The sequence below is a fragment of the Arthrobacter sunyaminii genome, assembly GCF_018866305.1.
In the GTDB taxonomy this organism is placed as follows: domain Bacteria; phylum Actinomycetota; class Actinomycetes; order Actinomycetales; family Micrococcaceae; genus Arthrobacter_B; species Arthrobacter_B sunyaminii.
Map to the genome: position 1 here is coordinate 1 of NZ_CP076456.1, position 226201 is coordinate 226201.

The 226201-nt window shown below is 64.8% G+C and carries 218 protein-coding genes, 7 tRNA genes, 1 rRNA gene, 1 other RNA gene, 1 pseudogene and 1 riboswitch (1 of these 229 cut by a window edge); of the genes and pseudogenes, 130 read left to right on the top strand and 98 right to left on the bottom strand.

The annotated features are described in order from the left end of the window. The first annotated feature begins 339 nt into the window (after positions 1 to 339). The 12 genes from dnaA (at position 340) to KG104_RS00060 (ending at position 13278) form a co-directional block, all read left to right on the top strand. A complete protein-coding gene (dnaA, locus tag KG104_RS00005; RefSeq protein WP_104053476.1) occupies positions 340 to 1758 on the top strand; it encodes a chromosomal replication initiator protein DnaA in 1419 nt (472 codons plus the stop codon). A gap of 565 nt (positions 1759 to 2323) precedes the next feature. Further along, positions 2324 to 3448 carry a DNA polymerase III subunit beta gene (gene dnaN, locus KG104_RS00010; RefSeq protein ID WP_104053477.1) on the top strand — a complete coding sequence of 375 codons (1125 nt, stop codon included), beginning with the start codon at positions 2324 to 2326 and terminating at the stop codon, positions 3446 to 3448. Between the two features lie 48 nt (positions 3449 to 3496). After that, positions 3497 to 4477: a phosphogluconate dehydrogenase (NAD(+)-dependent, decarboxylating) gene (gene gnd / locus KG104_RS00015; protein WP_104053478.1), complete on the top strand. Its 981-nt coding sequence runs from the start codon at positions 3497 to 3499 to the stop codon at positions 4475 to 4477. A 66-nt stretch (positions 4478 to 4543) separates the two neighbouring features. Continuing rightward, positions 4544 to 5728 carry a DNA replication/repair protein RecF gene (gene recF / locus KG104_RS00020; protein ID WP_207348153.1) on the top strand — a complete coding sequence of 395 codons (1185 nt, stop codon included), beginning with the start codon at positions 4544 to 4546 and terminating at the stop codon, positions 5726 to 5728. Beyond that, complete coding sequence (locus tag KG104_RS00025; protein WP_237688633.1) at positions 5712 to 6260, top strand: DciA family protein; 549 nt, start codon at positions 5712 to 5714, stop codon at positions 6258 to 6260. The genes recF and KG104_RS00025 overlap by 17 nt, the downstream gene beginning before the upstream one ends. Positions 6261 to 6523: 263 nt before the next feature. Then, the gene (gene gyrB, locus KG104_RS00030) at positions 6524 to 8572 is read left to right on the top strand and encodes a DNA topoisomerase (ATP-hydrolyzing) subunit B (RefSeq protein ID WP_104053480.1); all 2049 of its coding nucleotides are present in this window, start codon (positions 6524 to 6526) and stop codon (positions 8570 to 8572) included. Between the two features lie 57 nt (positions 8573 to 8629). Further along, positions 8630 to 11254 carry a DNA gyrase subunit A gene (gyrA, locus tag KG104_RS00035; protein WP_104053481.1) on the top strand — a complete coding sequence of 875 codons (2625 nt, stop codon included), beginning with the start codon at positions 8630 to 8632 and terminating at the stop codon, positions 11252 to 11254. Next, a complete protein-coding gene (locus KG104_RS00040) occupies positions 11251 to 11760 on the top strand; it encodes a DUF3566 domain-containing protein (RefSeq protein WP_104053482.1) in 510 nt (169 codons plus the stop codon). The genes gyrA and KG104_RS00040 overlap by 4 nt, the downstream gene beginning before the upstream one ends. A gap of 131 nt (positions 11761 to 11891) precedes the next feature. Beyond that, positions 11892 to 11965, top strand: a tRNA-Ile gene (locus KG104_RS00045). Between the two features lie 45 nt (positions 11966 to 12010). Continuing rightward, positions 12011 to 12130 (top strand): DLW-39 family protein, encoded by a 120-nt coding sequence (locus tag KG104_RS00050; protein WP_216202331.1) that lies wholly within the window; start codon positions 12011 to 12013, stop codon positions 12128 to 12130. Positions 12131 to 12199: 69 nt separating this feature from the next. After that, a tRNA-Ala gene (locus KG104_RS00055) sits at positions 12200 to 12272 on the top strand. A gap of 91 nt (positions 12273 to 12363) precedes the next feature. Beyond that, on the top strand, positions 12364 to 13278 hold the full coding sequence (locus KG104_RS00060) for a DMT family transporter (protein ID WP_207348152.1): 915 nt from the start codon (positions 12364 to 12366) through the stop codon (positions 13276 to 13278). 98 nt (positions 13279 to 13376) lie between these two features. Here KG104_RS00060 and KG104_RS00065 read toward each other — a convergent pair whose 3' ends face one another. Beyond that, positions 13377 to 14357: a hypothetical protein gene (locus KG104_RS00065; RefSeq protein WP_216202333.1), complete on the bottom strand. Its 981-nt coding sequence runs from the start codon at positions 14355 to 14357 to the stop codon at positions 13377 to 13379. A gap of 154 nt (positions 14358 to 14511) precedes the next feature. On the opposite strand from KG104_RS00065, the gene KG104_RS00070 reads away from it, so the two are divergent. Together KG104_RS00070 and KG104_RS00075 are read left to right on the top strand one after the other, a co-directional pair. Beyond that, complete coding sequence (locus tag KG104_RS00070; protein ID WP_104053485.1) at positions 14512 to 15054, top strand: peptidylprolyl isomerase; 543 nt, start codon at positions 14512 to 14514, stop codon at positions 15052 to 15054. A gap of 218 nt (positions 15055 to 15272) precedes the next feature. Next, on the top strand, positions 15273 to 15989 hold the full coding sequence (locus KG104_RS00075) for a rhomboid family intramembrane serine protease (RefSeq protein WP_307859007.1): 717 nt from the start codon (positions 15273 to 15275) through the stop codon (positions 15987 to 15989). 488 nt (positions 15990 to 16477) lie between these two features. On the opposite strand, the gene KG104_RS00080 is transcribed toward KG104_RS00075, so the two are convergent. Next, entirely contained in the window at positions 16478 to 16729 is a 252-nt protein-coding gene (locus tag KG104_RS00080) for a cell division protein CrgA (protein ID WP_104053487.1), read from the bottom strand. 219 nt (positions 16730 to 16948) lie between these two features. On the opposite strand from KG104_RS00080, the gene KG104_RS00085 reads away from it, so the two are divergent. The 3 genes from KG104_RS00085 to KG104_RS00095 are packed head-to-tail and all read left to right on the top strand — an operon-like array spanning position 16949 to position 18587. Next, on the top strand, positions 16949 to 17749 hold the full coding sequence (locus KG104_RS00085; RefSeq protein WP_207348149.1) for a class E sortase: 801 nt from the start codon (positions 16949 to 16951) through the stop codon (positions 17747 to 17749). Beyond that, on the top strand, positions 17750 to 17920 hold the full coding sequence (locus tag KG104_RS00090; protein WP_181032189.1) for a hypothetical protein: 171 nt from the start codon (positions 17750 to 17752) through the stop codon (positions 17918 to 17920). It abuts the gene before it with no gap. A 4-nt stretch (positions 17921 to 17924) separates the two neighbouring features. Next, entirely contained in the window at positions 17925 to 18587 is a 663-nt protein-coding gene (locus KG104_RS00095) for an aminodeoxychorismate/anthranilate synthase component II (RefSeq protein WP_207348148.1), read from the top strand. An 8-nt stretch (positions 18588 to 18595) separates the two neighbouring features. Here the strand turns inward: KG104_RS00095 and pknB are convergent, their stop codons facing one another. From pknB to KG104_RS00130, 7 genes are read right to left on the bottom strand one after another with little or no spacing between them, the layout of a single operon-like run. Further along, entirely contained in the window at positions 18596 to 20527 is a 1932-nt protein-coding gene (gene pknB / locus KG104_RS00100) for a Stk1 family PASTA domain-containing Ser/Thr kinase (RefSeq protein WP_207348147.1), read from the bottom strand. A 6-nt stretch (positions 20528 to 20533) separates the two neighbouring features. Next, positions 20534 to 22366 (bottom strand): protein kinase domain-containing protein, encoded by a 1833-nt coding sequence (locus KG104_RS00105; RefSeq protein WP_104053490.1) that lies wholly within the window; start codon positions 22364 to 22366, stop codon positions 20534 to 20536. Continuing rightward, on the bottom strand, positions 22363 to 23817 hold the full coding sequence (locus KG104_RS00110; RefSeq protein WP_104053491.1) for a peptidoglycan D,D-transpeptidase FtsI family protein: 1455 nt from the start codon (positions 23815 to 23817) through the stop codon (positions 22363 to 22365). The genes KG104_RS00105 and KG104_RS00110 overlap by 4 nt, the downstream gene beginning before the upstream one ends. Further along, positions 23814 to 25232: an FtsW/RodA/SpoVE family cell cycle protein gene (locus KG104_RS00115; protein WP_207348146.1), complete on the bottom strand. Its 1419-nt coding sequence runs from the start codon at positions 25230 to 25232 to the stop codon at positions 23814 to 23816. Before KG104_RS00115 ends, KG104_RS00110 begins: the two co-directional genes overlap by 4 nt. Then, positions 25232 to 26680, bottom strand: coding sequence for a PP2C family protein-serine/threonine phosphatase (locus KG104_RS00120; protein ID WP_207348313.1), 1449 nt, complete (start codon positions 26678 to 26680; stop codon positions 25232 to 25234). Before KG104_RS00120 ends, KG104_RS00115 begins: the two co-directional genes overlap by 1 nt. Positions 26681 to 26724: 44 nt before the next feature. Beyond that, positions 26725 to 27198 (bottom strand): FHA domain-containing protein FhaB/FipA, encoded by a 474-nt coding sequence (locus KG104_RS00125; RefSeq protein WP_420481769.1) that lies wholly within the window; start codon positions 27196 to 27198, stop codon positions 26725 to 26727. Between the two features lie 11 nt (positions 27199 to 27209). Further along, complete coding sequence (locus tag KG104_RS00130) at positions 27210 to 27938, bottom strand: FhaA domain-containing protein (RefSeq protein WP_104053493.1); 729 nt, start codon at positions 27936 to 27938, stop codon at positions 27210 to 27212. A gap of 365 nt (positions 27939 to 28303) precedes the next feature. Between KG104_RS00130 and KG104_RS00135 the strand changes: the two genes are divergently transcribed. Next, positions 28304 to 28386: transfer RNA gene (locus KG104_RS00135), tRNA-Leu, on the top strand. A gap of 107 nt (positions 28387 to 28493) precedes the next feature. Here KG104_RS00135 and KG104_RS00140 read toward each other — a convergent pair. After that, a complete protein-coding gene (locus KG104_RS00140) occupies positions 28494 to 28913 on the bottom strand; it encodes a DUF5997 family protein (protein WP_104053494.1) in 420 nt (139 codons plus the stop codon). A gap of 108 nt (positions 28914 to 29021) precedes the next feature. Between KG104_RS00140 and KG104_RS00145 the strand changes: the two genes are divergently transcribed. Then, positions 29022 to 29813, top strand: a complete 792-nt coding sequence (locus KG104_RS00145) for a LysR substrate-binding domain-containing protein (RefSeq protein WP_104053495.1) — start codon at positions 29022 to 29024, stop codon at positions 29811 to 29813. 66 nt (positions 29814 to 29879) lie between these two features. Next, on the top strand, positions 29880 to 30257 hold the full coding sequence (locus KG104_RS00150; protein WP_104053496.1) for a VOC family protein: 378 nt from the start codon (positions 29880 to 29882) through the stop codon (positions 30255 to 30257). 28 nt (positions 30258 to 30285) lie between these two features. On the opposite strand, the gene KG104_RS00155 is transcribed toward KG104_RS00150, so the two are convergent. The 4 genes from KG104_RS00155 to KG104_RS00170 form a co-directional block, all read right to left on the bottom strand. After that, on the bottom strand, positions 30286 to 32025 hold the full coding sequence (locus KG104_RS00155; protein ID WP_237685537.1) for a cation:proton antiporter: 1740 nt from the start codon (positions 32023 to 32025) through the stop codon (positions 30286 to 30288). A 56-nt stretch (positions 32026 to 32081) separates the two neighbouring features. After that, entirely contained in the window at positions 32082 to 32855 is a 774-nt protein-coding gene (locus KG104_RS00160) for a metal-dependent hydrolase (protein WP_207348145.1), read from the bottom strand. A 166-nt stretch (positions 32856 to 33021) separates the two neighbouring features. Then, positions 33022 to 34422, bottom strand: coding sequence for a GntP family permease (locus KG104_RS00165; RefSeq protein ID WP_207348144.1), 1401 nt, complete (start codon positions 34420 to 34422; stop codon positions 33022 to 33024). 81 nt (positions 34423 to 34503) lie between these two features. Beyond that, a complete protein-coding gene (locus tag KG104_RS00170; RefSeq protein WP_104053498.1) occupies positions 34504 to 35022 on the bottom strand; it encodes a gluconokinase in 519 nt (172 codons plus the stop codon). A gap of 227 nt (positions 35023 to 35249) precedes the next feature. Here KG104_RS00170 and KG104_RS00175 point away from each other — a divergent pair, with 227 nt between their 5' ends. Continuing rightward, positions 35250 to 35957, top strand: coding sequence for a FadR/GntR family transcriptional regulator (locus tag KG104_RS00175; RefSeq protein ID WP_237688634.1), 708 nt, complete (start codon positions 35250 to 35252; stop codon positions 35955 to 35957). Positions 35958 to 36053: 96 nt separating this feature from the next. Here the strand turns inward: KG104_RS00175 and KG104_RS00180 are convergent, their stop codons facing one another. After that, complete coding sequence (locus tag KG104_RS00180; protein WP_207348142.1) at positions 36054 to 36551, bottom strand: Dps family protein; 498 nt, start codon at positions 36549 to 36551, stop codon at positions 36054 to 36056. Between the two features lie 201 nt (positions 36552 to 36752). Between KG104_RS00180 and KG104_RS00185 the strand changes: the two are divergent. Beyond that, positions 36753 to 37202 (top strand): annotated as a pseudogene (locus KG104_RS00185) (SRPBCC family protein); the annotation flags it as partial. A gap of 138 nt (positions 37203 to 37340) precedes the next feature. Here KG104_RS00185 and KG104_RS00190 read toward each other — a convergent pair. Together KG104_RS00190 and KG104_RS00195 are read right to left on the bottom strand one after the other, a co-directional pair. Next, entirely contained in the window at positions 37341 to 38825 is a 1485-nt protein-coding gene (locus KG104_RS00190) for an FAD-dependent oxidoreductase (protein ID WP_207348140.1), read from the bottom strand. Between the two features lie 2 nt (positions 38826 to 38827). Further along, on the bottom strand, positions 38828 to 39625 hold the full coding sequence (locus KG104_RS00195) for an SDR family oxidoreductase (protein WP_207348139.1): 798 nt from the start codon (positions 39623 to 39625) through the stop codon (positions 38828 to 38830). Between the two features lie 167 nt (positions 39626 to 39792). On the opposite strand from KG104_RS00195, the gene KG104_RS00200 reads away from it, so the two are divergent. The 5 genes from KG104_RS00200 (at position 39793) to KG104_RS00220 (ending at position 43779) form a co-directional block, all read left to right on the top strand. Continuing rightward, positions 39793 to 40254 (top strand): DUF4383 domain-containing protein, encoded by a 462-nt coding sequence (locus KG104_RS00200; protein ID WP_207348138.1) that lies wholly within the window; start codon positions 39793 to 39795, stop codon positions 40252 to 40254. A 124-nt stretch (positions 40255 to 40378) separates the two neighbouring features. Further along, a complete protein-coding gene (locus KG104_RS00205; protein WP_104159992.1) occupies positions 40379 to 41419 on the top strand; it encodes an acyl-CoA dehydrogenase family protein in 1041 nt (346 codons plus the stop codon). Further along, positions 41416 to 42741 carry a PIG-L family deacetylase gene (locus KG104_RS00210; protein ID WP_237688635.1) on the top strand — a complete coding sequence of 442 codons (1326 nt, stop codon included), beginning with the start codon at positions 41416 to 41418 and terminating at the stop codon, positions 42739 to 42741. The genes KG104_RS00205 and KG104_RS00210 overlap by 4 nt, the downstream gene beginning before the upstream one ends. 3 nt (positions 42742 to 42744) lie before the next feature. Next, positions 42745 to 43446: a glycosyltransferase family 2 protein gene (locus KG104_RS00215; RefSeq protein WP_207348136.1), complete on the top strand. Its 702-nt coding sequence runs from the start codon at positions 42745 to 42747 to the stop codon at positions 43444 to 43446. A gap of 93 nt (positions 43447 to 43539) precedes the next feature. Continuing rightward, entirely contained in the window at positions 43540 to 43779 is a 240-nt protein-coding gene (locus KG104_RS00220; RefSeq protein WP_104053507.1) for a DUF2630 family protein, read from the top strand. A gap of 31 nt (positions 43780 to 43810) precedes the next feature. Here the strand turns inward: KG104_RS00220 and KG104_RS00225 are convergent, their stop codons facing one another. The 3 genes from KG104_RS00225 to KG104_RS00235 are packed head-to-tail and all read right to left on the bottom strand — an operon-like array spanning position 43811 to position 46004. After that, the gene (locus tag KG104_RS00225; protein WP_207348135.1) at positions 43811 to 44071 is read right to left on the bottom strand and encodes a hypothetical protein; all 261 of its coding nucleotides are present in this window, start codon (positions 44069 to 44071) and stop codon (positions 43811 to 43813) included. 3 nt (positions 44072 to 44074) lie between these two features. After that, entirely contained in the window at positions 44075 to 44995 is a 921-nt protein-coding gene (ku, locus tag KG104_RS00230; RefSeq protein WP_207348134.1) for a non-homologous end joining protein Ku, read from the bottom strand. Between the two features lie 52 nt (positions 44996 to 45047). Beyond that, positions 45048 to 46004 carry a hypothetical protein gene (locus tag KG104_RS00235; RefSeq protein ID WP_207348133.1) on the bottom strand — a complete coding sequence of 319 codons (957 nt, stop codon included), beginning with the start codon at positions 46002 to 46004 and terminating at the stop codon, positions 45048 to 45050. A 129-nt stretch (positions 46005 to 46133) separates the two neighbouring features. On the opposite strand from KG104_RS00235, the gene soxR reads away from it, so the two are divergent. The 4 genes from soxR (at position 46134) to KG104_RS00255 (ending at position 48211) form a co-directional block, all read left to right on the top strand. Further along, positions 46134 to 46631, top strand: coding sequence for a redox-sensitive transcriptional activator SoxR (gene soxR / locus KG104_RS00240; RefSeq protein ID WP_207348132.1), 498 nt, complete (start codon positions 46134 to 46136; stop codon positions 46629 to 46631). A gap of 70 nt (positions 46632 to 46701) precedes the next feature. Beyond that, positions 46702 to 47190 (top strand): flavin reductase family protein, encoded by a 489-nt coding sequence (locus KG104_RS00245; RefSeq protein WP_104053512.1) that lies wholly within the window; start codon positions 46702 to 46704, stop codon positions 47188 to 47190. Positions 47191 to 47300: 110 nt separating this feature from the next. Then, a complete protein-coding gene (locus KG104_RS00250; RefSeq protein WP_104159986.1) occupies positions 47301 to 47519 on the top strand; it encodes a PLD nuclease N-terminal domain-containing protein in 219 nt (72 codons plus the stop codon). Between the two features lie 68 nt (positions 47520 to 47587). After that, positions 47588 to 48211, top strand: a complete 624-nt coding sequence (locus KG104_RS00255) for a pentapeptide repeat-containing protein (RefSeq protein WP_237688636.1) — start codon at positions 47588 to 47590, stop codon at positions 48209 to 48211. Position 48212: 1 nt separating this feature from the next. Here KG104_RS00255 and KG104_RS00260 read toward each other — a convergent pair whose 3' ends face one another. Continuing rightward, positions 48213 to 49691: an SDR family oxidoreductase gene (locus KG104_RS00260; RefSeq protein ID WP_207348130.1), complete on the bottom strand. Its 1479-nt coding sequence runs from the start codon at positions 49689 to 49691 to the stop codon at positions 48213 to 48215. 122 nt (positions 49692 to 49813) lie between these two features. Between KG104_RS00260 and KG104_RS00265 the strand changes: the two genes are divergently transcribed. The 4 genes from KG104_RS00265 (at position 49814) to KG104_RS00280 (ending at position 56033) form a co-directional block, all read left to right on the top strand. Beyond that, positions 49814 to 52489: an ATP-dependent DNA ligase gene (locus tag KG104_RS00265; protein ID WP_207348129.1), complete on the top strand. Its 2676-nt coding sequence runs from the start codon at positions 49814 to 49816 to the stop codon at positions 52487 to 52489. Between the two features lie 46 nt (positions 52490 to 52535). Further along, on the top strand, positions 52536 to 55007 hold the full coding sequence (locus KG104_RS00270) for a phosphoketolase family protein (protein ID WP_207348128.1): 2472 nt from the start codon (positions 52536 to 52538) through the stop codon (positions 55005 to 55007). A gap of 41 nt (positions 55008 to 55048) precedes the next feature. Further along, on the top strand, positions 55049 to 55516 hold the full coding sequence (locus KG104_RS00275; RefSeq protein WP_104053518.1) for an SRPBCC family protein: 468 nt from the start codon (positions 55049 to 55051) through the stop codon (positions 55514 to 55516). A gap of 76 nt (positions 55517 to 55592) precedes the next feature. Continuing rightward, complete coding sequence (locus KG104_RS00280) at positions 55593 to 56033, top strand: GNAT family N-acetyltransferase (protein ID WP_104159981.1); 441 nt, start codon at positions 55593 to 55595, stop codon at positions 56031 to 56033. Positions 56034 to 56045: 12 nt separating this feature from the next. Here KG104_RS00280 and KG104_RS00285 read toward each other — a convergent pair whose 3' ends face one another. Further along, entirely contained in the window at positions 56046 to 57062 is a 1017-nt protein-coding gene (locus tag KG104_RS00285) for a zinc-dependent alcohol dehydrogenase (protein ID WP_104159980.1), read from the bottom strand. 47 nt (positions 57063 to 57109) lie between these two features. Further along, positions 57110 to 58108, bottom strand: a complete 999-nt coding sequence (locus KG104_RS00290) for an SDR family NAD(P)-dependent oxidoreductase (protein ID WP_104053521.1) — start codon at positions 58106 to 58108, stop codon at positions 57110 to 57112. 168 nt (positions 58109 to 58276) lie between these two features. Between KG104_RS00290 and KG104_RS00295 the strand changes: the two genes are divergently transcribed. Next, positions 58277 to 59236 (top strand): LacI family DNA-binding transcriptional regulator, encoded by a 960-nt coding sequence (locus tag KG104_RS00295; RefSeq protein WP_104053522.1) that lies wholly within the window; start codon positions 58277 to 58279, stop codon positions 59234 to 59236. A 40-nt stretch (positions 59237 to 59276) separates the two neighbouring features. Here KG104_RS00295 and KG104_RS00300 read toward each other — a convergent pair whose 3' ends face one another. Together KG104_RS00300 and KG104_RS00305 are read right to left on the bottom strand one after the other, a co-directional pair. Then, positions 59277 to 60329 carry a DNA glycosylase AlkZ-like family protein gene (locus KG104_RS00300; protein ID WP_207348127.1) on the bottom strand — a complete coding sequence of 351 codons (1053 nt, stop codon included), beginning with the start codon at positions 60327 to 60329 and terminating at the stop codon, positions 59277 to 59279. A 177-nt stretch (positions 60330 to 60506) separates the two neighbouring features. Beyond that, on the bottom strand, positions 60507 to 61616 hold the full coding sequence (locus tag KG104_RS00305) for a GTP pyrophosphokinase (protein ID WP_104159978.1): 1110 nt from the start codon (positions 61614 to 61616) through the stop codon (positions 60507 to 60509). 99 nt (positions 61617 to 61715) lie between these two features. Between KG104_RS00305 and KG104_RS00310 the strand changes: the two genes are divergently transcribed. From KG104_RS00310 to KG104_RS00325, 4 genes are all read left to right on the top strand, one after another. After that, the gene (locus KG104_RS00310; RefSeq protein ID WP_237687195.1) at positions 61716 to 62492 is read left to right on the top strand and encodes an alpha/beta hydrolase family protein; all 777 of its coding nucleotides are present in this window, start codon (positions 61716 to 61718) and stop codon (positions 62490 to 62492) included. 35 nt (positions 62493 to 62527) lie between these two features. After that, positions 62528 to 63448 (top strand): carbohydrate kinase family protein, encoded by a 921-nt coding sequence (locus tag KG104_RS00315; protein ID WP_207348126.1) that lies wholly within the window; start codon positions 62528 to 62530, stop codon positions 63446 to 63448. 23 nt (positions 63449 to 63471) lie between these two features. Next, positions 63472 to 64008, top strand: coding sequence for a YbhB/YbcL family Raf kinase inhibitor-like protein (locus KG104_RS00320; RefSeq protein WP_104102541.1), 537 nt, complete (start codon positions 63472 to 63474; stop codon positions 64006 to 64008). 94 nt (positions 64009 to 64102) lie between these two features. Next, complete coding sequence (locus KG104_RS00325) at positions 64103 to 64906, top strand: HAD family hydrolase (RefSeq protein ID WP_207348125.1); 804 nt, start codon at positions 64103 to 64105, stop codon at positions 64904 to 64906. Between the two features lie 39 nt (positions 64907 to 64945). On the opposite strand, the gene KG104_RS00330 is transcribed toward KG104_RS00325, so the two are convergent. From KG104_RS00330 to KG104_RS00340, 3 genes are read right to left on the bottom strand one after another with little or no spacing between them, the layout of a single operon-like run. Next, positions 64946 to 65749, bottom strand: coding sequence for a phosphatase PAP2 family protein (locus tag KG104_RS00330; RefSeq protein ID WP_207348124.1), 804 nt, complete (start codon positions 65747 to 65749; stop codon positions 64946 to 64948). Further along, positions 65746 to 67047, bottom strand: coding sequence for an alpha/beta hydrolase (locus KG104_RS00335; RefSeq protein WP_207348123.1), 1302 nt, complete (start codon positions 67045 to 67047; stop codon positions 65746 to 65748). The genes KG104_RS00330 and KG104_RS00335 overlap by 4 nt, the downstream gene beginning before the upstream one ends. Continuing rightward, positions 67044 to 69599 carry a bifunctional lysylphosphatidylglycerol flippase/synthetase MprF gene (locus KG104_RS00340; protein ID WP_207348122.1) on the bottom strand — a complete coding sequence of 852 codons (2556 nt, stop codon included), beginning with the start codon at positions 69597 to 69599 and terminating at the stop codon, positions 67044 to 67046. Before KG104_RS00340 ends, KG104_RS00335 begins: the two co-directional genes overlap by 4 nt. Before the next feature lie 139 nt (positions 69600 to 69738). Here KG104_RS00340 and KG104_RS00345 point away from each other — a divergent pair, with 139 nt between their 5' ends. Beyond that, positions 69739 to 70539, top strand: coding sequence for a glycerophosphodiester phosphodiesterase family protein (locus KG104_RS00345; protein WP_207348121.1), 801 nt, complete (start codon positions 69739 to 69741; stop codon positions 70537 to 70539). 4 nt (positions 70540 to 70543) lie between these two features. Continuing rightward, positions 70544 to 71653 (top strand): glycerate kinase, encoded by a 1110-nt coding sequence (locus tag KG104_RS00350; protein WP_207348120.1) that lies wholly within the window; start codon positions 70544 to 70546, stop codon positions 71651 to 71653. 12 nt (positions 71654 to 71665) lie between these two features. Here the strand turns inward: KG104_RS00350 and KG104_RS00355 are convergent, their stop codons facing one another. Beyond that, positions 71666 to 72979, bottom strand: a complete 1314-nt coding sequence (locus tag KG104_RS00355; protein WP_104159971.1) for a uracil-xanthine permease family protein — start codon at positions 72977 to 72979, stop codon at positions 71666 to 71668. 147 nt (positions 72980 to 73126) lie between these two features. On the opposite strand from KG104_RS00355, the gene KG104_RS00360 reads away from it, so the two are divergent. Both KG104_RS00360 and KG104_RS00365 read left to right on the top strand, forming a co-directional pair. After that, complete coding sequence (locus tag KG104_RS00360) at positions 73127 to 73984, top strand: SDR family NAD(P)-dependent oxidoreductase (RefSeq protein ID WP_207348119.1); 858 nt, start codon at positions 73127 to 73129, stop codon at positions 73982 to 73984. Continuing rightward, positions 73981 to 75393 carry an aldehyde dehydrogenase family protein gene (locus tag KG104_RS00365; protein WP_207348118.1) on the top strand — a complete coding sequence of 471 codons (1413 nt, stop codon included), beginning with the start codon at positions 73981 to 73983 and terminating at the stop codon, positions 75391 to 75393. The genes KG104_RS00360 and KG104_RS00365 overlap by 4 nt, the downstream gene beginning before the upstream one ends. 78 nt (positions 75394 to 75471) lie before the next feature. Here KG104_RS00365 and pgm read toward each other — a convergent pair whose 3' ends face one another. From pgm to KG104_RS00380, 3 genes are all read right to left on the bottom strand, one after another. Then, a complete protein-coding gene (gene pgm, locus KG104_RS00370) occupies positions 75472 to 77103 on the bottom strand; it encodes a phosphoglucomutase (alpha-D-glucose-1,6-bisphosphate-dependent) (RefSeq protein ID WP_181032186.1) in 1632 nt (543 codons plus the stop codon). A gap of 166 nt (positions 77104 to 77269) precedes the next feature. Beyond that, positions 77270 to 78742: a peptide MFS transporter gene (locus KG104_RS00375; RefSeq protein ID WP_104053537.1), complete on the bottom strand. Its 1473-nt coding sequence runs from the start codon at positions 78740 to 78742 to the stop codon at positions 77270 to 77272. A 174-nt stretch (positions 78743 to 78916) separates the two neighbouring features. Continuing rightward, the gene (locus KG104_RS00380; protein ID WP_207348117.1) at positions 78917 to 80344 is read right to left on the bottom strand and encodes an amidase; all 1428 of its coding nucleotides are present in this window, start codon (positions 80342 to 80344) and stop codon (positions 78917 to 78919) included. Between the two features lie 129 nt (positions 80345 to 80473). Here KG104_RS00380 and KG104_RS00385 point away from each other — a divergent pair, with 129 nt between their 5' ends. From KG104_RS00385 to KG104_RS00400, 4 genes are all read left to right on the top strand, one after another. Next, a complete protein-coding gene (locus KG104_RS00385) occupies positions 80474 to 80791 on the top strand; it encodes a rhodanese-like domain-containing protein (protein ID WP_104053539.1) in 318 nt (105 codons plus the stop codon). Next, complete coding sequence (gene pheA, locus KG104_RS00390) at positions 80788 to 81747, top strand: prephenate dehydratase (RefSeq protein ID WP_207348116.1); 960 nt, start codon at positions 80788 to 80790, stop codon at positions 81745 to 81747. Before KG104_RS00385 ends, pheA begins: the two co-directional genes overlap by 4 nt. Before the next feature lie 63 nt (positions 81748 to 81810). Further along, positions 81811 to 82782, top strand: coding sequence for a DNA topoisomerase IB (locus tag KG104_RS00395; protein ID WP_207348115.1), 972 nt, complete (start codon positions 81811 to 81813; stop codon positions 82780 to 82782). A gap of 136 nt (positions 82783 to 82918) precedes the next feature. Further along, complete coding sequence (locus KG104_RS00400; protein WP_104053542.1) at positions 82919 to 83188, top strand: hypothetical protein; 270 nt, start codon at positions 82919 to 82921, stop codon at positions 83186 to 83188. Here KG104_RS00400 and KG104_RS00405 read toward each other — a convergent pair. Further along, positions 83185 to 84303, bottom strand: coding sequence for a diacylglycerol/lipid kinase family protein (locus KG104_RS00405; RefSeq protein ID WP_207348114.1), 1119 nt, complete (start codon positions 84301 to 84303; stop codon positions 83185 to 83187). The two genes, KG104_RS00400 and KG104_RS00405, sit on opposite strands and share 4 nt — an antisense overlap. Before the next feature lie 86 nt (positions 84304 to 84389). Between KG104_RS00405 and serS the strand changes: the two genes are divergently transcribed. Both serS and KG104_RS00415 read left to right on the top strand, forming a co-directional pair. After that, positions 84390 to 85667: a serine--tRNA ligase gene (gene serS, locus KG104_RS00410; protein WP_207348113.1), complete on the top strand. Its 1278-nt coding sequence runs from the start codon at positions 84390 to 84392 to the stop codon at positions 85665 to 85667. Positions 85668 to 85808: 141 nt separating this feature from the next. Continuing rightward, positions 85809 to 86654, top strand: coding sequence for an HAD family hydrolase (locus KG104_RS00415; RefSeq protein WP_104053545.1), 846 nt, complete (start codon positions 85809 to 85811; stop codon positions 86652 to 86654). A 40-nt stretch (positions 86655 to 86694) separates the two neighbouring features. Here KG104_RS00415 and KG104_RS00420 read toward each other — a convergent pair whose 3' ends face one another. Continuing rightward, positions 86695 to 87345, bottom strand: coding sequence for a hypothetical protein (locus tag KG104_RS00420; RefSeq protein WP_104053546.1), 651 nt, complete (start codon positions 87343 to 87345; stop codon positions 86695 to 86697). An 80-nt stretch (positions 87346 to 87425) separates the two neighbouring features. On the opposite strand from KG104_RS00420, the gene KG104_RS00425 reads away from it, so the two are divergent. Further along, positions 87426 to 87662: a hypothetical protein gene (locus KG104_RS00425; protein ID WP_104053547.1), complete on the top strand. Its 237-nt coding sequence runs from the start codon at positions 87426 to 87428 to the stop codon at positions 87660 to 87662. Between the two features lie 93 nt (positions 87663 to 87755). Here the strand turns inward: KG104_RS00425 and KG104_RS00430 are convergent, their stop codons facing one another. Then, on the bottom strand, positions 87756 to 88301 hold the full coding sequence (locus KG104_RS00430; protein WP_104053548.1) for an inorganic diphosphatase: 546 nt from the start codon (positions 88299 to 88301) through the stop codon (positions 87756 to 87758). Between the two features lie 228 nt (positions 88302 to 88529). Between KG104_RS00430 and dacB the strand changes: the two genes are divergently transcribed. From dacB to dhaM, 23 genes are all read left to right on the top strand, one after another. Further along, on the top strand, positions 88530 to 89999 hold the full coding sequence (dacB, locus tag KG104_RS00435; RefSeq protein ID WP_207348112.1) for a D-alanyl-D-alanine carboxypeptidase/D-alanyl-D-alanine endopeptidase: 1470 nt from the start codon (positions 88530 to 88532) through the stop codon (positions 89997 to 89999). A 62-nt stretch (positions 90000 to 90061) separates the two neighbouring features. Continuing rightward, positions 90062 to 91201 (top strand): zinc-dependent metalloprotease, encoded by a 1140-nt coding sequence (locus tag KG104_RS00440; RefSeq protein WP_207348111.1) that lies wholly within the window; start codon positions 90062 to 90064, stop codon positions 91199 to 91201. A 12-nt stretch (positions 91202 to 91213) separates the two neighbouring features. After that, complete coding sequence (tilS, locus tag KG104_RS00445) at positions 91214 to 92356, top strand: tRNA lysidine(34) synthetase TilS (RefSeq protein ID WP_237687194.1); 1143 nt, start codon at positions 91214 to 91216, stop codon at positions 92354 to 92356. Between the two features lie 36 nt (positions 92357 to 92392). Beyond that, positions 92393 to 92944, top strand: a complete 552-nt coding sequence (hpt, locus tag KG104_RS00450) for a hypoxanthine phosphoribosyltransferase (protein ID WP_104053551.1) — start codon at positions 92393 to 92395, stop codon at positions 92942 to 92944. A gap of 222 nt (positions 92945 to 93166) precedes the next feature. Further along, on the top strand, positions 93167 to 95281 hold the full coding sequence (gene ftsH / locus KG104_RS00455) for an ATP-dependent zinc metalloprotease FtsH (protein WP_207348110.1): 2115 nt from the start codon (positions 93167 to 93169) through the stop codon (positions 95279 to 95281). 70 nt (positions 95282 to 95351) lie between these two features. After that, the gene (gene folE / locus KG104_RS00460) at positions 95352 to 95969 is read left to right on the top strand and encodes a GTP cyclohydrolase I FolE (protein WP_372434185.1); all 618 of its coding nucleotides are present in this window, start codon (positions 95352 to 95354) and stop codon (positions 95967 to 95969) included. A gap of 12 nt (positions 95970 to 95981) precedes the next feature. Continuing rightward, the gene (folP, locus tag KG104_RS00465; RefSeq protein ID WP_104053553.1) at positions 95982 to 96887 is read left to right on the top strand and encodes a dihydropteroate synthase; all 906 of its coding nucleotides are present in this window, start codon (positions 95982 to 95984) and stop codon (positions 96885 to 96887) included. Between the two features lie 4 nt (positions 96888 to 96891). Beyond that, positions 96892 to 97302 carry a dihydroneopterin aldolase gene (gene folB / locus KG104_RS00470; protein WP_104053554.1) on the top strand — a complete coding sequence of 137 codons (411 nt, stop codon included), beginning with the start codon at positions 96892 to 96894 and terminating at the stop codon, positions 97300 to 97302. Continuing rightward, on the top strand, positions 97299 to 97796 hold the full coding sequence (gene folK / locus KG104_RS00475) for a 2-amino-4-hydroxy-6-hydroxymethyldihydropteridine diphosphokinase (RefSeq protein ID WP_104102579.1): 498 nt from the start codon (positions 97299 to 97301) through the stop codon (positions 97794 to 97796). Before folB ends, folK begins: the two co-directional genes overlap by 4 nt. 8 nt (positions 97797 to 97804) lie before the next feature. Next, a complete protein-coding gene (locus KG104_RS00480) occupies positions 97805 to 98314 on the top strand; it encodes a DUF3180 domain-containing protein (RefSeq protein WP_104159956.1) in 510 nt (169 codons plus the stop codon). Continuing rightward, entirely contained in the window at positions 98307 to 98819 is a 513-nt protein-coding gene (locus tag KG104_RS00485; protein WP_207348109.1) for a PH domain-containing protein, read from the top strand. Before KG104_RS00480 ends, KG104_RS00485 begins: the two co-directional genes overlap by 8 nt. Then, positions 98816 to 100411 (top strand): PH domain-containing protein, encoded by a 1596-nt coding sequence (locus KG104_RS00490; protein ID WP_237688637.1) that lies wholly within the window; start codon positions 98816 to 98818, stop codon positions 100409 to 100411. Before KG104_RS00485 ends, KG104_RS00490 begins: the two co-directional genes overlap by 4 nt. Next, positions 100398 to 101315, top strand: a complete 918-nt coding sequence (locus KG104_RS00495; RefSeq protein ID WP_237687193.1) for a Rossmann-like and DUF2520 domain-containing protein — start codon at positions 100398 to 100400, stop codon at positions 101313 to 101315. The genes KG104_RS00490 and KG104_RS00495 overlap by 14 nt, the downstream gene beginning before the upstream one ends. Further along, on the top strand, positions 101312 to 102244 hold the full coding sequence (panC, locus tag KG104_RS00500; RefSeq protein WP_207348108.1) for a pantoate--beta-alanine ligase: 933 nt from the start codon (positions 101312 to 101314) through the stop codon (positions 102242 to 102244). The genes KG104_RS00495 and panC overlap by 4 nt, the downstream gene beginning before the upstream one ends. Positions 102245 to 102411: 167 nt before the next feature. After that, positions 102412 to 103866 carry a lysine--tRNA ligase gene (lysS, locus tag KG104_RS00505; RefSeq protein WP_104053769.1) on the top strand — a complete coding sequence of 485 codons (1455 nt, stop codon included), beginning with the start codon at positions 102412 to 102414 and terminating at the stop codon, positions 103864 to 103866. A gap of 4 nt (positions 103867 to 103870) precedes the next feature. Beyond that, positions 103871 to 104053: a hypothetical protein gene (locus KG104_RS00510; protein WP_104053560.1), complete on the top strand. Its 183-nt coding sequence runs from the start codon at positions 103871 to 103873 to the stop codon at positions 104051 to 104053. Positions 104054 to 104151: 98 nt separating this feature from the next. Further along, entirely contained in the window at positions 104152 to 104478 is a 327-nt protein-coding gene (locus KG104_RS00515) for a histone-like nucleoid-structuring protein Lsr2 (protein WP_104053561.1), read from the top strand. A 123-nt stretch (positions 104479 to 104601) separates the two neighbouring features. Then, the gene (locus KG104_RS00520) at positions 104602 to 107109 is read left to right on the top strand and encodes an ATP-dependent Clp protease ATP-binding subunit (protein WP_104053562.1); all 2508 of its coding nucleotides are present in this window, start codon (positions 104602 to 104604) and stop codon (positions 107107 to 107109) included. Positions 107110 to 107266: 157 nt separating this feature from the next. After that, positions 107267 to 107779, top strand: coding sequence for an amino-acid N-acetyltransferase (locus KG104_RS00525; RefSeq protein WP_104053563.1), 513 nt, complete (start codon positions 107267 to 107269; stop codon positions 107777 to 107779). A 158-nt stretch (positions 107780 to 107937) separates the two neighbouring features. Continuing rightward, positions 107938 to 108114 carry a CsbD family protein gene (locus KG104_RS00530; protein WP_104053564.1) on the top strand — a complete coding sequence of 59 codons (177 nt, stop codon included), beginning with the start codon at positions 107938 to 107940 and terminating at the stop codon, positions 108112 to 108114. Positions 108115 to 108322: 208 nt separating this feature from the next. Next, a complete protein-coding gene (gene dhaK, locus KG104_RS00535; protein ID WP_104053565.1) occupies positions 108323 to 109321 on the top strand; it encodes a dihydroxyacetone kinase subunit DhaK in 999 nt (332 codons plus the stop codon). A 2-nt stretch (positions 109322 to 109323) separates the two neighbouring features. Then, positions 109324 to 109965: a dihydroxyacetone kinase subunit DhaL gene (gene dhaL / locus KG104_RS00540; protein ID WP_104053566.1), complete on the top strand. Its 642-nt coding sequence runs from the start codon at positions 109324 to 109326 to the stop codon at positions 109963 to 109965. Next, positions 109962 to 110774 (top strand): dihydroxyacetone kinase phosphoryl donor subunit DhaM, encoded by an 813-nt coding sequence (gene dhaM / locus KG104_RS00545; protein ID WP_207348107.1) that lies wholly within the window; start codon positions 109962 to 109964, stop codon positions 110772 to 110774. Before dhaL ends, dhaM begins: the two co-directional genes overlap by 4 nt. A 28-nt stretch (positions 110775 to 110802) precedes the next feature. Here dhaM and KG104_RS00550 read toward each other — a convergent pair whose 3' ends face one another. Beyond that, a complete protein-coding gene (locus KG104_RS00550; RefSeq protein ID WP_207348106.1) occupies positions 110803 to 111795 on the bottom strand; it encodes an HhH-GPD family protein in 993 nt (330 codons plus the stop codon). Between the two features lie 87 nt (positions 111796 to 111882). Here KG104_RS00550 and KG104_RS00555 point away from each other — a divergent pair, with 87 nt between their 5' ends. After that, positions 111883 to 112569 (top strand): hypothetical protein, encoded by a 687-nt coding sequence (locus KG104_RS00555; RefSeq protein WP_104053569.1) that lies wholly within the window; start codon positions 111883 to 111885, stop codon positions 112567 to 112569. A 33-nt stretch (positions 112570 to 112602) separates the two neighbouring features. Here KG104_RS00555 and disA read toward each other — a convergent pair whose 3' ends face one another. The 3 genes from disA to KG104_RS00570 all read right to left on the bottom strand — a co-directional run bounded on the left by disA (position 112603) and on the right by KG104_RS00570 (position 116375). Further along, on the bottom strand, positions 112603 to 113679 hold the full coding sequence (disA, locus tag KG104_RS00560; protein ID WP_104053770.1) for a DNA integrity scanning diadenylate cyclase DisA: 1077 nt from the start codon (positions 113677 to 113679) through the stop codon (positions 112603 to 112605). 130 nt (positions 113680 to 113809) lie between these two features. Beyond that, positions 113810 to 115177 carry a DNA repair protein RadA gene (gene radA, locus KG104_RS00565; protein WP_207348105.1) on the bottom strand — a complete coding sequence of 456 codons (1368 nt, stop codon included), beginning with the start codon at positions 115175 to 115177 and terminating at the stop codon, positions 113810 to 113812. A 67-nt stretch (positions 115178 to 115244) separates the two neighbouring features. Continuing rightward, a complete protein-coding gene (locus KG104_RS00570) occupies positions 115245 to 116375 on the bottom strand; it encodes an FUSC family protein (RefSeq protein WP_237685532.1) in 1131 nt (376 codons plus the stop codon). Positions 116376 to 116641: 266 nt separating this feature from the next. On the opposite strand from KG104_RS00570, the gene pstS reads away from it, so the two are divergent. From pstS to pstB, 4 genes are all read left to right on the top strand, one after another. Next, positions 116642 to 117766 carry a phosphate ABC transporter substrate-binding protein PstS gene (pstS, locus tag KG104_RS00575; protein ID WP_104053571.1) on the top strand — a complete coding sequence of 375 codons (1125 nt, stop codon included), beginning with the start codon at positions 116642 to 116644 and terminating at the stop codon, positions 117764 to 117766. Positions 117767 to 117957: 191 nt separating this feature from the next. After that, positions 117958 to 118890: a phosphate ABC transporter permease subunit PstC gene (pstC, locus tag KG104_RS00580; protein WP_104053572.1), complete on the top strand. Its 933-nt coding sequence runs from the start codon at positions 117958 to 117960 to the stop codon at positions 118888 to 118890. Further along, complete coding sequence (gene pstA / locus KG104_RS00585) at positions 118890 to 119993, top strand: phosphate ABC transporter permease PstA (protein ID WP_104053573.1); 1104 nt, start codon at positions 118890 to 118892, stop codon at positions 119991 to 119993. Before pstC ends, pstA begins: the two co-directional genes overlap by 1 nt. 68 nt (positions 119994 to 120061) lie before the next feature. Next, positions 120062 to 120841 (top strand): phosphate ABC transporter ATP-binding protein PstB, encoded by a 780-nt coding sequence (gene pstB / locus KG104_RS00590; RefSeq protein WP_104053574.1) that lies wholly within the window; start codon positions 120062 to 120064, stop codon positions 120839 to 120841. Positions 120842 to 120881: 40 nt separating this feature from the next. Here the strand turns inward: pstB and KG104_RS00595 are convergent, their stop codons facing one another. The 3 genes from KG104_RS00595 to KG104_RS00605 all read right to left on the bottom strand — a co-directional run bounded on the left by KG104_RS00595 (position 120882) and on the right by KG104_RS00605 (position 123385). Next, complete coding sequence (locus tag KG104_RS00595; protein WP_104053575.1) at positions 120882 to 121892, bottom strand: inorganic phosphate transporter; 1011 nt, start codon at positions 121890 to 121892, stop codon at positions 120882 to 120884. Continuing rightward, on the bottom strand, positions 121893 to 122510 hold the full coding sequence (locus KG104_RS00600; RefSeq protein WP_104159948.1) for a DUF47 domain-containing protein: 618 nt from the start codon (positions 122508 to 122510) through the stop codon (positions 121893 to 121895). It lies immediately after the preceding gene. Positions 122511 to 122740: 230 nt separating this feature from the next. Continuing rightward, complete coding sequence (locus tag KG104_RS00605; protein ID WP_104053577.1) at positions 122741 to 123385, bottom strand: hypothetical protein; 645 nt, start codon at positions 123383 to 123385, stop codon at positions 122741 to 122743. Positions 123386 to 123600: 215 nt separating this feature from the next. Between KG104_RS00605 and KG104_RS00610 the strand changes: the two genes are divergently transcribed. After that, a tRNA-Lys gene (locus tag KG104_RS00610) sits at positions 123601 to 123676 on the top strand. A 119-nt stretch (positions 123677 to 123795) separates the two neighbouring features. Here the strand turns inward: KG104_RS00610 and KG104_RS18235 are convergent. Both KG104_RS18235 and KG104_RS00620 read right to left on the bottom strand, forming a co-directional pair. After that, positions 123796 to 124179, bottom strand: a complete 384-nt coding sequence (locus KG104_RS18235) for a CDGSH iron-sulfur domain-containing protein (RefSeq protein ID WP_207348104.1) — start codon at positions 124177 to 124179, stop codon at positions 123796 to 123798. Continuing rightward, positions 124176 to 125258, bottom strand: a complete 1083-nt coding sequence (locus tag KG104_RS00620) for an iron-containing redox enzyme family protein (protein ID WP_207348103.1) — start codon at positions 125256 to 125258, stop codon at positions 124176 to 124178. Before KG104_RS00620 ends, KG104_RS18235 begins: the two co-directional genes overlap by 4 nt. Before the next feature lie 242 nt (positions 125259 to 125500). Here KG104_RS00620 and KG104_RS00625 point away from each other — a divergent pair, with 242 nt between their 5' ends. The 4 genes from KG104_RS00625 to KG104_RS00640 all read left to right on the top strand — a co-directional run bounded on the left by KG104_RS00625 (position 125501) and on the right by KG104_RS00640 (position 128091). After that, positions 125501 to 126097 (top strand): hypothetical protein, encoded by a 597-nt coding sequence (locus tag KG104_RS00625; protein WP_104053581.1) that lies wholly within the window; start codon positions 125501 to 125503, stop codon positions 126095 to 126097. Between the two features lie 48 nt (positions 126098 to 126145). Further along, entirely contained in the window at positions 126146 to 126460 is a 315-nt protein-coding gene (locus KG104_RS00630; protein ID WP_104053582.1) for a GNAT family N-acetyltransferase, read from the top strand. 246 nt (positions 126461 to 126706) lie between these two features. Next, complete coding sequence (locus KG104_RS00635; protein ID WP_307859006.1) at positions 126707 to 127360, top strand: hypothetical protein; 654 nt, start codon at positions 126707 to 126709, stop codon at positions 127358 to 127360. After that, positions 127357 to 128091 (top strand): hypothetical protein, encoded by a 735-nt coding sequence (locus KG104_RS00640; protein WP_207348102.1) that lies wholly within the window; start codon positions 127357 to 127359, stop codon positions 128089 to 128091. The genes KG104_RS00635 and KG104_RS00640 overlap by 4 nt, the downstream gene beginning before the upstream one ends. Positions 128092 to 128237: 146 nt before the next feature. Here KG104_RS00640 and KG104_RS00645 read toward each other — a convergent pair whose 3' ends face one another. The 4 genes from KG104_RS00645 to KG104_RS00660 are packed head-to-tail and all read right to left on the bottom strand — an operon-like array spanning position 128238 to position 133509. Continuing rightward, positions 128238 to 128513: an HPr family phosphocarrier protein gene (locus KG104_RS00645; protein ID WP_104053585.1), complete on the bottom strand. Its 276-nt coding sequence runs from the start codon at positions 128511 to 128513 to the stop codon at positions 128238 to 128240. Positions 128514 to 128572: 59 nt separating this feature from the next. Continuing rightward, on the bottom strand, positions 128573 to 130285 hold the full coding sequence (gene ptsP, locus KG104_RS00650; RefSeq protein ID WP_207348101.1) for a phosphoenolpyruvate--protein phosphotransferase: 1713 nt from the start codon (positions 130283 to 130285) through the stop codon (positions 128573 to 128575). 33 nt (positions 130286 to 130318) lie between these two features. Further along, positions 130319 to 132481 carry a PTS fructose transporter subunit IIABC gene (locus tag KG104_RS00655; RefSeq protein ID WP_207348100.1) on the bottom strand — a complete coding sequence of 721 codons (2163 nt, stop codon included), beginning with the start codon at positions 132479 to 132481 and terminating at the stop codon, positions 130319 to 130321. Then, positions 132481 to 133509, bottom strand: coding sequence for a 1-phosphofructokinase family hexose kinase (locus KG104_RS00660; protein ID WP_207348308.1), 1029 nt, complete (start codon positions 133507 to 133509; stop codon positions 132481 to 132483). Before KG104_RS00660 ends, KG104_RS00655 begins: the two co-directional genes overlap by 1 nt. A 168-nt stretch (positions 133510 to 133677) precedes the next feature. On the opposite strand from KG104_RS00660, the gene KG104_RS00665 reads away from it, so the two are divergent. The 3 genes from KG104_RS00665 to KG104_RS00675 all read left to right on the top strand — a co-directional run bounded on the left by KG104_RS00665 (position 133678) and on the right by KG104_RS00675 (position 135651). Further along, the gene (locus tag KG104_RS00665; protein ID WP_207348099.1) at positions 133678 to 134334 is read left to right on the top strand and encodes an alpha/beta hydrolase; all 657 of its coding nucleotides are present in this window, start codon (positions 133678 to 133680) and stop codon (positions 134332 to 134334) included. Positions 134335 to 134475: 141 nt separating this feature from the next. Next, on the top strand, positions 134476 to 134742 hold the full coding sequence (locus KG104_RS00670) for a GlsB/YeaQ/YmgE family stress response membrane protein (RefSeq protein ID WP_104102621.1): 267 nt from the start codon (positions 134476 to 134478) through the stop codon (positions 134740 to 134742). Between the two features lie 186 nt (positions 134743 to 134928). Beyond that, positions 134929 to 135651 (top strand): hypothetical protein, encoded by a 723-nt coding sequence (locus KG104_RS00675; RefSeq protein ID WP_207348307.1) that lies wholly within the window; start codon positions 134929 to 134931, stop codon positions 135649 to 135651. A gap of 39 nt (positions 135652 to 135690) precedes the next feature. Here the strand turns inward: KG104_RS00675 and KG104_RS00680 are convergent, their stop codons facing one another. Then, the gene (locus KG104_RS00680; RefSeq protein ID WP_207348098.1) at positions 135691 to 136947 is read right to left on the bottom strand and encodes a DUF445 domain-containing protein; all 1257 of its coding nucleotides are present in this window, start codon (positions 136945 to 136947) and stop codon (positions 135691 to 135693) included. 243 nt (positions 136948 to 137190) lie between these two features. On the opposite strand from KG104_RS00680, the gene KG104_RS00685 reads away from it, so the two are divergent. Genes KG104_RS00685 through KG104_RS00695 form a run of 3 tightly spaced genes read left to right on the top strand, consistent with a single transcriptional unit; the run spans position 137191 to position 139941 of the window. Further along, on the top strand, positions 137191 to 139029 hold the full coding sequence (locus KG104_RS00685) for a glycoside hydrolase family 15 protein (RefSeq protein WP_207348097.1): 1839 nt from the start codon (positions 137191 to 137193) through the stop codon (positions 139027 to 139029). After that, the gene (locus KG104_RS00690; RefSeq protein WP_104053594.1) at positions 139026 to 139421 is read left to right on the top strand and encodes a DoxX family protein; all 396 of its coding nucleotides are present in this window, start codon (positions 139026 to 139028) and stop codon (positions 139419 to 139421) included. Before KG104_RS00685 ends, KG104_RS00690 begins: the two co-directional genes overlap by 4 nt. A gap of 10 nt (positions 139422 to 139431) precedes the next feature. Next, positions 139432 to 139941 carry a metallophosphoesterase family protein gene (locus KG104_RS00695; RefSeq protein ID WP_207348096.1) on the top strand — a complete coding sequence of 170 codons (510 nt, stop codon included), beginning with the start codon at positions 139432 to 139434 and terminating at the stop codon, positions 139939 to 139941. An 11-nt stretch (positions 139942 to 139952) separates the two neighbouring features. On the opposite strand, the gene KG104_RS00700 is transcribed toward KG104_RS00695, so the two are convergent. From KG104_RS00700 to pta, 3 genes are all read right to left on the bottom strand, one after another. Further along, complete coding sequence (locus KG104_RS00700) at positions 139953 to 141137, bottom strand: zinc-dependent alcohol dehydrogenase (RefSeq protein WP_104053596.1); 1185 nt, start codon at positions 141135 to 141137, stop codon at positions 139953 to 139955. A gap of 813 nt (positions 141138 to 141950) precedes the next feature. Next, positions 141951 to 143108: an acetate/propionate family kinase gene (locus KG104_RS00705; protein ID WP_207348094.1), complete on the bottom strand. Its 1158-nt coding sequence runs from the start codon at positions 143106 to 143108 to the stop codon at positions 141951 to 141953. Next, positions 143108 to 145180 carry a phosphate acetyltransferase gene (gene pta / locus KG104_RS00710; RefSeq protein WP_207348093.1) on the bottom strand — a complete coding sequence of 691 codons (2073 nt, stop codon included), beginning with the start codon at positions 145178 to 145180 and terminating at the stop codon, positions 143108 to 143110. Before pta ends, KG104_RS00705 begins: the two co-directional genes overlap by 1 nt. Before the next feature lie 266 nt (positions 145181 to 145446). Here pta and KG104_RS00715 point away from each other — a divergent pair, with 266 nt between their 5' ends. The 3 genes from KG104_RS00715 (at position 145447) to KG104_RS00725 (ending at position 148448) form a co-directional block, all read left to right on the top strand. After that, positions 145447 to 146997, top strand: a complete 1551-nt coding sequence (locus KG104_RS00715) for an APC family permease (RefSeq protein WP_207348092.1) — start codon at positions 145447 to 145449, stop codon at positions 146995 to 146997. A 90-nt stretch (positions 146998 to 147087) separates the two neighbouring features. Then, positions 147088 to 147453, top strand: coding sequence for a thiamine-binding protein (locus tag KG104_RS00720; RefSeq protein ID WP_207348091.1), 366 nt, complete (start codon positions 147088 to 147090; stop codon positions 147451 to 147453). Positions 147454 to 147578: 125 nt separating this feature from the next. Beyond that, the gene (locus KG104_RS00725; RefSeq protein ID WP_104159933.1) at positions 147579 to 148448 is read left to right on the top strand and encodes a spermidine synthase; all 870 of its coding nucleotides are present in this window, start codon (positions 147579 to 147581) and stop codon (positions 148446 to 148448) included. 101 nt (positions 148449 to 148549) lie between these two features. Here the strand turns inward: KG104_RS00725 and KG104_RS00730 are convergent, their stop codons facing one another. Both KG104_RS00730 and KG104_RS00735 read right to left on the bottom strand, forming a co-directional pair. After that, positions 148550 to 149980, bottom strand: coding sequence for an NCS2 family permease (locus KG104_RS00730; protein ID WP_207348090.1), 1431 nt, complete (start codon positions 149978 to 149980; stop codon positions 148550 to 148552). Between the two features lie 143 nt (positions 149981 to 150123). Next, complete coding sequence (locus tag KG104_RS00735) at positions 150124 to 150765, bottom strand: NAD(P)/FAD-dependent oxidoreductase (protein ID WP_207348089.1); 642 nt, start codon at positions 150763 to 150765, stop codon at positions 150124 to 150126. A 297-nt stretch (positions 150766 to 151062) separates the two neighbouring features. Between KG104_RS00735 and KG104_RS00740 the strand changes: the two genes are divergently transcribed. Continuing rightward, entirely contained in the window at positions 151063 to 152055 is a 993-nt protein-coding gene (locus tag KG104_RS00740; protein ID WP_104053604.1) for a universal stress protein, read from the top strand. A gap of 21 nt (positions 152056 to 152076) precedes the next feature. Here KG104_RS00740 and KG104_RS00745 read toward each other — a convergent pair whose 3' ends face one another. Together KG104_RS00745 and KG104_RS00750 are read right to left on the bottom strand one after the other, a co-directional pair. After that, on the bottom strand, positions 152077 to 153006 hold the full coding sequence (locus KG104_RS00745) for a cation diffusion facilitator family transporter (RefSeq protein WP_104053605.1): 930 nt from the start codon (positions 153004 to 153006) through the stop codon (positions 152077 to 152079). A 13-nt stretch (positions 153007 to 153019) separates the two neighbouring features. Further along, on the bottom strand, positions 153020 to 153379 hold the full coding sequence (locus KG104_RS00750; RefSeq protein WP_207348306.1) for a metallopeptidase family protein: 360 nt from the start codon (positions 153377 to 153379) through the stop codon (positions 153020 to 153022). A 158-nt stretch (positions 153380 to 153537) separates the two neighbouring features. Here KG104_RS00750 and KG104_RS00755 point away from each other — a divergent pair. The 9 genes from KG104_RS00755 to KG104_RS00795 all read left to right on the top strand — a co-directional run bounded on the left by KG104_RS00755 (position 153538) and on the right by KG104_RS00795 (position 156977). Then, positions 153538 to 153610 (top strand) — tRNA-Glu (locus KG104_RS00755). Between the two features lie 59 nt (positions 153611 to 153669). Beyond that, positions 153670 to 153743: transfer RNA gene (locus KG104_RS00760), tRNA-Asp, on the top strand. A gap of 58 nt (positions 153744 to 153801) precedes the next feature. After that, positions 153802 to 153877, top strand: a tRNA-Phe gene (locus KG104_RS00765). Between the two features lie 197 nt (positions 153878 to 154074). Next, on the top strand, positions 154075 to 154521 hold the full coding sequence (locus KG104_RS00770) for a pyridoxamine 5'-phosphate oxidase family protein (protein WP_181032487.1): 447 nt from the start codon (positions 154075 to 154077) through the stop codon (positions 154519 to 154521). A gap of 57 nt (positions 154522 to 154578) precedes the next feature. After that, entirely contained in the window at positions 154579 to 155133 is a 555-nt protein-coding gene (locus KG104_RS00775; protein ID WP_237685530.1) for an Asp23/Gls24 family envelope stress response protein, read from the top strand. Between the two features lie 71 nt (positions 155134 to 155204). Beyond that, positions 155205 to 155396, top strand: coding sequence for a DUF2273 domain-containing protein (locus KG104_RS00780; protein ID WP_104053608.1), 192 nt, complete (start codon positions 155205 to 155207; stop codon positions 155394 to 155396). Beyond that, positions 155393 to 155788, top strand: a complete 396-nt coding sequence (locus KG104_RS00785) for a hypothetical protein (protein WP_237688638.1) — start codon at positions 155393 to 155395, stop codon at positions 155786 to 155788. Before KG104_RS00780 ends, KG104_RS00785 begins: the two co-directional genes overlap by 4 nt. After that, positions 155785 to 156369, top strand: coding sequence for a DUF6286 domain-containing protein (locus tag KG104_RS00790; RefSeq protein WP_207348088.1), 585 nt, complete (start codon positions 155785 to 155787; stop codon positions 156367 to 156369). The genes KG104_RS00785 and KG104_RS00790 overlap by 4 nt, the downstream gene beginning before the upstream one ends. Continuing rightward, on the top strand, positions 156366 to 156977 hold the full coding sequence (locus KG104_RS00795; protein ID WP_207348087.1) for a hypothetical protein: 612 nt from the start codon (positions 156366 to 156368) through the stop codon (positions 156975 to 156977). The genes KG104_RS00790 and KG104_RS00795 overlap by 4 nt, the downstream gene beginning before the upstream one ends. Positions 156978 to 157054: 77 nt before the next feature. Here KG104_RS00795 and KG104_RS00800 read toward each other — a convergent pair whose 3' ends face one another. Further along, positions 157055 to 158191, bottom strand: coding sequence for a Gfo/Idh/MocA family protein (locus KG104_RS00800; RefSeq protein ID WP_207348304.1), 1137 nt, complete (start codon positions 158189 to 158191; stop codon positions 157055 to 157057). Positions 158192 to 158306: 115 nt separating this feature from the next. Further along, a complete protein-coding gene (locus tag KG104_RS00805) occupies positions 158307 to 159350 on the bottom strand; it encodes a substrate-binding domain-containing protein (protein WP_207348577.1) in 1044 nt (347 codons plus the stop codon). A gap of 152 nt (positions 159351 to 159502) precedes the next feature. Between KG104_RS00805 and KG104_RS00810 the strand changes: the two genes are divergently transcribed. From KG104_RS00810 to KG104_RS00825, 4 genes are all read left to right on the top strand, one after another. Next, positions 159503 to 161020, top strand: a complete 1518-nt coding sequence (locus KG104_RS00810; RefSeq protein ID WP_207348578.1) for a sugar ABC transporter ATP-binding protein — start codon at positions 159503 to 159505, stop codon at positions 161018 to 161020. Then, positions 161017 to 162066 (top strand): ABC transporter permease, encoded by a 1050-nt coding sequence (locus KG104_RS00815; protein WP_207348579.1) that lies wholly within the window; start codon positions 161017 to 161019, stop codon positions 162064 to 162066. The genes KG104_RS00810 and KG104_RS00815 overlap by 4 nt, the downstream gene beginning before the upstream one ends. Positions 162067 to 162123: 57 nt before the next feature. Next, positions 162124 to 163203 (top strand): polyprenyl synthetase family protein, encoded by a 1080-nt coding sequence (locus KG104_RS00820; protein WP_207348580.1) that lies wholly within the window; start codon positions 162124 to 162126, stop codon positions 163201 to 163203. Positions 163204 to 163301: 98 nt separating this feature from the next. Next, the gene (locus KG104_RS00825) at positions 163302 to 164519 is read left to right on the top strand and encodes an ROK family protein (protein WP_207348581.1); all 1218 of its coding nucleotides are present in this window, start codon (positions 163302 to 163304) and stop codon (positions 164517 to 164519) included. A 100-nt stretch (positions 164520 to 164619) separates the two neighbouring features. On the opposite strand, the gene KG104_RS00830 is transcribed toward KG104_RS00825, so the two are convergent. From KG104_RS00830 to KG104_RS00860, 7 genes are all read right to left on the bottom strand, one after another. Next, entirely contained in the window at positions 164620 to 166710 is a 2091-nt protein-coding gene (locus KG104_RS00830; RefSeq protein ID WP_216202337.1) for a PQQ-dependent sugar dehydrogenase, read from the bottom strand. A gap of 338 nt (positions 166711 to 167048) precedes the next feature. After that, entirely contained in the window at positions 167049 to 168449 is a 1401-nt protein-coding gene (locus tag KG104_RS00835; RefSeq protein ID WP_207348583.1) for an alkaline phosphatase family protein, read from the bottom strand. Positions 168450 to 168489: 40 nt separating this feature from the next. Continuing rightward, positions 168490 to 169614, bottom strand: a complete 1125-nt coding sequence (gene eboE, locus KG104_RS00840) for a metabolite traffic protein EboE (RefSeq protein WP_207348584.1) — start codon at positions 169612 to 169614, stop codon at positions 168490 to 168492. Then, entirely contained in the window at positions 169614 to 170492 is an 879-nt protein-coding gene (locus tag KG104_RS00845; RefSeq protein WP_207348585.1) for a TatD family hydrolase, read from the bottom strand. Before KG104_RS00845 ends, eboE begins: the two co-directional genes overlap by 1 nt. Positions 170493 to 170494: 2 nt before the next feature. Then, positions 170495 to 172000 (bottom strand): EboA domain-containing protein, encoded by a 1506-nt coding sequence (locus KG104_RS00850; protein ID WP_207348586.1) that lies wholly within the window; start codon positions 171998 to 172000, stop codon positions 170495 to 170497. Continuing rightward, positions 171997 to 172878 (bottom strand): SCO3242 family prenyltransferase, encoded by an 882-nt coding sequence (locus tag KG104_RS00855; protein ID WP_207348587.1) that lies wholly within the window; start codon positions 172876 to 172878, stop codon positions 171997 to 171999. The genes KG104_RS00850 and KG104_RS00855 overlap by 4 nt, the downstream gene beginning before the upstream one ends. Beyond that, on the bottom strand, positions 172875 to 174140 hold the full coding sequence (locus tag KG104_RS00860) for an inositol-3-phosphate synthase (RefSeq protein WP_237687297.1): 1266 nt from the start codon (positions 174138 to 174140) through the stop codon (positions 172875 to 172877). The genes KG104_RS00855 and KG104_RS00860 overlap by 4 nt, the downstream gene beginning before the upstream one ends. A 311-nt stretch (positions 174141 to 174451) precedes the next feature. Between KG104_RS00860 and KG104_RS00865 the strand changes: the two genes are divergently transcribed. Together KG104_RS00865 and KG104_RS00870 are read left to right on the top strand one after the other, a co-directional pair. Next, a complete protein-coding gene (locus tag KG104_RS00865; protein WP_237688639.1) occupies positions 174452 to 175654 on the top strand; it encodes an ROK family transcriptional regulator in 1203 nt (400 codons plus the stop codon). A 363-nt stretch (positions 175655 to 176017) separates the two neighbouring features. Continuing rightward, entirely contained in the window at positions 176018 to 176992 is a 975-nt protein-coding gene (locus KG104_RS00870; RefSeq protein ID WP_207348588.1) for a sugar phosphate isomerase/epimerase family protein, read from the top strand. Positions 176993 to 177138: 146 nt separating this feature from the next. On the opposite strand, the gene KG104_RS00875 is transcribed toward KG104_RS00870, so the two are convergent. Genes KG104_RS00875 through nadE form a run of 3 tightly spaced genes read right to left on the bottom strand, consistent with a single transcriptional unit; the run spans position 177139 to position 179666 of the window. After that, positions 177139 to 177993 (bottom strand): DUF8083 family protein, encoded by an 855-nt coding sequence (locus KG104_RS00875; RefSeq protein ID WP_237685528.1) that lies wholly within the window; start codon positions 177991 to 177993, stop codon positions 177139 to 177141. Positions 177994 to 177995: 2 nt separating this feature from the next. Next, the gene (locus KG104_RS00880) at positions 177996 to 178799 is read right to left on the bottom strand and encodes an exodeoxyribonuclease III (RefSeq protein ID WP_104053611.1); all 804 of its coding nucleotides are present in this window, start codon (positions 178797 to 178799) and stop codon (positions 177996 to 177998) included. Positions 178800 to 178841: 42 nt separating this feature from the next. Further along, positions 178842 to 179666, bottom strand: coding sequence for an ammonia-dependent NAD(+) synthetase (gene nadE, locus KG104_RS00885; protein ID WP_104053612.1), 825 nt, complete (start codon positions 179664 to 179666; stop codon positions 178842 to 178844). 67 nt (positions 179667 to 179733) lie between these two features. On the opposite strand from nadE, the gene pyrE reads away from it, so the two are divergent. Together pyrE and KG104_RS00895 are read left to right on the top strand one after the other, a co-directional pair. Continuing rightward, entirely contained in the window at positions 179734 to 180303 is a 570-nt protein-coding gene (gene pyrE, locus KG104_RS00890; RefSeq protein WP_104053778.1) for an orotate phosphoribosyltransferase, read from the top strand. A 54-nt stretch (positions 180304 to 180357) separates the two neighbouring features. Next, entirely contained in the window at positions 180358 to 181359 is a 1002-nt protein-coding gene (locus KG104_RS00895; RefSeq protein ID WP_237688640.1) for an alpha/beta fold hydrolase, read from the top strand. A gap of 29 nt (positions 181360 to 181388) precedes the next feature. On the opposite strand, the gene KG104_RS00900 is transcribed toward KG104_RS00895, so the two are convergent. Continuing rightward, positions 181389 to 182141 (bottom strand): HAD-IIA family hydrolase, encoded by a 753-nt coding sequence (locus tag KG104_RS00900; protein ID WP_104053779.1) that lies wholly within the window; start codon positions 182139 to 182141, stop codon positions 181389 to 181391. Between the two features lie 156 nt (positions 182142 to 182297). Between KG104_RS00900 and KG104_RS00905 the strand changes: the two genes are divergently transcribed. The 3 genes from KG104_RS00905 to KG104_RS00915 all read left to right on the top strand — a co-directional run bounded on the left by KG104_RS00905 (position 182298) and on the right by KG104_RS00915 (position 184561). Then, the gene (locus tag KG104_RS00905) at positions 182298 to 182951 is read left to right on the top strand and encodes a TrmH family RNA methyltransferase (RefSeq protein ID WP_237685558.1); all 654 of its coding nucleotides are present in this window, start codon (positions 182298 to 182300) and stop codon (positions 182949 to 182951) included. A gap of 162 nt (positions 182952 to 183113) precedes the next feature. Beyond that, positions 183114 to 184133, top strand: coding sequence for a class II fructose-bisphosphate aldolase (gene fbaA / locus KG104_RS00910; protein WP_104053615.1), 1020 nt, complete (start codon positions 183114 to 183116; stop codon positions 184131 to 184133). Further along, a complete protein-coding gene (locus tag KG104_RS00915; protein WP_104053616.1) occupies positions 184133 to 184561 on the top strand; it encodes a DUF3151 domain-containing protein in 429 nt (142 codons plus the stop codon). The genes fbaA and KG104_RS00915 overlap by 1 nt, the downstream gene beginning before the upstream one ends. 89 nt (positions 184562 to 184650) lie before the next feature. On the opposite strand, the gene KG104_RS00920 is transcribed toward KG104_RS00915, so the two are convergent. From KG104_RS00920 to KG104_RS00935, 4 genes are all read right to left on the bottom strand, one after another. Next, complete coding sequence (locus KG104_RS00920) at positions 184651 to 185151, bottom strand: DUF427 domain-containing protein (protein WP_207348590.1); 501 nt, start codon at positions 185149 to 185151, stop codon at positions 184651 to 184653. Between the two features lie 117 nt (positions 185152 to 185268). Continuing rightward, positions 185269 to 185961 (bottom strand): sortase domain-containing protein, encoded by a 693-nt coding sequence (locus KG104_RS00925; protein ID WP_207348591.1) that lies wholly within the window; start codon positions 185959 to 185961, stop codon positions 185269 to 185271. Positions 185962 to 186003: 42 nt separating this feature from the next. Continuing rightward, complete coding sequence (locus tag KG104_RS00930) at positions 186004 to 186423, bottom strand: excalibur calcium-binding domain-containing protein (RefSeq protein ID WP_237687298.1); 420 nt, start codon at positions 186421 to 186423, stop codon at positions 186004 to 186006. 137 nt (positions 186424 to 186560) lie between these two features. Further along, entirely contained in the window at positions 186561 to 187154 is a 594-nt protein-coding gene (locus tag KG104_RS00935; protein ID WP_207348593.1) for a hypothetical protein, read from the bottom strand. A gap of 231 nt (positions 187155 to 187385) precedes the next feature. Between KG104_RS00935 and KG104_RS00940 the strand changes: the two genes are divergently transcribed. The 3 genes from KG104_RS00940 (at position 187386) to KG104_RS00950 (ending at position 191662) form a co-directional block, all read left to right on the top strand. Next, positions 187386 to 188675 carry an adenylosuccinate synthase gene (locus tag KG104_RS00940; RefSeq protein WP_104053619.1) on the top strand — a complete coding sequence of 430 codons (1290 nt, stop codon included), beginning with the start codon at positions 187386 to 187388 and terminating at the stop codon, positions 188673 to 188675. 216 nt (positions 188676 to 188891) lie between these two features. Then, positions 188892 to 190184: an ATP-binding protein gene (locus KG104_RS00945; RefSeq protein ID WP_207348594.1), complete on the top strand. Its 1293-nt coding sequence runs from the start codon at positions 188892 to 188894 to the stop codon at positions 190182 to 190184. Further along, the gene (locus tag KG104_RS00950) at positions 190181 to 191662 is read left to right on the top strand and encodes a tetratricopeptide repeat protein (protein ID WP_207348595.1); all 1482 of its coding nucleotides are present in this window, start codon (positions 190181 to 190183) and stop codon (positions 191660 to 191662) included. The genes KG104_RS00945 and KG104_RS00950 overlap by 4 nt, the downstream gene beginning before the upstream one ends. Positions 191663 to 191667: 5 nt before the next feature. Here KG104_RS00950 and KG104_RS00955 read toward each other — a convergent pair whose 3' ends face one another. Beyond that, positions 191668 to 192660 (bottom strand): DUF2804 domain-containing protein, encoded by a 993-nt coding sequence (locus tag KG104_RS00955; protein WP_207348596.1) that lies wholly within the window; start codon positions 192658 to 192660, stop codon positions 191668 to 191670. Between the two features lie 150 nt (positions 192661 to 192810). Between KG104_RS00955 and KG104_RS00960 the strand changes: the two genes are divergently transcribed. From KG104_RS00960 to KG104_RS00970, 3 genes are all read left to right on the top strand, one after another. Further along, positions 192811 to 193617 carry a carbon-nitrogen hydrolase family protein gene (locus KG104_RS00960; RefSeq protein WP_104053622.1) on the top strand — a complete coding sequence of 269 codons (807 nt, stop codon included), beginning with the start codon at positions 192811 to 192813 and terminating at the stop codon, positions 193615 to 193617. Between the two features lie 219 nt (positions 193618 to 193836). Then, on the top strand, positions 193837 to 194397 hold the full coding sequence (locus KG104_RS00965; protein WP_237687299.1) for an RNA polymerase sigma factor: 561 nt from the start codon (positions 193837 to 193839) through the stop codon (positions 194395 to 194397). After that, a complete protein-coding gene (locus KG104_RS00970) occupies positions 194381 to 195334 on the top strand; it encodes a hypothetical protein (protein WP_207348597.1) in 954 nt (317 codons plus the stop codon). Before KG104_RS00965 ends, KG104_RS00970 begins: the two co-directional genes overlap by 17 nt. Here KG104_RS00970 and KG104_RS00975 read toward each other — a convergent pair. Further along, on the bottom strand, positions 195331 to 195834 hold the full coding sequence (locus KG104_RS00975; RefSeq protein WP_104053625.1) for a CoA-binding protein: 504 nt from the start codon (positions 195832 to 195834) through the stop codon (positions 195331 to 195333). The two genes, KG104_RS00970 and KG104_RS00975, sit on opposite strands and share 4 nt — an antisense overlap. Next, complete coding sequence (locus KG104_RS00980) at positions 195824 to 197215, bottom strand: O-acetylhomoserine aminocarboxypropyltransferase/cysteine synthase family protein (RefSeq protein WP_207348598.1); 1392 nt, start codon at positions 197213 to 197215, stop codon at positions 195824 to 195826. The genes KG104_RS00975 and KG104_RS00980 overlap by 11 nt, the downstream gene beginning before the upstream one ends. A gap of 170 nt (positions 197216 to 197385) precedes the next feature. Here KG104_RS00980 and KG104_RS00985 point away from each other — a divergent pair, with 170 nt between their 5' ends. Next, on the top strand, positions 197386 to 197646 hold the full coding sequence (locus KG104_RS00985) for a hypothetical protein (RefSeq protein ID WP_104053627.1): 261 nt from the start codon (positions 197386 to 197388) through the stop codon (positions 197644 to 197646). Here the strand turns inward: KG104_RS00985 and acs are convergent. From acs to KG104_RS01005, 4 genes are all read right to left on the bottom strand, one after another. Next, entirely contained in the window at positions 197640 to 199709 is a 2070-nt protein-coding gene (acs, locus tag KG104_RS00990) for an acetate--CoA ligase (protein WP_207348599.1), read from the bottom strand. The genes KG104_RS00985 and acs overlap by 7 nt on opposite strands. Next, on the bottom strand, positions 199700 to 200527 hold the full coding sequence (locus tag KG104_RS00995) for an ABC transporter permease (protein WP_207348600.1): 828 nt from the start codon (positions 200525 to 200527) through the stop codon (positions 199700 to 199702). The genes acs and KG104_RS00995 overlap by 10 nt, the downstream gene beginning before the upstream one ends. Beyond that, a complete protein-coding gene (locus tag KG104_RS01000) occupies positions 200524 to 201585 on the bottom strand; it encodes an aliphatic sulfonate ABC transporter substrate-binding protein (protein ID WP_207348601.1) in 1062 nt (353 codons plus the stop codon). Before KG104_RS01000 ends, KG104_RS00995 begins: the two co-directional genes overlap by 4 nt. Positions 201586 to 201692: 107 nt before the next feature. Next, positions 201693 to 202517 carry an ABC transporter ATP-binding protein gene (locus KG104_RS01005; protein ID WP_207348602.1) on the bottom strand — a complete coding sequence of 275 codons (825 nt, stop codon included), beginning with the start codon at positions 202515 to 202517 and terminating at the stop codon, positions 201693 to 201695. A 399-nt stretch (positions 202518 to 202916) separates the two neighbouring features. Further along, positions 202917 to 203031: riboswitch (SAM riboswitch) on the top strand. A 35-nt stretch (positions 203032 to 203066) separates the two neighbouring features. On the opposite strand from KG104_RS01005, the gene KG104_RS01010 reads away from it, so the two are divergent. The 3 genes from KG104_RS01010 (at position 203067) to KG104_RS01020 (ending at position 205709) form a co-directional block, all read left to right on the top strand. Further along, positions 203067 to 204488, top strand: coding sequence for an LLM class flavin-dependent oxidoreductase (locus KG104_RS01010; RefSeq protein ID WP_258060285.1), 1422 nt, complete (start codon positions 203067 to 203069; stop codon positions 204486 to 204488). Between the two features lie 127 nt (positions 204489 to 204615). Continuing rightward, positions 204616 to 205233 (top strand): alpha/beta fold hydrolase, encoded by a 618-nt coding sequence (locus tag KG104_RS01015; protein WP_104159915.1) that lies wholly within the window; start codon positions 204616 to 204618, stop codon positions 205231 to 205233. Between the two features lie 56 nt (positions 205234 to 205289). Continuing rightward, the gene (locus KG104_RS01020) at positions 205290 to 205709 is read left to right on the top strand and encodes a CoA-binding protein (protein WP_104053633.1); all 420 of its coding nucleotides are present in this window, start codon (positions 205290 to 205292) and stop codon (positions 205707 to 205709) included. A gap of 4 nt (positions 205710 to 205713) precedes the next feature. On the opposite strand, the gene KG104_RS01025 is transcribed toward KG104_RS01020, so the two are convergent. After that, complete coding sequence (locus KG104_RS01025) at positions 205714 to 206541, bottom strand: DUF1206 domain-containing protein (RefSeq protein WP_237685526.1); 828 nt, start codon at positions 206539 to 206541, stop codon at positions 205714 to 205716. 111 nt (positions 206542 to 206652) lie between these two features. Here KG104_RS01025 and KG104_RS01030 point away from each other — a divergent pair, with 111 nt between their 5' ends. Beyond that, entirely contained in the window at positions 206653 to 207039 is a 387-nt protein-coding gene (locus KG104_RS01030; RefSeq protein WP_104160627.1) for an MmcQ/YjbR family DNA-binding protein, read from the top strand. Further along, positions 207036 to 207605: a DUF1990 family protein gene (locus tag KG104_RS01035; protein ID WP_207348603.1), complete on the top strand. Its 570-nt coding sequence runs from the start codon at positions 207036 to 207038 to the stop codon at positions 207603 to 207605. The genes KG104_RS01030 and KG104_RS01035 overlap by 4 nt, the downstream gene beginning before the upstream one ends. Here KG104_RS01035 and KG104_RS01040 read toward each other — a convergent pair. The 8 genes from KG104_RS01040 to KG104_RS01075 form a co-directional block, all read right to left on the bottom strand. Continuing rightward, positions 207581 to 208114 (bottom strand): GNAT family N-acetyltransferase, encoded by a 534-nt coding sequence (locus KG104_RS01040; RefSeq protein WP_207348604.1) that lies wholly within the window; start codon positions 208112 to 208114, stop codon positions 207581 to 207583. The two genes, KG104_RS01035 and KG104_RS01040, sit on opposite strands and share 25 nt — an antisense overlap. Positions 208115 to 208247: 133 nt before the next feature. Continuing rightward, positions 208248 to 210557 carry a phosphoribosylformylglycinamidine synthase subunit PurL gene (purL, locus tag KG104_RS01045; protein ID WP_207348605.1) on the bottom strand — a complete coding sequence of 770 codons (2310 nt, stop codon included), beginning with the start codon at positions 210555 to 210557 and terminating at the stop codon, positions 208248 to 208250. Further along, on the bottom strand, positions 210558 to 211334 hold the full coding sequence (gene purQ / locus KG104_RS01050; protein ID WP_372434211.1) for a phosphoribosylformylglycinamidine synthase subunit PurQ: 777 nt from the start codon (positions 211332 to 211334) through the stop codon (positions 210558 to 210560). Continuing rightward, positions 211334 to 211588, bottom strand: a complete 255-nt coding sequence (gene purS / locus KG104_RS01055) for a phosphoribosylformylglycinamidine synthase subunit PurS (RefSeq protein WP_104053637.1) — start codon at positions 211586 to 211588, stop codon at positions 211334 to 211336. The genes purQ and purS overlap by 1 nt, the downstream gene beginning before the upstream one ends. Before the next feature lie 158 nt (positions 211589 to 211746). Next, positions 211747 to 212523: an amino acid ABC transporter ATP-binding protein gene (locus tag KG104_RS01060; protein ID WP_207348606.1), complete on the bottom strand. Its 777-nt coding sequence runs from the start codon at positions 212521 to 212523 to the stop codon at positions 211747 to 211749. Next, the gene (locus tag KG104_RS01065) at positions 212510 to 213178 is read right to left on the bottom strand and encodes an amino acid ABC transporter permease (RefSeq protein ID WP_104159909.1); all 669 of its coding nucleotides are present in this window, start codon (positions 213176 to 213178) and stop codon (positions 212510 to 212512) included. The genes KG104_RS01060 and KG104_RS01065 overlap by 14 nt, the downstream gene beginning before the upstream one ends. An 8-nt stretch (positions 213179 to 213186) precedes the next feature. Beyond that, a complete protein-coding gene (locus tag KG104_RS01070) occupies positions 213187 to 213993 on the bottom strand; it encodes an amino acid ABC transporter substrate-binding protein (RefSeq protein WP_207348607.1) in 807 nt (268 codons plus the stop codon). A 92-nt stretch (positions 213994 to 214085) separates the two neighbouring features. Further along, positions 214086 to 214496: a hypothetical protein gene (locus tag KG104_RS01075; RefSeq protein ID WP_237687300.1), complete on the bottom strand. Its 411-nt coding sequence runs from the start codon at positions 214494 to 214496 to the stop codon at positions 214086 to 214088. A 152-nt stretch (positions 214497 to 214648) separates the two neighbouring features. Here KG104_RS01075 and KG104_RS01080 point away from each other — a divergent pair, with 152 nt between their 5' ends. Continuing rightward, positions 214649 to 215131, top strand: a complete 483-nt coding sequence (locus tag KG104_RS01080) for a DUF4442 domain-containing protein (RefSeq protein WP_237688641.1) — start codon at positions 214649 to 214651, stop codon at positions 215129 to 215131. Positions 215132 to 215151: 20 nt separating this feature from the next. Here the strand turns inward: KG104_RS01080 and KG104_RS01085 are convergent, their stop codons facing one another. The 4 genes from KG104_RS01085 to KG104_RS01100 form a co-directional block, all read right to left on the bottom strand. Further along, positions 215152 to 215679 (bottom strand): hypothetical protein, encoded by a 528-nt coding sequence (locus KG104_RS01085; protein WP_207348608.1) that lies wholly within the window; start codon positions 215677 to 215679, stop codon positions 215152 to 215154. A 31-nt stretch (positions 215680 to 215710) separates the two neighbouring features. Continuing rightward, positions 215711 to 216244: an SRPBCC domain-containing protein gene (locus tag KG104_RS01090; protein WP_207348609.1), complete on the bottom strand. Its 534-nt coding sequence runs from the start codon at positions 216242 to 216244 to the stop codon at positions 215711 to 215713. Next, positions 216187 to 217167, bottom strand: coding sequence for a 3-methyladenine DNA glycosylase (locus KG104_RS01095; protein ID WP_207348610.1), 981 nt, complete (start codon positions 217165 to 217167; stop codon positions 216187 to 216189). The genes KG104_RS01090 and KG104_RS01095 overlap by 58 nt, the downstream gene beginning before the upstream one ends. A gap of 70 nt (positions 217168 to 217237) precedes the next feature. Next, entirely contained in the window at positions 217238 to 217696 is a 459-nt protein-coding gene (locus KG104_RS01100) for a MarR family winged helix-turn-helix transcriptional regulator (RefSeq protein WP_237685524.1), read from the bottom strand. Positions 217697 to 217782: 86 nt separating this feature from the next. Between KG104_RS01100 and KG104_RS01105 the strand changes: the two genes are divergently transcribed. Both KG104_RS01105 and KG104_RS01110 read left to right on the top strand, forming a co-directional pair. Continuing rightward, positions 217783 to 217998 (top strand): hypothetical protein, encoded by a 216-nt coding sequence (locus KG104_RS01105; protein ID WP_104102893.1) that lies wholly within the window; start codon positions 217783 to 217785, stop codon positions 217996 to 217998. Positions 217999 to 218137: 139 nt separating this feature from the next. Beyond that, positions 218138 to 218449, top strand: a complete 312-nt coding sequence (locus KG104_RS01110; RefSeq protein ID WP_207348612.1) for a hypothetical protein — start codon at positions 218138 to 218140, stop codon at positions 218447 to 218449. A 9-nt stretch (positions 218450 to 218458) separates the two neighbouring features. Here KG104_RS01110 and KG104_RS01115 read toward each other — a convergent pair whose 3' ends face one another. From KG104_RS01115 to KG104_RS01135, 5 genes are all read right to left on the bottom strand, one after another. Next, on the bottom strand, positions 218459 to 219745 hold the full coding sequence (locus KG104_RS01115) for an aspartate kinase (RefSeq protein ID WP_104159903.1): 1287 nt from the start codon (positions 219743 to 219745) through the stop codon (positions 218459 to 218461). 245 nt (positions 219746 to 219990) lie between these two features. Beyond that, positions 219991 to 220587 (bottom strand): recombination mediator RecR, encoded by a 597-nt coding sequence (recR, locus tag KG104_RS01120; protein ID WP_104053647.1) that lies wholly within the window; start codon positions 220585 to 220587, stop codon positions 219991 to 219993. A gap of 121 nt (positions 220588 to 220708) precedes the next feature. Beyond that, a complete protein-coding gene (locus tag KG104_RS01125) occupies positions 220709 to 223699 on the bottom strand; it encodes a DNA polymerase III subunit gamma and tau (protein WP_207348613.1) in 2991 nt (996 codons plus the stop codon). A gap of 78 nt (positions 223700 to 223777) precedes the next feature. Beyond that, an RNA gene (ffs, locus tag KG104_RS01130) (signal recognition particle sRNA small type) lies at positions 223778 to 223873 on the bottom strand. A gap of 152 nt (positions 223874 to 224025) precedes the next feature. Beyond that, positions 224026 to 224619 carry a GNAT family N-acetyltransferase gene (locus KG104_RS01135; protein WP_207348614.1) on the bottom strand — a complete coding sequence of 198 codons (594 nt, stop codon included), beginning with the start codon at positions 224617 to 224619 and terminating at the stop codon, positions 224026 to 224028. Positions 224620 to 225340: 721 nt separating this feature from the next. On the opposite strand from KG104_RS01135, the gene KG104_RS01140 reads away from it, so the two are divergent. After that, a 16S ribosomal RNA gene (locus KG104_RS01140) occupies positions 225341 to 226201 on the top strand (it continues 667 nt past the right edge of the window).

Sequence of the window (226201 nt, forward strand, 5' to 3'; positions counted from 1 at the left end):
GAGTGCAGATAGCAGACACAAAGGACTACTCCACGTTAGGGGCAGGACCGCCCCCAGTCAAACCGGGATTGGGCGGCCCGGACCACTTGCCTGTTCATACAGTTTCATCCACACCTGTGGACAACTCCTTCCAGCATACCTGCCCACAGGGTGGTGTGAGCCCTGTCCCAGAGCCTGTCCACAGGCGGATTCCAGCTACCACAGGGGGAAATCATCCCTTAGGCTAGGCGTCGGGCGGTTTATCCACCAACTGTGTATAAGTCTGTGGATGAAACGCCGGAAACCCGCCCGGGCTTCCATGTTTTCTGAGACCGCTGAGGGCGATCACGAGAGGTTTTTGTGGGCACGGACGAAATCAACGACGTCGGCAGTTCCTGGCGCAAGGTTATTCGAACGCTGGAAACGGACGACCGAGTCTCTCCCCGGCAGCGCGGATTCGTGGTTCTGGCCCAGGCACAGGGTCTGATCGGAACCACTCTGCTGGTGGCGGTGCCCAACGAACTGACCCGCGAGGTTCTGCAGACCCAGCTCAAGCACATTCTGGATGAGGTCCTGCGGGGAGTCTTCCAGGCCGATATCCAATGTGCTTTCGTCATTGACGCGGACATGCTGCCGGCGGTGAAGGCCGATCCCGAACCGGAACCCGAACAGCCCGCACCGAATCCGGTCCCGAGCGGTGAAAGCGCTCCCTCTCCCACACCGCCGAGCACTTCCCAGGAATTCGGCCGGCTCAATCCCAAGTACGTCTTCGAGACGTTCGTGATCGGTTCCTCCAACCGGTTTGCGCACGCCGCTGCGGTGGCTGTGGCCGAAGCCCCCGCCAAGGCCTACAACCCCTTGTTCATCTACGGGGATTCGGGGCTGGGAAAGACCCACCTGCTGCACGCCATCGGACACTATGCGCGGCACCTTTACACGGGTATCCGCGTGCGGTACGTAAATTCCGAGGAGTTCACCAACGACTTCATCAACTCCATCCGGTATGACGAGGGAGCCAGCTTCAAGCAGCTCTACCGCAATGTGGACATCCTGCTCATTGACGACATCCAGTTCCTGGCCAACAAGGATGCTACGCAGGAAGAGTTCTTCCATACGTTCAATGCCTTGCACAACCACAACAAACAGGTCGTCATCACTTCCGATCTGCCGCCCAAGCAGCTTTCGGGCTTTGAGGAACGGATGCGGTCCCGCTTCGAGTGGGGTCTGCTCACCGATGTGCAGCCGCCGGAGCTGGAAACCCGTATTGCGATCCTGCGCAAGAAGGCCATCGGCGACAGCCTGAGTGCTCCTGACGATGTCCTTGAGTACATCGCCTCCAAAATTTCCACCAACATCCGCGAGCTGGAGGGCGCCCTGATCCGGGTGACCGCCTTCGCCAGCCTCAATCGGCAGCAGGTGGACGTGGGACTGGCTGAGATTGTGCTCAAAGACCTGATTACCGACGACGGCGCCCAGGAAATCACCGCGGCATCAATCCTCGGGCAGACGGCAGCCTATTTCCAGATCTCGCTGGAAGAACTGTGTTCCAAGTCCCGCACCAGGACCCTGGTCACGGCCCGTCAGATCGCCATGTACCTCTGCCGTGAACTTACGGACATGTCGCTGCCCAAGATCGGACAGGAACTCGGCGGGCGGGACCACACCACGGTGATTCACGCGGACCGCAAAATCAGGGAGCTCATGGCTGAGCGCCGCGCCATCTACAACCAGGTCACTGAACTGACAAACCGCATCAAGCAGCAGCAGCGGGAGGCATAATCCGCGGAATTCCGCGGATGCAGAGCCCCGCAGGGGCTCGAAATTAACATTTGTGGACAAGGGTGTGGATAACCCGGTGGATAACTCCCAACGAGCTGCACTTCCCTGTGGATACGCGGAATTACAAAAAAGTTCCCCACAGCCCGGCCTGGACGCGGCATGCGGTGCCCACAGGTTATCCACAGGCAACAAAAGCCATGACGCCGCGATCGACTAGGTTATCCACAGTATCCACAGGAGTTATTAACACTACGAACCTTAAGAAATTCGGTTCCATCAAATAACATCTGACCTTTCCGGACCACTTGCGCTTCCTTGCCGGAACGAACATCGGATGTCTCTTCAGATCACAGAGGGCTGCATCCGAAGATGCCTCCGGCGCCGTGCATATGCGGCGGGTCTGGCGCTAAGCTGGCACAGAGTATTGTTGTCATTCGCAGCCCATCCTGAGATGGTGTCTCGAACGCGGTGCAGCTGCGGCGCCGCAGCGCGCGGCGATGCTCCCTCACTTGTCATGAAGATTCAGTTGTACTGAGAAGTACGTTGTGAAAGGCGGCACCCTGCAGTGAAGTTCAGAGTTGAGCGGGATGTCCTGGCCGAAGCGGTTACATGGACAGCGCGTTCCCTCTCGCCGCGTCCCCCGGTTCCGGTTCTGTCGGGCCTGCTGATCAAAGCGGAGAGCGGATCACTGAGCATCGCAAGCTTCGACTACGAGATTTCGGCCAGGCTGCAGATCGCGGCCGATATCGCCGAAGAAGGGACCATCCTGGTCTCGGGCCGGCTGCTCGCCGAAATCTGCCGCAGCCTCCCGTCGGCACCCGTCGAGGTGGAAACTGACGGGTCGAAGGTGACCCTGACCTGCCGCAACAGCCGCTTCAACCTCGCCACTATGCCCGTGGCCGAATATCCCGAACTTCCCGCCCTTCCTGAGGTCAGCGGTGTTGTGGACGGCGATGCGTTTGCGCAGGCTGTCTCCCAGGTCATCATTGCCGCCAGCCGGGATGACACGCTCCCCATCCTCACCGGCGTGCGGATGGAAATTGAAGACGATCTCATCACCTTCCTGGCCACGGACCGTTACCGTCTGGCCCTGCGGGAACTGTCATGGAAGCCGTCCACTCCCGGCATCTCCACCAGTGCACTGGTCAAAGCCAAGACCCTGAACGAGGTGGCAAAAACCCTCGGCGGCGCCGGTGACCTGAATATTGCCTTCTCCGATGACAGCGAACTGATCGGCTTCGAAAGCGGCGGCCGCCGCACCACGTCGCTCCTCGTCGACGGCGACTACCCCAAGATCCGGTCCCTGTTCCCGGACAACACACCCATTCACGCCACAGTGGAAACCAGCGCCCTGGTCGAGGCCGTGCGCCGTGTGTCCCTGGTAGCGGAGCGAAATACTCCGGTCCGGCTTGCCTTCACCGACGGCCAGGTCACCCTGGATGCAGGCACCGGCGAGGATGCCCAGGCCTCGGAGGCACTGGAGGCGTCCCTGATCGGCGACGACATCACAGTGGCTTTCAATCCGCACTATCTCAGCGAGGGCCTGGGCGCCTTCCCGAGCAAGTACGTGCGTTTCTCCTTTACGACGCCGCCGAAGCCGGCCGTTATTTCGGCCCAGGAAGAGCTCACGGGGGACGACCGGGAGGACTACCGGTACCTGTTGATGCCGGTGCGGCTGCCCAACCAATAGGCCAGCGCCGCGGAAGCCGTCCGCGACCGCAAAGAAGAGGAACCTGCCATGCACATAGGCCTCATCGGACTCGGCAAAATGGGTTTCAACATGCGCGAACGGCTGCGCCGCAACGGCATTGACGTTACCGGCTTTGACCGAAATCCCGTGGTCAGCGACGTGATGTCAGTAACCGAGCTGGCCTCGGAACTTCCTTCACCGCGGGTGGTGTGGCTGATGGTGCCGGCAGGGGAGGTCACTGAAGCCGTTATTCGTGAGCTGGCGGAAGTGCTCTCACCCGGTGATCTGGTGATAGACGGGGGAAATTCCCGGTACGACGCCGATATCCGCAACGCGGAGAAACTCGCCGCAACGGGAATCCGCTTTATGGACTGCGGCGTCTCGGGAGGAGTCTGGGGCAGGGAGAACGGCTACGGCCTGATGGCCGGCGGCGAAGCGGCGGACATTGCCCTGGCGATGCCGGTCCTGGACGCTCTGCGGCCGGAGGGCGAGCGTGAGCGCAGCTTTGTGCATGCCGGCGCCGTTGGCGCGGGCCATTACGCCAAGATGATCCACAACGGCATCGAGTACGGCCTGATGCAGGCCTATGCCGAGGGATACGAACTGCTGGCAGGCAAAGACATCATTACGGATGTTCCCGGAGTGATGCGGGCCTGGCAGGACGGCACCGTCATCCGGTCGTGGCTGCTGGATCTGATGGTCAACGCCCTGGATGAGGATCCGGGACTAAGCCGCGTTGCCGGCTATGCGGAGGATTCCGGCGAAGGCAGGTGGACGGTCCAGGAGGCTGTGGCCAACGGCATCCCCGCACCGGTCATCACGGCCGCCCTGTATGCCAGGTTTGTGTCCCGGCAGGAAGATTCACCGGCCATGAAAATGGTGGCTGCGCTGCGAAACCAGTTTGGCGGTCACAGCGTCAGGTCAACGGATGACGTCGTGCCGCCCGAAACGCCTCCGGACGTGGCCTCCCGGCGCCAGGATCCCGACGTGCCGCGGGCAGCAGTCGATGAGACTGGAAGCCCGGAGTAATCTGCGGCAGTAGGGTGGGAAGTACAGGACTAGTTGCAGGTGGAAGGCAGGAAAAGGTGGACGGGTTTGTACATTGATTACCTCTCCCTGACTGGTTTTCGCAGTTATGCGCAGCTTGATCTGGAACTTAAACCCGGAGTCACAGTTTTTGTCGGACCCAACGGCACCGGGAAAACAAACATCGTCGAAGCGATCGGTTATCTGGCGTCGCTCTCCTCCCACCGGGTGAGCAGTGATGCCCCGCTGGTGTCTTTTGACGCCGGCCAGGCCCTCGTCCGCGCCCGGCTCGTGCGGGGCAGCCAGCGCACCAGCGTTGAACTGGAACTCAATCCGGGACGGTCCAACCGGGCCCGGATCAACCGGGCCAACCCCGTGCGTGCCCGCGACATCCTGGGCATGTGCCGCACGGTACTGTTCGCCCCTGAGGATCTGGCACTGGTCAAGGGAGATCCGTCCAGCCGGCGCCGGTTCATCGATGAGTTGATCGTGTCCCTGGTCCCCCGCCATGCAGCCACCCGAAGCGACTATGAGCGCGTCCTGAAACAGCGCAACGCACTGCTTAAATCCGTCCGCGCCGCCGGACGTTTCACCTCGTCCCACGAGGCAACCCTGGAAGTATGGGACCAGCACATGGCGGTGGCCGGTGCCGGCCTGCTGGCGGCCCGGCTCTCCGCTCTGCAGCGCCTGCAGCCTCATCTGCAGAGCGCCTACCGTGATCTGACCGACGGCAGCAAGGCGGCTCGGGCCGTGTACCGCTCCACGCTGCAGGGAGCAGTGAACGACGACGGCGCCGTCGTCGGTGATTCAGACCCGGAGGAACTCTACGGGCTCAGTGAACAGGAGCTGGCCGAGCGGTTCCTGGCGGCGTTTGCCGCCAACCGGCGCCGGGAACTGGAACGCGGCATCTCCCTGGTGGGACCCCACCGCGACGATCTGGAGCTGATCCTCGGGCAGGCACCGGCCAAGGGCTATGCCTCCCACGGCGAGACCTGGTCGTTTGCCCTGGCCCTGCGCCTGGGAACTTACTATTTGCTCCTCAGCGATGATGAGACTCCGGGAGCAGGCCCCATCCTGATCCTCGACGATGTGTTTGCGGAACTGGATGTCCAGCGCCGCGGCCGCCTGGCCGGGATCGTCGCCGGCGCGGAACAGGTGCTTGTTACCGCTGCGGTGGCCGGAGACATCCCCGAAGCTCTTGCCGGGGAACAGATCACCGTAGTTCCCGGAGGCATTAGTGTTCCCGCCCTCTGATGCCGATGAAAACCGGGAAACCGGGGAGCCGGAGGTCCGCCAGGATGCTGCGCAGGCCCAACTGAACCGGATGCGCCAGGCCGCCCAGTCCCGCGGCAACCAGCGAATTTCTCCGAGCCGGCGCAAGGCCGGGCAGAAGCGGTCCGCCCTGCCGTTTGTGCCCGGCGAATACACCGGCAGGGACCCCCAGGGGGTGGGCAAGGTCTTCAACCGCTTTGTCAGCGAACGCGGCTGGAATTCGCCCGTAGCGGTGGGATCGGTGATTTCCCGCTGGGAGGAACTCGTGGGCCCCGAGGTCAGTGCGCACTGCACACCCGAGTCCTTTTCGGACACAACAGTGCAGGTCCGCTGTGATTCCACGGCCTGGGCCACCCAGCTGCGGCTGCTGCGCAGCTCGCTGATCAGCCGGTTCGACGCCGAGCTGGGTCCCGGCGTAGTGACCAAAATTGAAGTCATCGGCCCGGCCGCGCCGAACTGGCGCAAGGGCCTGCGCAGCGTCAAGGGCCGCGGCCCGCGCGACACTTACGGGTAACCGGCGCGTCCTCTCAACCGGATCCCCGGGAGTTGCCTGACGCCGTTCAGCGGCTCGGGAACCCCTGCAGTCATATCCGGACTTGGAGAAGGGGTTGGAATCGTCTCAAAACATGCTTTGGTGGCCGCTTAGGGGGTGTTTTGGCCGGTATTGACCCCCACGACACGGTAGAATTGGTAGTTGAGACGCCTGCCCTGGGGGAGGCGTTCTAATTTGACCAACACACTGAGGAGTCGACAGCACCTGTGGCTAACGACAATGAGATGGACAACGCTGACGTAACGCCAGAGCACCACAGCGAGGCTGACGCACCTGCTCCGCACGAGTATGGCGCCAACGAAATCACCGTGCTGGAAGGACTGGAAGCCGTCCGGAAACGTCCGGGCATGTATATCGGTTCCACCGGGCCCCGCGGGCTGCACCACCTGGTGTACGAAGTGGTGGACAACTCCGTTGACGAAGCCCTGGCCGGGTACTGCGACCGCATTGACGTGACGCTCCAGGCCGACGGCGGTGTACGGGTCAGCGACAACGGCCGCGGTATCCCCGTGGACATGCACCCCACCGAAAACATGCCCACCGTCCAGGTGGTCATGACCATCCTGCACGCCGGCGGAAAGTTTGGCGGCGGCGGGTACGCGGTCTCCGGCGGTCTGCACGGTGTGGGCATTTCCGTGGTCAACGCCCTCTCGGCCCGAGTGGAAACCGAGATTCGGCGCCAGGGATTTGTCTGGCACCAGAGCTTCGCCGACGGCGGTCATCCGGTGGGAGGCCTTCGCAAGGGCGAGGCCACCGACGAGACCGGCACCATCCAGACGTTCTATCCCGACCCCTCCATCTTTGAAACCACGGAGTTCGACTTCGAGACCCTGCGGGCGCGGTTCCAGCAGATGGCGTTCCTGAACAAGGGACTGCGGATTGTCCTCACCGATGAGCGGACCGTCGAAGAAGACGCCGAGGAAATCGCCGAAGCACCGTCTGAGGACGGAACCGAGACCGGTCCCAAGCACCGCGTGGTCGATTACATGTACAAGGACGGGCTCCTTGATTACGTCAAGTACCTGAACACGTCCAAGAAGTACGAAGCCGTCCACGACGACGTCATTGCCTTTGAAACCGAAGACAGTGACAAGAAAATGGCCGTGGAAATGGCCCTGCAGTGGACCACCGCCTACTCGGAGAGCGTCCACACCTACGCCAACACGATCAACACGCATGAAGGCGGCACCCACGAAGAGGGTTTCCGTGCTGCCATGACGTCCCTGATCAACCGGTATGCCCGTGAGAAGAACATCATCAAGGAAAAGGATGACAACCTCACCGGTGATGACATCCGCGAAGGCCTGACCGCTGTCATTTCCGTGAAGCTGGCCGAGCCGCAGTTCGAAGGCCAGACCAAGACGAAGCTGGGAAACTCCGAGGTCAAGGGTTTCGTGCAGCGCGTGGTCACTGACCAGCTCGGGGACTGGCTGGAGCGCAACCCCGGCCCCGCCCGTGACGTGATCCGCAAGTCCATCCAGGCCTCCCAGGCGCGCCTGGCAGCCCGCAAGGCCCGCGAGTCCACCCGCCGCAAGGGCCTGCTGGAATCGGGCGGAATGCCCGGCAAACTCAAGGACTGCTCCTCCAAGGACCCGTCCAAGTCGGAAATCTACATTGTGGAGGGTGACTCCGCAGGCGGTTCCGCCGTCCGCGGCCGCAACCCCGAAACCCAAGCCATCCTCCCGCTGCGCGGCAAGATCCTCAACGTGGAACGCGCCCGTCTGGACCGCGCGCTGGGAAACGCCGAAGTCCAGTCCATGATTACCGCCTTCGGCGCGGGCATCGGCGAGGATTTCGACGTCGAGAAGGCCCGCTACCACAAGATCGTGCTGATGGCCGATGCCGACGTTGACGGCCAGCACATCACCACGCTGCTGCTGACGCTGCTCTTCCGCTACATGCGCCCGCTCATCGAGAGCGGTTTCGTGTACCTGGCGCAGCCGCCGCTGTACCGCATCAAGTGGTCCAACCATGCCCACGACTACGTTTACAGCGACCGTGAACGCGACGAAGTGGTGGCCCGCGGCCTGGCCAACAACCAGCGCCTGCCCAAGGACAACGGCATCCAGCGCTACAAGGGCCTGGGCGAGATGGACTACACCGAGCTCTGGGACACCACCATGGATCCCGACCACCGCACGCTGCTGCAGGTCACCATGGACGATGCCGCTGCCGTGGACCAGATCTTCTCCGTCCTGATGGGCGAGGACGTTGAATCCCGCCGCAACTTCATCCAGCAGAACGCCAAGGATGTGCGCTTCCTGGACATCTAGGAACGAGATTCCCCTGCGCCCGCGGATTTACAGAGTTTTTGAAGAACGGAACAACCAATGAGTGAAGAGACCCTCTCAGACCGGGTTGAACAGATCGATCTGCAGACTGAAATGCAGCGGTCCTACCTGGACTACGCCATGGCGGTCATCGTCGGGCGTGCCCTGCCGGATGTGCGCGACGGCCTGAAGCCCGTGCACCGCCGCGTGCTGTACGCGATGTTCGACGGCGGCTACCGCCCCGAACGCTCGTTCAACAAGTGCGCCCGCGTGGTGGGTGAAGTCATGGGCCAGTACCACCCGCACGGCGACTCGGCCATCTACGATGCCCTGGTCCGCCTGATCCAGGACTGGACCATGCGCTACCCGCTGGCTCTGGGACAGGGCAACTTCGGCTCCCCCGGCAACGACGGCGCAGCCGCCCCGCGGTACACCGAAACCAAGATGGCACCTCTGGCCATGGAAATGGTCCGTGACATCGACGAGGAAACCGTCGATTTCATGGACAACTACGATGGCCGCAACCAGGAACCCACCATCCTGCCGGCACGGTTCCCGAACCTGCTGGTCAACGGTTCCTCCGGCATCGCGGTGGGTATGGCCACCAACATTCCCCCGCACAACCTGCGCGAAGTAGCCGACGGCGTCCAGTGGTACCTGGAAAACCCGGACGCCCCCAATGACGTCCTGCTCGAGGAACTGATCCGGCGGATCAAGGGCCCGGACTTCCCCACCGGCGCTCAGATCCTGGGCCACAAGGGAATCGAAGACGCCTACCGGACCGGCCGCGGCTCCATCACCATGCGCGCCGTCGTCAACGTCGAGGAACTCCAGGGCCGCACCTGCCTGGTGGTGACCGAACTCCCCTACCAGGCCAACCCGGACAACCTCGCGATCAAGATCGCCGAACTGGTCAAGGACGGCAAGGTCTCCGGCATCGCCGACATGCGCGATGAAACCTCCGGCCGCACCGGCCAGCGCCTGGTGATCGTGCTCAAGCGCGACGCCGTGGCCAAGGTGGTCCTGAACAACCTGTACAAGCACACACAGCTGCAGGAAAACTTCGGCGCGAACATGCTGGCGATCGTGGACGGAGTGCCCCGCACCCTGAGCCTTGACGCGTTCATCCGCCACTGGGTCACCCACCAGTTGGAAGTTATCGTCCGCCGCACCCGCTACCGGCTGCGCAAGGCCGAAGAAGTGGCGCACATCCTCATCGGCCTGCTCAAGGCCCTGGATGCCCTGGACGATGTCATTGCCCTGATCCGCCGCTCCACCACGGTCGAAGAGGCCCGCAACGGCCTCATGGGCCTGCTGGACATCGATGAACTGCAGGCCCAGGCCATCCTGGACATGCAGCTACGCCGCCTGGCCGCCCTGGAACGCCAGAAGATCCAGGACCAGCACGCCAAGCTGCAGACCGAAATCGCCGAATACAACGCCATCTTGGCATCGGACGCGCGCCAGCGGCAGATCGTCAGCGAAGAACTGCACGAAATCGCGGAGAAGTACGGCGATGACCGCCGCACCCACATCGTGATGGGCTATGACGGCGACATGAGCATGGAAGACCTCATTCCCGAAGAGGAAATGGTGGTCACCATCACCCGCGGCGGATACGTCAAGCGGACCCGCAGCGACAACTACCGCCAGCAGGCCCGCGGCGGCAAGGGCATCAAGGGTGCTCAGCTGCGCGGCGACGACGTCGTCGAGCACTTCTTCGTCACCACCACGCACCACTGGCTGCTGTTCTTCACCAACCTGGGCCGCGTGTACCGTGCCAAGGCCTACGAACTGGCGGAAGCCGGCCGGGACGCCAAGGGCCAGCACGTGGCCAACCTGCTGGCCTTCCAGCCGGATGAGCACATTGCCCAGGTCCTTGACCTGCCCGGCTACGACGCGGCCCCGTACCTGGTCCTCGCGACCAAGCGCGGACTGGTGAAGAAAACCCGGCTGGAGGACTACGACACCAACCGTTCCGCCGGCGTCATTGCCATCAACCTGCGCGACGGCGACGAACTCGTTTCCGCCCAGCTGGTCTCCGAAACCGATGACCTGATGCTGGTGTCCCGCAAGGGCCAGTCACTGCGCTTCACCGCCACTGACGATGCCCTTCGCCCCATGGGCCGGGCCACCTCGGGCGTCACCGGCATGAAGTTCCGCGAGGATGACGAACTGCTGGCAGCTGACGTTGTCACCGAGGACTCCTATGTGTTCATTGTGACCGAAGGCGGATACGCCAAGCGGACCGCTGTGGATGAATACCGGGTACAGGGCCGCGGCGGTCTGGGCATCAAGGTTGCCAAGTACGCCGAGGACCGCGGGCATCTGGTGGGCGCCATGATCGTGCAGGAAGAAGACGAAGTCCTGGTGGTCATGCAGGGCGGCAAGGTTGTCCGCTCCTCCGTTGCCGGGGTTCCGGCGAAGGGCCGCGACACCATGGGCGTCATTTTCGCCAAGCCGGACAAGAATGACCGCATCATCGCGGTGGCCCGGAACTCCGAGCGAGATCTGGGAATTGAAGAGACGGACGACGACGCCGGTGAGAGCGCTCCCGATGCCGCTGACGGAGCCACGGGGACGGTTGCAGAGTCTGTAGGCACCGGTGTGGATGAAGTACCGTTGGCTACAGACAAAACGGCTGAGCAGGATGCACAGTCAGCAGAAGATGGAGGTAACGAGTGAGCTCGACCAACTCAAATCCCAGGTCGGCTTCGGGCACAGGACCCCGGGTAAAGACACCCGCGCGCCCCGCCCAGCGTCCCGGAGGTGGTCAGAGCGCTCCGGCGAACCGGCAGCCGCTGGTAAAGCCGGCCCCCAAGGCCAAGGCCCGCAAAGCCCGTCTGCTCGTGAGTAAGATCGACCCGTGGTCGGTCCTGAAGATGGCTTTCCTGCTGTCGGTGGCCCTCGGCGTCGTAACCGTGGTGGCCGCGATTGTGATCTGGACTGTACTGGACCTGACCGGCATCTTTGACCGGGTCAACTCGCTGCTCGGCGAGATCGCCGGGAGCGAATCCGGCGGATTCGACCTGCGTGAGTTTGCCTCGCTGGGACAGGTGGTCTCCTTCGCCACCATCATCGCCGTCGTCAACGTCCTGCTGCTGACCGCGCTGTCCATGCTTGCTTCAGTGCTGTACAACATTGCCTCCACCCTTGTGGGCGGCATCGGCGTCACCCTGACAGACGACTAAAAAGCCCGTTGTATTTTCTGTTTTCCTGCGGTGCCGGAGAGAAAAAACTCCGGGACCGCAGGAAAACCGAACCGGATTTGGGTTCCGGGCAGAGGTGGGGTAAAGTTTTATCTCGGCCCGAGAAGGTATCGGGGCGCATAGCTCAGGCGGTTAGAGCGCTTCGCTGATAACGAAGAGGTCCCAGGTTCAAGTCCTGGTGCGCCCACGGAACATCACCTCTTGGTGGTGAACCACAAGGCAAGGAGGCACTGTGAAGAAGTTGCTGGCACTAGCTGCAGCGGCGGTCGCAGGAATCTTTGCCGCAAAAAAATGGCAGGAATCTGCTGCGGAGAAATCCGTATGGAAGGCATCAACCGACAAGGTTGACTAAATTTCCACAAAAGAATGATTCCGGTTCCACCGCACGTCAGGGTGGGATACACTGGATGAGTTCACATTCGGGGGCATGGCGCAATTGGTAGCGCACCTGCTTTGCAAGCAGGGGGTTCGGGGTTCGAGTCCCCGTGCCTCCACCGAAAGAAAGTCCCGGCCGGCTGGCCGGGACTTTCTGCTTTAACACCCGGCTTCATCACGCAGTGCCTGCGGTCATCTATTGTTGCTCTGGTGATCGTTTTACTCGCCGTGATCGGCGTCCTGGGTGTATCAGCCTCCGGCCCCATCATGGCGGCAACGGCTGCGCCGGCTCTGGCCATTGCCTTCTGGCGCAACGCCCTGGGCGCGGTGATCATGGGAGTTCCCACGGCACTGCGCAATCCCGGCGGATTTACCCGGCTCTCCCGGACCGAGGCCAAGTGGACCTTCATCGCCTCGCTCGCACTCGCTCTGCACTTCGCCTGCTTCATCACCTCCCTCAAACTGACCTCCGTTGCAGCAGCAACAGCGCTGGTCTGCCTTCAAGCGGGCTGGATAGCCCTCTTCAACCTGTGCCGGGGCATCCACGTTGCACCACGCGTGCTCGCCGGGCTGGGAGCGGCGCTGGCCGGCGTCGTTGTCATTACCGGCTTTGACCTCACGCTTTCCCGTGAAGCAGCCCTGGGGGATCTGCTGGCCGTCGCCGGCGGAGCATTGGCGGGCCTGTACACCATCGCCGGAGGCAAGGCCCGGGCCACCATGAGCACCGGAACCTACACCTCCCTCTGCTACGGCCTGTGCTCGCTGATCCTGCTCCTCCTGTGCGCCGTCTTCGGGCAGCCCGTGGTGTCTTTCACGCCCCAGGCGTGGCTCGGGATCCTGGCCGTGACCCTGGTGGCCCAGATCCTGGGGCACAGCGTCTTCAACCACCTGCTGGCCGTCATATCGCCGCTGGTCGTTTCCATGATCATTCTGCTGGAAATCCCCGGGGCAGCCATTCTTGCCGCTGTGTTCCTCGGAGAACAACTGCCGGCGGGGACGTACGGGGGCCTGGCGCTTATCCTCGCGGGCCTCGCCGTGGTGGTCACGGGCCAGGGGCGCAAAGCTGCCCGCACGGGCGCTCTGCCGCCGGCACCCCCCGCACTGGGCGGAGATGTCGAGAACTAGCAGGGAGGATCTCCCGCTAACGGGGCCGCACGCAAAAGAGGGCCCCCGCTGAGCGGGAGCCCTCTTGAAGGTTAAGCGTACTGCGGTACCAGGCCTGCTTACTCGGCAGTCTTTTCGGCCGGCTTGTCAGCGTGTGCACCGGAGGTCTTCACAGCGTCGGATGCCTTGGCTGCTGCTTCCTTGCTGTGCTTGCCTGCTTCAGCGGCCTTCTCGCCGCTGCGGGCAGCTGCGCGTTCGGCTGCTTCCTTGATGCTGGCCACGGTTTCCTTGGTTTCCTGCACGGATTCCTTGCCGTTGGCAGCAGCCTTGGAAGCGGAGTCCTCGGACTTGGCAGCAACCGGAGCAGGCGCGGTGGCAGCTGCGGCGGCCTTGGGGGCTGCGGGTTCGGTGGAAGCAGGCTTGGGCTCGGGAACCTTAATGGTCTCCGGCTTGGCGGGGGCCGGGGTCTTCCAGGGGTCCTCCACCGGACGCGACGCACGCCATGCTGCAACTCCGGCTGCAACTGCCGCTGCAATGATGCCGAAGATCAGCCAGCCCTTGCCGCCGCCCTTCTGGTTCTTGCGGGCTTCCTTCGCAGCGCGGGCGGCAGCCTTCTGGGCCTTCTTCAAGGCCTTCTTGTTGCCCGTAACCTTCGCCACGGCCGTCTGCACGGGCACGGACGCGGTACCGAGGGAACGCGTGACCGTTGCCGATGCATCGCCGATGCGGTTGGACAGGGTGGGGATGTAATCATCCACAACCTTGTCACGGGCTCCGGTGATGACCGGAGTTGCACGGTCGAGGGTGTGCTGGATACGGGGAGTTGCCTCGTCCACTGCGTGGCTGATCTTCGGACCCACCTTCTGCAGACCATCCTGGATACGCGGCGTGACCGTTGCTACCCCGGCAGCAACGCCGTCGCCGGCGCGCTTGATGCCTTCCTGGATTTTGGGCGAAGCGGTCTCGATACCCTTTTCGATGCGGGGCATTGCCCAGTCACGAGCGGCCTCAACCTTGGGCGTTGCCCAGTCACGTGCTGTTTCTACGCCTGCAGTGACATTGGATTCAAAGTCACGGGCCATGCGGTCCTTCTTCTTCAAAACTACCTCCCGGGATAGTGTCGGTTCATTCCTTACCCTACGTTGACTTGGCAACTGTGTGCTATTGACGGGCTGGGCGGGGCGGACTTTTCACTGTGCGCTGAACCGGCGAAATTCTGCCCGTCTGCTGCCCTGCCGTGGAAGAATGTTGCATATGACTGCTATTCCTACCGCAATTGCGACCATCCACACGTCCATGGGCGACATCAAGGTGAACCTCTTCGGCAACCATGCGCCCAAGACCGTCAAGAACTTTGTTGGCCTGGCCACCGGTGAAATCGAGTGGACCGACCCGGCGACGGGTGAGAAGACCAGCCGCCCGCTGTATGACGGCACCATCTTCCACCGCATCATCAAGGACTTCATGATCCAGGGCGGCGATCCTCTGGGCCGCGGCACCGGCGGACCGGGCTACCAGTTCGATGACGAGATCAACCCGGACCTGGACTTCTCCACCCCGTACAAGCTGGCCATGGCGAACGCCGGAATCCAGATGGGCCGCGGAACCAACGGTTCACAGTTCTTCATCACTTCGGTCCCGACCACCTGGCTCCAGGGCAAGCACACCATCTTCGGCGAGGTAGCCGACGACGAATCACGCGCCCTGGTCGACCAGCTCAACGCAGTCGCCACCGATATGCGCGACAAGCCGGCCGAAGACGTTGTCATCAACAGCATCACCGTCGAACAGCTCTAACCAGTTCACGGATGCCCCGGTCGGAAACTTCGGCCGGGGCCTTTCGTTCATCTGGCCTCATTTCTCTCTGGGAGTAAACGCAAATGTCGTATGGAGTGCCTGCTGAAACACCTGCCTCACAGGTGCCGGTCTGTCCGCGTCATCCGGATCGGATCAGCTACATCCGCTGCCAGCGCTGCGGCCGTCCGGCCTGTCCTGAGTGCCAGCACACGGCGCCGGTGGGCATCCAGTGTGCGGACTGCTTTTCGGAAAGCCGGCGCCAGTCACCTGCCTACCGCACCCCCTACGGCGGAAAGGTCTCCACTGGAAAGCCGGTAGTCACCATCACCCTGATGGTCATCTGCGGCATCTTCTTCGCCATCCAGTTCTTCTACCCGCCGTTCACCTACGAGCTCTGGTACGCACCGCTGTACACCGGAATCGAGCCCTGGCGGATGCTGTCCTCAGCGTTCCTGCACTCCCCTTCCGGAATACTGCACATAGCCTTCAATCTCTACGCCCTCTGGTTCCTGGGCCAGGGACTGGAGCCGGCGCTGGGCAGGTTACGTTTCGCTCTGCTGTATCTCGTGTCCGCACTGGGCGGATCGGTGGGCGTGCTGCTGCTCAGCCCCATCAACCAGCCGGTTGTTGGTGCATCGGGGGCCATCTTTGGCCTCTTTGGCGCCCTGCTGGTGGTGCTGCTGCAGCGCCGGGCCAGCGTGCGAAGCGTGCTGATCCTGCTGGCGGTCAACTTTGCGCTGGGATTCTTTGTGCCCAATATTGCGTGGCAGGCGCACCTGGGCGGATTGCTGACAGGTATCGCCTGCGCGGCGGTCCTGGTCTACGCGCCCAAGGGGAAGAACCGGAACCTCGTGCAGTTTGGCGGCCTGGCCTCAATCGTGGTGTTCCTATGTATTATTTCCGCGGTGCTGGCGGCAGCCAAGGGTCTTATCTGACGCTTCCAGCGGCGGTTCGGTGATCCACAGCCGGCCTGGTGTTATCCACAGGGATACCCACAGTGTTAATAACTCGGCGGAGTCCATCGGCTGCGGCCGCTCATTCCCGGGGCTGCGGTACGGCAAACCTGCGGCGATTAAGCCCCCGCGGCATTGATTTCAGGTGAGCTGCGGCGCCTCCGCACCGGATCAGGCGGGCCGGGTCCGTGGTGCTCTCCACGGATGACTCAGAGTTATCCACAGGGTCGATGGATGGCTATGAACAGGTTATCCAGAGGCAAAAAGAAGTTACACACATGTAATTCCACAGTTGTGGATAACTCTCAGCCCCGAGACTGCGCGGATTTCCCCACTTGTACGGGAAAAGTTACACACACCTGTGGATAACTCTGTGCACAGAGTGTGTACAAGGTTTCTGCACAGGCAGAGAAAGAAAACGCCTCCGCTGCGGAAGGCAGCGGAGGCGGACAGGGTACTGGTGCAGCTGGTCAGCGCCAGCGCGTGGTCATCAGGAAGCCAACAATGGCAATGCCGAATCCCACCAGGATATTGCCGCCGCCGAGCGCCGGAACCGGATAGGCACCCTGGGAAATGTAGAAGACGATAATCCACAGCAGGCCAATAATCATCAGGCCAAACATGACGGGCTTGTACCAGACCGGATTCGGCTTCGGAGCTGACGAGGCCTTGGCGGCGGGCGGTGCAGCTGCGGGTTTCTTGCGGGACTTGGACTCGGGCACGGATCCTCCTAGCGGAACCGGCTCTTGGACGCCGGTCGGTACGGTCATGGCGGGGCCGTGGGTGCAGTGCTGCCGCACCGGGCTGCTGCCCGGCTGTATCCTGACTGGGGGCGCCACCGCACCTGGCTGTTTCCCTTGTAATCATCGTAGCGAATGGCGCGGCGTATGCGCGCCGTCTGCGCCGGCCCGCATCTACTTCTGGAAAGGGGAACCGTGGCCATGTCTCGCAGGGAAGCTCACGCTCCCGTGGGGTCGCACGGCGCCCGCAACCGCCGGCAGGGGCGCAGCCCCGGCCAATGGATTATCCAAATTCTTGGCGAGCTGCTTATTACCCTGGGGCTGCTCCTGGTCCTGTACGTGGTGTGGGAGCTCTGGTGGACCAACATCGACGCCAACCGCAAGCAGGACCAGGCTGTGGGCAACCTGTTCGCGGAGTTCGACGGCCCGGTGGAGCCGGTGCCGGAGCCGGCAGCGGACAATCCTGATTACGGAGACCCTGCGGTCCTTCCTGCCATCGAAGAGGAGGGCCGCACCTTTGCCGTGGTTTACATTCCGCGGTTCGGAGAGACTTACTCACGCCCGGTGACAAGCGGAGTGGGAACCGCGGTGCTGGATTCGCTGGGGCTGGGTCATTACCCCTCAACTGCGATGCCCGGTGAAGTGGGCAACTTTGCAGTGGCAGGACACCGCCAAACCCACGGGCAGGTACTTGACGCCATCCACACCCTGGTCCCGGGCGATAAAATTTATGTTCAGACCAAGGACGGCTATTACAGCTACGTCTACCGCAACAACCAAATTGTCCTGCCGGACCGGGTGGACGTGATCGCGCCGGTGCCGACGCAGCCGGCTGCGGTGCCCACCGAACGGTTCCTCACCATGACCAGCTGCAATCCCCGGTTCGGCGCCGAGGAACGCATCATTGCGTACGCGGTCATGGACTCGTGGCAGCCGCTCTCTGCCGGTCCCCCGGCAGAGATAGCACCCCAGGTTGCCCATAATGCCCAAGGAGCAGGCTAAATGTACGGTTGGATCTTTCGGAGCCTCCCGGGTCCCCTCTGGACCCGTATCCTCATCGCCCTCGTGCTGATCGCCGGTGCGGTGCTCCTGCTGATGACGTGGGTTTTCCCGTGGTTCTCCGAATTCAGCTTCCTCAGTCCCCTCACTGATTCCACGATTGAAGGTTCCTAGCCCCATGAGCACCATCCGCATTCTGGTCGTCGACAACTACGACAGCTTTGTCTACACGCTGGTGGGATATCTGCAGCAGCTTGGAGCCGAAACCACAGTGGTGCGCAACGACGACGTGAGTCTGCCGGAAGCGATCGAACTGGCCTCCGCCCGCGACGGTGTTCTGGTATCACCGGGCCCCGGAGCACCTGCCGAAGCAGGGGTGTGCGTCGATTTGATCCGCTGGTGCGGAGAAAACAGCAAACCCATGCTGGGCATCTGTTTGGGACACCAGGCTCTGGCCGAGGCATACGGGGGCACCGTTACCCATGCCCCGGAACTGATGCACGGCAAGACGTCTTCGGTCCGGCACGAGGGCACAGATGTGTTCCGCGGTCTGCCCAGTCCTGTGACAGCAACGCGCTACCACTCACTGGCCGCTGTCGCCGACACCATTCCCGGGGACCTCGAGGTCACGGCACGGACGGACAGCGGCATCATTATGGGCCTGAAACATATCTCGGCTCCCCTGTCAGGCGTTCAATTCCACCCCGAATCCGTCCTGACCGAGGGCGGATACCAGATGCTGGGCAACTGGCTGGAAAGCCTGGGTTTGGCCGGAGCTGCAGAGCATGCCGCTACCCTCAGCCCTTTGATGTCCACGACACGGGAAAACTCCCCGCACTGAGCCTCCGGTTAGTCGTCCTTCTTCTTTTTCGCCGGTTCGGACGGCGAAGGATCCGGGGAAGCGGTGGTGCTCGGCGAAGGCTCCTTAGTGGGTTCCGCGGGCGCCTTTGCCACTGTCAGGGAGATCGTGGCGCCCTGCTCGACGTCCATGCCGGCGGGAATACTCTGCTCCATCACGATGCCCGGCTCCACCAAAGCGCTCTCGACCTCGTTGACGGTGAAGGTCAGCTGCAGGGTCGGATCCGCCAAGATGATCTGCGCGTTCTCCAGCGGGGACCCCACCAGATCCGGGACCGTCACATTGCCGGTGGACAGCACGAGATCCACCGTGGTTCCCGGCGGGACGGATGCCCCGGTGGCGGGAGTGGTGGACAGGACCCTGCCGGCGGCCACCGTGGCGCTGTTGGCTTCGTTTGTGGTTCCGCCCTGCAGACCAAGGGATCGGAGGGTATCCCGGGCTTCCGGCTCGGTCTTCCCGGCCAGGTCCGGAATCACGACCGTTGACGGCCCCTGCGAGATGAACAGGGTGACCTTGCGGTCCACCGGAACATCGGTACCGCCCTCGGGCTCGGTTCCGATGGCCAGGCCGGCCTTCACTGTGTCGCTGTACTGCGGCTCGATGGTGGGCGGCCCAAAGCCGGCGTCCATGATGATGTTCAGGGCATCTGTCTGCGTCTTGGACTGGACGTTGGGCATCACCTTGGTTACCGGTGCGGTTTCCTTGGGATTGAGCATGTTGTAGGCCATCACCGAACCGGCTCCGAGCAGAAGAATCAGAACAATGATCAGCGTGGTGATCCATGCCCGGCGCCGGGCCTTCTGGTCCGGATCCCGGTCTCCGGTGTTGCCGATGGCCAGTGCCGCCGGCATATCGCCGTCGTGGTTGCCTGCCTCGTCCGGAGCAGTGGTGAGCGGTCCGCCGGACTGGACCCGGGCCATGGCCCGGGTCCTGGGTTCGTCCTCAATCGGGCTGACATCCACGGCGCGACGTTTGGCGGGGGACACTGTCAGTGCCTCGGTCGGATGGGTGGCAGGGGACGGATCATCGGCGGCAGGAGCCCCGCTCCGGGCGCGTAGGAGCGCCTCGCGGAACTCGTGGGCGTCCTGGTAACGGTCAGCACGGTCCTTGGCCAGGCCGCGTTTGAGTACGGCATCAAGTGCCGCCGGTATCTCCGGGTTGAAGCTGCTGGCTGCCGGCGGGACTTCCCGGACATGCTGGTACGCCACGGAGACCGGACTGTCGCCGATGAAAGGCGGACGTCCCGCGAGCATTTCAAAGAGCAGGCAGGCAGCCGAGTACAGGTCGCTGCGGGCATCCACGGTTTCTCCGCGGGCCTGTTCCGGCGACAGATACTGCGCGGTGCCGATAACCGCCTGGGTCTGCGTCATGGTGGCAGCGGAGTCAGCCATGGCCCGGGCGATCCCGAAATCCATGACCTTGACGCCGCCGTCGGAGGTCACCATGACGTTGGCGGGTTTGATGTCCCGGTGCACGATTCCTGACCGGTGGCTGTATTCCAGTGCGGAAAGGACTCCGAGGGCGTAATCGACCGCCTTTTCGGTGGTGATTTCGCCGCTCTTGACCAGCTCCCGGATAGTGCGGCCCGGGACATACTCCATCACGATGAAGGGCAGGCGCACATCCTCGGGAGAGGCTCCGGGGGATTCCTGATCACCGGTGTCGTAGACGCTGACGACGGCGGGGTGGTTCAGTCCTGCGACGGCCTGGGCCTCACGCCTGAACCTGGACTGGAAAAGCGGATCGCGGGCGAGATCAGGGCGCAGAACCTTAATGGCAACGGAACGGCCCAGCCTGATGTCACGGCCCAGGTACACGTCAGCCATGCCGCCGCGCCCAATGAGCTCGCCGATCTCGTAACGGTCGTTGAGTACCCGTTCTGTGTTCAGTGTGGGGTGTCCTTTAAGGAATTCAGCGCTCATGTCCGCTTACCCGGCCGAAGTTGCTGTGTTGGGCTGCGCCGGGGCAGTGTCTGCGGTGGTGGCCGTGGGTTCAGGCACGCTTGTCGGAGCAGTCGTCTCCACTGCGGGACCCTCGGAGGTGAAGTACGTGACCGTGGAACCCTGCGGCAGGGGTGCACCCTCGGACGGGTTTACGGCCAGCACGGTTCCCTGCGGCTGGCTGGACGGCTGGGTGCCGCCGTTGACCGGTACGAGGCCGGCAGCGGTGATCAGCTGTTCGACAGCGTTGGCCGTCTGGCCGGTCAGACCGCCGGGCACGGTTGTCATCGACTGCGTGGGGGTGGACTCCTCCTCTTCCTCCGGTCCGGTTGACACCGTAACCGTTACCAGGGTGCCGGCGGGCAGCGGACCGACGGGATTGACGCCGGTAACAATGCCTTCGGGGTAGTCCGAAGACGGCTCGTCAAGCCGGCTGACGGCCAGTCCCAGGTTGGTCAGTTCTGCCTGGACTTCGTCATAGCTGCGGCCGATGTAGCTGGCGGCGTTCACGGGGATACCCTCGTCGTCCTCCTCCGTGGGAGTGGCCGAAGCGGACCGGGAGGTGGTGCTGGGGCTGGGAGCCGCTGAACTGGTGGCCGGAGCCGGGGCGGGATCGTCATCATTGTTTCCCGTCAGTACAACGGCGGCAACCGCCGCCCCCACCAGCAGCACCAGCAGGGCGATGAGCGGAATGGTCCACGGGCTGCGGCGCTTTGCCGGCGCTTCGTCACCGGTTCCACCGTCATCGCCTGCGTCGTCGACGTCGTCGACTTCTTCATCGGTCCAGTCGCGTGACGCCGCTACTTCGCCGGTGGCGTCGTCTGCCCCCACTGCTGCCCCTGCAACGGTGGGAAGGGCTGACGTGGAAGGCGTGGTGTTCACTACGCGGGTAGCGGAAGTGCCGGCTGTCGGGACCGGGGCGGTGACGGCGTCGTCAACGGCAGTTGCTCCGCCGCCGCCGAAGAGCAGCATGCCGGGCACGGCAGCTTCGGCAGCAGTGATGTCTCCGCGGCGGATGGCGGCGACGGCGCGGGCCAGGGCTTCGGCGTCGGACGGCCGGTCCGCCGGATCCTTGGCCAGCATGGACATGATCAGCGCACGCACCGGAAGCGGAATGCTCTCGGGCAGCGGAGGCGGCGTGTCATTGACCTGGGCCAGGGCAATGGCGATCTGGGATTCGCCGGAGAAGGGGCGGGTTCCGGCCAGCAGCTCGTAGCCGATGACACCAAGCGCGTAGATGTCACTGGAACCGGTGGCCTGCTGCCCGGTGGCCTGTTCGGGTGCCAGGTACTGGGCCGTGCCCATCACCTGGCCGGTAGCGGTCAGCGGCACCTGGTCGGCGAGGCGGGCAATGCCGAAGTCGGTGATCTTGACCCGGCCGTCGGGCAGGATCAGCAGGTTGCCGGGCTTGACGTCGCGGTGGACCAGTCCCTGCTTGTGGGCTGCAGCCAGCGCGGTGGCGGTCTGCCCAATAATGGAGAGGGCGCGGTCCGGCGGGAGGCTCTTGTCGCGTTCGATGATGGAGGAAAGCGGCAGGCCGGGCACCAGCTCCATGACCAGGTACGCCGAACCTTCCTCTTCGCCGTAGTCAAAGACATTGGCGATGCCCTCGTGGTTCAGGAGGGCAGTGTGGCGCGCCTCGGCCCGGAACCGGTTGAGGAACCCGGGGTCGCCGGTGTACTCCTCCTTGAGGATCTTAATGGCAACAATGCGGCCCAGGACCAGGTCCCGTGCCTTCCAGACTTCACCCATACCGCCAATGGCAATACGGTCGGTGAGCTGGAATCTGCCGCCTAAGGTGATTCCCGATGTAGGCCTCACTTATTCAACACCGCCTCTAGGAGTTTCTGCGCGCTTGGAGTGGTCAATTGGGCTCCGGTGGTCAGTTCCACGTCTTCCATGACGACGGAAATGACCACTTCGGGGTTGTCAGCGGGTGCGAAGCCGGTGAACCAGGCATTATCGCCACGGCCCTCCACTTCCGCCGTGCCGGTTTTGCCGGCCACCTTCACGCCGGGAATCTGCGCTGCGGACGCGGTGCCGTTGTCCACGACGCCAACCATCCAATCGGTGAGCTGACGGGCGGTTTCCGGGCTCACTGAAGTGTTCAGGACCTCGGGTTCCGGCTCGTCGATGATGGACAGATCGGCGGCCCGGACGTTGCGGATGAGATTGGGGGTCATCTGCACGCCGTTGTTGGCTATGGCCGCGGACATCATGGCGATTTGAAGCGGCGTGGCCGTGACGCTGTACTGCCCGATCGATGCCTGGGCCAGCTGCGCCTGGTCCAGTTCCGTGGGGAAGCCGCTGGCTACCACCCGGTCGATACCGCGCTCGGGGAGGTGCAGGGCGGTGTTCCAGCCGAACTTCTCCGCCTGGGTCACGATCGCCTCTTCACCGAGGTCCCAGGCAATCTGGGCAAAAACGGTGTTGCAGGACTGTTCCAGGGCAAACCCGATGGTGGCCTCGGAGCGGGTGCCGCAGTTTCCGTTCGTGTAGTTCGGCAGGGAAATGTTCGTGCCTGGAAGGGGAAGGGCCGAGGGATTGTCGATCTGTGAATCAGCGTTGAAGTCACCCGACTCCAGCGCTGCGGCGGCATCTACGAGCTTGAAAACCGAGCCGGGTGCCAGCAGCGATTCGGTGGCGGCATTGGTGTAGGGGGACAAGCCTTCCACCGTGAGCAGCTCCTGCATGTTCTGCTCCACGACCTTGGTGTCGTGGCCGGCCAGGAGGTTGGTGTCATAGCTGGGCTTGGAAACCATGGCCAGGATATTCCCGGTCTTCGGCTCCATCATGACGATGGAGCCCTTCTGCCCTTCAGGAATGAGGTCATAGGCCAGGCGCTGCAGTTCGGGATCGATTGTCAGCTCAACAGAGGCACCCTGGGGCTGGTTTCCGGAAACGAGCTGCACCAGGCGGTCGTAGAACTGCTGGTCACTGGTTCCGGTCAGTTCCTTGTCCATAACCCGCTCCAGCTGCGTGACGCCGCTGACCAGGGAGAAGTACCCGGTGAGCTGCGAATACAGTTCCGGCTCGTAGTACACGCGCTGGAAGTTGAACTGGTCGCCCGAAGGCACCGATTCCGCGATCGGCGCCCCGTCCACCAGAATTGAGCCGCGGTTCTGGCCGAAGTTCTTATAGATCGTACGGTTGTTGTTCGGGTTCGCGTTGAGTTCTTCGGCTGCAAAGAACTGGACGTAGGTTAGTGAACCGAGAATGAGGACAAACATGGACAGGGCCACGATCCAGCTGTTCCGGATGGCTTGATTCATGAGCCGCTTGCCTCCTTTTTCCTCAGTGAGCGTTTGCGCGGGGCCGGCTCTGCACCGGCATCCTGCATGGCTGGAACCATGGGACCGCGCATCGGGCCCATCGCGGCCGGGCGCCGGGCGGCCTCGGAGATCAGCAGCAGCAGGGCAACAATGATCCAGTTGGCCAGCAGCGAGGAGCCGCCGGCGGACATGAACGGCGTGGTCAGCCCGGTCAGCGGGATCAGGCGGGTCACGCCGCCGATCACCACGAAGCACTGCAGCGCGATGGTGAAGGACAATCCGCAGGCCAGCAGTTTGCCGAACCCGTCACGGGTCCCCAGGGCTGCACGGAATCCGCGGGAGACCAGGAGCACGTACAGCAGCACGATGGCGAAGATGCCGATGAGGCCGAGTTCTTCGCCCAGGGCGGCAATGATCATGTCTGAATTGGCGTAGATGACCAGATCAGGCCGGCCCTGTCCCAGTCCGGTTCCGGCGAGTCCGCCGCTGGCCAGGCCAAACAGGCCCTGGACCACCTGCCAGCTGCCGCCCGGACGGTCGATAACCTCCGGGTCGAAGGCGTTGATCCAGCCGTCGATCCGCAGTGCGACGTGGCTGAAGAGCTGCATGGCAACAAGGCCGCCTGCGGTGAGCAGGGCAACACCGATGAGGACCCAGCTGACGCGGCTCGTGGCCACGTAGATCATCGCCATGAAAAGGCCGAAGAACAGGATGGAGGACCCCAGATCGCGCTGCAGGACCAGCACTCCGATGCTGACGAGCCAGGCCGCGATCATGGGGCCAAGGTCCTTGAACCGGGGCAGCTGCAGCGGGCCTACCTTTCGGCCGGCCAGCAGGATGAGGTCGCGGTTGGTGGATAGATACCCGGCAAAGAATATAGCGAGGGTGATTTTAGCGATTTCTCCGGGCTGGAATGTTCCGGAGCCAACCTGGATCCAAATGCGCGCGCCGTTGAGTTCCAGTCCGATGGGTGTCAGAGGCAGGAGCAGGAGGATGGCGCTGACGATCAGTGAAATATAGGTGTACCGGCGAAGGATCCGGTGGTCCTTGATGACAAAGAACACGGCGATTGCCGCGGCGACGGCGACGGCGCTCCAGAGCAGCTGCCGGTCAGCGGCGGTCTCGTTGTTCGCGATGTCCAGGCGGTGGATCATGGCGAGGCCGATTCCGTTGAGCGCCGTGACGATCGGAAGTATTACCGGGTCGGCATATTTAGCACGGATCCGGAGGACTATGTGGAAGGCAAGAACCAGTCCCACGAGGGTGGCTCCCTGGGTCCAGAAATCCGAGTCGAAGGCACGGTCCTGGTCCAGGCCAACCACCATGTTGGCGCCAACGCCCACAAGGAGGGCAAGGAGCAGCAGTAGGGCCTCGATGTTGCGCCGGGGTTTGGGCACTGTCAGCACATCAGACATTACTTCCGCCCTCCGCAGTTGTCGGGATCGGCAGCGGACTGGGCGGCCGCGGTGGATCCGGCGGACGCCGTGGGGCTGGGAACGGGACTGGCGGTGGCCTTCACCGGTGTAGCAGGAGCGGAGGGGCCGCAGCTGTTGATGCGCGCGGTGCCCCGGAGGTCTTCAACAATTTGCTCGGCATGCAGCAGGTCCTTGGCGGGAATGGTGCCCTCAACCCGGTTGCGCTGGTATTCCGGCAGGCTGTCCAGGGGGATGTCGGTCTGCTCTGTGACGGAGGAAAGCTTGATGGGGCCAAGGGACTGGGAGACGCCGTTGTAAATAGCGACGTTGCTGTCACTGGAACCCACGTAGTAGCGGGTTTGGGTCCAGGTGTAGCCAACCCAGAGAACAGCCGCGAGCAGAACCGCCAGCAGGGCAAGGAACGCCGGGACAATCCAGCGGCGCTTCGGCGCCGCTTCGGGTTGCTCAGGGGCGGCCGGCTCTGACCCGGGGGGCGCCTTGTGGGTCAGCAGACGGGCTGCACGGCGCTCGGCAGAGCGCTTGGTGACAATCGGGATCTGGCCGGTCTCGGTGGCAAGGGATGCTGCACCCACCAGAATGTGGGGACGTGAGGAAAGGTCCTGGCGGATCAGCTCCGCCCGGGCGGGTTCGTCGTCGTCTGCCTCCGAGTCTCCCGGATCCCGTTCCGTCAAGGCAACAGCGGGCGATTCAGTGCCTGCGGCGCCTGGTGCGGAGACGGGCACATCCGCCGCCGGGGAATCATCCGGAACTTCTTCGATTTCCAGGACGGCAACCGTCACGTTGTCAGGTGAGCCTCCGGAGAGGGTGAGCTCAACCAGGGTGTCGACGCAGCGCTGGAGGTCGCTGGTGCCCCGCAGGACGTTCTCTATGTCGGAGTCCCTCAGGACCGCGGTCAGCCCGTCGGAGCACAGGAGCCATTTTTCGCCCGGCTCCACTTCAAAGGTGGCCAGATCAAGTTCGGGACTGGCATCCACGTCGCCCAGAACGCGCATCAGGACATTCTTGTGGGGGTGGACTTCGGCTTCTTCGGGTCGAAGGCGGCCCTCGTCGATCAGCCGCTGGACAAAAGTATGGTCAATGCTGATCTGCTCAAAAACACCGTCTTTGAGGCGGTAGGCGCGTGAATCGCCGATGTGGGCGAAGGCAAACCTGTTCCCGTGGAGCAGGAGTGCGGTCACCGTTGTTCCCATGCCGGACAGCTGCGGGCTGGTGGTCACCAGTTCCGAGAGCAGCGAATTCGCCGCCTGAATCTCGTCTGCGAGCACGGTGAGGGGTTCGTCGTCGTGCGCTCCGCGGTCCAGGTGCACCAGATCCAGGACGGTGGAAGCGGAAGCGACGTTGCCGCCGGCATGGCCGCCCATGCCGTCGGCAACAACGGCAAGATAGCGGCCGACATAGGCGGAATCGTCATTCTTCAGACGAACCATGCCCACATCGGACCGTGCTGCGTATTTGAGGACCAGAGCCACGGTTAGGGCCTCAACTCAAGGACCGTCTTACCGATGCGGATAGGAACCCCGGGTTCCACCGGCAGGGCGCGCGTGAGCTGGCTGCCGCCCAGGAAGGTGCCGTTGGTGGATCCAAGATCTTCAATAAACCAGCGGCTTCCCTGGGGGAACAGGCGGGCGTGCCGGCCTGAGGCATAGTCGTCTTCGAGCACGAGCGTTGCTTCCTGCGCGCGGCCCAGAAGAATGGGGCTTGAGGCCAGCTCCAGGGTGGTGCCGCGCAGGGGACCTTCCGTCACGAAAACCTGACGTGCGGGGAGTTTTGCCGGGGCGGGGACCTGCTTCTCCAATTCGGGATTCTTGCGGATCTGCCGGGCAGTGGGTGTGCCGGTGCGGTTGCGGCTTCCCACCACCAAATCACGCCGGATGGCACCGACAACACTGATCACCATGAGCCACAGCAGGAGCAGGAACCCGTACCGGAGCAGGGTCAAAACCAAACTACCGTCCACTAACGTCCTCCGGTCCGAACAGGAAGGAGGCGGAAGGTGATGCGGGTGCGGCCCATCGCGATCGTTGAACCATCCGTGAGATCTGCTTCCCCTTGTACTTTTTGGCCGTTGACGAAGCTTCCGTTTGTGGAGCCAAGGTCGATGGCGCGGCTAACACCGTTTTCGGTGCGGATTTCAAGATGCCGGCGGGATACGCCGGTGTCATCAACGAGGATATCGGCTTCGGAGGAGCGTCCGAGCACCACGGACGGAGCATTGAGTGAATACCGCTGCCCGTCGATGTCCAGGACCGGCTGCATGCGGGCGGGTGTCTGGCGCGGGGCGGGCGGGGCCGGCTGACGCGGTGCAGGACTGCCCGCCTTTTCTGTGGCGGAGTCAACCTCCAGCACTCCGGCTTTCAGCGATGAATCGCGGGTGAAGGACACCCGCACCGGACCCTGAAGGGTGTACGACTGGCTCCTGGCGTGCTTAATGACCACATCGCACAGCTCCTCGGCCAGCGGGGCCCCCCACTCCTGGGCACGCTGGAAGTCTGCATCGGACAGGCGGGCAGTGAAGACATTAGGTGCCAGTGTTCGTCCCTGCCCCACGGTGAAGGAACGCTCATCAAGTTCGCGCCGCAGGGCGATGGCCAGCTCAAGGGGTTCCACCCGGCCTGAAGACCCTGTGGAGAAGGCACCTCGTACAACTTTTTCGATGCCGCGTTCAACGTTATCGAGTAAGCCCATGTTCGCCTCCTTCCCTATCCTCTGTCCGGACTGTCCGGTTGAATCCGGAGCGTCTCCAAGGCAGGCCAAGGATACAAAGCTCCTCTTCGATACTACTCATCTCTCCCAACAAACAACGTAACGGCTTCACGACGGTTCCCCTGCGGCGAAACGGCCGGGATCTCTGGGGCGGAGGGCTCCTGCCCGTCCGGATCCACGGCTGCTGGGGCCGCAAAATCCGCGTCACGGCGGGGAACTTGGCGTCCCCGGACGGCCGTTTAGGTGTTTGGGGAAATTGTGGGTATGCTTGATTCTGCTGTTCCCGAGGAATTGAGACGCAGAAGGTCGTGAGACTGAATGCACACTCACCGAGGGAAACCATTTTTGCGCGAGTGGCGGAACGGCAGACGCGCTGGCTTCAGGTGCCAGTGTCCGAAAGGGCGTGGGGGTTCAAATCCCCCCTCGCGCACAAACAGAATCACCCCGGTTGAAGAAACCGGGGTGATTTTTTTATGTCCTGGTCCGTGTGCTGTTCCCCGGGCCGGGGGGAGCAGCACACGGACAGGACGCTGGCAGTTAGCCCTGTTTGTTGGCCTGCTGTGCGGCCTGCTCTGCCTTCCTGGCCTTCTTGGCTTCTGCTTCCTTAACGCGCTTGGCTTCGTCGCGGACAGCCGCGAAGCTCGCCCTTTCCTGGACCAGCCATGCCGGCGGTGCGGCCAGCAGTGCGGTGATCTCAGCAGTGGTCAGCGCATCGGTGATGCCCGACCGGGTGAGGCCGCTGATAGAGATGTTGAGTTTCTGGGCCACCACGGGACGGGGATGGGGACCGTTGCGGCGAAGATCAACGAGCCACTGCGGCGGATTGGCCTGGAGCTCGTCGAACTGGGCGCGGGAGATGGGCCCGTCCTGGAACTCCTGCGGCGCTGCGGGCAGATAGATGCCCAGTTTCTTGGCTGCCGTGGCAGGTTTCATGGATTGGGATTTCTCGGAAGTCATCTTTCAAGGATATCCGCCGCAGGCCCGGTCCCGGGTGCACGGGAAGTTCACGGGGGAGTGCAGCCTGCGGCGGAAAGAAGGAGGACCAGGCTGGGCTAACCTGAAAAGGTGCCTGAAGATGCTTACCCCCGCCAAACCCGCCCGGCTCGTCCGCTGACTGTGGCCTACGTGCCCGGTGTGACGCCCGGAAAATGGATTGGGCGGTGGACCGAGCGCCACGACCGTGAACTGGTCTCCTATCAATGCGGTGAGGACACGGTCTTTGACGAACTGCGCGCCGGTGAAGCGGATGTGGTGTTTGTGCGGGTACCGGAGCAGGGGTTTGTCCGGCCCGCGGACCTGAGCGTGATTGCCCTTTACGAGGAGCGGCCGGTGGTGGCTGCGGCGAAGGATTCGGCCGTTGCTGCCTTTGATGAGCTGGATCTGGCAGATCTGGCCGGTGAGAACCTGCTGGACCTGCGGGATATGGGGAGCACCGACGTCGGAATGGAAGTAGTGGCCTCGGGTGCCGGCCTTTTGATCCTGCCGATGTCCGTTGCGAAGCTGTATTCGCGCCGCGACGTTGTTGCGCGGCCGCTCAGCGGCGTCCCGGCCACGAAGATTGCCGTTGCGTGGCTTGAAGATGCCCAAGATCCCGGTATTGAGGAGTTTGTAGGGATTGTTCGCGGGCGCACGGCGAACAGCTCACGCCAGCCCTCAGTCCAGGAAGAGCAAAAAACCACCGCCCGGCAGCGCACCAAGGAACGGCAGAGCCGGAGCGGGGAGAAGCCGGGGTCCGGCGGGAAACCGGCGTCGAAGTCTGCCGGACGCACCGGCGCCAAGGGCGGAGCCGCGGCCAGGGGCGGCACGGCGAAGAAGGGCAGCGGCACCAAGGGCGGCCGGACGCGCCGGAGCCGCTAGGGGAAACCGGTACCTGTTTTTGGTTTCTGCCGCTCCGGCGGCAACGCCGGGAGTATTCTTTCGCCCATGCGCGTAAAGATGAGCAGTATCCACGTGATTGATCCGGCCGCCGCTTTTGACTTCTACACCGGCACCCTGGGCTTTGAGCCGCTGATGGTGCTGCCGGAGTACAACCTCTTCATCGTCCAGGCGCCTAATATTCCTGACGGGCCCGGTCTGCTTCTGGAGCCCAGTGACCATCCCGTCGCTGAGGCCTACCGCACCGGCGTCTACGGCATGGGACTGCCCGCGGTGGTGCTGGGCGTTGATGATGTCCAAGCCGAAATGGAGCGCCTCAGTGCATTGGGAGTCCGGTTCACCGGGCCTCCGTCCACGGATGCCATGGGAACCCAGGCCGTGTTCGACGACGGCTGCGGAAACTATATTCAACTCCACCAGGATTAGCCCGGACCGCACCCCGGCGCTCAGGCCGTTAGTGCTCACCCAGCCGCGGCCTGAGCCGGGATTCCTCCAGATCCAGCAGCCGCTGGGCATCAGCGAGGGTACGCGAGGGGAAATGTCCCTCCCGGCGGGCCTGCAGCAGCGCGTTCCGCTCCGCGTCTACAACGGCACGGCGAAGTTCACGGTACTGCAGCTGGGGGGTGGGTGAAGTGCCGATGCCCAGCGCCTTGACGCGTTCCCACGCGAGTTCGCTGCGCAGGAAGGTGCTCTGGCGCACCCGTTCCACCACGTCCGGGTCCACGTCTGTATCCTGGTCCAGGCACTTGGCCGGGTCTTCCAGAACCTTAAGGCCCGCGTCGCTGATCTGGTCCAGCAATGTGGCCAGATCCCGCTGGTCCTCCGCGGCGTTGCGTCCGCGGACACCCAGCATTTGGATAACCCAGGGCAGGGTCCCGCCCTGCAGCAGCAGGGTCACCACGGCCACCGTGAAGGCGATGAGGACTAGCTGTTCCCGATAGGGAGTGGCTTCCGGCAGGGACTGCGCGGCGGCCAGAGTTACTACTCCGCGCATTCCGGACCAGCCGATGACGACGCCGCCGCGCCAGTCCAGTCCTTCGCTGCGGAGTTGGGCGATGTCCGCCTGGCGCCTTCGGTACAGTTCTTCGCCGCGGGTATGGCGGCGCTGGGTGCGGGCGTCGGCCAGTCCTCTTGCCGACATTCTGTCCAGTGCCGTCCGGAAGCGGCTGGTGCGGCGCTCCTGATATCCGACCTTGGCGCGCAGGAACAGGATGAGGGGGCCCATCCACGCGAAGCGAATCACGATCAGCAGCGCGGTGACAGCCAAGCCGATCATTACCGCTTCCCGGACGGTCAGCAGCGCGGGATCGACGTTTTCAACCAGAAAGCGGATCTCGAGTCCCATCAGCAGGAAAACGCCGTTTTCCAGCAGGAACTGGACCGTGTGCCAATTGACGCTGTCATTGATCCGGGCCTGTGCGCTGAAAGCCGCTCCCGCGCGGTGGCCCGTGTACAGCCCGGCCACCACCACGGCCAGAACGCCGGAAGCGCCGAGCTCCTCCGCGGGAATGAAGGCAAGGAAAGGAACCACAAAGGAAATAGCGGTGTCCAGCACGGGATCATGGAGCTTGGAACGGATGAACACCGTAACGAATCCCACCAGCAGGCCCACGACGACGGCGGCCACCACGGCAAAGCCAAAGTCCGCGACACCGTCCCAGACGCTGGCCAAGCCACCGGCGCTGGCCGCGATAGCGGAGCGCAGCAGAACCAGCGCGGTGGCGTCATTGACCAGTCCCTCGCCTTCCAAAACCGTTACCAGCCGCGGCGGCAGGCCGAGTTTCTTGCCGATTGAAGTGGCGGCTACGGCGTCCGGCGGACTTACCACGGCACCCAGCGCGACGGCGGCGGCGAAGTTCAGATTCGGCAGCAGAATGTACAGCAGCAACCCTGTTGCGAAGGCGGAGAACAGGACCAAAAACACCGACAGGCTGGAAATGGCACCGAAGTTGCGCCGGAAATCCACCACCGGAACGTTGACCGCTGCCGCATAGAGCAGCGGGGGCAGCACACCCATCAGGATGACGTCATGCGGCACCGTAAACGTGGGCAGCCCCGGCAGATAGGACAGTCCCAGCCCGACCACCACCAGGATCAAGGGCGCGGCAATGCCCAGGCGCTTGGAGAAGGCGGCGACAGTGACTATGAGAGCCACGCCGATGACAGCTAACAGGGCTAGTTCCACAACCTCCATTATCGTTCACAGGAGCGAACTATTCTAACGGCAGGCTGTTGGCCCGGTCCGGTGTTTTACCCAGATGCCCACTGGGCCAGGGCAAAGAAAGCGGCGTGGACCACTCCGTACATGGCGTACACGGTCACCGGAACCATCAGGGCCCATTCCCGCCAGGACCCGGCGGCGCCGATCAGGGGCAGTGACATGCAGCCGCTGCTCCGCCAGAGCTTGTTGAGCACGGGGATGCCGGCCAGAGAGCGTGGGCGCTTGATCCGCAGCGGCCACAGAATCATGACACCCTGATGGGTCAGCAGGTCCCCGAGGATGTGCACGGCGACACCCAGTCCGACGGCGACGGGCAGCCAGTCATTGTTTTCCGGCGCGTAGACGGCAATGAAGGCGGACAAGGACAGTGCCAGCAGCCAGCTGCGGGCAGGACCGCCAGCAATTTTTAGCGCTTTCAGGGCAAAGCCCATGAGCAGCACCGACAGCAGGCCCGCACCCACCGCCACCGAACCGAACAACGGCACGTCGGCCGTGACCTTGCCCAGCGCGGTGGACAGGGCCACGAACACGGCAAGGCCCAGCAGGGAGTGCGTGCCGCGCCGGTGCCCGCCGCTGACCTGTTCAGTGATCCGGGCCAGGATCTTCGTGACCGGCGGCAGGGAATGGGCAATGGTTCCGCTGTGGTGATCCAAATCCGGAAGCAGGGCGGCACCGGCGGTAAGCAGTGCGCCGGTGACCACGCCCAGCGGCGTAACCGGATACCAGCCGAGGGCGTGCGGTGCGGTTGAAGCGACGGCAATCCAGGCTGCGGCGCCTGATGCTGCGTGATGACCACCCATCATGGTGCGTGGGGTCCTTCCCTAGGGCGGTGTGAAGCACCGAAAACTTTCGTAACTTCTCATGTTTTCATGCACCACTGACACTCCAGGCACAGGGGCATCAAGAGCCCCCGGGGAACGACGACGGCGGGGCACCCGCGAAGGTGCCCCGCCGTCGTCGTTTCGCCGGTTAGGCCAGCGAAGCCAGTCCGAAGGCCAGCGCTGCCAGGGCGAAGCCCATGACGCCGATCAGCGTTTCCAGCACGGTCCACGTCTTCAGTGTGGTTTTCACATCCATGCCCATGAAGCGCCCCACCAGCCAGAAACCGGAGTCGTTGACGTGGCTGACCACCACGGAGCCGGCGGCAACGGCCACGACCATGGCCGCGGTCTGGACGGTGTTGTAGCCGGATTCCAGCACGCCGGGAGCAATCAGGGCGGCTGCAGTGGTCAGGGCGACCGTGGCCGAGCCCTGGGCGATGCGGAGGATTGCGGCGATAAGGAAGCCGGCCAGGATCAGCGGGACACCGAGGTCGCTGAGGACATCGCCCAGTGCGGCACCGATGCCGGAGGTGCGCAGGACGCCGCCGAACATGCCGCCGGCGCCGGTGATCAGGATGACCGAGCAGACCGGGCCCAGAGCGGACTCGAGTACCTTTTCGATGGCGGTCTTGGATTCGCCGCGCCGGGTGCCCAGGACCACGCAGGCCACGAGGAGGGAGATGAGCAGTGCCACCGGCGTTTCGCCCAGGGTGCGCAGGAACGCGAACCAGGACTGCTCGGCGGCTTCGGCGGAGACTACTCCGGCCGAGGCCAGGGTGTTCAGTCCGGTGTTCAGGAAGATAAGGATCAGGGGCAGCAGCAGCACGGCCACCACGGTGCCGAACTTCGGCGGGTTCTTGATCTCGTCGTCGTCGATCTCACCGAGCACGGCAGGCACCGGCAGGACGAACTTTTTGCCGGCCCAGAGGCCGAACAGGTAGGAGGTGAGGTACCAGGTGGGCAGGGCAATAATGAGGCCGAGGATCAGGACGGCGCCGATGTTGGCTTCAAAGAACCCGGAGGCGGTGACGGGGCCGGGGTGCGGGGGTACAAAGACGTGCATGACAGAGAAGGCGCCGGCTGCGGGCAGGCCGTAGCGGAGTACGCCGCCGCCGAGCCGCCGTGCCACCGAGAAGATCACGGGGAGCATGACCACAAGGCCGGCGTCAAAGAAGATCGGGAAGCCGAAAATCAGTGAGGCGACGCCCAGGGCAAAGGGAGCGCGTTTCTCGCCGAAGATCCGGATCATGGTGTCGGCCAGGACCTTGGCGCCGCCGCTGGTTTCCACCAGCCGGCCCAGCATGGCACCCAGACCCACGAGCAGGGCGACTGTGGCCAGTGTTGATCCGAAGCTGCCGGTCAGGACGGTGACAACGCTGCCGGTGGGGATTCCGGTGGCGAAAGCAGTCAGCAGGCTGACCAGGATCAGGGACACGAAGGCGTGCAGGCGCAGCTTCAGAATCAGGAACAGCAGCAGTGCAATGGCTCCGCCGGCGATCAGGAGGAGGGGGCCCGCACCGAGGGTTTGGGACCAGCCTTCAATTGTCATGGGTTTAGCTCCGTTACTAAATGAGTGACTGTTGGAAGTGGCTGCGGCGCAAATGTGCCGGAGCGGGGAGGGGGGGCGGGGTTAGTTCGCCGGCAGGTCAAGCCTGTCGAGGATGTCTGCGGCGATCTCTGCAGGTGAGTGGAGGATGTCGATGACAATCCCGGGTTCGTCCTCGGACAGCGGTTCCAGGGTGTTGATCTGGGAAGGCAGCAGCGATGCGGGCATGAAATGGCCGCTGCGGGTCTTCATCCGCTCACGCAGTACCTCGGCGTCGCCGTTGAGGTGGACAAAGTGCAGCTGTCCGGAAGCGGAGGCCAGGACGTCCCGGTACGCACGCTTCAGCGCGGAACAGGTGACGATGGTGGACCGTCCGTTTTCTGCCTGGGTGTCCATCCAGTTCCGGATGGAATCCAGCCAGGGCCAGCGGTCCTCATCGGTCAGGGGGGTGCCGGACGCCATCTTGGCAATGTTGGCTTCGGAATGGAATTCGTCCGCTTCAGCCGCAATCCAGCCCAAATGCTCCGAAAGGAGAGTGGAGATGGTGGTCTTGCCTGAACCGGACACACCCATAATGACCAGGTGCTGCGGGGCGGGGCTCATATTTCTCCTTGGACGCCGTTGTCGCCGGAAGCGGGCTGGCCCCCTCCGAAGTGATCTGCAGGACAAAGGTATCACCATATAAGTGATTGATAACACCAATGCTCACGTTAGGCTGGTTCAGCGCAGATTTCGGGTCACTGCCGTTGAAGGACACGCCTTATTGGCATTGCGGAACCCGGTTCGGAAAACCGAATCAACATTGCACGTTTGAAAGTCAGGGGAACAGCGTGGACACCAGGGAGCCTCCGCGGGCGGCGGCAGCGGTCCTGAACGGGGCCATAATCGATGCCATCGGAGCGGATGTCGTGGCCGGAACGCTTCAACCCGGAGACCGGCTGACCCTGGAGGGGCTGCAGGAGGAATTTGGTGTCTCGCGGACCGTGGTGCGGGACTGTATGCGGATCCTCGAGTCCATGAATCTGGTGTATTCCAAACGCCGCATTGGCATTGTGGTCCAAGACCCGTCCCACTGGAATGTTTTTGATTCGCGCATTATCCGCTGGCGTTTGAGCGGTCCGGGCAGGGACGGCCAGTTCCGGACACTGACGGAACTGCGGGTGGCGGTGGAGCCTATGGCGGCCGCCGGCGCTGCCCGGCATGCCGGGGAAACGGAGCGGTCCGCGCTGGTGGAACTGGCGGCACGCATGCGGGTGCTGGGGGAAGCGGGCGAGCTGGAAGAGTTTCTCGCCGCCGACATTGCCTTCCACACCCTGTTGCTGCGCTCCAGCGGAAACGAAATGTTCGCTTCCCTTGACGAGGTGGTCGCGGAAGTCCTGACCGGGCGCACTCACCAGGGCCGCATGCCCAATCATCCGCGCGAGGTGGCTCTGCGGGGCCACGAGCTTGTGGCCGGGGCAGTGGCCGTCGGCGACGCGGATGAGGCGATGAAGCAGATGGCGGAGCTGCTGGAGGAGGTCCGGACGGCAGTGGCCTAAGCCTGCCCGGGCTCGGCATTCGTGCGGGGAAAGGCGCGGCAAACAGCAGCGGCCGGCTCCTCCCGGAGGGAAGAGCCGGCCGCCGGAGTGCCGGTGTTAGACGGTCGGCTGGGTATTTGCGTCTTCGGGGGTAACCACTTTGGCAGTGGCCTTGATGTTCTCGGCGTCCACCATCCAGGCGTACTGCTCGAGCTTGCCGATGAAGCCGTGCAGGATGTCAGCGGTGGTGGGGTCTTCCTCGTCCACCTGGTCGTGCACCTCACGCATGGTGCCCACGGCCGCGTTCAGCATGGCGACCGTCAGGGTGACGGTGTCCTTGGTGTCCACGAGACCCGCGGGGAACGGGGCAAGCGAGGTGCCTTCGGCCACTGCAACACTCCGGCCGTCGGGGATGGCTCCCAGCGCGCGCATGCGCTCGGCCAGTTCATCTGCGAAGAGCCGGGCGTCTTCGATGATTTCATCGAGCTGCAGGTGAAGGTCGCGGAAGTTCTTGCCCACAACGTTCCAGTGTGCCTGCTTGCCCTGCAGGTGCAGCTCAATGAGGTCTACGAGGACGGCCTGCAGATTGGTGGTCAGTTCTTTGGATGCCTTCACGTTTCCTCCAATGTTGACGAAATCTGTTGACGAAGGACGGCTGTGTTCTCCCGGGTTTCCGGTGTGGAGCCCCGGCCGCAGCCGCCAACCTAAGTAAGCTTACCTTCTCCTTGAAGTCGGTGTGTCCGTTCGGTAGCGTGAAGGGCCCGAAGCGGAATTTTCGCTTCCAACCGGCACGATCCGCCTACCGTAGGGACCTCCATGACCACCGTAGAAGAGTCCATTGACGTTGCAGTTCCCGTGTCCACGGCATACAACCAGTGGACCCAGTTTGAATCATTTCCCCAGTTTATGAGCGGAGTGGAATCCATTACCCAGACTTCGGAAACCAACAACCATTGGGTAACGAAGATCGGCGGAGTGGAGCGGGTTTTCGATACGGAAATCACCGAACAGCATCCGGACGAGCGGGTCGCCTGGAAGAGCACGGACGGAACCACACACGCCGGGGTGGTGACCTTTCACCGGCTTGGAGACGAGGAAACCCGGGTGACCGTTCAGCTGGACTGGGATCCGGAAACCTTCATTGAGAAAGTGGGCTCCGTGGTCGGAGCAGATGACCGGCAGGTCAAGTCAGATCTGAAGGCTTTCAAGGAATTTATTGAGTCTCAGGGTGCTGCCACAGGTTCCTGGCGGGGCAACGTCGACGCCCCTCCCACGGTGCCCGATGCACCCGTCACCTCGACCTCTCCCCTGGCCGCGGCGCCTGAGGCGGATCCCGCCATGGACGATCCGGAATCAGGCGGTCCGCGGGCAGGGCTCTAGTTTCACCGTCCGGGGGTTGGCGGATCAGCCGCGGTCCAGCCCCCGGACCGCTGGGCCTTCCAGCAGCCTGCCGTCCGCTGCAAACCGTGAACCGTGCAGCGGGCAGTCCCAGGATGCCTCGGCGTCGTTCCAGGCAAGCACGCCGCCCAGATGCGGGCAAACCGCAGAGACCCTGGATATTTCGCCGTCCACGGTACAGATACCCACAGGCCGCAGATTCTTGCGCACAACCTTTCCCTGGCCCTCGGGCGGGGCGGATTCGTCCGCCCCGGCCAGCGATGACGCCCAGCCGGCCAGCATTTCAAGCCCCACTTCGGCGTTGTCCCGCACGGCGGTAAGAACATCGCGGGAGGAAAGTTTCGGCTGGTACCAGTTAAGAGCCCCGTCGCCCTCCGCCGCAGGGGCGATGGCCTGGCTCAGTGCAAGGGCGGCGGCCACTGCGTTGGTCATGCCCCATTTGTTGAAACCGGTCGCCGCGAAAATGCTGCCGTCACCAAAAGGAACCTGCCCCACATAGGGCACTCCGGAGGCGGGCTCATAGTCTTGGGCGGACCACGCATAAATGGGATCCGCCACCGCAAAATGATGTGTGGTCCACCGTGACAGGTCCTCCACCAGCGACTGTGGATGCGGATGGCGTCCGACGGCGTGGCCGTTCCCGCCGGAAATGAGGTAATCCGTTCCGCCGACACGGGCCGTACGCAGGGACCGTGAGGGGGAGTCAACGGACAAGTACATTCCCTGCGGCACCGCTCCGCGGATCGGATGGGCCATTGCGTAGGAACGCAGCGGCAGGAGCCTCGCGAAATAACCGCCGCGGTCCAGGATTGGTATTCCGGTGGCCAGCACCAGATGGCGTGCTGACACGGAACCGGAGGGAGTCAGGACGCGGACCCGATTGTCCGCCGCCTTGCCTGCTCCGGTGACCCGGATCCCCTGGACCAGGGTCCCTCCCGCCGCCTGCAGTTCCGCAGCCAGTGCTGCCAGCGCCTGCAAGGGATGGATCTGTGCCTGTCCGGGCAGTTCCAGGGCTCCGGAGACTTCAAACGGCAGTTCGGTTTCCAGTGTCATCTGCGGTGACAAGCCGGCCGCTGTGGCGGCTGAAAACTCAGCCTCCAAACTCTGCCGGCCCTTCTCGCTGAGGGCATAGGTGTAGGCGGTGCGGATGTCGTGGTCCACCCCATGATCGCGGCAGAAACGGAGCAGCCAGTCCTGGCCTGCCCGGTTGGCGTTCACATAGTCGCGGACGGCGTCGGCTCCTTGGTGGGAGGCGATGGTGGACAGCTGAACACCTTGGAGCAGGGAGACCTTTGCCGTGGTGTTCCCCGAGGTCACCGCTCCAACCTGCCGGGCCTCCAGCACCGCAACCTTCTGGCCGCTGCGGGCCAGCAGCAACGCAGCCGCAAGTCCGGTCAGGCCGGCTCCGGCCACCACGACGTCATATTCCGCAGAGGGAATAAACGGGTCGGAGGGGACGGGCGGGGCAGTGGACAGCCAGAGACTCTCCATGGTCAGGCCTCCATCCAGTCGGTGGAGGCAATGTGCGAGCCGCCCTGCGGCCCCATCTGCAGCATCCCGCCGTCAACGGGCCAGGAGGCACCGGTGACGTAGCTGGCGGCCGGGGAGGCAAGAAAGGCGACAACGGCGGCGATCTCGCGGGCGTCGCCGGGCCTGCCCAGTGGTATGCCGGGACGCTCCGCCCGGTGCGGGTCATCGTCATGCTGGTCCGTCATGGGGGTGGCGATTTCGCCGGGAGCCACCGAGTTTACGGTGATCCCGTACCGGCCAAGTTCAAGGGCCATGACCTTCATGAGGCCGCCCAGCCCGTGCTTGGATGCCGTGTAGGCTGCCGAGCCCACCCGCGGCTGGGTTTCATGAACGCTGGTCACGGCGATCAGGCGCCCTTCCCGGCCTGATGCCACCATTTTTTTGGCGGCGTGCTGCAGGCAGACAAAGGCTCCGTTGAGGTTGGTGTTCAGGGTGTCCATCCAGGTGGGAAAGTCCAGCTCGAGGAAAGGTTTGCCGTCCCCGGTGCCGGCGTTGTTGACGAACACGTCCAGTGATCCCAACTCCGCCGCAAGGTGGTCAATGACCTGCCCGCAACCCGGAAGGTCCGTGGTGTCCAGCCGTGCTGTGACCGACTTTCGGCCGAGGGCGCGCACTTCCTGCGATGTCTCCCTGGCCCCCTGCTCATCGGTGTGCCAGGTGATGCCCACATCCATTCCTGCTGCTGCGAGGGCCACCGCGGTGGCCCTGCCGATTCCGGAGTCGGAGCCGGTGACGATTGCGGTGCGAGGAGCGAAAACCATGATGGGTGAGCCCTTTCGGTGCCGGTCAGTTCAGGATGCTAAGCATGCTTCCCATGATCTGGTGATTGTGCAACAGTTGAGGAATTATTCGCTCCGGGGGATACGCGTTGAGCACTAGCCGGCCGCGGCCGGCAACACATGTCGCCAAGGCATAAAAGGAGTTTCCAATGTCCTATCCCATCCGCGGCAGGTCACTCCGCCGCACCAATGCACAGCGAGCCTCCTGGTATTTCGGCATTATCTTCATCCTGATCGGTGTTCTGGGCTTCGTTCCCGGAATCACCTCCAACTACGACGTCCTTTATCTTTCAGGGTTTGAATCCGAAGCACTGCTTCTGGGTGTTTTCCAAGTGTCCATACTGCACAACATCGTCCACCTGCTGTTCGGGTTTCTCGGACTGATCATGGCCCGAACCAACAAACTGGCCCGGACCTACCTCATTGGCGGCGGCATCGTCTATCTTCTGCTGTTCCTTTACGGACTCATCGTGCCGCACCACTCCGAAGGGAATTTTGTTCCCGTGAACTCTGCGGACAACTGGCTCCACCTGATCCTGGGGGTCGCCATGGTGGGACTGGGCCTGCTGTTCGGCTCACGTTCCGTTCCTGGGCGTACCTCTCCGGCCTAGCCGTTCGGGAACGTTCACCCGGGGCGAAGAAGAGGAATCCCGTTCCTGAAACTGGCAGACTGGGGACAAACCTCTACAACGCACCATGGACAGGCTGGAAACCGTTCCTGGGAGTAAGGAAACGGTGGACATCACAGCCAACCCCGCAGCCGAGCAGGCTTTCGGATCACAGGAGGTGCCGGACCTTCCGGACCTCGCCCGAAAGGCGTCGGCAGTCCACGGCAGCGCCGACGCCGGGCTGCGTCTGGCCCGCGACATTGCAGTAGCTGCCCCGTTCCCCGGTCAGGGGCGGACCAAAACACTGTGGTCCATCCTGGCCACCGTTGCTGCAGCCGACCTCACGGCTGCCCGGTCAATAGAGCCGCACCTGGATGCCCTGGCCATCCTGGACCAGGCCGGAATCAGCGCTGAGCCCGGAACCTGGGGAGTATTTGCCGCCGAAGGGCCCGGCATGGCCGTCACGGCTACCCCTGGCCCGGATGGATGGGAGCTGTCCGGGCGCAAGCCCTGGTGTTCCCTCGCAGCCCGCCTCGACCACGCTGTGGTTACCGCCCACACCGGCAACGGCCGCCGTCGCGCTTTCGCCGTGGACCTGCGTCAACCGGCAGTTACACCCGTGCCGGAAACATGGGTGAGCCGGGGACTGGCCGATGTCGACAGCGGACCGGTGGATTTCCAGCGTGCATCCGCCCGCCCCGTGGGTGCAGACAACTGGTACCTCGAGCGGCCCGGCTTTGCCTGGGGCGGAATGGGAGTGGCGGCCTGCTGGTACGGGGGAGCAGCAGCAGTGGCCCGGCGCATGTTCCGGGCTGCCGCGGAACGCGAACCGGACCAGATTGCCCATTCGCTGCTCGGCAAGGCTGACGCCCGGCTGCAGGCAGCCCGAGCCGTACTGGACGACGCCGCCGCCCGGGTCGACGCCGGTGACGCTGCCGGTCGCGACGGCGCCATGCTGGCGCAGCGGGTCCGGGGCATCGTGGCCGATGCCGCGGAAGAGGTCCTCATGCTGGCGGACCACGGACTGGGTCCTGGGCCGCTGGCGCTGGAAGAAGATCACGCCCGGCGCACCGCAGACCTTCGGATTTACCTTCGCCAGCACCACGCGGAGCGCGACTACGCCGCCCTGGGCCGGTCGCTGCTGCAGGGCGGGGAGATCCCGTGGTGAGCTTCAGCCACCTGGACGACTCCGTCCCCGAAGCCCGGTGGCTTTCAGCGGTTGAAGGCCGCAGCCACCTTGACCCGGCCCGGCTCTGGCCGCACGGAACCGGCCGGCTCGTGGTCCTGGCCGCCCATCCGGATGATGAAACCCTCGGAGCCGGTGGACTCATCGCGCTGACGGCTGCCCGCGGTATCGCCGTCGACGTGGTGGTGGCAACGGCCGGCGAGGCTTCCCATCCGGACTCTCCCACTTTCTCTGCCGAGCAGCTGGCACGCGTCCGGCGGGTTGAACTGCGCGACGCCGTCGCACTTCTGGCACCCGGGGCCACCGTGCACTTCCTGGACCTGCCCGACGGCGGACTGGCCCGGCACCGGAGCGAACTCGACGCCGCGCTGGCTGCCATCGTGGGCTCCGCCGCTAAGGAAAGCACGGTTCTGGCCGCGCCCTGGCGCAGCGACGGACACACCGACCATGACACCGCCGGGCAGGCGGCGGCCGCCCTTGCCCGAACCATGGGCCTTCCGCTGCTGGAATATCCGATATGGCTGTGGCATTGGGGCCAGCCGGGAGATGTCCCGGAAAACCTGGTGCTGCTGCCTCTCGGTGACGCTGCCGCCGCCAAGAAACGGGCGATGGACGCGCATGTCACCCAGGTGCGGCCCCTCTCGCCGGAGCCGGGAGACGAAGCACTGCTCAGCCCTGCCGTGCTGGCCCACTTTGAACGCAGCTTTGAGTCGTTTGCGCTGTCCACCCCGCGTCCGCCCCGCGAAGTCTTTGAGGATCTGTATCAGAGCAGCTCTGATCCCTGGCACTTTGAGGACAGTTTCTACGAGCACCGCAAACGCGCGCTGTGTCTGGCCATGCTTCCGCGCCCGCATTTCTCAGCGGTTTTTGAACCCGGCTGTTCCATCGGGGTTTTCACCCGGGAACTGGCGGGCCGCGCTGATGCCGTGCTGGCGACGGACATCAGCGACCGTGCACTCGAACTGGCCCGGCAGCGGCTGGCATCGGCCGGCCACGTGCGCCTGGAACAGGGGACCGTGCCGCAGGACTGGCCCCCGGGCCGCTATGACCTGGTGGTTGTTTCGGAGATCGGGTATTTCCTCCAGCACAGTGCGCTCGAGGAACTCATCGAGCGCACCAGTGAATCCCTGACGGACGACGGCGTGGTCCTGCTGTGTCACTGGCGCCATCCAAACGAGGGCTGGGAGCTGACCGGCGACCAGGTCCACGAAGCTTTCCGGGCACGGAGCGGCCTGCAGATCATCGCGGAACACCGAGAGCAGGACTTCCGAATTGACGTGCTGGCCCGCACTGAGGCGCCTTAGCGGATGCCCGCACCCGAACATTTGGCCGTTGTGATTCCGGCCCGCAACGAAGAGCAGCTCCTGCCCGAGTCTCTGGCATCGGTGGGTGCTGCCATGCGCGCGGCGGGGGAACAGTGCGGCATCGGGGCTTCAGTCACGGTGGTGCTCGATTCCTGCACGGACGGATCTGCGGATGTGGTGGCCGGGCTGCAGTCCCGGTGGGCTTCGGAGCTGGACCTGAGGATGGTGGCCGGTTCCTTCGGCCTGGTCGGCGCTGCCCGGGCAGCCGGCATTGCCGCCCTTCCGCAGCGGTCCGGACTCTGGATTTCCTCCACCGACGCCGACACGGTGGTTCGGCCGGACTGGCTCATCCGACAGTATCGGCTTGCCGCCGTTGGCTACGGCCTGGTCCTGGGCACCGTGGTTCCCGCTGCGGCGGATCTCAGTGCTGCGGAGCTGGCGGAGTGGCAGGGACAGCATGTTCTGGCCGAGGGGCACCCCTACATCCACGGCGCGAACCTGGGGTTCTCCCTGACGGCGTATCTCCGTGCGGGCGGGTTTTCCGCGCTGGCCGCCCATGAGGATGTGGATCTGGTGGCCCGGATCAAGGACACGGGCACACCGTGGATTGCCACCGACCAAACCCGGGTTGTTACCTCCGGTCGCAGGGACGGCCGTGCCCCCGACGGGTTTTCCCGGTTCCTGAGACAGCTGCTCCCGCGCTGACGCTCCCCTCGCCGGGCATCTGCCAATGCGCCCGTCATGTCTATCCTCCCCAACGTTATGGTCACCGGTCGGCCGGATGGTTAGCGTAGGGACATGGACGTTACCGAAATTCAGCACCGCATTTCAGAACTCGTGGAGAAGGAACAGGGGCTGCGGGATTCCCAGGCCGACGATCACCCCGAAGATCGGCTGGAGCAGCTGCGCCTGCTTGAAGAGCAGCTGGACCAGTGCTGGGACCTGCTGCGGCAGCGCCGCGCCCGTCTGGACGCCGGGGAAAACCCGGACGACGCGACGGTGCGGCCGGTGGGGGAAGTGGAAGGTTACCGGCAATAGCCCCGGTAAGAACCCACAGCCGAGCCACCCGTTAGCGGCGGGGCAGGACCTCGCGGGCCAGGGCGGCCATGCCTAGTGTGCGGCGGAACGGGCTGTTCCCCCGTGCTGCCTCCAGCGATGCCCAGAGGATCAGGGAACCTTTGCTGAGGGACCCCAGAATTTCCTGATACTTCGGTGTCAGGGCCATCATGGATGCCGCGCCGAGACCTGCCCACGCGAGGACGGGCAGGTTGGGGACTTCGACAATTCGGATGCGTCCGTTGCGGTCCCGGAAAAAGTTTGTCAGCGCCATGGTTTAGGCACCCTTCCTGGTTTTGGCCGGAGCCTTGCGTGCGGGTTTCTTTTCCGCAGGCTTGGCGTCATCTTTTTGGGTGCGGGTAGAGGAACGCGTTCCGGAACCTGAGGGCTTGGACCCTGACCCGGATGATTTCTTGTCGCGGTTTTTTTCCACGCTGCGCCGCAGGGCTTCCATAAGGTCCAGGACTTTTCCGCCGTCCTCTTCGGTTTCGGTCCCGAAAGTCTCTTCGGTATCCAGGGCTTCGCCCTTTTCCAGCTTTGCTTCGATCAGCGTTTTCAGCTGCTCCTGATAGTCGTCAGTGAACTCGGCCGGGTTGAAGTCCGAGCTGAAGGACTCCACCAGGGTTGAAGACATCTCCAGTTCCTTGGCGCTGATCCGGACCTTCTCATCCAGTGACGGAAAGGTAGCTTCCCGGACTTCGTCCTCCCACAGCAGGGTTTGCAGGGTCAGCACGTCGCCGCGGACCCTCAGCGCACCCAGCCTGCTCTTTTGCCGGAGCGAAAACTGCACGATGGCCGTGCGGTCAGTGTCCTCCAGGGTCCGGCGCAGCAGCACGTACGACTTGGTTGATTTCGAATCGGGCTCCAAATAGTACGTCTTGTCGAAGAGGATGGGGTCCACCTGCTCGCTGGGCACAAATTCGACGACGTCGATCTCCCGGCTCTTCTCCACCGGCAGGGAAGCCAGTTCCTCATCGCTGAGAACCACCGTTTGCTCGCCGTCGTCGTACGCCTTGGCAATGTCCTTGTATTCCACTACCTCGCCGCAGATTTCGCAGCGGCGCTGGTAGCGGATGCGTCCGCCGTCCTTCTCGTGGACCTGGTGCAGGCTGACGTCGTGGTTCTCGGTGGCGGCATAAACCTTCACTGGCACATTGACCAGCCCAAAGGCTATGGCACCCTTCCAAATGGCTCTCATGTCTCCCAGTGAACACCAACCCGGGGGCCTCGACCAGAGTGCCGCGGAGCGCTCAGCCCAGCTTTAATTCGGTTCCGATGGCCCGGTAGGTTCCGATGGCCCGGTATACGTCGGGATTGGCAAAATAGGCACTGTGCGAACCGGGAAACGGCTCTCCGGACTGAACTTCCTGATCGATGATCCGGTCACCGCGTCCGGCAAAGACCCGTTCGCTGCAGAAGGACAGCAGATCACGTTCATCCCAAAAGTTGAGCCAGGGTGCCGGCAGCGTACCCGGTCCGCCCGGTGCCAAATGTGCGAGTCCGCCCAGCAGATAGAGCCAGGGACTTTGGGAACCGGCGGTGACGAGCAGGTCCAGCCGAATGCCTTCAGCTTTCCACCCGGGATCGGAGACCAGGTCCACGGCGGCCACTCCGCCGAGGCTGTGCCCGAAGAGGATCACGGGGGCGTCCTGGTTCGCCATCCGCAGGGCGTGCGTGACGGCGGTGCGGGCCTCGGCGCCCCGGCGCAGGTAGTAGATGATGCTGCGGGAAAAATCCGATGCTGCATCTGTCAGCGGCACGCGGCGGCGGATTGCGACGTCGGTGATCAGGTTCAGGGTTAGCCGCTCCAGGCTGCTGCCCAGCAGGTTTTCTTCCGCGGCGTTGACTGCGGCAACGTTGTTCTCCTCTGTTCCGGTTTGGACTCCAGCTGCGGCGGTGTCCGGGAGGCGGTGGAGCGGCGGAGCATTGAGAAGGTCCAACCCGGCCAAGGCCAACCCGCGTTCCGCTGAGGTGAGTTCCGTCGGGGTCGCGGCCGTTGCCGGCTGGTAACGCGGCGGGAGCGCGGAAACCACGCTGATGTCCGGGGCGGCACCGGCTGCCCACGCAACATCCAGGACCGCATAGCCTTCCAGCGCCGGATCTTGGGCAAGCATCCAGCGAATGGTTTCGGCGGGGACAGGATCAGGATTGCCGGTGCCCTGCAGGAAAACCAGGGTGCCTGCGGCATCAGGAGCTGCGGGGAACAAGTTGGCCTCTCTGGGGTTGGCGTTGGCACATGGTCAGAGCGCCACTCTCACACCTCCGGGTGCGGACCGCCAGAGCCGGACCGCAAAACCACGCCCTGCCGGGTGCGGACCGCCAGACCAGGGCGGATAATGGAACCCGCAACGGAGGGAGCGGCTGTGGGCAGGGAAGCATCAACCGGCGGGGAAGCAGCACGGCGGTCCGAACTGACGGTGGGCCAGATGGCTGAACGCAGCGGGGTGAGTGTTTCAGCCCTGCACTTCTATGAGCGGCAGGGGCTGATCAGCAGCCGCCGAACCGCGGGGAACCAGCGCCGATTCGACCGCTCGGTCCTGCGCCGGGTGGCAGTCATCCGCGCGGCGCAGCGTGCAGGCATTCCGCTGTCCGCCATTGCACGGGCACTGGATGAACTGCCCAAGGACGCCGTGCCGGACCAGAGCGACTGGCAGAGGCTGTCCTCTGCCTGGCGGCAGGACCTGGACGCGCGGATCCATTCCCTCGAGGCTCTGCGGGACCGGCTCGGCGGATGCATCGGGTGTGGCTGCCTCTCGCTGGCCGAGTGCCGCTTCGTCAATCCAGACGATGCGTCAGCCGACCGGGGAACCGGCGCCCGCGCCTTCGAGTTTTAGCGGGCGGCCCGACAGCGCGTACCGGCCGCCGATTTGACCTCAACCATAGTTGAGGTTCTAGCGTTGACTCATGCTGACAGACCATTTCAAGGACGCCTTCCGCGCCCATCCGGCCGGAGTTGCCGTTATTACCGCGTATGGCGACGCCGGGCCGGTCGGATTGACTGCTTCGTCCGTGTCCTCCGTCTCCGCAGACCCGCCCATTCTGGTCTTCTCACTGGCGTCAGCTCAGGGATCAGCCGGTGTCATTGCCGCCGCTGACACCGTGGTGGTGCATCTCCTGGGGGCACGCAACGCTCCGCTGGCCTCTCTGTTTTCCCGGCCCGGAACGGACAGGTTCACCCCGGAGCTGGCCTGGGAGAATCTGCCCACCGGCGAGCCGCTTCTCATGGATGCACCACATGCCCTGCGTGCCCGCGTCCTGAGCCGCACCGCCGTCGGATCCTCTGTGCTGGTGACTGCGGAGGTCCTGAATATTCTTGCCTCCGGCGAACCTGATGCCCCGCTGGTCTATCACAACCGCACCTACCACCGCCTGGGGTCCCACTCCGCGTTGTGAGCACGGCTTCCCGGTCGACAGGACACGCGGGCCCCGGGCGGCCCGTGGCTGCAGCCGGGTTTGCTGGAAAGATGGGAGGAATACCCATCATCAACTGAAACGGGAACACCATGGCCACGAAGAAATCCCTCAAGGACCTCACCAGCCGGCAGAAGAAGCTGGTGGGCGTTTCCGCCACCGTGCAGTTTGCCCTCGCCGGCCTGGCACTGGCGGACATCTGGCGCCGGCCCGCTTCCGAAGTCCGCGGTTCCCGGGCGCTGTGGTCCGCAGCCTGCGCCGTGAACTTCATCGGCCCGCTGTCCTACTTCATCTTCGGCCGGCGCAAGTAGGCGTGGCTCCGGCAGGCCGGCGCCCGCCCGTCCGCAAATCCGGATCCGGAAAAACCAAGCAACCTGCTGTGGACCCCGTTTCGCTGCAGGGTCTTGAAGAAGCACCGGCGCCGGAAGACGCCGGAACCTTTGAAGGCCTGCGTTTTGACGGCGTGTCCTTCGACGGCGCGGATCTGCAGGGCAGCACCTTTTTGGAGTGTGAGTTCAGTGCGGTGACCATGACGGACACCGCGCTGCGCGGCGCCCGGTTCCTGGAATGCCGGTCCTCCGGCCTGTATGCACCGGTGTTCCGTGCTCCGCGGTCCACCTTCCGCGACGTGGTCCTGGAGGGCAGCCGGCTTGGATCGGCGGAACTGTATGACAACGGCTGGAACTCCGTGCACGTGGACGGCGGCAAACTGGATTATGTGAACCTGCGCAACTCCAAGCTCACCGACGTCCTGTTCACCGGCTGCACCATCGAGGAACTGGACCTGGACGGCGTCCACGCCACCCGGACGGCGTTCCGCGACTGCAGGATCGGTGCCCTGAGCCTCACTGGAGCGGTGCTGCAGGACGTGGACCTGCGCAGCACGGAGCTGCGGTCCATCACGTACCTGGCCGGATTACACGGCGCCACGATCGATGACGGGCAGCTAATGATGCTGGCCCCGCTGCTGGCCGCCAACATCGGGCTGCGCGTGGAGGGCTGACTCAGCTTTCCTGGGCGAGCTTGGACGCGTTCTTGATGATGTTCTTGGCCATGGACGGGAAGATCAGGCCGTGGAACGGGGCAATGAGCCACCAGTAGAGTTTCCCGGCCAGTCCTTTGGGAAAGTAAATGGCGCGCTGCCGGTACAGGCTGCCGCCGCCGTCGGGATCCACCCGCAGTTCCAGCCAGGCCTTGCCCGGCACCCGCATTTCGGCGCGCAGCCGCAGCAGGCTGCCGCGCTCCAGCAGTTCCACCCGCCACCAGTCCACCACGTCCCCGGTGAACAGGGTGGTGGGATTGCGGCGGCCGCGGGTCAGACCGGCGCCGCCCACGGTTTTGTCCAGCACGCCGCGGATGGCCCAGGCCATCGGCAGCGAATACCAGCCGTTCTTGCCGCCGATTCCCTCAATCACCTTCCACACATGCTCGGGAGCCACCGAGGAACGGCGCTGCCGGGAGTCCACATAGACCGTCTGCCCGGCCCAGTTCGGGTCAGTCGGCAGCGGTGAGGACGCATCATCGGCCGACGGCGACGCGCTGGCCCATGTGGTTTCCACCTCGCCGCGCTTTTCCTTGCCCAGCGCCCGCTTGACCGCTTCCTGGTACCCGGTGCGGCCGCCGTCGGGCTCCGCCACAAACTGGTCAATGTCGTGTTCCTTGGACACGGCGTCGTGCTGCAGGGATTCCACCAGCGGCAGCGACATGGACCTCGGAATCGGGGTCACCAGGGCCACCCACATGCCGGCGAGCCGGGGCGCGGGCAGCGGCAGGGCATAGATCCGCCGCCGAGGCAGGCCGGCCTCTTCCGCGTAGCCGTTCATGATCTCCGCATAGGTCAGGACCTCGCGGGAGCCGATATCGAAGGTGCGGTTCACCTCGGCGGGGAGGTCGACGGCGCGGACCAGATAGTGCAGGACGTCGCGGATGGCGATGGGTTCGATTTTCCGCCGCACCCAACTCGGAGCCGGCATGACCGGCAGGGTTTCGGTCAGGTGCCGGATCATTTCAAACGACGCCGAACCGGAACCGATCACCACGCCGGCCTGGTAGACAACCGCGGGAACCTTGCCCTCAAGGAGGATCCGTCCCACCTCGGTGCGGGAGCGCATGTGCGGGGACAGCTCACCTTCCGGATGCAGTCCGCCCAGATACACGATCCGCTGCACCCCCGCCTCGGCCGCGGCGTCCGCAACAATGTGCGCGATCCGTTCCTCCTGGCTGGCGAAGCCCTTGCCCGAGGCCATGGAATGCACCAGGAAGTAGACGGTATCGATGCCCTGCATGGCCTCGGCGACGGAATCCTTGTCCGCGAGGTCACCCTGGATGATCTCGACGTCGTCGTGCCACGGAACGTCGTCCAGTTTCTCCGGGGAACGCACCAGGACCCGCACCTTGTGGCCGTCCTGCAGCAGCAGCGGCACCAGCCGCCCGCCAATGTAGCCCGTGGCGCCTGTTACCAAAACCCGCTGTGACTGAGTCATTTTCCCAACGTACACAGTTCTTCCGACGCTGAGCAGTGGCTCCGGAACGCCGTTGGCGTAATCTGCCCAGCAGGCTCACAAATACTGGAAATTGCGTGCCCATCCCGGTAAGACTAGGGACCATGGCGAGCAGCGGAGCGGGTCTGAAGCAGCAGGAAACTGTGAACGTGGACGGCCACCGCCTCCGGCTGACCAATTTGGACAAGGTGTTGTATCCGGAAACCGGAACCACCAAGGCCGACGTGCTGTCCTATTACGCCGCCGTCGCCGAGGCGCTGCTGCCGCATTCCCGGGACCGTCCGGCCACCCGCAAGCGCTGGGTCCACGGAGTGGGAGTGCCCGGAGATCCGGGGCAGGTCTTCTTTCAGAAAAACATTGAGACCTCAGCTCCCACGTGGGTGAAGAGGTTTCCGATTGAACACAAAAGCGGCACCAACATTTATCCGCTGGTCAACGACCTGGCGACATTGACCTGGCTGGCCCAAAGCGCGGCCCTGGAAATCCATGTGCCGCAGTGGCGGTTTGGCCCGCGCGGCAAGATCAATAATCCGGACCGCCTGGTGCTGGATCTGGATCCGGGGGAGGGCGTGGACCTGGCGCAGTGTGCCGAGGTGGCCCGCCTGGCCCGGGACATCCTCTCCGACATGGGACTGGACGCCCGCCCGGTCACCAGCGGTTCCAAGGGCATCCATCTGTATGCCGCACTGGACGGGATGCAGACCTCGGACGAGGTGAGCGCCGTCGCACACGAACTCGCGCGGGCACTGGAAGCGGACCATCCGGACCTGATCGTGTCCGACATGAAAAAGTCCCTGCGGACCGGCAAGGTCCTGCTGGACTGGAGCCAGAACAACGGCAACAAAACCACCATCTGCCCCTATTCGCTGCGCGGCCGGTTCACGCCCACGGTGGCGGCGCCGCGCACCTGGGAAGAGCTCGAGGATCCGGACCTCGCCCAGCTGGACTACGAACAGGTGATGCAGCGGCTGGCCGAGGACGGGGATCCGCTAACCGGCATGGACTCCGGCTCCGGGGAACTGGACGCCGAGGCACTGGAGGACGCCGGCTCGGAAGGAACCGGCGCGGGACCTGCGGACCGGCTCAGTAAGTACCGCAGCATGCGCGACGCCGCTAAAACCCCGGAACCTGTTCCGGCCGAACCCGCGGAGCCCTCCGAAGGCAACAGCTTTGTCATCCAGGAGCACCACGCCCGGCGGCTGCACTGGGACTTCCGGCTGGAACATGACGGCGTCCTGGTCTCCTGGGCGCTGCCCAAGGGACCGCCGGATTCCCCGGACCAGAACCATCTGGCAGTCCAGACTGAGGATCATCCGCTGGACTACGGCAGCTTTGCGGGGACCATCCCCAAGGGGGAGTACGGCGCCGGCGAGGTGCGGATCTGGGACCACGGAACCTATGAACCGGAAAAATGGCGTGACGGCAAGGAGGTCATTGCCGTGCTGCACGGCCAGCCCGACGGCGGCCTTGCCTCCGAAGGCAGCGCGGACCGCCGCTTCGCCCTGATCCACACCGGAGGCAAGGGCGGGGCCAACAACTGGCTGATCCATCTCATGAAGCACCAGCCTGAGCCGCGGGATCCGGCGGACACTCCCGACATTCCCGATACTCCCGATGAGGCGGACAAAGCCAACAAAGCGGACAACGCGGACAAGGGTGATCCGAAGGCCAGGGATGCCGACGAGGCGGAAGATTCGCCCGTCGAAACCGTGGCAGCCGCCGCCGCAGCGCCGCCTCCAGGGGCCAAAACCCTTCCGGACACCGCCGGGACAGCCAAGGCCGTTGCGGCGGACGCCGGGGAACACGGCATGCCCGCCGTGGAACCTATGCTGGCCACCCTCGGAACCCGCGCGGACGTCAACGAAGACGACGAATGGGCCTTTGAAATGAAGTGGGACGGCGTCCGAGCGGTGGTGGATGTGACGCCGGAGGGAACCCGGCTGATCAGCCGCAACGGCAATGACATGACCGCCGCCTATCCCGAACTGCAGGAACTGGGGCGGCATCTGAACGGGGAACGCGCGGTCCTGGACGGGGAAATCGTGGCCATCAACAAGTCGGGCCGGCCGGACTTCGGGCTGCTCCAGCCGCGCATGCACCTGACCAAGCGCCGCGACATAGAGGCCGCCGCCGCCCGCACCCCGGTTCACCTGATGATCTTTGACCTGTTGTGGCTGGACGGAAACTCGCTGATGGAGCTGCCGTACTCGCAGCGGCGGGAGATCCTGGAATCCGCAGTGGAACCGGCGGGGGAGGACGGCCACGTTCAGGTGCCGCCGGCGCTGGAGATGTCCATGGATGAGGCCGTGGAGGCGAGCAGGGAGCTCGGCCTTGAAGGAGTCATGGCCAAGCGGCGAACCAGCACCTATTCCCCCGGCCGGCGGTCCAAGAGCTGGATCAAACTCAAGAATTCCTTCACCCAGGAAGTGGTGATTGTGGGCTGGCGCCCGGGCAAGGGCAACCGGGCATCCAAAATCGGTTCGCTGCTGGTGGCCGTTCCGGACGGTCATGAGCTGACCTACATTGGCCGGGTTGGATCGGGCCTGAGCGAGAAAGATCTGGCCCTGGTGGGCGGGAAACTGAAAAAACTGGCCCGCAAGACACCCCCGTTGGAGGGAGTTCCCCACGCGGACGCCTCCGACGCCCAATGGGTCCGTCCCGTCCTGGTGGGTGAAGTGACCTATTCCGAACGCACCGCCACCGGCAAGCTCCGCCACCCCGCCTGGCGCGGACTGCGCCCGGACAAGAAACCCTCCGACGTCGTCGTCGAAATCCCCTGATGAGTCTGTCCCGACATTCAGCCGTTCCCAACCCCAGGAGGCCTGCATGACTGCCGCACCCGTTGCACCGGACCAGCCGCTCAGCGACACCCTCAAGGATGTGGACACCTGGTGGCGCGCCGCTAACTACCTCTCCGCCGGGCAGATCTATCTGCGGAACAATCCGCTGCTGCGCCGCCCGCTGGAAAAGGAGGACGTCAAAGCCCGGCTGCTGGGACACTGGGGCACCACTCCCGGGCTGAACTTCTTTTACGCGCACCTTAACCGGGTGATCCGCGACCAGCACCGTGAGGTCCTCTTCATCACCGGACCCGGGCACGGCGGGCCTGCCAACGTCGCCAACGCCTGGCTCGAGGGCACCTACTCGGAGATCTACAGCCACGTGGGACAGGACGAGGCCGGGCTGCAGACGCTCTTTCGACAGTTCTCCTACCCCGGCGGTGTTCCCAGCCATGCGGCTCCTGAAACCCCCGGGTCCATCCACGAGGGAGGCGAGCTGGGCTATTCGCTGGCACACGCCTACGGCGCGGTGTTCGACAACCCGAACCTGATCGCCGCCACGGTGATCGGCGACGGCGAGGCCGAAACCGGGCCGCTGGCCGCCAGCTGGCATTCCAACAGCTTCCTGGACCCGGCCGTGGACGGCGCCGTACTGCCGATCCTGCATTTGAACGGCTACAAAATCGCGAACCCCACCATCCTCTCGCGCATGCCCGAGGAGCAGCTGGTGAAGCTGATGGAAGGCTACGGCTACCACCCCTACCTGGTCACCGTGGAGGATCCCTCGGCCACGGCGCAGGCGCACGTCGATTTTGCCGCAGCACTGGAAGCCTGCCTGGCCGAAATTGACGAGATCCAGGCACCCTACCGCAGCGGCGAGCGGGTGGCAGTGCCTGCCGACGCCCCGGATACCGATGACTCCCGAGATGTGCGGAACGAACACGCCCCGCGCTGGCCCATGATCATCTTCCGTTCGCCCAAGGGCTGGACCGGACCCGCCGTGGTGGACGGTCTGCAGGTGGAGGGCACCTGGCGGGCGCACCAGGTGCCGCTGTCCGGCATCCACGACAACCCGGAACATCTGGCGCAGCTTGAGGAGTGGATGCGTTCCTACCGTCCGGAAGAACTGTTCGACGACGCCGGCCGGCTGCGGCCCGAAATCGCAGCCCTGGCCCCGGAAGGCAACGTGCGGATGAGTGCCACCCCGTACGCCAACGGCGGGAGGCTGCTGCAGGACCTCAAGCTGCCGGCGTACGCGGACCATGCCGTGGACGTGGAAAACCCCGGAACCAAGCGGATCTCGCCGATGATTACCGCCGGCGGATACCTGCGCGACGTGATCTCGCTGAATCCGTCCAACTTCCGTATTTTCGGCCCGGATGAGACCGCGTCCAACCGGCTGCAGGCCGTCTATGAGGTCACGGACAAGGCATGGCAGCAGCGCATCGACGAGATTGACGAGCACCTGGCCCGCAGCGGCCGGGTGGCCGAAGTTCTCTCCGAGCACCTGTGCGAAGGCTGGCTGGAGGGATACTTGCTCACCGGCCGGCACGGCGTCTTCAACTGCTACGAAGCCTTTGTCCACATTGTCGATTCCATGTTCAACCAGCACGCCAAATGGTTGAAAGTCAGCCGCAGCCTGTCCTGGCGCCAGCCCATTGCCTCGTTGAACTACCTGCTCTCCAGCCACGTTTGGCAGCAGGACCACAACGGCTTCTCGCATCAGGATCCCGGCTTCATCGACCACGTGGTGAACAAGAAGGCCGAAGTCATCCGGGTGTACCTGCCGCCGGACGTGAACACCATGCTCGCCGTGACCGAGCACATCCTTGGCACCCGGGACCGGGTGAATGTGGTGGTGTCCGGCAAGCAGCCCACGCCCGCCTGGCTGAATCCGGTGGACGCCCAGCTGCATGTGGAGCGCGGTGTGGGCATCTGGGACTTCGCCGGCAGCGAAACCGCAGGACCCGGCACCAAAACCGATCCCGACGTCGTGCTGGCCTGCGCCGGCGACGTACCCACCCTGGAAACCGTGGCCGCGGCCGGCCTGCTGAAGAAGCAGCTGCCGGACCTGAAAATCAGGGTGGTAAACGTGGTGGACCTGATGCGGCTGCAGGACCCCGGAGAGCACCCGCACGGGCTCTCTGACAGGGATTTTGACACCCTGTTCACCAAGGACCGGCCCGTCATTTTCGCCTACCACGGCTATCCCTGGCTGATCCACCGGCTCACGTACCGGCGCACCAATCACGGCAATCTGCACGTTCGCGGCTACAAGGAGGAGGGCACCACCACCACACCCTTCGACATGGCCATGCTCAACCAGATTGACCGGTTCCAGTTAGCCATCGACGTGCTGGACCGGGTAGCGTCGCTGGGATCAACGCAGGCCGGTTTCCGGCAGTGGCTCCAGGACGAACGGATCCGCTGCCGGCAATATACCCGGGACGAGGGGCAGGATCCGCCGTACATTACGGGCTGGGAACTGCAGGAAGCCTCGGAACAAACCGCGGACTGAGCCTGCGGGTACGTACGATCCATCTATTGAAGGAGAGTTCATTGACCACTGATCATAAGAGCATCACTGTTTCGCGAGTTATTGATGCCCCAGCCAACGACATCTTCAACCTCCTGTCCAACCCGGCGCGCCACCACGAGCTGGACGGTTCCGGCATGGTGGTTTCAGACGAGAAAACCGACCGCATCACCAAGTCTGGGCAGGTTTTCACCATGAACATGAACAATTCCAAAATGGGTGATTACCAGACGGACAACCACGTCACCGGGTATGACCACAACAAGCTCCTGGCCTGGCAGACGGCTGTGGCCGGCACCGAGCCCATGGGCTGGCAGTGGGTCTGGGAACTCGAGCCGCACGGTTCGGACTCCACCGAGGTCACGCTGACCTATGACTGGTCCCACGTCACCGACAAGGAGACGCTGAAGAAGGTGTCCTTCCCGATGGTGTCCAAGGACGAGCTCGAAGACTCCCTGAACATGCTGGCCGCCGGAGTTTCCGGAGCCTAAGGCACAACACCGCATAACGACGGCGGCCGCACCTTCCCCGTGAAGGTGCGGCCGCCGTCGTTGTAGGGTGGGGCGCATGATCCGCGAAGGAACACCGCAGGACATCCCCGAACTGGCGCGGCTGCGGACGGTGTGGACCGCCGAAGCCGGACTGGATGTCCCCGTGGACCCGGACTTTGCCAGTGCCTTCGGGGACTGGCTGGCCACGAACCCGCGAACATTCTTCGTCGCCGAAAGTCCGGCCGGCTCCCTGATCGGGATGCTGAACCTGATGGTGTTCGAGCGGATGCCGAAGCCGGGAAAGCCGCTGTCCGGGTGGGTCTACCTTGCCAACGTCTTCGTGCTGCCGGCGCACCGGAACGCCGGGGTGGGCGGGGCGCTGGTGGCTGCGGCCGTCGACTATTCGCGCCGGATCGGGGCGGCGCGGATCGTCACCTCGCCGTCACCGGCGTCGAAGTCCTTCTATGCCCGGCAGGGCTTCGAGCCGGCGGACGAGCTGGCCGTTTACCGTTTCTGACGGCGCCCGGACTCAGTCGAACCTCACCACCACCTTGTCTGCCGCCCCCGGGGTCTTCGCCAGTTCCAGGGCTTCAAGGGAACGGTCGAAGGGAAGAACGTCGCTGATGATCAGCTTGTACTTCTCCCAGTTCTCGATGATGTCGTCGGTAACCTCGAAGATCTCCGTGGGGTAGCCCATCGCGAAGACGATGGTGAGCTCGGTGGTGAGGATGGAACCAAAATCCAGCTCCACGGGCTTCTTGTGCACCGCCACGACGCCCAGGACCGCACCGGACTTCGCCACATTGCCGACCGTCTGGGGGATCACGGGTGCCCCGGCGGCGTCGAGGAAGATGTCGGTTCCGGATCGGGTGCCGCGGACCAGCATGGTGGCCCCGTCACCGTGCAGTTCAACCAGGCGGGCCGCCACGTCCTCTTCGGCGGAGTTGATGACGGCGTCCGCGCCGATCTCCAGTGCCTTCTCCAGACGGGAAGGAATGATGTCCACGACCACAATGTGCGAGGCGCCCCGGCGGCGGTAGCCGAGGACGGCGCCGAGCCCGATGGGGCCGGCGCCGAATACCACAACCTTGTCGCCGGGCTTCGGATCGGTGCGGTTTACCGCGTGATAGGCCACTGCCATCGGCTCGTTCAGGGCAGCCACTTCCCACGGAATGTCGCTGGGAATGACCCGCAGCTGGCGTCCCGGCTCGGCATCCTTCACCAGGACATATTCCGACAACCCGCCCTGCGCACCGCCGCTGCCCAGCAGCCCGTCGGTAAACGCCATGGTGTCGATGACCACGTGGTCGCCGACGGCGAACCCGGTCACGTCGGCGCCGACCTCCGCTACTTCGGCGGCCGGCTCATGCCCCAGCGGGGTGGCTCCCTGCCGGGGCGGAATGCCGCCGACGTGGCTGTACATCGCGTCGGAGCCGCAGATCCCGCAGGCCTTCATCTTCAACAGGACATCGCGGGGACCGGTGACGGGCCGCTCGACCTCCACCCACTCGTTGGTGTTCGGACCGGTGACGTGGACAGACTTCATGGTTTCTCCTTCGTTCTCGACGGCAGGTGCGGGATTACCGGCTGGGGTTAAACCGCGGACCAGCCGCCGTCGGAGGGCAGGATGGCGCCGTTGATATTCACGCCGTCATCGCTGAGCAGGAACGTGATGGACGCTGCCAGCTCCTCAGCCGATGCCAGGCCCGGAATGTTGATGCGGGCGGGGCCGAGGCGGGCTTCGCCGTACTCGCTGGTCTTGCCGCCCATCGGGATGCCGGTGGCCACGCCGCCCGGAGCCACTGCGTTTACGCGGATGCCTTCCTTGGCGTACATGAACGCGGTGCTGCGGGTAATGCCCACAACCGCGTGCTTGGAGGCCGTGTAGGCCACACCCGATGCCGAGCCGCGCAGGCCGGCCTCGGAGGTGATGTTCACGATCGAGCCCTTGTGCGCTTCGAGCATGGTCGGCAGCACGGCGCGGGTCAGGCGCATCAGGCCCTCCACGTTGACGGCGAAGATCTTCTGCCACATGGCATCGGAGACCTCGTGCAGCGGCGAGAAATCGTCATTGATGCCGGCCACGTTGGCCAGGCCGTCAATCTTGGTGCCGGCAGCGGCCATGATGCTGTCGATGGCGGCGGGGTCGGTCAGGTCTCCGGCAACCGGAACAATGGCGTCGCCCAGCTCGGCGGCGAGCTCCTTGATCTTCACCTCGGCAATGTCGACGGCGATGACGCGGCCGCCTTCACGGACAATCCGTCCGGCGGTGGCGCGGCCAATGCCGGAACCGGCGCCGGTGACGATGACGGTGCGGCCCTCGAAACGTCCTTCGACGGTCGGCAGGACGGTCTCGGCGGTTTCGGGCATGACGCCGCCGTTGGCTGCCTTGACGAGTTCATCCACGGCTGCCTGCGGGAACTTGCCCCCGCTCAGGTCGACAAGCTGCTGCAGCTTCAGGGTCAGTGCCGGGCCCAGCGTTGACTCATCGCTGCCGGCCTGCGCGAGCATGCCGCGGATGGCGGGTCCGCCTGCCGGGTGGTCGAGCCACTGCTGGACGGTGTTCTGGGCGGTGATGGGCGAGTTAGCCATGGACCGGTCCTTTCGTTGCCGAGGCGGCCGGACTGTAACGGCCGCGGTTGCAGGCGGTCAACGCGGGGGTATCCCGTGCTGCTTACACGTGTAAGTTGCCTGTAATGTCAGAGTACCGGAGAAACCCGGCGGATATAAGGCAGACATTTTCGGCGGAAAGGACGGCTCGTGGAGCGCAGGGCTAACTCCTCTGACGTGGCCCGGGAAGCAGGCGTTTCCCGGGCCACGGTCAGCTACGTGCTCAACGGCCGCAGCGGGCAAAGCATCTCCGCCGCCACCCGGGACAAGGTACTGGCGGCCGCCCGGAATCTGGGGTACATCCCGTCCGCCGCTGCCCGCACGCTGCGCAGCGGCCGCAGCACCTTGGTCCTGATGCTGCTGCCGCCCGAACCGCTGGGCCGGGCCCAGGCCATGGTGATCGACGCGGCCTCGGAGTACCTGGAGCAGCACGGGCTGCGGCTGGTGGCCCACCGGCTGCCCCGGAGCGGAGGTGCGGTGTCCCTGGTGCATTCCCTGGTTCCTGCGGCACTGATCCTCATCACCCCGCTGGAGGACGCGGAGCTGGCTGCCCTGCAGGCCACCGGGATCAGGGTGGCCTCGCTGCACTCGACACTGCATGATCCGCTCGGGCCGGACCTGGGCATCGGCGCACTGCAGGTCCAGTACCTGGCCGACGCCGGGCACCGCCGGATCGGCGTGGCCGTACCGGAGGGTGCCGGCTACGGCTGGCGCGTGCAGGTGCGCCTGGCCGCCATCGAGCATGCCTGTGATGTCCTTGGCCTGCCGCGTCCCGCCGTCGCGCACCTTCACCTGGATGCAGCCGATGCCGCTGCCGCCGTAGCCCGCTGGCTCGAAGGCCCGGAGGCGGTAAGCGCAGTGTGCGCGTTCGACGACGATCACGCGTTTGCGCTGCTGTCCGGATTAGCGGTCCACGGGTGGACGGCGCCGCGGGACCTGGCGGTCATTGGTGCCGAGGACATTCCGCTGGCGTCCCTCGCCGTGCCGCCGCTGACGACCGTCCGGCTTGATGCCGCACGGTTGGGAAAGCGGTTTGCACAGATGGCGCTGGGAGAAACGGCCGCTGAAGAACTGCCGCCCGTCAGCCTGGTTCAGCGGGACTCCGCCTAACTGCGCCGATCGGCGTTGACCGACCGGGCAGTGTGCAGGATTAACCGTGCGGCCAGGCGGCGACCGCCTGGTCAATTGCCCGCCGCGCCGCCGCCGGAATCCGCTCCACCAGGTCCACCACCGGTTCCGTCCCGGACCTGGCCGTGGAGCGAGGCAACCGCCAGGTGCCAACGGTGACCCCGTCCACCACCACCGCCGGGCGGAAAATTCCGTTGCGGCCCGGTACCAGCGCTTCGAACACTGCCGGGCTGGCTGTCAGGGAACGGTCCGTGTAGCCCAGGATCCACTCATCAAACCCGGGCAGCAGCACAGCTCCCGTGACCGTTGGGAGGTCCGGGTCCCCGATGATCCACGCAGGCGTGCCGTCCACTTCCACCGTGGTGAGGTCCTCCACTGCGGCGGCTGCACGCCGCAGGACAGTCCGGGGAAGCTTGGCCCACCAGGCCAGGTCCGCCTCGGTCACCGGTCCCCGGGCGAGGACAAACCCGCGGACCACTGTGGCCAGCGCTGCCTCCGGATCCGCTGGCGAGTGGTCCGGGGAAAGGGTGAGGAGTTGTTCGGGGCGGTCCGGATGGAACTGTCCCCAGTGCACGTGGCCGGCCACGGCCAGATGCATCAGCAGGTGATACCCGGGGCCGCCGGCTGTGGGGATGCCGGCCGCGTCCCACAGGGACAGGACTTCTGCCCGGCGCAGCGGACGGATTTGGAGGGCTTCAAGCAGCACATCCCGGGCGCGGCCAACCGTGCGCTCATCCAGCCCGAGTTCCTCCCGGCGCCGCACGGTAGCCCGGTGAATGCGCTCCGCGGTGAAGAACAGCAGCGTGCCCAGATGCTCCGGCGTCGTGGCGAACAGCGTGCCCCGCATTGGCCAGCTGCGGACGAGTGCGCCGTCGTTGAACGCGGCCCGCACATCGGCCACAGTGGTTCCCGGCTCTGAGCGCAGAGCCACAGCGCGCAGGACGGCGGGCAGATCCTGGCCCTGCAGCGCGACCGCCCGCTGCACGACGCCGGCAGGCAAAAGGTCCGAGCCGGTCAGCAGCTGGGACCGCACCCGCATCCGCCGGGCATCCCCGCCGCTGAGTTGGAATCCCATCCGCTCACCGTAGGCGGCACAGGGGCAAGCGGCAAGAAGGAGTGCCGCCCCAGGCCCCGCGTCAGGAAACCCTCCGTTTTGGGATTTCCCCGCCGGTTTGGGCTTATGCTGCCGGTCCGCGCCGGTAGCCGAATCCCAAACCGGTAGCCGAATCCCAAAACGGCCGCGGAACCGGCCTCAGGCGTTCTCTTCCCGGGCCCGGAAAAGCTGCATCTGCCGGTATCGTCGGCCCAGCGACTCGCGCCGCGGCTTAACCGCAGCGTCCTCGGGCTCCGCGGTCAGGTCAATGTGCTTCTTGCCGAAGCGCCAGAGCAGCAGGTCATCGAGCAGCCGGTCCGGTCCGGGGGAGTACCGGTGGTCCAGGGCCTTGCGGACCTTGGTGATGATGTCCGCCTGCAGCAGTCCGGCCAGGTCCATGGTGGTCTTCATGCCGTGGGCGGCCAGCAGTTCGGCGGCCCAGCCCCAGTCATCGCCGGCCTTGCGGTTCACATGCGGCAGCAGCGTCATCCAGACGTCACGGATCCGGTTGGGAGTCAGCGGCGCGCTGCCCTGTCCGTCCTCGTCCCAGAAACCGGTGACTGTCTCATAGCGCTCATGCAGTTCGGCAAACGCGGTTTCCACGGTTTCCAGCATGGCCGCCGTGGCAGTGAACTGGCGGTCGAAGTACGGGCTCCAGGCCCGCGGATCGCCGGCTTTGAACCGGATGTCATGCTCAATTTCGGACCAGGCGTGAGCCAGCACGGTGCGGATCTGCACTTCAAACTGGTAGCTGCCGTTGGGCCGCTGGTCCGGGTCCAGGAGCTTGTGGAATTCCCGGACGGTGTCATTCTGGATGGTCCGCAGGACCAGGTGCCGGCTGGAATAGCCGTAGGTGCCGGATTCGATGGATCCAATGTCCTTTTCCCGGTCCCCGCGGCAGTCGAACTCGGCACGCTGGCGCTTGATCAGGTTGGCGGCCTCATCGACCTCGTGCGGCAGGGTGACGATCACCCGCAGTCCCACCAAATCGATCAGGTTGCGCAGCGGATCGGGGAACAACAGTGTCGGCAGCTCGGCCGGATCCTCGGACGGCAGGGTCCGGGCAGCCTTGTCCCGGAAGGACTCCACCGTTTTGGTTCGTGAGGCCACGAACAGCGGACGGACGGGACTGTCCGTGAAGATGGCCCGCAGGCTCTCCTCCATTTCACGGGTGAGCTTTTCCAAAGCCGGACGGACCCGTGCGTATTCATCGGTGCTCGCCTGGACCACCGGACGCAGCCGGTCATCGAGGCTGTCCCACGCGCCCATAGAAAAAACCCCGTTCCTTCACCTTGGTTGTGTTGCCGGCCGTCCGGCGTGCCGGACGCTAGGCTCAACTACCAGATTAGGCCAGATGAAGGGGTGGTTATGATGCCGTCAAACCCGCGGCGCCTTGCCTACGGTGAACATCCGGACCAGTACGCCGAACTCTCGCTGCCCGACGGCGGCGCCGCCGCACCCTTCGGAAACGCCCCCGCTGTGGTGGTCATTATCCACGGAGGATACTGGCGCTCCCGGTACACGGCTGAACTGGGCCGGCCGGCCGCGCGGGATCTCGCCGCCCGGGGTTATGCCTGCTGGAACCTGGAGTACCGGCGGGCCGGAAACGGCGGCGGCTGGCCCGAAACCTTCGAGGACATCAGCGCCGGCATCGATGCGCTCGCGCCGGTGGCCGTGGACTACGGCCTGGACCTGTCACGGGTTACTGTGCTGGGACATTCCGCCGGCGGACACCTGGCGGTGTGGGCCGCCGGCCGCACCGGAGCCGCGGTTCCCGTCACCGCCGTCGTCAGCCAGGCCGGGGTTCTGAACCTGGCCGAGGCGATGGAGCTGAACCTCAGTGACGGCGCGGTGCTCAATTTCCTGGGGTCCTCGCCGGAGGCAGATCCGCACCGCTACCGCAGTTCGGATCCACTGCAGCGGCTCCCGCTGTCCGTTCCCGTGATTGCCCTGCACGGCGACGCTGACCGGCATGTGCCGCTGAGCCAGTCCGCCGGATTTGTGCAGGCGGCCGTGCAGTCCGGCTCGCCTGCCCAACTGCGGATGGTCCCGGGAGACCATTTTGACCTGATCACGCCCGGCACTGATGCCTGGGACGCCGTCGTCGAAGCCGTGGCCGCAGTGTCCGAAGCGCGGCTAACTTAAGGAAACCTGGCGGGTGCTCTGTTAGGTTGTGAAGCGTGCTTACAGTCATCGGCGAAGCCCTCGTGGACGAGGTTCTCAGCGACACCGCTCCCAAACGGTTCCATCCCGGCGGGAGTCCGCTCAACGTGGCCGTGGGCGTTGCCAGGCTCGGCCGGCCGGTGCAGTTTGTCGGCCGCTACGGTACCGATGCCTACGGGCAGCTGATCCATGAACATCTGCGGGGCAACTCCGTCCTGACCCCGCTGCCGCCGGATGACCTGCCCACCAGCGTCGCCACCGCTCTGCTGGATCCGGCCGGCGGGGCCCGCTACACGTTTGACCTCAAGTGGCAGCTCCCGTCCCTGGCCGAGTCGCTGCCCCGGCTGCTGGACGGCACCACCATGCTGCACACCGGCTCCATTGCGGCCATGCTGCAGCCCGGCGCAGACGCGGTGCTGCGGGCAGTGGAACGCGCCCGCCCCTCGGCAACCATCACCTATGATCCCAACTGCCGGCCCTCGATCATCACGGATGTGGCCTACGCCCGGGAACAGGCGGAGAGATTCGTCGCCCTGGCCGACGTCGTGAAGGCCTCGGACGAGGACCTTGCCTGGCTGTACCCGGACGAAGACCCCCGGGACGCCGCCCGGCGATGGCTGGCCATGGGGCCCGCGCTCGTCGCCGTCACCGGCGGATCCAAGGGCGCCTGGGCCGTAACCGCCGCCGGGGAAGCCGAGGCCTCCGTTCCGCCGGTCACCGTAGTGGACACCGTGGGTGCCGGGGACTCCTTCATGTCCGCCCTGCTGGTGTCGCTCATGGACCGGGAGCTCGACGGCGGTGCCCGCCGTCCCGAGCTGGCCCGCATCAGCGCCGGGGACCTGAATACCGTGCTGGGCTTCGCCGTCCGCGCCGCAGCCGTCACCGTTTCTCGGGCGGGCGCTAACCCGCCGTTCCGCGAAGACCTTCCCAACCCCTGACGACTCACGCCAAGGAGAACACGATGCAAAGCTATGACCCGTATGAGGCGCTTCCCTCCGTGCCGGCCTTTGCCGTCACCAGCGAGGACGTCGCCAATATGGAGCCGTTTGCCCCCGCACAGTACAGCGGGAAAATGGGGATCCCCGGAGGGAAGGACGCCTCCCCGCAGCTGACCTGGTCCGGAGCTCCGGCAGGCACCAAGAGTTTCGCGGTCACGATGTACGATCCCGATGCACCCACCGCCAGCGGTTTCTGGCACTGGGCGGCCTTCAACATTCCGGTGTCCACCACATCACTGCCCGGCGATGCCGCCAACACGGACAACATGCCGCAGGGCACCGTGCAGCTGCGGAACGACGCCGGGTTTGCCGGTTTTGTGGGAGCGGCACCGCCCCCCGGCCACGGACCGCACCGCTATTTTGTGGTGGTTCACGCGGTGGACGTCGAAACCCTGGATGTTCCGGCCGATGCAACCCCGGCCTTCCTGGGATTCAACCTGTTCAGTCACACCCTGGCCCGCGGCCGCCTGGTGGGCCTGGCGGAAGTATCCGCCGACTGACCCGGGTGCCTGTGGCCGCATCCGGCCGCCCGGGCCCGATAGGCTGGATTTCTGCGCAGCTGCGCAGAAATCCAGCGAGTGAACGGGGTGCGCGGTGCGTCTGGTAGCAAGCGACCTGGACGGGACCATTGTGGGTCCGGACAACAGGATCAGCGACAGGACCGTACGCGCGTTCCGGGACTGCGCGGACGCCGGCGTCGAGATCGTTTTTGTCACGGGCCGTCCGCCCCGCTGGCTGACCCCCCTCACCGATGCCTTGGGGCACGCCGGCACCGTCATCTGTTCCAACGGCGCCGTCACCTACGATCTGGGGACGGCCCGCGTGCTCAAGGCGCGGGCCTTGGCCCTGCCGGATCTCTTCTCAGCTGCCGCCATCATCCGGAAGCTCTATCCGGCGGTCCGTTTTGCCGCTGAAACTGTGGACGGCTTCCACCTGGCTCCCGGGTTCCTCGACTCCGGATCCGAGGAACTGCCGGGAGCAAAAGCACCGGCTCCGCTGGAATCCAGTCTCACCGAGGCGGACACGGTGGTGAAGTTCCTGGCGCGCGTGGACGGCGCGTCACCGGATGAGTTTCTGCAGCGGGTCCGCCCCGCGGTGTCGCATCTGGTGTCCGCGACGCACTCCGCACCCACCGTCCCGCTGCTGGAGATGTCGCTGCACGGCCTGAACAAGTCGGTGACGCTGGCCGACTACGCCGCATCCCGTGACATTGCGCCGGCGGATGTGGTGGCCTTCGGGGACATGCCCAATGACGTGCAGATGCTGCAGTGGGCCGGGTGCGGCTACGCCATGGCGTCCGGCCACGCCGAGGCTCTGGCGGCAGCCGACAAAGTGGCGCCGGCGTTCGCAGACGACGGCGTGGCCCAGGTCTTGGAATCGCTCCTGCGCCGGCTGTGACGCGGGCTTGGGGCGGCAGCCGCCGCTGAGCGGCGACCTTTAGGGGCCGGCGTCAACGCCCAGAGCTGCCGCCCGGCGCGAGTGCAGCACCCGGTGGACAGTGATCACCACCGCCAGCCAGGCCAGTCCCAGCGTCCAGGCCACCAGGACATCGGTAAACCAGTGGTGACCCAGATATACACGGCTCAGGCCCACGGCCAAAGCAAAAACAGCGGCGGCCGCCACCGTAAGCAGCTTGGCCCATCGCGACTCAAGCCGCAGGATGATCAGGTAGGCCACCAAGCCGGCGATCACCACCGAATTCAGTGAATGCCCGCTGGGGAACGACGCCGAGTGTTCGTAGGGCGGAACGGCGTCCGCCAGCGGAGGCCGGATCCGGCCGATGAGGTCCTTCCCTGCCACCGTCATCAGCAGCGACCCTGCGGCTGCGGACACCATAAGCAGCACCGGAGTCCAGGACCGCCAGCGCCAGGCCAGTATCAGCATGGCTGCCCCTGCCAGGATGGGCATGCCCACGGTGCCGGCCAGGTTGGTGAACCCGGTCACGGCTGAGTTCATCCAGGGGGACCGCACCGCCAGCGCCGCATCCAGTGCCGGCTGGTCCAACAGAGCCACGCCGTCGGACTCCACCACCGATTCATAGACTTCAGCAGAACCCAGCGTCAGCAGCACGGCCGGAATCAGCCCCAGTGCCAGGGTGATCAGCAGGGCCGCGTGCGGGGATGTCCACTGCGCGAGGCGGTGCAGAAACGAAGCCAACCCGGCAGCAGGTCCGGATCCGGGCTGCTGCCGGCGGCGGTCATGAGGGTCCGGGGGAGGGCGTCCAGCTGAGTCATCCGTCATGAAACCAGTATGCCCAACCGGCGGCAGAGCCAATCCAAGTTGTTCGCCAGCCCGGCCTTCCAGACCTGCCAGGAGTGTCCGCCGGGCAGCACCTGGAGGGCCACATCCATGCCCGCGGCTTTTGCCGCCTCATAGACCTGACGACCCTCGGGCGTGTACACGGAGTCATCGGCGCCCACAGCCACGATGCCGGCGGAATCCGGAAACGGTTGCGCCGCCAGCCGGTCCAGGGCGTTCTGGGCCGTGAACCGGGACTCGTTCCCGCCGAAATAGGTGCTGATCAGGAAATCCCGGCCCTGCACAACGGTGGGCTCTGCCTCTCCGGCGATGTCGATGAACGTGGGATAGGCGTCAGGATAGTTGGCGGCCAGCTGCATGGCACAGGTTCCGCCGTAGGAATACCCTGCCACCGCCCACTGGCTGCCTCCGCTGAGTCCTGCTGCCAGATTCTGCCGTACCCAGGCAGGGACATCCACGGCCAGATAGGTCGCCGAGGAGCTGATGTCCGAATCAAGGCAGAGGGGCCAGTTGGTGTTGTCCGCGTTGGACGCGTCGGGCATGACCACCACGGGAGCCAGCCCCTGGTGTTTTGCGGCAAAGGTGTCCATCATGTCCAGCAGCTGTCCGCCCACGAGCCAGTCATTGGGGGAGCCGGGCTGGCCGTGGATGAGGACGAGGACGGGAAGGTTGACCGCCGGCTGCTGGGCCAGATAGGCGGGAGGGAGATAGATCAGTGCGGAGTTGGAGGCATAACCGGAGGTGGTGCCGGGAATGTCCGCCGCGTAAATCCTGCCCTCCGCCGGCATATCCGGCGGAGCGGTCCAGTTCGCGTCGGTGGTGGCGGGCAGCCCGGCGGCCGACGCAGGGTCCCGGGTGGGAAGCGCTTCATCCACCGGACGGGGCGGACTGATCAGGGATTCCAGTGTTGGATACTGGGCGTAGGCGGCATTGACGGTGACCGCTACGGCTGTCAGCGCCAGCGACGCCGCAGTCACTGCCAGGAACCGGTCCCACGCCGCGTCCACCCGTCGAATCCGCAGCACGGCAAGGATGACAGCTAGTATTCCGAGTCCGGCATATACGTAGAGCATCCGGGGAAAGGCCGCGTTCCACCAGTGGAAGACTGATTCGGCCATCAGGAAGAGGATGAAGGTGATAACGGCTGCAGCCATGGCCGCCAGCGGCACCACCACGAGCAGATGGCGGGGTCTGCCGGCCGCCAGCCCCACCAGCGACAATCCTCCCAGGACGAGCAGCACCGCAGGGAGAACGCCGGTCAGCAAAGAGACAGAGTTCACCGAACGCCGTCCACAATCCGGCGCATCAGGGTGAAGCTCTGGCTCAGCGAGACCTCCGGCAGGTAGGCCCGGGCCACTGCATTCCCGATGGCGGGCAGGGACGCCGGGTCAAGGTAGGTCATGTAGAGAGGCACGTACTGGGGCTGGAACTTTGCCTTAAAGGCCAGGAGGGAACGGAAACCGTACACCGGCTCCAGAGTGGCCCCGAGTAAATCCAGGACGTGGTCCAGGATCGGCGCCTCACTCTCGCCGGCTCGGCGGGAGCGGGCCAGCGGCGCACCGCTGAGACTGAGGGTTTCGTATCCTTCGTCCTGCAGCAAAACCGCGGCCGAGGCTATGAGGAAGTCCATGGCCGGACGGAACCCGGAGCTGCGCCTGCGCATGAAGTCCAGCGTCCAGCCCACAACAGCGCCGTCCCGGTAGATCGGCAGCCACGAGGTGACACCGTGCACTGTGCCGTCCCGGTCCACCGCCAACAGGCAGCGCACCTCCGGGTCATCCACCTCGTCAAGGCCGCCCAGGGTGAAGCCCATTTCCGGCATTTTCTTATCCGCCACCCATTCCTCGGAGATGGCATGAAGCTGATCGATGACCGCCAGCGGGGCGGTGGAGTAGTTGATCCACCGTGCTTCGATCCCGGCTTTGCGGGCATGGTTCATGGCGGTGCGGACGTCCTGGAACTTCTTCCCCTTGAATTCCAGTTTTCCCAGCGGGAGTACTGTTTCCTCGGCCACCTGCAGGCGGGAAAAACCCAGTCCCGCGGTGATCTTCTCCGTTTCCGATGTCACCGAATATAGGCATGCCGCCAACCCGTTTGCGGTGCAGTAAGCGGCAAACCCCTCGACGGTCTCCCGCAGGTCCTCGGGCGGTCCCACCGGCTCACCCACGGTGAGGGCAACGCCCATCCCCGGGCGGAACGCCACGTAGGAATCTCCTGACGGTGCAAACCAGTACGTGTTCCCGGGCCACAGGGTCATCCAGGACATGGTGCTCCCGCCGTGTTTCATCAGCAGTTCACGCGCCCGGACTTCGTCTCCGGCCTCGGGTGCGTGCGCGGGCTTCAGCCAGGACCCCAGCAGCATCACGCAGACAAAAACCCAGAAAAGAACTCCCACCCCCTCATATAGAAGGTCGGTGAACAGCGTCACGGGCAGCACCCCCGGCACTGCGGAAGTCAGTTCCAGGACCGGAAGGAAGCGCTTGGGCAGGTCCGCTATCAGCAGTGATGCCGAAGCACGGGGCGTGAAACCGTCCCGGTCCAGGAGGCCGCCGGCAACGTAGGCAATGCTGAGGACAACTGCCGCCCCGGCAACCCGGACCGCGAACCTGCGGTAGGTTCCCGCCGGCGCCGAAACGGTGAAGAGGCGGTGCGTCGCGGCCAGCAGCACCAGCACCGCCAGCGGAACAAGCAATGGCAGCCCCAGCGCCAGGGCATTCTGTGCCGTTCCCAGTTCATAACGGTTTCCGGCAGTGTCGCCTCCAAGGAAGCGGATCACGCGCAGGCCTGCCAGAACCGTCATCACGCCCTGCAGGATCAACGCGCCCGCCCACGCGAACCGGCGCCCCCGGCGCAGTCCGTCGGAGAACACGGCCAGGAGTATCTGCGGCAGAACGGCCAGGAAGAAACCCGCGGGCCCGGCGCGCAGCTGCAGCTTGGCGGAATTGCAGTCCACGGCCTGCCCCGGATCACCGCAGAGCTGGGCGAGGGTTTGCGGGTCCGTAATCTCCACATTGGTGAACAGATAACGCAGGACTGCCAGCGGACCCACAGCCTGTGAGCTGAGGGCCGAAATCACCGGGCCCACAGCCGAGGCAAAGACCACCAGACCCACCAGGACGCGTGCTTCCCTGCGGGTGGAGGCCAGCCGCCCGGGCCAGCGCGGCAGCCGGCCAAAGAGCAGGGGACCGCCGACGGCGCCCACGGTTGCCGCTGCCAGAACGGTGACGCTGTGAAACGACCCGCCGTACAGGGCCAGGAGCGCCAACAGGGTAAGGAGACCCACGCGCAGCCGGCGCCGCCACAGGGTGGAAAGCCGTGCGCTCAGTGCCGTGAGGGTGCCGCAGGCCAGGGCCACCGGCCCCACGAAGGATTCTGATTCCAGCGCCTGTGACCACTCCCCGGGTATGGCGTTTGCGGTGTGGGCGAAACCAATGGCAAGCAGCGCGCCGAGGACCTGGGATGTCACTGCTGCAAGGGCGAACCGCACCGATCCCATCAGCCGCTCGGAGGGGAGTCCGGCGCCCAGGATCAGCACGGTTGCCGCGAAGTAACCCGGCAGCCCGGACGCCCAGAAGCCGGAAAGCAGCAGAGCGGGCCAATGGTCCGGCAGGGAATCCGCTGACAAAACCACCCAGTCTGCCAGCGCGCCCCCCGGGCCGGAGGGCAGGCTTCCCGTTGCTGCACCCGCAATCCAGTAAAAGGCGAGAAAGGCCAGCGTTACCGGTGCCCGCCGTACGCCGCCGCGAAACCACTCCGCCTGCCAGAGCAGCGTCCTGCTGACGCCGGACCGGCCGAATCCTGCAGCAGGGCCAGCGGATGAAGTAGTTGCCAAGCCAGGTACCTCCGCACCGCACGGATGTTCCGGGAACCGCGCTACAGCGGCCCATCGGGTGGTGACAGTCTAGGGCGGACGCAGCCCCAAATGGCATGCCTTTCCGGGCTGCGGAGGATTTCCCGGATAAAGTACGCGGGTGAGCTACCCCTACTTCAACGCCTCCGGCCCGCTGGGCTTCGCCCACCGCGGCTTTTCCCGGGAAGGCCTGGAAAACTCCATGCCGGCGTTCCGTGCCGCCGCCGCCCTGGGGTTCGGTTACCTGGAAACGGATGTGCGCACCACGCGCGACGGTGTACTCCTGGCCTTTCACGACGCCACGCTGGACCGGGTTGCCGGTGCCGGAGGTCCGGTGGGAAACCTCAGCTACCGGCAAATCCAGGCAGCCCGAATCGGCGGACGCGCGTCCATTCCCACCTTCGAACAGCTGCTGACGGAACTGCCGGGGGTTCGCTTGAACGTGGACATCAAGGACGCCGCGGGATCGGCTGAACTGGCCCGCCTGCTGGACAAGCACGGAGCCCATGAGCGCGTGCTCGTCACCTCCTTCTCCGACCGGCGGCGGCTGGCGGCGCTGCGGATCCTGCGCCGCTCGGGCCGCCGGGCAGCGAGTTCAGCGGGCAGCGTTTTCACTGCCCTGACGGTGCTTCTGGCACCCCTTGGCCTGGCGGGACCGCTGGCCCGGGCGGGCCGCTACCAGTGCCTGCAGGTGCCGGAACGCCAGGGTCCGGTCAAGGTGGTGACGCCGGCGTTCCTGCGCCGCTGTCACCGCGCCGGCCTGCAGGTGCACGTGTGGACCGTGAATGAGCCCGCCGACATGGAGCGGCTGCTGGATGAAGGCGTGGACGGCCTGGTCTCGGACCGCGCCGATCTGCTCGCCGAGATCCTGACGAAGCGTGCAGTCTGGCCGCAGCAGGATCCGGAGGGGATGGCAGGATAGGGGCATGCGCGTTCTCATAGCCCCGGACAAGTTCAAAGGTTCCCTTTCCGCAGTGGAGGCGGCCGCCGCCATGGCCGAAGGGGTGCTCGCTGTGTATCCGGAGGCGGACGTGATGCTCGTTCCGGTGGCCGACGGCGGCGAGGGCACCCTGGAAGCGGCGCTGGCCGCGGGTGCGCAGGAACGCATGGCCACTGTCCGCGGGCCGCTGGGGGGAAACGTCACCGCCCTGTGGGCGCTGACCGGCAGCACGGCCGTGATTGAAACCGCACGGGCCTCGGGCCTGATGCTGGTGGAACCCTCCGTGCAGTCGTCCCTGGCCGCGTCGAGTTACGGCAGCGGGGAACTCATCCGCGAAGCGCTGGACGCCGGAGCGTCGGAGATTGTCCTCGGCATCGGCGGATCGGCCATGACCGACGGCGGTTCCGGTGCCCTTACCGCTCTCGGGCTGCGGATCCTTGATGCTGCCGGTAACCCGGTGCCGCCCGGCGGAGCAGGCCTGTCCCTCGCCGCCGCCATCGACGCCTCCGGCCTGGATCGCCGGCTGGCCGGAGTGCGGATCCGCATCGCCGCCGACGTCACCAATCCGCTCACCGGCAGCGAGGGTGCGGCACACGTGTTTGCCGGGCAGAAGGGAGCGGATGCCACCGCGCGGCTTCTCTTGGACGAGGCACTGGTCCGGTGGGGCGCACTGCTGCTGGAAACCACCGGCGTCGACGTCGATACTGCCGGCGCGGGCGCGGCCGGCGGCTTCCCATCGGGGTTCCTGGCGTTCACCAATGCCACGCTGGAAAGCGGCTTCGACGTCATTGCCCTGCTCACGGGCCTGGATGCCGCGCTCGCGAAGGCCGATCTGGTGCTGACGGGCGAGGGATCCCTGGACGAGCAGTCCCGTTACGGCAAGGCGCCGCTGTCAGTGGCCGAGCGCGCACGGGATGCCGGCATCCCGGTAGTGGCCCTGGCTGGCCGCATCACCCTGCCCCCGCACATCTTGGCCGAATACGGCGTGGTGGCGGCCGTCAGCCTGCTGGACCTGGTGCAGGATCCGGCCGACGCGATGACCCACGCTCAGCGCTGGCTGACCCGGGCCACCGTTCAGGCGCTGGAAGGGGCTTAAGCTAAGTCCCGCCTAGCCCAGGCGGCTCGGTTTGGAGCCCAGATCCTCGCCGGGTTCATCGGGATCGGTGCCGCGCCAGCGGGCAATCGACTGCATGCCGTGGAAGGCGATCAGGGTGGCGCCGGTGCCAAGGGCAATACCGCCGAACTCCACCCCGGCAACAACCCAGGTGAAGTTGGCAATGGCAACGATCAGCCCCAAACCGGCGGTGGACAGATTGATCGGGTTGGAGAAGTTCACCCGGTTGTCCACCCAGATCCGCACGCCCAGAATGCCGATCATGCCGTACAGGATGACGCCGGCGCCGCCCAGGACCCCTCCCGGGACGGTGGCAATCATGGCGCCGAATTTCGGAAACAGGCTCAGCAGGATGGCAACGATGCCCGCGACCCAGTAGGCGGCGGTGGAGTACACCCGGGACGCCGCCATGACGCCGATGTTCTCCGCGTACGTGGTGGTCGCCGAGCCGCCGCCGGAGCCGGCCAGGACCGTCGCGAGGCCGTCGGCCATCAGCGCCCGGCCGGCATAGGGATCCAGGTCCCGTCCGGTCATGGCCGCCACTGATTTCACATGGCCGATGTTCTCTGCGACCAGCACCAGCACCACGGGCACAAACAGGCCGATGAGCGAGAAATGGAAGGTGGGGGAATGGAATTCGGGCAGCCCGAACCAGGCAGCATCATTGATGGCCTGGAAATCCACTTCCCCCTGGATGATGGCGGCTATGTAACCGGCGACGACGCCGAACAGGATGGAGAGGCGGCCCAGGAAACCCCGGAACAGGACGGTCGCCAGCAAAATGGCCGCCACTGTGATGGTGGCGGTCAGCGGGCCCTTCTCGAAATTGTCCCGCGCGGAACCGGCGAGGTTCAGGCCAATGAGCGCCACGATGGTGCCGGTGACCACGGGCGGCATCAGGATCTGGATCCATTTGGTGCCGGCCCGCTGGACAGCCAGTCCCACCAGGAACAGGACGGCGCCGGCCATGATGATTCCGCCCAGCGCCCCGCCGGGCCCGTGCTGGCTGGTGGCCGCCGTGATCGGGGCTATGAACGCGAAGCTGGAACCCAAGTAGCTGGGCACCCGTCCGGCGGTGATGATCAAAAAGAGAATGGTGCCGATCCCCGAGAACAGCAGGGTGGTGGCCGGCGGAAAGCCGGTGAGCAGGGGCACCAGGAAGGTTGCCCCGAACATGGCCACCACATGCTGGGATCCGATTCCGATGGTCCGCGGCCAGCTCAACCGTTCATCCGGAGCAACGTACTCTCCGGGTTTGATGGTTTTGCCGTCTCCGTGAATCGTCCAGGCCGTACCGAATTTGCTCATTGAAGTGCCTTTCGAAGACCCGCGATTGGTTCGTGCAGAATAGTACCGGGCTATGACAGCTGGAGTGTTATGTTGCAAACCCCCTTATTTTACCGGAGGACAACCTGGCGGAGACTGCGGTTTCCGCCTGCGAACGGACGGAACAGCATGGGCATATCAGCAGCGGGCCGCACGGTCCTTGTAACCGGTGCGGCGATGGGCATGGGCAGGCTCTATGCGGAGCGGGCAGTGCACGACGGCGCTGCTCACGTAGTGCTGTGGGACCGCAACGCCGAGGCACTGGAGGCCACCGCGGCGGACTTGCGGGCCCTGGGCGGCAGCACCGTCCACCCTTATGCCCTGGATGTCAGTTCCGTGGCCGAAGTGACTGCCGCCGCCGAGAGTGTCCTGGCCGAAGCCGGAGTTCCCGACATCCTCATCAACAATGCCGGCATCGTCCGCGGAAAGTACTTCTGGGAGCATGACCATGAGGCCGATATTGATGCCGTCATGCAGGTGAACACGCTGGCTCCCATGCACATCACCCGGGCGTTCCTGCCGCAGATGATTGCCCGCCGCACCCCGGCGCGGATCCTGAACGTCGCTTCGGCGTCGGGCACCTTGTCCGTGCCGAAAATGAGTGTCTACACCGCCTCCAAATGGGCTGTCATCGGCTGGAGCGATTCGCTGCGGCTGGAACTGAATGAATCAGGCAATGGGCATGTTCAGGTCACCACCCTGATTCCGAGCTACATCAAAACCGGAATGTTTGCCGGCGCACGCGGCCCGCTGCTGACGCCGCTGATGGAACCGGAGTATGTGGTGGACCGTGCCTGGACGGCCCTGATGGAGGGCAAGGCCCGCATCCAGCTGCCCTGGACCGTGCCCCTGGGCAGCGCCCTGAGAGGACTGCTGCCGCAGCCGGTATGGGATGTGGTGGCAGGACGGGTGTTCAAGGTGTACAAGTCGATGGACCATTTCACCGGACGTCCTGCCGCCCCTGCGGCAGCGGAGGGCAAGCGATGAGTGCAACAGCCCAACACGAGATCACGGGAGGCACTTTCGGTGCGTCCATCCCCTCCGTGGTGGCAGGGGTGCGCCGCGCCTACGATTCCGGGATCACCCGCCCGCTGGACTGGCGCCGAAAGCAGCTGCAGGGCCTGATTCGGCTGCTGACCGAGCGGGAAGCCGAGCTCAGTGCGGCGCTGGCGCAGGATCTGGGTAAAAACCCGCTGGAAGGCTACCTGACCGAAATCTCCATCACCGTCTCGGAGACTGAATATGCCCTCAGGCATTTAGTTCAGTGGACCCGCAGCACCAAGGTTCCCGTGCCGCTGGGCCTGAAACCCGCCTCCGCGAAGACCGAACCCCAGCCGCTGGGCGTGGTGCTGATTATTGCGCCGTGGAACTACCCGGTGCAGCTGCTGCTGGCTCCGCTCATCGGAGCGCTCGCCGCGGGCAACGCCGCGGTGCTGAAGCCTTCCGAGCTGGCGCCGGCCACCTCCCGGGCCATGGCCGAACTGCTGCCCCTGTATCTGGACCCGGCCGCCGTCGTTGTGGTGGAGGGCGGGCAGGAAGCGAGCACGGCGCTGCTGGCCGAGCGGTTCGATTCCATCTTCTTTACCGGCGGGGAGCGGGTGGGCCGGGTGGTCCTGCAGGCCGCCGCCCAGTACCTGACTCCGGTCACGCTGGAGCTGGGCGGGAAGTCGCCGGCAGTGGTCCTGGACGGCAATTTCGCCGCCATCGCCCGCCGGCTGGTGTACGGCAAAATGCTGAATGCCGGCCAAACCTGCGTGGCGCCGGATTATGTGCTGGTCACCGAAGAGGCTGCACCGAAGCTGCGCAAGCATCTGGTGCGCGCCGTGGCCGAGTTGTTCGGCAAGGATCCGGCCAAAAGCCCGGACCTGGGCCGGATCATCAATGAGCAGCACTGGGACCGGCTGCACGGCCTGCTGGACAGCGGCACCATACTGTCCGGCGGCGGCGGGGACCGGAACTCGCTGTACCTGGAACCGACCATCCTGACCGACGTGTCACCGGATTCACCCGTGATGCAGGAGGAGATCTTCGGACCGATCCTGCCGCTGCTGACGGTGAAGGACCTGGACGAAGCCATCTCCTTCATCAATGACCGTCCCGTGCCGCTGGCGTCCTACCTCTACACGCAGTCCGCGGCAGCGCGGAGAACCTTTGAGGCCCGGGTTCGGGCCGGAAGCGTGAACCACAACGTAAGCACCGTGCAGCTGGCCGTTCCCGGACTGCCCTTCGGCGGTGCCGGAGCCAGCGGCACCGGTGCCTATCACGGCAAATACACGTTCGACACGTTCAGCCAGCTGCGCCCGGTATTTACCAAGGGCACGGCGCTGGACACCCTGAAGGTGGCCTATCCGCCGTACAACGGGCTCAAACGGCGGCTGCTGCGCCGCCTGCTCTGACAGCCCTGGGGAAAAACGGAAGGGGACTCACCGGCAGGTGCGCCCCCTTCCGTTTACGACGGCTGTTGTTGGCCGAAGCTAGGAAATAACCCCGTCCACAATGGCCTTGGCTTCGGCCTGCACCTGGCGCAGGTGTTCCTCGCCCTTGAAGGACTCAGCGTAAATCTTGTACACGTCCTCCGTGCCGGAAGGCCGGGCAGCAAACCAGGCGTTCTCCGTGGTGACCTTCAGCCCGCCGATGGGTGCGCCGTTGCCGGGCGCTTCGGTCAGGCGTGCGGTGATGTCCTCGCCGGCGAGGGTGGTAGCGGTGACGTCCGACGGCGAGAGCTTGGCCAGCGCTGCCTTCTGCTCCCGGCTGGCGGGCGCGTCCACGCGTGCGTATTCCGGATCACCGAAGCGGGAGGTGAGTTCCCGGTACCGCTGGGACGGCGTCTTGCCCGTCACGGCGGTGATCTCCGATGCCAGCAGGGCCAGCAGGATTCCGTCCTTGTCGGTGGTCCAGGCCTTGCCGTCCAGGCGCAGGAAGGAGGCACCGGCGGATTCCTCGCCGCCGAAGGCCGCGTCGCCGGAAAGCAGCCCCGGAACAAACCACTTGAAGCCCACCGGGACCTCCATCAGGGTGCGGCCCAGGTCGCCGGTCACCCGGTCAATCATGGAGGAAGACACAAGGGTCTTGCCCACCATGGCGTCCTTCGGCCAGCCCTCACGGTTCCGGTACAGGTAATCGATGGCGACGGCGAGGTAATGGTTCGGGTTCATCAGCCCGCCGTCGGGGGTGACAATGCCGTGGCGGTCGGCGTCGGCGTCGTTCCCGGTGGCAATGTCATACTCGTTGGCGCGCGCGATCAGCGAAGCCATGGCGTAGGGGGAGGAGCAGTCCATGCGGATCTTCTCGTCCCAGTCCAGGGTCATGAAGGCCCACTGCGGATCCACGTTCGGGTTGACGACGGTCAGATTCAGGTTATGCCGTTCCGCGATGGCACCCCAGTAGTCCACGGATGCCCCGCCCAGCGGATCAGCGCCGATATGCAGCCCCGATTCGCGGATGGCGTCCAGGTTCAGGACCGAGGGCAGATCGTCCACGTAGTTCTGCAGGAAGTCGTAGGTTCCCACGCCGTCCGCCAGCCGGGCCTCGCCAAGCGGAATCCGCTTCACGCCCCGCAGCCCGTCCTCCAGCAGCTCATTGGCGCGGTTGGCAATCCAGTTGGTGGCTTCGGAGCCGGCCGGGCCGCCGGTGGGCGGGTTGTACTTGAAACCGCCGTCGGCCGGCGGGTTGTGCGAGGGGGTGATGATGATGCCGTCGGCCTGATCGGTGCGGCCGTTGTTGTACTTCAGGATGGCGTGGCTCAGTGCCGGGGTGGGGGTGAAGCCGTTGCGGGCATCAATGAGCACGTTCACGTTGTTCCCGGCGAGCACCTCCAGTGCGGTGTTCTGGGCGGGTTCGGACAGGGCGTGGGTGTCCTTTCCCATGAACAGCGGGCCGGTGATGCCCTGGCCGCTGCGGTACTCAACGATTGCCTGGGTGATGGCGGCAATGTGCGGCTCGTTGAAGGCGCCGTTCAGCGACGAACCGCGGTGTCCCGACGTCCCGAAGACCACACGCTGGGAGGGGTCATTCATATCCGGAGAGAGGTCCTGATAGGCGTCCAGGAGGGCCGTCAGGTCAACGAGGTCGGAGGGTTGGGCAACTGTGCCGGCGCGATTAGACATACCCCTAAGCATGCCAAACAATTGCCGCCGGCGGCAGAAGGACCGCCGGAACCGCGGCCTGCCCGCCGCCGGGATTGAACGCGGCGGCCCCGTTAAACGCAGGACGACGACGGCGGAAGGCCGCCGCCGTCGTCCTCCCGGTGCTGGCACCGGGCCGGGGGAGTGCTTAGCGCACGCCGCCCATCAGCTTCTTGATGGCCGGGGTGCCGGCGGCCAGGGCCACGCCAATGACGATGGCCGTGATGCCGCTGAACATGAAGTAGCTGACCTCGGTTTCCGGGTCGTAGAACTGTGCCAGCCAGCCCGCAAGGGTGGTGCCCAGCGAGACCGAGAGGAAGAACAGCGCCACCATCTGGGTCCGGAAGATTTCCGGAGCCAGCTTGGTCGCCACGGACAGGCCGATCGGTGAGATGAACAGCTCGGCAAACGTGAACAGCAGCAGGATCCCGACGATGGCCAGCAGCGGGGTGCTGTTGGGGCCGCCGCCGGAGAACGGAATGAAGGCCAGGAAGGCCAGGCCCATGACGGCCAGGCCGAGGGCGAACTTCAGCGGGGAGGACGGCTGGCGGTTGCCCAGCTTGGTCCACACACCTGCGAAAACGGCAGCGAAGATGATGATGAAGATGGGGTTGATGGACTGCACCCAGCTCGGCGGCATCTCCCAGCCGAAGATGCGGCGGTCCAGGGAGGTGTCAGCGTACAGGGCAACAACCGTGAACTGCTGCTGGAACAGGGCCCAGAAGGCGGCGCTGGCAATGAACAGGGGCATGAAGGAGTACACGCGGCGGCGTTCGAGGGCGCCGACCTTCGGGCTGCGCAGGATGATCACAAAGTAGGCGATGGAGGCAATGATTGCCACGGCGGCCATCACCACTGCAAGATTCTCCGCCTTCAGCAGGCCAAAGATCACCGCGAGGGAAATGATCACCACGGCACCGGCTGTAACGCCGCCCATGACGCCGTACTTGCTGCGCGGCAGCGGGTTGGTTACCTGGTGGGCTGCCTCGGGCAGGTACTTGCGGGTCATTCCGTACTGGATCAGGCCGATGGCCATGCCGATGGCGGCCAGGCCAAAGCCGTAATGGAAGCCGAGGCGGACCTGGAGAAGACCGGTGAGCAGTGGTCCCACCAGCGCGCCGAGGTTGATGCCCATGTAGAAGATGGAGAAACCGGCGTCGCGCCGTTCATCCTTCTGCGAGTACAGCGTTCCGACGAGGGAGGTCGCATTGGCTTTGACACCGCCGGAGCCGAGGGCAATCAGGATCAGGCCGGCGGCCAGGCCCACGGCGCCCGGAAGGACAGCCAGGGAGATGTGGCCAAGAACCACGATCGCGGCGGAGTAGAAGAGCACGCGTTCGGATCCGAGGACCCGGTCTGCAAGCCACGCACCAACGATGGTGGACAGGTACACGCCACCGCCGTACGCGCCAACCAGCGACGTGGCAACGGCAATGTCGATGCCGAGGCCGCCGTCGGTGACCGAGTAGTACATGTAGTACAGCAGGATGCCCTGCATGCCGTAGAAGGAGAACCGTTCCCACAGCTCGACGCTGAAGAGGTTCGCCAACATGCGGGGATGGCCAAAGAAGGACTTGCGGGCCGGCGTGGCGGCTGAGGTGCTGGGATTAGAACTCACCATTGCATGTTCGCACCGGAATATGTGCGCCTTGAAGGGGTAAAGGGTGAATTCTCCCGTATCTAGGGGCCACTATGCTTACGAAACGTGACAAGTCTCACCAGGATTGCGCGCCTGACCTGCACTGTTACGAGGCGGGGCGCCGGACATTCTCAAATGCTGCGATAAGATTCTCCGTCACTTTTCCAGCTGGGCGGCGACGGACAGGAGCTCTGCCTCGCAGCCCGGGCGTCCGATCAGCTGGATTCCCATAGGCAGCCCGTCCTCGGTCCGGTGGGTGGGAAAGGTGATGGCCGGCAGCCCGCATACGTTCACCATTGACGTGAAGGGCGAGTATTGGCACTGCAGGTCATAGTCCCTGAGTCCCTGCGCGTCGCCCTCAAGCGAACTGTCCCAGTACCAGCCCACCGGGCGCGGAGTCTGACCCAGCGCCGGAGTCAGAATCATGTCGTAGGCGCTGTAGGCGCGGATGGTGTCCTGCTCGAAGCGGCGCAGGACATCGATTGCCGTAACCAGATCCGCCGCGGACCGCTGCTGTGCCCTGCGGCGCACGGCGGCCGTGATCGGCAGGAGCCGCTCCTCGCCGCCGTTCGGCAGTTCGAGGGTGGACAGTCCGGCGGTCCACACGGTTTGGAAAGCGTCCGGGTAGCGCTCGTCGTAGCTCAGCTGCGCCTCCGCGACATCATGTCCGGCGCCGGCCAGCGCTTTGATGCCGGCCTCCAGTGCCTGCACTGCCTCAGGGTCCAGGGTGATTTCCAAGCGGGAAGAAAAGGGGGAGAGGGTGCTCACCCCAATCCGGAACCTGCCCTCCGCACGTTGGGCAGCGGCAAGCAAGCTTTCCCCGGCCGGCGCTGCGGAGGTTGCATGAAAGTTTGGCTCGGCAACCATGGCGTCCAGGAGCAGAGCGGCATCAGCGGCAGTGCGGGCCAGTGGTCCGGCCACCACAAACTGGCCCAAATCGGACTGCCCGGATCCGGCCGGGACGCGTCCGCGGTTGGGTTTGAGGCCAACCAGTCCGGTGGCGGCCGCCGGAATACGAACTGATCCGCCGCCGTCGGTCCCGGGTGCGAAGGGCAGCATGCCGGCGGCGACTGCCGCGGCGCTGCCTCCACTGGAGCCGCCGGGGCTGAGTGCGGGGTCGAGGGGGTTGCGGGCCGGAGGACCGATCAGGTTCTCGCTGTAACTGCTCAGGCCAAATTCGGGGACCTGCGTCTTGCCCAGGCTGATGGCGCCGGCCCGGCGCAGCACGGCGGGAAGCGGGCCGTCCGTTTCCGGAACATAGGCAGGCAGTGCTGCCGTTCCAAGCGTGGTGGGAACCCCGGCGACGTCGGCAAGGTCCTTGTGTGCAAGCGGCATCCCGTGGAGCAGTCCCAGCGGCTCGCCGCGGGCAAACCGTTCATCGGCAGCGGCGGCGTCCTTCAGTGCCGCTTCCGGAGTGGTCAGGAGAAAGGCGCCCAGAGCCGGGTTCAGCTCCTCGATCCGGGCCAGGAAATGCTCTGTCACCTCACGGGCGCTGATTTCACCGGCGGCAAGGGCATTGCGCAGCTCCAGCGCCGTAAAATCCCGCAGTTCTCCGGATGAAACGGAATGAGGTTGATCAGGCATGTGACCTCCGGGGGCGTGAATATTATTTTCCGGGCAGGGCTCCCACTATAGGCTGGGAGGAAGAAGACCCCGGGGACTGCTGACGGCACACCGCCGCAGCTCCCCTGACCCGAGGACAGGAACCGGAAAATGGAAAACGTATCGGTTGACGCCATCAGCAGCGGCGCCAAGATCCTGGACGTGCGCGAAGACTATGAATGGGAAGCCGGCCACATCGACGGCGCCCTTCATATTCCGTTGGATTCGCTGCCGGACCGTCTCGATGATCTGGATCCGGACACGGATCTTGCCGTCATCTGCCGCAGCGGCGGACGCAGCGCACGGGCAACCGCCTGGCTGGAGTCGCACGGCTACTCGGCTGTGAACGTTACCGGCGGCATGGGCGCCTGGCTGGAAGCCGGAAAGCCGATGGTTTCGGACAACGGTCAGGATCCCACCGTCGTATGAGTGCTTCGCTCGGCGCCGGCTCCGGTGTCACGGACTCGGTGATCTACACCTATCTTGGCCCCGAAGGCACCTTCACCGAAGCCGCCCTGCTGCAGGTGCCGGGAGCGGAGTCGGCGGAGCGGATTCCCTCCACCAGCGTCAGTGCCGCGTTGGAGATGGTGCGCAGCGGGCGGGCGGATGCCGCCGTCGTGCCCATTGAAAACTCGGTGGAAGGCGGTGTCAGTGCCACACTGGACGCCATTTCCGCAGGGGAACCGCTGCGCATCCTGCGCGAAATCCTGGTGCCGATCACCTTTGTCCTGGCCGCCAGGTCCGGCCTCGCGCTGGCTGACATCGGCACCGTCTCCACCCACTCACACGCCTGGGCGCAGTGCAGGAACTGGGCCGATGCAAATATTCCGCAGGCGGAATATTTGCCTGCCTCCTCCACGGCTGCGGCCGCGGTGGGCCTGCAGGAGGCGGAGCCGGGGTACGACGCCGCCATCTGCTCGCCGCTGGTGGCGCAGCGGCTGGGTTTGTCCGTGGTGGCCGAGGACATTGGAGACATCACTGATGCCGTCACCCGCTTTGTCCTGCTGAGCCTGCCCACCTACCTGCCCGAGCCCACCGGGGCGGACAAGACCACCCTGGTGGTGCCGCTGCCCGAGGACCATCCCGGGGCCCTGATGGAAATCCTGGACCAGTTCTCCGCCCGCGGAGTGAACCTGAGCCGGATTGAGTCCCGTCCCACCGGATTGTTCCTCGGCGATTACTTCTTCAGCATTGACGCGGACGGGCACATCTCCGACGCACGCATGGCCGACGCCCTCAGAGGGCTGCACCGGATCAGTCCGAACCTGAGATTCCTGGGTTCCTATCCCCGGGCGGACCACCGCGAGCCTGAGGTTCCGCGGCACAACACCGATGAAGCGTTCCGGCGCGCGGACGTCTGGCTTGAGGGGCTCCTCAGGGGCTAACCTCTCCGCAAGGCATTACTGTGCCGACCGGCACTGCGAAGGCGGGCAATAGGGAAGGGCACTGTGCGGCTGCGGCGAAGCAACTGTGAGCATCCGGGGTACTCCCGGCGAAAGCGCGGGCGCGGTTTCAGTTACACCGGGCTGCGCGGGGACCCGCTGACGGAACGGGAAACCCTGGAGCGCATCCGCTCGCTGGCCATACCGCCGGCCTGGGCCAATGTCTGGATCAGCCCGTACGCCAACGGGCACATCCAGGCCACCGGCACCGATGCGGCCGGGCGGCGGCAGTACATCTACCATCCCTACTGGCGGGAGCTGAAGGACCGGGAGAAGTTCGACCGGTCCCTGGCCTTCGCCCAGTCCCTGCCGGCCGCCCGCAGGCTGATTACCAAGCACCTGCGCACGGACGGGGCCGGACCGCAGCGCGCCTACGCGGCGGCCCTTCGCATTGTGGACGCCGGAGCCCTGCGGATTGGCGGGGAACGCTACGCGGAGGTCAACGGGTCCTACGGCACCACCACTCTGCGCGTTGAACACGTTTCGGTGCAGGGGGATGAGGTGCGGTTCGACTTCCCGGGAAAGAGCGGGCAGGAATGGCACACGCTGATCGAGGACCCCGACCTGGTGGCTGCCCTGAAACCCATGCTTGCCCGTCCTGATCCGGACACTGCCCTGGCCTACGAGGGGGCCGACGGCACCTGGCACAGCATCGCCGCATCGTCGCTGAATGACTTCCTCAAGGAAGTGACCGGCGGAGACTTTACGGCCAAGGATTTCCGCACCTGGCAGGCCACCGTGGTGGCCGCGATGCATCTGGCCCGGGCCTTTCCCCTGGTCTCCACCAAAAGAGACAAGCAGAAAGCCGTCACTGCCACGGCCGTGAAAGTGGCGGAACATTTGGGCAACACGCCGGCGATAGCCCGCAAGTCCTACATTGACCCGCGGGTGGTGGACCGGTTTTTCGACGGGGAAGTCATTGCCGTGGCCGGATTCTCCGCCTCGGAGACGGCGGTGCGCCTGATGCTTACCGACTAGGTCCCCGGCCGGCTCCGGGGCCCGCTTTTCCCGTTCCGGTGTTCGTAAGTATGCTGATGTTATGAGTGCGGATCCATTCCGTGCCGAAGGTGCAGGATTGAATCCGGTCCTGTTTCACGATCAGGAAGGTAAGCGAATGTCTGAGTACCCCAATGAGGAAGAACAGCTGACCGACCCCAAGCCCAGCGGCCAGTCCACCGGCGACGACAACTATCGCGGAGACGCCGGCGACCAGGGCAACGACATCCGGTTTGCCGAGGAAGAAGCCTTGATCCGGGAGCAGGCTTCACCGAAGTCGCTCAACAAGGACGACGAGGGCGAATACACGGACCGCGATGAAGCCGACGGCGGCCGGAAGTCCAAGGACGAAGGCGGCTACACCGACGCCGAGGGCACCCAGGACTAGTTCCGCGATCCTGCCCGGAACGAGGGCCGTGCCATGGTGTACGGGCTCTGCGGGCGGGGGTGCTGCTGGTCCGGTGACGGTGCCCGGACCAGCAGCGCCAGGGGATCAACCTCCACGCGCACACTGGTTGCAGCGCCTGTGAGGTCTCCGTCCAGCTGGGTTTCAGTGGGCTGGGCAACCTTGATTTCCACGGTCCGGGCCCGGCGGTAGTCGATGACCGGTATGTTCCGCGGATACTTGGTCACCACCTTGCCCGCCACCCACAGCCAGCCGGCCAGGCTGCGCGGACTCATGATGACCACGTCCAGTAGGCCGTCATCCATTTTTGCTTCGGGGATGAAATCGATGCCGGCGGGAAGCCTGCCCAGATTCGCGAACAGGATGCTCCTGACCTTGTGCACCTGGGGCGGTTCGCCGTCCACGGAAATGCTCATTTTGGTGCGGCGGCCCGGCAGCAGCCTCACGCCCGCCTCGCTGTAGGCCAGCCAGCCCACGTGCTTTTTCAGGTCATCCCGAGTGGCTGCAATGACTTCGGCGTCCAGGCCGATTCCCCCCATGACGAGGAACGCGCTGCTGCGGCGTTCACCGGTGACTGCGTCATCAAAGTCAATGGTGCCCATGTCAATGCGCCTCTGGTTGCCGTGCAGCGCCGTGCGGATCGACGCCGCCAGATCTGCCACCGGAATCCCCAGGTTCCGCGCCAGCAGGTTGCCCGTTCCCAGCGGCAGCAGCCCCAGCGCCGCGGGAGAGTTGGCCAATGCCCGGGCCACCTCCCGCACCGTTCCGTCCCCGCCGCCGGCCAGGACGACGTCGGCCCCCAGCTCCACCGCGCGGCGTGCCTGCTCGTACCCCGGAGACTGCCGGGTGGTTTCCAGGATCAAAGGGGGATCCCAGCCAGCCAGTTCGCAGGCCTCGGCCAACAGTGTCCGTGCGGCAGGAGCCTGCGCCTTAACGGGGTTAAGCACCAGCGCAATCCGCTGGTCACCCGGCGCCAGGGTCTTGACGACGGTACGCTTCGCAGCCTGCCGGCGTCGGCGTCGTGCCACCTGCCATGCTGCAAGGGCCGCCAGGGCAGCGGCCAGCAGTACAAGAAGGACGATCAAAGGTGCGGACATAGTGATTCCCAGCCTAACCCGGTCCCGGGCGGAGGTTAGTCGAAGCCCGTGCCGGTGCCCGCCCGGGTTTTCGGTACTCTTGAAGCGTGATCGATGTTAATGAGCTCCGCGAAAACCCCGAAAAATTCCGAGCCTCCCAGCGCGCCCGCCAAGCGGACGAGTCCCTGGTGGACGCGATCATCGCTGCCGATGCCGCGCGCCGCGATTCGCGCACCCGCTTCGAAAGCCTGCGCGCCGAGCAGAATGCTTTCGGCAAGCGTGTTGCCAAGGCCAAGGGCGAGGAAAAGCAGGCCCTCCTGGCAGAGGTCAAGGAACTGGCCGGTGCCGTGAAGGCCGCCGGTGCCGAGGCGGACGCCGCCCAGGCTGAATCTGATGCCCTGCTGCGCCGCATCCCGAACCTGGTGCAGGACGGCGTACCTGCCGGCGGCGAGGATGACTTCGAGGTTCTCAAGACAGTCGGCACGCCCCGCGACTTCGAAGCCGAAGGCTTCACCCCCCGCGACCACCTGGAAATCGGTGAACTGCTGGGTGCCATCGACATGGAACGCGGCGCCAAGGTTTCCGGCTCCCGGTTCTACTTCCTGCGCGGCGTTGGCGCCCGTCTGGAACTGGCCCTGCTGAACATGGCCATGGACCAGGCCGTCCAAGCCGGTTTCGTGCCCATGATCACCCCCACGCTGGTGCGCCCGGAGACCATGCAGGGCACCGGCTTCGATGTGGCGCACGACGCCGAGATTTACCGCCTCGCCGAAGATGACCTGTACCTGGTCGGTACTTCCGAGGTGCCGCTGGCCGGCTACCACGCCGACGAAATCCTGGACCTCAACGGCGGTCCCGTCCGGTACGCCGGCTGGTCCTCCTGCTACCGCCGCGAGGCAGGCTCGCACGGCAAGGACACCCGCGGCATCATCCGCGTCCATCAGTTCAACAAGGTGGAAATGTTCATCTACACCAAGCCTGAAGACGCCGCCGCGGAACATCAGCGGCTGCTGGCCTGGGAAGAGGAAATGCTCGCCAAGGTGGAGCTGCCCTACCGGGTGATCGACACCGCCGCAGGGGATCTGGGCATGTCCGCCGCCCGGAAATTCGACTGCGAGGCCTGGGTTCCCACCCAGAACGCCTACCGCGAGCTGACGTCCACCTCCAACTGCACCACGTTCCAGGCCCGCCGCCTGAACATCCGCGAACGCCAGGACGGCGACGGCAAGGGCACCCGTGCCGTCGCTACGCTCAACGGAACCCTGGCCACCACCCGGTGGATCGTGGCCATCCTTGAGCACCACCAGAATCCGGACGGATCCGTAACTGTTCCGGCTGCCCTTCGCCCGTACCTGGGCGGACTTGAGGTTCTGCCGGTCCTGTAACGCGATCCGCGGTTCCGGGTTCATCCCTGCGGCAGTTCCTGTTCCGGACACCCGGAGCGGGAACTGTTTTCCGCACCCCACCTGCGCACTTATGTGAGCCGCGTCCTTTCGGGATCTGCGGCCATCTGTTTAAATGAGGCGATGACAACTATGACAAGCACCGGCATCGAAGACCGGCAGAACCCTGACCACTTCCCCCATTTGGTGGCCCTGGACGTGGACGGCACCCTGGTGGACCATGACGGGCATATGTCCGCGGGCGTCCGTGAAGCCGCCGAGGCTGCAATTGCCGCCGGCCATCACCTGGTTATCGCCACCGGACGGTCCTACGGGGCGGCCCTTCCCATCCTGGAACGCCTTGGCATCACCGAGGGGTATTGCGTGGCCTCCAACGGCGGCGTCACCCTGCGGGTGGACACCTCCCTTCCGGACGGCTACGAAGTGATTGACCGGGTGGTGTTCGATCCACGGACCGCCCTGGACGCCTTGCGCATCAAGCTGCCCACCGCCAAATTTGCCCTCGAGGATTCGCACGGGAACTTCCTCTCCACCGAGCGCTTCCAGGATGCCAGCTTTGGGGTGGAGGCACAGGCGGTGGACTTTGAGCGGCTGCGCAGTGCCGAAGCAGTCCGCGTGGTGGTCTTCAGCGTAGATTCCACGGCCGAGGAATTCGGTGAGGCAGTCCGGGCCATCGGCCTGCACGGCGTGACGTACTCAGTGGGCTGGACCGCCTGGCTGGACATCGCCGCCGAAGGCGTCACCAAGGCCAGCGCACTGGAAAATGTCCGCAGCAGGCTGGACATTGACCGGAAGTACACCCTGGCCATGGGTGATGGACGCAATGACATCGAAATGCTGGGCTGGGCCGCCCGCGGCGTGGCCATGGGCCAAGCTCCCGCCGAAGTGCTGGAAGTGGCAACCGAGGTCACCGGAACCGTGTATGAAGACGGCGCCGCCACCATCCTGCGCGGCCTCGCAAACAACTAACTGTCCCGCAATCAACTAACCGTCGCGCAGGCAGCCTGTTTCAGGCTCCCTGCGCCGCTGGTTCGAAGACCCTGGCGGAGGACGGAAGTGAAACCGGTCCGGTGCTCAGTGCGAGCAGCCGTGCCGCCGCGGGGCGGGTGGCCCACTCCTCCTGCCAGTGGGAGCGCACCACGGCCTTGCTGACGGCCTGTGTGGTGATGCCAAGGATTTCCGCCACATACTTTTGCTGCCCGCGGGCGCCGGGAGTCATCAGGTCCAGCACTTTCCACTCGGCGTCGGTGCGGCTGGCCACGATCTGGCCGAGCAGCCGCAGTACTGCCTGGGCTTCTGCGGCGATGTCGGCGTCCGGTCCGTCCACGGCCAGCGGTATGCGTTCGCCGGTCTTCTGCGCCCGGACCACGGCACGGCGGGCATAGACGAGCCCAAACCCGTCATTGTCCAGGATGTTCTGCTGAAGCGGCGGATGCAGTTCGCCGACACCGATGCCCACGTTCCAGCGCCGCTGCCGGATGGCAGTCAGCGCGGCATCGACGGCCGCGGCGGCGTCCGCCAGCACGCCCTGCGCTTCGTCGCCCACCGAGCGCTGAAACGGAACGGCGGCGGGCAGATGGCGCAGCGAACGGATGAGCTCTGGAACCAGGTCCCCCGATTCGCGCGAGTCCCGCTGGTTGATCGTCAGCACATAATGCATGGGTTCAGCATGCCAGAGGACCCCAAAGACAACCGGGATCGGTTGCGGCGCGCCTCGGATGCATCGCCTAGAGTCGGCAGATGAAGAATTCCAGCGGGCAGCCGCCGCAGCCGCCCAACCCAAAACCCGTCTCCCTGATTCCGCTGTTCTTTGCGCTCGGGGTCATTCTGCTGGGCCTTTGGGCTGCGTGGGTAACCGGCAGCTGGGTGTTGCTCGCGGTTGCCGTTGCCGTTGCGGTCCTGCCTGCCCGCACCTATGGCGGAGATGTGCGCACCTGGGCGCGGCGGCGGGCCCGGGGAGGGCCGGTGAACGAGTAGGAGTCCAAACGACGACGGCGGCCGTCCCCGCAAGGGGTCAGCCGCCGTCGGGCGCCGGAACGATCCGAACCCGGAACCGGGCCCGGGAACGCGCTAGTTGTTCTGGGGGTCGGCGTCGACGTCGCGGCCCTGGGGCTCGTCTTCTTCGCTGCCTTCGCCGAGAGCGGCGAAACGGGCCAGGGAAGCTTCCACCTCGGCCTCGGCTTCCTCACGGCCGGCCCAGTCAGCGGCTTCAACCCACTTGCCGGGCTCCAGGTCCTTGTACTTGGTGAAGAAGTGCTTGATCTCGTCGAGCAGGAAATCGGAAACGTCCGAGATGTCCTTGATGTGGTCAAAGCGGGGATCAACCGGCACGCACAGGACCTTGGCGTCTCCGCCGCCGTCGTCCACCATGTTGAAAACGCCGATGGGGCGGGATTCCACCAGCACGCCGGGCATCAGGTCGAAGTCCTGGAGCATCACCAGAGCGTCCAGCGGATCGCCGTCTTCGCCGAGGGTGTTCTCGAAGTAGCCGTAGTGGGTGGGGTAGGCCATGGACGTGAACAGGATGCGGTCCAGGCGCAGGCGGTGGGTTTCGTGGTCGATTTCGTACTTGACCCGGGATCCCTTGGGGATCTCGATGGTGACGTCGAGCTTCATGGATACTCCTCTGGCGTGGCGCCGGCATGGCACCACAAACGGAACAGGCCGCGGCGGTCAGGAAAAAGTGCTGCCGTGAACCTAGGCTGATAAATGCGCCAACAACCGCAGGTTTGTCCGCGTCAATGCGGGCGGCGGCGCCGGTCTAGTCTTAAAGATATATGTCTTGGTCCGTTATCACTGCCCGCCGCAGTGCGGGACCTATAAACGGAAAGCAGCGGTGAGGTGATGGGAAGGGTTTTTTCCGGCCTCCTGCTGACTCTGGTTATGGCTGTCCTGGTGGTTCCGCTGTGTCTTTATGCCGGCCCGCCCGTGCTGGCAGCGCTGGCCCGGGAACAGCCGCAGCGGCAGCTGGTGGTGCCCGCTCATCAGCAGGCGCCGGGGGCTTTATCCTCCGGGCGTGCTGAATTTCCAGTGCCCGCCAACCTTGGCGCACCCCTGCCGGACCGGCAAGCGCTGGGCGATCTCCTTGACGCAGAACTGGTGGTTCCCGGCAGCGGAGAGTTCCACGGTGCCGTACTTGATGCCCGGACGGGTGACATCCTCTATGACCTGGACGGCGATGCCGCGGCAACCCCCGCCTCCAGCCTCAAGGTCCTGACCGCCGCTGCTGCCCTTTCCGTGCTCGGATCCGACACCCGGTTTGAAACCTCCGTGTATGAAGGCGGCACACCCGAAACGGTGGTGCTGGCCGGCGGCGGTGATGTGCTGCTGGGGACCGGAGAGTCGGATGAGACCGCCGTCGTCGGTCATGCGGGCCTGCAGACGCTGGCCGAGGAAACAGCAGCGGCCCTTTCCGGGCGCGAAGTATCCGGGACGATCAGCATCCAGGTGGATGACTCACTGTTCACCGGGGACACTCTCTCGCCGGCCTGGAACGAGGAGGACGTGGAGGCAGGGGAGGCTGCGGCCCTGTATCCGCTGGCCGTCAACTCGGCGTGGGCGGTTGAGGGACAGCAGTACGGGTCCCGGGTCGACGACGCCGCGCTCGCCGCCGGTGACGCTTTCGCTGCCGCTCTGGAAACCGCTGCCGCCGGCTACGGCTTTAAAGTGGACCCCCAGGTCACACGCGGAACAGCCGGCGACGACGCTGACCGGTTGGCGGCCGTAACATCGGCTCCGGTTTCAGAACAGGTGACGCAGATGCTGCTGATTTCGGATAACTACCTGGCTGAAACACTGGGCCGCATGACGGCGTTGAAAACCGGCGGTGAAGGCTCCTTCGACGGCGCGGCAGCGGCCGTGAAAGCGGCAGTTTCCGGGCTGGGGGTCAACACCTCCGGAATGGTGCTGGCCGATGTCTCCGGGCTGGGCAGCGGAACGGAGATCTCCGCACTGCAGCTGGCCTCGACCGTTCAGGCCGCCCTGACGTCGTCGGACAACAGCGTCCGGGACCTGCCCTATGCCCTCCCGGTGGCCGGATTGAGCGGAACCCTGGCGTCCCGGTTCACCGAGGATGCCTCTACGGCGCCTGTTGGCGGAGACGGGCTGCCTGAGGAAACCCCGGCGGCAGGACTGGTCCGCGCCAAAACCGGCACCCTGTTTGCGGCGACATCACTCACCGGATTTGTGACTGACGCCGACGGCCGGCTCCTGTCTTTTGCGTTCGTAGCCAACGGGCTGGAGGACAACACTGCGCAGGCCCGGGAGGCCGTGGACGCGGCTGCTGCCGTCCTGGCCGGCTGCGGGTGCCGATGAGCCGGGTTCGGCGGACAGCGAACCCTCCTGCCATTGGAGAACCTGTGTGTTCTGATGGACGGATGGAGAGCTATCAGCAGCACCCCGTCCCGGCCGCCGCCGACTTGGTGAACTGGGACCTGGCCGCAGGAACGGCTGCCACCCTGGTGTCCGCCGGACCAAAGATGACCGCCAAGGAAATCCGCGGTGCCGTAGCGGACCTTCGGGCGAGGGCAGATGAGGCGGTCACCCATGTGCATCGGATCACCGGGCTGGAAGCTGCGCGTGATCTGCGTGATTCCGAGGTCCTCGTGGTTGACCGCGCGTCCTGGGCCAAAGCCAATTCCCGCAGTTTCGCCGCGCTCATGAATCCTGCGCTGGAGAATTTGGCCCGCACGCATCCGGAGCAGCTCAAGGGTGCCAATACCGCGCTCAGCGGCACGCTTACCGGGGCACAGCTGGGTGCCGTTCTGGCCTTCCTCTCCTCCAAGGTCCTGGGACAATACGATCCCTTCGCGGCGCAGACCCCCGGCGGCCCCGCCGGTGGCCGGCTGCTGCTCGTTGCGCCCAACATCATTACCCTGGAACGCGAGCTGAACGTGGACCCGGCGGACTTCCGGCTCTGGGTCTGCCTGCATGAACAGACCCACCGGGTGCAGTTCGCGGCCGCGCCCTGGCTCCGCGGACACATGGTGGAACAGATCGGTCTGCTGACCAACGGCCTGATGGACAAGGCCCAAACCCTGTCCGAGCGGCTGGGCCACGCCGCCAAGACGCTTGCTTCCCCCGACGGCCGTGCGGCGCTCACCGGCGGAAACGACGACGACGTCCCCAGGCGCCCGATGGACATCATGTCCCTCCTTCAGGATCCGGCGGACAAGGAACGGATGTCCCATCTGACCGCCGTGATGTCGCTGCTGGAGGGACACGCCAACGTGGTCATGGACGCCGTGGACGCGAGGATTGTTCCCAGCGTGAAGACCATCCGCCAGCGGTTCAACGCCCGGGGAAAGAGCCACGGCTGGCTGGACCGCTTTTTCCGCCAGATCATGGGCCTGGACGCCAAGATGCGCCAGTACAAGGACGGATCCAAGTTTGTCCGTTCCGTTGTTGACCGGGTGGGAATGGAAGGATTTAACCGGGTCTGGGAAGGACCCCAGAACCTGCCCACCGAAGCTGAAATCCACAACCCGTCCCTCTGGATGACCCGGATGGGGCTCTAACAGAACGTGCAGATGTCCACTGATTTTGATCCCCCCGCCTCCACATCCTTTTCCACGCCGGAACGCAGACCGCGCAAACGCCTAAACCCAACCCTGGGCAAAGCCCGCAACATGCTTCGTGACGCCCTTCGGGACGCGGGCCTTGAACCGCGCGGCACCGCGCAGGAACAGCCGCCCCTGCTGCTGGTGGCCTGCAGCGGCGGACCCGACTCGCTGGCACTGGCCGAAGCGGCCTCCTTCTTCGCCCGCCGCGGCGATTACCGGGTGGGCGCCGTCGTCGTGGATCATGCCCTGCAGCCCGGATCGGCCGAGGTCGCAGCCGCAGCCGCGGCGAAACTTAGGGAAATGGGCTTGGAGCCTGTCCAGGTCCGCACTGTTTCGGTCCCGGTTTCCGGCATGGGGCCCGAGGCAGCCGCACGGACTGTCCGCTATGCGGCGCTGGACGCAGCCGTGGAAGAGACGGGCGCCGACGCCGTGCTGCTGGGCCACACCCTCGACGACCAGGCCGAACAGGTGCTCCTGGGCCTGGCACGGGGATCCGGCACCCGGTCCCTGGCCGGGATGCGCCCGATCCGCGGAAAGTACCTGCGCCCGCTGCTGGGGCTGCGGCGAAGCGAAACCGAGGAAATCTGCGACAGCCAGGGGCTGGACCCGTGGCTGGACCCCAGCAACGCCGATCCGGCGTTCGCGCGGTCGCGGGTCCGGGCCGAGGTGCTGCCCTTCCTGGAGGAAAAACTTGGCCCGGGAATCGCCGAAGCTTTGTTCCGTTCCTCACGTATCCTCGCCGGGGATGCCGACTACCTCGACGCCGTGAGTGCCGACACTTTCGCCCGGCTGCGAGCTCAGCCGGACTCCGCATCCGGGGCCGGAGACGCGGATCTGGACACGATCCTGTTGCCCGAGGCACAGCTGCGGGAGCTGGCTCCCGCGGTGCGGCAGCGCGTTCTGGCCCTCGCCGCCGTCGAGCTCGGAGGCGCCCAGCCCAGCTGGGAACGGCTGCGATCGGTGGAAGCACTACTGCGCCGCACAGGCTCCGCCGGACCCGTGGAACTGGTCGGCAAAGTCAGCGTGTACCGGCAGGTGCGCACCAATCCGGTTCCCCAAGGCCCCTCCGGCTATGGCAATCTTGTCTTTAGGAAAAAGAGCAGCACCTAAAATCCAGCTGCAACATCTCTTACCCGGGAGCCATTCGTGGATTCACACGACGTCCAGTCAGACCTCAAGCACGTTCTCTACACCAAAGAGCAGATCCAAACACGGGTTAACGAACTCGCGGCAGAGATTGACCGTGACTACGCCGGACGCGATGTCCTGCTGGTGGGCGTGCTCAAGGGTGCCGTCATGATCATGGCAGACCTGTCCCGTGCCCTGCACAGCCACGTCACCATGGACTGGATGGCAGTTTCCTCCTACGGTTCCGGCACGCAGTCCTCCGGCGTGGTCCGCATCCTCAAGGACCTCGAAACGGACCTTCTGGGCAAGCATGTGCTGATCGTTGAAGACATCATCGACTCCGGCCTGACCCTCTCGTGGCTGCGCACCAACTTGCAGTCCCGCGGACCGGCCAGCGTCGAGATCTGCACGCTGCTGCGCAAGCCCACCGCCGCGAAGGTCGAAATCGACGTCAAATACGTCGGTTACGACATCCCCAACGAGTTTGTGGTCGGTTACGGCCTGGACTTCGCCGAAAAGTACCGCAACCTCGACTTCATCGGCACCCTGGCTCCGCACGTCTACGAGTAAGCTCCAACGCAGTTCTGCGGCACCGGACGGCGGCCTTCGGGCCACTTGCCTCCGGTGCCGCATCCGCGATCAGCATCACGCCGGCCGGCTACGCCCTGAGGGAACTTTCCCGGTATTCCGGACGTGTTCCATCAGGTAACGGTGTATAGCTTGTTCGAGTATATTTCCGCGCATTATCAGCGTTGTTGATCAGGAGGGACGGGGCGTACGCCCTGACGACGAATGAAATCTAAGAACTTCTTCAAGGGGCCGGGCATTTGGATAATCCTGGCACTGGCCCTTCTGGTGCTCATTCTTCCCACCCTTTCCCCCAGCGGGGCAACCCAGGTGGACACAAGCGTGGGCCTGCAGCTGCTCAAGGACCAGAAGGTTGAGCAGGCCAAGATTTATGACGGTGAACAGCGCGTCGATCTGACGCTCCGGGGCGATGACCCCGATCCGGCCAAGAACGTCCAGTTCTACTTCGGCACCGCCCGCGGCGAGGACATTGTCGAGGCCGTGAATGATTCCGGTGCCTCCGGCTTCACCGACCAGCCGGTGCAGACCAACTGGTTCACCAGTTTCCTTGGATTGTTCCTGCCCTTCATCATTCTCGGCGTCATCTTCTGGTTCCTGCTCTCCCGCATGCAGGGCGGCGGTTCGCAGGTCATGAAATTCGGCAAGTCCAAGGCCAAACTGACCAACAAGGACATGCCGCAGGTTACCTTCGCCGACGTCGCCGGAGCTGACGAGGCAGTGGAGGAACTGCACGAAATCAAGGAGTTCCTGCAGGACCCGGCCAAGTTCCAGGCCGTGGGTGCCAAGATCCCCAAGGGTGTCCTGCTGTACGGTCCTCCCGGTACCGGTAAGACCCTGCTGGCCCGCGCGGTGGCAGGCGAGGCCGGAGTGCCGTTCTACTCCATTTCCGGTTCCGACTTCGTGGAAATGTTCGTGGGTGTGGGTGCCTCCCGCGTCCGCGACCTCTTCGAGCAGGCCAAGACCAACGCTCCGGCCATCATCTTCGTGGACGAGATCGACGCCGTCGGCCGCCACCGCGGTGCCGGCGTGGGCGGCGGCAACGACGAGCGCGAGCAGACCCTGAACCAGCTCCTCGTCGAGATGGACGGCTTTGACGGCAACACCAACGTCATCCTGATTGCCGCGACCAACCGACCCGACGTACTGGACCCCGCGCTGCTGCGCCCGGGCCGCTTCGACCGCCAGATCGGCGTCGAGGCCCCCGACATGCAGGGCCGCCTGCACATCCTGCAGGTCCATGCCAAGGGCAAGCCGATGGCCGAGGGCGTAGACCTGGAAACCGTGGCCCGCAAGACTCCGGGCTTCACCGGTGCAGACCTCGCCAACGTGCTCAACGAAGCGGCGCTGCTGACCGCGCGCTCCAACGCCCAGCTGATCGATGACCGGGCGCTGGATGAAGCCATTGACCGTGTCATTGCCGGTCCGCAGAAGCGCAGCCGCGTGATGAAGGAACTCGAGCGCAAGATCACCGCGTACCACGAGGGCGGACACGCCCTGGTGGCAGCCGCTCTGCGCAACACCGACCCGGTCACCAAGGTGACCATCCTGCCCCGCGGCCGCGCCCTGGGTTACACGATGGTGCTGCCGCAGGACGACAAGTACTCGGTCACGCGCAACGAACTGCTGGACCAGCTCGCCTACGCCATGGGCGGCCGCGTTGCTGAAGAAATCGTGTTCCACGATCCGTCCACCGGCGCGTCCAACGACATTGAAAAGGCCACTGCAACGGCCCGGAAGATGGTCACCCAGTACGGCATGAGCGAGCGGATCGGTTCCGTGAAGCTCGGCAGCGGCGGAGGCGAACCCTTCCTGGGCCGCGACATGGGCCAGGAACGCAACTACTCTGACCAGGTGGCCTACGTGGTGGATGAGGAAGTCCGGCGCCTGCTGGACAACGCCCATGACGAGGCCTACCAGATCCTGACCGAGAACCGGGACGTCCTGGACCGGCTGGCCCTGGAACTGCTGGAGCGCGAGACACTGAACCAGGCCGAAATTGCCGAGGTCTTCTCCGACGTACGCAAGCGCGACGTCCGCGAAGTGTGGCTGTCCAAGCCCACCCGCCAGGTCCACAGCCTGCCGCCGGTGGTGTCCGCCAAGGAACGTCGGGAGGCAGCAGCCAACGGGCAGCCGGATCCGGACACCGTGTCCCCGCAGGACCAGATAGCGGACGCTGACCTGCCCCAGGACTTTGACGTGTCCGGCAACGGGCTCCCTCAGCCCGAGGGAAGCGGATCCGGGCATCCCGGACAGGGCGGCACCGGCGGAACAGCCGGCCGCACCGACGGGACCGACACCCCGGAACAGACCAACCGATAGCAGCGAACGGCGGCCCGGCACGGAAGTGCCGGGCCGCCGTCGTTCCGAACAGTCACGGTAGGATCAAGCAGTGACGGATTTCGACGATGAACTGACAATGGAGAATCTCTCCGTTCCCCCGGCCCCCGTGGACCAGCCCCGAATCGAAAAGGCGATCCGCGAGATCCTCCTGGCGATCGGTGAGGATCCTGACCGCGAGGGATTGCAGGACACGCCAAAGCGCGTGGCGAAATCCTACGCAGAGATCTTCGCCGGGCTGCACCAGGACCCCGCTGATCTGCTGGCCACCACCTTTGCGATCGAGCACGAGGAGATGGTGCTGGTGAAGGACATTCCGTTCTTCTCCACCTGCGAACACCATCTGGTGCCGTTCCACGGCACCGCCCACATTGGCTACATTCCGTCACAGGATGGTTTGGTTACCGGACTCAGCAAGCTGGCCCGGCTGGTGGAGGTCTACGCCCGCCGCCCCCAGGTCCAGGAACGGCTCACCACGCAGATCGTGGAGGCCCTGATGGACAACCTGAACCCGCGCGGCGCCATAGTCGTCATCGAGTGCGAACACCTGTGCATGTCCATGCGCGGGGTCCGCAAGCCCGGAGCCAAGACCGTTACCTCCGCAGTGCGCGGCCAGCTGCGTGAAACGGCTACGCGCGCCGAGGCCATGAGCCTCATTCTCGGACGTTAGGACGTCTGCCCCATGGATTCACTCGCAGCTGCTCCGGGAACCGGTCCGGCCACTTCCCCGCTGAGGCTCCTGCGCCCGGCCGGGGCGCCGCGGCGGTTCGATGACCTTCCCTCCGGCCGCACACTGGTGATGGGAATCCTGAACGTTACCCCGGATTCCTTCAGCGACGGCGGCCGCTTTGCCGACACAGGTGCAGCCGTCGATGCCGGACTGAAAATGCACTACGACGGCGCCGACATCATTGACGTGGGCGGCGAGTCCACCCGCCCCGATTCCGTCCGCATAAGCCCGGAAGAGGAACAGCAGCGCATCCTCCCCGTGGTGGCTGCCCTGGCCCGGGCCGGAGTCCTGGTCAGCGTGGACACCATGAACGCATCCACGGCGGAAAAAGCCATTGCCGCAGGCGCCTGCCTCATCAACGATGTATCCGGCACGGAAGTCGATCCTGCCATGCCGGCCCTGGTGGCCCGCACCGGCGTTCACTACGTCCTGATGCACAGCCGCGGCGCTGTCCGCAGCGCCGATCCGCGTGCCGCCTACGACTCCGTGGTTGACGAGGTCATTTCCGAACTCGAACAGATCCGGGAAATGTTCTACGCAGCCGGGGTTGCCCCCGAGCAGATCATCATCGATCCCGGGTTGGGATTCTCCAAAGACGGTTCCTCCAACTGGGAACTCCTGCGGGCCACCGACCGCCTGAACGCCATGGGCCACAGGGTGCTGATCGGTGCATCCAGGAAGCGTTTCCTGGGTTCACTGCTGACACGTGCCGGCGAGCCGGCTCCGCCGCTTGAACGTGACAGCGCCACGGCGGCCGTAACGGCGCTGGCCGCCTTCTCCAATGCCTGGTGCGTGCGCGTGCACAACGTCGGCCCCAGCGTGGACGCCGTCAAGACCACTGCCGCCTGGAAAGGCTGACCCCATGAACACAACCAACGCCTCCGACGCACGCACAGCTGTGCGCGGCGTCCGCGACACCATCACCCTGACCGGCATCACCGCGCAGGGTTTCCACGGTGTCTTCGAAGAGGAACGCCGCAACGGACAGCCGTTTGTGGTTGACCTCGTGCTGCACGCGGACCTGCAGCCGGCCGGAATCAGCGATGACCTGACCAAGACCGCACACTACGGCGTCCTTGCCGAGCAGGTGGCGGCCATCATCAGCGGCGAGCCCCTGAACCTGATCGAAGCACTGGCCGAGCGCATTGCCGCGGCCGTTCTGGGTGACTTCGCCGGCGTGGATGCCGTGGAAGTAACCGTGCACAAACCGCAGGCACCCATTACGGTTCCCTTCGGCGACGTATCAGTGACCATCCGCCGGAGCCGGTCATGAACGCCGGTGCCGTAACCGCGGTCCTGGCCCTGGGCAGCAACCTCGGCGAGAGCCGCGACACGCTCTCCGACGCCGTCGCCCAGCTGGCCGACCATCCCGGCGTCCGCCTGCAGGCAGTTTCTCCGGTGGTCCGAACCCGTCCCGTGGGCGGACCGGACCAGCCGGACTACCTCAACCTCGTCATATCCGTGGAGACGGACCTGGCCCCGCATGACCTGCTGGCGCACTGCCAGGCGGTGGAAAACGCACACCACCGGGTCCGCGAGGTGCGCTGGGGCCCGCGGACGCTCGACGTCGACATCATCACCTACGGAGACACGGTGCTCGACGACGAAACCCTGACCCTGCCCCATCCCCGCGCTTCCACCAGGGCGTTTGTGCTGCAGCCCTGGGCCTGGATGGATCCGGGAGCCGTGCTTTCGGGTACCCCCGTTGCCGAACTGGCTGCCAAAGCCGAAGACCTGCCCGGCCTGGAAATCTTCGAAGGGGACTGATCCTCACCGTGGGAAGCATCCGATACCGCTGGCTGGCTGTCATTGTCCTTGCGTCCGGTGCTGCCGGCTGGCTGGTCAACGACTGGGCAACCCGCAACTCCCTGCCCCCGGCAGTCCTGAGCATCATCGGGCTGCTGACCGTCCTGCTGATATCGGGAGCCACGCTCTTCCTCGGGCTGCGGGTGCGGCGCTGGCAGCAGGGCAGCCGCGACCGCGAGCTGGACCCGATCGCGGCGGCCCGGACGCTGGTCCTGGCCCAGGCCACGGCCTATGCGGGTTCGCTGCTGCTGGGCTGGCATGCAGGGGTCTTCATCCAGCAGCTGCCGCTGTGGTCGCTGCGTCCGGGGCATGCCGCCACCTGGGGGTCTTTGGCTATGATCGCCGGAGGGGTCCTCATGATCTCCGTCGGGCTCCTGGTGGAACGCTTCTGCCGGCTTCCGCCGGATGACTCCAACGGGCGCGGCACCGCCGCCCGCCCGGATGATGCAGATGAACGGGAAGACGGAGAATATGCCTAGCGAAGCCATCGATCCGGGCGGTCTGTCCTGGGAGCACATCTCGCCCAGGTACCTTACGGTCCGCCTCATCGGCTGGGCGGTGGAAGCCGTGCTTACAGTGGCCGCGGCCTGCCTTCCCCTCATCCTGCGAAGCGTCGGCGCCTGGACCTGGGTTCCGGACTGGCTGGCCTGGGGGCTTCCCGCGGTGGTCGCAGCAGCTTATCTCTGGCGCGGAGTTCTGCTGCCGCGGCAGGTCCGCGCTGTCTGTTACGCAGAACGCAACGAGGACTTCCTGCTGCGGCGCGGCATCTTTTTCCAGCGCACCCTCGTGGTTCCGTACGGCCGGATGCAGTATGTGGACGTGACCGTGGGCCCGCTCGAGCGCGCTTTCGGTTTGTGCTCCGTCAAACTGCTCACTGCCGCCCCCGGCACCAATGCCGTGCTGCCCGGTCTGCCTGCCTCCGAGGGCGCACGTCTGCGGGAGCACCTGTCCGAACGCGGCGAAACGCAGTTGGCCGGACTGTGAGCGTCCCGCAGAACGGGGAGTGGGCCCGCGTCCATCCGGTGTCACCTCTGGTCCGCGGGTGGATTGCGCTGGCCGCAATCGCTTTTGTTATCGGCCGGAACTGGTTCGAGGAAACAGCGGGCTTCCGCGGTAACAACAGCTCAGGACCGGGAAACCCGCTTGACGGGACCGCCCTGCTCATTGGTGCAGGCATCCTCGCCGTGGTCCTGCTGATCCTGGCCGGCATCTTTTTTCTGTCCTGGTGGTTTACCCGCTACCAGGTCACGGATGACCACGTCCGTGTTCACTCCGGAGTGGTGTTCCGCAAGCAGCGCCAGGCACGCCTGGACCGGGTGCAGGCCATCGATATTGTCCAGCCGCTCCTGGCGCGCCTGTTCGGGCTGGCCGAACTGCGCTTTGAAGTTGCCGACGCCGGAGAATCAGCGGTTCAGCTGGCGTACCTGAAATTGAATGATGCGCAGCGCCTGCGGGCACTGCTCCTGAACCGTGCCTCCGGTGCCGGCGCCGGCACCGGGGTTGCTGCCGAAACCGGCGGGACGGAATCCGGTTCCCCCGGCGACGGCGCCGAAGGCAGCCCGGGTGCACCGGGAACCGATCCCGCCGCCGGCACCTTTGTGTCGGTCCCCCGCGAGGCCCCGGAGCAGCCCGTCCTGGAGCTGCGGCCGGGACGGGTCATTGCCGCCACTCTGCTCTCCGGTACCACCCTGTTCCTGCTCATCGGCATTGCTGTGGTCCTGGTGATTACGGTCGCCACCGGAGAGGCGATCAGCTTGGCCATCATGCTGCCCATCCTCTTTGGCACCGTTGGAGGGTACTGGACCGAATTCTCCACGTCCTTCAACTTCCGGGCTTCGGTCTCCCGGGACGGCATCCGGCTGCGCTACGGCCTGCTGGATACCCGTACCCAGACCGTGCCTCCGGGCCGGATCCAGGCGGTGTCCGTCACGCAGTCACCGTTGTGGCGGCTCACCGGGTGGTATCGGGTGTCCGTCAACGTGGCAGGCTACGGCGCCGGCACCACCTCCGATACCCAGGCCCGCACCAAGCTGCTGCCGGCAGGGACGCTGGCCGAAGTGTTTGCTGTCCTCGCCCTTGTCCTGCCCGAACCGGGCACCGACCGTCCGGTGGACGTCTTTACGGCCGGGATCACGGGCCGGGACGGTGCTGACGGATTCACGACGACGCCGCGCCGGGCCCGCTGGATCGCACCGCTGAGCTGGCGCCGCAACGGTTATGCCCTGACGGACACTGCACTGCTGATCCGCAGCGGAGCGCTCTGGCGGGTCCTTTCGGTGGTGCCGCATGAGCGCACCCAGTCCATCGCCCTGGAGCAGGGTCCGCTGCGCCGGCGCTTCGGCACCAGTGACCTGATCCTGCATTCCACGCCCGGTCCCGTCCGTCCGCACGTGCGGAAAATCGACGTCGACGATGCCCGCACGCTGTTCCTGGAACAGGCCGTCAGGGCACGCGAGGCCCGGCGCCGGGACCGCACCGGCCGGTGGAACAGCGCTGCGGCCGCCCCGGCACCTGAGGACCCGTCACCACTTCCCGCTGAAACAGTTTCCAAGGAGTACCCCCATGAACAGCTCTGAGATGAGCACCGCTGACAAGCGGCGGCGCGGCCGGCTCGGCATCGGCGTGATCGGCGCCGGACGGGTCGGAGCCGTCCTGGGTGCTGCCCTGCGCGCGGCTGAGCACGCCGTCGTCGGCGTTTCTGCAGTGAGTGAGGAAAGCCATGAGCGTGCGGCCAACCTGCTGCCCGGCGTCCCCGTCATGGAGATTCCGGACATTGTGGAACGTTCCGAACTGGTGCTCCTGGCTGTTCCGGATGACGCCCTGGGTTCGCTCGTCTCCGGACTGGCGGCAACCAATGCCTGGCAGGCCGGGCAGCTTGTTGCCCACACCTCGGGACGCTTCGGCACGGAAATCCTCGAGCCCGCCCGCCGGGCCGGCGCCATCCCGCTGGCCCTGCACCCGGCCATGACCTTTACCGGTATGAGCCTTGACCTGACCCGGCTGGCTGATTGCTCCTTTGGCGTGACCGCCCCCACCGCGGTGCTGCCCATCGCCCAGGCCCTGGTGGTGGAGATGGGTGCCGAACCCGTGGTCATCGATGAAGCGGACCGTGTCAACTACCACCTGGCACTGGCGCACGCCTCCAACCACCTGGTCACCATCACCGCCCAGTCCACACAGCTGCTCAAGGACATAGGGGTGGAGAACCCGGACCGGCTGCTGGGCCCGCTCATGCGGGCTTCGCTGGAAAACGCCCTTGCCTCCGGAGAGCATTCCCTCACCGGACCTGTAGCCCGCGGGGACGCCGGAACCGTGAGCGCGCACCTGCAGGAAATGGCCGCCCAGGACAGCGCCAACCTGAGGGATACCTATCGTGCCCTGTCCCTGGCCACTGCTCTGCGGGCCATTGACCGGGGCTTGCTGAGCGAAGAGCGCGGCAAAGCCGTTATTGACGCTTTGAGCCTGGATGAGGGACAGTGAATTCTCCTCAGCTGCTGCGCACGGCTGCGGAACTGAAGGCTGCCGTCGCTGAAGCGCTCGCTGCAAAAAGTGCCGCCGGGGCCGGCGCGGGGGAGGAACCGCTGAGTCTTGGCCTGGTACCCACCATGGGCGCCCTGCACCAGGGCCACCGCTCCATGATGGATGCCGCGCGGGCCGAGAACGACGTCGTCGTTGCCACCGTGTTCATCAATCCGCTGCAGTTCAACGATCCCGAGGACCTGCGCCGGTATCCGCGCACCCTCGAAGCGGATGTGGAACTACTGGGCGCCGCCGGCGTGGACCTCGTGTTCGCTCCCGACGAGGACGAGGTGTACCCGGAAGGAGCGCCGCTGGTGCGGGTGAGCTCCGGAGAGCTGGGGGCCCGTTATGAGGGAGCCTCGCGCCCCGGACATTTCGACGGCGTGCTGACCGTGGTGGCCAAGCTCTTGCACTACGCGTCCCCCGCCGCGGCATCCGGCACTCCGGTCCGCTACCGGGCTTATTTCGGACAAAAGGATGCCCAGCAGCTGGTGCTGATCCGGCGGATGGTCGCCGACCTCAACTTCGACACGGAGGTCAGGGCCGTGCCTGTGGTTCGGGCCCCGGACGGACTGGCCGAGTCCAGCCGAAACGGGTTCCTGGATCCTGTCCACCGCCGCGCTGCTGCGGTGCTTCCGCGTGCCCTGTTTTCCCTGCGGGACCGGGTATCCGCCGGTGAACCGCCGGACCTGGCCGCCGCCGTCGCCCTCGTGAAAGCACAACCGCTGGTGGAACTGGATTACTTCGACATTGTGGACCCGCAGACGCTGCAACCGCTAAGGCCCACCGACGGTCCGCTGGAGAAGCCCGCATTGGCGCTGCTGGCGGCGCAGGTGGGGTCCGTGCGCCTGATCGACAACCTGCCGCTGGAAAACCCGGACACCGCTTAAACCATCAGACTGTGCATTAAACCATCAGACTGTGCGCCCGCCGCGAACAAGCTGGGTGCGGGCCGTAAGCCCGCGCCGCGCGGCTCTGTAAACTTAAGGGTGTGACCACATCTAACTCCGTTCCCGGATCCAGCCCCGTTCCCGAAGCAGCCGACACCTCCGAGCAGATGCGCATCCGCGCTGAGAAGCGGGCGCGTCTGATCGCCGGCGGTTCCGAGGCCTACCCGGTGGGTGTGGAACGCACGCACTCGCTGAAAGAGATTCGGGAAAAGTTCGGACACCTGCAGGCCGATGAGACCAGCGGCGAAGTTGTCGGCGTCACCGGCCGCGTCGTCTTCATCCGCAACACCGGCAAGCTGTGCTTCGCCACCCTCCAGGAGGGAAACGGCACCCGCGTGCAGGCCATGCTGAGCCTGGCCGTGGTCGGAGAAGAGGCCCTGGCCGACTGGAAGGCGCTCGTTGATCTCGGTGACCACGTCTTCATCCGCGGGGAAGTCATCTCCTCGCGGCGCGGCGAGCTCTCAGTCATGGCGCAATCCTGGTCCATGGCTTCGAAGGCCCTGCGCCCCCTGCCGGTACTGCATGCCGGACTGAACGAAGAGACCCGGGTCCGGCAGCGCTACGTGGACCTGATGGTCCGCGAGGAAGCCCGGGACATGGTGTACAAGCGGGCAGCCATCATTCGCGGCGTCCGCGATACTCTGCACAGCCACGGATACGTGGAAGTGGAAACTCCCATGCTCCAGCTGATTCACGGCGGTGCCGCGGCGCGTCCGTTCGAGACCCATCTGAATGCCTTCGACCAGAAGATGACGCTGCGGATTGCCACTGAGCTTTACCTCAAGCGGGCGGTTGTTGGCGGCATTGAGCGGGTCTTTGAGCTGGGCCGCATTTTCCGCAATGAGGGTGTCGACTCCACCCACAGTCCTGAATTCACCACGCTGGAATGCTATGAGGCGTACGCCGACCAGTACGTGATGGCGGACCGCATCAAGGAAATTATCCTGCACTGCGCTGACCTGGTCGGCAGCCGCCAGATCGAAACTGAGGCCGGAACCATTGATTTGGACGGCGAATGGAAATGGCTGTCCGTTTACCCCGGTCTTTCCGAAGCCGTTGGCGAGGAGATCACTCCGGACACCAGTGTGGAAACCCTTCGGGGCATCGCCGAAAAGCATGCCGTCAAGGTGGATCCGAAATGGGATGCCGAGAAATTGGTGGTGGAGCTCTTCGGGGAGATTGTCGAACCGACCCTGATTCAGCCGACTTTTGTCTATGACTATCCGCCGTCGGCCCAGCCGCTGGCCCGCCCCAACCGGAATGACCCGCGCCTCATTGAAGCCTGGGACCTCATCATCGGCGGCATGGAGCGCGGTACAGCCTTCTCCGAGCTCATTGACCCCGTGATTCAGCGTGAGCGCCTCACCGCGCAGTCGCTCAAGGCTGCCGGCGGTGACGATGAGGCCATGGCCCTTGACGAGGACTTCCTCCGCGCCCTTGAATACGGTGCCCCGCCTATGGGCGGTATCGGGCTGGGAATTGACCGTTTGGTGATGCTTTTCACGAACACAGGTATCCGGGAAACAATTTTGTTCCCCCTCCTAAAGCCGGAAATGGGTTAGAACCATGGAATACGTCGAAGTTCTCCTGCCGTCAATATGTGTTGGAGCTCTCTTTTATTTTGTGATGAAGGCCCTGCTCAACGTGGACCGTTCGGAACGAAAGGCACTGGCCGAAGCCGAACGTGAAGCCGACCTTGCGGCCGATCGGGATACAAGTAGTGGAACCCCGGAAAAAGAAAGTAATTAATTTCGCCCCACGGCTTTGACGGGGCATTCAAAATTGCGTCATACTCTAAGTGGTCTCATTATCGTTTTTTCGGGTTTAACACTGCTTAGGAGCCTGTTGTGGCGCAAAAAGTAAAAATCATTCTGGTTGATGACCTCGATGCCGGAAGTGCGGATGAGACCGTACGGTTCGGCTTGGACGGATCCCAGTACGAGATTGACCTGTCCAAGGACAATGCAAAGAATCTTCGTGCGGCCCTGAAGCCCTACCTGGATGCAGGCCGCAAGGTGGGCGGCCGCACCGGGCGTCCCCGTGCTGCAGGTTCTGCACGCAGCAACGAAGCGGCGCAGATCCGTGAATGGGCCCGCAACAACGGATACACCGTTTCGGAGCGTGGACGCGTAAACAGCGAAATCATCGAAGCGTACCGGGCCGCGCAGGGCTAAGGCCCGGCAGGGGGCCTCCCGGGAACCTTATTCGGGGCCGTGGTCACGCCTACGGCGAACACGCTCCTTAAGCACGCGCAGGACACGTAGCATCGAATTACGCGTTAGCTAGGAGTGTGCCTCATGTTTGAAAGATTTACCGACCGTGCCCGTCGCGTTGTCGTGCTTGCCCAAGAAGAGGCTCGCATGCTCAACCACAACTACATCGGCACCGAGCACATCCTGCTCGGGCTCATTCATGAGGGTGAAGGTGTCGCAGCTAAGGCCCTTGAATCCCTGAGTATTTCGCTCGGTGCCGTGCGTGAGCAGGTGCAGGAGATTATCGGTCAGGGCCAGCAGGCCCCGTCCGGCCACATCCCCTTCACCCCGCGTGCCAAGAAGGTTCTCGAACTCTCCCTCCGGGAGGCCCTGCAGCTTGGCCACAACTACATCGGCACCGAGCACATCCTGCTCGGGCTGATCCGTGAAGGCGAAGGCGTTGCCGCACAGGTGCTGGTCAAGCTTGGCGCTGACCTGAACCGGGTGCGCCAGCAGGTCATCCAGCTGCTCTCGGGTTACCAGGGCAAGGAACCTGTCAGCTCCGGCGGCCAGCAGCAGGAAGGCCAGCCGGCCGGTTCGGTTGTCCTGGACCAGTTCGGCCGCAACCTCACCCAGGCTGCGCGCGAGTCCAAGCTCGACCCGGTGATCGGGCGCGAGCATGAGATGGAACGGGTCATGCAGGTGCTGTCCCGCCGCACCAAGAACAACCCTGTTCTGATTGGTGAGCCCGGCGTCGGCAAGACGGCAGTCGTTGAAGGGCTGGCCCAGGCCATTGTCCGCGGCGATGTTCCCGAAACCATCAAGGACAAGCAGCTGTACACACTTGACCTGGGTTCCCTCGTTGCCGGCTCCCGCTACCGCGGTGACTTTGAGGAACGCCTGAAGAAGGTCCTCAAGGAAATCCGCACCCGCGGCGACATCATCCTTTTCATCGATGAGATCCACACCCTCGTGGGCGCCGGTGCCGCCGAAGGCGCCATCGACGCAGCTTCCATCCTGAAGCCGATGCTGGCCCGCGGGGAACTGCAGACCATTGGTGCCACCACTTTGGACGAGTACCGCAAGCACATCGAGAAGGATGCAGCACTTGAGCGGCGTTTCCAGCCGATCCAGGTCAACGAACCTTCCGTTGCGCACTCCATCGAAATCCTGAAGGGACTGCGGGACCGCTACGAAGCGCACCACCGCGTGTCCATCACGGATGCCGCGCTGACATCGGCGGCAACCCTGGCGGAGCGCTACATCAGCGACCGTTTCCTGCCGGACAAGGCCATTGACCTGATCGATGAGGCCGGCGCCCGCCTGCGGATCCGCCGTATGACGGCTCCGCCGGAGCTCAAGGAGATCGATGAGCGCATCTCTGCGCTGAAGCTGGAGAAAGAATCAGCCATCGATTCCCAGGACTTCGAAGGCGCTGCCAACCTGCGGGACAAGGAGCAGAAGCTCCATGACCAGCGGGCTGAAAAGGAGCGCCAGTGGAAGTCCGGCGGCCTGGATGACATTGCCGAGGTGGATGAGGAGCTCATCGCCGAGGTGCTGGCCAATTCCACCGGCATTCCCGTGGTCAAGCTCAACGAAGAAGAATCCACACGCCTGCTCAAGATGGAAGACGAGCTGCACAAGCGCGTCATCGGTCAGGATCAGGCCATCAAGTCCATCTCGCAGGCCATGCGCCGTACGCGGGCCGGACTTAAGGATCCCAAGCGTCCGGGCGGTTCCTTCATCTTCGCCGGTCCCACCGGTGTGGGTAAGACGGAGCTTGCCAAGGCACTGGCTGAATTCCTCTTCGGTGATGAAGAAGCACTCATCACGCTGGACATGTCCGAATACTCCGAGAAGCACACTGTTTCCCGGCTCTTCGGTGCCCCTCCGGGATATGTCGGATACGAAGAAGGCGGGCAGCTGACCGAAAAGGTCCGCCGCCGTCCGTTCTCCGTGGTCCTGTTCGACGAGGTGGAAAAGGCCCACGCGGACCTCTTCAACTCGCTGCTGCAGATCCTCGAAGACGGCCGCCTGACGGACAGCCAGGGCCGCGTGGTGGACTTCAAGAACACCATCATCATCATGACCACCAACCTGGGAACCCGGGACATCTCCAAGAGTGTCTCCACCGGTTTCCAGTCCGGCACCGACACCAAGACCGGTTACGACCGGATGCGGGCCCGGGTCACGGAGGAACTGCGTCAGCACTTCCGCCCCGAGTTCCTGAACCGTGTTGATGACACGGTGGTCTTCCCGCAGCTCACGCAGGACGAGATCGTGCAGATCGTGGACCTGTTCCTGGAACGCCTGGGCAAGCGCCTGGCGGACAAGGGCATGACCATTGAGCTGACCCCCGCGGCCAAGGTTCTGCTGGCCACACGGGGCTACGATCCCGCCATGGGTGCCCGGCCGCTGCGCCGGACCATCCAGCGCGAGATCGAGGACCAGCTCTCCGAGAAGATCCTGTTCGGGGATCTGAAGCCCGGAGAACTGGTGTCCGTGGATGTGGAGGGCGAAGGAGACGACGCCACCTTCACCTTCGAGGGACACGGCGTACCCAAGGCCCTCGAAGAGGCACCGTCCGCAATTGAGGCGGGCGTCGGCGACTAGCCTGCGGCGCAGTGTGAACAGATGCGCAGTTTGAACAGATGAAGGGACCCGGCGGGTATGCAGCCCGCCGGGTCCTTTCGCGTTTCCGGATCCCTTCCATTGCGTGCCTTGACAGCCGTTTTGCGGCGGGCAGTCCGTGCAGTCCTAGACTGGACCGGTGACTTCCACCACCATCACTGTCCGCCGAGCACGCACCTCCGATGTTCACCGCATTCGTTCCCTCGTGGCGCCCCTGGCCGACGAGCGGATCCTGGTGGCGAAGGAGGCGGTTGCCTACTACGAGGGGCTCCAGGAGTTCCGGATTGCGGAAGGGCCCGACGGCGAGGTGATTGGCTGCGGTGCGCTGCATGTCATGTGGGAAGACCTCGCCGAGGTGCGGACCCTGGCCGCGGACCGCCGCTGGCGCGGGCACGGCGTTGGCCACGTCCTGCTGGAGGCACTGCTGGCCGATGCCGTGGAGATTGGTGTGCAACGTGTCTTCTGCCTGACCTTTGAGGTGGACTTCTTCCGACGCCACGGATTCGAGGTGATGGCCAATCAGTCGGCCGTGGATCCGGAGGTCTACTCCGAACTGCTGCGCTCCCATGACGAGGGAGTGGCCGAGTTCCTGGACCTCGCGCGGGTCAAGCCCAACACCCTGGGGAACACCCGGATGATCCGCACGCTGTAGCGCCGCTGACGGGGCGGGTGTTCGCGATCAGGGGAACTGACCCTCATCGGCTGGCCTTTTGCTCCTGCCGGTGGATAAGCTCAGGGTACTTAGCATCATTCACGGTCCGGCGAACCGGCAGTTGCCGGCGGACCACGATCAGAAAGCGGGATCCAATTATGGGCGCAGATGACAAGGTGCAGAATTCAGCCGAGAAGCTTGGCGGCAAGGTCAAGGAAGGCCTCGGTAAGGCCACCGGCAACGAGCGCATGGAAGCTGAAGGACACGGCGACCAGGCCAAGGGCAGTGCCAAGCAGGCCGGCGAAAACATCAAGGATGCCTTCAAGGGCAAGTAGATCTTCCTCGGACATAACACGTCCGGGAGGCGGCGGGAGGGGCATGATGCCCCTCCCGCCGCTGTTTAATGCGATCCCTCCGTTCGCCTGTCCAACGGTCAGTCCCGGGGGTAGGGTCGAAAGCAGTCTCACCGATGTCCTGATCCCGAACACCGCGGTGCAGCCGCATCGCCTGTACGGGCCGTTGCGCTGAAGGAGCTGCTCAAAGATGAAGAAGCTGATCAATGACCCGCGCAGGGTTGTCTCGGAGTCCCTCGCAGGATTTGGGCTGGCCCACCATAACCTGGTTCGTGTCCACAGCGATCCGGACCTCGTGCTCCGCCGGGAGCCGTCGCGGGGCAAGGTATCCCTGGTTTCCGGCGGCGGCAGCGGACACGAACCGCTGCACAGCGGTTACGTAGGCACCGGAATGCTGGACGCGGCAGTCCCCGGAGCCGTGTTCACTTCCCCCACTCCGGATCAGATCCTTCCGGCAATCACTGAAACCGACACCGGCGCCGGGGTCCTGCTGATCGTCAAGAACTACACCGGGGACATCCTGAACTTTGAGACCGCTGCTGAACTGGCGCAGGCGGAGGGCATCACCGTCGCCACAGTGGTGGTGAACGACGACGTCGCAGTGGAAGATTCGCTGTACACGGCGGGCCGCCGGGGAGTGGCCGGAACGGTGCTGGTGGAGCGGATCGCCGGCGGGGCAGCGGAACGGGGAGACACGCTGGAGCAGGTGGCCGCGGTGGCGGAACGCGTCAATGCCAATGTCCGGTCCATGGGAGTGGCTCTCGCCCCCTGCACCGTTCCCCATGCCGGGGAACCAAGCTTCACCCTGGCCGACAATGAAATTGAGCTGGGAGTAGGAATCCACGGCGAGCCGGGCCGGCGCCGGATGCCCATGGCGGACGCCAACAGCATCACGGACCAGCTGCTGGAACCCGTACTGCAGGACCTGGGAGCCTCCTCCGGGGACCCTGTGCTCCTGTTCGTCAACGGCATGGGCGGAACCCCGCTGAGTGAGCTGTACATCGTCTACCGCCGGGCAGCGGAAGTGTTGGCCGAGCGCGGTATCCGGGTTGAACGATCCCTGGTGGGAAACTACATCACGGCCCTGGACATGCAGGGGGCATCGGTGACGGTGCTGCGCCTGGACAATGAACTGACGGAACTTTGGGACTCGCCGGTCAACACGCCGGCCCTGCGATGGGGGATGTAACCATGTCACTGGACGCAGCGTGGGCAGACCGGTGGATGCGTGCAGCAGCCGCAGCCATGGCCGAGAACCGGCAGCACCTGATCGACCTGGACCGGGACATCGGTGACGCGGACCATGGCGAGAACATGGACCGCGGATTTTCGGCGGTGGTGGAGAAGCTGGACGCGGACGGAACCCCGGCCACTCCGGGTGACGTGATGAAGCTTGCCGCTATGACCCTGATGTCCAAAGTTGGCGGGGCAGCCGGGCCGCTGTACGGCACGGCCTTCCTGCGGGCTGCCACGGCGGCGGGACCGGCACCGGACCTGGATCCAGGAACGCTGGTCACTGTCCTCACAGCCGCACGGGACGGAATTGTTGCCCGCGGAAAAGCCGAAGTCGGAGACAAAACCATGGTGGATGCCTGGACGCCGGCAGTTGAGGCAGCCCAGACAGCAGCCGGCGCCTCGGCCTCATCCGCTGAGGTGCTTGCCGCCGCATCAAACGGAGCCCGGGCCGGCCTTGCCGGCACCGAACCGCTGATAGCCCGCAAAGGCCGCGCCAGCTACCTCGGAGAGCGCAGTGCCGGCCATCTTGATCCCGGGGCTGCTTCCACAGTCCTGATCCTGCAGGCGGCGGCACAAGCGGCGGAAGAGGGCTCATGAGTGTTGGATTGGTGATCGTTTCGCACAGCGACAAACTCGCTGAGGGTCTCCGTGAACTGGCGGCGCAGATGGCACGGGACGTCACCATCGAAACGGCCGGAGGTACGGACGACGGCGGGATCGGCACCAGCTTCGAGAAAGTCTCCGCTGCCATTGCTGCGGCGGACACCGGCGACGGGGCACTGCTGCTTGCCGACTTGGGATCAGCGGTCATGACCGCGGAAACGGCAGTGGAATTCCTTGAAGATGAGCAGCGCGCACGTGTCCGCCTGGCCGACGCGCCGCTGGTTGAAGGAACCGTGGCGGCGGCAGTTGCCGCCCAAACTGGAAGAACCCTGCAGGCAGTGCTGCAGGAAGCCGAGTCGGCAGGGAGAATACCGGGGCCGGCGGGCACCCGGGACACCGGCACCCAGGACTCCGGAGCCCCGCCCGGTACGGAACCGACAGCCGCCGCCGGGACAGGGACGGGGGAGCAGCCCGGCACGGACCCGGCGGCCGGCGCGGGGGAGCCGGGCGATGCCGGTGACGATGATTTCGATCCCGATGATGCCGGGGTTCACACCGGTTCGTGGGAGCTCATTAACCCGGCGGGACTGCATGCCCGCCCTGCCGCAGCCGTGGCCCAGGCCATGTCGGACCTCGATGCGGAGGTCCGCATCAACGGAGTGGACGCCAAGTCCATGATGATGCTGATGACGCTCGGGCTGGGACAGGGCCAAACCCTGACCGTGACGGCACGCGGTCCCGATGCGGCCCGGGCCGTGGAGATGATGGCTCTGGAAGTTCGCAACGGTTTCGGCGAGATTTAGCCCGGGGGGGAGCCCGGCGGGGCTGCGTTCAGACGGGAAGCTGCAGGCCGGCGTCGTTTTCTTCGGCCAGCTTGTCCGCCAGCAGACCGGCCAGGGCGCGCTCAAGCTGTTCGGCGGGCGCCTGCAGGGCGTGCAGCTTGGCCAGCGCGGCTGCGTCCGTCCCGGCGTCCGCTTCCGCTGAGCTTGTTGCCGTGTTGTTGTCTGTTGCGGCGGCGGCCGTCGTCAGATCCGCCGGGCCAAGGAGCAGATTCCGCGGGACCGGCTCCCGGGCCTGCCGCAGCACGGCCATGAGGGCGCCGCGGACCTGCCGGTCGGTGCCTGCCCAGGCCTGCCCCTTGGGCACATAATCGGGTGCTGGTTCTCCGGCCGCCACCCAGGCGCAGCGCTGCCGCACCGGACACACCGCGCATTTGGGGGACCGGGCAGTGCACACAAGAGCGCCCAGCTCCATGACGGACGCATTCCAGGCGACGGAGGCGGCGTCGTCGTCGGGCAGCAGTTCCACGGCCAGGCGCATTTCAGCGGCATTCAGCGCCGGCGCAGGCAGCGCCTTGCCCGAAAGTGCCCGGGCATGGACCCGGCGGATATTGGTGTCCACCACTGTTTCCCTGCGGCCGAAGGCAAAAGAGGCAACCGCCGCAGCGGTGTAGGTGCCAACGCCGGGCAGAGTCAGGAGTTCCTCCCGGGTTGCGGGAACGGAACCGTTGAAGCGGTCCGTCATGGCGGCGGCAGCGGCATGCAGCCGAAGCGCACGCCGGGGGTACCCCAGCCGGCCCCAGGCGCGAACCGCTTCCCCGCTCGGCTCGGCGGCCAGGGCGGACGGTTCCGGCCAGCGCTTCATCCACTGCTCCCACACCGGCAATACCCGGACCACGGGGGTCTGCTGCAGCATGATCTCACTGACGAACACACCCCACGGGCTGCACCCGGGACGCCGCCACGGCAGATCGCGTGCATTGGCCGTGAACCAGCTGATGATTTCCGTATGCAGCTGCGGTGCCTGCTGCAGGCCCGGTTCCATGCATTCTCCCTTGGTTATGACCAGCAATACTCTACTAACCGGCGTGGTGCGGCAGGTAATCCGGGGCCGGGTACCTAGCCTTAAGTCATGGTTGGGAACGAAACATCAAACAGGGCTCCAGAGCGGCCCAGTGCGGCTGTCTACCGGCGGCGCAGGATCGTCGCAGGAATCCTGGTGCTCCTGGTCCTGATAGGCCTTGTCGCAGGCATCAGTGCAGCGGTCAACATGCTGCGGGGGGACGACAGCGCTTCCGCCACTGAGACAACTGAGGAAGCCACTTTGCCCGGGCCGGACAGCCAGCAGCCCGGAGCCGCGCCCGCCGGCACTGCTGCTCCCACAGCTCCGGCCGCGAGCCCGGCAGCCACAGCGAGCGCAACCGCCGCACCGGCACTGTGTCCGCCGGCCTCCGTGGGAGTCAGCGCCACCACCGACGCTCTGAGCTACACCGCCGGCGTTGCACCCATGCTGACCATGACGGTCACCAACACCGGGGCGGAGGCATGCGACGTCAACGTGGGCACCAGCCAAATGGAGTTCATCATCACCAGCGGCTCAGACCGGATCTTTTCCTCCGCCGACTGCCAGCAGGCCGGTGAGGATCTGTTCAAGACCATTAAGCCCAACACCGTGGAAACGGCAAAGTTCAGCTGGGACCGCCAGCGCTCGGCCCCCGGGTGCTCGGAAGTTGCCAGCAATCCCAATCCGGGAACCTACTCGTTCACCGCGCGTCTGGGGAACATCAGCAGCGAACGGACCACCTTCGAACTCGAGTGACCGGACCGCTGGATAATAAAGCCGGTTCGCCCGCTACATAAAACGGTCGAGCAGACTGGTCTCGGCAATGCGGGAGAGCCCCTCGCGCACGGTGCGGGCGCGCTGCTCGCCGATGCCGTCCACCGTCATCAGGTCATCAATGTTGGCGGCCATCAGGTTCTGCAGACCGCCGAAGTGGTCCACCAGCCGGTTGGAGACCGCCGGCGGCACCGACTTAATGTTGCTGAGCAGCCGGTAGCCGCGGGGCTGCACCACGGCCTCCAGTGAATCCTGGCCGGGCTGGAAGCCCACAACGGCGGCAATCTTGCTCAGGTCCACCATGTCGGAGGAACTGAGGTTCTGCAGCGTGGCCACCTGGTCTTCGGGCCGCTGGCTGCCGTCCTGCAGGTCTGCGTAGTCGCGGACGATCATCTCACTGCCCGGCCCCAAGCCGGCGGTGAGTTCCTCGAGCTGCAGCGACAGCAGGCGGCCGTCCACCCCGAGTTCGAGGACATACTGGGAGATTTCCTCGGAAATGCGGCGCACCATTTCCTGGCGCTGCAGGGTGACGGCAACATCCCGGACCGTGACCATGGCTTCGATTTCCAGGGCGGAGAGGGAGTTGGTGACCTGGTCCAGGCGCGCCCGGTAGCGTTCCAGAGTGGCCAGGGCCTGGTTGGCGCGGGCCAGCACCGGCTCGGAACCCTCCAGCACGTGGCGCAGTCCGCCGACGTAGAGCTGGATGATCTGCATGGACTGGCTGACCGAGATGACGGGGAAACCGGTTTCGATGGCTACCCGCTCCGCTGTGCGGTGCCGGGTTCCGGATTCGTGCGTCTCGATCGTGTGGTCCGGCACCAGCTGCACTGCTGCGCGCAGAATGGTCTTGGCGTCCTTGTCGCAGACAATGGCGCCGTCCATTTTGGCCAGTTCCCGCAGGCGGGTGGGCGAAAAATCGATGCCGATGTCGAATCCGCCGGAGCAGATGGAGTCAACGGTGCGGTCAAATCCCATGACGATCAGCGCGCCGGTGCGGCCGCGGAGAATGCGCTCCAGGCCATCGCGGAGTTCGGTTCCCGGCGCAACCCGGGCCAGGGTGGCCTTCAATGAATCTTCGGGACTTCGTGCCACGGTCACTTCCTTCCGGCCGTCGGGCCCACGGGCGTTCTGGGCGGACAATGCACAGACACTTTCCCTATAGTAGTGGTCCCGCACGGGACAATGACCACCTTTGTGCCGTCCGCCGCAGGTGCGCGCCGTCCTAGAACAGGAGCTTGAGTGCCTCCGTCAGTGTGGAAACCTCCCGGACGTGGAAACCGGTCGGAACCGCGCCGGGACCGTTGGGTGAAGCCGGAACCACCGCGTGCGTGAAACCGAGGCGTTCTGCTTCCTGGATCCGCCGGGCTATGCCGGGGATGGGCCGCACTTCTCCGGCCAGGCCAACCTCCCCAAAGGCAATCAGCTGGGCGGGAAGGGGTTTGTTCATCTTGGCGGACGCAACGGCAAGGGCCACTGCCAGATCGGTGGCCGGCTCGCTGAGCTTGACCCCGCCCACGGTGGCCACGTAACTGTCATCCTTGGCCAGATTCATGGACGCCCGCTGCTGCAGCACTGCCAGGAGCATGGCGACCCGGGAGGAATCCAGTCCGCTGGTGGCACGCCGGGCCTGCGCGTTGCTGGTTTCGGCCAACAATGCCTGGACCTCGGCCACCAGGGGCCGCTTTCCTTCCAGCGTGACGGTAATGCAGGTGCCGGACACGGGTTCCTTGGTCCGGGACACAAACAGCCCGGAGGGGTCCGCGAGGCCCACAATGCCTTCCTCCGTCAGGTCGAAGCAGCCCACTTCATCGGTGGGACCGTAGCGGTTTTTCACGGCCCGCAGCAGGCGCAGACGGGAGTGGCGGTCGCCGTCGAACTGGCAGACCACATCCACGAGGTGTTCCAGCAGCCGGGGCCCGGCGATGGAGCCGTCCTTGGTCACGTGCCCCACGAGCAGGGTGGTCATGTTCCGTTCCTTGGCCGCCGCAATCAGGGAGGCTGCCACTTCGCGGACCTGGCTGACCCCGCCGGCGCTGCCGTCCACAGCGGCGCTGCTCAGGGTCTGCACGGAGTCAACAATCAGCAGCGCGGGCTTGACCTGCTCCACCTGGCCCAGAGCCTGCCCCAAATCGGTTTCCGCACTCAAATACAGGAAATCCGACACCGCGCCGATGCGCTCGGCACGCAGTTTGACCTGCGCCGTGGATTCTTCACCGGTGACGTACAGGACCTCCCGTCCGAGGTTCCCCACTTTGGCTGCCACATCCAGCAGCAGCGTGGACTTTCCGACACCCGGTTCACCGGCAAGCAGGATAACGGCACCCGGGACCAGCCCGCCGCCCAGAACGCGGTCCAGCTCATCCACTCCCGTGGCCTGATAAGCGGCGGTGGTGGAGTCCACGTCCGCAATGCGCTGCGCCGGGCGTGCAACGGTGGCTGCCGCAGTGGTGCGGGCAATGACTTCCCCGGCTTCCTCCACAGTGCCCCAGGCCTGGCATTCACCGCAGCGGCCCACCCACTTGGCGGTGGTCCAGCCGCACTCGGCGCATCGGTAGTTGGCGGTTTTTGCGCGGGTTGTCTTCGTGGCCATAAAAACAGGCTATCCCGCCGCACTGACACTTCCGCGCCGTGCCCCGCGGCTTGGGGACCACACCGGATCACACCTCGGACAGGCAGCTCACTGCTTCCTCGTGGCTGAGTCCCGTGGACTCGAGCAGATCCACCACGAGCGGCCGGAATAGCATGATCAGCGCGTCGCCCTGAATGTTGGTGATGCCCAGCGAGCCGGGGTTCAGCTGCGCACCCACGGCGGAGAGTTCGTTGCGTGCCTGGCGAAGATGCCGCTCCCTCGCACCCGCCGACTCACCGCCGGCCAGCGCGCGGGCGAGGATATCGACGGCGTCGGCCGTGTCATTGACAACTTCGGTGACGCGCTCAATAGCCTCGTCATCGAGGGAGGCGTGGTTGATGACCGACGTGGTGCGGCGGGCGAAGACCCGGCTGTTGCGCACTGCGAGGTCCAGGTAGCCGATGGATCCGCGCAGGTCTCCGAGCTCGGCCAGATGCCGCCGGTAGGCCGGGGATATTCGGGCAATCTCCCGGGCATCACGCACGCTGCGTGTGAGCAGATCCAGCTGGGGCTGCGTGTTGCGGGCACGCACCAGGGCATGCCAGGCAACGGTGGAATCACTCTTTGCCACCGCTTCGGCGCACTGCCGCAGCACCGCGGAGAGCTCGTGCAGCAGGTCGCGGACATTGGACTTTGGCTCCCGCCGGGGATCGCGGGGAGCCAGCATAGTGACCAGCAGGGCAAACAATCCGCCCACGAGGGCATCTGCGCTGCGCGTAAACACGCCGCCGTCGGGAGCGGGAAGGAGTACCACCAGCAGCGACTGGAGGCCCAGCTGAGTGGTGAAAATGACGCCCCGGTCCAGGAAGCGGGCAAGCATGACGGAGAGAAAGAGTACGACGGCGGCCTGCCACAGTCCGGTGCCCAGTGTGTGCAGCAGAAGTTCACCGATGGTGATTCCCAGGGTGCAGCCAATGCCAACCTCCAGTACCCGGCGGGTACGCGGTTCCCGGGAAAAGCCCAGCGATATGAGCGCGGCAGTGGCCGCGAAGAGCGGTCCCTCATGGCCGAGCACATACTCGGCAAAGCCGTACGCCCCGACGGCGCAGATGGTCATCTGAAGTGCGGGGATGACCGAATCGCGGCTTCGGCGCAGCCCAACCTTTACCCGGTTGCGCAGGAACCCCCGGCTTTGGGCAAGGCGGTCACGTGGGGGCATGCCAACAGTCTAGGGGCAGAGCAGTGCGCCCTCCATCCGAAGAGCACTGCGGCGTACTTCGGTGACGGGGCAAATCCGGCGGGACAACACCAGCACCTTGTGGACGCGGGTGTGCCGGCCAGAGTTTCCTCCGCCGCTTGGCCCCGTTCACCTTTCGTTAACCTTCTCCGTCCACCATCGATGGAGGGGCGGCAGAACGTCCCGGTGTGACGGCGCGTGCCGGGACACCTGCTCTACGGAAAACGAGCCCTTGAAAGGGGCCAGACGTGTCGGTAATTCGCATAGTTCGTTCCGCAGCACTGCTGTCAGCCGCCGCGCTCGCCTTGTCGGCGTGCGGCAGCGACAGCGCCATCACCCCGGCCGGCGGCAGCACGCCGTCGTCCTCATCGGAAAGCACCCTTGCCGGGACGCTTTCCGGGTCCGGCGCCTCCTCCCAGGACTCTGCCATGCAGGCCTGGATCGCGGGGTTCACCGCAGTGAACCCGGACACCGCAGTGCAGTACTCTCCGGACGGATCGGGAGCCGGCCGCAAGGCGCTGCTGGCCGGCGGTGTGCAGTTTGCCGGTTCGGATGCCCATTTGAAGGACGAGGAAGTGGAAGCCTCCATCGAGGCATGCGGGCCGGACGGCGCCCTGCACATTCCCGCCTACATCTCGCCCATCGCCATCGCCTTCAACCTGGACGGCGTGGATGAACTCAACCTGGATGCCGAGACGATTGCGGGCATCTTCCGCGGTGAAATCAGCACCTGGAATGACCCGGCGATCGCGGGACAGAATGAGGGTGCGCAGTTGCCCGATACGCCCATCACGGTTATTCACCGCTCTGACGAGTCGGGAACCACCGAAAACTTCACCGAGTACCTCGCGGCTGCAGCGCCGGCCGTGTGGAGCACTGAGGCTAGCGGTGAATGGCCGGCCGATCTGGACGGCCAGGAGAATGCCCAGGGCACCAGCGGCGTCGTGTCTGCTGCCGGCGCCACTGACGGAGCCATCACGTACGCGGACGCCTCAGCCGTCGAGGGCATGGGCACGGTAGCGGTAAAGGTTGGCGCAGAGTACGTCCCCTACAGTTCCGAGGCCGCGGCGAAGGCGGTGGAAGCCTCCACTCCGGTGACCGGCGAGGGCCGCCCCGACGGCGACATGGCCATGGATTTGGTCCGCGACACCACCGAATCCGGAGCATACCCCGTGGTCCTGGTCTCCTACCACATCTACTGCACCACCTACCCGGATTCTGAAACCGTAGATTTGGTGAAGGCCTTCGGCTCCTACGTGGTCAGTGAGGAGGGCCAGGCAGCTGCAGCGGACGCAGCAGGCAACGCGGAGCTCTCCCAGCCGCTTCGCGAGAAGGCCGAAGCCGCACTGGCAGGCATCAGCGTCGCGAAGTAGCCCGTGCCCTCCGGGTGGCGGCGGAGCTTCCGCCGCCACCCGGGGGAACGCTTCCTATTCGCACCCTCCGCCGGGCCGTGGGACAGTAAATGGGGGGATTGCGGAGTCAGACTGAGGCCCCGCGTCAAAGGGATCAGTGCAGGGTCAGTAGAGTTTAAGAAGTTGCCAGTGAAGAACCGAAGGGTTGTGCAGTGTCCAGCAAGTCCATAGAAGGCACCGGTGGTGCCGGCCGTGCCGGAGACAAGGTGTTCTCCGGAATCACGCTCCTGGCCGGTTGCCTCATCCTTCTTGTCCTGTTTTCCGTGGCTGTGTTCCTGCTCTGGCAGGCGCTGCCCACGTTTACCGCCGATTCCGCGGACATCAGCGGCGGGGAGGGTTTCTTCACCTACATCTGGCCGCTGGTCATCGGCACCGTCATCGCTGCAGCCATCGCCCTGCTGATCGCGACGCCGGTGGGCATCGGCGTCGCGCTGTTCATCTCGCACTACGCGCCGCGCCGCATGGCACAGGGCCTGGGCTACCTTATTGACCTGCTGGCAGCCATCCCGTCAGTTGTGTACGGAGCCTGGGGGATGATGGTGCTGGCACCGGCCCTGGTGGGTCCCTACACCTGGCTGGCCGACAACGCCGGCTGGATCCCGATCTTCTCCGGTCCGGCCAGCCAGACCGGCAAGACCATGCTGACGGCGGGGATTGTGCTGTCCGTCATGGTGCTGCCGATCATCACCTCGCTGACCCGTGAAATCTTCCTGCAAACCCCGAAACTGCATGAGGAAGCGGCCCTGGCCATGGGTGCCACCCGCTGGGAAATGATCCGCATGGCGGTGTTCCCCTTCGCCCGGCCTGGTGTCATCAGCGCCGTCATGCTGGGTCTGGGACGCGCCCTGGGCGAAACCATGGCCGTGGCCCTGGTTCTCTCCTCCGGCGGCCTGATTGCCAGCCTGATCCGTCCGGGCAACCAGACGATCGCCGCGGAAATTGCCCTGAACTTCCCCGAGGCGTACGGGCTGCGCCTGTCCGAGCTGATCGCCGCCGGCCTGGTGCTGTTCCTGATCACCCTGGCCGTGAACGTGATTGCGCGCTGGATCATCAGCCGCCATAAAGAATTCTCCGGAGCCAACTGATGCAGACACAAACACTCAGCCGCCGTCCGGCGACACTGACCAAGAACCAGCTCCCGCCGTACGCAGTATGGGTGGCGCTGGGCGCGGCAGTCATCCTGGGCGCGGCCCTGTCGGCCCTGATCGGCTTCGGCATCGCAAGCTTCACCATCTTCACCGCGGTGATCTTCGTGCTCGGCGCCACCGTCATGACCTGGATCGTCGAGGGGCGCCGGCGCGCGGTGGACCGCTTTGCCACCTACCTGATCTGCGGCTCCTTCCTGCTGGCGCTGGTTCCCCTGGTCTCCGTGATCTTCACTGTGCTGTCCAAGGGCCTGGCCGGGCTGAGCCCGGACTTCCTGTTCACCTCCATGGGCGGCATGACCGGAGCCGTGGACAACAACAGTGCCGAAACGGGCGGCCCGGTGCTGGGCGGGGCGTACCACGGCATTGTGGGCACGCTGCTGATCACCCTCTGGGCCACCATCATCTCCGTGCCGATCGGCCTGCTGACCGCCGTTTACCTCGTGGAATACAGCAACGGCGGCCCGCTGTCCCGTGCCATTACCTTCTTTGTGGACGTCATGACCGGAATCCCGTCCATTGTTGCCGGCCTGTTCGCCGCCGCCTTCTTCGCCCTGGTGTTCGGACCGGGCGTGCGCACCGGCTTTGTGGCCGCCGTCGCCCTCTCCGTCCTGATGATCCCCGTGGTGGTGCGATCCACCGAGGAAATGCTCAAGATCGTGCCGAATGAGCTGCGGGAGGCCTCGTACGCCCTGGGCGTGCGCAAGTGGCGCACCATCCTCAAGGTGGTGGTGCCGACGGCGATTTCCGGCATCGCCTCGGGCGTCACCCTGGCCATTGCCCGCGTCATCGGCGAGACAGCCCCGCTGCTGGTCACCGCAGGGTTTGTGAACACCATCAACATGAACGTGTTTGCGGGCTGGATGAGCACCCTGCCCACCTACATTTACCGGCAGCTAATGAGTCCCACTTCGCCCACCAACACCGATCCCAGCACACAGCGTGCCTGGGCGGCGGCGCTGCTGCTGATCATCATGGTGATGCTGTTGAATCTGGGTGCCCGTCTGATCGCCCGGATGTTTGCGCCCAAGACCGGACGCTGACCGGAACCACCCCCCCTGCGGAGGCACCGCTGCCCCGCCCCCGAAGAACCTCGAACAAAAGGAATCACATGTCCAAGCGAATCGACGTCAAGGACCTCAACGTCTACTACGGCGACTTCCTGGCCGTAGAAAACGTCAATATCAACATTGAGGCCCGTTCCGTCACGGCGTTCATCGGACCCTCGGGCTGTGGAAAGTCCACCTTCCTGCGGACCCTGAACCGCATGCATGAAGTCCTTCCCGGTGCCCGCGTGGAGGGCGAAGTCCTGCTGGACGGGGAGAACCTCTACGGTCCCGGCGTGGACCCCGTGACCGTGCGCAGCCACATCGGCATGGTGTTCCAGCGCCCCAACCCGTTCCCCACCATGTCCATCCGGGACAACGTCCTGGCCGGCGTGAAGCTGAACAACAAGCGCATCTCCAAATCCGATGCGGACAACCTCGTGGAGAAGTCGCTCACCGGGGCCAACCTGTGGAAGGAAGTCCGGGACCGCCTGGACAAGCCCGGCTCCGGCCTCTCCGGCGGCCAGCAGCAGCGCCTGTGCATCGCCCGCGCCATCGCCGTCTCACCCGAGGTCATCCTCATGGACGAGCCGTGCTCGGCCCTGGACCCGATCTCCACTCTCGCCATCGAGGACCTCATCGAGGAACTCAAGAGTGACTACACCGTGGTGATCGTGACCCACAATATGCAGCAGGCCGCCCGGGTCTCGGACAAGACCGCGTTCTTTAACATTGCCGGCACCGGCAAGCCGGGCAAGCTCATCGAGTATGACGACACCACGGTCATCTTCAACAACCCGTCCCAGAAGGCCACGGAGGACTACGTTTCCGGACGCTTCGGATAGAGGCCGTTCCCGGCTCCCCGGCGCTTTCCCGCCCGGCAGGTCAGAGCAGCGGGCTGATGGCCAGGAAGAGAATCCCGCCCAGCAGTGCGGTGACCGGTGCTGTGACCAGCCACGTCACCAGGATTTCCCGCAGCGGAATGAAGCGGACAGTGGAGAACCGCTGGTTGGCGCCGGCGCCCACAATCGCCGAAGTCATGGTCTGCGTGCTGGAAAGCGGGATCTGAAGCCATACGGCGCCCAGGAAAAGCATGGAGGAGCTGACCGCCGTCGCACTCATGCCGCGCAGCGGGTCAATGCGCACCAGACGGCTGCCGAGTGTGCGGCTGATCCGCCAGCCGCCGAACAGGCTGCCCGCGGCCAGTGCCACGCCGGAAAAGATTTGTACCCAGAGTGGAATGCCGGTGGTGCCGGAGAATCCTGCTGCCACCAGGGCCAGGACAATCACCGCCATTGTCCGCTGCCCGTCCTGCATGCCGTGCCCCAGGGAAAACGCCGAGGTGAACACTGACTGGGCAATCCGGTTCCCCGCGTCTCCGCGCCGCGGCGAGCTGTAGCGCATGAGCCATGTGGTCGGAAAAACCAGCAGGTAGGCCAGCACAAAGGCAATAACGGGGGAGAGCAGCAGCGGCAGGACAATCTGCTGCAGGAGCACCTGATAGGACTCGGCGATGTTGGGGCCTCCCACCAGGGTGGACGCGGCTCCCGAGCCGACTATGCCGCCCACCAGGGCGTGCGTTGAGGACGAGGGCATGCGCCGCCACCAGGTCCACAGCCCCCAGCCGCACGCCGCCAGCAAACCCGCGATGAGGATGCCCAGGCCGGGGGTTCCCGCCGGCAGCTGGATGAACCGATCCGCCAGAACCAGGGCCAGCGCTGTGCTCAGCAGCGCGCCGGTCAGGTTGAAAACGGAGGCAAGCACGACGGCGACGGTGGGAGTCAGTGCGCGGGTGCGCACCGAGGTGGCTACGGAGTTTGAAACGTCATGGAACCCGTTGATGAAGGCGTAGGCACCTGCAAAGAGAACCACGGCGGCCAGCAGAACCGGCTCCACCTAGGATTCCCGCACCAGGATGCCGCCCACGGCGGTGGCGCACTGCCGCAGTGAAGCGGTGGTCCCGGCCAACTGATCGGCGAGGTCCCTGTGCCGGGCATACGTGAGCGGCTTGTGGTCGCGCAGGAGTTCGGACACCCAGATGCGGTGGGTGCGCTCCGTGCGCTTGGACAGGCGCAGCATCTCAATCCAGTAGTCGTCGAGGTCTTCCAGTGAAGCCAGGCGGCGCATGGCACTTGCCGTCAGCTCGGCCTGCCGGCCAATGACTTCAAGCTGTTCGGCCGCACGTTTTGAAATGCCTGTCAGCCGGTACAGCGAGATGATTTCCGCTGCGGCGTCGAGGTTTTCCATTGCTGACATCAGCGTGAGGGAAAGGTCGTAGAGGTCCTCGCGGGGGAGCGGGTTGATGAAGCTTGACCTCATCTGCGTCATAAGCGCGAAATGCAGGTCAGTGGATTCAGCCTCCAGCTGATGCATGTGCTCGGCGAGGCGTTCATAGTCAGCCGGTTCTGCGCCGAGGACCTCAGAGAGGGTCCCTGCGCCGCGGATCAGGACGCCGCCCATCTGGGAAAGGAGCTCGAGCCCCGCGTTTTCCTGGGGAAAGAGCCGCAGCCTCACAGGGCAACCCTGGGTTGCCGGCCGGAGTGGGGGTCCTGCGCGAAGTAGGTCACGAGCCCAAGATTATCGGCTGTGAAGGAAGATCCAAAAGCGGTGCCGGACCGGGAGCGCCTCTCGGCGGAAGGCCGCTCGAAGCGGCTCTAAGTTGAAGCCCGGGGGTTCCGCGGTCCGACACCAATTTCAGTTTTCTACGCTTCGCCGATGTTGTCAACATGGGCTTCGGACGGCCCCTAATCCAGCTCTCCCCGACGCCAGGCAGCCGCTGAATACTCCAGGTCTTCGGCCGTGCGCATCAACTGGCGGGCATTGCGGGTGAGCTGCGTCGCCTTGTCCGTGCTGCCTGCCTCCGCTGAATCTGCATGATGGGTCTGGCCCAGGGCTACCACGCGGCAGAATGCAGCGAAGCGCTCCAGGGCTACGTCAAACTCTCCTTCGAAAGCCCCGGAGAGGATGGTGTCAGCCATGGCCTTGACCTCATCAGCGCCCAGGGGTTCCGCTACTCCGGCCACCACCTTGGACACCTGGGCGACGTCTTTGCCTGCGGCGTAGTAGGCGGCGACCCGCTCCGGATTCTGCTGAGTGGCTGCGCGGAGGGCATAGAGGCGCCACAGGGCACCCGGCAGCGAGCGGGCGGGGCTTTCCGCCCACATCTCCGCGATGGATTCCAGGCCCTGCCGGTCCGCCAGTTTCACCAGGCGGCGGGTAATCTCCGGATCGGAGCTCTCCCTGCCGTGGTGGACCAGTGCCTGGGCTGCCAGGTGGGCCGCCTCGGATACTCGGGCCGGATCCGCGCCTCCGGGGATGTTGGCGAAGTCCAGCGGAGCGTACAGCTTGGGTTTGTGATGCCGTGGGGGCATTTCATTGGACTCACTCATAATTTGAGAATACTCCGCCCCGGGAACGGGAGTCGAGGAGTGCCACCGGGGACGGGAGCGGGGCCGGCGCGGCTGCTCCCGGGGCGAAACGCAAAGTGTGCGCCACGATGTTTCGTGAGATACGTCCCCCGTGCGATAAAGTGGAGAAGTCGATTCGTCGACGGCTGGATTGCCAGGGGAAACCCCGGCGGTAACAGTTGTCCCGATACGACTGGGGGCCTTTAGCTCAGTTGGTAGAGCATCGGACTTTTAATCCGTGGGTCGTGGGTTCGAGCCCCACAGGGCCCACCAGAAGATGGGCCGGCAAGCCGTCAGCGGCGGGCCGGGACTTCGGCAGCACCCCGGTTTTCGGACCGGGGTGCTTTTTCTTTGCCGGGAGCACTCCCGGGCCGGGGCGGTCAGCCTCCGGCTCAGGAGGACTGGCTGCCGTCGCCTTCCCCGGTACCTTCTTCGTTGCCCTCTTCCCCGGCAGGCCGGCTGCGTTCGGCCACGGGGGCAGGCACGGGCCGGCGGCGGGCGGTGTCAAACTTCATCAGCTTGTGCGTTCCGTCGCAGTAGGGCTTGATGGCGGATCCGCCGCACCTGCACAGTGCCACGGTTTCCCGGTCACGCGGAACAAGTTCGCCGTCGGGAGTGATGATTTCAAAGTCTCCGCGCACCAGCAGCGGCCCGTTGGGATAGGTGACCACGGAGGCCGCTGCGGGCCGTTTCCCGGATTCCGCAGCTTCGGACTGTGGATGTTCATCGTTGCCGGGACACCCGGCACACCCGTGTCCAGCGGGGGTTTCGCTCACGGGGCCACTCCGGACGCCAGGGCAACCCCGTCCAGGGCTGCTGTTGCAGCTCCGGAGGGCTGCACGCGCAGGGCGGTTCGGCCTTCCTTCCAGGCCGTGAGCTGATCCCCACCCATCATGGCATCCAGGGCCAGAACCGTTGCGGCGCCGAACATCACATCAGCCAGCAGGGAAGGTTCAGCCTCCACCAGTCCTCCGGCCAGGTCCCGTGCAGCAATCTGTTCGTGAACGGCGTCGGCCTCCACATGCTCATCGAAGTAGTAGGTGACGGTGTCATCGAACCCGAGCCGGCGAAAGCCCCGTGCATAGAAGGAGTTCGGGATCGAGGAGGTCATTTCAAAGGCGGCCAGGTGGCCCGCGATAGCCCCGCGCAGGCGGCGGTTCAGGCCGAACAGGGACATGGCGTTTGATGAGGCAAGGGTCAGGGCAGGGACGGCGTCGAGGTACCAGCCGTACTCGGTCTCCAGGTCCAGGCCTTTCATGGTGACCGCAAAGAGATGGGAATGCATGCGTTCGGGACGTCCGCCGCCGTATTCGTCCGCCTGGATTTCGATCAGGGCCGCCTTGGCGCGGCCCACCGGCAGCCGGGGAATGGCCCAGCTGTGGGGGTCGGCTTCCTTCAGCTGGTAGACGGAACGGAGGATCAGGAACTCCTCCAGCTGCTCACGGGTTGCCTTGGCGGCGACGAAGCGGGAAACGCTGGGTCCGTCGTCGTCGGCGGCCATCCGGAACAGCTCCGCAGCAACTGCTTCCGAGGTGGGTTCGGGGAGCGCAGGAACAGGAACCGTGCGGCGAAGGGCCGCCTCGAAAGTCTTCTCGAGGTCCAGGCGAAGGCCCACGAGGCCGGGATGCCACTCCAGCGTGTCCGGCACCGTGTCCAGCCCGCTGTAGTGCAGCTCGTACAGGCAAAACAAAGCCAGCTGGAGGTCGTCGTCGCGGAGGATGTCGGCAGTGCCATGGCAGGCACGGCGGACGGCTTCGGCCAGATCCGTAAGCGCGCCGGCGGACGGGGCCTCCGGGGCCGTGAGCAGGTCAAGAAGGGCGGCACTGACTGGTCCGCGGGGTGCGGGGATTCTCATTCTTATCCTTTGTACTCCGGGTCAAGGGTCCCAGGAAGACGCCGTGGGCGGGACAGCAAATCAAAGACATCAGCATACTTGGTAAACCGTTTGGGCCGGAATTCGTCCCGCCCGCGGCCGGCTGCGCGGACATTGACCTTTCCGCTCATCCGGCGTGAGATGGAAGCGTACGGTGGGCTGTGCATGAAAATGATCACCCGCCTGTGCGGAAGACTACGATGGCTGCGGAAAAGAGGAAACCCATGCCGCTGATTGACGCAGGAGGTTCAATGCTCGTTCCGGCACTGCTGCTGATGATTGCGGCCATGATTCTGACCGCAGCCCGGATTGATGCGGCGCTTGCACGCGGGGACGGCGAGAAACTGTTCTGGGTGGGTCTGACGGGGTCTCTGACAGCCCTGCTGGCCGTGGCCTGGGCGGTTGCCGGCAGTCCCGGCAGTGGACCGTGGGTGGGTTTGGCTGCCGTGGGCGGGGCAGCCGGTGCTGTCCGTTGGGTGCAGGTGCGCCACCGGCAGCGTAAAGCGGCCCGGCAACAGGACGCCCGCCGGCAGCAGATTGCAGCTCTGGAGCGCCGCCACGATGCCGTGCTGAAGAGCTGGAGTTCTTATGAGCTGGACGGCTGGAAGGCTCTGGAAAAACCGGGACTCACAGACGCGGCCAGGCCCGAGACCAAAAACCTGATGCGTGCCATGAAGAGCGCTGCTGCGCTCCGGCCGCCGGTGGAAGGTTCCGGTGCGGTGGATGATGAGAACATCAGGGACTACGGAACGGCCGTTGCCGGTCTGGAAAATGCGTGGGTCAGCGCAGAGAGCTCAGCCGGAGGCGGCCACGCGGCCTAGCCTTCCGGGGTCTGGACGAAACGCAGCTTCGATGTCAGGCTCAGGGGCATGAGCGGGCACATAAGGGATGACATTGTGGTCTCCCGAAACGACGACCATGACCGGTACGAGCTTCGCGTGGGCGGTGAACTGGCAGGCACGGCGGAGTACGAGGACGCCCCGGATGCAGTGGCCCTGACTCACACGGTGGTCCGGGAGGAATTCCGGCACCGGGGTTATTCATCCATGCTGGTGAAGTTCGCGGCGGAAGACATTATTGCGTCGGGGCGGCGAATAAAGCCGTATTGCTCCTACGCGGCGTCATATCTCGGCAAGCATCGTGAGCTGAGCCATCACGTTTCATGGCCGCAGCAGGCGCGCTAATCGCGTGGCCGCCCAAATAAGCGGCTGATCCAATGATGAGGGTTGGCTTGAATCACCCTTAATTGAAGCTGGCTCCCCGCTCTGCATATGGGGGGAACGCAGAAGGGGGAGCCAGTGAAAATAGTATAGTGGCATCAGTCCGGAGAAACCAATTGGGGGGAACCGCCTGTGGCTGTGTCTGCCAAAGCTTTCCAGAACTGGCGATCCATGACTGCCCCGTGGGAGTCCACGGCTGATCTTTGCCGTATGGCCGGCATAAAACGCTCTACCCTGGCGCAGCAGCTGGTCCGCGGGAAGGTGTCTGAGGCCACGGTTGTCCGTGTAGCCCGGGCCTGTGATCAGAACCCGGTTGAAGCTCTGTCCTTCTTCGAGGAGTACCGGGATCTCTTGGCGGGCTCCCGACCGCCCACAGCCAGCGAGCTCATCAGCCAGGTGACGTATGTCTGCGTCCTGCAGCTGCTGGTGGCGCGGAGCCTGCACCCCAATCCGTCGCCCGCAGATCTTCCGGGCCTGGGGCCCTTTCCGCACCGGAACTCCGTGCGCGCCTGGTTTGAGGCGGTTGATCCGGGGGACCTGCGCCAGCGTCTGAGTGCCGTAAGCGGCGTGGCACCCCAAAACCTCTCAGCGCAGCTCACGGCCGGCCGGCTCGCCCCGGAGCTAGCCGTTCAGGCCGCCAGGATTGCAGGAGTGTCCCTGACCGGCGGGCTGGTGGCCACCGGACTTCTGACTCCGGATGAGTGCGGGTGGCCCATAGGCGGCCGCGAACGTGCGCTCTCACAGCTTTCCGACACTGACCTGGTGTTCCTTGCGAGGAACCGGCTGGACACCTTGGGCAAGGTGCTGAGAAAACTTGAAACCGACGAGAAAAACAACTCTTCATTTTTGGAGGAATTGGGATGACATTGCAATGGGTGGTCCTTGGGACCACTGCTTTCCTGGCCCTTCAGCGTCTTCCCTCAGCAATCCGGGGTGAGAACCGCGGGATGTTCTGGGCGATGGCCACGATTACGCTGGCAGTGGCGCTAAGCATCCCATTCTTTTACCTGCAGGTTGATTCGCTGTTGGGCGGAAGGAACATCGCCAACCTTTTGCTGCGGTTCTCAGTGTTCGCTACCTTCCTCATCCTCGGCGTAAAGGTTACATCAGCCTTTACGGCACCCCGCGCGCAGCGTTTAATTTCCGGACCCGTGGGATTTATTGTCCTGGGAATGGTTGTGGCGGCGGTGACCGTACTCTTTGCCCTGAGCGACGTCCCCGAGTCCTCCACGGCACTGCGCGCCTATGCGGATCAAGGCACAGTGGCCGCCTACGGAGACACCGCCAGGCTTTATCAGATGTATGTTGCTGCCTGCCTGGCCCCGGCCTTGTTTCTGTGTGCGGTGGACTCACGGCGCCGCCGGGACATCCGTATCAGTGCCGGCCTCATGTCGCTGGGGATGTCCTCCGTTGTGCTTCATGCCTTACTGAGCCTGGCAGCATGGAATCTGCCGCGGGGTGCCTGGGACCGCATACTGCCGTATTCGGCAGTCCTGGTCATTTCAATTGCGCTGGCCATGATGTGGAACGCACGCAGGACTGAGAAAAAGAGGCCAAAATCAAATCTGCTCGCGGAAGCCTACGGCACTAGGTAAAGAATCGGTATCGCTCGTTCACAATTTCATGATCATGTGCCAGAATAATGATTATGTAACATCCGCTGCCTGTGGGGGGTCAGCGTGACGTTACGACCGAAGCCAGCGGATAACTCCGCTGGCTTCGCTGTATCCGGATTTCCCTATTAGGCGTCGAGATCCGTTTCCAGGATTTTTACCAGGGCATCGAGGGCCTCGTCGGCCCCATCACCCTCGGCCCGCAGCACCACGACGTCGCCGTTGGAAGCACCCAAACTCATGAGCGACAGCATGCTGGCGGCGTCCATTGCCTCCTCGGCGGGTTCCCCCTCCATTGCAATGGTTACGTCGACGGGCTGGGCCGCAGCTGCCTCGGCGAAGATGGAGGCGGGACGGGCGTGCAGGCCAACTCTGCTGGCGATTGTGGCTTTACGTTCTGGCATGGTGTGTGTTTCCTTCCGTTTCTACTCTCAGTACGCGTGGTGGATGACTCAGGGTGAGGCTACAGTCCCAGCTCCTCGAGGACGGGAAGACGGCTGCGGACCGCGGAACGTGCCTCTGCTGCAGTGTGCGCACTCAGGGCGACTGACGCCAGATCCTGCGCCTCAGCGAGGGACACGGTGGCCAGGACTGCTCCCACGGAGGCGAGTGCCCGCGGGGTCATGGACAGCGTGTTGACTCCCAGCCCTGTCAGCACGACGGCGAGGGCAGGGTCTGCCGCCGCTTCACCGCAGACGCCCACATTCTTGATTGCGGCAGTGGCCTGGCCCGGCTCAGCCGCTGTTTCCGCCGCGCGCGCTCCTTCAACCGTTCGCCCGATCAGCTGCAGCACCGCCGGTTGCCAGGGATCATTCAGGGTGGCCAGGGTGCCGAGCTGCCGGTCCGCTGCCATGGTGTACTGCGTGAGGTCGTTAGTGCCCAGCGAAGCGAAACGGACCCGGGAAAGGACGGCCTCAGCCATGAGTGCGGCTGCCGGGACCTCGATCATCACTCCGGGCATCGCGAGTCCTGCGCCGGTGCACTGAACCGCAAAATCCGCAGCCTCCTCGGCGGTGGAAATCATCGGAGCCATGACCCATACATCGGCTTCGTGTGCGCCGGCCGCAATGGCAATCGCTTCCAGCTGGCGGCCGAGGACGCCGGGGGAGGACCTGTCGGTACGGAATCCCCGAACGCCCAGGGCAGGATTGGGTTCGGTGGCATCAGTCAGGAACGGCAAGGGCTTGTCCGCACCGGCATCCAAGGTGCGGACCACCACTTTCCGTCCGGGGAAAGCCTCAAAAACGGCACCGTAAGCCGTGACCTGTTCCTCTTGGGTAGGCTCCGAATCGCGGCCAAGGAAGCAGAATTCGGTGCGCAGCAAACCGATGCCTTCCGCACCGGCCGCCGCCGCAGCCTTCGCGTCCTTGCCGGAACCCACGTTGGCGAGGAGGGGAACACGGTGACCGTCCGACGTCGTTCCCGTACCGCTGAAGGGGGGCAGGGACACCCGTGAGGCGTACTTGGAAGCGGCTTCCCGTTCCGAAGCGCCTGGCTCCGCCACCACGGTTCCGGTGGCCCCGTCGACGTAGAGCTCGGTGCCGTCGCTGAGTGAATCGGCGTCTGGGGCTCCCACCACAGCCGGCAGCCCCAGGGCACGTGCCAGGATGGCGGTGTGGGATTGTGGTCCGCCGCCGGAGGTGACCAGGCCAATAACCTTCGCCGGGTCCAGGGTGGCCGTGTCAGCGGGGGCCAGTTCCTCGGCGACCAGGATGAACGGGGTGTCGGACGCGGGAATCCCCGGCGCCGGGAGCCCGTCCAGTTCAGCCACGATGCGCGCCCGGACGTCCAGGACGTCCTGTGTGCGCTCAGCCATGTAGCCGCCCAAGCTCTGCAGCATGGCGGCAACCTCCAGCCCCGCCTCCCAAATGGCCCGGTCGGCGGCCATGCCGGCATTAATGTGTTTGCCGGCAGCCTTGAGCAGCATGGGGTCTGTGGCCATCATGGCTGTTGCGTCCAGTACGGCCTTGGCATCTCCGCTGGCCGTTTCAGCCCGGTGGCGGAGGTCTGCCCGGACTTCTTCGGCTGCGTCCTTCAGCCGGGCCTTCTCTCCGTCCACCGTGCTGTCTGCCCCGAATCTGGCATCAGCTTCGGGCTCGGGCACCGGAGGCGGCATCCGCAGCGATGGGCCAAGCACCCGCCCGGCGCTGACTCCGATTCCCTTGATGGTCCGCATCAGTGTGCCTCTCTGTGTGTGGGTAGTGGGCTGCTAGGCAATGACGGGTTCCTCCACGCGTTTGGGGGCCGTCCAGCGTTTGAGCGCCACATAGATCAATCCTGAGGCCACCATTCCCGCGAGGATAGCCACAATGAACATCAGGATGTTGCCGATGGCGAAGAACACGAAGATTCCGCCGTGCGGTGCCTGGGACGTCACGCCGGTGCCCATGCAGATGGCGCCGGCAACGGCTCCGCCAACCATGCAGGACGGAATGACACGGAAGGGGTCTGCCGCGGCAAAGGGAATGGCGCCTTCGGAGATGAAGGCGGCACCGAGCAGCCAGGCGGCCTTGCCGTTCTCCCGCAGAGCCATCGTGAACTGCTGTTTGTCCAGCACGGTTGCCAGGGCCATGCCCAGCGGAGGAACCATGCCGGCGGCCATGACCGCGGCCATGATTTGCCAGGGTGCCTGGTTCTCGAAGCTTCCTTCGCCGAGTCCCGCCACTGCAAACGCGTACGCCACCTTGTTGATGGGGCCGCCGAGGTCCGAGCCCATCATGAGTCCCAGAATGATGCCCAGCACAATGGCGGTCACTCCGCCGAGGCCGTACAGCCAGTCATTCAGGGCCTGTGTCAGGGCGGCTATGGGACCGCCCAGGACAAGGATCATCAGCCCGGAGGCTATCAGTGAGCTGATGAGCGGAATGATCACCACGGGCATCAGACCCCGCAGCCACGAGGGTACCGACCAGCTGCCGACCCACCGCGCAACGTAGCCGGCCAGCAGGCCGCCGACGAGTCCGCCAAGGAAGCCGGCGTCCATGAACAGGGCCACTGCACCGGCAGTGAACCCCGGAGCGATGCCCGGCCGGTCAGCCAGGGCGTAGGCAATGTACCCGGCCAGGGCAGGCACCAGGAATCCCAGGGACAGGTTGCCGATCTTCCAGAAGACTGCTCCAAGATAGGTCAGCAGGCCCTGATCGCCCGGGTTGAAGAGGGTGCCGCCGTCCAGGATGATGTCACCGGTCAGGTCGCCGTCGTCGTTGGACAGCGACAGCTCATAACCTCCGAGGAGGAAGCCCAGGGCGATGAGCAGGCCGCCGCCGGCAACAAACGGAATCATGTAGCTGACGCCGGTGAGCAGAGCCCGCTTCAGCTGTCCGCCGAATCCCTCACCGCCGCCGCTGCTTTGCGGATCGCGCTCCTCGCCGCCTCCTCCGCCGCCCGCAACACGCCGGGCATTGGGATCCTTGGCGGCGGCAAGCGCTTCATCGATCATGACGCCGGGTTCGTCGATGCCCCGCTTGACCGGACCGGCCACCACGGGAAGGCCGGCAAACCGGCCCTTGTCCCGGACATCGACGTCGGTGGCGAAGATGACAGCCTCCGCGTTGCGGATGACCGAGGGGTCCAAGGGGGTTGACCCGGCGGATCCCTGTGTTTCCACCTGCAGGTCAATACCCCGTTCGGCGGCCACCGCAGCCAGGGAATCCGCCGCCATATAGGTGTGGGCAATGCCTGTGGGGCAGGCGGTGACAGCGACCAGATGGTGGGTTTCTCCGCCGTCGCCGGCTGCGCCTGTATCGCCGTTGTCCGCGGTGGGCTCCGATGCCGGAGCTCCTGCCGCATGGGCGCCCTCCGGACTCCCGGACGCGGTTTCAGCACCTGCGTTGCCGGCGCCTGCCGCCGTGGCCCCGGTGACCGGAGCCTGGTTCGCGGCCCCCGAAGCCGTTCCTCCGGATTGTGACTCCGGGACCGGCCCCAGGCCCAGTGCTCCGTCCACCAGCTCAACTATTTCCTGGGGGGAGGCGGCTGTCCGCAGCGCACTGGTGAAGTTTTTCTTAATCAGCGAACGTGCCAGCTTGGAGAGCAGCTGCAGGTGTTCCTGGTCCGCGCCTTCCGGTGCGGCAATGAAGAATACGATGTCCGCCGGGCCATCCTTGGCTCCCCAGTCCACCGGTGGCTGGATCCGGGCCATGGCCAGCGTGGCCTTGGTGACTGCTGAGGAGCGGCAGTGGGGAATGGCTATTCCGCCGGGAACCCCCGTTGCTGTCTTGGATTCCCGGGCCATGGCATCTGAGTACAGCCCGTCAAAGCCGGTGGCGCGTCCCGCTGAGACCACCTGCTGGACCAGGTGGCGGATCACCTCGGACCGTTCGGTTCCCAGATTCTGGTCAAGGGTGACCAACTCCGGTGTGATGAGATCCGACATTAGTTTTCCTCCTTAGATGCCGCCTGAGCGGTTGCGGAGCCGGGGGTGTTAGCGGGGAGGGGTATCTCCGTCACGGTCACCGCGGCGGGATCAGTCTGCGCAAGCGTGGGGACAGTGGTGCCCGGAAGGGATGCGGCTGCGGCGCCGTGTGCCACGGCCTGGCGCAGACAGTCGCCCGGCGGGGCGCCGGCGACGTCGGCGAGCAAGTACCCGGCCAGGGAGGAGTCGCCGGCGCCTACGGTGGACCGGGCCGCGACCGGCGGGCGGGTGGCCTGCCAGGCCCCCTCAGCCGTGATGAGCAGGGCGCCTTTGGCGCCCAGAGTTGCCAGGACGGCTCCGACGCCCCGGGCGATAAGGGTCCGTGCCGCCTGCACGGCCAAAAGCGGATCTGCTTCGAGTTCGTCTTCGCTTCCAACGCCGGTCACTTCGGCCAGCTCCTCTGCGTTGGGCTTAAGCAGGTCCGGTGTGGCGCCGTGCATCAGCGCACCAAGGAGCGGCGGGCCTGAGGAATCAACGGCGATTCGCGGTGCGGCGTCGCCAAACTGCCTGCGGACGGCATGTGCCACCAGTGCATACAGGTCCGGGGACGCCCCGGGAGGCAACGACCCGGCAAGCACCAGCCACGACGCAGCAATGCCGTTCCCGCCGGCAGCACAGGTGTCCACCAGCAGGCTGATGAGGGCTTCCTGGTCGGAAGGGTCCAGTGCAGGGCCCGGGACGTTGATCTTGGTGGTGGTTCCATCCGGTTCCGTCAGGGTGATGTTGCTGCGGAGCGCGGATCGGATGGGCAGGTTTGCGTAGCTGACGCCGGCGCTGCGCAGGGCGGAAAGCACAGGGTCATTGTCGCCGCCGGGCAGGACGGCTATTGACTGCAGCCCGGATGCGGTGAGGGCGCGGGATACGTTGACTCCTTTGCCTCCGGGATCCCCGCTGATGGCGGCAGCGCGCTGGACAGCCCCGCGGACCAGCGGTCCCGGCAACTCGATGGTCCGGTCCAAACTGGGATTGACGGTGAGGGTGACGATCATTGATGGTTTCGGCATGGACACCCGCAATCTGCGCCACCTCATGACGTGGCGTACGCCACGTCCGGTGTGCTGAACCAACGCTATTTAGGTTGACCAGCGATTGCAATGGGAGGCGTTTGCAGCGGTCTCCCGAAGCCCAAACGGGTCTGTCCGGAATAGGGTGGGTGCATGCGCAACGTCCTCTGGTCCGCCCCTGCCGACGCCCGCCGCGGCACCCACCTCCTCGTGATGCTGCATGGCTACGGAACGGATGAACACAGCTTGGCAAGGTTGTTTCCGTCAATTCCCGCGGGCATTACGGCTGCTGCGCTGCGAGGCACCTTTCCAGTGGGGGACTCGCACGGCTGGTTCCTGCTGGATCCGTATCTGCAGTCCGACACCGCCGAGGTGCTGGAGGCCGCGGCAGCGGTTTTCACCTGGCTGGACCGGACCATGGCAGGGGGATCCTTCACCGGGGTTTCGCTGCTGGGTTTTTCCCAGGGCATGGCGATGGCCACCACCCTGCTCCGTCTGCGGCCCGGAAGGTTTGAGTCCGTTGTGGGACTGTCCGGGTTCGTGGCTGAGAACGAACTGCTGGCCATGGCAGAACCGCTTCCGGAGCCCGTCCCCTACTTCTGGGGGCGGGACCGGGATGACTGGGTGATCAATGAAGACGCGGTTCTCGGGACGCAGGATTGGCTGGAAAAAAATACCGCGCTGACCGCCCGCACATACCCCGGGATGGGGCACAACATTGGTGCCGACGAGCTTCGTGACGTGAGTCTCTTCCTGAGGCGTTATGTAGTGGCCCAGCCCCGCCCTGACGGGGAAGACAAACGGAGCTAACATCTATCGGCAAGGAACCAAAATCGCTTTCAACTACTACCTAAGCATGCTTATGAAGTACAGTGGAGGAAAGCGCGGCCCACAGGTCGCTCGGCAAAACAACGAAATCATCACTCGTTCACACAGCAAGGAGTAATCATCATGGGTTTCATTGCTTTCCTTATTCTTGGTCTTATCGCAGGTGCTATCGCTAAGGCAATCCTTCCGGGTCGCCAGGGCGGCGGCTGGATCGCTACTCTGGTCCTCGGCGTCATCGGCGCCCTGCTCGGTGGCTGGATTGGCGGCGCCATCTTCGGTGTCGAGTTGGAAGAATTCTTCTCCATCCAGACGTGGCTTGTTGCCATCATCGGCTCCATCATCGTTCTCGCGATCTACGGCTTCGTTACTCGCAAGAGCAGCCGCGCCTAGTTCGTGAGTCTGCGCTCCGGCGCAGAGTTCTGCAGCAGACTGCAGATAGAAAGCGGGACCGGCGGATTATTCCGCCGGCCCCGCTTTTTACGTACCTGCCTCACGTAGGCTTAAACGGGCTGGTGCCCTGCACCGGAACATGTGTCGAGAAGGAGCGTTGCCGTGGGATTTTTATCCAACCGTGCCATGAAGGCTGCCGGGGGAACCGTCTTTGAAAAGGACGGGACACCCAAAGCTTCGGTGCTCCGGGCAATGGAGCGGGCCGTGGAGGTCCAGCGCCCCCTGGTGCTCGCAAATATCAGACGGCTGCAGCGCAAGCATCCTCAGGCGACACCGGCGGAACTGGTGTCGATCGTGGAGAAGCATTACCTGAACACCGTGACCGGAGGCGGAGCCGCGGTGGGCGCGACCGCCGTCGTGCCCGCCATCGGCACTGCCGCAGCTTTGGGGCTCTCAGCGGCGGCAACGGTGGGTTTCCTTGAGGCAACGGCGCTCTACGCGCAGTCAGTCGCCGAACTGCACGGGGTGCACCTCTCAGATCCGGAGCGTTCGCGGACCATGGTCATGGCCATCATGCTTGGCGAAGAGGGAACCGCCATGATGCAGTCCGTTGCCGGGCGTGGAGGCAAACCCTGGGCCAGCTCGCTGGGCAAAATGCCGTCCGGCGTGATGGGATCCGTTGGATCATCCATTCGAAAGCAGTTCATGAAACGCGTTATTGCCCGGCAGGGAACGGCTCTGCTTGGCCGCGCGCTGCCCCTGGGGATCGGGGCGGTTGTGGGCGGAGCGGGCAACCACGCCATGGGCAAGGGTGTCATCAAGGCCGCCCGGCGTGCGTTTGGCCCGGTACCGGAAACAATCAGCGGCGAACTGGCCGAGGATCTGCGGCAGACGCCGGACACGCCCTAGCGAAACAGGCCGGGCGGGCGTGTGCGCCCGCTGCCCGCCCTAGCCGAAGACCGCGTGCGCGACGGTGAAGATGGCCAGCCCCGCCAGGGACCCCACCACGGTGCCGTTGATTCGAATAAACTGCAGGTCCTTGCCCACCTGAAGCTCGATCTTCTCGGACGTCTCCTGCGCGTCCCAGTGCTCGACCGTTTCAGTGATCACGCCGGCTATGTCGCTGCTGTAGGTCTTCACCAGGTATCCGGCGGCATCGGCGATCCAGGTATTCACCTTTGCGGCGAGCTCGGGATCGGTGGCGAGCCGGTGACCGAAGTCCTGCACTGCAGCCTTGAAGTTCTGCGTCAGCTCGCTGTCCGGGTCATCCACGGCGGTGGTCAGGGCATTCTTGATGGTGGCCCACGTTTGGGTGATGAGCTGCTGGACCCGGGGATCATCCAGCACCTGTTCCTTGATCGCGTCGGCTTTGGCCATGACGGCGGGATCCTCCTGCAGGTCCCGGGCCAGTCCCTTGAGGTAGTTGTCCAGGGCACGGCGCATCTCATGGTTCTGATCTTCCTGCACGGCCCGCAGGAAGCGTCCCACTTCCACCTGCACACGGTCGCCCACCAAGTCATCCACAAACGAGGGCACCCAGGACGGGGACCGCTGGGCCACCAGTTCGGAGATGACATCCGGGTTCGCTTCCACCCAGTCATTGATGCTGTCCACCACCAGATTCACGAGCTGGTGATGGTGCCCCTCTTCGAAGACCCGTTCCGCCACCCGGCCCATGGGCGGGCCCCACGGCGGATCCACCACGTGCCGGCGGAACATGGACTCCAAAACCGTTTTGACGGCGTCGTCGTCCAGGACCCGCAGGATTCCGCGGATGGCGGCGGACCCCTCGGTGGCTACGCGGGCGGCGCTTTCCGGGCGTTCCAGCCAGGCGCCGGCCTTCTGCGCCAGCTGCATGGAGCCCAGCTTTTGGGTGATGACCTCTTCGGAGAGGAAGTTGCTCTCCACGAACTGGCCGAGGGAGGCGCCGATCTGATCCTTCTTGCGCGGAATGATCGCCGTGTGCGGAATCTTCACCCCCATGGGGTGCTTGAAAAGCGCGGTGACTGCAAACCAGTCCGCCAAGGCGCCCACCATGCCGCCCTCGGCGGCAGCCCGAACATACTGCAGCCAGGGATAGCGCTCCTGCAGGGCAAAGGAGATGACGAAGATGACGGCGAGCACCACCAGCAGTCCGGTCGCCACCATTTTCATTCGGCGCAGGCCGGCCGCCCGCTGGGTATCGTCCAGTACCGGAAGGCTCATGCCGACGCTCCGTTTCCGTCGTTACGAAGGTTCCCCGGCCGGGGAACCGAAGATGAAATCGAAGACAAAAGCAAAACCGCTCCTCGTGCTTGTGCCGGTTCGTGTGCCGCGGGCCGGTCGGATGCCGCGGCAGGAACCGTCCAGCCAATGTAATCAGTCTGCTGTGCAAGGTACCGTGTCGGCAAACGCCGTCCCCGGGGGACATGCTGGGAGCGGCGCCGGCCGTGTGGTTGAGTGGGGCTCATGGCTTCCCCGATTGAGGATTATGCGCTGGTTTCAGACCTGCACACCGGTGCCCTGATTTCCCGGCGGGGAAGCATCGACTGGCTGTGCCTGCCGCGGTTCGACTCGCCGTCGGTCTTTGGCGCATTGCTGGGAACCGAGAACCATGGCCGGTGGCTGCTGGCTCCGGAGGGAGATGCCGCCGTCGTGAGCCGAAGCTATCTTGGACCCACCTTTATCCTGCAGACACACTGGGCAACTGACACCGGCGCTGCGCTGGTCACTGAGTTCATGCCGGTGGGTGACGGCCGGGCTTCGATTGTGCGCCGGGTGGAGGGAATCAGCGGAACCGTGGATATGCGCCAGGAGCTGGAAGTGCGCTTCAACTACGGAACCGTCCTGCCGTGGATGCGCCGTGACCCCGATCCCCACGGCGAGCGGCTGCTGGCGATAGCTGGACCGAATGCACTGGTGCTGCGCGGGGACAACCTGCCCCGGGCGGTGGACCACCAGCACGTAGGGCGCTTCACTGTGGGTGCCGGCGAGCGCGTGGACATGGAACTGACCTGGCATCTCTCCCACCATGAAGTGCCTCCGCTGACGGACATCGACACCGCGCTGGCGTCCACCACCGACTATTGGGAAAGATGGGCGGACCACTGCGATCCCGCGCAGCAGTATGTTGGACCCGTCCAGCGCTCGCTGCTGGTACTGCGCGCGCTGACGCATGAGTCCACCGGCGGCATTGTGGCGGCTCCCACCACCTCGCTTCCGGAGATTGCGGGCGGGGAACGCAACTGGGATTACCGCTACTGCTGGCTCCGGGATGCGGCGCTGACCCTCGAAGCCATGCTGGGTCACGGCTACGCGGATGAGGCACTGCGCTGGCGCAACTGGCTGCTGCGTGCCGTGGCCGGTGACCCGGAGGACCTGCAGATCATGTACGCGGTGGACGGTGCCCGTGAACTTCCCGAACGCATCCTGCCCCAGTTCACCGGGTATGGAGGATCCGTTCCGGTGCGCGTGGGGAACGGGGCGGTTTCCCAGTACCAGGCCGACGTCGTCGGTGAAGTGATGGTTGCCCTGGCCAAGCTTCGGGATGCGGGCGTGGCGGAGGATCATTTCTCCTGGCCCCTGCAGCGGGCTCTGATGACCTTCCTGGAACGCCACCTCGAGGATAAGGACCACGGAATCTGGGAAATGCGGGGAGAGCCCCAGCACTTCACCCATTCTCGGGTCATGATGTGGGCGGCGTTTGACCGGGCGGCCGCCGCCGTCCGGTCCCATGGCCTGGACGGTCCGGTGGAGCTGTGGGACGCCCTGCGGGACGGACTGCGTGAGGAGATCCTGAACCGGGGCTTCAACGAAGAATTGAATACCTTCACGCAGTATTACGGCAGCAGGGAAGTGGATGCGGCTCTCCTGCAGCTTCCTCAAGTGGGCTTCCTGGCCTACGACGACGAACGCATGCTGGGCACGGTGGCCCGGCTTGAGCAGGACCTGCGCACCGATTCCGGCCTGCTGCTGCGCTACGCCACGCACAGCGGGATTGACGGCCTGGAGCCCGGCGAGAACCCCTTCCTGGCCTGCAGTTTCTGGCTCGTCGAGCAGTATGCCGCCACCGGGCGGTCCGGGGAGGCACGCGCCCTCATGGACCAATTGGTGGCATACTCCAACGAGCTGGGCCTGCTCAGCGAGGAATATGATCCGGTGCACAATACGATGGCCGGAAACTTTCCGCAGGCTTTTTCCCACCTTGCCCTGGTCCGAGCCGCGGACGCGCTGAACACCGCGGCGCCGCTGACGGATGCTCCTGCCGGACCTTCCGTTATCTTCCACCCCACCGAAAGAAGCACATGAACCGCCAAAGTTCCTCAGCGGCCGCCATGGCGGCGCTGCTGTCCGTCAGCGCCGTCAATCATTTCCGCAACCCGAAGTTCTACAACGCGGTGGTTCCCCGCAGCATCAGCACGGACACGGACGGGCAGTTCGGTGTGCTGACCCGCCGGCAGTGGACCCACCTGAGCGGGGTGCTGGAGTTTGCCGCCGCGGCGGGTCTGCTGCTGCCGGCCACCCGCCGGGCGGCCGCCACGGGAACCACGCTGATGTACATCGCCTTCATCGCCGGACACCTCAGTGCGCTGCAGCGTGCCTTCGGTCCCCGCGGATCGGACCGGGAGAAGGCCATCCACCTGGCCCGGCTGCCCCTGCAGCTGCCCCTGATCCGCTGGGCCTGGAGTCTGCGCGGCTAGGAAGCGGGACATGGCAACGAATTTGCTGGTGCTGTCGGACACCCATCTGCCCAAGCGGGCGCGGGAGCTGCCCGCGCAGCTGTGGGCGGAGATTGAGGCAGCTGATGCCGTGGTCCACGCCGGTGACTGGGTCAACGAAGACGCACTGGATGAAATGCTGCAGCGCTCGCGAAAACTGATTGCCTGCTACGGCAATAACGACGGCGGTGCGCTGCCGTCCCGGCTGCCTTTGGTTGCCACGGCCACGGTTGAGCAGGTGCGGCTGGCCGTCATCCACGAAACAGGTCCTGCCGCAGGGCGGGAAAAACGCCTGGATGAGCAGTTTCCGGACACGGATCTACTGATCTTTGGGCACAGCCACATTCCGTGGGACACCGTGACCCCGGCCGGAATGCGGCTGCTGAATCCCGGGTCGCCCACGGACCGCAGGCGCCAGCCCTTCTGCACCTACATGCGCCTCACAGTAGAGGGGGAAGCCGTCACCGTGGAGCTGGTGCGGCTTCCCCCTCGAAAGGCTTAGCTGCTGCCGGCTTAGTTGGCGCCGGGCGTGAAGACGACCTTGATGCAGCCGTCATCCTTCTTCTGGAACTTCTTGTACAGGTCCGGTGCTTCCTCCAGTCCGGCACGGTGGGTGGTCAGGTCCATGACGCCCAGCGGATCGGAGGGATCTTCGACCAGCGGAATCAGGTCATCCACCCAGCGCTTGACGTTGGCCTGGCCCATGCGCATGTTGATCTGCTTGTCGAACATCTCCATCAGCGGCATCGGGCTGGCCATGCCGCCGTACACGCCGCTCAGGGACACCGTGCCGCCGCGGCGCACAGCGTCAATGGAGCCGTGCAGGGCGGAGAGCCGGTCGGTTCCGGCTGTTTCCATGGCCTTCTGTGCCAGCTTGTCGGGCAGGAAGCCGACGGCGGTTTGGGCGATGGCGCCCACCGGCGAACCATGGGCTTCCATGCCCACGGCATCGACCACGGAGTCCGGTCCGCGGCCGTCCGTCATCTCGCGCAGTTCATCGGCAACGTCCTTGGTCAGGTCCAGCACCTCTGCGCCGTGCTTGGCGGCCAGCGCCCGCCGTTCAGCCACCGGCTCCACCGCGATGACGCGGTAGCCGAGGTGGGTGCCGATCCGGGCTGCGAACTGTCCCACCGGGCCGAGGCCGTACACGGCCAGCGTTCCGCCGTCGGGCACATTGGCGTACTGGACGCCCTGCCAGGCGGTGGGAAGGATGTCGGACAGGAACAGGTAGCGCTCGTCCGGCAGTTCGGAACCGACCTTGATGGGGCCGTAGTCCGCGTGCGGCACGCGCAGGTATTCGGCCTGAGCTCCGGGTACGGAGCCGTAGAGCTCGGAGTAGCCGAAGAGCGGAGCGCCGGATCCCTTCTCCCGGACCTGGGTGACTTCACACTGGGTCTGCAGGCCGCGGCGGCACATGAAACAGGAGCCGCAGGCAATCTGGAAGGGAATCACCACGCGGTCACCGCGCTTGAGGTTGGTGACGCCGGGGCCGACCTCTTCGACGATGCCCATCGGTTCGTGGCCGATGATGTCGCCCTGGTTCATGTACGGGCCCAGGACCTCATACAGGTGCAGGTCAGATCCGCACAGGGCCGTGGACGTGATGCGGATGATCGCATCGGTGGGTTCCTGGATCACCGGATCCGGTACCTCGATGACACTGACGTTCCGCTTTCCCTGCCAAGTTACTGCCTTCATGTGCAAACCTCCTGCTGATTGCGTTGGATGCTTTGAAAGTGCGTGGAACCCATTGTGGCAAATAGTAAGGGTGCTGACAAAATACTGTCCACGGCGCGCCGCATCCAATGCTCGAAGTGGGGGCACCTATGCGCAGCGGATATCGGCAGTCGCATCTCGAATCAGCGGCGGGCCTTAGCCCCAGCAGACCTAGGGGGTGCTCCGGGGCGGGACCTTGCGAGGGGATGCCGGTGTCGCGAGGACTCGGGGGTCCCGGCGGAGAAAGGCCATTTCCAGGGCTTCCTCGTTGGTTAGTGCACGACCTGAGGGCAATGAACGCGATGCCGGCGATTCCGGACCCAATCGGCACACTGGAAGGGCGGACGGAACAATGATTTCCACCGGCTGGACAGCCGTATAACCCGCCCCTGGCCGCCCCCCGTCGGCAGGACCGGACCGGATGCCGGCATCCACGGCGGCATCAGCGCCCGCGCGCAACTGCGTCAAAGCGTCCCTTTCCACGTGTTCGGCCCTGGCGAGATTCACCCGGACCGCGGCGCCCAGGGATCCGGTATGGGTAAGAATGTTCACCAGTGTTGCGTAGGTGGAAGCGGTAAGGCAGCCCCGGACCTCTAAGCAGGCCAGGCGCAGCTGTGTATCGATTCGCACCAGGACCCGAAGCCCGTGGCCGTTTGAGGACTGGTCCCGTGATTCACTGAGCATCGAATCCTCCGCACACTTGTATTAGGCGGCGTCTGCTTAACCGGGTAACCGACGTTATCCCACGTGAGACCGTCTGTCTGCCCCTGGGAGTGGTTACTGGCCCGGCACCTGCTAACTGGGCGCCGCACCCGCGGGCGAGGCGCTGTTCCGGGCCACGGTTTCAGCTGTAGCTTCGGCGATTGCTTCCTCTTCATCGGTGGGCACCACCAGGACAGGAATGGCAGACGCGGCACTGCTGATCAGCCGCGCCCCCGATTCGCGCCGCCGGTTTGCATCCTGGTCCAGCTCGACCCCCAGGGCGCCGAGCTTGTCCACGGTCAGCTCGCGGAAGTCCCAGGAGTTCTCTCCGATGCCCGCAGTGAACACCACCGCCTGCGCGCCTCCCACAGCCACATGGTAGGCGCCGATGTACTTGGCGAGCCGGTACGCGGCAATGTCCAGGGCCGTGGCGGCGGTTGTGTTCCCGGCTGCCGCCGCCTCCTCCAGAGTCCGCATATCCGAGGCACCACCCAGGGCCAAAAGACCCGACTCCCGGTTCAAGAGATCATCAAGGGTCTTCGCGTCATACCCTTCCCGGAGCAGGAACACCAGGATGGACGGATCAACGTCACCGCTGCGGGTGCCCATCACCAGTCCCTCCAGCGGGGTGAACCCCATGGAGGTGTCGATGCTCCGGCCGTCCTTGATGGCCGCCACCGAGGCCCCGTTGCCGAGGTGGGCGATAACGGCGTCGAACTCCTCAGGGTTGATCCCCAAAAAACGTGCCGCAGCCGGAGCCACAAAACCGTAGCTGGTCCCGTGGAAGCCGTACCTGCGGATGCCGTACTTGCGGTAGAGGCTGTTGGGGAGGGCGTAGCGCCAGGCGTGCTCGGGCAGGGTGCGGTGGAACGCGGTGTCGAAAACTGCCACCTGGGGAGTGTCCGGCCATTTGTCATGCACGGCGCGGATGCCGCGGGCGCTGGCCGGATTGTGCAGGGGTGCCAGCGGGCTAAGGCGCTCAATGGAGCGGACAATTTCATTGTCAATCAGGACCGGCTCGCTGAAGCGCTCGCCGCCGTGCACCACCCGGTGTCCGACGGCGTCAATGTCCCGACCGCCGAGAGCTTCGGGCAGGCGGCGGGCCAGCTCCTCCAGTGCAGCGCCGTGGTCCGGCACCGCCTCTTCGCCGATCCGGTCGATGATGCCCTTGACCAGGAGCTCACCGGTTGCGGTGTCCCGCACCTGGTATTTCAGCGACGAGGATCCGGAATTGATGACAAGTACCAGCATCAGCCCTCCTGGGCCTGGACCGCGGTGATGGCCACGGTGTTGACAATGTCTTCAACGGTGCAGCCGCGGGAAAGGTCATTGACCGGTTTCCGCAGTCCCTGCAGGATTGGCCCGACGGCCACCGCTCCGGCCGACTGCTGCACCGCCTTGTAGGTGTTGTTGCCGGTGTTGAGGTCGGGAAAAATGAAGACGGTGGCCTGCCCGGCCACGCTGGAACCGGGCAGTTTCGAGGCGGCAGTGGAGGCGTCCACTGCGGCGTCGTACTGGATGGGTCCTTCCACCGGCAGGTCCGGCCGGCGGCTGCGGACCAGTTCGGTGGCCTCGCGGACCATTTCAACCGATTCACCGTGTCCCGAAGCTCCGGTGGAATAGGACAGCATGGCCACCCGGGGCGTCACGCCGAACCGGGCGGCAGTGTCCGCGGAGGCCAGGGCAATGTCCGCCAGCTGCTTGGCATCCGGCTCCGGGTTGACAGCGCAGTCCCCATATACCAGCACCCGGTCCTCCAGCAGCATGAGGAAGACCGAGGAGACGATCTCCACCCCTTCCTTGGTGCGGATGAATTCCAGTGCCGGCCGGATGGTGTTGGCAGTGGTGTGGGCCGCTCCGGAGACCATCCCGTCCACCCGTCCCAGCTGGACCATCATGGTGCCAAAGTATGCCCCGTGGAGCATACGTTCGCGGGCGTCCTCCAGGGTCACGCCCTTCTTGGCCCGCAGGGCCGCGTATTCGCGGGCAAAGTCGTCCCGCAGTCCACTGGTTGCCGGGTTGATGATGGTGGTGCCGCTGAGGTCAACGCCTTCGCTGGCCGCCAGTTCCCTCACCTGGCCTTCGGGCCCCAGGATGGTTAGGGCGCACACGTCCCGGCGCTGCAGGATTTCGGCGGCGCGGAGCACCCGTGCGTCCAGGCCCTCCGGCAGGACAATGTGCTTGCGCTGCGCCCGGGCACGCACGATCAGCTGGTTCAGGAACCGCAGCGGCGTGGTTTTCTCCGGGCGGGGCAGCTCCAGTCGCTCCAGGAGCTCATGCTCGTCCACGTGCCGGGTCCAGACGCCGAGGGCGGCCGCCACCTTCCGGCGCTGGCCCGAGGCAATCTCGCCGCGCACCCGGCTGACTTTCCGCGCGGCCGTGTACGTGTCGTCGTCGACGGCGAACACGGGAAACGGTGCCTGCGACAGCAGGGCCAGGATGCCCGCATCAATGGGCAGGCCGCCGGTCAGCACCATGCCGCTGGGAACCGGAAACTCGGGCGAAACGGCGGAGGCCAGCGCAGCCACCATGACGTCCGCCCGGTCGCTGGGGGCGATGACCAGATTGCCGTGGTCCAGCTGGGAAATAAAGTTCCCCACCGTCATGGCAGCGACCTTGATGCCGACGACGTCGCGTTCCAAGGATGCGCTGCCGGCCACCTGGCGCGCGTGCAGAGCCCTGGCGACCTCGGACATGGAGGGTTGGGAAATCTCGTTCAGTTCGGGCATCACGTACACCGGCCGGCCGGAGGCTCCCGGGCGTACGGCGGCCCTGACTTCATCCACGGCGTCCGGCTCCGCCCGGTTCACCATCATGGCGAGGAGGTCACAGTGTGCGTCGTGCAGCTCCCGCCTGGCCACGTCCACCGCATCGGCCGTTTCCGGCACCGTCATCTCCCGCGCGTTGACAACCGCCAGCACCACAGCGCCCAGGTTGTTCGCGAGGCGGGCGTTCAGGACAAACTCAAGGGCGACGTCGTGCCCGGACAGGTCGGTGCCCTCGATGATCACCACGTCGCAGTGGGCTGCGACTTCGTTGTAGATCGTCAGGCACCGGGAATCCACTTCACCGCGTTCGCCGGCCACAAGCAGGGAGCGGACCTCGCGGCGGGTGAGCCCGCCCCGGCTTGTCTCGGCGGTCAGGTTGAAGTTGCGCTGCATCAGCCGCACCATGGGATCCTGTGCCGGTTCGGAGCCTTCCACGATCGGCCGGAAGAACCCTACGCGGTCGGCATGGCGCAGCAGCATGTCGGCAAGGCCGAGGGTGACAAGGGACTTGCCGGACCCCGGGGTCATGGCACTGACATAGATTCCGAGGGCCATGGTGGTTGTCCGATCTGTGGGCTTCAGGGCCGTGCCGCTTCGTTGACACCGGAAGCGCACAAGGTGTGACCGGCGACACTGTTCCATCTTCCCAAAAGCACCGGGCAGTGGCTAGCAGGCAGGCCGCCGGAGCCCGCCGCGTACCGTTTCCCCCGTCCTGGCTGGACTGTAACGTCTCAGCATGTGGGATTAAACTGGAGAGCGCCGGTCTGCGGCCTACGATTGATCGGTCAGTTTTACCGAATACCTCGAGTACAAGGACCACCGTGAGTCTCTTCCGAACCAAACCCATTGAGGATTCCCTAGCGGATGCCGACGAACCCGGACGGCGGCTAAAACGCTCCCTGACCACCTGGGATCTCATGATTATGGGGGTGGCCGTGGCCGTGGGTGCCGGGATTTTCTCGGTGGGCGCCAAGGCGGCAGCCGATTTCTCCGGTCCGGCGGTGACCCTGTCCTTTGTCCTGGCTGCGCTCACCTGTGCGCTGGCCATCATGTGTTACGCCGAGTTCGCCACCGCCATTCCGGTGGCCGGCTCCGCCTACGTCTTCACCTACGCCACCATGGGCGAACTTGTGGCCTGGATTATCGGCTGGAACCTGATCCTGGAACTGTTCACTGCCGCGGCCGTGATCGCCAAGTACTGGGGCATCTACCTCAGTGAGGTGTTCCGGCTGATCGGCTGGGACGTTCCGGCCACCATCGACCTCGGTCCGGTGGACCTGACCTGGGGCCCGCTCCTGATCGTCGCGGTCTTCACCGTACTGCTGGTGATGGGCACGAAGCTGTCCGCCCAGGTCAGCAACGTCTTCACGCTGATCAAGATCGGCGTGGTGCTGTTTGTCATCGTCGCCGGCTTCTTCTACGTCAAGGCCGAGAACTACACGCCCTTCATTCCGGATTCCGTACCCACCGGAGGCACCGGCGCCGAAAGCGTTATGCAGCAGTCGCTGTTCTCCTTCCTGACCGGTGCGGCGCCGGCCCAGTACGGTGCACTCGGCGTGTTTGCCGGTGCCGCCATCGTTTTCTTCGCCTTTATCGGATTCGACGTCGTGGCGACGTCCGCCGAAGAAGTGAAGGACCCGGGCAAAACCCTTCCCCGGGGCATCTTCGCCGGACTGGCAGTGGTCACCCTGCTCTACATCGGCGTATCCCTGGCCCTGACCGGCATGGTTTCCTACACCGATCTCGCTGCCGCCGAAGCGCCCAACCTCGCCACTGCCTTCAGCCTGGTGGGCAACACCTGGGCGGCGCAGGTCATAGCCATTGGCTCACTGATTGGCCTCACCACCGTGATCATGGTGCTCCTCATGGGCCTGGCCCGCGTGGTGCTGGCCATGAGCCGCGACGGCCTGCTGCCCCGCTCCCTCTCCCGCACCAGCGACAAGCACGCCACCCCGGCCCGCCTGCAGATCCTGTGCGGCACCCTGGTGGCACTGGTAGCCGGCTTCACGCAGGTTGATGTGCTGGAAGAGATGATCAACATCGGCACGCTGTCCGCGTTTGTGGTGGTCAGCCTCGGTGTCCTCGTACTGCGCCGCAAGCGCCCGGACCTCAAGCCTTCCTTCCGGGTGCCTTTTGGACCCGTGCTGCCCGTGCTTTCAGCGCTGCTGTGCCTGTACCTGATGGCCAACCTGGCCGTGGAAACGTGGATCTACTTCGCCGGCTGGCTCCTCATCGGATTCCTGGTGTACTTCGCCTACGGCCAGCGGAATTCGCGCATGAATGAGAAGTTTGCCGAGGTCCGGCAGGCGGAGCGGGATGAACGCGCGGACCGGCTGGCCCGCGAACAGGGCTCTTCCGCAACGGAGGCCTGAGCGCGTCCGGCTCGCCTGCGGGTTGGACCCGTGGGCGGGCCGGCGGCCGGCGGGGTTGCTTTCGGAGGCGCCGGTGGCAGACTGGGCCTCATGCTAGTTGCCTTTTCAGTAGCCCCGTCCGGCGTTGGTCCGGACACTCCCGCGGGTCCCGCGGCGGCTGACGCGTCAGTGCACGACGCCGTCGCCGCGGCAGTCCGGATTGTGCGCGAGTCCGGCCTGCCCAACCGCACCGATTCCATGTTCACCACCCTTGAGGGGGAGTGGGACGAGGTGATGGAGGTGATCCGCCGTGCCACGGAAGCGGTGGGCCGTTACGGCAGCCGCGTGTCCCTGGTGCTCAAAGCCGACATCCGGCCCGGCCACACCGGTGAAATAGAAGGCAAGGTCCAGCGGCTTGAAGCGGCGCTGGAACGGACCCGGGAAGCGGATTCCGGGAGCGGCAGCACCCGTTCCTGAAGTCTCGTTCCCGCCGCGGGCGGCACCGCTGCAGGCGCTTAAACTGGAAGCATGACCCTTACTCCCTGCGCGACGACGCCGACCGGCTGCCTCCGGACCATTCCGGTTCTCCGGATGGCTGCCTGATGGGCCGGCAGCGGCCCGGAAAGAATCCGGCTCACTCTGCGGATACAGGAGATGCGCCCTCGGGTGGGCCGGTGGCCGGAACCTATCCGGTGGACACCGGAACCTGTGAACTGATCCCGGACCAGTTCAACCCCCACGGCTGGATCCTGAAGGTCAACGGAGTGCACAGCTCCCACATCGACGTCGCCGATCCGCGCCTGCTGGACTTTGAATACATGCGCTGGATCGCTGCGCTTGTGGACACACACTGGGAAGCCGACGCGAAGCTGCGCGCCCTGCACCTTGGTGGCGCCGCCTGCTCCATGGCCCGCTACTTTGCCGCCGGTTTTCCCAATGCCCGCCAGGTGGTGGTGGAACTGGACGGCCGCCTCGCCGAGCTGGTGCGTGCCTGGTTTGACCTGCCGCGTGCACCCCTGATGCGGCTGCGCGTGGGGGAAGCCCGCGAGGTCACCGAAACCCTGCACGACGACAGCCGCGACCTGGTGATCCGTGATGTCTTCGCCGGTGCCAAAACTCCGGAGCGCCTCACCACCCTCGAATTCACCGCCCAGGCGGCGCGGGTACTGGCACCCGGCGGGCTCTACATCATCAACTGCGGCGACACCCCGGATCTGCGCGGAGCACGCCGCGAAGCCGCCGCGGTGAGCCGGGTGTTTGCGCACACCGCCGTCGTCGCGGATCCCGCGATGCTCAAGGGCCGGCGCTACGGCAATATGATCATTGCCGGCAGTGACGCACCGTTTGCCGGGCACCCGTCCCTGCCGCGGACCCTGCTGGGCGGCGGCGTTCCTGCCCATCTGTGGGATGACGCCCAGGTGCGCGCCTTTGCCGCGGGCACGCGTCCGCTGACGGACGAAGAGGCGTCCTGACGGATTTCTGGCAGCAAAAAGACCGTCCGTGATGCACAGTGCACCACGGACGGCCTTTTTCTTCATGCCCTTCGAAACCCGACTGCTTCGGGTACGGGGACTTAGACCCCGAGGGCTGAGGAAATTGCCCCCACGGAGAAGAACACCACGAAGGCTGCGGCCACCACATACATCAGCGGGTGGACTTCCTTGCCGCGGCCCTGGAAGAGGCGGATCACGGCGAAAGTCACGAACCCGGCACCCAGGCCGGTGGCGATGGAGTACGTGAACGGCATCAGGACAATCGTCAGGAACGAGGGAATGGCCAACCCAATGTCGCTCCAGTCGATCTTGCCAACCTGGGAAACCATGAGAAAACCCACCACCACCAGTGCGGGGGCGACAGCCTCAAACGGCACCAGATAAATCAGCGGCGTCAGGAACATGGCGACAATGAAGAGCAGGCCGGTCACCACGGAGGCCAGCCCGGTGCGGGCGCCTTCAGCGATGCCGGAGCCGGATTCCACGAAGATCTGATTGGAGGAAACACCCGCGGCACCGCCTGCGACTGCACCGGCTGCATCGACCAGGAGGACGCGGTCCACGTTCGGGATGTTACCGTCTTTGTCGACGGATCCGGCGGCGGACGCCAGGCCCACCATGGTGCCCATCGCGTCAAAGAAGATGCTCAGCAGGATCACGAAGGTCAGCAGGGACGCAGCGACGACACCAAGCGTCTGGAAGGAACCAAAGACGCTGACTTCGCCCAGCAGGGAAAGATCCGGGGCCGCCCACTGCGGCATGCTCGGGGTGACCAGCGACCAGCCGGTTTCGATGCCGGCGCCCTGGGAGCCGGGGGCAGCGACCATCTCGATGATCACGGCGAGGACGGTGGAGGACACGATGCCAATGAGGATGGCGCCCCTGACGTTGCGGGACATCAGGACGATCGTCACGAGCAGGCCAAAGACGAAGACCAGGCTCGGCCAGCCCAGCAACTGGCCCCCGGTCCCCAATTCCAGCGGAACGGTGGTGCCGGCCGCGTCGGGGATGCGGCGGACAAAGCCCGCGTTCACAAAGCCCAACAGTGCAATGAACATGCCGATGCCGACGACGATCGCCGTTTTCAGGCTGGCCGGAACGGCCCTGAAGACCGCGGTCCGGAAACCGGTCAGGACCAGGATGAACATGGTCACGCCGGAAAGCAGGACCAGGCCCATGACGTCGGGCCAGGTCAGGCCCGGATTGGTTGCCACCGTTGCGGCGACGAAGGCGTTGACGCCCAGCCCGGTAGCGAGCGCAAACGGATGCTTGGCCCAGGCACCCATGATGATGGTCAGCACGCCGGCCACGAGGGCGGTGGCAGCAGCGACAGCAGGCCCGGACAGTGTGTTGCCTACGCCGTCCTGGCCGCCGAGGATCAGCGGGTTAAGGACCACGATGTAGCTCATGGCGAAAAATGTGGCCAAACCACCCCGGACTTCGCGGGAGACGGACGAACCCCGTTTGGAGATCTCGAAATACCGGTCCAGCTTTGAACCTTGTTTGAGCATGACGCTTCCTCTGAATGGGTCTTGGCGTGTGAGGGGAATCCCGCCATTCGATCTTATCGCGCGCCTTTGGTCGCATTACCGGGAGGACATATAAGGGTGGAGAGCCCGTAACGTGAGATTCATCGCGTCCGTCCGCGCCGGAACTAAGCGCTGCCGGTCCAAACCCCGGAACCAGAGTCGAAAGCCGCGCCGCGCTGAGCCACTTCCTGTCCCGCGCGCTTGGCCTGACGGACCAGTTCGCGGGTGGACGAAGTAACTGCTTCCCCCGCACCCACAACGTAGAGGCCCGCACTGCGCAGGGACTTGCGCCGTTCCGCTCCGGCAGTGAATCCGAGTGAGCGGAGCAGCTTTAGCACTGCCGGGCGCCCGCATCCGGCCAGCACCACGGCATCGGCCAGCAGCAGGCCCTCGGGGGTGCGGACCGCCCACTTGACGGCTGTCCGAGTCACCGGTGCGGGAATCTTGGAACCCCGCAGCAGGCCCACTGCCTGGACGGCAGTGCCGCGGCGGATATCCAAGGAGTGGCCCGTCGCGTAACCGTGCAGCAGGCGGAGCAGTTCGGCCCGTCCCGGCAGGCCGGCGGAATCCGTAACCGGCACATGGGTCGGTTGGCTGTCATGCGCAAGGCCGTCCAGGACAACGGACTCCACGCCCCGGCGGTTCAGTTCACTCACTACTGCCAGGCCGGTCAGCCCGCTGCCAATGACGACGGCGCTGGTCACTTCCGTGTGGATTCCCGCCGCCGGGGGTACTGCTTTTGCCGTGCCGTTAACCTTGCGGGTCACTGTTCTAACCACCGAGGCAACCCCCTGACGTAGATCAAGGCTGCGGGGCCGGCGCCTCTTCCGGTTCCGCAGATGCCCGCCCCGGACGGATGCGGGCAGGTTTTCCGGTTGTGATGCCCCGAAGCATATCCGCCTTTCGCGGTGCCGTGTAGTGCCTCTTTCGGTGTGTTCCGGAAGCCGTCTCTCTCCGGGGCGAGGCACTGTAGGCTACCCACTAGAGCGGTGTTTGGCGGCGTTCCTCCGGGACGCCGGCGGCCGTGGGCGGAGCGAGAGGGGTGCGGAACTGTGGGTAGTTCAATGTGGAGCGAAGACAGTGGGCTGGAGGCATCGACGGGCATCGTGGTGGGTGTGGACGGCTCCGACCAAAGCCTGTGTGCCCTCGTGTGGGCAGCGAAGGAGGCTCAGCGGCGCAGAAGCCCGCTGCATGTCGTCACCGCATATACCGTGCCCATCTTTGCGGCCTCGTCCATGGACGCCGGCTACTCGACCATGGATGACGCCATCATCCGTGAGGGTGCACAGTCCGTCCTGGACAAGGCCCTGGAGCGCATCAGCCGGTACAACATTGAGGTTTTTCCGCGGGTCGAAACCGGAGATGCGTCCGCCGTCCTGCTGGAGCTGTCCGAGGAAGCGGAGCTGATGGTGGTGGGGTCCAGGGGCCGCGGCGGCTTCGTGGGGCGCCTGCTGGGGTCGGTCTCGAGCGCCCTGCCGGCGCATGCCAAATGCCCCACGGTGGTGGTTCCCCTGCGAACGGCGGGACGGCTCCCCGAAGCCGGGGTTCGGCCGCCGTCCGGATCACCCACTACGCAGACCGTTGAGGACGTGGTGGTGGTGGGCGTGGACGGCTCCGAACAGGGGCGTGCGGCGTCCCTCGTTGCCGCTGAGCAGGCCATGAGCCGAGGACTGCCGCTGCAGATCCTCTGCGCACTGCCGCCCTTCAGCGGCTCCCTTGCCTGGGTTCCCGCCCCGCTGGACCTTGAAGCCCTGCACGAGGAAATCTCCGAGCAGCTGCGGGCAGGCCAGGCCTGGCTGCAAAGCCACTTCCCGGACCTGCCGATGTCCGTGCAGCTGCTCGACGGTCCTCCCGCCGAGATCATGATCGACCGGACGGCGGACGTGGAACTGCTCGTCATGGGCACGCGCGGGCGCGGAGGGTTCGCCGGCATGCTGATGGGCTCCACCAGCCAAAGCGTGCTGCATCATGCCAAGGGTCCTGTAATGGTGGTTCCCGATCACGAGGATCCGCGGCTGGCGGACCGGGCGAACTTCGGTTCCCTTCCGGAGGAATAGCCCGGACCGGGATGCCCGGGGTCAGGCGTGCTGCTGTCCCTCGTGCACGGCGTGCGTGGCCGGCTCCAGCTGGAACGTGCAGTGCTCGGTGTCAAAGTGCTCGCTGAGGCAAGTGGTCAGCCGGTCCAGCAGCTGGTCCATCCGCTCGGAGGTGAGATGGTCGTCGTCGACCACCACGTGTGCAGAGAACACCGGAACACCCGAGGTGATGGTCCAGATGTGGATGTCATGCGCATCGGAGATGCCGTCCACCCGCACAATGTGGTCCCGGATCATTTCGGTGTCCACGCCCTGCGGAGTGGCTTCGAGCAGGACATCGATGACTTCCTTCAGCAGCGACCACGCCCGCGGCAGGATCATCAGGGCAATCAGGATGGATGCCCAGGTGTCCGCCTGCTGGTAACCCGTGAGCATGATGACGACGGCGGATACCACCACGGCGGCCGACCCCAGCAGGTCGCCCAAGACCTCCAGATAGGCGCCGCGCACGTTCAGGCTCTCCTTGCGGCCGCTTTGCAGGACCAGCAGGGACGCGAGGTTGGCCAGCCCGCCCACAATCGCGGCACCGAGCATGAGGCCGGTGTGCACTTCGGGTTCCGATCCGAAGCGGCGGATCGCCTCCACGAAAATGACGGTGGCAATGACGATCAGCAGCACGGCGTTGGCCAGGGCGGCCAGGACTTCCGCGCGCTGGTAACCGTAGGTGCGGCGCTTGGTGGCGGGCCGGGTGGCAATCCAGGCTGCCAGCAGCGCGATTGAAACACCGGCGGCGTCTGAGAGCATGTGGCCGGCGTCGGCAAGCAAAGCCAGTGAGCCGGAGAGCAGGGCACCCACTACTTGGAGGAAAACAACGCTGATGGTGATCAGGAAAACGATCAGCAGTTTGCGGCGGTGCCGTCCGGTGGCGGTTCCTGCGGGCAGTCCGTGACTGTGGCCGTGATGATCTCCCATGCCTTAAGGCTAACTACCCCCAGCCAAGTTCGTGCAGGCGCTCGTCGTCGATCCCGAAATGATGGGCGACCTCGTGGATAACCGTGATGCGGATTTCATCGACCAACTCATCCCTGGAGGAACACATCCGCATCAGTGGCCCGCGAAAAATGACGATGCGGTCCGGAAGGGAACCGGCATCCCACCACGAATCCCGTTCCGTCAGGGGGGTGCCTTCGTACAGGCCCAGCAGCTCGGTTGCGGGGTCCTCTCCGGGGTCCGGGATGTACTCGTCCTCGATGAAGATCGCGACGTTGTTCATGGCGGCGGCCAGGTCCGCGGGGATGGTATCGATGGCGTCATCCACTGCGGTCTCGAAGTCTTCGGGAAGCATCTCTATGGGCACCTAAGCCACTTTAGCGGGGCGGCCTCCGGCCCGGTTACGGCGGCCGTTTTGCTGTTTGCCCAAACAGGCCCTATAGTTTTATGAGTCCACAGGGGCGCAAACGAACGGAAACTTCCGCTTCCAAGCGTTCCCTGTGTGTTCTAAAGGCCCCCATCGTCTAGCGGCCTAGGACACCGCCCTTTCACGGCGGCGGCACGGGTTCGAATCCCGTTGGGGGTACTCAGGAGTGGTAATCGGACCGGCAAAATGCTGGTAGAGTTTACACTCGTGAAAAGCAAGGCCCTGTAGCGCAGTTGGTTAGCGCGCCGCCCTGTCACGGCGGAGGTCGCGGGTTCGAGTCCCGTCAGGGTCGCTCAGATTTTCTGAAGCGATTTGGAAGATCTCGGTGATCATCGGTTGCGATGATGCCCGGCTCTGTAGCTCAGTTGGTAGAGCGTTCGACTGAAAATCGAAAGGTCACCGGATCGACGCCGGTCGGAGCCACCAGCTAAAACCCCGGACTTACGAGTCCGGGGTTTTTCTTTTAACTGTCCGCCGCTGCCGGCGGCGTCTTTAATTTCGGCTGCGGCACCCCCGGCGTCGCAACAGAACCCACACCCTATAACCGGAAAAACCCGGAGCTTCTCTTCCCAAAATCTGCGGGTTCCCGCTTGAATGGTCCCGAATCTACTTCGGAGGCAATGATGGCGACGGAAGATACACAGGCTTTTGTGTGGGAAACTGCTGCAACCCACCAGAGTGAGGACCTGACGGAAGCGCAGTGCTGGACGCTGTTGGCGGGCACGGGAACCGGGCGGGTTGCCTACCAGGACAACGGCCGGGTGCTGGTGTTCCCGGTCAACTACGTGGTCCACGACCAAGGCGTGTATTTCCGAACAGCGCGGGACGGCGTGCTGGGAGGTGGACCGGAGCACCAAAACGCATCGTTCCAGATTGACCACCATGATTCCGGGCGCATGGAAGGCTGGTCGGTTCTGCTCAGCGGCCGTGCCGAGCCGGTCACGGACGCGGACCTGCTGACCGAACTCTGGGGCCGCCGCATGGATGAGCCCTGGGGCGGCGGTCAGCGGGATGTTTTCATCGGCATTGAGCCGGGGCTCCTGACCGGGCGCAGGGTGGGGCGGCGATGACGGCCGCCCGTGGCCCTGCCTGCCCAAAGTGCGGACCTGCAGGATACGCTTTGCAGCATGGATGATGCCCAGAACCAGAACATGTCCGCGGCCCAGGCCGGCCTGGCCGGGCAGGGATCCGCGGATGCCGCCGCCCATCGGGCCCCCGTGCACGCACCTGCTCCGGACCGCACGGTAAATCCGGCCCCCGCATCGGTTCCCGATGCGGTTCCGCCAACCGCGGTCGGCGGCAAGACGGCCATCAGTGAGCAGGCAGTGGCCAAAGTTGCTGCCATTGCCGCCCGGTCCGTGGCAGGAGTTTACGCACTGGGCACCGGTTCCGGACGTGCGCTGGGCGCCGTCCGCGATGCAGTGGGTGCGTCCAGCGCCACTCAAGGGGTCCACGTTGATGTGGGTGAGACTGAAGTTGCGGTTGACGTGACCCTCGTGGCTGTTTACGGAACCCCGCTGACCCGGATTGCCGACAATGTCCGTACCGCCGTTTATTCTGCGGTGGAATCGCTGGTGGGACTGCGGGTGGTGGAAGTGAACGTTGACGTGAATGATGTCCAGATTCCAGGTGCGGCCGAAGGCCGGTCCGACAAGCCGGGCTCAGGGTCCGAGTCCGCTTAGCGGAAGGGCTGCGGCAGTATCCGTTATAGGGTCGAAGAAGAGTTCGGGATCACCGTCATGAGGCAGGAACAATGAAACCAACCGTTACAGGCATGGCGATCGGAGCCGTTCTCGCCTTCACCGCACTGATTTTCGATTTTTGGGGCTTCCTGCTGATGGCACTGTTCATTGCAGCAGGGGCTTTGTGCGGGCGCGCCGCCGAGGGCAAAGTGGATTTCCGCACTGTCCGTGACGCGCTGACCGGACGCCGTTCTTCCTCGTGAGCTCCGCAGTCCTGCCCGCAGTTCCGGCCGCTGAACGCCAAGCAGGTCTCGCCGGACACAACCGGATCAGCACCCAGGCGCTGACCTCCACGGCCAAAGCCGCGGCAGCCGAGTTCTTTCGGGTTCCGCCGGCGCAGATCAGGGTCACTTGGTCCGATGACCAGGGCATGCTCGCCATGTCTCTTGCCCTGCCGGTTGCTCTTCCGCCCCTGAACCGCATCGCGGCTGATCCGAATCTTGTAAGCCGGGCCGGCGGATCCGTCTGGGACCGCGCCCATGAGGCCAAACCCCTGCTCAGGGACAGGGTTACCGAACTGACCGGCTCGCTCGTTTCCCGCGTGGACATACGCATTACCGGGGTCCACCTCGAGGAAGGAAGCAGGGTCCGGTGAGCAGCAACGACGTTCGCACGCGGCAGATCGTACGCCGTGAAACCCACGCCAGCCGGGCAGCCGCTTCCATAGTGCTGGTCATCCTGGCCATTATTTTCTGCCTATACGTCCTGCTGGAAGCAACGCTCCAGGCCCTCGGCCAGGACGCCTGGCTCACAGACCCTGCCGCCCTGGGCGCCTGGCTTTCCCGCCTTCCCGAGAACGCAGACTCCGCCATACTGGGACTCAGCGGACTGCTGATCCTGCTGGCGGGCCTGGTGTTCTTCCTGCAGGCGGTCCTGCCGGGCAGGCGTCCGCGCTACTCATTGCCCAACCCGCGCGCCGCCGTCGTGGTGGACGCTGAAGTGCTGGCCTCTTCGCTGGCGCGCCGGACCCGCCTCACTGCCGGCGTCACTGCCGAGCAGGTGCTGGTGACGGTGGGCCGCACCCGTATTGACGTCCGCATCCGGCCGACGTCGGGCATCCCGGTCGATGAAGAGGCGGTGCGCGCGGCCGTGACCGAAGAGTTGGAGCTGACCGGCCTGGCGCCCCGCCCCGAGGTTCGCGTGCAGGTGTCTTCCGTGGGGGTGATCGGCCAGTGAACCGCACACCCCGGGCACTGAACCGCATCCTGCTGGGGCTGATCGGCCTGATCCTCATCGGGATCGGCGGCGGCCTGCTCTGGCTCACCCTCGACAGCGGTGCCGCCGGCAGCTGGCAGCGCTTCGCGCCTAACATGCTGGAGCGGATCCAGGCTTTCGGGGCGGACACCGCCCTCCCAGGGCAGTCACAGAGCTGGATCTGGGTGCTGCTGGCCGTAGCCATGCTCGTGGCGATTGTGCTTCTGGTCCTCTGGGCCGCCGCGCAGGGCCGCGGCCGAACCGGAACCCTGGTGTCAGAATACGACGACGACGGCGCACCGGGCCGGGTGGCGATCAGCGGCGCGATGGCGGAGCAGGCCCTGCGCTCGGCACTGCAGGAAGATCCCGATGTGGCGGCTGCCGCCGTCAGCACCTATGACGTGCGGGGCAGCTCGGCCCTGCGGATTCGCATCAATCCCCGGCAAGGTGCGGCACCCCACCTGATCGCCGCCGACGCCACGCGCCTAGTTGAGGCGCTGGACGCCGCACTGGGCCGGGAGCCGGCGGTACTGATCAGTATCGATGCGGGCCGCAAGCTGCGCTTCAACCGCGAGGACCGCGTCCGCTAGGGGCGACAGGCAGTGCATTGACTGTTGGTGCTGAAAGCAGGCAACCACGTGGTCCAGGCAACCGCGTCCGGCCTGCGTCAGCTTTCGGTCCCGGTCCAAATACTCTCGTGTGACGCGCTGCGTTCCACTCCGCCGAGGACTCTTTGCACCTGCAGTCCGTCGGCGAAGGAGGGTTCCGGTTGGCGCCCCTCGGATATGGCTTCCACGAAGTCTTTTACCTGGTGTGAAAAACCGTGCTCATAGCCCAGCATGTGTCCGGCGGGCCACCAGGCTGATATGTACGGGTGTTCAGGTTCGGTGACCATGATGTCGGTGAATCCCTGGCGGGTGGCAGGGGCCGTTGCGTCATAAAAACCCAGCGAGTTCATCTTTTCCAAATCGAAGCTAATAGTTCCCCGCGAGCCGGCGACTTCAATCCGGAGCGCGTTCTTCCGGCCGGTGGACATGCGGGTCGCTTCGAAGGAGCCGACTGCGCCGCCGTCGAACCGGCTGTTAAAGAGGGCAAGATCGTCTACCGTGACAGTGCCTCTTTCTGCGGTTGCGGTCCCGGCCAGCCCCGAACCGTGGCCAAGAAGGGGCCGTTCGTGGACAAAGGTATTGAGGGTGCCGCTGACGGCAGTGATCTTCTGGCCCGTGATGAATTGCGCGAGGTCGACGGCGTGGGCCCCCAAGTCACCCAAGGCACCGGAACCTGCAAGGTCCTTCTGGAGGCGCCAGGTCAGGGGAGCCTCGGGGTCAACCAGCCAATCCTGGAGGTAAACGGCGCGTACCTGCCGGATCTCTCCAACGGCACCGGACTGAACGAGGTCCCTGGCGAACGCTGCCGCCGGCACCCGGCGGTAGGTGAAGCCAACCATGGCGCTGCCGACCGCGCCCTCCGCTGCCGCCGTCATGGCTTCGGCCTCTTCAAGGCTGTTGGCAAGCGGTTTCTCGCACAGCACGTGCTTGCCCGCTTCCAGGGCTGCTATGGCGATCTCGGCGTGGGAAGCACCAGGTGTGACAATATCGATGACATCGACGTCGTCACGGGCTATGGCACCCCGCCAATCGGTCTCCGTCTGCTCCCATCCCCATTTCTGCGCAGCCGCTTCCGTTCGCCCGGCGTTCCGGCCAACAAGCAAGGTCATTTCCGGACGGGCAGGAAGGTCAAAAAACCGCGGCGCAACCCGCCATCCCTGTGAATGGGCAGCACCCATGAATCCGTGGCCGATCATGGCAACTCGCAGGGGTGATACGTCGTTCAGCATGGTTCCTCTTCCGGCTGTTGGAAAACTCAACGGCCGCGGGACGCCCAGACCCGGGGCGTCCCGCGGGGGGGGGGGGGGGGGGCTAGGACTCGAAGGCGGTCGGCAGATACTGCTCGACGTTCTCCTGAGTGACTACCGGGGCATTCAGGACAATGCGCTTCGGGACCTCTACCTCTACCAAGTCACTCATTGCCTTATCCTGCGCGATCAGCCGGGCCAGGCGGATTCCGTCCGCTGCCTGGGTGGAGGGGTAGATCACCGTAGCTTCCAGGACGCTTTCACCGGACTGGATCTCCCGCATGGCGTTTGCCGATCCGGCGCCGCCGACCATGAAGAACTCATCCCGGCCGGCGTTGTCGATTGCCGCCAGGACGCCGATGCCCTGATCGTCATCGTGGTTCCAGATGGCATCGATCTTCGGGGCTGCGGAGAGCAGCTGTGACGTGGTCGCTTCTCCGCCCGCAATCGTGAAGTCCGCAGCCACTCGGTTGTCCACGTCCAATCCGCAGGATTCGAGGGCGTCCGCAAAGCCCCGGCTGCGATCCTGCGTCAGCGGCAGCGAGTCGACACCGGCTATTTCGGCAACAACGGCGTCGTTATTCCCGCCGAGCTTCTCGCAGATATAGTTTCCTGCGCTGACACCCATGCCATAGTTATCTCCCAGCACGGTGGCCCGGGCTGCAGAGGGGCTGGAGAACTCCCGGTCAACGTTGATCACGGGGATTCCGGCCTCGGTCGCCTGGGTCGCCACCTGGGTCAGCGCAGCGCCGTCCGTCGGCAGCAGCACAATGGCATCAACGCCGTCGTTGATGAACTGTTCAACCTGGCTGATCTGGAGGTTGGCGTCATTGGTGCCTTCCGCGACCCGCAACTCCACGTCCGGAAGATCCTCCGCTGCGGCGAGGGCGGCACTGTTAATGGCACCGAGCCAGCCATGATCTGCTGCCGGCCCCGAAAAGCCGATGACAACCGTGTCCCCCTCGGCCTCGTTGCCCTCAACCGAAGCATTGGTGGGCTGGCTGTCTCCGCCCTCATCCCCGGGCGTGCACCCCGTGACCAGGGCGCCAACAGCAAGGAAGGCACCGACGGGGATGAGCATTTTCCGTTTCTTGAGAACTGCAGGCATCTGTCTCTCCTCATTGAGTAAGTGCGTCTTCGCCAGGAACATGACCACCACTGAAAGCCGCAACTTTGCGTGATTCGCATCACAATAACAGAAGAACGAAAATGATCGACGACCTTATACCGACCGCCGACATAATGTGTTAGGTTCCTCACATGTTCGATGAAGATCAGCTCCCACTGCTCGAGGTGCGCGGCCTCTCGAAGCAGTTCGGTGGTGTCCAGGTACTCAAGGGTGTGGACCTGCAAGTGCGGTCCGGAGAGGTCCATTGCGTGATGGGCCAAAACGGCGCCGGCAAGTCCACCCTGATCAAGACCCTCTCCGGGGTGTACGAGCCGGACGGCGGGGTGATCCTCTGGGAGGGCCAGGAAGTCTCCCTCCCCCATCCCACTGAAGCACTGGGCCTGGGCATCGCGACCATGTACCAGGAGCTGGATGTCGTGGACGGCCTGACGGTGACGGAGAACATCTTCCTGGGACACGAGAACGCAAGCGGAGGGATACTGCGTGTCAGGGAGGCCAACGCACTGACACGGGAGCTGCTGAAGCGGCTCGGGCACAGTCGGCTCTCACCCTCGGCCGAGGTCGGATCGCTGTCCGCTGCCAACAAGCAGATTGTCAGCCTGGCGCGGGCTCTGTCCCGCGACACGAAGCTCATCATCATGGACGAGCCCAGCGCCATCCTCGATTCCGGTGAAGTGGCGAATCTTTTCCGCGTCATCCGGGAGCTCACCGCGCAGGGCATCGCCGTGGTCTACATCTCCCACCGACTCGAGGAGATACGCCAGATTGGTGACCGGATTTCCGTACTTAAGGACGGCAAGAGCACCGCCAGCGGCCTCCAGGTTGCGGAAACTTCACGATCGGAGCTGGTTCGGCTGATGACCGGACGGGACGTCGAGAATGTCTTCCCGCCACGGCATCCCCCTTCCCCGGATGCCCCGGTAGTACTCGACGTGGAAGACCTCGAGCTGCAGGGAGAGTTCCGGAAAGTCAGTTTCCACATCAAGGCGGGAGAGATCCTGGGCTTCGCGGGACTGGTCGGATCCAAGCGTTCGGAGATCTTGGAAACCATCTGCGGAGTACGGAAACCTACCTCCGGCAGGATCTCAGTCAACGGCAAACGACTCCGCCCCGGTTCAGTGCCCGCCGCCGTCAAGGCGGGAATCGGGCTCTCCCCGGAAGAACGGAAAAGCCAGGGACTCATCCTGGATGAGCCGGTTTTCAAGAACGTCACGCTGTCCACCTTCGAACGGTTTGCGCGCGGCGGGTACCTCAATGAAAAAGCCGAACGGGATGCCGCACGGGACCAGATCACCGCCCTGGAACTGCGGCCGGCCGATCCGGACCGTCCCACCCGCACCCTTTCGGGCGGCAACCAGCAGAAGATCCTGTTGGCCCGCTGGGTTGTCCACGGCACCCCTGTCCTGCTGCTCGACGAACCGACCAGGGGTGTCGACGTCGGCGCCCGCGCGGAAATCTACACCCTGATTCGCCGGCTCGCGGCAGACGGAGCAGCCATCATCGTCGTCTCCAGCGAGATCGAAGAGGTGCTGGGACTCGCTGACAAAGTACTCGTCATCGATGACGGCAACGTCCTGGTCGAAACCAACCCAAGCGACATTGACGAGCATGGCGTGCTCGATCTCATCATGAAGGGAAGTGCCGCGTGAGCGAGCCCAACACCACGGTCGCTGATCCGACCAACACCCCGCCCGGGGGCAGCGGCGCCAGGAACAACCCGGTGAAAAATGCCCTGGGCGGTTCAGCGGGACGCAGCCTCGGCCTGGTCCTCGCGCTGGGCCTGCTCTTCGCCGTGGGCGCCATCACGAGCGGTGACCGGTTCCTGAACGTGGAGAACCTGCTCACCATCCTGAGGTACGCCTCCATCATTGGCGTCATCAGCATCGGCGTCACCTTTGTCATTACAGCCGGCGGAATCGACCTTTCCGTGGGTTCGGTCATGGGCCTGGCCACGGTGGTTGCCAGCCTGACGAGTATCCAGCTCGCAGCGACCCAGTCATCTTGGCTGCTCATGGTCCTGGTGGCCCTGGCCGTCGGTGCGGGAGTCGGCCTGCTCAACGGCGTGGTGATCGCCTACGGAAACGTCGTTGCGTTCATCGCCACGCTTGCCACGCTGGTGGGTGCGCGGGGGCTGGCCGAACTGATCTCCGGCCGCAGCACGCAGATCGTCACCAACCGGGACTTCCTCAAGGTCATGCGAGGAGAATTCCTCGGCATTCCCGTTCTAGTGTGGATCTTCATCCTGGCCGCAGCCGTGGGTTGGTTCTTGCTGAACCGCACCACGTTCGGCCGCAGGACCGTAGCCATTGGCGGGAACCGGGAAGCATCCCGGCTGGCAGGCATCAAGGTCAAGCGGCATCTGGTGGCACTGTACGTCCTGTCCGGGTTTTCCGCCGGCATCGCCGCAGTCATGATGCTCGGCCGGACAACGGCCGGCACCTCGACCCACGGCCTGCTCTACGAACTCGACGCGATTGCCGCCGTCGTTGTGGGCGGAACCCTGCTGGCGGGCGGCCGCGGCACCATCATGGGCACAGTCCTGGGTGTGCTCATCTTCGCCACCCTGACCAATATCTTCACGCAGAACAACCTAGACACTTCCGTCCAAGCCATCGTCAAAGGCATGATCATCGTCGTCGCGGTCCTGCTGCAGCAGCGCTTCGCTTCCGCGCGGCCGTCTAAACGGGGCGGCTAACCTCCCCAGGCAGCGGCAGGCACGGCCAGGCATCACTGACGAAGCAGAGGGCGCATAGTGAAATTCCTTGACGCGGAGTACACCTTGGAAACCGATGCTGAGCTGGGACTGGTCGAAGAGGTGCTGGACCAGTTCTTTACGGATGCCAAGCTCCGGGCTGTCTCCCTCCATCCGGCCTACCTCAGCCTGTGGGAAGCGATCGAACGGAACGCAGCCGGCGGAAAACGCTTTCGTCCGCGCCTGCTCATGCTCGCTTACCGCCAGCTGGGAGGATCCGACCCCACCGCAGCGGCCAAACTCGGCGCGGTCTATGAACTCCTCCACAACGCGTTCCTCATTCACGACGATGTAATTGACCGGGACCCCACGAGGCGTGGGGTCCCTAATGTGTCGGGGCACTACGCCAATAAGGCCAGGCGTGCGGGCGCATCCGCGGAGGCTGCACAGCACGCCGGCATGGCTGCCGGGCTGCTGGCTGGGGACCTTTCCCTGGCAGGGGCCTACCGCCTCCACGAAGCGGTTGAAGCGAGCGGGGAGGTGCGGCAGCGGCTGAACGGCATCCTGGACTACGCCGTGTTCTCTTCCATCGGAGGCGAACTCCTCGATGCTGAGTTCGCCCTGGCGGTTCAAATGCCCTCCCCCGAGGAGGTTCGGACTGTGGCCCGCCGTAAGACCGCTGTCTATTCCTTTGAGGCACCGCTTCAAGCCGGCGCCTTGCTGGCAGGGGCCCCAGCCTCCGTTGCCGGAAGGCTCGCCGACTTCGGACGGGATGCCGGAATTGCCTACCAGATTGCCGATGACGTTCGCGGGACGTTCGGCGATGAAGAGGACACTGGAAAGTCGAACATCGGAGACCTCCGGGAGGGCAAACGGACCGTCCTGCTCTCCTATGCAGCCACTAAGCCGCAGTGGAAAGAGATTTCACAGCTCGTAGGATCAGGGGAACTGACGGCCGCAGGGGCTGGGCGGATCCGTGACCTGTTGACGGAGTGCGGGGCACGGGAGCACGCTGTCCATCTGGCATCCGAACACGCACACGCCGCAGTGAAACAACTTGGGGAAGAGATTCCCGCTGGGCTTGCCGGGAGCTTGGAAAGACTCTTGTTTTCCCTCCTTGCGGAGCTCCATTCCCTCTGATCCTGCTTTCCGCAGGTGATGCCCCAGAGCACGTTTACTATGGGAAACTAGTCCGGTTCTGGCCCGTCCGCCAGAAGGACCTATTACGGGGGAAGAATATGTTTGCCACCGCCCGCACGCATCCGGGCAGCAACCGGGATTCGAGCCGCCAGCACAACCTCTCCACCGTCCTGCGGCTAGTGCACTCCACTGCTGGCATATCCCGTGCCCAGCTCACCCGGACAACCGGGCTCAACCGTTCCACGATCGCAGTCCTTGTCGCCGAGCTATCCCAGCTGGGCCTGGCAGTGGAGAGCGACTTGGATACAGCACAGCTGCACGGCCGTCCGAGCATCAAGATCGATCCCAGCCCCGCCGCTCTAGCGCTGGTTGTCAACCCTGATGTCGACGTCGTAAGCGTGGCCCTGGTCTCCCTGGGCGGCCACATAGTCAACACTGTCCGGTTCCATACGGTCCGGGCACCGTCCGGCGTTGAGGTGGTCAACATCGTGACAGCCGTCTATTCGGGGATGCGCACTTCCCTGCCCGCAGGCCACCGGGTCATGGGCGTGGGACTGGCAATCCCCGGGCTCGTGCGGACCGACGACGGAACGGTCATCGAAGCGCCCCACCTGGGCTGGCAGGACGAGCCGCTGAGCTCCCGCCTTGGGGAAGCGCTGGGACTGCCGGTGTTCACAGCGAATGATGCCGTTGTGGGGGCCCGCGCCCAGGCGGCGTTTGGTGCCGGACGGGGCGTGGCCGACCTGCTTTATCTCTACGGCGGTGCCAGCGGCATCGGCGGGGGCGTCATCAGCGACGGACGCCTGATCCGGGGAGCGGCAGGGTTTGCCGGGCAGCTGGGCCACACGCACGTACGTACCGGCGGCACCGCCTGTACCTGCGGCTCCTCCGGCTGCCTGGAAGCCGAGGTCACCAGGGCTGCCCTGATCGAGGCAGTTGGCCTGCCCTCCGGGGAAATCGAAAACCTTGAGGAAGCCCTTCTGGAGAAGCTTCAGGACGGGTCCTCCAACGATGAGCTGTGCGCCGTCATCTCTCACCAGATCGGATTGCTGGCCGTGGGCTTGAAAACGGTGATGAGCCTCCTGAACCCCTCAGCTATTGTCCTAGGCGGGTTCCTTCGCATCCTGGTGCGTGCGGCGCCCGGCGCTTTGGAGGAAGCCCTCGCCGGCTGCGGACCCCGCAGACCCTGGGAAAACGTGAGAATCGAGCTCGCCCCGCTCGGGGAAGACCAGATCCTGATAGGTGCAGCGGAGCTGGTTTTCGAACCTCTGCTGGCTGACCCGGCAGGCTACCTGCAAGGGCTGGCAGGAGAGTGAAGGGATTCACGCAAAGGGACCCTGTGCCGGCCCGGCACAGGGTCCCTTCCCGGTTTCGCTCCTTATCTATGGAATCTCGTCCGTCTGCCCCGCTTCAGCGTTATGGGGACGGGACCAGTGCAACTTCGGCAGTTCCGGTCAGCGGACCCGTGCCGCCATCGCCTGCATCGGTGTAGGAAGCACTGAATACGCCCGATAGGTTGTCGACTGCGGGATCATGTCCCTCAGGCACGGTGGTGGTGATGGATCCGGTGCAGCCCGTGGTGCTTGTCTGCGGGTGACCGTGGCTGTCATGGCCCAGAATGTAGGTGATCTGGACACGTGAGCAGTCAACAGGCTGGTCATCCGTCACGCGGACTTCGTAGCTCACGGTGTCTCCGAACTGGAAACTCTGGCCGGCAACGGGAGTCACGAACTCCACTACCGGGGCCTGGTTGCCTACTTCAATAAAGACCTCCGCGGAGGAGTATTTGCCCCTATGCTTGCCGCCTCGGTCGGTCACCTGAAGGTTAGCCGTGTACGTCCCGATTTCCTGATAGGTGTACGTGGGGTTGGGTTGCCGTGAGTCCACCACTCCGTCGGAGTTAAAGTCCCAGGCGTAGCGCAGCCTGTCGCCGTCGGCGTCGGTTGTACCTGCACTGGAGAACTGCACGGTCAGGGGTGCCATGCCCACTGTGGGAGTGCCGGCGGCCACCGCTACCGGAGTATGGTTCCCGCCCTGTCCGATGTAATCGATGCGGGAGAGCTGGGCATCCGGGTTCTCGCCAAAGTACCCATCACCGTATTCGAGTACGTAGAGCGCACCGTTGGGACCGAACTCCATGTCCATGGGGTTGTCCACGATGATCGAATCAACAACATTTTCAATGGAGGCGAGCTCTCCTCCGTAACTCATGGTCATGGCTTTGATGTAGTCACGGGTCCACTCGTACAGGAAGGATTTGCCGTCATAGTACTTTGGCCAGGCTACGGGCGCTTGTCCCTTGGTTGCCTTCTTGTCGAAGTTGTAGACCGGACCCGCCATCGGGGCGATTCCTCCGGTCTCGAGCTCCGGGAATTCATCCGATAGGTCGTAGGAGTACCAAACCTCGGGCTGAGCCACCGGGGGCAGCTCGCGCAGGCCCGTGTTGTTGGGTGACTCATTGACGGGCGCCGCACAGTTGAAGGTCTCACCTGAGGTCCCGGTGGCGAAGTCATAGTCTACGTACGGCAGTTCGGCCGTGGCGCAGTAAGGCCATCCGTAGTTTGACGGCTCGGTGATGACTGCCCACTTGCCTGTCCCAGCCGGGCCCCTGAGCGGATCTGCGGTGCCCGCGTCGGGAGAGTAGTCCGCGATGAAGAGCTCGCCGGTCTTCCGGTTCAACTCAATGCGGAACGGGTTGCGGAGCCCCATCACGTAGATTTCAGGGCGGGTGAGGGGCGTCCCCGGCTTGAAGAGGTTACCTCGGGGAATGGTGTAGCCACCGTTTCTGGTGGGGGTTATTCGAAGCACCTTTCCGCGAAGGTCGTTTGTGTTGGCGGAGGAGCGTTGTGCATCGAATACCGGATTGCTTTCGGGGCGTTCGTCGAGGGGGCTGTAGCCGCCGGAGGAGAAGGGATTGGTGTCGTCACCCGTGGACAGGTAAAGGTTCCCCTGGGCGTCGAAGACGATGTCTCCTCCGACGTGGCAGCAGCTTCCGCGGTCCACGGGTACCTGCAGCATCCGTTGTTCACTGTTCATATCGACAGTGCTTCCATCGAATTTGAACCGTGAGAGCTGCAGGTAACCCTTAAAGGGCTCAAAGTCTGCGGCTGTTCCAGTGGTCGGAGCATCGCCCTCGTTGACGTCGGGCGTAGCCGGGTCATCAACGGGCGTATCCAAGGGCGGAGAATAATACATGTAGACCCAGTTACTGCCCCTTTTGCCGAAGTTCGGATCAATAGCGATGCTTTGCAGGCCTTCTTCGTCGTGCTCGTAGACGTCGACGGTTGCCGCCAGGGTGTTCAGTCCGGTTTCCGCATCATTTAGCCATACCTCGCCCTGACGGGTCGTGTGCAGCACGTCGCTGTTGGGCAGCACGGCAAGGTCAACCGGTTCGCCCGGGTTGTCGTTCAGAGTTACCTTTTGGAAAGCCGAGTCCGGCGGAGCGGTTGCGGGGACACCGGGCTTCGGTCTCGCCTGCGCCGGCACTGCCGCAAGGGATACGCCCATCAGCGCGGCCAGGGCTAGGGCTGTGCTGGCCCGCCGTATACGTTTTGCCGAGGTTTTGCTGGCATCCGCCTGATGCCCGGGTGATTGCGCCAACCCGCGTCTTGTGACTGTCATCGCCATCTCTCTTCTCGCCATTGAGGACCCGGACCAGCCGGAGTCAGGTCAGGTAGAACGCTAATGGAGGCTTTCTTGAAGCGCTAGTGGTTTGAAAAAACAAATTCTTTTCTTCTACAAAATTTCCCAATTCCTTGGAAACGCAGGCGCAACACTGCCGCCTGCGATGTAACCCTTGGCCACACGTGCAGTTTGTTGCACAAAGAACATAAGTCAGTGTTCGGTCATTCAGGCAGCCCTTGAGTCTGGAGGACAAGGGATTTCACCGCTGCAGCAGGGATAGGTTTGCCCGAACGCATCAGTTCTTCGACAAAAGGCGGCAGCTGCTCTTCAGAGGAAATCACCAGTGGCGTGCTTTCCCGGAATGCGGGAAGCCGCCCGTGGGTCCCGCGTACATGGCGGGGGTCCAACGGCACGGTGCTCATGGCATAGCGCAGCCCCGCTTTTTTCTTGACCAGGTTCAGGCCCGCCTTGGCCTTGGCCAGTTTGTCTGCCGGGTTGAAGAAGAGTTCGCTCGGGTCATACCCCGGCTTCCTGTGGATATCCACACCGCGTGCATACTCGGGTGCATGGGCATCGTCCAGCCAGAAATAGTAAGTGAACCAGGCGCCCGGCTCCGCAATGACGACGAGTTCACCGGAGCGCTGATGGTCCAGGCCGAACCTCGCCTGGGCGTTCCGGTCCATGACTTCATCGATCCCCCTGGTTCCCTTCAGAATGTCCGCTGTCCGTGCCACGTCGCCGGGGTCCGGAACGTAGACGTGTGCCACTTGGTGGTCGGCAACGGCAAAGGCACGGGATGCCCACGTATCCAGCTGCTCTTTCCCGTCCTGCACATAAACCTCCAGCAGGCCTTCCTTGCGCAGGACACGGTTGATGTCTACGGGCAGATGCGCCTCTTCTATTCCGTACTCCGAGACAGCGATGACCGCGTACCCGCGTGATTCAGCTTCGTCCAGCAGGGGAGCCAGCGCGGCATCAAGTTCGGCGGCCGCCTTGACTGCTTGAGGATGGTTGGGCCCAAAACGCTGAAGGTCGTAATCGAGGTGCGGCAGATAGGCCATGAGGAGTTCCGGCGCCTGGGTTCGCATGACATGTCTGGTCGACTCGGCAATCCACTGTGTCGACGCAATGCCTGCGGTCGGCCCCCAATACTGGAACAGTGGGAATTTGCCGTACCGGGAAACCAATTCGTCGTGAAGCGCCGGGGGGCGAATGTATGCGTCAGGCGATTTCCGCCCGTCCGCGTGATAGATCGGGCGGGGAGTCACGGTCACGTCCGTTGACATGCCCATGGCGTACCACCAGCAAATGTTTGCCGCGCGGTAATCAGGTTCCTTGCGGCGGGCACTTTCCCAGATCTTTTCTCCGGTGACCAGTTTGTTGTGCTGGCGCCACAGGAATACCTCGCCAAGCTCACGGAAATACCAGCCGTTGCCAACAATCCCGTGCTCGGACGGCGGCAGGCCGGTGAGCATAGTCGATTGAACTGTGCAGGTGACTGCAGGAAGGACTGTAGCCAGTTCGGAGGACCAGCCCGCAGCCGCGAGTTTGGATAAACGGGGCATATCCCGCAGTGACTGCTCAGTGAGTCCCACGATGTCGAGCAGCAGTACCGGTTTCAAGGGTTCTCCTTAGTGTTTAGGTGAGTGCCGCGCGCTGGCATCAGGACGGCGCCGGAGCCAGCAGATGGTTCTCCGCCCACGCGATTTCCCCTGCTATGCCTTCGACAAGATCAACTTGTTTCCCGGGCAGAACACTCCACGTGTAGGTTTCTATATCCAGATGCACTTGCTGCCCGTACGGCAGGCTGCTGACTTCATCCACAGTCGTTTCCAGCACCTTGGCGGTCGTCTCCAGCGGAAGCATCGGCACCACGTGGAGGGGCATATGGAAATGAACCCTCCATGGACCTCTCCCCGGCAGTTCAGCCAGTGCCTGCGGCAGGTCATCTGCCATCAGGACGTTTCCGTCACGTCCCAGCTCCCTGACCTGGTGCAGGTACCGCGGTTCCGCGAACGCTACAAGCGCGCTGCGGGCAGCCTCTTCTGAGGGTGCAGCCACGTGCAGTGCGGCGGAAGCCTGAACCTTTACGACGCGCAGGCCGGCTGCCCCGACGCCACGAACTGCCGCCACGGGGTCGGCAAAAGACACCGCCAGATGGCATGTGTCTATGCACAGGCCGATGTAATCGGAGTCGATGCCTCTGGGGATTCCCGCTGCCAGCCATGCTGTGACATCCGAAACCGTGTCGAGTACGCATCCCGGTTCCGGTTCCACCGCTATCCGGACTGTCTTTCCGGTGCGCTCCTTCAGCGTTCTCAGGCCTTCGGACAACTCCACGAACGCCGTGGTAGCGGACTCGTTGTCGTCGCCAGTCCAGGGATCACGCCAAGCTAGAGGCAGCGTGGAGATGGATCCCGGCATCCCTTCGGGAAGCAGGGCCGCAAGGACGTTTGCACACTCCAGGGTGTACTGCAGTCGCTCCCGCTGTGCCCAGGTGGGCTGATAGACGTCTCTCTTCACTACCTCGTTGTGGAAGCCCCCGTAGGGAAAAGCGTTCAGGGTATGGATTTGCAGTCCCTGCTCGGAGAGCACCTCACGAAGCAATGTCACATCAGCGGCGCTTCCCGCCAGACGGCTGGCCAGCCCTGCCGGCAGCCACAGCCCGACGCCGAGAACGTCCAGCCCCGCCCTGCGGCGGATAGGACCGGCATATTCACGGAGCTGACGGATTACCCCATCAAGGTCCTCGGCCGGATGCACGTTGGTGCAGTAGGAAAGCTGCATCAGGCGCGGACTCCCCGCAGGAGTGAGTTGCCTTCGAACGTCTCCCCGGCTCCCCCGAGTTCCGCTCCGTCAAAACCGGGGATCGGATCGAGGATCAGCGCACCGCTTTGGCCGTAGAACTCGACCGGGTTTTGCCAAAGGACGCGGTCGACGTCGTCCTCCGAGAACCCGCCGGCGAGCATGGCTTTCGCTGTGCTCGCTGTCTTGAGCGGGTCGGATTTTCCCCAGTCCGCGGCAGAGTTAATCAACACCTTCTCGGTGCCGTACTCGTGGAGGATTGCGACCAGGCGTTCCTCATCCATCTTGGTGTCCGGATAGATGGAGAAACCCATCCAAGCTCCGGAGTCCTTCACCATGTGCACGTTGGTTTCATTAAGGTGGTCAACAACGACCATCGAGGGATCAACCTTCGACTCGCGGACTAGGTCGAGTGTCCGCTGGGTGCCCCGGAGCTTCTCCCGATGCGGGGTGTGCACCAGCGCAGGGAGGGAGAACTCGCTGGCCAGCTCCAGCTGGCGGCTGAACGCCTCATCCTCGGCCGGAGTCATGGAATCAAAACCGATCTCTCCGACCGCAACGACCCCCTCTTTGGCCAGGTACCGGGGAATCTCCTCCAAGACCGGCACGCATCTGGGATCGTTGGCTTCCTTGGGATTCAGGGCGATCGTGGCGTGGTGCCGGATGCCGTACTGGGCGGCCCGGAACCGTTCCCAGCCCAGCAGGGAATCAAAGTAGTCGATGAAGGATCCGACGCTGGTTCTTGGCTGTCCCAACCAGAAGGCGGGCTCAACCAGTGCCCGTACTCCGCTGTCATACATAGCGGCGTAATCGTCGGTCGTGCGGCTTGTCATGTGGATATGCGGGTCAAAGATGCGCATGGCTAGGACTCCTTACGGGAGATGGAGGGACTGGCGGCAAGGCCCAGCAGGAGACCGACGTCGTCCGGTACCGGGCGTCCCGCTGCTTGCCGTTCGGCGGCGAAATCGGTGGCCATGCGCGCCAGTTCGTCATCCGCCCGCTCATCGAGGTCGGTTACGGCGGCAATGCTGACGCCCATGAAGATGAGCTTTAGGACCGCGTGGCGCCAGTTGTGCTGGTCAAGGTAGGCGGCGGCGAAGGGGCCGACGGCGGCCGCGACCAGCCCGGTCTCGTTCGTTCGAAGTGCCTCGGCGGTCAGCCGCAGGCCCGCTGCGATGACGGGAACGGGCAGATCCGGCTCATAAACGGCCAATGACCCCAGCCCCCTCAAGACGCCGCGCCGTTCCGAGGAGTCTCCCCTGCTGTACAGCGAAAGGAGAGCCTCGGCCAGATCTTCGGGAGGGCGGAACTCCCACAGGCGCCGAATGAGCTCGCCGCGGGCGTAGTCGCTGTTGCTGCCATGGAGGACCGCCGTGGGATCGATGGCCGGCTGGAGAGGACTGCGGCCAACCCTTCGGCTGGCTGCGGCGAAAACTGCTGGCAACGCACCGGGATCTGCCGCGATTCGGGCCACGCTTTCCTGTAGCCATTCTTCCGCCGCTTTGCCTGCCTGGGCTTCCTGCCAGGCGGCCTGCAGGGCGGCCATGCTTCGGGTGGCCAAGCCTGGTGCATCAAAGGAGTGCCGGGGCAGCTCGACGGCGGCCACCCCTCGGTAATCCAGTTCTGCGAGCGTTGCCAGGGCAAGCGCGACGTTGACCTCCCCTTCACCGAACGGAAGATGCTCATGGGCAACGGACCGCATGTCGTCGAGCTGGACGTTCGCCAAAAGTGCTCCGGCTTCCATCAGTGCACCGCGCACTCCGCCGGGCTCAACCACTACACAGTGTCCTATGTCCACGGTCAGCCTGAGTCCTTGCGGGTTGCCGAGGCGGGTTCGAAGCTCAAGGGCATCAGCGACGGTCTCCACCAGCATTCCGGGCTCCGGTTCAATGGCGAGCAGGACCCCTTTCTCGGCAGCATGCCCAAGTACGTCAGCAACCCGGGTTTCCAGCCGCTTCCAACCGGACTCTGGGCTGGTTTCGGGAGGCAGGATCCCCGAGAAGAAAGAGACACATTCGGCGTTCAGTACCGCGGCGATGTCTATTGCCCGGCGAAGGAAATCGACCCGGGTTGCGGCGTCTTCGTCGACAAGGGTTGGCCGATGTTTCTCCCGCCGGTTGAGCAGGAAACGCGTACCGGTCTCTATGACAATCCGAAGGTCCAGGTCCTCGAGGCGGCTGCGCAGGCACTTGAGCCGGGCTTCCAAGTCTGGGGCGAAAGGGTCCAGATGAGGATGGCCGAGAGTCAGGGCCACAGCTCCGTAACCGAGTTCGTACAGCATCTCCAGTACGTCCGGAAGCGGATGGTCTGTGAAACCATTGGTGCCATACCCGATGCTGAATGGTGGGGAAGATGGCGTGGTGGTCATGACTCGCTCACTTTCCTGCCCCCGGGACGGGAACGGATGATCCTGCCCAAGACGTCCACCCCAATCAGCGCACCTGCACCCAGCAGGTGTCCGTGCCGTACCGCGAGCGCTGCCTGAAGTGGAACCATCGCGCGGATGCCCGCCTTGGTCGCATTCAGGGCGTTAATTGCCGCAGGGTCCCGCGCCGCCCTGATTTGGGCAGGTCCACATCTCAGGGCATAGGCAGCCGTGGCTGTGAGAACGGCGAGCGTTTTGATCGGCGGTCCAGCGGATCCGGCCACGACTGATGCGGCCAGCAGCCCGGTCGCTGCTGCGACACCGGAGGCGGTGGCAGCGTCTGTTCCATCGACTTCACCACGGGAAAGGAAAGTCACGGCGACAGTATGGCCACCCATGATGCCCGCAGCCCCAAGTGCCGGCCTGACATGGCCTGCTCCCGCACCCATCAGGACGTCAAGGGCCCGGCAGGTGCCCATCGAGACGGCTCCAGCTAGCGCATGCTCCTTAGTCACCAGGTCATAAGTCCAAATCGACACCGCAAGCGGAATCCCCACAGCCAAGGAGCTCCAGCCGCCGGCCACAGCACACAGCCCCAGTCCGGCGGCTGTGAGGGCAGATGCGGCGGCCAGGGCACTCCGGGGGCTGACCCTTCCGGAAGGAATGGGCCGCTTTGGACGTTCGCTGGCATCGATGTCCCGGTCTGCGTAATCGTTGAGGGCCATTCCGCCGGCATAGAGGCACGCGCTCGCCACCGGCATCCACACGCGCCGTCCGGTGAGGGGCCGTCCAGCAGCAGCCCCGCCTGCCACGGAATCCCCCAGGACAGTAAGGACAGCGGGAGCCCTAACCAATTCCAGGTAATCGCCGAGCCTGGTCACAGTTGTTCACGTCCCGTGTCCGAGAGGAGGCGGCCACTGGCAACGAGCGCCCACTCCGCAAGGTTATGTGTCTGCTGTGCGAAGGAATGCTCTTCACTGCCCCAGGGATCCTTGAAGAAGAAGCCAAAGGCCCCAACATGCCCGGTTTCTCCTGCCGCGTCTGCAAGCGTCATGAGGCGGGCGAGGTCGAGGATCATCGGAGCTGCCAGCATGGAATCGTAGGCGCTCCACGTTGTTTGGATCGTCAGGCGGGAGCCCAGGAATCCTTCCACGTGGATGTGATCCCACGCGACTTTGGTCTCGCCCAAGTCCGGCACGTTGTCAATGTGCAGCGGGATGACAGCGCCTCCTGTGAGCTCGTGCAATCCGCGGTTCTTCGACAGCAGCTTTGCGGAAACAGCGCGGCTGTCCGCAAGCGTGGCTCCGTCCCCGCCGCCCAGCAAATTGGTCCCGGCCCAGGACAGGACCTCCAGCCCGCGTGCGGCAAGCGCCGGAGCCAGTACCGAGCGCAGCCAGGTCTGGCCCGTTTTGCCGTCCTGGCCTGCGGTGGGAACCCGGAAGGCGCCAGCAAGCTCATACAGAGCAGGAACGTTCAGGGCCGTTGACGGCGTGAAACATATGTATGGAGAGCCAGCCAGAACGGCTGCGTAGGCCGCTACCGAGCTGGCGGGCAACACAGACCGTGCCGGATCCTCGAGCGCCGACTTCAGGAGATCGATGTCGTGGTACTCGGCGAGCTGGTCCAGCGGTGCCTCTGTGGAGGCGACGTCCAAGACGATGACCCGCCGCAGCCCGTTTGTTTCTTTGAACGCAACGATGTCGCTGGACAGGCGGCTTGCGGCATCGGCCTGCGACTCTGCGGTGCCAGCGGGATCGTATCCAGAACACACCCGGCCGTCCGCTTCAAGGAGCTGGGCTCTGACTGATTCAACGAGATGGCCGGGGACCATGCCTGCATCAGCAAGTTTCTCCGCCCGCTTGACCATGGAAACGCCGCTGATGTCATGGCCACCCACCACGAAGTCTGCGTAGTCCGGGAGGCACGCGCCGTGGAAGGTGTCCTGTTCCGTCACGCATCCCACGGGTTTCACCAGCCGGGAGGCGATGGCTGCCAGGCCGATCACTGCTGTTGTTGCCACCGACCCCCGTGCGCCGATGAGCCAGATTCCTGTCCGGCCGTAGTCCCAGTCCTCCGGCGCGGTACCGAGTACCGATTCTTCGTCCGCCTTGACTGACATGCCCTTGTGGGTGTCCCTGATCAAACTTCCTCCTAGAAGCTTCATGTACCGCCGGCGTGCCCACGCCTCATTCAGAATCAGAATCCGTGAATGAGACGCTGGTCACAGGGAACCTAGCATAGGTAATGTCAGGTCACAACGTACTTATGAGGTATTCCGATATATCTGCGCTTGGCGTTGCCATCATTTCGTCGAATGCCGGCGGGCAATAGGGGGATTTGTGATGATCAACTGCTCCCCGGCCACTTAGGGCGGATCAATTCAAACTAGTAGACCCATGTCCTGCGAAGATACCCAAGTAAATAGTTCCGTCGGCTTTATGCTGTAATGAGTCGGTGAGTGACATAAGTAGCGTTGGCGGCCTTGCATCGTCCGGAGCGAGCGAGCTCTTCCAGATCCTTCGCGACGGGAAACCTCGGACCCGGTCCGAGCTGGCCGAACAAATGGGACTGGCCCGCTCAACAGTCACCCTCCGGATCGAAGCACTTATGGATCTGGGGCTCGTAGGGTTCGTTGAGGACGCCGTCTCCACCGGGGGCCGCCCGTCCTCCCGCATCGCACTCAAGGCAGGCAGCCGGGTTGTGCTCGGAGTGGACATCGGGGCATCCCACCTCCAAGTGGCGGTCACGGACCTCACCGGGCACCTGCTTTCCCAATCTGCCCGGGCACTGGAAATCACTCGGGGTCCAGATGCGGTCCTCGAAGCGGTTGTTGAACTCGGCACGGAATTGCTCAACGGGACCGGACGGTCATTGGAAGACCTCCTGGCCGTTGGTATCGGGCTGCCTGGTCCCGTGGAGCACCGCACCGGACGGCCCATCAATCCGCCCATCATGCCCGGATGGAACGGCTACGACGTGCCTGGATACCTTCAGGCACGATTCCATGTTCCTGTCCTGGTCGACAATGACGTCAACATCATGGCCCTGGGCGAACGCAATATGTCCTGGCCACAGGTGGACAATCTGCTGTTCGTTAAAGTTGCCACCGGGATCGGTTCAGGCATTGTCTCAAGTGGGATGCTTCAGCGGGGGGCGGACGGAGTCGCCGGCGACATCGGGCATATTCGCGTGCACGGCGGGACCGGAGTCCCCTGTCACTGCGGCAATACTGACTGTCTGGAAGCCATAGCATCCGGGCCGGCCATTGCCTCAAAGCTGCGCCAGCTGGGCATTGAGGCCAGCGGCAGTGAGGACATCGTGGCACTGGTGAGCGCCGGAAACACGGAAGCCATCCACGCAGTCAGGCAGGCCGGACGAGACGTTGGGGACATCCTTTCGGCATGTATTAGTCTCATCAATCCTTCGGTAATAGTCATAGGGGGATCCATGGCCCTTACTGGCGAACACTTCATTGCCGGCATCCGGGAGACGGTGTACTCGCGCACCATCCCGCTTGCCACACAGCATCTGCAGATTGTCCATTCCGGCTCCGGCCTCGACGCCGGTGTGCTGGGTGCCAGCATGCTGGCGATTCACCACGCCATGTCTCCCCAGCGCATCGACGCCATGGTCTCCGGACTAAGCATCGCCGACTGAGCCAACCGCCCTTGGTCGGCGACTTTTGCTTGACAGACACCAAAAGCCCGCCATAGCCTCATGCGACGAACTCATTTCCAGTCACCGCTCTTGTTCCACACTCGTCACCTTGCATAGGACGCGACGGATAGCAGGCATGCTTTTCCGACCTCACCCTAAGGTGCACCCCAAGCGCCTGGCAGTGGTTTCAGAAAACAAAACGGACATATCTACCTGGTGCTGGTGCTGAATCAGTTCGGATAGCTCGCCGGCGACGATGAGCCATCGATATCAGTCCAGTGAATTCCCCAGTGACCCCGCGCGCATTTCCGCCAGTGCCAATGAAGGCGGCGGAAGGCGTCCAACTGTCAGGAAGGCAACAGCATGTGCTTCGGATTTGACGCAAAAGGTTCGCTGAATCGATCTCTTGAAAAGAAGGGGGTTGACCGGCGCAATTTTATCCGCGGGGCATTGGCCGCTGGCGCGGGTGTGGGCCTCGCCAGCATCGGTGCGGCTCCTGCGGTGGCCCACCCTGATCACAAGGGCAAGCCCGGCCACCATGGAAAACCCGGACACAAGGGCAACCGGCCGGTTCCCCCCGGACAGATCAGCATTCAGATGTATACCCTGCGGTCTATTATGACCGGCGAAAACATCGACGCGAATTTTACGAAGCTTGCCCGGTACGGATACGACCGGGTCGAACTGGCGGGGCTGTACGGACGCACTGCTAAAGATATGCGGAGAACACTGAACCGCTTGGGGATTCGTGCCTCTTCCAGCCATGAGGGGATCAGCGCCACTCCGGCGGACCTGCAGACTAAGATCTCCAACGCCCTGACGCTCTGCCAGACCTACATGAACGTTCCTTATCTGGCCTCGGATAACGCAGACGACTGGTACAGGTGGGCGGACCAGATGAATGCAGAAGCGGCCGTCGCGCGCGGGGCCGGCATCAAATACGGTTACCACAACCATGCTCACGAGTTCACGACGGACCTCGGCGGCGGGCTCACGCCGTGGGACATCTTCACCAGCCGTCTTGACCCGAAGCTCGTCCACCTGGAAGTTGACTTGTATTGGGTGGTTACCGGCGGCGTCGGGGTTGGTGCCGCCGACCCGGTCCAGTTCGCCATCGACACAATCAAACAGGCTCCACAGAAGGTCCTGCAGTATCACGTGAAGGATCGGGATGCCGCTGGAGATTTCGCTGACTTGGGCACCGGAACCATCGATTTCTCCCGTATCTTCAAGGCGCACCAGGCGAAGGAGTACATCGTCGAAAATGATCAGCCGGATGTAACTCCCCTGCAGACCGCAGAGGTGGGCTACCGGTATCTCCGCAACGTGCGCTTCTAAAACCGCACGCAATCCGGTGGTGGCGGGGCCGTCCCTCACCAGGGCTGGCCCCGCTGCCTGTATCGATTCCGGAGAGCCCCGCCTGACTGACTTTTGCCACGCCGTTCACAACGTCCGTGAGAGTTACAACTAAGGGGCCGGTGCGCCTAGCTGGCGCGGGCCAGCTGGCGGATCGGAATCCAGCGGTTGGCCAGCCTCCGGTAAGAGGCGGCGGCTCCTGTCATGTCACCGTCTGCGAGGGATTCGATGCCCAGGCGGACGTCCGAGGGCGAATCGTCGGGGAACACCAGGTCCGCCACCGAGCCGTAGTCCAGTTCCAGCACTGCGTCCTCGGAGAAGATTTCCAGCCAGTTCGTCAGCTCGTCCAGCTCATCGAGCAGATCCAGTTCGGGTGCGGCGAGCGCCAGGGACGCAGTGGCGGCGCGTGCCCGCTCCAGGCACTGGGTTACGGGTGCTGCGAGCCGGACGGTCTGCACCTTGCCGTCGTCCTCCACCACCTCGCTGTGGTCATCCTCGTGGAGCAGCACAAACCAGCCGAACGGAACACCCCATGTGGCGGATCGGGTGTGCAGGCGGGCCAGGGAGTCCGCAAAGGAGTCGGGATCAATTCGGGCGGCGTGCGCTTCGCGGGCCACCTCCGGTACCAGGACATCGACCAGGGGTCCGCGGATGCTCTCGCCCAGCGACTCGGCGGCCAGCGAAGCCCGGACGGCCAGCTGGTTGGGGCAGTACAGCCGGCGCGTTGAGCCCTGATGGTCCGGATAATGCAGCACCCGCACCAGATCAGTGGAACTGTGAGGAAAAGGATCCGACACGGCACGGACCAAACGCCGCACGGCGTCGCTGCGTTCCAGGACCTCGGTCTCGTGGCGTCCCCGTGCCCGCTGCTCGAGGATGGCCAGCTGCTGGTCATCGTCAAACACGTCCAGCGGCTCATAGACACGCAGATGCGACACGTAGGGGAACGTGTGGTGCATGGGATCTCCGGGCCGCGGACTCATGGTCAGTCCAGCTCCACGATGACGGGGGCGTGGTCCGATGCGCCCTTGCCCTTGCGTTCCTCGCGGTCAATGGATGCGCCGGTGACCCGGGCGGCAAGCGCGGGGGAGGCTAGAACGAAGTCGATGCGCATGCCTTCCTTCTTGGGGAACCGCAGCTGGGTGTAATCCCAGTACGTGTACACGCCGGGTCCCGGAGTGTAGGGCCGGACGACGTCGGTGAATCCGGCGTCCAGGAAAGCCTGAAATGCTGCCCGCTCGGGCTCCGTGACGTGGGTGGCGTTCTGGGCGCGGAACCAGTCGATGTCCCACACATCGTCATCCTGCGGGGCGATGTTCCAGTCGCCCATCAGCGCCAGGGGCAGGTCCGGGTTGTCCTTCACCCAGCCTGCGGCCTGGTCCTTCAGGATGTCCAGCCACTGCAGCTTGTACGGCATGTGGGGGTCTCCCACGGCCCGGCCGTTGGGAACATACAGGCTCCACACCCGCACGCCGTTGCAGGTTGCTCCGATAGCGCGCGCCTCGGTGGCGGTGGTGGCTTCGGTTTTGCCGAAGGCTGGCTGTCCCGGGAAGGTGCGCTCGACGTCGTCGAGCCCCACCCGGGAGGCGATGGCCACGCCGTTCCACTGGTTCACACCGAAATGCGCCACTTCGTAATCGTTGTTCTCAAAAATCTCCCAGGGGAAATTCTCGTCCTTGGCCTTGGTTTCCTGAATCGCCAGGACGTCGACGTCGGAGCGCTGCAGCCACGCTTCAACGCGGTCTGCACGGGCACGGATGGAGTTCACGTTCCAGGTAGCAATCTTCACCCTTGCTACGTTACCGAATCCGGCGCCGGTTCAGGGCATGCCTCAGGGCTTCCACCACGTGTCCAGAATGCTGACGGGCACGGTGCGCTTGTGCCGGGTCATCAGGAAGCGGCGTTCAATCTTCTCCGCAGCCTCCTCCGGAACATCGCGGCCTTCCAGATAGTCATCGATGGTGTCGTAGGAAATACCCAGTTCGGTCTCATCGGTCTGGCCGGGGGCGTCATCCAGCAGGTCCGCGGTGGGAGCCTTGCGGATCAGGGCGTCCGGAGCCCCGAGCTCGGCCAGCAGCTGCCGGTTCTGGCGCTTGTTCAGGCCGAACAGCGGCAGGACATCGGCGCCGCCGTCACCGTACTTGGTGAAGAAACCGGTGACGGATTCGGCACCGTGGTCCGTGCCGATGACCAGCAGGTTGTGCTGGCCAGCCACCGCATACTGCGCCGTCATCCGGGCGCGGGCCTTGATGTTGCCCTTGTTGAAGTCACTGATCCGCTCGCCGGTCATTTTGACGTACTCGTCTTCATAGCCGTCCACGGCGGGCGCCACGTTGTAGACCCAGGAGAGGGCGGGCTGGATGAATTCCAGGGCGGCCTGGGCGTCAGCTTCGTCATGCTGGACCTGGTAAGGCAGGCGCAGGGCGATGAACTGTGCCTCGGTGCCCCCGGCGTTGAGTTCGTCCACGGCCAGCTGGGCCAGCCGGCCGGCGAGGGTGGAGTCGATGCCGCCGCTGATTCCCAGGACAAAACCGCCGGTGTGTGAGGCGGCCATGTAGGCCTTGAGGAAATCCACCCGACGGCGGATCTCAGCAGCGGGTTCAATGGTGGGCTGCACGCCCATTTCCGTGATGATTTCAGCTTGTAGTTGGCGCATGTGTTCCAGCCTATATCTCCCGTCACATCTGCGTCCGGGAAAGGGGTGCTCGGCTAGGATGGAGGCCATGACTGCGCCCGTTTCGCCTGCTGCCCGTGCCCGCCTCCTGGATCTGATCGGTGAGCTGGCGGTGGTCCGCGGAAAGGTCACGCTGTCCTCAGGCGCCGAGGCTGATTACTACATTGATTTGCGCCGCGTCACCCTGCACCATGAGGCCTCCCAGCTGGTGGGCGAGGTAATGCTGGACCTGATCGACGCGGCAGGCATTTCCTTTGAGAGCGCCGGCGGACTGACCATGGGTGCTGATCCGGTGGCCACGGCGGTGATGAATGCCGGAGCCCGCGCCGGCCGTCCCATCGACGCCTTCGTGGTGCGCAAGGCACAGAAGTCCTACGGCATGGGCCGCCAGGTTGAGGGCCCCGACGTTGCCGGACGCAACGTGGTGGTCCTGGAGGACACCTCCACCACCGGCGGGTCGGCGCTCACCGCGGTGGAGGGCGTCCGCCGTGCCGGCGGAAACGTGGTTGCCGTTGCCGTCATCGTGGACCGGGACACAGGATCGAAGGAGCGCATTGAAGCCGAAGCCGGCGTGCCCTACCTGTATGCCTTCGGCAAGGATGAACTGGGCCTGGAGTAAGGCCGCGGCCACCACGGCTAGATACGCAGTGCCGGGCACGGGGACCGGACTGCCGTGAGCGGGGATCCGGCAGAGTTCCTGCGGTCCGCCGAAGACCTCAAGCGGTTCTCCCGGCGCCGTTTTTTGGCCGGAAGCGCACTGGGGCTGACCCTGGCCGCGGATCTGTTGATCACCCAGCGGATCCAGCGCTACCGGGAGGATCTGGAAATCCTCCGGGTCCGGGACGAGACCGCGGAACGGCGGTTTCCCGCGGCCTCCTGGTTCCTGTTTCCCGGGTACAAGACCAGCTGGGAAGAAACGGTCTGGATCCTGAACTCCCTGCGCCCCGTGCTGGCCTCCCGCGGGCAGCTGGCCGGCGTCGGCTACTCCAACCGGGGGCTGGACGTCGATGACATTGTGGCGGCCGTCTACCGCTACATCCGCAACCATCAGCTGCGGCGCATCTACTTTTACGGCCACAGCTTCGGCGGCATGCTCGCCGTCCAGGTGGCGGCCCGGCTGCTTGAGCGCGGAGTCGCCGTCGAGCTTGTCATCCTGGACTCCAGCCCGGCCGGACCGCAGGACGTCCTGGACCGTGCCATGTTCGAAGGAGTGGTGGCCCTGTACGACGCCGGCTACCGGATTCCCAGCGTGGTCCGCGGCGGCTACGAACTGGGCGAGCGGGTCCTGCACAAGGACGAGCGGACGTGGCGGACCGTCGTGGATCAGACTCTGGAGCAGCTCTCGCCGCTGGCGCCGTCCACCACGCTGATCCAGTCCGAGGCGTCCTACATCTTCCACTACGACGCCCGGCGCTACGCAGGCGCTCTGGGCGGAACCTCGCTGGCGTTCATCGGCAATCCGGATGACAGGACGGTCAACTACTTCGGCGCCAAGTATGAATGGGCGGCGGTGTTCCCGCGCAACCTGGTGTCCAATGATCTGGTGACCGAAGGAGCCAGCCCGGCGCATGCCAGCCCGCAGTGGAATCCCGTGGTTTATCAGCGGGTGGTGCGCGAGGTGCTCCGGCAGTACTCGCCGCCGGAACAGGGAGGCGGCCTGAAATCGGTGTTTTGAGGTTGCATGCCGGCCTGCCCGCCGGCGGGTCAGACGGTGCTGATCAGGTCCGAGACTGAGTTGACGATCTGGGTGGGCCGGAACGGATAGCTGTTGATGTCCTCGCGCTGCGTGATGCCGCTGAGCACCAGGACCGTGGTCAGGCCTGCTTCGATGCCCGCAATGATGTCGGTGTCCATCCGATCCCCGATCATGGCTGTCGATTCCGAATGCGCGTCGATCTTGCGCATTGCGGAACGGAACATCATGGGGTTGGGCTTGCCGACAATATAGGGCTTCATGTTGGTGGCCGCCGTAATCAGGGCCGCGATCGCGCCGGTGGCGGGCAGCGGCCCCTCCGGTGAAGGCCCGGTGACGTCCGGGTTGGTAGCAATGAAGCGTGCGCCGCCCATGATCAGCCGGATGGCCTTGGTGATGGTGCCGAAGGAGTAGGTGCGGGTTTCGCCCAGCACCACGTAATCCGGATTGGTGTCCGTAAGGATCATTCCGGCCTCGTGCAGCGCCGTCGTCAGCCCTGCCTCACCCACCACAAAGCAGCGGCCCGGCACCCCGGCGTTCTTGACCTGGTCCTTCAGGAATTCGGCCGTGGCCAGGGCGGAAGTCCACAGGTTTTCTTCGGGAACCTCCAGTCCCGACGCGTGCAGCCGTGCAGCGAGATCCCGCGGAGTGTAGATCGAGTTGTTGGTCAGGACGAGGAACCGCTTGGACGTCGCCACCCAGCGGTCAATGAGCTCGGCTGCGCCCGGAATGGGATTATTCTCGTGAACCAGGACACCGTCCATGTCCGTCAGCCAGCACTCAATGTTCTCGTTTTCGCCCACGCTGTCCCTTTTCTTGCCGTGCGGGTCCGGCTGTGCACGCCGTGCTGCCGGTGACCCGTGATCGTCCGTCCCAGTCTTTCACCTTAGGCTTGTTGGGTGAAAGACAGCGCTGAACAATTGCCGGACCTGCCCGTTGAAACACCCGACACTGCCCCCACGCACCAGGTGGGCGTAGGACCGTGGGAAGGCCCGCTGCCGGAAGGGGATCACTGGGACCCGGAGCTCCTGGCCAACGGTGATGCCCGCAATGTCGTGGATGAGTACCGCTACTGGAAACATGACGCCATCGTGGCGGACCTGGACACCAAGCGGCATCCGTTCCATGTGGCGATTGAGAACTGGCAGCATGACTTCAACATCGGCACGGTGGTCCGCACAGCCAACGCGTTCATGGCCAAGGAAGTGCACATCATCGGCCGGCGCCGCTGGAACCGCCGGGGCGCCATGGTCACCGACCGCTACCAGCATGTGCGCCACCACCCCACGGTGGAGGACTTCGTGCAGTGGGCGCACAGCGAGGGCCTGCGCATCATCGGAATCGATAACTTTCCGGATTCGGTGCCGCTGGAAACCTACGAACTGCCGCAAAACTGTGTCCTGGTGTTCGGTCAGGAAGGACCCGGGCTCAGTGCCGAGGTGCACGCCGCCGCCGACGCCACCCTGTCCATTGCCCAGTTCGGGTCCACCCGGTCCATCAACGCGGGCTCCGCTGCGGCCATCGCCATGCACGGCTGGATCCGGCGGCATGTCTTCGGCCAGACGGTGAACTGAGCAGGGACCGGCTCCGCTCGGTCCCTTGTAGGCCCCGGCGCCCGTCCGCAGTCCGTTGTGCCGTGACACGGCGCACTGCCGGAAGGATACTTATGGCTAGGATGTAGGAAGCCAATGAGGGCCCTGGCCCTGCCGTAGATCGACCTTTCACGAGGAGTCAGCATGCCTATTGCAACCCCTGAGATTTATGCCGAGATGATCGACCGCGCAAAGGCCGGGGGATTCGCATATCCGGCAGTGAACGTCACCTCGTCCCAGACGCTGAACGCCGCCCTTGCAGGGTTCGCCGAGGCCGGATCGGACGGCATTGTCCAGGTGTCCACCGGCGGTGCGGCGTACTGGTCCGGTGCCAAGATCAAGAACATGGTCACCGGCTCACTGGCCTTCGCAGCCTATGCCCGCGAAGTGGCGAAGAGCTACAACGTCAACATTGCCCTGCACACGGACCACTGCCCCAAGGACAAGCTGGACGACTTTGTGCTGCCCCTCCTGGCGGCCTCCGAAGCTGCGGTCAAGCGCGGCGAAGACCCCATCTTCAACTCCCACATGTGGGACGGCTCGGCGGAAACCCTGGAAGACAACCTGCGGATCGCCCAGGAACTGCTGGCCCGCACCCACGCTGCCAAGATGATCCTCGAGGTGGAGATCGGCACCGTGGGCGGCGAGGAAGACGGCGTGGAGAACGCCATCAACGAGAAGCTCTACACCACGGTTGCGGACGGTATGAAGACCATTGAGGCACTCGGCGCCGGCGACAAGGGCCGCTACCTCACCGCTCTCACCTTCGGCAACGTGCACGGCGTCTACAAGCCCGGCGGCGTAAAGCTGCGCCCCGAAATCCTCAAGGACATCCAGGACGCGGTGGGTGAATCCATTGGCCGGGAACGTCCCTTTGACCTGGTCTTCCACGGCGGCTCCGGCTCCTCCGCACAGGAAATCGCCGACGCGGTGTCCTACGGCGTCGTGAAGATGAACATCGATACCGACACCCAGTACGCATACACCCGCCCCGTGGTGGACCACATGTTCCGGAATTATGACGGCGTGCTGAAGGTTGACGGAGAAGTTGGGAACAAGAAGCAGTATGACCCGCGCGTGTGGGGCGCCTCGGCGGAAGCCGGGATGTCCGCGCGCGTAGTTGAAGCAGCACAGAACCTAGGATCGGCAGGCAAGTCCCTCTAATGTCAGATGAATTCCGCAAGAACCTGCTCGGCCCCGAGCCCACGTACCTGCCCGAGGAGTCCGACGTCGTCGCGCGCCTTGAGGCCGGAGACGAAGCCGTGGACCTGGCCGCGAAGCACCCCACCTCGTCCCAGGTTTGGGCCATTCTGGCCGACGAGGCCTTCGATGAGGGACGGACCATTGAGTCCTACGCCTATGCGCGGGTTGGCTACCACCGCGGTCTGGATGCCCTGAGGCGTTCGGGCTGGCGCGGTGCCGGTCCCATCCCTTGGGAGCATGTGCCGAACCAGGGGTTCCTGCGTTCGCTGTACGCCCTGGGCCGGGCGGCAGCGGCCATTGGAGAGGCCGAGGAAGTAGACCGGATCACCAAGTTCCTGAACGAGTCGGATCCGCAGGCGAAGATCGCCATTGAAGGGCGCGAGTCCTGATTCCCCGCTGATCCGTGCCAGAGGCCGGGTGCCCGACTTCGGTTGGGTGCCCGGCCTTTGGCCTGTCCGGGCCGCGCGGGTTATCGCTGTTACCAGCCGCCGGTGCCCGGCGCCCCCTTGAAAGGTCCCGTGATGCGCCCGGTAATCCAGCCGCCGTAGAAGTCGCCGTCCTGTGGACGGACCTCTTCTCCATCCACAGTGCAGCGGTCCATCCTTCCGGGATACACCGCCGCCCGGCTCGCCAGCGGCGCATAGCCGGTCACGGGATCGGGATAGGTCCACGCCGCATGGGCGGCCCGCTCGTTTCCCCCGACGACGTCGAAGTACGCCGCCTTTCCCTTGTACTCACACCAGGTGGATCCGGGGGCAGGAACCAGCGCATCCGGCGCGAAGTCCTCCAGCGGAATGTAGTAGACCGGCGGGTGGCTGGTTTCCAGGACCCGGACGGCTGACGTGGTGTCCGCTATCAGCTTTCCGCCGAGAAACACCTGCACATGCTCCGACGTCGGCTCCAGCCGCGGCGGGCGGGGGTAGTCCCAGACGGATTCGGCGGCGCGTTCCTGTTCCGGATGCAGAGGAAGTTGTTCCATCATCAGCCCTTTCGCCTGCCGGCCGCAGTCGGCTCCTCCCCGGGGTTTCGGATTCTCCGGGTTATGCCGTGCTTCGGAGCTGTGGATGTTCGGGATGGGTGCTTCGGGGAAGAAGCTCTAGGGGGCAATCCGTGCATAGACAACGTAGTTGTCACCGAAGGTTCCGGTCTGGGGATCGTAACCGTCGCAGGTGATCAGGCGGAGTTCCGGCCCGTCGGTGTTTCCGTAGACCTTCTCGGTGGGGAAGGTGTCCTTGGGATACTGCTCGCCGTACATCACTGTGAAGACCGCGGTGGAACCGTCCTCACGCTGCACCTGAATCTCATCATTTGGCTGCAGTTCGCGCAGGTTCGCGAAGACACCCGGTCCGCCGTCATCGGCGTTGACGTGCCCCAGAATCACTGCCGGTCCGGGGTCTCCGGGTTTTGGTGAATCTCTGTACCAGGCAGCGGGTGCTCCGGGGTTGCCGGGAGGCACTTCCAATGTGCCGTCTTCCCTCAGCCCCACCTGCATCAGGTCCGAACCTGCGGCAACGGACGGAAGCGTCAGGGTTCTGGGTGGTGCCGTGATCTCGCGGGCCGGCTCAGGGCTGGGTGTTTCTGTTGGCTCGGAGGTGACGGTGCTGCCGGTGGTCTGAGCGGGCGACGGCGGCAGCTGCCAGGACGACTCCGAGGGTTCCGGCGGCAACGCTTCAGCGCCAGGGCTGGTTCCGCATCCCGGGATCAGCAAGCTGGCTGTAATGAGCAGGCCGGCAGCGGCAGTTGCCCGAAGACTCCTGCCGCCGCCGGTCTCAGGTGTCAGTCGGCTCATGAGTGATGGAACCTTAGTCCGGCTGATCCTGATCGCACGGAACTAGGCATGGTTCCCGCTGCGGCGCCGGATGACGAACGTTCCGGCCCCGGCGGCCGCCAGCATGAATCCTCCGGCCAGGGCGACTGAACCGAAGTCCGTCCCCTTCTCCGCCGCCACACCGGCATCCACTCCGCCCTCGGGCATGGGCATCCCGGTGTCTGTCGGCGCCGGCGGCTGCGAGGGGTCCGTTGTGGGAGGATCGCTGGGAGTTGACTCGGAGTTTTCGCAGGCGATTCCGTCGCCGTCCCGATCCAGGTCGGGACTGTAAAGAGGATCGCCGGCGGGAATGTTGTACACCCCGTCAGCTGCAGCGTCGCCACAGGTTGCGTAGGGCGTCGTCATAGCGAAAGCCGGCGTCGCGGATAGTGCCGAGAGTCCGGTTACGGTTGCGAGTGCGAGTCCTGCTGTGCGTTTCTTCATTGGGCTCTGCTTTCCATGTGGGGTCGTCATCCGAGTGACGGTGACAGGAAAGAGAGTATGGACACGGTAGTTTTGTCACCCGGGTAGCCGCCGTTTATGCCTGTGCAGCATGCAGATTAAATCGGGCCAATAGCGGGTCAGGGAAGGATGCTGGTCGTCACAGCAACTATTTGCGGTTTCGGCGGCACTGAGCTGAAACCGAACCGAACCGGCGGATCTACAGGTGACAAACCACCCAAATCCCGGCCGTCCCAACTGGCCAGTGCCCCCGTGACGGAACGGATGGACCGGACCCCGTAGTACTCGCGCCGCCCGCCGCCCGCAGACCCCGACGTCCGGACACCGGGCACCAGCAGCCCGGCCAGGGGGCTGACGGCGGCCAGCCAGCGCGGATGCACAGCCACAGCGGGCGGAACACGCTCCAGCAGCTGCCCGAGGGCGGTGCGCGGACCCAGCTCGGCCCTGAGCCGCAGCGGTCCCGCGCTGACCAGGAGGCTGTCCGCCGTGAGCCGGGCATCGACGTCGAACACGTCCACCGCATCGAAGGAATAGGTACCGGACACGTAGTCCGCAACCTCGGAGCTGGGGGCCAGCAGCAGGCGTGACCCGGCGGCGTTCTCCGCCATGACATCCGTGAACGCGCCAAATGGCGACTCCAGCCAGTGGCCCACCACCATCCGGGTGCCGGAGGCTGTTCCAATGCCGGCGATGTAGCCCACAAAACGGTCCATCCGGCCACGCTACCCGGGTAACACCGGGCGGAATACATCTTATGGCGCTTCCAAAAGAGCACAGGACCTACAATCGGCTAAACTTGACAGGTAAGAGCCCCGCGACTCCGGCCAGACCCGGCCCACAGCCATTTCCGGTCCGGCTTGGGAGTCTAGGGGCGTTCTCATGCACGGAAGCGGATCGCGCCGTCGGCGTTTTTCTCCCTTTCGTAACTAATGGGGGAGGATCCCATGCCCGCAATTGTCATCGTCGGCGCCCAGTGGGGCGACGAAGGTAAAGGTAAGGCCACTGACCTGCTCGGGGGCCGTGTCGACTACGTCGTCAAGCCCAACGGCGGAAACAACGCCGGCCACACCGTCGTCGTCGGCGGTGAAAAATACGAACTCAAGCTTCTGCCGGCAGGCATCCTGAGCCCCAACGCCATTCCGGTGATCGGCAACGGCTGCGTGGTGAACCTCGAGGCGCTCTTCACCGAAATTGACGGGCTGGAAGCACGCGGGGCTGACACCTCCAAGCTGCGCATCTCCGCCAACGCCCACCTCGTGGCCCCGTTCCACCAGGTCATGGACAAGGTCACCGAACGGTTCCTGGGCAAGCGCGCCATCGGCACCACCGGCCGCGGCATCGGCCCGGCCTACATGGACAAGGTGGCACGCCTGGGCATCCGCGTCCAGGACATCTTCGACGAGTCCATCCTGCGCCAGAAGGTTGAAGGCTCCCTGCGCCAGAAGAACCAGCTGCTGGTCAAGGTCTACAACCGCCGCGACGTGGACGTTGAAGAGGTCGTCGAATACTTCCTGTCCTACGCGGACCGGCTGCGCCCCATGGTCATTGACTCAACGTTTGAGCTGAACCGGGCGCTGGACGAGGGCAAGGTCATCCTGATGGAAGGCGGCCAGGCAACGTTCCTGGACGTGGACCACGGCACCTATCCGTTTGTGACCTCTTCCAACCCGACCGCCGGCGGCGCGTCGGTGGGCTCGGGCATCGGCCCCACCCGTATCACCCGCTCGGTGGGCATCATCAAGGCCTACACCACCCGCGTGGGGGCCGGTCCGTTCCCCACCGAGCTTTTCGACGACATGGGTCTGTACCTGCAGAAGACCGGCGGCGAGTTTGGCGTGAACACCGGCCGGCCGCGCCGCTGCGGCTGGTACGACGCCGTGCTGGCCCGCCACGCCTCGCGCGTCAACGGCTTCACGGACTACTTCGTGACCAAGCTGGACGTGCTCACCGGCATTGAGAAGATTCCGGTGTGCGTGGCTTACGACGTCGACGGCGTGCGCTTCGACGAAATGCCGATGACGCAGACCGATTTCCACCACGCCAAGCCCATCTTCGAGTACTTTGACGGCTGGACCGAGGACATCACCGGCGCCAAGACCCTTGAGGACCTGCCGGAGAACGCCCGCAACTACGTGCTGGCACTGGAGAAGATGTCCGGCACCCGGTTCTCCGCCATCGGCGTGGGCCCGGACCGGGACCAGACCATTGTGGTGCGGGACCTGATTTCCGAATAAGGCGCCCGTTAGCCGGGGACGATGCGTGAGCCCGCATCGTCCCCGGCTCCCGTTAACGCGGCTCCCGTCTGAGCTGCGGTCAAACCGGCTGGTCCGCACGGCGTCGTCCACCGGGACGGCGCCGTCGTCGTAGGCGGCCCGTGGTTCCCCGCCATTGGACCGCCGCCGTGGCAGAGTAATTGGTGTCACGCATATCGGGGGAAGGACTACGGGGAAATGAACGACGACGTATTGGCCAGCCTGAGGCGGGCCGTTGAAGCCAGCCCGGAGGACACAGGCCTTCGCCTTCACGTAGCGGAAATGCTGCTGGCAGCAGGCCGGCATACCGAAACAATCGGCGAGGTAAATGCCGTGCTGCAGCAGGAGCCGACCCATGAGGCGGCACTGGAGCTGCTCAGCCGCACCGTGGCAGCGCTGACCTCAGCGTCCGCCGCCGCGGCCTCCGCGGCCTCCGGGGCCCCGAGTGCTGGCCCCGCCACGGAGCCGGGCCCGGTCTCCGACCCGGAAGAACCTGCTGCCGCCGCTTTCGACTGGACCCGCGCAGAAACCGAGGTTGGCTCCGATGTTCCGCCGCCCTTCGTAGCGGAACCGCAGCTGGCAGCAGGAGAGGGCCGCGAGGGTGTGGCTCCGCTGGAACCCGAAACCCCGCCGGTCACCCTCAAGGACGTGGGCGGCCTGGAGGCCGTCAAGAAGCGGCTGGACGAGTCCTTCATGCAGCCCATGAAGAATGCAGAGCTTGCCAAGGCCTTCGGCAAGTCGCTGCGCGGCGGTCTGCTGCTGTACGGGCCGCCCGGCTGCGGAAAAACGTTCCTGGCCCGCGCAGTGGCGGGAGAACTGGGCGCCGTCTTTATGTCCGTGACCATGACGGACATCCTCGATCCGTACCACGGGGTGACCGAGAAGAACATGAAGGCCGTCTTCGACTCTGCCCGGGCCCACTCGCCAACCGTCCTGTTTTTGGATGAAGTGGACGCCATTGGAATGAAGCGCAGCGGACTGGGCCACCATGCCATGATCCGGCAAATGGTGAACCAGCTGCTCATCGAGATGGACTCCATGGCGGGCAACAATGACGGCCTGTACCTGCTGGCCGCCACCAACCACCCCTGGGATCTGGACGAAGCCCTGCTCCGGCCCGGACGGCTGGACCGTACGCTGCTGGTGACGCCGCCGGACTTTGAGGCACGCCGCACCATTCTGGAGTACCACCTCAGGGACCGTCCGCTGGCCGGAATTGACCTGACCAGCATCGCGTCCCGGACGGAGATGTTTTCCGGCGCGGACCTGGCCCACATCTGCGTGACCGCGGCTGAAAAGGCCATGACGGAATCCATCCAGGCCAACCGGATCTGCCCCATCAGCATGACGCACATTGATGCGGCGTTGGAGGAAATCGGTCCCTCCACCCTCGCCTGGCTGGAGTCCTCCCGGAACGTGGTGAAATTCAGCAACGACCACGGCCGCTACAACGACCTGGCCGAATACCTGCGCTCCCGCAGCATCCTGTGAGCGACGTCCTCGACCCGGATCTGATAGCCGTCCGGTACACCGCCTATGCACAGGCGGGCAGGTACGAGGAAGCTGTGGCGCTGCTCCGGGACCAGATTGGCCACCACATGGACGATGAGCGGCTCTGGTTCTACCTGGGAAGCGGGCTGGCCAGCACCGGGGAGCTGGAGGAATCCGAACGTGCCGTCCGGGAGGCCTTGAACCTGGCCCCGAATATGCTTCCGGCGCTGGTGCTGCTCAGTTATGTTTTGGGATGGCTCAGGCGCGGTGACGAGTCCGTGGAAGCTGCGCTCCAAGCTGCCGCGGAACATCCGCAGGAACCTTCCGCGCACCTTGCCGTTGCCTCCGCCCATTTTTACCGCCGCTCGAGCGGGACGGACCTGTGGACTGCATTGCAGGCCGCCCTGAATGCCATCAATTTGTCAGCGGAACTCGAGGACGCGTTTGCGCTGGGAAGCCGGGCTGCAGACCTGCTGGGCCGCAAAGACCAGGCACTTGATCTGCTGCGGACCGGCCTCGCCGCCCACCCCAACAGTGCGGTGCTGCTACAGGCCGCCGGGATTGTCGACGGCGGTGAGCGGGTGGTGGGCGACCGTGCACCGCTGTTGTCCTCTCAGCTGGCATCCAACCCGTTTGATGATGAAAGCGCGGAAGACCTGCGTGCCCTGGCCTTCCGGGGACTGCGGCGGCTCTTCTACCTGCCGTGGCTGCAGGGTTTGGTTTTCGGTGTCACTTCCGGACTGGTCCTGCCGCATCCGGCGGCTGCAGCGCTGGTGGCCCTGGGGCTGACCGCGGCGGTTTCCGCGTTCTTCTTCCTGTCCTTCCGCCGGCTCGAAGGACGGCTGCCGCGGGGATATTTGCGGGGAGAACTCCGCTCATCACCCCGGGCGCTCAGGGCTGTGAAGTGTGCGGCAGCGGCAGAAGCATGGGTGAGCGTGAGTGCGCTCTGGGTTGCCCTGTCCGGGGGCAGCCAGCTCGGTGCCGTTGCGCTGGCCCTGACGGCGGTTCCGGTCATTGCCAGCCAGCACCTGCTGAGCCAGGGGCAGTACCCCGAGCTCTTCTCCGCCTGGCCCGATGCCGATGCGGACGCCAGGCGTGCCTACTGGAACAACCGCGTGAAGATATACCTGTCGACCCGGCGGATTGCCTGGGCCGGGTTGATTCTCGGCATCGCCGGGATGTCGGTGGCCGGGCTTTCCGAATCGGATACACCTGCCGCCGCGGGGGCGGGAGCTTGCCTGGCAGCGCTGCTCTGGATGGCACGCGCGGCGTACCTTGCCCGCCTGCAGCTTGCCCTCGGTGCGGACAATCCCTTCGTGGTGGGCAGGGTGCTGCAAAAGCCCGCGGGACGGGAGTCTTCCGCCCGCAGGCACGGAGCATGGGATGCAGTGGCCTACACCCTGCGCATTACGCTTGTTCCGCTGATCCTCTTCATAGTCGGCGCCGGAATCCTGGTCTCCAACGCCATGCCTGAGTAAAAGGCCTACCAGCGGTGCCGGGCCTCCTCGATCCAGCCGCCCAGCCCGTCCAGGGAGTAGCTGGTGCCGTCCGGGGTGCGCGCCGTTCCGGTCCAGGTGCCAAAGGCCTGCCAGATCTCCGAGGAAATGACACCCAGCTTGGTGGCGGACTCCCTGCGGTGGAAGGGCGTGAGCACGGCGTCGATCCACGGACCGTGCACGGTCCAGGTGGAGGCGGGATCCGAGAGATCGTACGCGAACTCCAGTTCGCCGTCGTAATGGTGCAGCCGGCCGTCAACAATGAGGGCGTTTTCCGTGGCCGGAGTTCCGGCGGTCCACTGTCCGCCGATCTGCAGGCCAAGCCGGGTACCGTTTACGGTTCCTGATCCGGCACCCCAGGTCCAGGTGGTCCGGTACGGCCAGCGGCCCCGTCCGCGGTCCAGCACGGCAAAGGCATCTGCCCCCACTGTGAAGACTTTGCCGTCCACGGTCACTGTTCCGGACACGCTTCGCGCCACGTCCTTGAGGGTGTACTGGAACCGCCGGTCCGACCACGGCACCACGACTCCCAGCACATCGCCCGACGCCGGGGCGTACAAGTCCACCGACACCCGCGGGGAGCGGGCGCGCAGGCGGGTGCCGCCGCCGTCGTCGTGGAAACGCAGCGTCACGTCCCCCGCGGTGCCCAGTGCCGTGAGCGGAGGCAGGGTATCCGGGAGCACGATGTCCGCGGCGCCGGGCAGGATCTTCAACGGTTCAATGCTGATTTCCTCGCCGGTTGCACGGTTCAGGACGTAAATTTGCAGCGTCGCGGCGTAGCCAAGGTTCACGATGGTCATGCCGACCGCCAGCTCCGGCGTGAGCACACCCCAGTATTCCCAGCGCTTGGTGCGCATCCGGGACGCCGTGTTGCCAGCGAGCGGAGTGCGGTGCAGCGGTGAGCGGGAGTAGCCCACCGCCTCCGGGTTGAGGGTTCCGCGGGCGGTGGTGAGGTCCGTCGGCAGCGTGAGTTCGTTCATGCGGCCCAAGTCTAGGCGGGTCAGCGGCACCCGCCGGCGCACCACCCCGGCCGGAGCCTGCCTTTTGCGCCCGCTGTTTCCGTGCCGGGCCCAGCGGTCCTGGTCTAGGCTGGGGGAGAAACTTCAGCCCAGATAAGGCGGTGCCGCACAATGTTGGTGAGCGTAGGTCAGTTCAGTCCCACGGGCGACGTCGGAGCGAACCTCGAGGTGATGCGCTCGCTGGCGTCCAAGGCCAGGGCGGACGGCTCCGAGCTGATCGTGTTTCCTGAGGAGTCCATGTTCAGTGTGGGCAAGGTGGAAGGTTCCCTGGCAGCTGCGGTGGATGCCGGCTGGACCACCTTTGTCCAGCAATTGTCGCTGCTGGCAGCGGAACTGGGCATGGCCGTTGTTGCAGGTGGCTATGAGTCCAGCGGGGAGGAACGTCCCTACAACACCCTGGTGCTCATCGATGAGACCGGCCGGATTGCTGACACCTACCGCAAACTGCACCTCTACGACGCGTTCAGCTACTCCGAGTCCTCCCGGATTAAACCCGGCGACGGCGGCGTGAAAGTGGTGGAACTCAACGGCATCAACGTGGGTCTGATGACCTGTTACGACATCCGCTTCCCCGAACTGGCCCGTGCACTGACCGACAAGGGTGCCGATTTGCTGGCCGTTCCCGCCGCGTGGTTCAAGGGCGAGCACAAGATTGAACACTGGGAAACCCTGCTTAAGGCCCGTGCCATTGAAAACACGGTCTGGGTGGCTGCTGCGGGGACCTCCAGCCGGCACACTGTGGGGCACTCGGCCATCCTCGACCCCATGGGAGTGCCGCAGGCATTCCTCGACGACGAACCCGAGGCCGTGGTCACCGCGGAAGTTACCCGGAAACGGATAGACGATGTGCGCGAGTTCCTGCCTGTGCTGAAGAACCGGCGGTTTGCGGCGAACGACCAGATAAATTCAGCCGGATAGGAGCCAATCCGGGCTCGTATTCTGGCCGGACGCTCCGCTCAACCGAAAGAATAAAAAAATTATCGAGCGGGGCGTAACCTTTTTGGAACCGGTAACGATTACTCTCTTGGAACGTCCGCACCGAGGCTTATCCCCCCAACGAGCCCCGGTGCGGATGTTTCTTTATGTCCGCGGGATATCATGTGGGATGCTCATCTTTCGCGAGGGAAAGACCGCCCCTTGGCCATAACCCCGACTGAGGAAATTCTTTCCGCTGCTCGTGAGGGACAGCCCCGGGCACTGCGCGATATTTATGAGTTCCTGGCTCCCTCCATATTGGCGTATCTCGCCGGCAAGGGCTGCGACGATCCCGAGGGTCTCACCCAGGAAGTCTTCCTGACCCTGTTCGGCAAGCTGGGGAACCTCACCGGCGGGGTCAGCGGGTTACGGACTTTTGCCTTTTCCGTGGCCCACGCCCGCATGGTCGATGACGTGCGGCGCCGGGAACGCCAACCCGTGCTGGCACAGTTTGACCCCCAAGCTGATGACAGGTTCAGCTCATCAGCTGAGGAAACCGTGCTGGGGTCAGCCTCCGGGGTGAGCGCACTGCTTCAGGGCTTGACGCGCCGTCACCAGGAAGTGCTGCTGCTGCGCGTCGTGGCGGACCTCTCCATCGAAGAAACAGCCAAGATCATGGGCATCAGCGCCGGTGCCGTCAAACAATTGCAGGGTAGGGCCCTAAAGACCCTGAAGGACCGGATGGAACACGAGGAGGTGCCCGATCATGAACAAATCGCCTGAGCAGGACGACATCATGATCCGGCGGCTCCTGACTGAATCGGGGGTCGAGGAAAGCCCTGAGCTGTTGGAGGGGCTGCGGAGGCTTCGGTTCTACTCCGCCGCGTCCGCACCGGTTCCAACCGGCGAGCTGGGCCAGCTGCTAGCGGAAAGGCCGGAACCTGCGCCTAAGCGGCCGCAGCGGCGCAACCGGGGCCTCATCCTGAGTTTCACGCTGGCCGCTGCTATGGCAGCCGGAGCAACCGGAGTGGCTGCCAATACCGGCACCGGCCTGCGCCTGACCGCCAGCCCAGCGATAACAGCCGACCGCGAGACGGTTTCGGGACAGGAAATCACCGCCCAGGATGCAGAGGCGGAAACTCCAGCTCCCGCCGAGGTCATCCCGGAGGACACCGATAACGCGGACCTGCCCGCACCGGTGGCTGCGGACGCCTCCACTACTGGGGATCCGAGTGGCGTCTCCGGCCCGGAATCCGGAGCGGACGGCGCTGTCTCCGCGCCCCCTGCCGGCGCTGCACCGGTTCATCCCGCCCCAGGGCTTCCCGAGGTAGCGGATCCCGAGTGTGAGGACGACGACGTGACCGGGTGTGATTCCGGCACGCCAGACCGGAACCCCGGGGCGGACACGGGCACCCGCCCCGACGGCCGGAACGGCCCTGAGCGCAGCGGTCCCGGCCGGAACGGCGGCGTGCGTCCGGACGGAGGCCGCAGTAACGACAGCGAAAACAATGCTCCTGAAGCCCCGAGGGAAACCGGCGGCCCCGGCCCCCGGGAAGGCGGAGGCCAGGATCGCGGGCCGGGGGAGAACGGACGCAGCCGTGTCGGAGAGCCCGGCGGCGCCGGCGGGAAGCAGGCCGAAAACAAGCAATCCGGTGACAAGCATCCCGGTAACCCCGCCCAGGGCTCCCCCGGGAGGCCCGGCGGAGCCGGCAAGCCCTAAGCGGTCAGCTGCCGCTTGGAGGAAATGACCCCGGTATTGAAACCCGCCAGGTTCAAACCGCCGTGGAAGCGGGCGTGTTCAATCTTCACGCAGCGGTCCATCACTACATCCAGCCCGGCAGCTTCCGCATCTCGGGCCACCTCCTCGTGCCAGGAGCCTAGCTGCAGCCAGAGCGTTTTCGCACCGACGGCGATGCTCTCCTGCAGCACGGAGGGCAGGTCATCATGGCGGCGGAACACATCCACAATGTCGGGCACCTCCGGCAGGTCAGCCAGCGACGCGTAGACCGGCTGCCCCAGAATCTCCTTGGCGACAGGGTTCACGAAATAGACCGTGTACGGCGAGGAGGACAACAGGTAGGTTGCCACAAAATAGGACGCCCGTGAGGGTTTGTCCGAGGCGCCCACAATTGCGATGGACTTGGCCCGGCGCAGCAGCGCCAGCCGTTCCGGGGCGCTCGGGCCCTCCCAGGTGCGCGGTGCGGCGGCTTCAGCGGACATGGGCGGACTCCTCAAGATCAAAGGTGCGGGCCTGCGGGGCGGTGCCGGACAGTGCGGCGGCGGCGGGAACGCCTGGTTCGGATCCGGCCTGCGGTGCAGACGCGGCAACGGCCAGAGCCTGGTCCAGATCCCAGAGGATGTCCTCAAGGTCCTCCAGGCCAACCGAAATCCGCACCAGATCCTCCGCGACTCCGGCGGCGGCAAGCTGTTCGGGGGAGAGCTGGCCGTGCGTGGTGGAGCCCGGGTGGATCACCAGGGTGCGCGAGTCACCCACGTTCGCCAGATGCGACGCCAGCTGCAGGGCCTCGATGAACGCCTTGCCGGCCTCCCGGCCCCCGCGGACACCGAAGCTGAAGACCGATCCCGGTCCCTTGGGCAGGTACTTCCGGGCCCGATCGTAGTGCGGATGGGACGGCAGTCCGGCATAGCTGACCCAGGACACGCGCGGATCGGTTTCCAGCCACTGCGCCACTGCGGAGGCGTTGCGCAGATGCTCGTCCAGTCGCTGCGGCAGGGTTTCCACGCCCTGCAGCAGCTGGAACGCCGACTGGGCGCTGAGCGAGGGGCCGATGTCCCGCAGCTGCTCCGAGCGCAGCTTCGTCAGGAACCCGTACTCGCCGAAGTTTCCCCACCACGAAATGTTGCCGTAGCTTGCCACGGGCTCGGTCATGGCGGGGAACTTTCCATTGCCCCAGTTGAACTTTCCGGATTCGACGACGACGCCGCCCAGGGTGGTGCCGTGCCCGCCGAGGAACTTGGTGGCGGAGTGGATCACAATGTCCGCGCCGTGCTCAAACGGCCGCACCAGATACGGCGTGCTCAAGGTGGCGTCCAGGATCAGCGGCACACCGGCGTCGTGCGCCACCTGAGCCAGCCCGGCAATGTCGGTGACCTCGCCGCTGGGGTTGGCAACCACCTCGGCGTAGACGGCCTTGGTGTTCTCCCGAATGGCCGCAGCATAGTCGGCCGGGTCCGTGCCGGCCACGAAGGTGGTGTCGATCCCGAACCGGCGCAGGGTCACGTCCAGCTGGGTGACGGTGCCGCCGTACAGCTGGGCCGCGGCCACGATGTGGTCACCGGCTCCGCACAAGGCGGCGAAGGTGACGAATTCCGCGGACATGCCCGACGCCGTCGCCACCGCTCCGATGCCGCCCTCCAGGGAGGCGATGCGCTCCTCGAAGGCCGCGACCGTGGGGTTGCCGATCCGCGAGTAGATGTTGCCGTACTTCTGCAGCGAGAACAGGTTCGCGGCATCGTCGGTGTCCTTGAAGACAAAGGACGTGCTCTGGTAGATGGGCACGGCACGGGCACCGTGCGTGGCGTCGGGGGTGCCGCCGGCGTGCAGGGCACGGGTACGGAAGCCAAACTGGCGATCACTCATGAAATGAGTGCTCCTTCCTGGTGTGCCGCCGCAAAGCGGCGGGTGGATCGTTGCAAGTAGAGGGCGGCGGACGAACAATGGGGAACAGGACTGCAAGGCTGGGCAGAACCGCAGATCCGAGACGGACAGCGGCGGGGGAGCCGGACGGCACGACGAAGGGCAAGATCCCAATGGACCAATACGTGGTTGTCATCGAGACCGGCTACAAAGTTGCCGCTGCTACACACAAGGTCACCGCCACCGATCCGATGCCGCCGGTGGAGGCTAACCGGCTGTTCCTGGAACTGCTGGAGGGCATGCACGCTGACCTGCTGCCGGCCAAGGCGGACACCACCATGCTGGAGGTTTCGCCCACGGAATTCGTGCGCATCCACCGCCTGATGGGCGGCGTGGTGGTGCTGGACCGGGTGACCCTGGCCCGCGTTCACTGAGAAACCCCGCGGCGGCGCGCTTCACACACATCCGCGATGTCCGCGATGCACGGTTCATTCTGCAGGCTGGTGGTGTCGCCCAGTGGCGTGCCCTCGAACAGCTGCGTCAGCAGGCGGCGCATGATCTTCCCGGACCGCGTCTTGGGAACATCAGGAACCACGACGACGGCGGCCGGCTTGGCGATCGGCCCGATCTGCCGGGCAACGTGTGCCCGGAGCTCAGCCGTGACCCGCTGGGTGAAATCCGAATCCGGTTTGGTGCCCGCTTTGGTGCCCGCTTTGGTGCCCGCTTCGGTGCCCGCGGCGGGTGCAGCGGAGGACAGCACGACGAACGCGGCAATGGCATGCCCGGTCTTCGGATCCGCAACCGGGCAGACCCCGGCTTCGGTGACCCAGGGATGGGACACCAGCGCGGACTCGATTTCAATCGTGGACAGCCGGTGTCCGGAGACGTTGAGGACGTCGTCGGTGCGGCCCAGGATCCAGGTGTCGCCGTCGTCGTCGTACTTGGCGCCGTCACCGGCGAGGAACCAGCCCTGCCGTGCGTACTGCCGCCAGTAGGACGCCAAGTAACGCTGCGGATCGCCCCAGACGGTGCGGGCCATGGCCGGGCCGGTTTTGTCCACCACGATGAACCCCTGGGTGTGCGGGGGAACCGGGTTTCCGGCGTCATCCACAATCCGGGTGGATACCCCGGGCAGGGCACGGGAGGCGCAGCCGGGCTTGAAGCCGGTGTCGGTGGGACGCGGGGAGAGGATGGTGGCGCCGGTTTCGGACTGCCACCAGGTGTCGATCACGGGAACTTCGCCGCGGCCGAGCTGCCCGCGCATCCACCGCCACGCCTCGGGATTCACGGCCTCGCCCACGGTGCCGAGCAGGCGGATGGAGGACAAGTCCCAGGTGTCCGGGACGCCGTCGGGGAACCAGCCCATCAGCGACCGGACCAGGGTGGGAGCGGTGTAATAACTGGTCACCTTGTAGCGCTCGATGATCTCGAAATGCCGTCCCGGATGCGGGGTGTTCGGGGTGCCCTCGAAGATCACCTGGGTGACGCCGTTGGAGAGCGGCCCGTAGATCTCGTAGGTGTGCGCGGTGACCCAGGCCAGATCCGCGGTGCACCAGTGGACGTCCGCTTCCCGTGCACGTTCGTCCGGGTTGGCGAAAAGGAACTCGTAGCTCCAGGACGCCTGGGTCAGGTAACCGCCCATGGTGTGCACGAGGCCTTTGGGACGTCCGGTGGTTCCGGACGTGTACATGATGAACAACGGTGTTTCGGCGTCGAACGCCTCGGGTTCGTGGATGTTGGAGGCGGTGTCCACGGTCTCGTGCCACCAGAGGTCGCGGCCTTCGGTCCAGGCGATGTCGCAGCCCGTGCGGCGGACCACCAGAACGTGTTCGACGGCGTTGGCCCCGGACACGGCTGCATCGGCATTGTCCTTCACCGGCACGGCGGCGCCGCGGCGGAACTGGCCGTCGGTGGTGACCAGCAGCTTGGCGCCGGCGTCCTCGACCCGGAATTTCAGGGCCTCGGCGGAAAAGCCGCCAAACACGAGGGAATGGACGGCGCCGATCCGGGCACACGCCAGCGTGATGACGATGGTTTCCACGATGACCGGCAGGTAGATGACCACGCGGTCACCTTTGCCGATGCCCAGGTTCAGCAGTGCGTTGGCGGCGCGGGAGACCTCGCGCTGCAGATCCGCGTAGGTGACCGTGCGCCGGTCGCCGGGCTCGCCCTCGAAGTGCAGGGCCACCTTGTCCCCGCGGCCGGCGGCAACGTGGCGGTCCACGCAGTTCACCGCCACGTTCAGGGTTCCGCCGGCAAACCATTCGATGGCAGGGATGCTGTACTCGGCCTCGGGCTCCGGGATCTCCGGTCCGCTCAGCCGCTGCGGCGGGGTAAACGTATGCGCCGTGTGCCAGGGCTGCTCCCACTGCAACCGCCGGGCGGCGGCTTCCCAGAACGCGATCCGCTCGGTTTCGGTGGTTGGGTCCGCCGCCGAGCTCTTCACATCCTGCAGTGCTTCTTCGAGTGTTTCCTGCAGTGTTGTGCTCAGGCCCATTTGGCCACCGCCTTCTTTTCGGCCAGTCCCAGCAGGGCGTCGGTAATCTTGCCGATCACCGCCAGCAGGATGATGGCCAGCAGCAGCCGGTCGGTGCGCCCGTTGTTTTGCGAATCGGTCAGCAGGAAGCCCAGCCCCATGGAAGAGGCGATGAGTTCCGCGGCCACGAGGAACAGCCAGGACTGTGCCAGCGCCAGCCGCAGCCCGGAGAATACCGCCGGAACGACGGCGGGCAGCTGCACCGTGGTCAGGAGTTTCAGCCCGTTGAGTCCGAAGGCGCGGGCGGCCTCCACCAGGTTCCGGTCCACGTGGCGCAGGGCCAGTGACACGGTGGTGAACACCGGGAAGAAGGCACCGATCGCAATCAGCGTGATTTTGGAGTCCTCGCCGATCTTCAGCCACAGGATCAGCAGGGGGACCCAGGCCAGCGACGGCACGGCACGCAGTGCGCCGATCATCGGACCCAGCAGGATGTCGGCCAGGCGGGACAGCCCCAGCACGGCGCCCAGGGCCAGGCCCAGCAGCCCGCCGGCGGCGAAACCGATGAGCACCCGCTGGGTGGAGATGGCCACGTGGTTGCCCAGCTGGCCGCGGCCGATCAGGTCAGCTGCCGCGGTGTAGACGGCCGACGGCGAGGGCAGCTGGACCGGGCTGAAGATACCGGCGGCTGTGCTGATCTGCCAGGCGGCCAGTACCAGGACGGGAACCACCAGGCCCAGGCCCGCGCGGGTCCAGCGGCTGGCCAGGATGGTGTCGGCCGGCGCTGTATTCCCGGCACCGGCGCTCGCGGATGCCGGGGTCTTCAGGGCCGAACTCACTGTGCATCCGAAATGGACTCGGGATCAGCGGACTTCACGAAGGAGTCATCGAACAGGCCGTCCAGTGCCTTGTCCACGGCATCCTGGCTCGCGACGTCCCCGGTTTCCACCAGTGTGGGGCCGATTTTCTCAAGCACGCTGCGCTGGGCCTCACCCGGGGCGGGGTCCACGTCCAGATTGCTGCGTTCCAGCACCACGGTCTGGGCCACCGCCAGGTCCAGGCCGGCAACCTCGGCCAGGATCTGCGCCGTTTCCTCCGGGTTTTCAGCAGCCCACGCGCGGGCCTTCTCATAGGCGTTGACCACCGCCTGGGCGAGTTCCGGATCCTCTTCCAGGAAGGATTCGTTGGCGGCAAGGATGCCGTAGGTGTTGAAGTCCAGGTTGCGGTGGATCAACCGGGCACCGTTTTGTTCGGCACCCGCCATGATCGGGTCCAGCCCTGCCCACGCATCCACTGATCCGTTTTCCAGGGCGCTCCGGCCGTCTGCGTGCTGCAGCTGTTCCACGGTGACGTCGTCCAGGCTCAGTCCGGCTTCGTCCAGGGCCTGGACCAGGAAGAAGTAGGGGTCGGTGCCCTTGGTGGCCGCCACGGACTTGCCCTTGAGGTCCGCCACGGAGGTGATGTCCGAGTCGGCGCCCACCGCCAGGGCCGCCCATTCCGGCTGGGAGAAAATGTCGATGGCCTTGATCGGGGATCCGTTGGCGCGGTGCAGCAGTGCTGCGGAGCCTGCGGTGGAACCGACGTCGATCGCCCCGGAGCGCAGGTTTTCATTGGCCTTGTTGGAGCCGGCCGACTGCACCCACTCCACCGTGACGCCGTCGTCGGCGAGGGCGGATTCCAGCCAGCCCTGGTCCTTGATGATCAGGCTGAGCGGGTTGTAGGTGGCGAAGTCGAGGGTGAGGGTTCCGCCGTCGGCCGCGCCGGCGTCGGCGGCGGCATCGGAATCCTCGCCTGCCACGCAACCGGTCAGCAGCAGGGAAGCTGCGGCGGCGGCTGCGGCCAGGGCCTTGAGCGCGGTGCGGGAAGCTGAGGGGGAACTGAGGGAACGGCTGTTCATGGAAATTCTTTCTGATGAGTTGGCTGCGAGGCATCGCGGTTCATGCGCAAAATGGGCGCAGAACGGCGGGGGTAGCGGCCCTTAGACGGGTGACGCCGGGAGAAGTTCTAGTGGCGGTCGACGCCGAGGCGGGCCAGGAGCTCGCCGCGCATTCGGGCCAGCTCGGCCGAGGCGCGGTTCCGCGGGCGCGGGCCGGGCACGGTGATGGTGTCTGTAATGGTGGCTCCGGAAGCACCGGGCTCCCTGCCCAGGACGATGATGCGGTCCGCCAGCTGGAGGGCTTCGTCCACGTCGTGGGTTACCAGCAGCACCGTGGTGGGGGTGGCCCGGTGAACCGCGAGCAGCAGGTCCTGCATCTTCAGTCGGGTCAGGGCATCCAGTGCACCGAACGGTTCATCCAGCAGGAGCACGCCGGGCGTGCGGGCAAGGGCCCGGGCAAGAGAAGCGCGCTGCGCCATGCCGCCGGAAACTGCCCGGGGACGGTGTTTGGCGAAGGCGGCCAGTTCCACCAGCTCCAGCAGTTCGGCCACCTTGGCCTTGCCGTTCTTGGCGCTGATGCCCTTGGGCAGGCCCATGGCGATGTTGGCCTGCAGGGTTTGCCAGGGCAGCAGCCGCGGTTCCTGGAACGCGACGGCGCACCGGTCATCAATGCCGCGCACGGGTGTTCCGTTGATCCGGACTTCCCCGCTGGTTGGAGCGTCCAGGCCGGCTGCGGCCCGCAGGAGCGTGGACTTTCCGCAGCCGCTGGAGCCCAGGATGGCCAGGACTTCGCCGGCATGTACGTCAAAGGTGATGTCCCGCAGCACCTGGTGGGTTTCACCGCCGGAGCCGAATGCGCGGCCGAGGGAGGAAAAGGCAACGGGAAGGGCGGAGCCGGCGGCGCGCGTTTGGGGCGGCGCGGCGGCAGGGGACTGTGAAGCCAGAGCGGTCATGTTAACTCTCCATCGGTCCTGGCAGTAGCACCCTACGGATAACGCCTTGGGCCGGTAGGCCTCCTGCGGTGTTGTCCTCGCTATTGCCGTCCCTCAAGGAGGAGGTACGGCAACCAGGGTTGCTGCGGCTTCACTGATCCAGGTCTCTCAGCCGCTCGGGATGGTCAAGAGCAACTAAACGCGCGATTGCGGAAACCGGCAAGTCCCCCGCGTAATATTTCGACGCCGCCTGTGCCGGCGGGGGCGCCGGGGGGGTGGGAGTGGAGGCCAAGCTATCTGTGGAGTCTGGGACAGGATGGGGCGTGCTGCCAACCAGTGGTCATGCGGGGTCATAAATCCGTTCACACGGGGTCATGTTCTTTCCTTGCCTGTTCCGCTGTGCAAATACTGGTGGCGAAGGATCATGAGTCCCAACGCAAAGCTCTGGCTGGTTGGGCGGCAACCCTCTTTCCGTAGCGGGGTGCCCCAGATGAGGATCCGGCCGTGTCGCGTCCGCGAACGGCAAGTACGGCGCCCCAGCGGGTGCGTCCCGTCCCGAAGGATTTCCCCGTGTCCGAATCATCTTCCTCAACACCTCAGAACAGCCGGCGGCAGATCCGGTTCAACGCCTTTGACATGAACTGCGTGGGCCATCAGTCTCCGGGACTGTGGCGCCATCCGCAGGACCAGTCCGCGAATTACACGGATCTCCGCTATTGGGCCAACCTGGCCCAAACCTGCGAGCGCGGATTGTTTGACGGCATTTTTATCGCAGACGTCCTGGGTACCTATGACGTGTATGGAAACTCCAACGAGGCCACACTGCGGCAGGGCACCCAGGTGCCGGTGAATGACCCGCTGCTGCTGGTCTCCGCCATGGCACTGGTCACCGAGCACCTCGGTTTCGGCATCACCGCGGGAACAGCCTATGAACACCCCTACCCCTTCGCGCGGCGCCTCTCCACCCTGGACCACCTCACCAACGGCCGGGTTGGCTGGAACGTGGTTACCGGCTACCTGCCCTCGGCGGCCCGCAACATGGGTGCCGAAGACCAGCTTGAGCACGACGAGCGCTACAACCACGCGGATGAATACCTCGAGGTGATCTACAAGCTGCTGGAAGGCTCCTGGGAGGATGACGCCGTCGTCCGGGACAAGGACAGCGGCATCTTCACCGACCCGGCGAAGGTGCATGACATCAACCATGAGGGCAAGTACTTCAAGGTTCCCGGCATCCATATCAGTGAGCCGTCACCGCAGCGCACCCCGGTGATCTTCCAGGCCGGCGCCTCGCCGCGGGGCATTGCCTTTGCCGCCGGCAATGCCGAGGCCGTCTTCGTGGGCGCCCCCACGAAGGAAAAGCTCAGGGCCACGGTCACCCGGATTCGTGATGCCGCCGAAGCCGCCGGCCGGGACCGCCACTCCATCCGGATCTACACGCTGCTGACCATCATCACCGCGGCAACATCCGAGGAAGCCGAAGCCAAGCATGTGGACTACCAGCGGTACGCCAGCGACGAGGGTGCCCTGGCCCTGATGTCCGGCTGGCTCGGCGTGGATCTGTCCACCTACAACCTGGACGAGCCGCTGGGCAATGTGCAGTCCAATGCGATCCAGTCTGCCGCGGACAACTTCCAAAAAGCGAAGGACGACGGCGAACCCTGGACGGTGCGCGACATCGCCGAATCCGCGGGGATCGGCGGGCTGGGTCCGCGGCTGGTGGGCTCGGGGTCCGACGTCGCCGAGGAGCTGATCCGGTGGGTGGAAGAGACCGATGTGGACGGCTTCAACCTGGCCTACGCCATTACCCCGGGTACCTTCGAGGACGTGGTGGAATTTGTGGTGCCGGAGCTGCAGAAGCGCGGTGCCTACCGGACGGAATATACCCCGGGGACGCTGCGCCACAAGCTCTTCGGTGCCGGTGACAAGCTGCCCGAAAACCACCGCGGCGCGTCCTTCCGTCTGCAGCCGGCAGGGATTCCGGCACGCTGAGGGGTTCCGCCGTCCGGCCGGAGGTTTGCGGGGCGGGTTCCGGGCGGGGCCATTGACCGGGGACGGACTGCCTCCTTACGTTTGAAGGGTCCGCGCAGTGAACCCCTTTAGCGAGCAGGAGTCGGCTATGGAACCCTCACCCAGCGCCACCGGCATGGCCCTTTCCGCCGACGGCACCCGCATCGCCTGGTCCCGGCAGGGCGACGGTCCACCCCTGGTGATCGTGGATCCGCTGACAGCTGACCGCAACAGTTCCAGTACCCGGGCCCTGGCGCAGCTGCTCTCCGGAAACCACACCGTCTACACGTATGACCGGCGCGGACTGGGTGAAAGCGACGTGGGGGAGGAGTATACGGCCGAGTCCGACGTTGATGACCTGCTGGCAGTGGTGCAGGTGGCCGGCGGAAGGGCAGACCTCTACGGGTTCGCGTCTGGTGCCTTCCTGGCGCTGCGCGCCGCCGAGGAATCCGCCGTGATCACGCGGGTTGTCGCGCTGGAGCCGACCCTGGCCCTGGAGGAGGGCGAAGACGAGATGCTGGTGCTGCAGACGGAACTTGAGGGACTCGGCGGTGTGCAGGTGCCCGTGCTGGTGCTGGCAGGGAGCGCCAGCGGCAACGAAACGCAGGATCTGGCCCGGCGGGCCGCCGATGCCCTGGAGGAAGGGGAGTTCCAGCTGCTGGAAGGCAACACCGCCAGTGTGCCGGAGACCGCCCTGGCCGATGCCATCGAATCTTTCCTGAGCTGAGACACGCAGCCGGGCGTAAGCTGGTGCCCGATCCAGAGCCCACCGAAGGACGGCAGATGACACACGTCAATAACCCCGCAGTTGTCGAAGCACTTCTGACCAACAAGGGCGCCCGCTGGGCGGTGGTGGGCCTGTCCAACAATCCGCGCCGCACCGCCGTCGGCGTCTCCCGTTACATCCAGGACCACCTCGGAATGGAAATCATCCCGGTGAGCCTGAAGGGAGACGATGTCCACGGCAACAAGGGCTACCGGCAGCTCAGCGAAATCCCCGGACAGATCGACGTCGTTGACTGCTTCGTGAATTCCTCCCGTGTCGGGAACATAGTGGACCAGGCCATCGAGGCAGGCGCCAAGGCGGTGTGGCTCCAGCTGGGCGTGATCGACGAGGCAGCGGCGCAGCGGGCGGCCGACGCCGGGCTGGACGTGGTCATGGACACCTGTCCCGTCATCGAAGCTCCCCGGTTCGGTCTCTGATCCGTTACAGCTTGGCGAACCGGGCGCGCAGGATCCCGGTGTACAACCCGTAACAGATCATTCCGGCGCCCACGGCTCCCAGCGCCAGCACGCCGAAGGGCTGCTCGCGCAGGGCGCGGAGTGCGCCGTCGAGCCCGGTGGACTTCTCCGGGTCGGCCGTGAAAGCAGCCACCATCACAAGGAGGCCCAGAATAGCCAGGGACACTCCCTTGGCGACAAAGCCCAGCGTGCCGGTAATGGTGACGGCGCGGTCCCAGATGCCCGCCGGAATCGCCGTCAAATCCTTGCGGAAACGTCCGGTGGCGCCCTTGAAAATGAAATAGCCGCCAACACCGACGATGCCAAGTCCCACCAGGCCCAGCAGGACGGCGCCCGCCGGCTGCGCCATCAGCTTGGCGCTCCAGCCTGCGGAACTCTCGCCGCTATCCGTGCCGCCGCCCAGGGCTACGGTGCCGAAGGATACGCCGATGGCACCGTAGGTGATGGCCTGGGTGGCCGCGGAGCCTCGCACTTTCCAGGCGTCTTTGCCCTGCAGCCCGCGGCCGTCCAGCCAGACGCGCGATGCCTGAAACAGCGCGAGGGCGAGGCAGCCCAGGAAACAGATCCAGAGCAGGACCAGTCCGCCCGGCTGGGCGGCCAGGGCAGAGACGGCGCCGGAGGAATCCGCGCTGCCGCCGCTGCCGGACGCAATCTGCAGGGCGATCACGCCGATGAGCAGGTGCAGCACTCCGCTGGCGACGTATCCCATGCGTGCGGCCCGCTCAAACCCCTGTGAATCCGCCGCTTTTTCCGCGGCCGAAGCGAGCCGGTCCCCATGTCCTGTGCGAGCCAAAACTGTCCTCCGTTAGGTGAGCACACGTGCGGTGTGTGGCGGGTTGATGCTGGTCTGGCTTCCATTTTGTCACCTGTGGCGCGGCCTGGGGCGACGTACTACGCTCGGATGATGGACGCGGCAGAGGTAAGGCGGTTGTGCCTGGGCTTCCCGGGCGCTTACGAGGACTTCCCCTTTGGTCCGGAATCGTCCGTGTTCAAGGTCCAGGCAACCGGCGGCAAGGCGAAAATGTTTGCCCTGTGTGCGCTGGCCGGTCTTCCGCTGACGATCAGCCTGAAGTGCGAGCCGGAGTTGGCCCGGCAGCTGCGGGCCGCGCATCCGCAAATCAACGGTGCCTGGCACATGAACAAGACCCACTGGAATTCCGTGGTGCTGGATGACGGACTGGAGGACGGGCTGGTGCGCGATTTGGTGGAGGATTCCTATGATCTGGTGGTGGCCTCCCTTCCGGCACGGGACCGCGAGTCGCTGGCCTGGAAAGGGCTGGCGGGTGGATGAGCCGGGATCTGAGCTATGCGGAAAGCGGCTACACCCGCCGGCCCTATCCGCAGCCGCTGACCGACCGGTGGCCTGAAGGCTACCGGCTGGTGCTGCGCCGGGAGAGTTTTGACATTCCGGATCCGGCGGCCGGGTACCTGCGGCTGGCCAGCGGAATTCTGAACTGGGATTTGCACCGGAGAAGCGGGCTGCGGGTGGCGCCGGGCACGCCGCGTGCGGCGCCGGGAGTGGAAATGGCCTCCGGGATCGGCGCGGGACCGCTGCGCTACTACGCTCCCTGCCGGGTTTTGTGGGCTGATGAGCCAGCAGTGGACGACGACGGCACCCCGGTTCCGGGGCAGCGGGCCGGCTTCGGCTACGGAACCCTTCGCGGGCATCCGGAACGGGGCGAAGAGGGTTTCTACGCTGAACTGGACGGCGACGGAAAGCTCATCTTCCGCATCGCTGCCTACAGCCGCCCTGCCAACAAGGTGATAGCTGCCGGAGACTTCGCCAACCGTGCAGTGCAGGCCTTCATCACCCGGCGGTACCTGGGCGCAGCCTACAAACTCGCGTCCGGCAACTGATCACGGAGCAGGACAAACGTCAGTCCCAGGCCCGGGATTTCTACCGGCATAAAACCGGCGGTGAGCAGGAGTTCCTGCGAGGCGGTGTTCTCTTCCTCCGTGTGGGCAATGACCCGGGAGACGGTGGGCTCGTCCAGAGCCACCCGGGAGAGCGCAAGCAGTGACTCAGTTGCGTAGCCCTGATTGCGGCGGGAAGGAACCACGCTGTAGCTCACCTCCGCGTCGCCCGCCTCAGGCAGCATCAGGAAACCAATGGTTCCCACCACCTCGCCCGTCTTCTGCTCGCGGATAACCCGCGTCGCCAGGGCAGGGGCAGCGGTGTGAAGGCCCTGTTCAAAAAACTGCCGGGCGGCGTCGAGGTCCGTGGGCTGGGGAAAGTCCTCGGCCCAGTCTGGCAGCCGGGACTGGCTAATAAGGGCATCCATCTCTGCGGGAGACATGGTCTCCAGGCGCAGCCGTTCGGTGAGCACACTCGTGGAGGGTGCCGAACGTTCCGGGGTAAGGGTCACAGCATAATTGTGCACGTCAGACGGCCCGTGCCCTCACTCAGGGAAAGAGATCTTCCCCACATCGTGACAGAGGGCGGCAGGGGCGGCCCCGGACGGGACGAGCACCTGCCGCCCTCAGCGGACGGAGAGGAGGTTAGCCGAAATGCTTCGGCAGGGTTCCCTCGTGGGCTTCCTTCAACTCGGACAGGGGCAGCGAGAAGCGGCCCTGGAAGTCCAGCGCCTCAATCTCGGTGTCCACCACGCCAATACGCATGTGCGCATAGCCGCGGGCCGAGCACATGTCCTTGAAACGGACCTCTTCACTGCGGGCCACGGACACCAGGGCACGGGACTGGGACTCGGAGAACAGCATCGTGAACAGGTCCACGCCGTCGCGTTCGCAGACCTCGTCCAGCCCAATGCGGGCACCCACGCCGAAGCGCAGCGCCATCTCGGACAGGGCCGCTGCGAGACCGCCTTCGGAGAGGTCATGCGCGGCGTCGATCATGCCGTCGCGGGAGGCGTTGACCAGCAGTTCGCCGAGCAGCTTTTCCGTCTTCAGGTCCACCGCGGGCGGCTGTCCGCCCAGGTGGCCGTGCAGGTTGGCGAATTCTGAGCCGTCCAGCTCGTCCTTCGTGACGCCCATCAGGTAGATGGCCTGACCGTCTTCGCGCCAGCCCGACGGCGTGCGGCGGGCGACGTCGTCGAACACGCCCAGCACACCCACCACGGGGGTGGGGTGGATGGCAACGCCGCCGGTCTGGTTGTACAGGGAGACGTTGCCGCCTGTGACCGGGATGCCCAGTTCCTGGCAGCCGTCGGCCAGGCCGCGGACGGCCTCGGCGAACTGCCACATAACCTCGGGATCCTCGGGGGAGCCGAAGTTCAGGCAGTCGGTCACCGCCAGCGGGGTGGCCCCGGAGGTGGCCACGTTGCGGTAGGACTCGGCCAGGGCCAGACGCGCACCCTCGTAAGGGTTGAGGTAGGTGTAACGGCCATTGGCGTCGGTGGAGATGGCCACGCCCAAACCGGTTGTCTCATCCACGCGGATGACACCGGCGTCGTCGGGCATTGCCAGTGCGGTGTTGCCCTGGACGTAGCGGTCAAACTGGTTGGTGACCCAGGACTTGTCGCACATGTTGGGGGAAGCCATCAGCTCCAGGATGGATGCCTTGATGGCCTCGGCGCCGAACGGGCGGGAGCCGGCAAAAGCGTCGGCCTGCACCTTGTCCTGCCATTCGGGGCGGTGGAAGGGGCGGTGGTACACCGGGCCCTCGTGCGCCACGGTCTTGGGATCGACGTCGACGATCGTTTCGCCGTCCCAGTCGATGATCAGCCGGCCGGTGCCGGTGACCTCGCCGAGCCAGGAGTACTCCACGTTCCACTTGTCCATGATGGCCTCGAACGCCTCAACGTTCTCCGGCGTGACCACGGCCATCATGCGTTCCTGCGACTCTGACATCAGGATTTCGCCCGGGGTCAGGGTGGGATCGCGCAGCAGCACGTTGGTGAGCTCCACGTGCATGCCGCCGTCGCCGTTGGACGCCAGTTCCGACGTCGCGCAGGAAATGCCGGCCGCGCCCAGGTCCTGGATGCCCTCCACCACGGAAGCCTTGAACAGTTCCAGGCAGCACTCGATGAGGACCTTTTCCGCGAACGGATCGCCCACCTGCACGGCGGGGCGCTTGGACGGTTTGGTGGCGTCGAAGGATTCGGAGGCCAGCACTGAGGCGCCGCCGATGCCGTCGCCGCCGGTGCGCGCACCGAACAGGACCACCTTGTTGCCCACGCCGGAGGCGTTGGCCAGGCGGATGTCCTCGTGGCGCATGACGCCCACGGCCAGCGCGTTGACCAGCGGGTTGCCCTGGTAGACGGAGTCAAAGACCACTTCGCCGCCGATGTTGGGCAGGCCCAGGGAGTTGCCGTAGCCGCCGATGCCGGAGACGATGCCGTGCACCAGCCGGGCGGTGTCGGGGTGGTCGATGGCGCCGAAACGCAGCGGATCCATCACGGCCACCGGGCGGGCGCCCATGGAAATGATGTCGCGGACAATGCCGCCGACGCCGGTCGCGGCGCCCTGGTAGGGCTCCACGAAGGAGGGGTGGTTGTGGGATTCCACCTTGAAGGTCACGGCCCAGCCCTCGCCGATGTCCACGACGCCGGCGTTCTCGCCGATGCCCACCAGCAGGTGCTCCTTCATCTTCTCGGTGACCTTCTCACCGAACTGTTTCAGGTGCACCTTGGAGGACTTGTAGGAGCAGTGCTCGGACCACATGACCGAGTACATGGCCAGTTCCGCCGCGGTGGGGCGGCGGCCCAGGATTTCCACAACGCGGTTGTATTCGTCTTCCTTCAGGCCGAGTTCGGCCCAGGGGAGATCGGTGTCCGGGGTCGCGGCGGCGTGCTCGACGGTGTCGATGCGGAATTTCTTCGCTCCGGCGGGGGAGTCTGCGGAAACTGTCATTTATTTGCCTCCGGCAACAAGCGAGGTGAGAACTGAGGTGAAAATGCCCAGGCCGTCGGTGCCGTAGCCCAGCCCGACCTCGCCGTAGGCGGAGGAATCCGGGCCGAAGCCGGCCTCTACCGCATGTTCGGGGTGCGGCATGAGTCCCACGACGTTGCCGGCGGCGTTGGTGATGCCGGCAATGTTCCGGCGCGAGCCGTTGGGGTTGGCGCCGTCGTAGCGGAACACCACGCGGCCTTCACCCTCGAGCTCGTCCAGCGTCTTTTCATCCGCGACGTACTGGCCGTCCTGGTTTTTCAGTGGAATGACCATGCCGGAGTTTTTCTCGTAGGAACCGGTCCAGGCCGTGGTGTTGTTTTCCACGCGCAGGAGCTGGTCCGCGCAGGAGAACTTGAGGTGGTTGTTCTTGATCATGGAGCCGGGCAGCAGATGTGCCTCGGTGAGGATCTGGAAGCCGTTGCAGATGCCCAGCACGGGCATGCCGCCCTTGGAGGCATCCACCACCTTGTCCATCAGCGGCGCAAAGCGGGCGATGGCCCCGGCGCGGAGGTAGTCCCCGTAGGAGAAACCGCCGGGGATGATGACGGCGTCCACGCTTTGCAGGTTCGCTTCGTTGTGCCAGAGGCCGACGGCGGTGCCGCCGGCGAGCGTTACCGCACGGGCGGCGTCGCGGTCGTCCAGGGTGCCGGGGAAGGTGACAATGCCAATCCGCACGGCCCGCAGGGCATCGTTTTCGGGGGCGACGGAGAAGTCGCCGATCAGGGGAGTGCTCAAAATCAGGCCTCCGGGATTACTTCAACGCGGGTGACGTCTTCAATAACGGGGTTGGACAGCAGCGTGGCGGCTGCCGTGCGTGCCTGCTCGAGGACTTCTTCAGTCACGTCGCCGTCCACGGTCAGTTCGAAGCGCTTGCCCTGGCGGACGCCGGTAAATCCGGTCAGGCCCAGGCGCGGGAGGGCGCCGGCGATGGCCTTGCCCTGCGGATCGAGGATTTCGGGTTTGGGCATAACGTCAACAACGATCCGGGGCATCCGGGCAACTCCTGTGAGAGAAAATGGGTGGCCGCGGACCCTGCCGTCTCACGCTGATTCAGCGCTCCGCGAGCTTGCACTGTCCAGTCTAGCGGCGTTTTCCGTGCCCGTCCTTTCGTGTCTTTCAGGGGTCCGGAACGGCCCTTTCGGCGGGGCCGCTAGTGGTCCAGCAGCCGCTGCACGAACTGGCGGGTGCGCTCCTGCTTCGGGGCCGCAAGAACCTCCGAGGGCGGCCCCTCCTCCACGACAACGCCCCCGTCCATGAAGATGACGCGGTCTGCCACATCCCGTGCGAAGCGAAGCTCGTGCGTGACAAGCAGCATTGTCCAGCCCTCGGCTGCGAGTTCACGGATGGCCTCCAGGACCTCACCCACGAGTTCCGGATCCAGTGCGGAGGTGGGCTCGTCGAAAAGCAGCAGGCGCGGCTTGAGGGCGAGTGCCCGGGCTATGCCCACCCGCTGCTGCTGGCCGCCGGAGAGCTGATAAGGATAAGAGTCGCTCTTGTCGGCAAGCCCAACGCGTTCCAGCAGGGCCAGCGCGTCTGCGGAGGCTTCCTCCCGGGGGCGCCGCTGCACCCGAACCGGCCCCTCCATCACGTTTTCCAGCACCGTGCGGTGGGGAAACAGGTTGTAGTGCTGGAAAACCATGGCGCTGTGTTCCCGCAATCCCGACACCGTGCGGCGCGGAGGTTTGCTGCCGAAGTCCACCGCGGCCCCTTCGGCAAACTGCACCGTCCCCAAGCCAGGTACCTCCAGGCCGTTGAGGCAGCGCAGGACGGTGGTTTTGCCTGATCCGCTGGGACCAATCAGTGCAACCACTTGGCCGCGGCGGATGTCCAGGTCAATTCCCTTGAGCACTTCCACCGGGCCGAAGCGTTTGTGGAGGCCGCGGACGGTAAGGACGTCGGACCCGGCCGGGTTCTCATTTGGCGACATGGCGGTCCAGCCTCCTTTCAAGGGCTGATTGTCCCGTGGACAGGACGAGGCAGATCATCCAATAGATGAAGGCGGCCTCAATGTAGAGGGCCATAAACTCCCGGCTGAAGGCCGCTATCTCCTGTGCCTGCCGGAAGAGCTCGGTGACGAGGATCAGCGAGGCGAGGGAAGTGTCCTTGACCAGGCTGATGAAGGTGTTCGAGAGTGGCGGCACCGATACCCGTGCCGCCTGGGGGAGGATCACGCGGATGAGGGTCTGCGCGGGGGACATCCGGATGGTGTACGCCGCTTCCCACTGGCCGCGCGGGACGGAGAGGATGGCGGCCCTGATGACTTCGGCCGCATAACCGCCCACGTTGAGGGAGAACGCGATGACGGCGCTGGGCCACGGGGGAACCAGCACTCCGATGGAAGGCAGCCCGTAAAAGATGACAAAGAGCTGGACCAGCAGCGGCGTGCCCCGGACAACCGACACGTAGGCGCGGGCAATGCCGGAGAGGATCCGCACCTTCGACAGGCGCATCAGGGCGATGCCGAGCGCAATGGCCAGACCCAGGACAAACGAGACCAGGGCCAGCGGGATGGTGCCCTTTACCGCTCCTTCCACAAGGGGCAGGAAGGAGCGCAGGACAAGGTCCCAGGTCGACTCATCCACGGACGGACCTACTCGGAGACGTTCTCGCCGAAGTACTTCTCCGAGATCTCGGCGAGCGTTCCGTCAGCACGCAGTTCGGACAGTGCTTCGTTCACGGCGTCGCGCAGTTCAGTGTTGCCCTTCGCGAAGGCGAAGGCCGAAAGCGCGGGGTCATCGGTTTCGGCGGCGACCTCCAGCGGGGCGTCAGGGGTCTGCTGCATGTAGTCCAGGTACGTGAGCTTGTCATTGACCGTCGCGTCAACGCGTCCCTGCTCCAGCAGGGCCACTGCCTGGGCCCAGCCCTCCACGGCTTCGACTTTTGCCCCGTTTTCCTGCGCCAGTGTGTACCAGTTGCTGGTGAGGGACTGCGCGGTGGTCTTGTCCTTCAGATCCGCAAAGGAGCTGATGGACGATTCGCCGGCGGGTACCACAATGACCCCCGGGCTCACGGTGTAGGGCTCGGAGAACTCGTATGATTCCTCGCGCTGGGGGTTGATGGACACCTGATTGGCGATCATGGCAAAACGGTTGGCCTCCAGCCCGGCAAAGATGGCGTCCCACTGCGTTTCTTCGAACTCCACGTCAAGGCCGAGTTTGTCCGCTACGGCCTCGGTGATTTCGATGTCATATCCGGTCAGGTCACCCGAACCGTCAGTGTGGAAGCTGAACGGACGGTAGGTGCCTTCCGTGCCAACCACTATGGTGCCGGCTTCCTGAATGGCCTCAAGTCCGGTGGGAGCGGTGGCGGCGTCATCAGTCCCGCCTGACCCGCAGGCAGCAAGCGTCAGGGTCCCGGTGGCCAGTGCGAGTGCTGCGAGGGTCTTGTGGATGCGCATGAGTCTCCTAGGGGTGTGGCAGACACACTACGCACTGGCGGCGGGATCTGCACGCAGCTTGTTACGTTGCGTGCAGATCCCGCCTGGCCCGGTCAGGCCGGCACGCTGATCTGGAACCCGCAGCGGCACCGCAGCACTGTGGTGTCCAGCTGGACCTCGGGAACGGGAGTGCCGTCCGGGTCGGTGAAGACGGGTTCAAAAATGGACGCTATGGCGCTGTCCTTGGGCTGCATCGGCTCTCCGCAGTGCAGATACTGTGCGGTGGTGCTGTCCGATTTCAGTTGCCGTGCACGCACGGACGAGTGCCGCACCGGATGGCCATAAAAGCTGTCGCATTCCGAGCAGGTGTAGCTGATTTCCAGGAACTCCGCTGCATCATCGCCAACGGCCGGTTCCACGGATTCAATAATGAGGTAGTCATCCGTTCCGCACTGGGTACACCAGGGAACGTAGGGTTCAGGCGCAGGGTCTGCTTCGCCTTCGGGTCGTGCCTGCGTTGACATTTGTGCCTCCAGATATGGTCCGGGCGGAAGACCTCCGGCCGGATCGGATACTAAGCATGCTTAATGATTTTACGTAGTGAAGGGGTAGGGAACAAGTCTTCGAAGGCAGGCGGATGGAAGATGAGCTGCGTCACGGCCGCTAGAGTGGGTGCGTGAAAGCTCTAACCGTGAAGCCGGCCGTGATGCGCCGGTTCATCAATCTTTGGCCGCCCTTTGTTTTTTCCGGCATTCACATCACGCATCTGGGCGCTGATTCGCTGTCCGCAGAGGTGCGGCTGCGGTTGCACTGGTGGAACCGCAATGTAGCGGGGGTGCATTTCGGCGGGTCGCTTTTTGCCATGACGGATCCCTTTTGGATGATGCTTCTGCTGCGTCATCTGGGCGCGGACCACGTGGTGTGGGACCGGGCGGCGGAAATCGATTTCATCAAGCCCGGCCGCGGCGAGGTCACGGCCCGCTTTGTCCTGGCACCGGCCGACGTGGAGCGCCTCAGGAAGCTGGCTGCCGGCGGGGACAAGGTCCTGGAGTGGTTCTCCGTGGACGTGGTGGATGCCGACGGCGGTGTGGTGGCGCGGGTGCGCAAGCAGGTCTACGTCCGCCGCAAGCAGGAGCGGAACAAGACAGTAGCTGGCTAACCGAACGCTCGGACCGGCCGCTACAGGTTTCCCTCCGCCGGGCCGAGCAGGGCGGTAAGGCTCTCCCACCGGCCGATTTCACAGCCGTCCCGCAGCGAGAAGGTGCGGTCCACGGCTTCGCCGTTCACAGTGCCGGTGACATGGGCGCGCTGCTGCCCCTTGATGATCTGCGTGCACATCAGATTTGCGTCCGGGGCGGCAAACAGCGCGCTTCCCTGCTCCGCCAGTCCTGCGCAGGCCGCTGCCGGATCCGGTGCGTCGGAGCTGCCCACGGGGGTGGCGCCGTCGCACTGCAATGTCCAGGTTGCGCTGGTGGTCTCACCGTCTTGCCGGTACTCCACGGTCAGCGAGGTCCCGGCTGATGATGCATCCGGTGCCGTAGTTCCTCCGGCTGACGGGGATGCTGAGGGGGAAGCAGAGGAAGAAGCAGAAGAGGAAGCAGATGGAGAGGCAGAGTCGGCTGACGGTGCGCCGGCGGAGTCGCCGCACGCCGACAGGGCAAGGGCGGCAACACCAAGGACAAGCAGTCCTCGAAGGGAACGGAACATGGGCGAGACCTCCGGGTAGGGTGGCCCCAGCCTAGCCAATTCCGCCGGTTTCGTCCGCATCCGCTGCAGCACGCGCCTGAGCTAGGAAATATGGTCCCTGGCCGGGGTAATAGTCACCGAACTCCGGAACCGTGGCGCCTCCGCGGACAGCCGCCAGCCGGTCCAGATAGTATTCCCAGCCGGGCCCCACGCCTTCCGCAGCCAGCGGATCGTCCAGATGATGAATGAAATCCAACCGGGTTCCGCCGGAATGGCCCTGGAAACGGATCTCCAGATCCCAGCTGCCGTACTCGTCCTTCACCAGCAGGCGAAGCAGTTCAGGGGCGGTGCATTCGGAGACCTGCAGCCGGCTCCACGGCAGCCCATCCTCATAGAGCATCTGAAGATCCAGCCATGATCCCCGGGCGGGGGTGCCCTGCCAGCGTCCAAACCAGGAGGCCGTTTGGGCGGAATCCGTGAAACTGGACCAGACGGCGTCCGGCGGTTCCGAAAACAACCGGGAAAAAGTCAGGTCGTAGGATTCCGGTCCGGTGCGGGTGATCCTGCCGGTGGGTTGTGGCTCCATAGCTGCTCCTGAAGGGGTTCCAGCAGGCCAAGGATGCGGGCCCGCAGCAGTTGTGATTCTTCACTGAACTGTCGCTGGGCGGCAGCATATTCACTCCGGCCGCCCGGGGTTTCCACACGGATTGGAGAGTAGCCCCAATCCTGCAAATCGTAGGGGGAGGCCTGCATGTCCATGGTTCGAATGCGCCAGGACAGTTCAAAGCAGTCCATGACCAGTTCGCTCGGCAGCAGCGGAACCAGCTTGTAGGCCCACTTGTAGAGGTCCATGTTGGCGTGCAGGCAGCCGGGCTGCTCCAGGTCAACCTGGTTTTCGCGGGTGGGCCGGAGTTCATTCAGGGGCACCGCCTGCGGTGCGTAGAAACGGAATGCGTCGAAGTGGGTGCACCGGATCTTGCTGCGCTCCACGAGCTCGTCAGTTCCCTGCGCACCCAGGCGGAGCTGCAGGTATTCATGTCTGATGCCGTTGGTGTCCGACTTGTAAGCCATCGCCCACTCATGCATGCCGAAGCAGCCCAGTGTTGCCTTCCGTGCGGCAGTGCGGGCAAGCAGCCTGGCAGTGAAGGCAGTGGCGTCTCCCCGCGCCGCCGCAAAGGCGGGCAGGTCCACGGTCACCGCCGTCGTGCCGGCGCCGAGTCCCGCCGCTGCAAGTTCCGGCTCGCTGAGGGGGCGGTAAAATTTCCAGTCTTTGCGCTCGCCGGCCGCCGTCCCGGCCAGGACGACGCCGGCCCCCGGATGCCAGCGCAGCAGCTGTCCGGGCTTCTGGGAGTAGTAGGTAAAGAGGAAATCTTCCACGGGGTGCTTTTGCCCCGCGGACCGGCGGGACAGGAATCCCTCCGCGAAAGGCTGCACGCGCTCCCGGTGCTGCTGAACCAGCGGCAGCCACTGATCCTCTCGGAGGACGGCGGAGAAAGCGGAAGAAGTCACGCAATCATTATCCCGCTCCAGCTCCCCGTTGTGGGGCCCGGTGCCGTTGCTGCGGCCCCCGGGGACCGAATCAGTTCTGATCCGCTGCCACTGCCAACTGTGCGGACTCAATCAGACGCCGCATGGCTTCATTCAGTTCCTGCACCTGGTCCCGGGTCAGATTCAACCGTTCCAGCATGGTGCCCGGGACCTCAGCAGCCTTCCCCCGAAGGGAACGTCCGGCTTCCGTCAGCTCCACGGCCAGGGACCGGTCATCTTCCGGTGCACGGTTGCGTGTGAGGAGCCCGGCCGCCTCCAGTCGCTTGAGCATCGGGGACAAGGTGGCCGGCTCCATGGCCAGGGCCGCACCGAGGCTGCGGACGCTTCGCGGGCTCTGCTCCCAGAGGGCAAGCATGACCAGATACTGCGGATGGGTGAGACCGAGTTTTTCCAGCACGGGTTTGTAGGCGCCGACAACGCTTCGGGAGGCCACGGACAGGGCAAAGCACAGCTGATGTTCCAGCAGGAGGTCCTCATCAACCCGGCTCATGTCCTCATCCCTTCTTGAAATCATTAGTGCACTAATGATTAGCGTACTATGGGCTGCAGGCAAGGAAGTTGCGAAAGGTGCAGGACATGGCTGACAAAGAGAGCTTTACCTCAAAATTCATGCGGACAACCGGCAAGGTCCGGTTGATTTTCGGTCCTGCCCAGACCAGTGCCCTGGACCATCCCATGACGGATGAAAACCAGCAGCTGCTCAAGGAACAGCAGGCCCAGGAGAAGGCTCTTTGGGAAACGGTTACGCGCGCCGACGGCAGCAGTTACATCGTTTCCCGCAAGCCTGAGTAGCAACTCCGAGAAAACCCGATACCGACGTTTGCGTATTCGACCCGTACCACCGCGGTGAGCGCGTACGGTTGATTAACCCGGAACCCAGGCCACCTGCGTCTGGACGGACTTCCGGCCTCAACCGCACAAGGAACTTTCCATGAGCGCTGAAATCCCTCCCCGGCCTGCACCCTTCGCCCACGGCGCCGGGATGGCCGGTCGGGTGGCCCGCCTGGTCTCCGTTTTCTACGGAGATGCTGAACGCGATCGCGTAACCGAACCCGTACGCCATCTGCATGACGATCTGGAAAATGAGATCGACGACCAGCTACGGTCCATTCGGGTGGAAACGGATGCAGACGGCAGGCACTACGCCGTCCGGGTTACCGACCCGGCGGAACCTGAGCCGCCGGGACTGCCCCTGTCCTACCGGAACTATTCGCTTCGTCCGCCGCTGCCCCCGGACGCCTAAACAGCCGTTCTAGCGGCCGGTGCCGCCGTACACGGTGGCCTCGGCTTCGCCGTCGAGCCCGAATGCGGCATGGACGGCGCGGACAGCCGTGTTCAGAAGCGCGGCGTCAGTGACAACCGAGATGCGGATTTCCGACGTGGAGATCATGTCGATGTTCACCCCGGCCAGATGCAGTGCTTCGAAGAACTTGTGCGAGACGCCCGGGTTGGAGCGCATGCCGGCGCCGATCAGGGACAGCTTGCCGATCTGCTCGTTGTAGTCGATGCTGTCGAAGCCCACCTCCGCCTTGGCCGCGTTCAGGGCTGCCATGGCCGCCTGGCCGTCAACGATCGGCAGGGTGAAGGAGATATCCGTCTTTCCCGAGCCCTGGGTGGAGACGTTCTGCACGATCATGTCGATGTTCGTGTTGGCACCGGCCACGATGCCGAAGATCTCTGCCGCCTTGCCGGGGATGTCCGGCACGCCCACCACGGTGAGCTTGGCTTCGGAGCGGTCATGTGCGACGCCGGAAATGATGGGCTGTTCCAAGGGTTCTCCCTCTTGAATCTTGATCTTGTCATCGGGGCTGGGCAGGACCCAGGTTCCCTCGTGCTGGCTGAAGGAGGAGCGCACATGCAGCGGAACGCCAAAACGGCGGGCGTACTCCACGCAGCGCAGGTGCAGGATCTTGGCTCCGGACGCCGCCATTTCCAGCATTTCCTCGCTGGAGATGGTGTCAATCTTCTGAGCGGTGGGGGCCACGCGGGGATCCGCGGTGTAAATGCCGTCCACGTCGGTGTAGATCTCGCAGACGTCAGCGCCCAGCGCGGCGGCCAGCGCGACGGCGGTCGTGTCCGAACCGCCGCGGCCCAGCGTGGTGATGTCGTGGCTGTCCCGGCTCATGCCCTGGAACCCGGCGACAATGGCGACGTCGCCCTTCTCGATGGCCGTCTTGATCCGGTGCGGCGAAACATCAATGATGCGGGCCTTGCCGTGGATGGCATCGGTGATCATGCCGGCCTGGCTGCCGGTGAAGGATTGGGCGGATCCGCCGCGTTCGTTGATGGCCATGGCCAGCAGCGCCATGGAAATACGTTCACCGGCGCTCAGCAGCATGTCCATCTCGCGGGCGTTTCCGCCGGAGGTAATCTGCGCGGCCAAATCCAGCAGTTCATCGGTGCTGTCACCCATGGCGGAAACCACCACCACCACCTCGTTGCCGGCGGCGTGAGTGTCCACAACCCGCTGGGCAACGCGCTTGATGCCTTCGGCGTCCGACACGGAGGAACCGCCGAATTTCTGAACTATCAGGCTCATGCGTACACGCTCTCTGAATCACTTCCGGTTTGCTGCCCGGCGACGTCCTCGGCGCAGTGCATCTGATGTCATCCCCGGCAGTCCAGGGAAGCCGGGCCACGGATACTGTGGCCAATCATCAAAAGTCTAGCGTTGCGGCCTGAACCGGCCGAAATAGAGGGGACATATGCACTTAATGTCACGTTCGGGCAGGTCCGGGGGGATGCCGGATGCTTCCGAGGTGCAGACGGGACCCGGAGAACCGGCTAGGACATGCTGCGCCGGCCCTCGAAGGCCCGGCCCAGCGTAATTTCGTCGGCGTATTCCAGGTCCCCGCCCACCGGCAGGCCGGACGCCAGCCGTGTGACGTTGATGCCCAGCGTCTTGAGCATGCGGGACAGGTACGTGGCCGTCGCTTCGCCTTCGAGGTTGGGGTCCGTGGCGATGATGATTTCGGAGATCTGCTCGTCCGAGAGCCGGCTGAGGAGCTCACGGATGCGAAGCTGGTCCGGTCCGATTCCGGCAATGGGATTAATGGCGCCGCCCAGCACGTGGTACCGGCCGCGGAAGGACCGGGTGCGTTCCACCGCAATGACGTCCTTGGACTCTTCAACCACGCAGATCATGGTCGGGTCCCGGCGGCTGTCGCGGCAGATGGCACACGTTTCCTGCTCGGTAACGTTGCCGCAGATGCTGCAGAACTTCACCTTGTCCTTAACCGTGACGATGGAGGACGCCAGTTTCCGCATGTCCTCCGGATCCGCTTCCAGAATGTGGAAGGCAATGCGCTGGGCGGACTTGGGGCCAATCCCCGGAAGCCGTCCCAGCTCATCAATCAGTTCCTGAACTGCGCCTTCGTACACGTGACCTTCTCTGCTGGATTGGTGCGCCGCCGTTGGGGCTGCGTTGGTGCTGCCGTTACCGGACGATCCCGCCGGCAAGCCGACGGGAGTGCATTGTCAGTCGGACCGCGGAAACGGCGGGTTACCGGCCGTCGACGCTGCGTTCTTCGATCAATCGGCCGCCCAAGATTCGCTCGATGGCTTTCCTGCCCACCAGCCCGGAATCTTCAAGCCGGATGTCATCCGCGCTGGGGATGTCTTCCACCAAGTTTACTGTGCTGCGCCCGGCGGAGGGGTTTGCCGAACCGCTGCGCGCGGCAGCTTCATTGAGCAGTTTTTGATACCGGCTCAGCGGCCGCCCGTCGTTGCCCGGCCCGGGCGCGGCGGTGGGAGGCACCGCAGCGGAAGGGGCGGACCGCTGTGCCTGCGGCTGCACGGGCGCGCTTGCGGACGACGACGATGCCTGGGCCGATCCTGCCTGGGCCGGTGCTGCTTGTGCCGCCGTGGACGGGGCGCCCTGGGCTGCCTGTGTTCCGCCCGCTTGCCGGGCCGGTGACGAACCTGTGCCGGCCCAGTTAGTGGCAGCCCATTCGCTGTCGGACAGATTGCCGGACGAGTACACGTCAACGGGCGGCTCGGCCTGCTCCCAGGCGTTGCTTTCCGGACCGCCGGCATACGGATCCTCCGGCGGCTCCTGCTGCCAGTCATCCGGCAGCGGGCCGGGTTCGACGGAAGTGCTTCGGCCGCCGCGGCCCGGGAACCGCGAAGAGGACGAGGACTGCTGTGCTGAACCCTGCTGGGGGCCGGAACCTTGCTGGGGGCTTTGCCCGCGGCGACGGTTCAGGGCAGCGGCAGCCGCGGGACCGGAAACAACGGCCGAGGAGCCGTGGGCGCGCTGTGGCTGCGCTGACGGTCCTGAGGCGTCGGGACGTGCCGGCCCGCTGGGCTGTTCTGGGCTGACGGACGGTGCCGAGCTGCTGGGCGGTACCGAGTTGCTGGACGGTACCGAGCTGCTGGACGGTACCGGCATGCTGGGTGGCGCCGGGCGATCGGAACTGACCTGGGCAGCCGGAGCTGCGGCGCGTGCGGGGGAATTTACGGAAGCCGCCTGTGCCGACGACACAGCCGGAGCCTGTGCCGAATGGCCGACGGATTGCTGGGACGGAGCCTGGACCTGAGCGGGAGCCGGCGCCGGGGTTAACCGGCTACCTGCTTTTGGGCCCGACTCACCCGCCGAACTGTCATGCACCACATTGACCTGGCAATCCAATCCAAGGACCTGGCTGACCGCCTTCCGGAGGTTCTCCAGATGGTCCGGGCGGTTGAAGTTTGTGGCGGCGCCCTGATTACTGAACGCCAGCTGCAGGATTCGCCCGTCGAAGGACTTGGGGCTGGCGTTCTTGCTGACATTGAGCCATGTGGCGCGGCGGATTCCCGTGAGGGCATCCATGATTTCAGGCCACGCGCGGCGGATCATTTCGATCTGGCCGCCCGAAGCATCACCGGCACCACCCGTCTGCTGCGCGGCAGGGGCTGGAGTTGCGGGTGCCTGTGCCGCGGAAGGTGCCTGCCGGGGATCCCGTTCTGCAGGTGCAGGTGCAGGTGCAGGAGCGGCCGGACCGGCAGCCGTGGCCGGAGGCGTTGCACCGTTGCCGGCAAATCCGGACGGGGCGGCCGCCGCGGAGCCTTGGAACGTGTTTGTTGCGCCCTGCGGTTCCGGTGCAGTTGCCCACGTTCCGCCCCAGTCCAGGGGAGAACTGTCCGCAGCACCTGTTGAACCCGAAGTCTCGGCAGCACTCGAAGCGGCCGCAGCTGCCGGCACGGCATCCGGTCGGGATTCAGCCGGCGCTGCCGGTGCATCCGCAACCACGGCGGGTGTCTCCGGTGCCGCCGTCGGGCGTGCCGCCGGGATGGATTCCACCGGCGACGACGCAGCTGCAGCCCGGCCCACGGCCTCGGTGCTGTCCCCGGCGTAGCTCAGGCGCCGTTCAATGCGGTCTACACGTGCGGCGGTGCCGCGTTCGGTCTGGTCCGAGGCCGGCAGCAGGATGCGTGCACACAGCAGCTCCAGGTGCAGCCGCGGGGACGTGGCGCCGGTCATTTCCGTCAGCGCGGTGTTGGTGATGTCTGCGGCGCGGGAGAGCTCGGCGCCGCCTAGCTGGGTTGCCTGCGTGCTCATCCGGTTGATCTGATCTTCCGGCATCCCACGCAGCACCGCAGCGGCGCTGTCCGGCATGGCGTGGACAATAATCAGGTCGCGGAAGCGTTCCAGCAGGTCCTCGACAAACCGGCGGGGGTCCTGGCCGGTCTGGATGACGCGGTCCACGGCGCGGAAGACGGTGGCGGCGTCGCCAGCCGCGAAGGCGTCTACGACGTCGTCGAGCAGCGAGATGGGCGTGTAGCCCAGGAGGTTGACGGCCAGCTCGTAGTCCAACCCAGATTCTCCGGCGCCGGCCATCAGCTGGTCCAGCACCGAAAGCGAGTCGCGCACGGATCCGCCGCCGGCACGGATCACCAGGGACAGGACGCCGGGGGCAACCGGAACGTTTTCCTGCTGGCAAAGCTTGTCCAGGTAGGCCAGGAGCGGTTCAGGCGGAACCAGACGGAACGGATAGTGGTGGGTGCGGGACCGGATGGTGCCGATCACCTTGTCCGGCTCCGTGGTGGCGAAGATGAACTTGATGTGCTCCGGCGGTTCTTCGACGATCTTCAGCAGCGCATTGAAGCCGGCGGACGTGACCATATGGGCCTCGTCGATAATGAAAATCTTGTAGCGGTCGCGGACCGGGGCAAAGGTGGCGCGTTCGCGCAGGTCGCGGGCGTCGTCGACACCGCCGTGGCTGGCGGCGTCAATCTCGATGACATCGAGGCTGCCGGAGCCGTTGCGGGCCAGCTCGACGCAGCTGTCGCACTTGCCGCAGGGGACCGGCGTCGGGCCCTCGGCGCAGTTCAGGCAGCGCGCAAGGATGCGTGCGGAAGTGGTTTTGCCGCAGCCTCGGGGGCCGGAGAAGAGATAGGCGTGATTAACGCGGTTTTTGGAGAGCGCCGCCATCAGCGGTTCAGTGACGTGCTCCTGCCCGATCACATCCGCGAAGCTCTCGGGACGGTAGCGGCGGTAAAGGGCTGTACTCACAGATAGAACCCTATCGGTTGGCACTGACGGTTTGCATCCCGGCACCTGGGGCGGGGAAAACCTGTTGGTCCTGAAAAAATTAAAGACCCCCCATGCACCTGCCAGAGCCCGCTTACCCTTGCTACCTTCCGGTCCTGGGGGAGTTCACAGGATGACACCACATGAGGGGCCGCGAACCAGTCTACCCGATTTTTTGAGTGCTTATGCGGCGGCCGGCTCCAGGAGGTTCTGCCTGCCCTTCGGGGCTCTTGTTTGCCCCTGAACGCGACCTGTATTTAGGAGACACGCAGAATATAGGAGAGCCGCAGAGGAGGCGAATCCGAGGGTCAGAGCGGCGTCCGTATGTAGCGGTACATGTCCTTCCACTGCGTCCCCACCTTCTGCCAGGAGGGCAGCAGTGCATCCCTTCTGTAGCCGGCCCGTTCCGCCGTACGCCAGGACCCCTCATTCCATGGCTCTATATACAGGTGGATTCGGCGCATGTTCGCCTCCGTCAGGGCCCACTCCGTCAGCAGGTCCAGTGCGGCACCCGCATAGCCCTGTTTCCGGTGGTCCGGGCCGATCCAATATCCGATGGTGTCCGGGTTGCTGGTCCGGCGGGAGGATTGCCCCGGCCACAAGCCGATCTGGCCCACGGCAGTATCGGAGGAGGCATCGGCAATGGCGAAGGACCAGCCGGATCCGCTGTGCAGCCGCTGATGCTGGCGTTCTATGAATGCCAGGGCTTCGGAGAAGCCGGAGGTAGAGGGCACGGAGGTGATGAGGGGAATCAGGGGATCCCGGGACGCCGATTGGATAAGTTCGACGTCGGCGGCTGTGAAAGCACGCAGCATCACCCGGGTGCCGGCAGTGTGGGAGGGGGACGTGAGGACGGGGAGTTCGAGCGGAATGCTCAGCGCCCGCTTATGGGACGACGGCATGGCACTCCCTCCTATTGCTCCTCGGCCCAGGAAGCCGTTGCGGGGACAACTTCCTGTCCCCTTATCCTTAGCTGCACTGTGTACCCATGCACTGTGTACCCAATCTGCACTATGTCCCTATCTATAGCGTGTCCGCTACCTATCCTGCAGGGCTCCGGCGTCAGCCGGATCTTTCGGACTCTTCCCACGCGCTCCGGCATCCGTTTGGGACGGGAGCGGAGGAGGCTTGGGGACGGTTTGAGGCCGATTTGCGGGTGGGTCAAAACCTGTGTAAAGTCTTCTAAGTCGCCGCGGCCGGGAGTTGGAAAACATCCCGAGCATGGCGGCCAAACCCCACCAAAAACATCCTGGTGATCCTTCCTGCGCCTTACGGCCCGGGAGCGGAAAGCCGGGGCTTTTGCGCGGGCTCAGCCGGACAAAATGAAGCACACTTCGGGAATTGCCCCGAATTGCCAAATAGGGTCCGGATGAAATAGAATAAAGAAACACTGCAGCGAAGAGAAAAGAAAAACATTCTTTGTTTTTCCGAGTATTTCGGATGCATCTGTTGTTTGAGAACTCAATAGTGTGCCAAGTTTATTGATACCAATTATTTTAATTGGTTGAACTGGTTGTTTCCGCCCACCCCGTGGGTTGGGAGCAGCTTTTTTAGCTGGTTTCGAATTTAGTGCAGGACTGTGCAGCCAATTTTCCTTGGCTCCGGTCTTGTGTCTGTAACACATTTACGGAGAGTTTGATCCTGGCTCAGGATGAACGCTGGCGGCGTGCTTAACACATGCAAGTCGAACGATGACTTTTGTGCTTGCACAAAATGATTAGTGGCGAACGGGTGAGTAACACGTGAGTAACCTGCCCTTAACTTCGGGATAAGCCTGGGAAACCGGGTCTAATACCGGATACGACGGATTCCCGCATGGGGGTCCGTGGAAAGCTTGATGCGGTTTTGGATGGACTCGCGGCCTATCAGCTAGTTGGTTGGGGTAATGGCCCACCAAGGCGACGACGGGTAGCCGGCCTGAGAGGGTGACCGGCCACACTGGGACTGAGACACGGCCCAGACTCCTACGGGAGGCAGCAGTGGGGAATATTGCACAATGGGCGAAAGCCTGATGCAGCGACGCCGCGTGAGGGACGAAGGCCTTCGGGTTGTAAACCTCTTTCAGCAGGGAAGAAGCGAAAGTGACGGTACCTGCAGAAGAAGCGCCGGCTAACTACGTGCCAGCAGCCGCGGTAATACGTAGGGCGCAAGCGTTATCCGGAATTATTGGGCGTAAAGAGCTCGTAGGCGGTTTGTCGCGTCTGCTGTGAAAGCCCGGGGCTCAACCCCGGGTCTGCAGTGGGTACGGGCAGACTAGAGTGCAGTAGGGGAGACTGGAATTCCTGGTGTAGCGGTGAAATGCGCAGATATCAGGAGGAACACCGATGGCGAAGGCAGGTCTCTGGGCTGTAACTGACGCTGAGGAGCGAAAGCATGGGGAGCGAACAGGATTAGATACCCTGGTAGTCCATGCCGTAAACGTTGGGCACTAGGTGTGGGGGACATTCCACGTTTTCCGCGCCGTAGCTAACGCATTAAGTGCCC

Bases quoted from the DNA above. Each gene is read 5' to 3' on its own strand.
- KG104_RS00115 (WP_207348146.1), bottom strand. From the start codon at position 25,232: ATGTCTGATGTGCTGACAGTGCCCAAACCCCGGCGCAACATCGAGGCC.
- KG104_RS00660 (WP_207348308.1), bottom strand. From the start codon at position 133,509: ATGATCGTCACCCTCACCGTCAATCCCAGTTTGGACCGGACCATCGAG.
- KG104_RS00265 (WP_207348129.1), top strand. From the start codon at position 49,814: ATGGCGAGCAGCGGAGCGGGTCTGAAGCAGCAGGAAACTGTGAACGTG.
- pknB (WP_207348147.1), bottom strand. From the start codon at position 20,527: ATGAGCGCTGAATTCCTTAAAGGACACCCCACACTGAACACAGAACGG.
- pstA (WP_104053573.1), top strand. From the start codon at position 118,890: ATGCAGACACAAACACTCAGCCGCCGTCCGGCGACACTGACCAAGAAC.
- ftsH (WP_207348110.1), top strand. From the start codon at position 93,167: ATGAAATCTAAGAACTTCTTCAAGGGGCCGGGCATTTGGATAATCCTG.
- KG104_RS00330 (WP_207348124.1), bottom strand. From the start codon at position 65,749: ATGACGGATGACTCAGCTGGACGCCCTCCCCCGGACCCTCATGACCGC.
- KG104_RS00485 (WP_207348109.1), top strand. From the start codon at position 98,307: ATGCCTAGCGAAGCCATCGATCCGGGCGGTCTGTCCTGGGAGCACATC.
- KG104_RS00375 (WP_104053537.1), bottom strand. From the start codon at position 78,742: ATGGTGAGTTCTAATCCCAGCACCTCAGCCGCCACGCCGGCCCGCAAG.
- KG104_RS01115 (WP_104159903.1), bottom strand. From the start codon at position 219,745: ATGAGCCTGATAGTTCAGAAATTCGGCGGTTCCTCCGTGTCGGACGCC.
- pgm (WP_181032186.1), bottom strand. From the start codon at position 77,103: ATGTCTAATCGCGCCGGCACAGTTGCCCAACCCTCCGACCTCGTTGAC.
- KG104_RS00745 (WP_104053605.1), bottom strand. From the start codon at position 153,006: ATGGGAGATCATCACGGCCACAGTCACGGACTGCCCGCAGGAACCGCC.
- KG104_RS00700 (WP_104053596.1), bottom strand. From the start codon at position 141,137: ATGAAGGCAGTAACTTGGCAGGGAAAGCGGAACGTCAGTGTCATCGAG.
- KG104_RS00150 (WP_104053496.1), top strand. From the start codon at position 29,880: ATGCGCGTAAAGATGAGCAGTATCCACGTGATTGATCCGGCCGCCGCT.
- KG104_RS00935 (WP_207348593.1), bottom strand. From the start codon at position 187,154: ATGGACCGTTTTGTGGGCTACATCGCCGGCATTGGAACAGCCTCCGGC.
- tilS (WP_237687194.1), top strand. From the start codon at position 91,214: ATGTCCACTGATTTTGATCCCCCCGCCTCCACATCCTTTTCCACGCCG.
- KG104_RS00635 (WP_307859006.1), top strand. From the start codon at position 126,707: ATGGCCGGCATAAAACGCTCTACCCTGGCGCAGCAGCTGGTCCGCGGG.
- gyrA (WP_104053481.1), top strand. From the start codon at position 8,630: ATGAGTGAAGAGACCCTCTCAGACCGGGTTGAACAGATCGATCTGCAG.
- KG104_RS00380 (WP_207348117.1), bottom strand. From the start codon at position 80,344: ATGCCTGATCAACCTCATTCCGTTTCATCCGGAGAACTGCGGGATTTT.
- KG104_RS00825 (WP_207348581.1), top strand. From the start codon at position 163,302: ATGTTTGCCACCGCCCGCACGCATCCGGGCAGCAACCGGGATTCGAGC.
- KG104_RS01100 (WP_237685524.1), bottom strand. From the start codon at position 217,696: ATGAGCCGGGTTGATGAGGACCTCCTGCTGGAACATCAGCTGTGCTTT.
- folB (WP_104053554.1), top strand. From the start codon at position 96,892: ATGAACACAACCAACGCCTCCGACGCACGCACAGCTGTGCGCGGCGTC.
- KG104_RS00750 (WP_207348306.1), bottom strand. From the start codon at position 153,379: ATGCTTCCCGAAGACTTCGAGACCGCAGTGGATGACGCCATCGATACC.
- KG104_RS00425 (WP_104053547.1), top strand. From the start codon at position 87,426: ATGAAGAATTCCAGCGGGCAGCCGCCGCAGCCGCCCAACCCAAAACCC.
- KG104_RS00510 (WP_104053560.1), top strand. From the start codon at position 103,871: ATGGAATACGTCGAAGTTCTCCTGCCGTCAATATGTGTTGGAGCTCTC.
- KG104_RS00845 (WP_207348585.1), bottom strand. From the start codon at position 170,492: ATGCGCATCTTTGACCCGCATATCCACATGACAAGCCGCACGACCGAC.
- KG104_RS00625 (WP_104053581.1), top strand. From the start codon at position 125,501: ATGCCGCTGATTGACGCAGGAGGTTCAATGCTCGTTCCGGCACTGCTG.
- pyrE (WP_104053778.1), top strand. From the start codon at position 179,734: ATGACTGCGCCCGTTTCGCCTGCTGCCCGTGCCCGCCTCCTGGATCTG.
- KG104_RS01000 (WP_207348601.1), bottom strand. From the start codon at position 201,585: ATGAACAGCCGTTCCCTCAGTTCCCCCTCAGCTTCCCGCACCGCGCTC.
- KG104_RS00725 (WP_104159933.1), top strand. From the start codon at position 147,579: ATGGGCCGGCAGCGGCCCGGAAAGAATCCGGCTCACTCTGCGGATACA.
- KG104_RS00495 (WP_237687193.1), top strand. From the start codon at position 100,398: ATGAACAGCTCTGAGATGAGCACCGCTGACAAGCGGCGGCGCGGCCGG.
- KG104_RS00130 (WP_104053493.1), bottom strand. From the start codon at position 27,938: ATGGGCTTACTCGATAACGTTGAACGCGGCATCGAAAAAGTTGTACGA.
- KG104_RS00245 (WP_104053512.1), top strand. From the start codon at position 46,702: ATGCTGACAGACCATTTCAAGGACGCCTTCCGCGCCCATCCGGCCGGA.
- KG104_RS00810 (WP_207348578.1), top strand. From the start codon at position 159,503: ATGTTCGATGAAGATCAGCTCCCACTGCTCGAGGTGCGCGGCCTCTCG.
- nadE (WP_104053612.1), bottom strand. From the start codon at position 179,666: ATGCGCCAACTACAAGCTGAAATCATCACGGAAATGGGCGTGCAGCCC.
- KG104_RS00665 (WP_207348099.1), top strand. From the start codon at position 133,678: ATGCGCAACGTCCTCTGGTCCGCCCCTGCCGACGCCCGCCGCGGCACC.
- KG104_RS00200 (WP_207348138.1), top strand. From the start codon at position 39,793: ATGTCCTATCCCATCCGCGGCAGGTCACTCCGCCGCACCAATGCACAG.
- KG104_RS00530 (WP_104053564.1), top strand. From the start codon at position 107,938: ATGGGCGCAGATGACAAGGTGCAGAATTCAGCCGAGAAGCTTGGCGGC.
- radA (WP_207348105.1), bottom strand. From the start codon at position 115,177: ATGGCCACGAAGACAACCCGCGCAAAAACCGCCAACTACCGATGCGCC.
- KG104_RS00630 (WP_104053582.1), top strand. From the start codon at position 126,146: ATGAGCGGGCACATAAGGGATGACATTGTGGTCTCCCGAAACGACGAC.
- KG104_RS00170 (WP_104053498.1), bottom strand. From the start codon at position 35,022: ATGAGCCCCGCCCCGCAGCACCTGGTCATTATGGGTGTGTCCGGTTCA.
- KG104_RS00160 (WP_207348145.1), bottom strand. From the start codon at position 32,855: ATGATGGGTGGTCATCACGCAGCATCAGGCGCCGCAGCCTGGATTGCC.
- dhaK (WP_104053565.1), top strand. From the start codon at position 108,323: ATGAAGAAGCTGATCAATGACCCGCGCAGGGTTGTCTCGGAGTCCCTC.
- KG104_RS00250 (WP_104159986.1), top strand. From the start codon at position 47,301: ATGGCCACGAAGAAATCCCTCAAGGACCTCACCAGCCGGCAGAAGAAG.
- KG104_RS00440 (WP_207348111.1), top strand. From the start codon at position 90,062: ATGGAGAGCTATCAGCAGCACCCCGTCCCGGCCGCCGCCGACTTGGTG.
- KG104_RS00920 (WP_207348590.1), bottom strand. From the start codon at position 185,151: ATGGAACAACTTCCTCTGCATCCGGAACAGGAACGCGCCGCCGAATCC.
- KG104_RS00520 (WP_104053562.1), top strand. From the start codon at position 104,602: ATGTTTGAAAGATTTACCGACCGTGCCCGTCGCGTTGTCGTGCTTGCC.
- KG104_RS00285 (WP_104159980.1), bottom strand. From the start codon at position 57,062: ATGAAGTCTGTCCACGTCACCGGTCCGAACACCAACGAGTGGGTGGAG.
- KG104_RS00875 (WP_237685528.1), bottom strand. From the start codon at position 177,993: ATGAGTCCGCGGCCCGGAGATCCCATGCACCACACGTTCCCCTACGTG.
- KG104_RS00925 (WP_207348591.1), bottom strand. From the start codon at position 185,961: ATGAGCCGACTGACACCTGAGACCGGCGGCGGCAGGAGTCTTCGGGCA.
- KG104_RS00085 (WP_207348149.1), top strand. From the start codon at position 16,949: ATGTCTCGCAGGGAAGCTCACGCTCCCGTGGGGTCGCACGGCGCCCGC.
- KG104_RS00260 (WP_207348130.1), bottom strand. From the start codon at position 49,691: ATGACTCAGTCACAGCGGGTTTTGGTAACAGGCGCCACGGGCTACATT.
- KG104_RS01075 (WP_237687300.1), bottom strand. From the start codon at position 214,496: ATGTCAACGCAGGCACGACCCGAAGGCGAAGCAGACCCTGCGCCTGAA.
- gyrB (WP_104053480.1), top strand. From the start codon at position 6,524: ATGGACAACGCTGACGTAACGCCAGAGCACCACAGCGAGGCTGACGCA.
- KG104_RS00655 (WP_207348100.1), bottom strand. From the start codon at position 132,481: ATGTCGGATCTCATCACACCGGAGTTGGTCACCCTTGACCAGAATCTG.
- KG104_RS01015 (WP_104159915.1), top strand. From the start codon at position 204,616: ATGGAACCCTCACCCAGCGCCACCGGCATGGCCCTTTCCGCCGACGGC.
- KG104_RS01060 (WP_207348606.1), bottom strand. From the start codon at position 212,523: ATGTCGCCAAATGAGAACCCGGCCGGGTCCGACGTCCTTACCGTCCGC.
- KG104_RS00690 (WP_104053594.1), top strand. From the start codon at position 139,026: ATGAACCGCCAAAGTTCCTCAGCGGCCGCCATGGCGGCGCTGCTGTCC.
- pheA (WP_207348116.1), top strand. From the start codon at position 80,788: ATGAGTGCTTCGCTCGGCGCCGGCTCCGGTGTCACGGACTCGGTGATC.
- KG104_RS00430 (WP_104053548.1), bottom strand. From the start codon at position 88,301: ATGAAGCTCGACGTCACCATCGAGATCCCCAAGGGATCCCGGGTCAAG.
- KG104_RS00070 (WP_104053485.1), top strand. From the start codon at position 14,512: ATGACTGCTATTCCTACCGCAATTGCGACCATCCACACGTCCATGGGC.
- KG104_RS00805 (WP_207348577.1), bottom strand. From the start codon at position 159,350: ATGCCTGCAGTTCTCAAGAAACGGAAAATGCTCATCCCCGTCGGTGCC.
- KG104_RS00680 (WP_207348098.1), bottom strand. From the start codon at position 136,947: ATGAGCCTTCCGGTACTGGACGATACCCAGCGGGCGGCCGGCCTGCGC.
- KG104_RS00140 (WP_104053494.1), bottom strand. From the start codon at position 28,913: ATGACTTCCGAGAAATCCCAATCCATGAAACCTGCCACGGCAGCCAAG.
- KG104_RS00705 (WP_207348094.1), bottom strand. From the start codon at position 143,108: ATGCTGGTACTTGTCATCAATTCCGGATCCTCGTCGCTGAAATACCAG.
- KG104_RS00605 (WP_104053577.1), bottom strand. From the start codon at position 123,385: ATGAGTGAGTCCAATGAAATGCCCCCACGGCATCACAAACCCAAGCTG.
- KG104_RS00415 (WP_104053545.1), top strand. From the start codon at position 85,809: ATGACAACTATGACAAGCACCGGCATCGAAGACCGGCAGAACCCTGAC.
- KG104_RS00640 (WP_207348102.1), top strand. From the start codon at position 127,357: ATGACATTGCAATGGGTGGTCCTTGGGACCACTGCTTTCCTGGCCCTT.
- KG104_RS00555 (WP_104053569.1), top strand. From the start codon at position 111,883: ATGGTTGGGAACGAAACATCAAACAGGGCTCCAGAGCGGCCCAGTGCG.
- KG104_RS00280 (WP_104159981.1), top strand. From the start codon at position 55,593: ATGATCCGCGAAGGAACACCGCAGGACATCCCCGAACTGGCGCGGCTG.
- KG104_RS00955 (WP_207348596.1), bottom strand. From the start codon at position 192,660: ATGAACGAACTCACGCTGCCGACGGACCTCACCACCGCCCGCGGAACC.
- KG104_RS00420 (WP_104053546.1), bottom strand. From the start codon at position 87,345: ATGCATTATGTGCTGACGATCAACCAGCGGGACTCGCGCGAATCGGGG.
- KG104_RS00385 (WP_104053539.1), top strand. From the start codon at position 80,474: ATGGAAAACGTATCGGTTGACGCCATCAGCAGCGGCGCCAAGATCCTG.
- KG104_RS00310 (WP_237687195.1), top strand. From the start codon at position 61,716: ATGATGCCGTCAAACCCGCGGCGCCTTGCCTACGGTGAACATCCGGAC.
- KG104_RS00900 (WP_104053779.1), bottom strand. From the start codon at position 182,141: ATGGACGGTGTCCTGGTTCACGAGAATAATCCCATTCCGGGCGCAGCC.
- KG104_RS00305 (WP_104159978.1), bottom strand. From the start codon at position 61,616: ATGGGCGCGTGGGACAGCCTCGATGACCGGCTGCGTCCGGTGGTCCAG.
- KG104_RS00780 (WP_104053608.1), top strand. From the start codon at position 155,205: ATGAAACCAACCGTTACAGGCATGGCGATCGGAGCCGTTCTCGCCTTC.
- KG104_RS01035 (WP_207348603.1), top strand. From the start codon at position 207,036: ATGAGCCGGGATCTGAGCTATGCGGAAAGCGGCTACACCCGCCGGCCC.
- eboE (WP_207348584.1), bottom strand. From the start codon at position 169,614: ATGCAGCTTTCCTACTGCACCAACGTGCATCCGGCCGAGGACCTTGAT.
- KG104_RS00220 (WP_104053507.1), top strand. From the start codon at position 43,540: ATGGACGTTACCGAAATTCAGCACCGCATTTCAGAACTCGTGGAGAAG.
- pta (WP_207348093.1), bottom strand. From the start codon at position 145,180: ATGGCCCTCGGAATCTATGTCAGTGCCATGACCCCGGGGTCCGGCAAG.
- KG104_RS00830 (WP_216202337.1), bottom strand. From the start codon at position 166,710: ATGGGCGTATCCCTTGCGGCAGTGCCGGCGCAGGCGAGACCGAAGCCC.
- fbaA (WP_104053615.1), top strand. From the start codon at position 183,114: ATGCCTATTGCAACCCCTGAGATTTATGCCGAGATGATCGACCGCGCA.
- KG104_RS00645 (WP_104053585.1), bottom strand. From the start codon at position 128,513: ATGCCAGAACGTAAAGCCACAATCGCCAGCAGAGTTGGCCTGCACGCC.
- KG104_RS00405 (WP_207348114.1), bottom strand. From the start codon at position 84,303: ATGTCCGCACCTTTGATCGTCCTTCTTGTACTGCTGGCCGCTGCCCTG.
- KG104_RS00870 (WP_207348588.1), top strand. From the start codon at position 176,018: ATGTGCTTCGGATTTGACGCAAAAGGTTCGCTGAATCGATCTCTTGAA.
- KG104_RS00620 (WP_207348103.1), bottom strand. From the start codon at position 125,258: ATGAGAATCCCCGCACCCCGCGGACCAGTCAGTGCCGCCCTTCTTGAC.
- ku (WP_207348134.1), bottom strand. From the start codon at position 44,995: ATGAGAGCCATTTGGAAGGGTGCCATAGCCTTTGGGCTGGTCAATGTG.
- KG104_RS00195 (WP_207348139.1), bottom strand. From the start codon at position 39,625: ATGGTTTTCGCTCCTCGCACCGCAATCGTCACCGGCTCCGACTCCGGA.
- KG104_RS00400 (WP_104053542.1), top strand. From the start codon at position 82,919: ATGTCTGAGTACCCCAATGAGGAAGAACAGCTGACCGACCCCAAGCCC.
- KG104_RS01085 (WP_207348608.1), bottom strand. From the start codon at position 215,679: ATGTTCCGTTCCCTTCGAGGACTGCTTGTCCTTGGTGTTGCCGCCCTT.
- KG104_RS00090 (WP_181032189.1), top strand. From the start codon at position 17,750: ATGTACGGTTGGATCTTTCGGAGCCTCCCGGGTCCCCTCTGGACCCGT.
- KG104_RS00550 (WP_207348106.1), bottom strand. From the start codon at position 111,795: ATGGAACCGGGCCTGCAGCAGGCACCGCAGCTGCATACGGAAATCATC.
- KG104_RS00960 (WP_104053622.1), top strand. From the start codon at position 192,811: ATGTTGGTGAGCGTAGGTCAGTTCAGTCCCACGGGCGACGTCGGAGCG.
- KG104_RS00165 (WP_207348144.1), bottom strand. From the start codon at position 34,422: ATGACAATTGAAGGCTGGTCCCAAACCCTCGGTGCGGGCCCCCTCCTC.
- pstB (WP_104053574.1), top strand. From the start codon at position 120,062: ATGTCCAAGCGAATCGACGTCAAGGACCTCAACGTCTACTACGGCGAC.
- KG104_RS00850 (WP_207348586.1), bottom strand. From the start codon at position 172,000: ATGACCACCACGCCATCTTCCCCACCATTCAGCATCGGGTATGGCACC.
- KG104_RS00985 (WP_104053627.1), top strand. From the start codon at position 197,386: ATGGACCAATACGTGGTTGTCATCGAGACCGGCTACAAAGTTGCCGCT.
- KG104_RS00225 (WP_207348135.1), bottom strand. From the start codon at position 44,071: ATGGCGCTGACAAACTTTTTCCGGGACCGCAACGGACGCATCCGAATT.
- KG104_RS00360 (WP_207348119.1), top strand. From the start codon at position 73,127: ATGGGCATATCAGCAGCGGGCCGCACGGTCCTTGTAACCGGTGCGGCG.
- acs (WP_207348599.1), bottom strand. From the start codon at position 199,709: ATGGGCCTGAGCACAACACTGCAGGAAACACTCGAAGAAGCACTGCAG.
- KG104_RS00970 (WP_207348597.1), top strand. From the start codon at position 194,381: ATGAACAAATCGCCTGAGCAGGACGACATCATGATCCGGCGGCTCCTG.
- KG104_RS00355 (WP_104159971.1), bottom strand. From the start codon at position 72,979: ATGAGCAAATTCGGTACGGCCTGGACGATTCACGGAGACGGCAAAACC.
- KG104_RS00915 (WP_104053616.1), top strand. From the start codon at position 184,133: ATGTCAGATGAATTCCGCAAGAACCTGCTCGGCCCCGAGCCCACGTAC.
- lysS (WP_104053769.1), top strand. From the start codon at position 102,412: ATGCGCATCCGCGCTGAGAAGCGGGCGCGTCTGATCGCCGGCGGTTCC.
- KG104_RS00110 (WP_104053491.1), bottom strand. From the start codon at position 23,817: ATGAATCAAGCCATCCGGAACAGCTGGATCGTGGCCCTGTCCATGTTT.
- KG104_RS00320 (WP_104102541.1), top strand. From the start codon at position 63,472: ATGCAAAGCTATGACCCGTATGAGGCGCTTCCCTCCGTGCCGGCCTTT.
- KG104_RS00775 (WP_237685530.1), top strand. From the start codon at position 154,579: ATGGATGATGCCCAGAACCAGAACATGTCCGCGGCCCAGGCCGGCCTG.
- KG104_RS00720 (WP_207348091.1), top strand. From the start codon at position 147,088: ATGCTAGTTGCCTTTTCAGTAGCCCCGTCCGGCGTTGGTCCGGACACT.
- dhaL (WP_104053566.1), top strand. From the start codon at position 109,324: ATGTCACTGGACGCAGCGTGGGCAGACCGGTGGATGCGTGCAGCAGCC.
- KG104_RS01105 (WP_104102893.1), top strand. From the start codon at position 217,783: ATGGCTGACAAAGAGAGCTTTACCTCAAAATTCATGCGGACAACCGGC.
- KG104_RS00945 (WP_207348594.1), top strand. From the start codon at position 188,892: ATGAACGACGACGTATTGGCCAGCCTGAGGCGGGCCGTTGAAGCCAGC.
- KG104_RS01135 (WP_207348614.1), bottom strand. From the start codon at position 224,619: ATGCCGTCGTCCCATAAGCGGGCGCTGAGCATTCCGCTCGAACTCCCC.
- KG104_RS00095 (WP_207348148.1), top strand. From the start codon at position 17,925: ATGAGCACCATCCGCATTCTGGTCGTCGACAACTACGACAGCTTTGTC.
- KG104_RS00800 (WP_207348304.1), bottom strand. From the start codon at position 158,191: ATGATCGGCCACGGATTCATGGGTGCTGCCCATTCACAGGGATGGCGG.
- soxR (WP_207348132.1), top strand. From the start codon at position 46,134: ATGGAACCCGCAACGGAGGGAGCGGCTGTGGGCAGGGAAGCATCAACC.
- KG104_RS00290 (WP_104053521.1), bottom strand. From the start codon at position 58,108: ATGGCTAACTCGCCCATCACCGCCCAGAACACCGTCCAGCAGTGGCTC.
- KG104_RS00670 (WP_104102621.1), top strand. From the start codon at position 134,476: ATGGGTTTCATTGCTTTCCTTATTCTTGGTCTTATCGCAGGTGCTATC.
- folK (WP_104102579.1), top strand. From the start codon at position 97,299: ATGAACGCCGGTGCCGTAACCGCGGTCCTGGCCCTGGGCAGCAACCTC.
- KG104_RS00940 (WP_104053619.1), top strand. From the start codon at position 187,386: ATGCCCGCAATTGTCATCGTCGGCGCCCAGTGGGGCGACGAAGGTAAA.
- KG104_RS01110 (WP_207348612.1), top strand. From the start codon at position 218,138: ATGAGCGCTGAAATCCCTCCCCGGCCTGCACCCTTCGCCCACGGCGCC.
- KG104_RS00675 (WP_207348307.1), top strand. From the start codon at position 134,929: ATGAAGGCTGCCGGGGGAACCGTCTTTGAAAAGGACGGGACACCCAAA.
- purL (WP_207348605.1), bottom strand. From the start codon at position 210,557: ATGACAGTTTCCGCAGACTCCCCCGCCGGAGCGAAGAAATTCCGCATC.
- KG104_RS00190 (WP_207348140.1), bottom strand. From the start codon at position 38,825: ATGGAGAGTCTCTGGCTGTCCACTGCCCCGCCCGTCCCCTCCGACCCG.
- KG104_RS00155 (WP_237685537.1), bottom strand. From the start codon at position 32,025: ATGGAGGTTGTGGAACTAGCCCTGTTAGCTGTCATCGGCGTGGCTCTC.
- folP (WP_104053553.1), top strand. From the start codon at position 95,982: ATGGATTCACTCGCAGCTGCTCCGGGAACCGGTCCGGCCACTTCCCCG.
- KG104_RS00570 (WP_237685532.1), bottom strand. From the start codon at position 116,375: ATGCCCCCACGTGACCGCCTTGCCCAAAGCCGGGGGTTCCTGCGCAAC.
- KG104_RS00975 (WP_104053625.1), bottom strand. From the start codon at position 195,834: ATGTCCGCTGAAGCCGCCGCACCGCGCACCTGGGAGGGCCCGAGCGCC.
- KG104_RS00365 (WP_207348118.1), top strand. From the start codon at position 73,981: ATGAGTGCAACAGCCCAACACGAGATCACGGGAGGCACTTTCGGTGCG.
- KG104_RS00740 (WP_104053604.1), top strand. From the start codon at position 151,063: ATGTGGAGCGAAGACAGTGGGCTGGAGGCATCGACGGGCATCGTGGTG.
- KG104_RS01090 (WP_207348609.1), bottom strand. From the start codon at position 216,244: ATGGAGCCACAACCCACCGGCAGGATCACCCGCACCGGACCGGAATCC.
- dhaM (WP_207348107.1), top strand. From the start codon at position 109,962: ATGAGTGTTGGATTGGTGATCGTTTCGCACAGCGACAAACTCGCTGAG.
- KG104_RS00695 (WP_207348096.1), top strand. From the start codon at position 139,432: ATGGCAACGAATTTGCTGGTGCTGTCGGACACCCATCTGCCCAAGCGG.
- KG104_RS00930 (WP_237687298.1), bottom strand. From the start codon at position 186,423: ATGAAGAAACGCACAGCAGGACTCGCACTCGCAACCGTAACCGGACTC.
- KG104_RS00350 (WP_207348120.1), top strand. From the start codon at position 70,544: ATGCGCGTTCTCATAGCCCCGGACAAGTTCAAAGGTTCCCTTTCCGCA.
- KG104_RS00270 (WP_207348128.1), top strand. From the start codon at position 52,536: ATGACTGCCGCACCCGTTGCACCGGACCAGCCGCTCAGCGACACCCTC.
- KG104_RS01070 (WP_207348607.1), bottom strand. From the start codon at position 213,993: ATGCGCATCCACAAGACCCTCGCAGCACTCGCACTGGCCACCGGGACC.
- KG104_RS01030 (WP_104160627.1), top strand. From the start codon at position 206,653: ATGGACGCGGCAGAGGTAAGGCGGTTGTGCCTGGGCTTCCCGGGCGCT.
- KG104_RS00980 (WP_207348598.1), bottom strand. From the start codon at position 197,215: ATGAGTGATCGCCAGTTTGGCTTCCGTACCCGTGCCCTGCACGCCGGC.
- KG104_RS00685 (WP_207348097.1), top strand. From the start codon at position 137,191: ATGGCTTCCCCGATTGAGGATTATGCGCTGGTTTCAGACCTGCACACC.
- KG104_RS00215 (WP_207348136.1), top strand. From the start codon at position 42,745: ATGCCCGCACCCGAACATTTGGCCGTTGTGATTCCGGCCCGCAACGAA.
- purS (WP_104053637.1), bottom strand. From the start codon at position 211,588: ATGCCCCGGATCGTTGTTGACGTTATGCCCAAACCCGAAATCCTCGAT.
- gnd (WP_104053478.1), top strand. From the start codon at position 3,497: ATGCACATAGGCCTCATCGGACTCGGCAAAATGGGTTTCAACATGCGC.
- KG104_RS00300 (WP_207348127.1), bottom strand. From the start codon at position 60,329: ATGGGATTCCAACTCAGCGGCGGGGATGCCCGGCGGATGCGGGTGCGG.
- KG104_RS01020 (WP_104053633.1), top strand. From the start codon at position 205,290: ATGACACACGTCAATAACCCCGCAGTTGTCGAAGCACTTCTGACCAAC.
- KG104_RS00120 (WP_207348313.1), bottom strand. From the start codon at position 26,680: ATGGTTCGTCTGAAGAATGACGATTCCGCCTATGTCGGCCGCTATCTT.
- KG104_RS01005 (WP_207348602.1), bottom strand. From the start codon at position 202,517: ATGACCGCTCTGGCTTCACAGTCCCCTGCCGCCGCGCCGCCCCAAACG.
- dacB (WP_207348112.1), top strand. From the start codon at position 88,530: ATGGGAAGGGTTTTTTCCGGCCTCCTGCTGACTCTGGTTATGGCTGTC.
- ptsP (WP_207348101.1), bottom strand. From the start codon at position 130,285: ATGCGGACCATCAAGGGAATCGGAGTCAGCGCCGGGCGGGTGCTTGGC.
- KG104_RS00770 (WP_181032487.1), top strand. From the start codon at position 154,075: ATGGCGACGGAAGATACACAGGCTTTTGTGTGGGAAACTGCTGCAACC.
- KG104_RS00730 (WP_207348090.1), bottom strand. From the start codon at position 149,980: ATGCTCAAACAAGGTTCAAAGCTGGACCGGTATTTCGAGATCTCCAAA.